The sequence below is a fragment of the Corynebacterium sp. c7Ub_26 genome (assembly GCF_053760365.1).
This window is the reverse complement of sequence record NZ_JBSNBL010000001.1, coordinates 173,015-403,700: the sequence shown is the minus strand read 5'-3', so window position 1 is coordinate 403,700 and position 230,686 is coordinate 173,015. Positions and strand designations below refer to the sequence as shown.

Sequence of the window (230,686 nt, the reverse complement as noted above, 5' to 3'; positions counted from 1 at the left end):
GTAATTGAAGTAACTTTGCCGTACAAGACTGAGGCCAACAATTGGCGACGTCGGTCCGCACTAGCTTGTCGGTCTGCCAAAAGCATCTCCAGCTGCGGGGCGTCTTCAAAAACCCTCGCCAACTGGAACAACTCAGATTCGACGGTCGTGAGCTTGTCGTCTGCCTCGGCGGCGCGGAACAGAGCCCGGCGGCCAAGTTGAACAAGCCCATTGCGGAAATCGCGCGTATTCGACCAGTCTTTATCTACTGCAGAACGCAACACGCTGCGCGAAGCCTGATTGAGCTTCTCACCGAAAACGCGATCGGCAAGGTCTGCACGTTTCTCGGAGGACGCTGCGGGATCAATAAGCGCCACACGCAAGTCACGGTTGGAGTCCAAAACCTCAACGACGTCGAAAAGCTCGGGTCCGATCTGTGCGCCGTCGACGGCGGCGTTGGACTGGGCAACGGTGTTGTCGAGGGTAGTCGCCAACTCGGTCATCGATTCTCGGCTCGCTGCGTGCATACTGATCACTTCCCTGCCGGAATGTCATCCAAGGAAGACAGGAAAGAATCCACTGTCTCCGCGCGCTTGGCATCGTCGGATAGATGAGAGCCGAGGAGCTTCTCCGCCAGATTGACCGAATTCTGACCCATGTCCTTACGCAGGTCAGCGACGACGGCATCACGCTGAGCAGCAAGTTGCTTTTCGCCTTGAGCGATAATGCGGTTGCTTTCCTCCGTTGCTTCGGTCTTCATATCCGCAACGATCTTTTGCCCGTCAGCACGAGCTTCGTCGCGAATACGAGCCGCCTCTGCACGAGCCTCAGCGAGCTGGTCATTGTATTTTTGCAACGCAGCCTTCGCCTCGGATTGCGCGGCCTCCGCACGTTGAATACCGCCTTCAATGCGATCTTCACGCTCAGAAAGAACCTCTTGGAACTTCGGAAGAACAAACTTCCAGAAGAGCCATAGGATCAGTACGAAGCAGACGATGGACCAGACGAGGTCGTATGGCAAAGGGAGAAGCGGCAAGTTGCCCTTTTCGAGAGGCAGCGTGTCCTCAGCCAAAATAAGTGAGTTCGTCATAGTCTCCAGCTTTCGCTATTTCGAATATCAGGATGTAGTGAAAACAACCTGATTAGAACAGGAAGCCGGCGACCAAGCCGATAAGGGCAAGGGCCTCAGTGAAGGCGATGCCCAGGAACATTGTGGTACGCAACTGGCCAGCCATTTCCGGCTGACGTGCCATGCCTTCCACCGTCTTTCCGGCGACAATACCGATACCGATACCAGGGCCGATAGCAGCGAGGCCGTAGCCGATAGCACCGAAGCCGTCATAGCTGGTGGAGTCTGCAGCGAGAAGGATCTCGTTCATGGGGTGTTCCGTTCCCTTTCAAAATGCCGTTGGTTTTCCAACGACGTATTCGTGAAAAACTTCGAGTGGGGTGTTCAGTTAGTGTTCGTCCGCATGCAGGGAAAGCTCAATGTACACCGCAGTCAGCAGGGAGAAAATGTACGCCTGCAGGAAAATCACCAAAATCTCAAACAGCGAGAAGGCAAAAGCTGCCGCGATGGTAAAGCCGGACGCAACAAGCCAGCCGTTCATCTGCCAGAAGAAGAAGTTGGTTGCCGAGTACAAGAGCACCAGCACGATGTGACCTGACAGCATATTGGCCATAAGACGAATGGTCAGCGTGACAGGCCTCAAAATGAAGGTCGAGAAGAACTCAATCGGTACGACCAAGAAATAGAGAAGGAAAGGCAACCCCGGAATTACCAGAGAGCTCTTCATGTACTTCCCGAACCCGTACCGCTTGGCGCCTGCGTAGATCATGCAGATGTAAGCAACCACAGCCAAGAGCAGTGGCATACCGATACGAGCATTGGGGGAAACGTTCAAGAACGGGATCACCGATGGTGCGTTCATGAACAGCACAAGGAAGAAGATCGTGGAAATAATCGGAAGGAAGCGACGTCCTTCTTTTCGACCAAGAATCTCCTCACTGATGTGGATACGGACGAAATCCAACAAGTACTCAGCGACGTTCTGTACGCCACGCGGAACTAACTTCGGCTTCCGCATAGCGAAGAAGAAGAACAGCCCCATGAGCACCATCACGAGGAGTCGGACGAACATGATGCGGTCGATGGCGAACCAACCGTCGGCAAAATTACCGAACCAAAGGTTGATGTGATCACCATGCGCCGTCTCGGGACAGCGTGACTCACCGTCACTGCCGGTCCCACAAACGAACCCCGGGAAAAAGTCGTGGTCCAGATCTGGGGCGTGGAAATGCCCCTTCATGGACAAGGTTGTAACGCTCAGCGTTCTCTCCCGTGTTCGGGCCGCTTTCTGCCAAACAGAAAACGGTGCGATGGAGGTCTATGTGCATAGCCCACCGCGGATTCCGTCGCACATCATCGCGGGGGCCCGGGGGTTATTCGGGGGTGGCTACGCATAGCGACTTTTCCTTATAACCCGCAGTTGACGATAGCAGCTTAATTCAAGTTTTTCCCAAGCGATCTCTCAATCCGACCCCCCTAAAACTACACCTGATTCACCCCCATGCAGGCTATTGCTGGTGGTCCCGTTCTTCTGCCCATTCTCGGTCAGCGATATAGGTCACACGCGCGGTCAAGACACCCCATGTTTCCGAGACCAGTCCAACGATTAACGCGGCGATAACCGTGACCGCCAACGCTAGGTGGTCATAGAAATACATGTTCTTCAGAACGACCAAGACGAGTAAGACAACGACAACTTTGAGGAGCCACGTCCCCATCACCACAGCCATCGTCGTTTGGGGATTAGTCCGGGAGGTGATGAGCACACTCACGATAGTGAGCAAAACAAAGGCACCACCAATGACAGAACCGATGAGCGCTCCCCAGACACCTCGCATACCTGATTGTCCGCCCCAGGCCAACAACGAAACTACAGCTAAACAGGCAATTGCGATACCACCCAGCCGTGCAGCCTTCAGCAGTGGCCACCGCGGATCCGACACATGCCGGTTTCTCTTCGCAATCACGTCGTCGATAGACGAACCACCGTCGGTAGACGAGCTAGCCGACGAGTTCGACGTTTCAGAAGGCTTCTGCCCATCGGGTTGTTCCGGTGTATTTTCGCCCGACTTCCCCGATGCGAAAGTGGAGTATGGAGACGTCGGCTTCGACGAGGCGCTGTTCGGTTCGCCAGAGGAGTGGGAATCAGTCACGCTGGCTGATTGTAGCGGTCCGGGTGCCGACGATCACGCGAGCGCGGTACAGACGTAATCCCGACGGCAATGATGATCGCTAACCCCACCGCAATGAGGGTAATGTCCGTCGGCAAAATTGTTGCTGCCACCGCACTGAATGCGACGACGCTCACCCACGTGTAGAGCACAAGGACCACCCGTCGGTGCGTGTGCCCGAGCTGGAGCAGCCTGTGATGCAGGTGCTTTTTATCTGGGGCGAACGGGCTTTTCCCGTGGCCAACCCGGCGAATAACAGCCATGATGAGGTCAAGCATCGGGATGAACACACTCGCTGCCACCACGATGATCGGGCTCAGCAGCGCGAAAATGTCGGCGGCACCATAGAGCGACATGGTGATGCGGCCAGACGCTGAGGTCGATGCCGCCGCGAGGAGGAGGCCGATCAGCATGGATCCCGTGTCGCCCATGAAAATCCGGCTCGGCTCAAAGTTGTGGGGCAAGAAGCCCGCGCAGGCTCCAATCAATACGGCGGAAATAATAGCCGGCGGATAAGCGCTCACCGCTCCCCCTTGGTCGTGGAGAATGGTGAGCGAAAATGCGAAGAGCGAAATTCCCGCGATTCCCCCGACGCCGGCCGCCAACCCGTCAAGACCGTCGACAAAGTTAATCGCGTTGATCAGAGTGACGGTGAAGACGACAGTCAGGGCTGTGGACTGGACTTGATCCAGAATGACCGTGGTGCCCCCATGCCAGGGAACGTAGAGGAGGTACCAACTCAGCCCCAGCAGACTCATGACTGTCGCGCCTGCGATTTGCCCGACCAGTTTCACGAGAGCCGGAATGTCATACAAGTCGTCGATGATGCCGACAACAACGATGATGAGCGCAGCCCATAACACGGCTCTCAAGTCCGGAGTCATGGGAGGAAATCCACGGTTCAACGCCGGTAATTGGTTGGCCACCAGTAAGGCTGCAATGACGCCGGTGAACATCGCGACCCCACCCAACCGCGGGCGGGGTTGTTTATGGACGTCACGGGCACGCGGGATCGCTACTCTCCCAGTCCGCACCATGACGGATCGTATGCATCCTGTTGTCAGGAACGTCACGATGCAGCCCGTGCAGAGAACAAGGATGAGTTCCCGAATGGGCACACCGGTTCCCCCCACCGCTGATTGTGCACAAACGATCATGATGTTTCTCTACCCCGCATTCCCTGGACTATCCGCGCACGTGAGGCCGTTCTTTTCCCCTCGAACTATCTCTGACGCAGCGTAGCAGGGCTCGTTCCGATGACCTCGGAAATACGTTCTGCAGAAATGGCCCCTTCACGCAAAAGATGAGGGGTGGGCGAGGTCAGATCAATGATGGTTGACGGCTCCCCGATCGTCGCCTCCCCATCATCCAAATAAACGGATACTTCGCTTCCCAGCATCTGCTTCGCGGCAATGGCCGAGGTCGCCGGCGGCTGCCCCGAAATATTCGCGGAGCTCACCGCCATGGGGCCTGTGGCTCTCAGGAGCTCAATCGCGACCGGCTGTAGCGGCATCCGAAGCATCACTGATCCGTTAGTATCCCCAAGGTCCCAGGGCAACGACGGAGCCTGCGTCACCACAAAGGACAGTCCGCCGGGCCAGAATGCTTGGACTAATTCGCGCATCCGCGGAGTGACCGTCTGCACCAGGCCGTCGACGGTGTCCCATGACCCAACCAGCACGGGAACAGGCATGTCAGGGCCACGATGCTTCGCACGCAACAGTGCGGCAACAGCGTCGTTATCGAATGCATCGCACCCGATGCCATAGACGGTATCGGTGGGGATAACGACCAGCCGCCCGCCCTTTACTGCACTCTGGGCGGCCTCGAGGCCGCGACGTCGTTCGTCTTGGTCAGTGCAATCGTAAATTGTGCTCATGAGTGTTATTACGCTTTCCTTGTGTGTGCGGCCCGAATGCCCGTCACAAACCTATCGCGTCCAGCTAAGTCCTTATGTATTTCTACATCGGTAAAACCGTGATCATTCAAACATTGTGAGGTCACAGGCCCGTTGAGCTCGTCATGTTCCACAGCTACGACGGTGCCACAACTAGCCAGATCCTCAACCAGGGCCATCATCGGCACGATCACGCTCATTCCATCCGCACCAGCGAAAACGGCATTATGAGGATCGGCCGCGACTTCAGGCGAAATCGTCGTGTTTTCGGGCACATAAGGTGGATTCGAAACGACCATATCCACCTTCAGCTCAGGCGTCGTTTCACGCGTAGGTTCAGGATTGTCACCGTCACGCGTTTCCCGGCCACACAAGTCCCAAATGCTTTTCACGATAGTGGGATCTGTGACATCCCCTGCGTACAGGCTCACCGAGAGCTGATTGGCATCATCCTCTGACAGGCCAGCATCCAGCGCTTCGGCCTGCCAATTCTGCATGAAGGTCTCGACGTTACGACGAGCGTAATCCAGTGCGACGTCGCTCGTGTCAACGCCAACAATGCGGATTCGTGGGAGCTTGCCGATGCCTCCCACGTGCGGATTGACGGCCTTCTGCTCCCGAAAGTCGCGATGAAGAGACAACAACGCGTTACCCGCCGCGTGCGCAACACCCAACGCCAGGGTTCCGGGCCCGGTACACAAGTCAACGATGGTGTAATCCGTCGGCACAGGCTTCGAAGATCCGTCTTTATCGGACCGCTTATCCAATGCCCTGCGGAGTTGTTTCCCCGCCCATTCCACAATCAATTCGGTTTCCGGACGGGGAACAAAAGCCCCCGGGCCGACCAGCAAGTCGATCCCAGCGAACCGCACCGTCCCCATAATGTGCTGCAAGGGTTCCCGCCGCTCACGTCGGCTAATACACGCTTCGAAAAACTCGGCCGTGTCGGAATCGAGGTGGTCTTGGCGTCGGAAGAATAATGACGACCGTGTGACCGGTTCCGCACCCGGTGCGCCTTTAACAGTGAGCGCATGTGCCATCAGTAGCTCAGCATCGACTCGTGGTGAGTCCACCCCCGCAGCGCGTAGTCGTCCGCCTGCGTTGTTGATCATCTGGCGAACAGATGTACGGGGATACGTCATTCTGCCTCGAGCCGTTCGGCGCGCTCTGCGGACTGCAGCGCAGAGAAGAGGTCATCCAGGTCGCCGTCGAGAACCTGGTCGAGATTGTGTGCCTTGTAATTAATTCTGTGGTCAGAGATGCGATTTTCGGGGAAATTGTAGGTACGGATGCGCTCCGAACGGTCCATGGTCCGCACCTGAGCGGCACGATCGGCCGACGCCGCAGCCTCGGCTTCTTCTTCCTTCATCTGCTGCAACCGAGCGGCCAGGACCTGCATCGCACGCGCCTTGTTTTGGATCTGGCTACGTTCTTTCTGACAGGTCACGATCAGCCCCGTCGGCAAGTGTGTGATGCGGACAGCGGAGTCGGTCGTGTTCACGCCCTGGCCACCTTTACCGGATGAGCGGTACACATCGACGCGGATGTCTTTGTCATCAATCTCGACATCCTCGATTTCATCAGGTTCCGGGTAAACGAGGACACCGGCGGCTGAGGTCTGGATACGTCCCTGGGACTCGGTGACGGGAACTCGCTGAACACGGTGGACACCGCCCTCAAACTTGAAGACACTCCACGCACCGTCCCGGGACGGCTTCTTGGAGCGAATAGACATCGTGATGTCTTTAATTCCCCCGAGGTCCGTGGGCGCATCGTCCAGAACGTCGATCGCGAAGCCGTGTTTGTCCGCGTAGCGCTGGTACATCCGCACTAATTCGCCGGCGAAGAGGGCTGCTTCTTCTCCGCCCGCACCGGACTTCACTTCCATCACAATGTCATCGCCATCATGAGGATCCCGCGGAGCCAAAAGGTCAGCTAGCTTATCCGATAGCTCCTCTTTTTCCGACCGAAGACGCTCGGCTTCTGCCGCGAATTCCTGGTCTTCGTGGGCCATTTCCTCGGCGGCTTCGAGATCATCAGTAACAGCATTTAACCGGTCATTCGTCTGAATGATGGGCTGAAGTTCAGAGAACCGCTTCCCCACCTTCCGCGCGCGAGCAGCGTCGTTGTGTAAATCAGGATCAGCTAATTGAGCTTCGAGCCCTTGATATTCCGAAACAATGTCGTCGACCGCCGAAACATGCGTCGCCATGACCCAGAGGGCTCCTTTAACTGCTCACTACAAATACCGGTAACTACACGAATATAGCGCGACGGCGGCGGCTCAACCGAACCACCGCCCTCACCATGACCAGGAGAGGTTTACCTCCTGGCGCCACTACTTCACACCACTGCCTGGCTTCACGGCTTAGCGTCGCGCATGAGGGGACGAATTACTCGTCATCATCGTCGGGAACACTCATGGGTGCCGACGATGCGATCTGCATGAGGAATTCGCCATTGTTCTTGGTCTTACGCAGCTGCTTGATCAGCAGGTCAATGGCCTGCTGTGGGTCCAGTGCCGACAAGATCCGACGCAGCTTGTGCATGACGCGTGCCTCGTCGGGAGCCAGGAGCAGCTCGTCCTTACGGGTACCCGACGGATTCACGTCGACAGCTGGGAAGACGCGGCGCTCCGAAATCTTTCGGTCAAGCTTGAGCTCTGCGTTACCCGTGCCCTTGAATTCCTCGAAGATGACGGTGTCGCCGGCGGAACCAGTCTCGACCATCGCCGTCGCAATAATCGTCAGCGAACCACCGTTTTCGATGTTGCGTGCCGCACCCAGGAATCGCTTCGGCGGGTAGAGGGCGTTGGAATCCACACCACCAGACAGGATACGTCCCGACGCCGGGGAGGAGTTGTTGTAAGCGCGGCCCAGTCGCGTAATGGAGTCCAGCAGCACAACGACGTCCTGACTAGCCTCAACAAGGCGCTTAGCCCGCTCAATCGCCAGTTCAGCGACGGTGGTGTGCTCGCTCGGCGGACGGTCAAACGTCGAAGCGATCACTTCGCCATTAACCGAGCGCTGCATATCGGTGACTTCCTCAGGGCGCTCGTCGACAAGAACAACCATGAGATAGCACTCTTGATTATTCGTCGTGATGGCGTTAGCCACGTCCTGCAGAATCGTCGTTTTACCGGCCTTCGGCGGGGACACGATCAACGCGCGCTGCCCCTTACCGATCGGCATGATGAGGTCAATCACACGCGTCGTGAGCTTCTTCTGGTCCGTCTCCAACCGCAGCCGCTGGTTCGGGTACAGCGGTGTGAGCTTGGCAAACTCGGGGCGGGCCTTGGCCTCCTCCGGCGTCATGCCGTTGACCTTATCAACGCGCGCCAACGGAGCGAACTTCTGCCGGTTGCGGCCGCGACCATGCTGCGGACGGCTTGAACCGTCCTCACGGACCTTGATCTGCCCGGTCACAGCGTCGCCACGACGCATGCCCTGGGACCGAACCATGTTCATGGACACATACACATCATTCGGGCCGGACTGGTACCCCGATGTGCGAATGAACGCGGTGTTGTTGTCGACAACATCAAGGATGCCTGCGATCGGCTGGAAGGTTTCACCTTCGCGCAGCTGGTTCGGGTTCTGGTTGTCGCGATTATCCCGGTTGCGGCGGTTGCGGCGATTGCCGCGGTTATTACGGTCGTTGCGGTTATTGCGACCTCCGCGATCGTTCCGATTGTCACGATCATTACGGTTTTTGCGGCCACCGCGGTGGTCCTGGTTTTTGCGGCCACCGCGACCATTGTGGTCGTTGTTGTCACCGGAGTTGTCGTCATTGTGGCCATAACGGTCATCACGGTCGTCATTGGACCGTCGGTGATCATTATTGTTATTCCGATCATCATCCCGGAGGGAGTTGTTGTCATCCGAATCGTCGAAAGAATCGCGGGACGACGTGTTCCGGTCATCACCGTCATTGGAGTGGCCGTTGTGCCGGGCACGGTGACGACGCGCGCGACGCGCCTGGGAGCGCGATTTGTAGCCGTGATGGCGGGAATCGTCAGAATCGTCGTCGCGGCCGTTGTCATTGTCCGAGCCGGAGTCGGAGTGAGAGTTGGAGCCACCCGAGTGCTCATCCCCACGACGGTCGTCGTTACCGTTGTGTCGGTTATCGGAGCCGGAGCCATGTCCGTCGTTGTTTGCCGACGATCCAGCGTTAAATGAATCGGAGTTCGGCGATTCAGAGTTATCCGAATGGTGGGACTCTGCCTTCGGTTCCCCCGCTTTCCGTGTGGATCGACGGGGCCGAGAATACGGTTGGCCAGCGTCGGCGGCCTGGATGGCTGCGATGATATCCCCCTTGCGCAGCCCTGAGAGTCCTCGAATCCCCTTTTCGGCAGCTAGCGCCTTTAATTCCGGGATGCGCATAGCGGCCAAGTTGTTCGTGTCCGTATCAGTCACGGATGTCCTTTCGTTGCCAGCCCCTCCGGGACAATTGTCAATATTTGTCAGTGGATACGTGTCTCATCACGCGCTGGAGGGTTAGCCCTGTGGTGTTGTCCTATCGCGACGCTGCTTCATCGCTCTACCGTCGGTGGCCTCACGATGGTGTTTCTCCGATGGTGCAGCATGTCAACGGAATGTGCGTCATTTCGTGTCCGCTTGTGCCAATGTGCCGAAAGACACGTGACCTGCCCGAACTGCTATCGCGGTTTTTACCATTAGCCATCGCGGGCGATGCAGATTCGCGACACTACGCGCGATTACGAAATGAAGGATTCTTTGTAGTGTCCGGTCATCGGTGTTGCATTCAGGGTGGATGAGAAATCCCCTGGATCCACCACGCTTGCTAGGCCGGAAGCCGATGTTACACATCGTTCGGCTCGATGCCCTAGCGGGGAATACACAACCTGATGAGCAGTCCGAAAACTACAACCAAAGGAATCGCTCATAACCGTACCACTTTCCAGCACAAGTCGCTGCAATGGCACACGGATAGGCTTCACCTGTATTTACGGTCTGTCTGACTTAAAGTAAACGGCATGAAGTCGACGATGATGGACGTACCTCTTTCTGTCACCCAAATTTTCACCTACGGTGCCACTGTTTTCGGGGATACAGAGGTAACGAGTTGGGGCGAATCTGGGCCAGAAACCATCACGTTTTCCGCACTCGCCGGCCGAGCTGCCGCCTGTGCTCATGCTCTACGGTCGCTCTGCGGTATCGACGCCGACCAACGCATCGGAACCATGATGGACAACTGCGCGGAGCACCTCGAAGTGTTTTTCGCCTCGTCCTGCATGGGAGCCGTCTTTAGCCCCCTGAACTCGCATCTTTCCGACGATCAGATCGTCCACATCATCAACTATGCGGACCAGAAGGTCATCGTCGTTTCGCCCCGCAATGCACCCCGCCTGGCCAGGCTGATCACCGAGTGCCCGGGAGTCAATCACATCATCATCGCGTCCGGGTCGTCGGCACAGCGCGCTGAGGCCGTCGCTGCCTTCGATGCCATCCCTGACCCCCATTTTTCGGTCACCGATTATGAGGCTTTTATCGACGGTCAAGCCACCGAGTTTCCATGGCCGGATCTCCCCGAAGACACTGCCGCTGCTCTCTGCTTTTCGACGGGCACCGAGGGGGCGCCCAAGGGTGTGGCTTATTCCCACCGGTCTATGTTCTTGCACTCGCAGTCGCTGCTCGGCGTGGATTCTTTCGCCATCACTAATGGCGTGTCCTTCCTGTGTTGTGTGCCCATTTATCACGTCCTGAGCTGGGGTGTTCCTCTTGCTGCGTGGATGGCTGGTGCGCCGCTCATCTTCCCCGGCGAGGACCTTTCGGCGCCTCGTCTGGCGCAGGTGATCGCGACCTCGATGCCCCGTACAGCACACGGGGTCCCAACGTTGTGGGTGTCACTCTTTTCTTACTATTTCCAAAACCCACCGAAGCGTATGAGCCTTCGGGAGATTTTCGCTGGTGGTGCCCCTGTCCCGCCGGTGCTCATTAAAGTGTGGGAAGAAAAATTTGGTGTCGATGTCATTCATTGTTGGGGAATGACGGAAACGTCACCTGTAGGGACAGTATCGCGCCCTCCGGCAGGCTTGAGCGGGGAAACGAGAGATCTCTACCGCGAGTCCCAGGGGCGCTTCCCCGTCGCCATGAATTTCCGAATTGCCGACGACGCCGGCCGCGTGTTGGAAGGACACGACCGCAACCAGGGCGAAATCCAGGTGCGTGGCAATTGGGTGACCGGCTCCTACTTCCATTCACCGACGGGTGAAGGCGACGGCCCCGCTTCCCGCTTCCGCGGCGAACCCATCGATTACGCCGATGATCGTTTTACCGACGACGGATGGTTCCGCACAGGGGACGTCGGCTCTATTAACCGCGATGGGTTCTTAACGGTTAATGATCGCATTCGCGATGTCATCCGCTCAGGTGGGGAATGGATTTATTCCGCCGAGCTCGAGAACTATGTTGTCGACGCTCCCCCGGTTCTGGAGTGTGCCGTTATTGGATATCCCGACGAGACCTGGGGTGAGCGCCCGTTGGCGGTGACTGTCCTTGCCGACGGAGTTGAGCGGTCGGCGGCGACGGCGGAGCGTCTTCGCACACGACTGCGCGGAGTCATTCCCGGGTGGATGATCCCGGAGTACTGGGCGTTCGTTGACACCATCGATAAGACGAGTGTCGATAAATATGACAAGAAGGACCTGCGGCAGCACCTTGCTGACGGGAAGCTGGATGTCATTTCCCTGCAAGGCCCCCGCCGTAGTGGCGACAGCTATGGGGACAATGGTTCCTCTAGCTCAGCATCGCAGGCCTAGCGTGTGGGCGGGAAAGCCCGCCACGCACTCATCCCACGCATCTATCCCAGTTCTTTGCGATTGACCTGGATAGGCCCAGCGATGGGGAGTGTGAGAACGCGAAGCCCCTCGGAGGATGCGGTGTCAATGATTTCGGCGGGCAGATCCTCAGTGGAGAGAACCATAATGGTGGGACCAGCGCCCGACAAGTATGCCGCATAACCCCGGTTACGCAGGCGATTCACCCATTCCGCAGAGACCGGTAAGGCGTCTGCACGATAGGGCTGGTGAAGGCGATCCCTCGTTCCCTCCCACAACAGCTCGGGGTTGGTGCGCAACGCCACCGTCATGACTGCCGTTCGTGACACATTGAATCGTGCGTCGACATGGCTCACATCACTCGGCAGCACTCGGCGCACCGCATTCGTCGACGCCGTGAAATCCGGGATAAAGGCCGTCGCGCGAATGTCGGGGTGAACATCCACGCCGATCGCGTGGTACTGAGGGGCCGTTTCACCATCGACGGGTGTATCCGTCCAGGAGACCACTGCCCCACCCAACACAGATGCGGCCGCATTATCGGGGTGGCCCTCAAAAGAACTCACAACCTGAACAACCTGATCGGGGGTGAGGGCATTATCCGCTAAGGCATTAGCAGCACATACTCCAGCCGCTGCCGCCGCCGCGGACGACCCGAGACCACGCGATTGGGGAATCGCGTTTTCGCAGGATACCGCCAGGCCAGGCACGTCGGCATGGGCAACGCGGAGCCCTTCACGGATTGCCCGGACCACCAAATGCGTTCCGTCGAGAGGGACCTCGCCCGCACCTTCGCCCTGAACGTCAACGGTTAAATCCGACGCAGTGACCTCGACAGTCACGATGTCATACAACCCCACGGCCAAGCCGAGGGTGTCGAATCCGGGCCCTAAATTGGCCGACGACGCTGGCACGCGGACCGTGACCGAGCGCCCCACCGGGATATCGTGTGGCACTTAGTCTTCCCCCTCCATGCGCAGCACGCGTTCGACGGACAACACCGTATCGATGGATGAGACGTCGGCCACGGTCTTCTCGAGGTCGTCTTCCCGCGCCATGTGGGTCACAACAACCAGCCGAGCGCCGTTTTCGCTGCCCTCCTGGCGGACAGTCTTCAGCGATATGCCGCGGTTAGCGAAGCATTTGGCGACGTCGGCAAGGACACCAACCTGGTCCTTCACGTGCATCACAACGTGGTACCTGGTGTCGATAGAGCCGAATGGTGCAATAGGCAATGACGCGTACACAGATTCTCCCGGAGCACGACCACCCAAGACGATGTTTCGCGACGCACCGATGACGTCACCCAAGACAGCCGACGCAGTCGGATTTCCGCCGGCACCATTTCCGTAGAACATCAGACGCCCAGCGGCTTCTGCCTCAACGAACACCGCGTTGAAGGACTGGGACACGCTGGCCAACGGGTGGTTACGCGACACCAAGGCCGGATACACCCTGGCAGAGACTGATTCTTTGCCATCGCTATCGACAAGTCGCTCACACAGGGCCAGCAATTTGATGGTGCATCCCACCGCCTTTGCCGACGCAATATCCGCCGCGGTGATCTCGCGAATGCCTTCGCGGTAAACGTCGTCGGCGGACACGCGCGTGTGGAAAGCGATGGATGCAAGGATGGCAGCCTTGGATGCTGCATCGTATCCGTCGACGTCGGCGGTGGGGTCTGCCTCGGCATATCCCAAACGGGTCGCTTCAGCCAGCATCTCGTCATAGGACGCGCCCGACTCATCCATCGCGTCCAAGATGAAGTTCGTTGTCCCGTTGACAATGCCCATGACCCGGTTGACACGGTCACCAGCAAGGGAACGGCGCAGAGGTCCCACCACGGGGATCGCCGCCGCCACTGCTGCTTCGAAGAACAAATCTGCGCCCGACGCGTCCGCTGCTTCGGCTAGTTCGTCGGCGTGGGCCGCCACCAGGGCTTTGTTCGCGGTGACGACGGACTTCCCTGCCCGCAACGCCGCCAACACAAGCTTTCGTGGCAGGTCAATGCCGCCGATGACTTCCACGACGAGGTCGATATCGTCGCGAAGAACCAAGCTCATGGCATCGTCGGTGAGGAGGTCGGGATCAACGCCTTCACGCGGGCGGTATAGATCGGACACCGCTACACCGCGGATTTCTATTGGCCCACCAGCTCGTTCGGTAAATTCGTCGGCATATTCCTTCATGAGCCGATAGGCAGCCTGCCCGACGGTGCCAAAGCCGAGGAGGGCAACTCCGACGGTTTCCCCGGCCCCTTTTCCGGTGTTGTAGCTAGTTTGCTGGGTCATATTCCTATCCCTTGTGCTTCCCTTGTGTGGTGTTCGGTTTACAACGTTGTTGGCTCAACGTCGTAGTCCTGTATGCGTCGGCAGACAAAGCTGTATGAAGAATACTATATCTAGTATTTATGCTGGTCTACTCAGGTTTTAGGTGACCGGCAGATTCGATAAACGGATTCGACCTATCGTCGGCTGTGGTCAGCAATCATCCGCTGTGGTCAGCAATCTTCGTCGAGCGCAAGAAGGTCATCGATAGTTTCCCGACGGACCATCACGCGTTCGTGCCCGTCGCGCACCGCGACAACAGCCGGACGGCAGAACATGTTGTACCGCGACGACATAGAGAAGCAGTACGCGCCAGTCCCCGCGAGAGCGATACGGTCCCCAACCTCGATGTCGTCGGGATATATCCCGTCTTCGACGAGGATATCTCCAGATTCACAGTGCGATCCCACCAGGCGCGTGGGAATCGGGTTCCCGTGCATCAGGCGATTAATCACTCGACCATCGTAATGAGCGTTGTACAACGCGGGGCGGATGTTATCGGACATCCCTCCATCAACGGCGAGATAACGCCGAGTGGATCGCTCATCCGTGGGCACATCTTTAATTGTCCCCACCGTGTAGACGGTCACGGTCGACGGGCCGGCAATGGCTCGGCCAGGCTCGACCATCAACGTCGGCGGGTCAAAGTGCAGGTCATGGGCCGCTTTATGGACGCGAGCTTTAAGATCGTCAGCCACCGACCGGACATCCAGAGGCGAATCCGACGCACTGTAGGCAATACCGTAGCCGCCACCCAGATCCAGGATGTCCAGGGAATCCTTGACATCTTTTTTCTCGACGCCACCATCGCTGCCGTACCGCCCGAGTTGGTGGTGCAGATCAGCCATCAAGCCAAGCAAACGTTCGGCTGCCAGAGAGAAGCCGTCAGCGTCGAAAACCTGAGAGCCGACGTGGCAATGCAGCCCGGCGACGGCCAACGAGTCGTAGTCCATCGCTGCAAGGACAGCGTCCTTAGCTGCACCGGAAGCCAACGACAGGCCGAATTTCTGGTCTTCGTGTGACGTCGCAATGAATTCGTGAGTATCCGCGTGAACACCCGGTGTCACGCGAATCAACACTTCTTGACGGACACCAGCGTCCCGCGCAATCTTCCCTAGCCGATCTACTTCCTGGCGGGAGTCGATCACGATGTGGCCCACACCTGCCTGAACGGCCTTGGTCAACGTGCTGTCCAACTTGTTATTGCCATGCACGGTGATGCGCTCAGGGGGAAAACCTGCGCGCAATGCCACGTCCAACTCACCATCGGAAGCGACGTCGAGGCACAATCCCTCACTCGACACCCATCGGGCAATGCCCACGGTAAGGAACGCTTTCGATGCGTAATGAACATGGCCGGGGCCGTCGAAGGCATCGGCCATGGCCCGACATCGAGCACGGAAATCGTCCTCATCCACGACCATGAGTGGAGTTCCATACTTATTGGCCAAGTCGACCAGGCGAACACCGGCAATCGACACCTGGCCGTCATCGTCGCGGTGCGCGTTCATGGGCCACACGTGCGGTGGCAGAGCATTGAATTGGTCGGTTGAAAACTCGGGCAGGCTTGCGTCGGAGTAGAGATGCGCGAAGCCTGGTCCTTTACTCAGTAGATCCACGGGGGCTCCTACATGCGTTCGGGTGCGCTGACACCGAGAAGGTTCAATGCGTTAGCGATTGTTTGGCGCGTTGCCTGCGCTAATGCCAGCCGTGAGTGAACAATCGGTGCTGCGTCGTCGCCTGTCGGCTCTGATTTCTTGGGAAGGATTTGGCAGGAATCGTAGAACCGGTGGAATGTCCCCGCCAGCTCCTCCATATAGCGCGCAATCCGGTGCGGTTCACGAAGCTCCGCTGCGGTCCCCACCACAGAGGGGAACTCGCCCAACGTGCGAATGAGCGCACCCTCGTAGTCACTGGTCAGGAGAGAGTAATCGGGGTCCTTGGCTGCGATCCCCGCTGCCTGCGCCTTCCTACCCAACGAGCACAGCCGCGCGTGCGCATACTGCACATAAAACACGGGATTATCGTTAGTTTGGCGGGCCCACAGATCCATATCAATATCGAGCGTTTGGTCCACTGAACTGCGGATAAGCGCATAGCGGGCGGCGTCGACACCAATAAGTTCGACAAGGTCATCGAGGGTAATGACCGTCCCAGCGCGTTTCGACATCTTGACAGCTTTGCCGTCGCGCACCAGGTTCACCATCTGACCGATCAGGACCTCGACCTGGGTGGGATCGTAGCCCAGCGCCTGCGCGGCCGCCTTGAGGCGAGCGATATAACCATGGTGGTCGGCTCCCAACATATAGATGCACAGGTTGTGGCCGCGCTCGATTTTGTCCCTGATGTAGGCGATATCGCCCGCGATGTATGCTGCGTCGCCGTCGGATTTGATCACGACGCGGTCTTTGTCGTCGCCGAATGAGGTGCTGCACAGCCACCATGCCCCGTCGGCCTCGTAGAGGTTGCCGTTGTCTTTCAGTTTTTGTATCGCTTGATCCACCGCGCCGGATTCGAAGAGCGAGTTCTCGTGGAAGAACACATCGAAGTCGGTACCGAATTCGTGGAGGGTGCGCTTGATGTGCGCAAACATGAGGTCGACGCCTTCTTTGCGGAAGAGTTCCTGGCGTTCCTCGGGCGGCAGCTGCGTTGCTTCCGGGTGCTTATCGACGACGGACGACGCGATGTCCTGGATGTATTCCCCTCCGTAGCCGTCCGCCGGAGTGGGCTGGCCGAGAGCCGCCGCGACGAGTGAGCGTGCGAAGCGGTCGATCTGCCGACCGTGGTCGTTAAAGTAATACTCCCTGGTAATCGACGCGCCGCGGAATGCAAAAATGCGTCCGAGAGCGTCACCAACTGCGGCCCAGCGTGTACCTCCCAGGTGGATCGGCCCGGTAGGGTTCGCGGATACGAATTCGAGGTTGATGACCTCGTCGCTGAGTTCTGAGCTGCTACCGAACCGTTCACCTTCGGCGAGGATGCGCCCGACGATTTCTCCCTGAGCGGCGGCGGCCAGGCGAATGTTAAGGAACCCTGGGCCGGCAACATCAACAGTCTCAATGGCGGAGTTGGTGGCTAAGTCTTCTGCCAGCCAACCGGCTAGCTCCCGCGGTGATGTTCCCACTTTCTTGGCAATCTGCAGGGCCAAGTTCGTTGCGTAGTCGCCATGTTCCGGGTTACGGGGTCGTTCTACGGTCACCGTCGGTGGTAGTACCGCGGCATCTTTCCCGTGGCGTGACAAGACGGATTCAGCACGCGTGGCAATGAGAGTCGACAATTCTTCGGGAGTCATAGGCCCACAGTGTACGGCACCGCGCCGGGGTTCCCTATCACTGCCGAGTGCTGTTCCGGCTCGCTGTCGGTTTCGGTTGATTGAACCGTTTGTCAGAGCTGAGCGCTGGTGCCAGCTCATCGATATTCACCCCGAAAGTGGGTACATCTGAGTTTTTTATTTCCGAAACTTTGGTATTGCGTTAATGCACATACCCTTCTAGGGAATTTCCATGCACTGCGAGAATACTTAATAACGTCTCGCGACGATCATTTTCATTTCATCATCGGCTCATTTACCTGCGTCGATACGCGCTAACCACCTCTAAGGAATGAAGTTTTAGTCCTAAACTGATGATGACGACTTTAACCCTGAGGAGGGCTTGTGCGTATCGCACTATTTTCCACGTGTATCGGGGATGCCCTATTTCCTGACGCTTCCAAGGCGACGGCAGTGATCTTGTCCCGGCTTGGCCACGAAGTAGTATTCCCCGAAGGCCAGACGTGCTGCGGACAGATGCACGTCAACACTGGCTATCAAAGAGAAATCATCCCCCAGATCCGCGACTATGTTGACGCATTCTCGGATCCATCCATTGACTACGTCATCGCACCATCGGGCTCATGCACGGGCGCGGTCCGCCACCAGCACCACATGGTTGCGGAACGCTATGGCGATAAAGCACTCGTCGACGGTGTAAAGAAGACGGCACCGAAGACCTTGGATCTCTCAGAGTTCCTCGTTGATATCGAGGGGAAAACAAATATTGGCGCTTATTTCCCCCACCGCGTGACGTACCACTCAACCTGCCACTCACTGCGCATGGTGAAGGTGGGCGACCGCCCCTATCAGCTGCTCAAACAGGTCAAGAGCCTGGATCTTGTCCACCTGCCCGGCGCGGAGGAATGCTGCGGTTTCGGCGGAACGTTCTCGGTGAAGAACGCGGATACGTCGGCCGCCATGGTGGGCGACAAAGCTCGCAATGTTGTCTCGACCGGTGCGGAATTCGTCACCGCCGGCGACCCGAGCTGCCTGATGAATATCGGCGGTAGCTTGTCCCGCCAGCGCTCTGGGGTCCGCGCCCTGCACATTGCGGAAATCCTCGCATCGACTGAAGAACACCCCTGGACGCCGGAAAGCGCGTTCTACTCCAAGGAGGCAATGCTGTGACCATCAGTCTTGGTATGCCGACGATGCCACCCACCGCCCCTGACGGCGTCGGCAATCTTCGTGGCACGGAGAGATTCCAGCAAGCTGCCCGCCATGATCTGAAAAACTCGGTCCAGCGCCACAACTTGCGGATGGCGACGCACACGATTCGCGATAAGCGCGCCCGTGTCGTCGGTGAAATCGACGATTGGCAGCAGCTTCGCGACGCCGGGTCGGCCATCAAACGTGATGTGATGGCTCGGATGCCTGAGCTTCTGGAGCAGTTTGAGGAAGCCGTCACCGCCCGTGGTGGTCATGTGCACTGGGCTCGTGACACTAAAGAGGCCAATGAGATCATCACCGGTCTTGTTAAGGAGACGGGTGAGAAGAAGGTCGTCAAGATTAAGTCGATGGCGACGATGGAGATCGGCCTCAACGATGCTCTCAAGGAAGCTGGAATTGAGGCGCGTGAAACGGACCTGGCCGAGCTGATTGTCCAGCTTGGTCATGATCGTCCGTCACACATCGTGGTCCCTGCGATTCACCGTAACCGCGCTGAGATCCGGGACATCTTCATTAAGGAGATGCCCAACACGGATGAAAGCTTGACGGATAATCCCGCAGACTTGGCCGAAGCATCGCGACTCTTCCTGCGCAAGCAGTTTATGGATGCGAAGGTCGCCATTTCTGGCGCTAACTTCGGTATCGCAGAGACGGGCACCCTGTCCATCGTCGAGTCTGAGGGCAATGGCCGCATGTGCCTGACCTTGCCTGAAACCTTGATCTCCGTCATGGGGATTGAAAAACTCTTGCCGACGTTCAAGGACCTCGAGGTGTTTTTGCAGCTGCTTCCCCGGTCCTCCACTGGCGAGCGGATGAACCCCTACACGAGTCTGTGGTCGGGCACGACTGAGGGCGACGGGCCGAAGAACTTCCACATTGTGCTCATTGACAATGGACGCACACACGCGTTGGCGAATGCTATTGGCCGTGAAGCGCTGAAGTGCATCCGCTGCTCCGCCTGCTTGAACGTGTGCCCGGTGTACGAACGGGCTGGTGGCCACGCCTACGGGTCCACCTACCCCGGCCCCATTGGTGCCATTCTGACACCTCAGCTGGCTGGTATGGAGTCCGCTGAGGATCCCAATGCCTCCCTCCCCTACGCCTCGTCATTGTGCGGCGCGTGCTTCGAAGTCTGCCCTGTCGAGATCGACATCCCGTCCGCGTTGCTGGAGCTTCGCCATCAGAAGATCGAGCACCACCGGCCGAAGTTCGAAGGCATGATTATGAGCAGCATGGGGCTGGTCTTCGGGAATAAACAGATTTGGAACTTCTCTGCCCGGGCCGCTGTATTAGGACGCGCACTCGGATGGCCGAAGGGGAAGATCACAAGCCTGCCCGGCTTCCTCTCTGGGTGGTCGAATGTGCGGGATACGGCAATTCCGCCGAAGAAAACATTCCGTGCCTGGTTTGCGTCTGAGGAAGGCAAGAAGACGCTGGCCGCTGCCCGGAAGGAAGGCATTCCGGATAACAGTTTCCGCCATGCCGATCACAACACTGGTGACGCCTCCGAAGTGAAAGTCAGCGAACCTGGCGAGCGGAAAACGACATCGAAGCCTCTCGAGCATGTACTAGACGACGCTACTTCTCAGTCACATGCCGACAGCAGCAGCGCTAAGAATTCGTCGAAAGAGGGGAAGTAGTCATGGCATTCCGGTCTACGTCCGCTAAAGAAGAGATTCTCGGGCGAATCCGCAACGCAAACAAACTGGCTGGTGTGTCGTCGGAACCCTATCCCATTCCACGGGACTACAGAACCAACCGGACCCGGTCCACCGACGAACTGGTCAATCTCCTCGAAGACCGATTGGTGGATTACAAGGCCGATGTTCACATCGTTAAAGAGGCTGACCTGCCGTCGACGGTGGCTGATCTCTGCCGCGAACATGGCTTCTCCACAATCGGAGTAGCGGAGGGCCTCGACGAGTCGATTTATTCCTCGGTCTCAGCGAATGTTGAGAAGGACGATCACTCCACGGATCCTCATAAGTTGGGGCGCTTCGATGCGATCATCACCGAGTCTCACGTGAGTTCCGCCCAGACGGGCACGATCTACCTGGATGGGTCGGCGACGAATGGGCGACGTGCCTTGACGCTGGTCCCCGACTGCCACTTCTGCATCGTGCGCGAGGAGTCGATTGTCTACGGGGTGCCCGAGGCTATTGATCGCCTTAATCCGGAGATGCCGATCACTCTGATCTCTGGTCCGTCGGCGACCTCTGATATTGAGTTGAGTCGTGTTGAAGGGGTTCACGGACCACGAACTCTGATCGTGTTGATTGTTCGGAAGTGACTGGTAGACGGGGCATTATCGCGTGACGGCCAACGCGAGTTACCCCGCGTGTTCGTACTTTCACAGCGGAGTGCTAAGGTAGTTTCGTCGTGCGGTGAACATCCCGTTATCCATTGATTCAATGTCAGAGGATTGTGGTGGTGGTTTCGCCGGTGATGCCTCCGTAGCTCAGGGGATAGAGCGTTGGTTTCCGGTACCAAAGGTCGCAGGTTCGAATCCTGTCGGGGGCACACCACAACCCCGCTGTGATCAGTGGAATTCCATGGTCACAGCGGGGTTTAGTCTTGCCTAACTCGCTTGCTTGAGCGTCTCTACCTCAATATCGACCTCATCTTCCTTTATTCCAGCAAGATAAGCGATCGCTTCCCGCATTTCATCTGCAGCATCATCGAGGTTTTCCACCTGGGATACAGCGCCCATCTCGGGGCACACTAAAACTCAAACATCACTACTCGTTCCTGGTTCAGCTGTGACAGTAGAAGTAGACATTTTTAACCCACCATTCTTCTTTTTCTTCGGTTTTCCTCGGTCAGAGCCGGTATATCGCCTTATATTGTATTGCTGAACCCAATGGGGATGATAGTGATTCGAGGTAAAGGTCTCGGAGTTCTATTCCACAAGGACCACGGTGGCGGGCGGGCGAATCCACTAAATCAATAGTTCCCCTAAAACAAAGCCTGACGCAACAGCCGTCGCAATAGCCACCGTGCCGGGAATGAGGAACGGGTGGTTAAACACGTATTTTCCGATCCGCGTGGTGCCCGTGTCGTCCATTTCCACGGCTGCAAGAAGCGTGGGGTACGTCGGCAGAATAAACAAGGAACTTACTGCTGCAAACGATGCCACGGCTATAACGGGGCTTACTCCCACCGCCAACGCCGCTGGCATGAGAGCCTTTGTCGTAGCCGCCTGGGAGTACAACAAGGCCGCAGCAAGGAACAACACCAGAGCGAGCATCCACGGATAGTCCTTCAACACGTTCCCGGCTAGATCTTTAATCTGATCCAGGTGCGCATCGATAATGGTTGTTCCCAGCCATGCAACGCCCATGACGCATATGCACGCGGACATGCCCGACTTAAACACCTGGGTCGTCAAGATTTCAGCAGCCGGTAGCTTGCATACGAGCGTGATGATCGTGGCTGTAGCCAACATCAATGAAATGATGGCTTCATTTCTGGGCAATGTCGGATGCGAAATTAACCCCACTTGGTCGGAAATCAAGGTCGCGTAGACCATCACCGCAATACTTGCGACAAGGAAAATCCACACCGAAAGTTTGGAATTCTTTGCGGGGACATAAGCTTTCTGACCCTGGGTCCGCTTCACCAGACCTTTAGCTAGCCGATCTTGATAAATCGGGTCATCGCTTAACTCTTTACCCAGGTGATTGGTAATGAACGCTGCAGGAAAAATAGCCAAGAAAGTGGACGGAATAACCACAGCGAGAAGCGTCAGATAGCTCACCCCATGCGGCTCCATTAACGACGCCATCAAAACGACCGCAGCCGAAATCGGCGACGCGGTAATCGCAATCTGAGATGCGACAACGGAAATGGATAACGGCCTGGACGGGCGGACACCGCCCTCTTTCGCTACTTCGGCAATCACCGGAAGCGTCGAAAACGCGGTATGCCCTGTACCAGCCAATAACGTCATTAAATACGTGACAATCGGGGCAAGGAATGTGACTCGTTTGGGATTCTTCCGCAAGAAACGTTCAGCAACGTGAACCAGGTAGTCCATTCCTCCGGCCAATTGCATTGCGGCAATGGCCGAGATGACGGACATAATAATGCTGATGACGTCGAACGGGATCTGTTCATGGGACACCGGAACTCCGGTCAGTCCGAGGACAAGTACGCCCAGACCACCGGCGAAGCCGATTGCTATTGAACCTAACCGGGCCCCCAGGACAATAGCTGCCAAGACGATCAATATCTGCAGTGCAAGCAAAAAACGAGACTTTCTACTCACGCGTAAACAGGTGAATCAACGGGCGCGACCGCGTCATCATCGCCAACGTTTACAACGAGCCGTAGCCCGGAACGCTTGTGATCCGTCCACACACTAGTACCCCAGATTCACATCCCCAACACCCCAGGAAGAAACCACAATTACACTGACATTCGCTCTCGTCAGAGGTTCAGACGCGTGCCGACGCGTCTCAGGACGTGCCAACGCATGCCAGAAACGCGCAATTCGCCGTCGATAATCTCTTTATCGACGGCGAATAGGCGCTCAATCTAATAACTGAATGTGAGTTCTAACGCGCGCTCACCTGGCCAAATCGACTTGCGATCGGAGCCAGAACGAGCGGTCGTGCCGCCATCACAGCCGCTACCGCAACAGCAAGGCCACCGATGAACCAGAGGAAACCACCCCAGTCCGCAGAGTTATTACCAGCAAACATGTGATTCAGGTTCTCGCGGAAGCCCGTCGTGAAGACGAGGAAGACGTGAACGAAAACGAAGAACACGAAGAAGATCATCGTCGGGTAGTGAATATGACGAGCGACCGGGGCCGGGTACAGCTTGTTTAGGGTTTTTGCCTGTTTCGGCCACCATTCACTCATGCGCACGCCCGAGATCGCAGCTAGCGGGGCGGCAACGAAGATCACCAGGAAGTACATGATTTGCTGCAAACTGTTGAAATTCTCCCAACCGCGTTCCGCCGGCCAATCGAACGCCGCATACTGAAGAGCCGCGGACAAGGCGTTCGGGAAGACTTTCCAGCTCGTGGGTACGAGGCGCGTCCAGTGACCTGTGGAGAACAAGAGCACAACGAAAACAACACCGTTGACCAGCCACAGCACGTCAAGTGAGGTGTGCAGCCACAAGAAGATGCTGATTTTCTTACCGCCACGTTTCGATTGCCACACGGCAGGAGGCTTTTGCTGATGACGCACTTGTAGACCGGTCCGGATAATCAGCAGCATGAAGAAGAAGTTGAGGTAATGCTGCCATCGAGCCCACAACGGGAAACCGGGATCCGGCGCGGGCGATGGATCATATTCGCCGGGATACTTGTCCACCCATCGAGAGGCGGCATCCAAACTCATTAGCCAGCGGGCGCCAACAACCACGATGATTCCGAGGACAATAAGTCCGGCGGCAACGAGACCAGCGATTTTGCCCCACTGCATCAGACTCTTCTCACCGATCATGATCGGTTCGCGCTGCTTCTTCGAGTCCTTCTTCCCGGACTTCTTGGCCGCGTCTTTGCCGGTCTTGCCTTTTCCGGCCTTGCCCGCGCCCGATTTCTTATTGCCCGGCACCTTCGGACCACCGGGTTTATTCGCAGCTGGGGCCTTTGCACCTGGCTTGCCCGGTTTACCTGGCTTCCCTGGCGCACCAGGTTTCTTAGCTCCGGGTTTACTGGGGGCACCGGGAGCGGCTGCTCCAGCCGCCGAGGGTGCCTTCGGAGCGCCTGGAGCTGATGGGGCCTTCGGCGCGCCCGGTGCACCCGGAGCAGACGGCGCTTTGGGTGCGCCCGGAGCTTTAGGCGCTCCACCCGCCTTAGCGGACGTCGGTGCTTTCGGCGCACCAGGGGCAGATGGTGCAGAAGGGGCTTTTGACACGCCTGGCGCCTTGGGGGCACCGCCTGCCTTAGCAGCCGACGGAGCCTTCGCCGCCTTAGGAGCCGAGGGAGCTCTCCTCTCCTTCACATCGCCAGATGCCGACGGAGCCTTCGGAGCACCGGGAGCCTTCGGCGCGCCTGGTGCTGCCGGGGCGCCAGGCGCTTGCGACTTAGCGCTGAGCTTAGGTTTGTCGCCCGACCCAGCGTCGTCGCCCTGAGTCGTTGCGCTATCAACCTCGCGCGGCTCCACTGCGTCCTGCGTCGTGTCGTCGGCGTCAGACGCGGCTGGGGCACGCTTTTTCGAGGCCTCCGATGGGGATGGGCTCCCCGGTGGGGGTGGAGGAACTGGCGACATCGTAGATCTCTCCTCATCAATTCAAGCTCGTCATTAAATCGCGGCAATCCGGGTCCCGGTGTCCGAGTGCGACGGTTATACCCCACCGCCGGGTTGTCCACGCTGAGATAACCACCGATCAACGGTCAGCATCTTTCGTAGATAGCCCCGGCGAGCGGACTCACAGAACCGTCACGGCTGATCGTCGCGATGAAAGAATATCAACAGCTTACTGTGAACAGTGTCACTAAAGGGTGAAAAGCCACATTTCTGAAAATCACAACTCCCCCCGCCCACCCGAGAAAACGAGTAATCCCAGAGGACATCTATTACTGTGGCCATAATTTCGATGAACGCACACCGCATCAAATAACCTGTCTATATACTTGATACATAGTACTGCTTGGTGTTCGGATACGACCGAATTCATTCGGTCGCCTACCGGAATAAGCGTCGTCAATTGATTGAGATGAAAGGACACGGCAATGGCAGATACCGTTATCGAGACCTACAACGAAGATGGTGAGTGGAAGAACCGCCCTCAGGGTAATGAGCGTGCAACCAGCACCCACGAAACCAAAGAGGAAGCTGTCAAATACGGCCGTAACCTCGCTAAAGAGCGCAAGGGTGACCACATCATCAAGAATCTGGACGGCACTATTTCCGAGCGTCATTCTTACTCGGAATAGTTCGGAGCAATAAAGAACGAGCCCACGAAGAACACGCGGCTTAATATCCCGCGCCACTTACTGAGAGTGGCAGGGAAAGCGTAATAGCCGGTGCTCTTCTCACGGGCTCCGTTAATCACACCACAATTCCCAGCAGCACCGCTCTCCCACTGCGCGAGCATCGAGTGAATCTGATGTATCCCAATACAACCGTTATCTCTCCTACCGACCCACTTCCATCCAGTCTTCGCACCGCCCGAGACCGAGCGCGCAGCGTAGAAGTATTCACGGGAGCGGGGATGAGTGCTGATAGCGGTTTAGACACTTTCCGTGATGCAGAGACTGGTTTATGGAGCCACGTGGACCCCCAAGCGATGGCCAGTATTGATTCGTGGCGGGAGGATCCCGATCCCATGTGGGCCTGGTATCAATGGCGGGAACACTGTGCGCGTGAAGCACAGCCGCATGCCGGACATAAAGCGTTGGCCCGGTGGGGTGCGCGCGATGGGGTGTCGATGCACACCACGACTCAAAATATCGATGACCTGCACGAACGCGCGGGAGCGCAGAATGTGGCGCACCTCCACGGCCGCTTGAACGAATATCGGTGCAGTGTGTGCAGAAAGCCCGCGCCTGGTGAAGAACCCCCTGCTCATCCCGTTGAACGCCTCGCTCCCCCTCGCTGCGCGGAGTGCGGAGGAACAGTCCGCCCTAGCGTCGTGTGGTTTGGCGAGGCCCTGCCGGCCAAGGATTGGTCAGAGGCAGAAGCAGCCATGAACGACGCCGACCTGGTGGTCATCATCGGAACGTCCGGCGTCGTTTATCCGGCAGCATCATTGCCGACGCTTGCCGCGCGCCGTGGCACCCCCATCGTGGAGGTCAGCCCGGCCGAGACTGACCTCACCCAGTTAGCTACGTGGTCGATCCGGGCGAACGCCGCCGAGGGTTTGCCCTGGCTCGTCGACCAATAGTCTTCTTCTACTCCTCAAATTCCCCGCAGGGATCGTGGACATTCCCCACAAGATCTTTGACTGAGTCAATCACGCGACTCGGCCGGTAGGGGAAGTCCTCAATCATGTCGTCGTCGGTAATACCGGACCGGACGAGGATTGTTTTCATACCGGCTTCCATTCCGGCCTTGATGTCAGTATCCATGCGATCGCCCACCATAATGGTGTTCTCGGAGTGGACACCGATACGGCGAAGGGCCGACCTCATCATCATCGGATTCGGCTTACCGACATAATAGGGCTCTTTCAACGATGCCGTCTGAATCAGAGACGCAACAGCACCGGTAGCGGGCAGCACCCCTTCCGGCGATGGCCCCGTGATATCAGGGTTAGTACAAATAAACTTTGCACCTCGGCGGATGAGCCGAATCGCTGTCGTAATGGCCTCGAAGGAATACGTGCGGGTTTCCCCAAGCACAACGTATTCGGGATCCGAGTCAGTCAGAATCCACCCTATTTCGTGAAGCGCAGTGGTTAATCCGGATTCACCGACGACGTACGCTGTCGACACTTCTTTCTGGCTAGCGAGAAAAGCGGCCGTGGCTTTGGCCGATGTCCAGATACGCTCGGCGGGAATGTCAATCCCCGTTCGCTCTAAACGAGCCGACAGATCGCGCGGGGTATAGATCGAATTGTTGGTGAGCACCATATATTCGACGTCATTTTCGCGGAGCTCATTGAGGAACTCATCCGCGCCGGGAATGATCTCGCCTTCTTTAACCAACACACCATCCATATCTGTGAGGAAAGAGATGGGGTCGTCGCGTTGGGGCGGAGTATTAAGGACATCGGTGACGGGCACGCGTGGCTTTTCGCCTTGATCGACGCTACTGGAGGTAACGCTTTCTGCTTCTCGCGCATTTTCCGTTTTTTCTTGTCGTCTGACATGTTGTCTATTCTCGTCCTTTCAGCTATTGATCCACAATGTAGAACGTGGTGGGGTCGCGCCAGCAGTGGTCAGTTCCGGTGATTACTTAGTTCCGGTCATTTCAATCGTTTTCGCTGCTTGGACAGATTTATACCTTTCAGGAACACATGTCATGACGATGATCTGGTGTTTCTTTCCTGATTCCGTCAGGAGTTCATTCATTTTCGTGGCCCGCTCGGTATCCGCATAGCCGAGGGCATCGTCGAGGAAGACAGGCACACTTTGGTCTCCGACAAGCTCCGCGACTGCTAGGCGCTGGATAATCTGGAGTTGCTCGGCTGCACCACCGGAGAGCTCGGCAAGATTAACTGCTCGACCGTTGAGAACACGCTTCGAGATTGTCGACGCGCTAGCGGCTTGTTTGCTCCTGTTTTTCCTGCCTGTTGATCCGCCGTGAGCGGCATCGTCCTCTGAGGTAAATGACACGTCCGGACCGAAAACGTGGCCAGCCTTCTCGGTAAGAAGGTTGATATATGGCTCGAGGTACTCTTTCTTCGCATCCTCGTAGTGCTTTTCCACCAGCTCGTACAAGCGGCGAATAGCGTTGGCTCGCATCGTGGCAGCCTTGAGAGTGTTTTCTTTTTGCATGAGGATCGTCTTTTTCTCCTGAAGATCTGCATCAGGCGACCCAGATCCTTCAATCTGTCCTCGAAGATGATTCTGCTGTGCCTTCGAGTTTTCGATTGCGTGCAGAAGATCTCTTTCTCGGCGTTTGGCGTCCTCGAGTTTCTTAGTGTTCTGCTCAGGGTCAAGCGCCTTGAGATCGTGGACGGCTTTGTCATATGCGCCGCGTCGGTAGTCCCACTGTTCTTCCGCTTCATGGAAGCTATTCGCCAGAGCCTCGTCGGACAGAGCCTCCTGCGCTTCGGTTAACTTTTCTAAAGCTCTGTCGCGTTCCTTGTTCGCTGAATCGCGATTGGCTTTCTCACGCGATAGCTGGGCGGACACATCTTCTTGACGAAGTTTCTCCAGGTCGACGCGTGCCACATCACAAACGTGCTCAGCACGGTCCCTTTCCGCCCTAGCTAAATGAATGTCCTCACTCGACGGCGCACTGTCAACTTTTAACACCTCATGAGCTCGCCCTGTGGACGTAAGGTCACCATCTGAATCATGGTCAGAAGCACTCTGTTCCTCCCGATCGAGGAGTTCTTGATACTGCTCTTTACAGTCGTCGGCAGAACGACTCAGCTCTTGTAGCTTCGCCTCGATGGCTTCACGTGGTTGGTTTCCCCAGGCTATTTCTTGATCACGCTGTGCGACATCACGTTCATTGCGAGCCTGGGTATAGGCATTATGACGTTGTTCGGCGTCATCAAAGGATTCCAACCCATGCTTTTTTAACAAGCCTTTGAAGACCTCGTGAGCGGAATCGACGTCTTTCCTTCGATCACTCATTTCAGCAGAGGGTCGGATTTCCAGTGTGTATTCCCCTAGTTCAATGCGCTGGGGTCTATCCATAGGGTATTCCCCTACAGCGTCGTCCCCGTCGGGCCCCTCGATATGGATAGTTCCTACCGCAAGACCTAAAGCCTCTTCTCGGCTACGCCACACTTCTTGACTCTTTTTCAAATCATCAAATGCGTCATCGCCGATAATGGATGAGCCGTTATTGAGTTTGCTCTCAGCTTCGTGACGACGCTTGTTAGCAGCATCTCCTGACAGTAGCTTGGTCCGAACCTGTTCGGCCTCCTTCGTGGACGCGGCCCAATCTCTGTGAATTTTGAGCTTGTCCAACTCTAAATCCGCACACGTTTTAACCCGCTGCGCATCGTCATACGTATCTTGAGCAGCTTTGAGTCGCCCCTCATAGGATTCAGCTTGTTTTGCTACCTGGTTATATCTTTCTTCTGCCTTCGCTGCCTGCTGTTTCCGTTCGGCATAGTCATCGCGAAGCTGCGTCCGGCTTTGTTTTAACTCTTGCTGATGTTGAAGGGCAGATTCAGCGTCTTTCCGATCTTGTTCCGCTTGCTTCAGTTTCGCTTGAGCCTCATCGATTTTCTTTTTTTCATTTTGGGCACTATCCAGTAACGCACCCACGTCGATTAGTGTTTTTTTATTGTCGTCGAGTTTGTGGGTGATTCTCTCCAACTCTGCTCGCAAATTCGCTAATTTTTCTGCAGCATCTTTAGCATCTTTCTCATCATCCTTTGCTTCTTCATACCCACTGATAGCGTCTTTATGCACACCTGCTCGCGGTTTGCCCACTGCTGTGAAGTATTTGTCAAACTCACTCTTAATGTCTCCTCGCAAACCAATCGCGTCGCTATCGTCAGTACCATCAGATTCGGAGAGACTGTTTTCGAGTGCAGCATATTTTCCGACGTCGAGGAAATCCCATGTCCCACTGGCCTGACTGACCGTCAAGGCGTCAAAAGGCAATGATTGGTCGCTCGAGGAAAACACCTTCTTAACCCATTTCTCTGCGTCTTTTCCGGTCTTGGTTGTTCGCTGCGGACTAAGAATCGTAAGTTCTGCTTGAGAGTTTTTCAGCCACCTCTTGTACATCGAGAAGTGCTGTCCGTCGACGGTCATCTCCACGGTAACTTCGGGGGCAACATCCTTGTCCACGGGTTTGGCAGCTTTAACTTCCGCTTTTGAGCTTGAATACGAGGCAGATTTCCACATCGTCAGTGCTTTAACAACACTAGATTTCCCCACCTCATTCGGCCCAGAGATCACTGTTACACCAGCGTCCGGGAATTCTAAGGTAACGTGGTCGATAGTACGGAAGTTACTAATATCAATTTTGTGGATTTGCATGACCATTACTCGCTTTCCTGATACTTCTGATTAAGTTGGTAAAGAATTCTTAGCGCTTCCCTATCGGTATCGTCTTCAGGATCAAGATCGTCGAGAACTTTCCGAAAATACCCGTGTAAATTAAAGGCATCCGCATCGAGGGAATCCGGCACAATGCTGAGTTTGGTTTTACCCTCATGGTCGTAAAAAGCCGCGAACTTAGAAGCTAAGCGTTGTCTGTACTCCTCTATCCGGCTATCTTGTTCAAGGCTGATTCTTCCGGAGAGTGTGCTTCGTACGACGGTCGTTGAGGCGTCACGCATGTTATTGAGATCAGAAAACCATTGTTCTATATCCGCGTCAGTGGTCACTTCGCGCACATCGGAATGGAAGGACCACTCGGCCACATGGACAGGATCAACGGTCAACGTCGTTGTTCCATCGGCAACATCAATATCAACAACTAAGCAGTATCCGGAGTCTCGTTCACGATCGTCCAAATCAGTTGGCTCAGGAGATCCGGAGAACCACATACCTCCATGGTCATCGAGTTCTTCTACGGAGTGGGTATCTCCCATGGCGATGTAGTCGACCTTATGAGTACTTAATGCATGATCAACGTTGTCCAGGTCGACCGCGTGATCTGCGTAAGCCGTAGACTCATACCAATCCCGTCGGGGCTGACCGTGTCCTACCAGGACCCGGACCCCGGAAGACGGTTCAAGGTTGCGTAAGGCAGCCGAGACCGTATCTTCAGTTGGTTTATTGCTGGTCAGCGGTGCTCCTACAACTTCAATACCGCCAAGGTGGTGGATGGAATTGTCGGAAATAATGATTCCACCCGCCTCTTGTATGCGGGTAGCAAATGGCGAGTTCCACACGCTCCCGATCTGGTAGGGATCATGGTTACCAGGTAAGAACACAATGGGGATCGGAGTGAAGCGTTCAATCGCCTCAATGAAGCGGTTCTGTATCCGCTCCCCTACCTGCGGCGAGTCAAAGACGTCGCCGGCGACAACGACAGCATCACACTGTCGGTCATGAGCTATGTCTGCCATCCGTTTAATGACCGTGAACCGAGCTTGTGTGTAGAGCGCTTGGGAATCAAGGCCACCGTCGTCATTGGCCGTGTTTTTGTCTTTTTTCAGGAACCACCGTTCCATTCCGAGCTGCCAGTCTGAGGTGTGGAGAATGCGAGCATGACCGCGCGCTGAGGAATGCCCATGGTTAATCGTGCGTGTTACTTTCTCGGGGTGAGAGTGTGAGGGAGCCATAATTATCCTTCGTCAGTTATCCTTCGTCATCCGGTGTCGTATCTGCGTGTTCTTGTTGTTCGTCGGGGTGAGCCATTTCTGGCGGTGCGGTCATGAGGTGGTGATAAGCGTCTTCGAGGTCACTGCGTGCACTGAGCTGCCCCACCGCCCCATACGAAACCCAACTGAGGACTTTCATGAGGGCTTGTTGGTCGTGGTCTTCCAGTGCTGATGCTTTCTTCACGTCCGGTGGATCTGGGTAGTTGGTGGGCACGCCCCAAAACGTCTCGGGGTCGGTCTGCTGGCCATCGACGCCATAAGCAGACAAATTGCCCCCACCTGCATCCCATCCACGTCGCGTTGTTGCGTTGTTCTGTCCGAATGCATCAGAACTGGGGAGATCTGGAGTCGATGACGACGTCCCGTGTCCAGTCTCTGGGTATCCCTGGGCCTGATGGACTCGCCGCGAGATGTCCGCTCCGGTGGTGGTGGCTACGCGGAGAATACTGAAAGGGTCAGTGGTGAACTGGTCTTGCAGATATAGGCCAACGGCATAGATATGTTTGCACCACGGATCCAGATCAGGGCAGCTGCATGACCACCGTGCATCATCGAACGGGAACAGCATGCTTTCTAGCCGACGATCTTCCTGCAGCTGCACAAAGCGGTCATAGGCCTGGTCATCGTCGGCCAGGTACTTAATAGCGTGGTCGACGGCATCGGGGTCATGCGGAACATACGCGTGGATGGTGAACGGCTCCGGCTGGGACCCCATCACCTGCGCGACTACCTGCCAATCCTCGATATCTACCCGCAGGATGGAGGCCTGTCGGAAGTAATCGCGGCCTCGTTTTTTTCTGCCGGCCTCGGTGTTGTCATCGAGTTGACGCATGATTACTGAGGCTGGCCACGGGTGCGCGCTGCGATCGTCGCGGCCACGAGGACGACGAGAACTAGAGCGTCGCTTTCCCGCTGACTGTCGGTTCGCTGACGTCGCGGGTACGGCACGCTGAGATTGACGTGACCGTCGGTTCGCTACCGAGTTTTCTTGCCCGCCGGTGTCGGCCTCGGTGTCCCGGTATCGACCGAAGTTCAGGTAGATAACGTTATCGTCGACGGTGAGACGGCGACGCTTATCGCCTGATCGCGAGTGATTATGTGGTGTGTCACTCATGGTGTCTCCAGGCATTGCTGGTCGTTGGCAGGCTATGCCGCGCCCGAGCGTTGGTGTATTCGGACCGAATTGGCTTTGTGGATTCCTTCATGGCGACCAACTGGATCAGCTCATCGTCTGGCAGCTCGGAAATCCAGGCCTCACCAGTGCCGACAACAGCGCTGGCCAGCTGGAGTTTCCCTTCGATAATATCGTTGATTTTTTCTTCGATCGTTCCTTTACTAATTAGCTTATACACGCTGACGTCGTGTTCTTGGCCAATGCGATACGCACGGTCCGTGGCTTGATTTTCGACGGCCGGATTCCACCACCGGTCCATGTGAATAACAACACTGGCTCCAGTGAGGTTCAGGCCGGTTCCCCCCGCTCGGAGGGACAAAATCATGATCGGCGGGCCCGCCGGTGAATTAAAAGTATTCACCATGCGGTCCCGTTCTTTTCTTTCTACCGAGCCGTTAAGAAAAGGCACGTCAATTCCATATCGGTTGTTGAAATATGTTTTGAGCATATTCCCGAACACGACGAATTGGGTGAAGATCAGCACCTTTCGCCCCTGCTGGAGCGCTTCATCCACGAGGGGTTCGGCGGTGGCGACTTTGCCGGAACGATGGTGGGTTCCGTCCAAGAATGGTGAGTCGTCCCCCAGATACTGCGCGGGGTGGTTGCATATCTGTTTTAACCCCGTGAGCAGTTTAAATATGAGTCCACGACGATCCATTCCTCCCCGTTTGGACTCGAGTTCCTTAGCCACTGTGGCCGTGACGGCTTTATACAGGCTCGCCTGTTGTGGAAGCATCTCTGCCACCAACACGGCCTCGTTCTTTTCGGGAAGATCGTCGACCACAGCGGGATCGGTTTTCACTCGCCGGAGAATGAATGGTTGCGTGAGCGTTTTTAAGTCCGCTGTGAGGTTGTCGTCGTGGTACCGCTCAATGGGGATCGAGTATCGGTCGCGAAACTCGTTACGCTTCCCAAAGAGGCCTGGATTGCAAAAGTCCATCACTGCCCACAGCTCATCCAACCGGTTTTCGACGGGTGTGCCGGTCAGCGCAAGCCGGTGGGATGCCTGCAAGGTCCGGACAGCTTTCGCGTTCTTCGTACTGGGATTCTTCACTTGCTGGGCTTCATCTATAACAATCCGGTGAAAGTACGTCCGCCCTAAAACCTCTTGATCACGCGTCGCAATGGCATACGTGGTGACAATGAGGTCGGTTTCGGCGATCTTATCCGTCAGCGCTTCACCTTCGAGCCGCTCCGGACCATGGTGTAAGTAAGTGCTCAAGCCCGGCGCGAATTTTTTTGCCTCCGCAATCCAGTTCCCTATCACCGATGTCGGAGCGATAACAAGAACCGGCCCTGAGGGCACCGCATTTTCTTTTTCATAAGCCAATAGCGTCAGCGTCTGCAGTGTTTTTCCGAGGCCCATATCATCAGCCAGCACGCAGCCAAGATGTTGCGACGTCATCCACGCGAGCCAATCAAAACCTCGACGCTGATATTCTCGCAGTTCAACAGTGATTCCCGACGGCGTGTCCATGCGCTGAGGCGCAATGGCTTTATTCACTCCGATGAGCGCACTAATCCACGTCGCTACTTCCACCATCACGCTGGCGTCGTCCGTGTTGGGATCGTCGGGATCCTCTTCGCCGTCGCCAGGTGACGCCGCTATTCCGTCGGCAATAGTTGATCCTGTTTCGCCATCGTCACGAAGATCGCGACGAATCTCGTCGGTAGCGCGACGGAGCTGGCCTACTGTCACCTGGCTCTCGTCGGTACTGCTGTTGTCCTTGCCAGAAGTCCTGTTTACCAGGGACGATAAGTGCTTCGATGCCGCTTTGAGCACGCGAATATCGGCCTGCACCCATTTCCCTCGGATGTTGACGAGGTCCGTACTGGATTGGAGGAGGTCATCTACCTCGGCGGGCGATAGTTGGGTGCCGCCCATAGATGCGGACCATGAGAAGTCCAAGAGCTGGTCGAAACCCAGTTTCGCGTCGCCTGGCCCGTTCACCACCGCGGGCTGCGCTGATAGTGAGACTCGGACTTTTTCTTTTGTCCATGGCGCCGGAACGAGGACGCGGAACCCTATGTGCCGAAGCGCATCTGCACCCCGGTCAATGAATTCCACAATGTCGTTCGTGGATAAAAGGTAGTCACGCGTATCAGGGTCAATGCCATACGTGGCGAGTTGCGGCCACACATGGCATGCCCGCTCTAGTTGCTCGTCCACACACTTGCGAAGAGCAGGGTCATTGATCGGCTGCGGGATGGGTGCGGGCGCGTCGGTACCCGAGCGGTAAGCCAAGCGGATCCGCCACTGGATTTCGGGTTCAGGCTCCGCGGTGGCACCGAAGTCATGAACGTTGTCAGTTGTACCGATCAGGCGGGACGCGCCTTCATCGCGAACTATGTCCGCCTCCGCCAGATCACGGGCTGCACGCGGATCTGCGGGGTTGAGACGCGGTTCTTCCGTTTCCACATCGTCGGGTTCGTGGACAATAAAGATGAGGTCATAGCTTTCCGACGACATTTTGCTACGCCACGTATTGATATCGACGACCATCGACCCAGTCGCCCGATCCAGCGGCGATCCGTCGATAAGTGAGCGGACCAAAGGTTGAACAATCTCCTCTTGATCGGGCATGGACACCAACGTCCGCCGTGCTAAGGCGTCGATAAGTGGGACGGAAATTCGTTCAGCGAGATCACGGCCGCCGGAAAGCGTCAGCACATCTGGTGTTGTTTCAACCATCTGGGCCAGCCAGACACGCTCCGCCATGCCGACGGCGGGCTGCCACATCGGAATCCATTCCTGGTCAACCCACTGCATTCGGAACAGGACGCGCCCGGACATGCGGAGTTTTTCCAATCCGCGCAAGAGTGTGAGCACGAATTCCGTTTCCGGTGCGATGCCCACGTCGTCCGGGAGCTCATCATTGTCCTGCAACCGGGCTAGCGCTATCAGGAACTCAACCGCCTGATCCGGAGTGAACTCTACTGTCGGGATCGTCAACTCGCGGAGCCGCCCCTTTGGCGTTGATAGCACAGCATGTGCACGCCGTGGCGCCACGGTCCGTCGACCACGATTGGTTAACGCATCCAGAATGACCTGCGGAAATTGGTCACGCGGCAAATCAGAATAATTAGCCACCACCTTGTGGCCATCGGTCTCCTCCACCCACACATGCATGCCGGAATGCACCGGCCACAAAACATGGAGAAGATACGCAGTCATGGTTTCATTGATACCAGGCCCACGAGACAAACAGTCGAGACATCCACATAACACCGTCGAACATATTTTCGATAGAATCGCCAAAGCCACGTGACAACGACGTGAAAACCACGAAAAAACTAAGGATCAGTGTGGGCAAAACAGCCCCGCCGGATTTGATACGCCTACTTATCCGTGACACCCTGAAAACGCTCTTTTATCAATCCCCAATTTTTCTATTCGTATTTGTTCGTATTCTTTGTCCCTATTCGTAGCGGTTCATGATTGGTGGAACTGCTGTCCCAGCACGCTAACCACCGAGGAGTCTTTGTGAGTCAACAAACGTGGTTCATTATCGCCATGGTGATTTATCTGCTCGCCATGCTTGCGATAGGTCTGTATTCGTTCCGTCAAACTGATGAATACGACGATTACATGCTTGGCGGACGCGGCCTGCACCCGTTCGTCGCCGCCCTCTCCGCCGGAGCGTCGGACATGTCCGGCTGGCTCCTCATGGGGCTGCCTGGCGCCATGTACGTCTCGGGCTTCGGCCAGCTGTGGATGCCCATCGGCCTCCTGATCGGTTGTTGGGCCAACTGGAAGTGGACCGCCCCACGGTTGCGTTCCTACACGGAGATCGCGGATAACTCCATCACCATTCCGTCGTTCTTGGAAAAGCGGCTCAACGACAAGAGCCATGCGCTCCGCATCGCCGCTGGCCTCATCATTTTGATTTTCTTCACCTTCTACGTCGCGTCGGGAATGGTCTCCGGCGGCAAGTACTTCCAGTCGACGTTCGGCGGCGACTACCTCGTCGGCATGCTGGTCATTGCGTGCGTGACCGTTGCGTACACCTTCATCGGTGGTTTCTTGGCTGTGTCCTACACGGATACGGTCCAGGGCCTGATCATGTTCATCGCGCTGATCCTAGTCCCCACCTTCGCTTTGCTGCACATGCACGACGCCGGCTCAATCTGGACCTACCAGACCCAGCACAACTACGGCTTCCACGAAGCATTGAGCTCCAACCCCCACTGGTTCTCCCTGTTCAATGGCGTGTCCTTCATCACCGCCATCTCAGGATTGGCATGGGGCTTGGGTTACTTCGGACAGCCACACATCATTGTCCGCTTCATGGCCCTGCGTAAGCCCTCCGAGGCACGATCCGGGCGTCGCTATGGCGTTGTGTGGATGTCCCTTTGTATCATCGGCGCAACCATGGTGGCCGTCATCGGGCCTTCCTTCTTCGGCCAGGACCCCTCAATCCACATCGACGACACCGTCAACTACGAGACGATCTTCCTGGATATGGGACAGATCCTGTTCCACCCGCTGATCGCTGGTCTCATTTTGACGGCGGTTCTCGCGGCTATCATGTCGACGATCGCTTCCCAGCTGCTCGTTGTCTCCTCTGCGCTGGTTGAGGACATCTACAACGGTCTGATCAACAAGAACGCGAGCCACAAGACGTTGATCAACCTCTCCCGCGCTGCCGTGATCATGGTGGCCGTCGTCGCTGCCCTGCTGGCTTTGGATCCGAACAGCCAGATCCTCAACCTGGTGTCCTTCGCCTGGGCCGGCTTCGGTTCTGCCTTCGGCCCGATGGTGGTGGCCGCACTGTACTGGCGTCGTCTAAACTACCAGGGTGCGTTGGCTGGAATGGTCACCGGTGCGGTCGTGGCCTTCGTTTGGGGCCAGTGGATCGTTGACACGCCATTCGGCAACGGGCTCTACGAGATGATCCCGGGCGTCATTTGCAGCACTATCGCTATGATCGCCGTGACCTTGGCGACGCCCGAACCTGACAAGAGCATCACCGACGGCTTCGACGAGGCCTCCCGCCTCGCCCGCGTCGCGGAAGCCAACCCCGAGCTGAACATCGCCACAGCTCAGGAGAAGATCGAGGAAGGCAACATCAAGGCCTAGTTTTCCTTGGAACCTCACCACGTGGAGTTCGTCTAAACAGACGTGCTCCACGTTTTTTCATCTCCACATACTTATTGCCGACGCAGGCTCAGCGTCGTCACTCTCGTTCTGGTCGTCGGACTTCTTGTTGCAACAATCGTCGCCATTAAGCATCGCCCCGAGACCAGCGAGCGTCGCTCCTTGGACGCGCTTCTATCCTCGGCACGAATTATTGACTACCGGACCACAATTCTGGGATATCAGCGCGATAAATTCGGCGACGGGTGGGCACGATCCCCTACCTCACAAGGAACATGGTGCACCACCCGGCAACATGTTCTTCGTGAACAGCTTGATGACATAAAAACGGCTGACACCTGCGACGTTGTCGGCGGGCATGGACTCGATCCTTACACAGGCAAGAGCCTCACCATCGGATCTATCGACATCGACCACATCGTGCCGCTCGCTGCCGCGTGGGACTTGGGTGCGGCACAGTGGTCGCGCGAGGAACGGATGAGCTTTGCCAATGACAGGAAGCGGAATCTGGTGGTGACCGATTCCCATGTGAACAGGACAAAGAGCGACAAAACACCCGAAGAATGGATGCCGCCGAGCACGCGACAAGCCTGCTGGTACGCCACCACCTACGCGAAAGTGATTGTCGCGTACGATCTCGCGCTGACTCAACGGGACGCGAGCGCCCTTCGGGAGGCCTGCTGAGAAAAACAAACAGCAAACCGGGCCCAGCGCATCGTCACGCCACCACGCTCAACGTCGAATCTGACTTCGTGTCATGTCATCGACCCCTCGACCGGCCACTACCCGCTGGCAGGTACCCTATTGACAGACGACGTATTCATTGACGACCCCTGACCCCAAAGAAAAGGACACATCGTGCCTGAACATTTCATGGTGCTTATCCACGTCATTGCGGCGATCATCCTGATCGGCCCTGTCATGGTAGCCACCTCCCAATTCCCGAAAGCTGCACAGGCTGCGCATAACGGTGATGAGTTAGCGCGAGGCAGAGCCCAATCGCTGCACTCGATCACCAAAGCCTACGGATTGTGGTCCTTGCTCGTTCCCCTTATCGGATTTGGTGCCCTCTTTACCGTCGATGGTGCCCTCAAGAACTACTTCATCCACACCGGCATATTGCTGACGGTGATCGGGTGGGGAATCCTCTTCTTCGTGATCGTCCCTAAGCAAAGGACCCTGATCGCGGACCTAAACCTTCTCGACGAAGCCGACGACATCGAACCTGACGAGGTTCCGCCCGCACAATGGGACAAGACCCCGGGAATGCTCAACATGTTCTCCGGGATTTTCAACGCCCTGTGGGTTATCACCGCTATCTTGATGTTCTTCCGACCTTAAGTCGTTGACGCCACAGGACGTATAACTGCGACAAGGCCGACAGCGCAATGCTGCCGGCCTCCATTTGTTTTATTACTGGTCCAGGGCGGGTTCACTCCCGTCCAATTTCCGGTTTAGTACCGGTCGTCGCGACCACGCCCACGGAAACCACGGTCGTTAAAGCCGCGGCCGCCTCGGCCGTTCCAATCCCGGCCACCACGGTTCCGATCATTGCGGCCCCCATCACGACGATCATTGCGACCACCGTCGCGGCGTCGATCTCCACGATCCCATGAATCGCGACCACCGCGGCCGCGGTCATCACGGCCCCGATCGTCACGGCCACGCCCACGGAATCCACGGTCATTGAAACCACGGCCACCATCACGACCACGTGAACGACGGTCACCATGACCACGATCATTGAACCGTCCGCCGCGACGATCGCCCGACTGACGATCCCGCTTGTGCGCACCCGGTCGTCCCGCTGGCGCACCCGGATCCGGCTCGATCTTAATGAGCTGGCCGGACACACGCGTGTCCTCCAACGCCTCAAAAACTTCCATCGGTAGATCCGCAGGAAGCTCAACCAAGGAGTGCTCCGAGAAGATCGAAATCTTACCAAAATCACGGGAGTTGAGGCCGCCTTCATTTGCGATGGCACCCACGATCGCGCCGGGGCGAACCTGCTGACGCTTACCCACCGCGATCTTGTACACAGCCATTTCTTTACCTGTGCGATCCGTGAACCGCGGGGGCTCTTTGCCGCTGAAACGCTCGTTCAGGCTACGGGTATCGGGCTCGCGGTCATTCCGGCGGCCGCGTCGATCATTGCGACGATCGTTGCGTCGGATGGTGTCTTCCTTCAGCAGGAATTCGTCACCCGATTGCGATTGGGTTGCGAGAGCAGCAGCAATATCTGCCAGCGGTGTTTCGTGCTCCTCGGCGTAGGAGTTGATCAGGCCACGGAATAAATCAACCTGCGGGTCCGCCAAGGACTCCGTGATCGACTGCGCAAACTTGGCCTTGCGGGTCTCATTGACCTCATCAACCGTCGGCAATTGCATTTCCTCAATCGAGGACTTGGTTGCACGCTCGATGGACCGCAGCAAACGCCGCTCACGCGGGGTCACGAACAAGATCGCCTCACCCGAGCGCCCCGCACGGCCGGTACGTCCAATACGGTGCACATAGGACTCCGTATCGTGCGGAATGTCATAGTTGACGACGTGGGAAATGCGCTCCACATCCAGACCACGAGCGGCCACATCCGTCGCAACGAGAATGTCTAAGCGACCATCGCGCAACTGATCGACGGTCCGCTCACGCTGATTCTGCGCCATGTCGCCATTAATCGCGGCAGCAGAGAAACCGCGAGCGCGAAGCTTCTCCGCGAGTTCCTCGGTGTTCTGCTTCGTCCGAGCGAACATGATCATCGCGTCGAACTCGGTGACCTCGAGGATACGGGTCAACGCGTCCAACTTGTAGTGGTGGTTGACCAGCAAATACTGCTGGTGGATGTTGTCCGCCGTGCGCTGCTGCGACTTAATCGTAACTTCACGCGGATCCTCCAGGTACTGCTTTGACAACCGACGGATCGACGCCGGCATCGTCGCAGAGAACAACGCCGTCTGCTTATGTTCCGGAGTGTCCGCGAGAATACGCTCAACATCCTCCTGGAAACCCATGTTGAGCATCTCATCCGCCTCATCCAAGACGAGGTATTTGAGCTCAGAAAGATCCAGGCTGCCGCGTTCCAAATGGTCAATCACGCGACCGGGCGTGCCCACCACAATGTGGGCCCCACGCCGCAACCCCGACAACTGGATGCCATACGACTGGCCACCGTAAATCGGGAGAACATGCACGCCACCCAAATGATCAGCGAACTCCTGGAACGCATCCGCCACCTGCAGCGCAAGCTCACGCGTCGGCGACAACACCAATGCCTGGGGCTTCTTCTGCGAGCGGTCCAACCGCGACAGGATCGGCAGCGCAAAAGCAGCGGTCTTACCGGTACCGGTCTGAGCTAAGCCGACAACATCACGCCCCTGAGCGAGGATCGGAATCGTGGCCGCCTGAATCGGCGACGGGGTCTCAAATCCGACCTTCTTCACAGCACGGACGACGTCATCGCTCAAGTCCAGATCATCGAAAGACGGGCCCTCGTCCTCGTCATCATCGGTGTCCGTTGATGCATCTTTGTCCGACGATTCCTTGCCAGACGCATCGTCGTCGGAGTTTTCTTTGTCCGACGTTTCTTTGGCCGGCGCATCCTGATCGGACGCGTCGTCCTGCTCAGACGCATCCTCCGCACGGGTTTCGTCACCGCCGTTTTCGGTCGAAGCGGTGTGCGCCTCATCCCCGCTATCTGCCACGTCTGAGCTCGTCACCGGCTCAGACTTATCCTTCGAATCATCCACCGAATCAACAGAGATCACGTCGTCCAACGTCAACGCATCATCCTCAGCGCCACGTTGCTCGTCCACATTCTCATTCACACTCATGTCAGTGCCCTGCGTCGGGCCTTCACTCTCATTTCCCATTGCGGAGCTTCTGCTCTCGCCTCCCTTAACGGAGTCTGTCTCAAATTCGGTCGGGGTGGTGGGCTCGTCAGCCATATATTTTTACCCATCTATTTTCTGCCCGACATATCCGTTTCAACGCTCACATCCAACGCGCGTAACTTCATCGGAGGCCATCACTGGTGAACTCTCAACCGAGCTGGACACTCAACCGCACTTCGCCAACAGCTTTCACACTCGACTTCGCCAGAGCGTTCTGTCGCGCAATTTGCCCGCGGGTCACCCGAGAGCGCAAAAGATCGCAACAGTAGTAAGGGGAAGAAGGTCAGCGTCGACAAGAAGTAGAACGGTGAACACAGGTCAGAGGTTCACGAGTGAGGACGTAACGGTATTCGTCGGTACTCAACAACGTTTCACATCACGATAGCCACTCATTGGTCACCGGCTGTCTCAACAGCAACGACGACAAGCAGCTATCACACTCCCACGGGCGGACCTTGTGGAGCCATGCCCGTCGGAACCCAAACGCAGGTAAGGCAGGTGCCTATTCGCAAGAATGGTGGGCTCCAGCCGGTGCGCTCAGTCCCCAACAGGTTACGCGTCCGGCCCGAAAAAAGCGATTCGACCTGGTGGCGCGCGTGGCCACACCGGTGGCTAGGCCCGTTAAACCACCGTCATCGGATAGATCAGCAGCAAGAGCGGGGCGATCACGCCCATGGAAATCGCCAAGCTCAGCAGCAAACGGAAGGTCCTATTCTGCTTGTCTTCCTGTACCTGGGCAACGACCAAGGTGCCGGCGACGTGCACAGGGTTAACCACCATCAACGCTGCCGGCGCCGCAATCGCGGCAATGACCCACGTCATGTGCTCGTTCCCTGGGAACGAGCACATCGCGATCGGCAACGCAAGCCCCAACACGCCCAGCGTCGACGATTCAATATTGCACAACAGGGTGGTCAAGTAGACGATCGCGGCCAGGAGCAGGGCCGAGCTACCGATAGACAACATGCCATGCTGGATCGTATCCATCGTGCCTATGTGCTTCATGACACCCAGGTACGTCAGCAGACCAGTCAACAGGATGATGGCATTCCAGGGCACCGTCTTCAGCAGGGCCTTCTCCGGCGGGTTAAAGACCAACTGCAAAATGACGACCATCGCCATCGCGGTCAATCCAACATCCCAACCGAAGGCAATCACGCAGACGACGAACATGATCAAGGCTAGGCCCGAGCAAATTGCATAAACAGGCCGCTCCACGGCATCGTCGGCCGCGCCTTCGACGACCTGCTCAGGCTTCATATTCGCACGAGCACGGCCCCACTTCGTCGCGGTGAAAATAACCTGGAGCACAGCCACGGCAACCACCGCGGTCCCCATCGCAACAGCCCACACGCCCCACTTGGAATAGGACACATTGTGGTCCGCAGCGATCGAACTAATCAGAGCACCAACGGGGTTCAACGGCGACGGCCCCGCCATATTCGCCCCGATAATCACAGCAAGCTCGTTAATGAAGAACATGTGGCGCGTTCGCGACGACACATAGGCCACCATCGGCACCAATAGCGCAATCGGCGCGGTAGCAAACGCGCCCGCCGTCGATAATGCAGCGCCCAAAATGAACACTGCCCAGGGCAACACGTAAACCCGATCCCCTACGACGTCGAAAATTTTGACTATCAACCACGTCAAGGCGCCCGACTGTTTCATATGGGCGAAGAGCAGTGAAACACCGACAATCAGAACAACCAGTTTGCCATCGAAAAACTCGAAAACTTGCTTGGCGTCAACCCCCGCGATCACGGCGAGCGGAAGTGTGGCAGCAAGGGCCAAGATACCGATATTCAGCTTCTTACTGATGGCCAGTAAGAACACAAGAACCAGGAGTACCAACGAAAGTAGCTGGTCAAAGGGCATGAGCGATACCTTCCATCCGTGCGCTCCAAGTCAGGGGTGAGCGGGTATCACAGACGTGCCACTGAAACCAGTAACTATAAGCGCGGACTTCGGGGCATCCTCCGTGAACTTCCCACGGCTCTCTTGTAACGGTACGCTCGAGTGGGTGCGATCCATTAAATCCGACCCCATCACAGCAACAGATACCACCATGTCAACTGGCCAACAGGCCCCCATTCGAGGGCGCAATTACCGACGCACGTCGCTGAAAGTCCTTGCCGCAGGTGGCTCTGCTATCGCTCTGTGTGGCGTCGTCACCGGATGTTCCTCAAACTCGGACGACGACAACTCCACCAGCGTCGTCACGTCGACGTCGACCAGGACTGCTGCCCCGTCGGCACAAAAGAGCCCGGCCCCATCGGAGGACAATGGCGAGGGCCCCTCAATTCCGCCTAGCTCCGCTGCAGACCCCGCCGACGCTAAGCAGAGTGGTGCTGCAAACGACAACGCGCTGCTTAATGCTGTCGTCGGATCTGACAAGAAGAACACCGACGTCAAAGATGTCCGTGGAGCGGGCACAACCAAAGAGCTGGGCGAACCAGCCTTGGCTAGCGGTATGCCGTTCTATCCCCCGGGCGTGCAATTCACCCGCAATGGCAAAACGATGACCGTCTGTAGCCGTGGAAATGACGCGGCGATTAAAAAGGGCATCGAGCAGGTTGCAGCGCTGGATGGCACAAGTTGCGAGTTTGCTAGTGCCGCTGCAGGCGAAGCTTTTAACAAGGTGACCGGGTCCAAGAAACTGAGCCAGGTGACACCGCTATCGATTACCGCAACATCCCCGGTAAGCAATGAGAAGCTCACTTTGAAGTGCGAAAGCCAGGCGGATGTTACGGTCTGCGAAAGCAAGAGCGGCGCATCGGTCTTGATGTGGTAGCAGTGGTGCGGGTGTGCGACGCGGTATCCGTACCGCGCGTGCCGTAGCACTGTAGCCAGCGCTTACGCTTCGTTCACCCACGGATCACGCGCACTGCCTCCCCATGGATCGTTGGCTGAGTTGATGAGCTCAGCCTCCCAATTCTCCGCTTGGTCAACAGCGACACTGAGCACGTTGAACACCGTGTCATAGTCTTTGAATACGCCCAGATCCATGACTTCCACGGCGACGTCGTCAGAGAGATCGTCGTCGTTCTCAGATGCATCGAGGTCGGTGTCGTCTAGGTCGTCGGTGTCGTCTAGGTCGTCGGAGTCGTCGGTGTCATCAGGTTCATCCGTGTCATCTGCGTCGTCGGGGTCAATATAGGTCACAAACGCTACGCTGACGGACGGGGACGACGAATCCACCGTCGTCACCACTTCCAGGGACGACGACTCCCCCACATCCGCGGATAACAGCGTCGGATCCTCGTCATCTTGTTCAAAGTCCAAATCCGCAATACGCGCATCTGAGCCGTCGAGAAGATCTCGGATAATCGTCACGGCTTGGTCCGTCGCAACATGGAAATTGACCGTATCGACGGCATCCTCGACGGTAAATATTGCCGTGACCAGCATGGCATCGTCATCGGATGCATCGTCGCCCGGCGCGGTATTAGCGACGGCCACGTACACATTGGCTGCCGGAATGTCGGAATTGATCTCTTCACAACGGAGATCCACGTCCGGTGAGATGGGGACATACAGGGCCTCGCCCGATATACGGGATTCGATCCCTTCCCGGTCGAGAGCCGCCGCGATCAATTCTAGGAAATTCATGTCCCTCCACTACCTTTCCAACGCCGGCCGAACCGCGATAGGCGTTGCCACGAGTGTACGCCGAACCCGAGCCTTTCTACAGGGCATAAGGATAGGGTGAGCTAAAAGTTAGATGGCTGCGGGAGCTGGGTTTCGCGTGGCGGGTTTCAGCGGGAGCGGATGATTCCGCACAGGGTCCAGCATCTATAACTCAAGAAGGTTTCGCCGAGATTCTTTGTCCCGACGCGGACAGTTCGTGCACATATCCGCCATTGGCGAGCGATACATCATGCAGCACGACGACCTCACGACGACGACACGCTCCTCCCCCATCGCATCGGTGATCCACTGGGAACGGAACGGAGGGACCCGCACGCCCCACGTCGCCGCTTCGTCGCGAAACGCGTCCTCACACGTTGCCGCGCACTCCTCCCCTTCCTCCGGAGCGAAATCGTCGTTGCCCGCTTCCGTAGCAGCGCTTCCTAGAGCGTCGACGGCGATGGCCCGAAGCGGGGCCGGAGAGACCGAGGTCACCTCAGAGAGGGATTCGATGACGGGGCGGATGGTGTCGGCAAAAACCGCGCCGAATTGATCACGAGTTGTGGTTGCCCCGGGGTGGAAGCTCCACCACATGCCTTCTCTGTGCTGGAGGATCCCGTCGTCGATGTTCGGGCTAGGGCACACTGATTCCTGCACCGTGAGCCACAGCGAAGGGGCAACAAGGGTGTTGCAGAAACTGTAGAGCCACAGGTGGGCCGCGTCTTTTTCGGACTCTAGCTGGAATTGATGTTTAGCAGCGGCAACATTGCGGGTCATGACGCTGGGGTCTACGAGGTCGGAAAGGGTCCACCTCGCTCCAGCACTCTCCTGCTCAGGAGTCTGGTCAAAGCCCTGCTCAGACGTCGGACCGGTGGGGTGACGATTTTCATTACTCGACAGGGCGCCCTCATCTGGTCTACTATGAACACCGTTGGGTGATACGCCACCTATTTCAGGTGCGAATCGCGGCTGGCGGGATATGAGCCGAGCGAAAGCCCGGTCTAGTGAATCAGTTCCCATTCCACACACCGCCTCCCACTGTGAGAACACTCCGAAACACGCTGGATAACGCTATCAACTGTTTCTGTGAGGCATCTTCCACAGTACCAATACACATTTGCTCCCACAGCAGTATTCATTTTCCATTCAGAAGTCCGGCGCCATGGACCGCGCCTGAGTGGTACACAGGTGTCCGTTAGGGCCTCTGATAGCGGAAAATCCAAAATTTATATATTTAGATGTAACGCTTACATATGAATTTCACTAAATATTAAGTGGGTGCACCACAGTATCCCCTCGGACGCTGCCGAGAACCCAACACGATGTAACACGCGTCGTTTGCTCACAGACCACAACGCGAGCCAGACCACGACCGACTCGCGCCCCGAGCAAACGACACTAAGGAGAAGAATTACATGACTACGACACCACGCCGTAAGACAATCGGCATCCGATCCACCCGCCAGAGGGCAGCCGTCGAAGATACCCTCGCTGACCTTCCTCGGTTCGCCTCTGCCGGCGACATTCACCGTCGCATCGTCGATAAAGGCGAGAGCGTCGGGCTCACAACTGTGTATAGGACCCTTCAGGCACTTGCCGACGCCGGAGAAGTCGACGTTCTCAATAGCCTCGGCGGCGAGGCGCTGTACCGCAAGTGCAACTCGTCGACGCACCATCACCACTTGGTATGCACCAACTGCGGAGCCGCAGTAGAAATCGACGGAGGTCCCGTCGAAGAGTGGTCGCAACAGTCTGCCGACGAGCACGGCTACGTTCTCACAGGCCACACCGCCGAGGTGTTTGGCCTGTGCCCGCGCTGCCACGGTAAGAAGTCGTAAAACACGATGACTTGTTGTGCATGAGTGCACCCAGTGACAGCGGATATTAGCCGGCCGGAGATGAGTTCTCTGGCCGGCTTTATCATTGTGTGCTGCGTTGGCGCTGCATTGGTGCGGCGCTGGTGGGGCGCTTGGGGGTTTACGACAAAGGTGTGTCCATGTACCGGAAAACTGAGGGTGAATATGGGCGAAAATTGCCCATATACCCCCGCACTTTTATTTGAGGACGCATATACCCGCGCACTTTTCGGGCTCCAGGTGTAGCATTCCCGGCAGCTTTCCATGTACCGGCTCCTTGTTCCGCGCGTCGGTGCTTCGCACCCCAGGGTTCTGTCCGCACCGCCTTCTGCCGTATTACCTGGTGCTTGCGTGGAGAAATCCCCGAAAGGCCAACCAGGTTGCCGCCGGTTTAGCCCGAGAAAATACGCCCCAGCACGAAGGTCACACTGGCCGCGCCAGCACCGATCGCAAGCTGGAATAAAGCACGCTTGACCACAGAGGTCCCAGAGAGCAAACCGACGGTTCCTCCCGTGCACAAAAGCGCAATCCCCACCAGCGTGCAGGCCACCACCACTGCGGCAAGTCCCGTCATACCCAGCAAGAACGGCAAGACCGGAATAATCGCACCGGACGCAAAGAACAGGAAACTTGATATCGCCGCCCCCAAGGCAGTCCCCACAACGTCATGCGACTCCGCATACACCGGGTTAGCCATACGGCGTGCGGTATCACGCGCTCCCGGCTGCTCCTGCGCGGACATCGCGCGCGTGACTTCATCAAAGACCTCGACAGCTTTACGTTGGGCCTTCTCCGCGTCGTATCCCCTCGCCCGATAAACCAAAGCCAACTCATTAGCGTTCATGTCCAGCTTGGGGACGATATGCTTCGCTTCCGGGTTAGGCTCTGACGCCGCAAGCAGTTTCCGCTGGGAGGACACCGATACGTACTCTCCCGCCCCCATAGACAAGGCGCCGGCTAACAAACCGGACAGGCCGGTCACCAGGACCGTGTGATGCGAAATCCCGGAGCCGATCACACCGAGCACCAACGCTAAATTCGATACCAGACCGTCGTTGGCGCCGAATACCGCTGCGCGGAAACTCCCCGACATGTTTTCTCGCCCGCGAGCTGCCAGTCCACGAACGACCTCGGCGTGGATCGCTTCGTCGGCAATCATTTGCTCGGTAGCGTCGGTGTCTTTCAAATACGGGGAGCGGGTCTCTGCAGACTGCATAAGTGCCAAGACCCACACGGAGCCCATGTTTTTCGCCATCCAGCCGAGGAAACGCGTCCCCCAGCTGGGCGAACGCGGCATCCCCACCCGGTCACCGAGGCGCTCCAGCCAGTACTCCTCGTGACGGTGCTCGGCTTCGGCGATCTCTAAAAGAATGGTGCGCTCTTCCCCCGTTTTCTTCCGGGCGAGTTCGCGATACACAGCCGCCTCAGCGCGTTCATTCGCTAAATAGCGCTGCCACCGGTTGATTTGCCTGCGGGTAGGGGTAGGGACATCAGTGGTCTTCTTCGAATTCATCGATCACTCCTCGGTACACACCATCAACCCCACAACCATGCAGCCAGGCCCTGGCCGCTACGCCACTCCGTCGCCACTATTTAACCCCACCGAAACGACGGTCACGGTGAGCGTATTCATTTATAGCGGCCCAAATATGGTTCTTCGTAAAATCGGGGAAAAGAACATCTTGAAAAACATACTCCGCATAGGCGGATTGCCACAAGAGGAAATTCGATGTTCTTTTTTCTCCCGAGGGACGAAGAAATAAATCTACATCCGGCATTTCCGGATCATATAAGAATGATGAAATATTTTTTTCAGTGATACCCGAAGGAGAAATTTCACCACTCTGAACTTTTTCGGCCACTAATTTCATAGCGTCCGCAATTTCCGCACGACCGCCATAATTAATGCACATGTTGAGTGTCATTCGGGTGTTATTCACGGTCTGAGCCTCAGCCTTCTCCAGCTCACGAATAACGACCCGCCACAAACGGGGACGACGGCCGATCCAGCGAATGCGTACTCCCTTCGCATCCAGCTCATCGCGATGATCATGCAACACCCGACGGCTAAATCCCATGATGAAGCGAACCTCTTCAGGGCTGCGTCGCCAATTCTCGGTCGAAAACGCGTAGGCCGACAGAGTGTTCACACCAGCTTCGAGACACCCATCGACGGCGTCCATCAGCACGGCCTCACCGCGCTTGTGCCCCTCTGTGCGGGGAAGACCACGCTCCCGAGCCCAACGGCCATTCCCATCCATCACCAGAGCAATATGGCGAGGAATCAAATCAGCTGGAAGATCAGGCGAAGCAGAGGGAAGTTGAACAGATGACGAAGAATTCACACGGAATATTCTGCCAGACCGGTGTTGGTGTTCACGACCACCTGCCAACCTGGTCCGACGAGCAACCGGGCGCGGGCGCGTAATCACGCGAAGCCGACAGCCTAGCCTTCCATGAGTTCGACGGTCCGCAGCTTCATGCCGAGATGCCACTGCACATGCTCAACGACCAAGTCGTGGCACCCATCAGCGATGCGACGAAAATCTGGGGAATCGCCCGACGACATCCACGCATCGCGAACAGCCGCGTCGCGATCATGAGCAAGCCACCACGCCAAACGCAGGGACTCCTCGGGAACTGTCAAGGTTCCGGGCGGGCGGCACGCACCGCACACTGCCCCACCGATCGACGCAGAAAACGCATGATGCGGGCCTGGTTGGCCACACCCGGCACAGGAAAACAGTTGCGGTTCCCACCCTTCCGCGGCCAGGGCACGCAGAACAAACTTGTCGACGCGCAACGTCGGCAAGCCCTCGCCACGCACGCTGGACTGCTCCCCCTGTGCAGCTGAGCCCACCGGCCAAGAGTGCGCGATATCGCGGATGGCTGCTGCAGCGTCGTCACATAACGTGGCCTCCTCGCCCACAGTCAGCTTCTCGGCAACATCAAGCACCGCGCACGCAGCCGTGTACTTAGCGTAGGAATCAACAATCAACTGGTTGTAGGAGCGGACCGTTTCCGCCGACGTCAGCGTCGCCAGTGATCCCCGGCCAACATAAAGCTGCACATCGACGACGACGAAGGGCGCGAGGCGACCACCAAACCGACTTTTGTTCTTCCGTACGCCTTTCGCGACAGCCCTGACGACGCCATGCTCACGAGTAAGCAAAACCACGATGCGGTCGGCTTCGCTGAAATCGTAATGGCGAACTACTAAGGCGCGGTCGCGATAATTCCGACGCATAAAAGAATTAAAAGCCCAATCTTCCTAAGGACTTAGGATCGGACTGCCAATTATCAAGCACTTTGATCCTCAGATCAACAAACACGTTCTGCCCCATGAGTTCGATGAGCGACTTACGCGACTGAGAAACAATCCGACCCATCCGTCGATTATTTTTACCCAACAGAATTTTCTTTTGCCCGGGGCGTTCAAAATAAATGATGGCATGAACATCAAGAACGTTGGGGCGGTCGGGATTGGGTAAAATCTCGTCGACTTCCACGGCCACCGAGTGAGGCAACTCGTCACGCAGCCCTGATAGTGCGGCCTCACGGATTAATTCGGAGATGCGTGTGTCACGGTCTTCATCCGTCACATGCTCATCTGGATAAAACTTTGGCCCCTCGGGAAGATAGCTCGTCAATACTTCAAGAAGGGTGGAAAGCTGAAAATTATCCTTCGCCGAGCATGGGACAACATCGGCACCGTCGAGAAGATCATGGAGTGCGAGCAGCTGGGCACCGATTTCATCTTTTGATGCAATATCAGTTTTGGTGACAATGCCGATCAAGGGCATTTTCGGGGCAACTTTCCGGACGTTTTCCACGATCCACCGGTCCCCCGGCCCCAATTTCTCATTCGCGGGAACGCACACCCCGATGACATCGACGTCAGCGTACGTATCTTTAACCACTTCATTTAAACGCTCGCCCAAGAGCGTTCGTGGGCGGTGCAACCCAGGGGTATCGACGACAATGATCTGTGCATTGTCCTCATGAATCACACCGCGGATGGGATGCCGAGTGGTCTCTGGCTGGTCTGCAGTAATCGCAATTTTCTCGCCCACCAAGGCATTGGTTAACGTCGATTTCCCCGTATTCGGGCGTCCAACGAAGCTAACAAAACCTGACCGAAAACCGTCGGGTTGATCGCCCAGGGAACTGCCTTGTGGTGCGTCCATCGCGTTTATTCTCCTTCTAGTGTGTGGGGCAATTTGTTATTTATTGGGCAACGATATTTGGCGTGATTGAAATGTGCCCGCCATGCTCATCCCTAGTCATCATTCAGAATCGTGATCACCCGTGCCGCTGTGGACGATCCCGGTTTTCGAATCATCACCATTGACAGGTTCACTGGACGTGGCCGACCGGCTCACAACGACGCTGGTAATCCGAATGCGGCCTCGACGATCGTGCCCTCCCTCAGCGCGGAAAGTCAGCCCCGCCGTCGTGACCTGAGCACCCGGTAGTGGAACACGGCCTAGCTCAAACGCCAACAAACCTGCAACAGTCTCGACGTCCTCTAGCTGCTCCTCGGAGAATTCGATATCAATTCCCCGCTTCTCGTCGTAGAGTTCAACCAATTCGTCCAGAGAGAAGCGTGCCACTAGTCGGAACGATCCATCGTCGAGTTCCTCGACGGGGGCAACTTCGTCCTCGTCATATTCATCGCTAATCTCTCCCACGATTTCTTCCAAAATATCTTCAATGGAAATCAAACCAGCAATGGCGCCGAATTCGTCGACAAGAAGAGCGATATGGTCGTGGGATGTTTGCATGTCGCCCAAAAGCTCATCTAAGGGCAGAGAATCGGGAACAAATTCCGCCGGGCGCATGACTTCTTTGACCGGCGTCGAATTTTTACTGGGATCGTCATAGGACAAAGCCACGAGATCCTTTAAATAAACAACGCCCTCAATATCATCGACATTTTCGCCGACGACGGGAATGCGGGAGTGGCCTGAGCGGACACACAAACGGGTTGCCTGGCGCGCGCTCTTTTCCGACTCGATCCATAACATATCTGTTCGTGGAACCATCACTTGCCGAGCACGCGTATTAGCTAAGTCGAAAATAGCCTGAATCATTCGTCGTTCTTCGACCTGAACAACACCGCGTTCCGAGGCTATGTCCACCATTTCACGAAGCTCAACCTCATTAGTAAAGGGCCCTTGTTCGAATTTCTTTCCGGGCGTAAAAACATTTCCCAACCAAATGAGCAACGATGCCAGCGGGCTAAATAACTTCACAATCGGCCGTAAGAAAAACGCCGCTCGCAACCCAACCGTATAGGGGTTTTGGCGCCCCACAGTTCGTCCGACCACACCCAAGAACACATAAGAAAGGAGCGTAAGCAGGACAATCGCAACGACAACAGCAGCCTCGTGAATTAACCGAATAGCGAGGACCGTAATAATGACCGATGCTCCCGCCTCGCACGCCGTTCGAACAAGAATAAGGGGGTTAATAAAACGAGCCCGATTATCCAATATCGCCAATAACGTGCGGGTGCTCCGTGTCTCATCCATGTCTTCAACGCGGGCGTGTGAAATTGAGATCAATGCGGTCTCTACTGCTGTAAAAATCGCGGCAATAGCCAAAAGAACCACGACAATAACGCAGTCAATAAGGCCTTCAGTCAGAAAATTCACGGGTATGTAACGTCTTTCTATGACTTATCGCGATCAGTCGGCTCCGCGATCATCCCACCAACTGTCGACTTAATCATGTCCTGATCCAATGCCTCCCGATCCGCCGCGGTGGGAAACGCGCCAGGGCCCGTCGGCTTCGGCCCATAGGAAACACCGCGTTCTTCCAGGTCTGTGTACCAGTCAGCGAGAATATCGTTCTGGAGGGCGAACATCCGGCGCTCCTCCTCGGGGGCCACATGGTCATAGCCCAACAGATGCAAAATGCCGTGCACAGTCAGTAGAGACAACTCGTGGCCCAAACCGTGGCCGGCCCGATGGGCCTGACGCTCAGCGAAAGCAGGACACAACACAATGTCACCTAACATCGCCGGACCAGGGGCATCCGCATCTGGTCTGCCAGAGCCGGGTGTGAGCTCATCCATAGGGAAACTCATGACGTCCGTCGGGCCTTCCAAATCCAGCCACCGGACGTGGAGGTCCTCTATCGTCGGCTCATCAACAATAGAGATGGTCATATCTGCGGCCGGGTGAATATCCATCCGCATAAGAGCGAATTGCGCAACGTCGATAAGCGCTTCTTCGTTGACTCCGTCGTACCCGGATTCATTAAAGACTTCGATACTCACTCTGAGTCCTTCCACACATACCGCTGATGCTGAGGCCGCTCACCCTGCGTGTGGCCAGCATCCTGGTGGCTACCATGCTGCTTGCCTCGTCGCGACGTTCCCGAACGAGGGCTATCACCGTCGTCACCCTCAAAGGCTGCGTATGCGTCGACAATGGCGGACACCAGATGATGCCGAACAACATCCTCGGATTGCATACGAATAACGCTGATGTCTTTGACCCCATCCAGCACGTTGACGGCGCGCGCCAATCCCGATTCTTGGTGGGGCAGATCGACCTGGGTGAGGTCACCGGTCACAACCATTGTTGTACCAAAACCGAGACGCGTCAGAAACATCTTCATCTGCGCGGGCGTCGTGTTTTGGGCTTCATCCAAAATGACGAAAGCGTCGTTGAGGGTCCGCCCACGCATATAGGCCAACGGGGCGACCTCGATAATCCCGGATTCCATCAGCTTAGGAATGGTTTCGGGTTCGACCATATCGCGGAGGGCATCATGCAGCGGGCGCAAATACGGATCGATCTTTTCGTGCAACGTCCCAGGTAAAAACCCTAAATTCTCGCCAGCCTCGACAGCCGGCCGCGTCAGAATAATTCGATGAACCTCACGATGTTGCAGCGCCTGCACAGCCTTAGCCATGGCCAAATAGGTTTTACCCGACCCCGCCGGACCTATCCCGAAAACAATCGTGTTGCTATCGATCGCATCAACATAATCCCGCTGACCAGGCGTCTTGGGGTGAACACCCCGCCCGCGCCGCGTCACAATCGCAGCACTCTCCGACGGCAACGTTGCCGCCTCACCCCGAACCAATGTCACAGTTCTGGATACAGCATCAGCGGAAATGGGATGCCCCCGACGGGCCATCGACTGCAGCTCGAGGAAAATCCGACGTACCGCATGACAATCCGCGGGTCTGCCGGACACCGTGACCCGGGCGCCGCGAACATGGACATCGGCGTCCACTGACCGCTCCACGATGCGGAGGTTCTGATCCGCCGGGCCAAGGACCTGCGGTGCGTAATCGTCGTCAAGATCAAAGCTTAACGACGATATAGCCGACGACACGACGCTCTCGTGATCGTCACCGGCTAGCGCCCGCGGAGCGCCGGACCGTGGGGATTGACGTCGGGATGCCGAATTCGACGTACTCAGTGGAAACCTCCCTGGTTGGTGTGCTCACTCAGTGTAGCGTGCAGTGTGGTTCTCGTCGCCCCGACGCTCATATGCACGCCCATCACGCCTCGGACCAACGCCCAGCCAGCACATTCACCGCGCCCAGAGCGACGCTCGCGGCTGTGGCGGTTCGCAATACTTCGGGGCCAAGAACAACGGAAGTAGCGCCTGCACGAACAAAAGCATCATGCTCATCAGGAGCGATGCCGCCTTCAGGCCCCACAATGAGCATGATCTGCAACGCCTGACGTAGTTTGTCGCACAGCGCAGTCACGCGAACCGATTCCGATTCCTCCAGCACAAGAGCGAGACCGCCCGATTGCGTGACCTGTTCAATGGCATTGACGACGTCATCCGTCGTTGATAAAGCGGCGACCCGTGGAAAGCGCGTGCGCCGGGACTGTTTCGACGACGCCACAGCGGTATCGACCCACTTGGTGCCCGCCTTCTTCTCTTTGCCCTTCCACCGAGCAATCGAGCGGGACGCCGACCACGGAACAATTGCATCGGCACCCGCCTGGCACGCTAAATCAACCGCGAGTTCGGACCGATCAGACTTGGGAAGGGCTTGGACAACGGTGATGAGCGGGATGGGCATCGGCGTGTGGCCGGCCTCGAGAACTGTGGCCCTCAGCTGCGACTTTGACGGGGTGGACTCCACTGTGCACCGGAGCCAATCGCCCTCACCATTAACCAAGACGAGCGAATCCCCCGCCACCAGACGCTTCACAGTGACGGCATGACGGCCTTCCGATCCGGTAAGAAGAACGACATCTCCCACGCCGTACCGTGTCAGTGGCTTCTGCCGGTGAGCATCAGTGTCACCGCCGAGCTCACCATCGAGTTGACCGCCACGCTGCCCGGCGCCGTCATCACGCGGATCAACAACGTCGGCTAATGAGGGAAAGACTCCACCGGGATATCCAGCGAAGCCATACACAAAGACGGGATCACTCATGTGAACACTTAACGCCCAACAAATCGGCTACGCAGCCGGGAGAAGAAACCGCCACCTGATTCCCTGTCATTCACGATGGCATCGTCCTTGCGGTGGTTCTTCACCTGCTTCAACAGCTTCTCTGTCTTGGAATCCAGCTTGGTCGGCACGGCGACACTGACGTGAGCCACCACATTGCCCTTACGGTCGGACCGAATCCGCGGCATACCACGGCCCTCGACGGTGATGGTTTCATCCGGCTGCGTTCCCGGAGCAATGTCGAGGGGGAATTCCTCCCCGACCGGGTCCTTCACGGAAATAGAGGTGCCAAGCGCTGCGTCGACCATTGGGACCGACACGCTCAAGTGAAGGTCATCGCCCTCGCGGACAAAAACGCTATCCGGCGCCACGCGAACCTCAACATAAAGATCGCCGGCTGGTCCGCCACCGGGGCCCACTTCGCCCTGGCCCGAGAGGCGAACACGCATACCGTCGTCAATACCTGCTGGAATATCGACGGTGATGGGGCGACGCTTCTTCACACGGCCATCGCCATCACACTTCGGGCACGGATCTTTAATGATCTCACCGGTGCCGCCACATCGACTGCACTCCCGGACAGTTTGCACATTCCCTAAGAAGCTGCGCTGTGTTTCGACGACTTCACCCCGGCCTTGGCACGTCGGGCAGGTCACTGGCGACTGGCCAGACTGGGAGCCTTTGCCCTGGCAGGCGTCGCACAAGATGGCCGTATCGACGGTGACCTCTTTGCGAACACCGGTGTAGCACTCGGCGAGATCGAGCTTCATGCGGACGAGGGCGTCGTTACCGGGGCGCACGCGCGGTTTCGGCCCACGCATTCCTGCTCCCGCACCACCGAAGAACTGCTCGAAAATATCTCCCAGGCCGCCACCGCCGAAGCCACCTGAGAATCCACCTGCGCCACCATAATTGGGCTGTGCCTCGGGGTCACCGCCGGCATCAACGATGCTGCGCTTCTGCGGATCGGTCAGCACCTCTTGGGCGATTTTGAGTTCGTTGAATTTGTCAGCGGCTTCAGCGGAATCATTGACATCGGGGTGATACTTCCGCGCCTTGCGTCGGAAAGCTTTCTTAATGTCCGCGTCAGAAGCATTTCTATCGACGCCTAATATTCCGTAATAATCTCGAGCCACAGCTCACGTACTCCTTGTTTACCTACGTCAGTGTTCAGGGGTTAGCTTTATTCACAATTTAATAATGGTTAAAAGCGGGGAATCTCGCGATAATAATACGTTCTTCCACTCGTGCTCAGTTTTAGCACTCTTGTACTTTGAGTGCTAGTTTTCCTACGGCCTCTGCCGCGAGGTTCGCGGCTCGCTCCGATCACTCCCCGCTGATCACTCCCCGCGGAGAACGTCACCAACATACTTAGCGACGACGGCAACGTGCGACATCGTACCTGGATAATCCATAAATGTTGGCCCAACGACACCTAAACCACCCAGTCGCTCAGCCGCCCCGCCATATCCAGCAGACACGATGGACGCGCCCCGGAGCTCTTCGGTTTCGTTCTCCTCACCGATGGACACGTGCACGGACTCCAAATCCCGAGCAGCAGCCAGCAGTTTCAGCACCACCACTTGCTCCTCAAGGGCCTCCAGCACGGGCCGCAACGCGTTGGACCCCTCCTGAATACGGGTCAAATTCGACGCCCCGGCAAGAATCAGGCGGTCGGACGGGCGCTCAACAAGGGTTTCGACGATCACAGTGGCGCACGCAACAATGACGGACCGCAGCTCACGCGGCGCATGAGCCACCAATGATTCCATCGCGTCCGGAGCTTCCGCCAGGGTTTTGCCGCTCAACGCACGGTTCACCGCGTCGCGAACGCGCGGGACATCCTCAGTCGGAATTTCCGACGTGACCTCCACATTCCGCTGTTCCACACGTCCCGTGTCCGTAATTAACACCAGGAGAAGGCGGTGAGGCGTCAGCTGCACGATTTCGCAGTGCTTGACATGGCTGACGGTCAGCGTCGGCACCTGAACCACAGCAACTTGCCTGGTCAACTGGGCTAGCAACTGAACGCTGCGTCGTAAAACATCCTCCAAATCAACACCATCTTGGAGGAACGACAAAATGGCGCGATGCTCCGCCCTGGACAAGGGCTTAATGTCATGGATCGTGTCGACGAAGGCCCGGTAGCCCTTCTCCGTGGGAATGCGCCCGGAACTAGCGTGCTGCTGCGTGATGTAGCCTTCCGCTTCCAACACGCCCATGTCATTGCGGATCGTCGCTGATGACACGCCCAATTTATGCCGCTCAACCAACGACTTCGAGCCCACCGGTTCCCGCGACGTAATGTAATCGGTCACGATGGCCCGCAACACCTCAGCACGGCGTTCTTGAGTTCCGGCCATCAGTACCTCCTTATCGTGTCGCCGACCAACCGTGGCCCTCGTGACAGGCCGCTGGCTCGTAGAGCCTGCTAGTCATCTTCACTCACCAGGATATCGGTGATGATCCCATCCGCTAATAAACGCCCGCGGTTCGTGACCGCCACCCGATCGGGAGAAGGACGCCACAGCAACCCGTCATCGATGAACCGCTGCACGCACGATGTTGTTGATTCAGGCAGCTGGGATTCCTCGATCCCCTCGGCCAATCGCAAAGCCAACATAACGCGCTCCTCATGGCGTTCAGAGGGCGACAAGTCCTCGACGCCCTTCAAGGCAAGCGCGTCCTCGCTCCCGCTGATCATCGCAGAGTACCGGGCGGGGTGCTTGACATTAACAAACCTCTGGTTGCCGATGTGGCCGTGCGCCCCCGGGCCAGCACCCCACCAGTCCCCGTCGCGCCAATAGACCAAATTGTGTCGGCACTCGCCACCCGGACGCGACCAGTTGGAAACTTCGTACCAGGAGAAACCCTGCCCGCTTAGGGCGTCGTCGATAATGCCGTACCGACGGGCTAAGGTATCCTCATCGGTTTCGGTCAGCTCACCATGACGCACTTTGCGGAACATCGCTGTCCCCCGCTCGATGAGCAGCGAATAGGCCGAGACATGATCAACATCAGCACTAAGAACCGCATCGACCGAGCGCTTGACATCATCGTCCACTTCCCCGGGCGTGCCATAAATAAGGTCAAGGTTGACGTGCTCGAAACCCGCCCGGCGCGCCTCCTGAGCAGCAGCAACCGGCCTGCCGGGAGTGTGACGCCTGTCCAACACCCGAAGTACGTTCTCCGACGCCGACTGCATCCCCAAGCTCACCCGCGTAAAACCGGCCTCGCGCAGCCCCGAGAAGAACTCCGGCGAAGTGGACTCCGGGTTGGCCTCCGTCGTTACCTCTGCTCCCGGGCTCAAACCCATCGACGAGCGCACGGCGTTGAGTGCCCGCGTTAACCCCTCTGCCCCCACCAGGGATGGTGTTCCCCCGCCGACGAACACTGTATCGGCTGGTGGCAGATGGTAGCGCTCCGCGGCTCGGGAGAGTTCACGCTCGACGGCGTCGAGGTACTGGAGGACGGGCGAGGGGGCGTCGTCACGGACACCCAATTCCCGCGGCGTGTAAGTGTTGAAATCGCAGTAGCCGCAGCGTGTCACACAAAAAGGGACGTGGATATAAACCCCGAAAGAATCCTTCTTCTCAGGAGGCAAAATGGCCACCTTGGCGCCGCGACGCCACACTCGCCACGATACGGTCCACCCGCGCACGCTCCTCCAAGAACGGCGGCGGACAGGTTCCCCGCATCATCCGGGTAAAGGGCGGATACGGCCAGGCCACGGTGTTCTTCCACGCGTCAATGGCACTGACCACATGGTCGTAGGCTCGCACGAAAACGATCGACAAATTGGTTGACGACGCATCATCCACGACTAGGTTCGTCTGGTACTCCACCCAGCTGGCCACATCGGCGCACAGTCCCGACGCGGTCTCTGTGCGGCTCGTCAACGCGGTGCTCACCGTGTCCGCGTCCACCACTGTCGGAATGGGAAAGCGGTGAGTTAACGACTCCGCGGTGACCTTGAGCGGCTCATTCGGCAGACCCGTCATCGGGCGGCCAGAGCGTTCACGTGCCCCCGGTCCCGCCGAGAGCACCCCGCTTTTTAGTCCCGACGTCAGAGCGCGGCGGATTCCGTCGAGTTCGGGCACGACGCTGCGAATGTCCTCGCGGGCCTCGCGGATAATGACGTCACATTCTTCCAGGCAATCGTCGGCAAGATCGGCATCCCAATCAGCAAGGGCCTCGCCGATGTTGTCGATATAGGTGGCGACCTCGTCGCCAATATCGGAGACCTCCTGAGTGAGCTCGCGAAGCCTTTCCGTGGCGCTACACCGAGCGGGAGACTCTTCAAGCACAGGCGAACTCCTCACAGAATCGACCGAACCAGGCGATGGGAGCAGGAGAAATCATGTCGGAAATGGGTACTTCCGGACGACTGATCACTCTGCACAACCGGTATCAAATAGGGACGGGGATAACCATAAGGCAGCGGGAAGCCCATTGCACTGCGGCGCGCCGGAACTCACCTACTTCTGATACAGATTCGCAATGTCGCGCGAGAAATGTTGTGAAACCACATGCCGCTTAACCTTCAGCGTTGCGGTCAACTCGCCCTGCTCCTCAGTGAAATCACGGTCGAGAATATGGAATTTTTTCACTGCCTCCGCATGCGACACCGTACTATTGGCGTCGTTAATGGCATCTTGAATTTCTGCCCGCAATACCGGATTCGCGTGCAGTTCGCGGTTGCTCACATTGTCATTAACACCGTGGTCACGCTTCCACTTTTCCACAGCAACCTCATCGAGTGTGACGAGGCACCCAATGAATGGTTGGCCGTCTCCCACGAGCATCACTTGGCTAATCAATGGGTGCGTGCGCATACGATCTTCCAGAGGGCCAGGCGACACATTCTTGCCGCCCGCGGTCACCAGCAATTCCTTCTTTCGGCCTGTGATCTTGAGGTGCCCGGAATCGAGGATTTCTCCTAGGTCACCGGTGTGGAAGTAGCCATCGTCATCGAAGCATTTCTTAGTTGCTTCCTCGTTATTCCAGTAGCCATCGAAAATGATGGGGCCCTTTAGGCAGACTTCTCCGTCGTCGGAAATGCGGGCTGAGCAGCCACCGGACGGGCGACCCACGGTTCCGATGATGTTGTCATCGTAGTTGACGCAGAATGCGGCGGTGCATTCCGTCAGACCGTAACCTTCGTACACGGTGGTTCCGATGCCGCGGAAGAAGTGGAGGAGTTCAGGATTCATGGCCGAACCACCCGATATGCCGAATTGAACTGCTCCCCCCATCGCAGAACGAATCTTACGGTACATAAGACGGTCATAGAGAGCTCTCCGCCACTTCACGATCCCTGATGGACCGTCTCCGTCTAAGGCCTTCGAATACTGGATAGCTGTTGCCTCGGCACGAGCGAACAGGAGTATCCCCAACGGACCTCTACTCTTAGCTTGAGCCTGCACGCCATTGCGAATTTTTTCAAAAACTCGGGGAACTCCCAGGATCATATTCGGCTGCGCGCGCTGAAATTCGACGTTAATAGTAGAAAAATCAGACCAGTGAGATTGCTGTGCTCCCCCAATTGCCATCGCTAAAGAAATGGCCCGAGCAAAAACGTGTGCCAGCGGGAGAAAGGTGATATACCGCATGCCGGGCCGGGCAATAGTTCGGCCAATGTTGTGGGTGAGAACGGAACGAGCTTCGGCTAACCAGTTAGCGTGAGTGAGCCGACATCCCTTCGGACGGCCCGTCGTTCCCGAGGTATAAACCAAACTCGCTAAATCAGAAGATTTCGTTGAATGGATGCGCTCCCAAACGGCATCATCGGGAACATCACGGCCTTCGAAAGCAAGGGTATCTAAGGCTGAGGAATTAAATTCCAAAATGCGCCGGAGCTTGGTTGGAGAGCCTTTTAGGCGTGGTTTTCCATCACTATCCAATTCCAAAAACCGCATAAGTTCGGTGTGCTCACGAGTTTCCGTAATCGCGAAAACGGCTCCTGAATCCTCGATAATCCACTGAATCTGGCTTGCCGATGACGAACCATAAATCGGAACGGTCACCGCTCCTGCTGCCCAAATGGCGAAGTCCATGACCGTCCACTCGTATCGCGTTTCCGACAGCAATGCGACACGATCGCCATACTCGACGCCGTTGGCAATAAGCCCCTTCGCCACAGCCATGACCTCGGCAATGAACTCTTCCGACGTCACGCTGACCCACTCAAAATTCTTGGGGCGGGTGAATAACGCCAGCTTGGGGCGTCGTTTATTATTGTCCAGAACTGCGGTCAAACAGGTTTCATTCTCGCCCACTGAGTAGAGAGCCTTGGTCGAGCTTTCTTGCATTGTTCATTAACCTCCGAGTACCTGGATGTGTGACCTACGCTACTTTTGTGATTGGTGAATAATCTACGCTATTCCTCCCACTCAATGTGGGGGATCAAATAATTAATGCTATCCCCCACCACATCCGAGCCACCACCACCCCCACAAGCAGCACTCATTTTCCTGGCGCCGCCATTAACCCCCACCAGGTCCCCACGCGAGCCTGTTCAGACATCATCTTTCTGCAAGAATGGCCCCGTGACCTACTCAGAAAAACTCCGCTCCCTCAGCGCACACTGTGGCGTTGCAACGTCCTATACCGACTATCGCGGCTCCCACGTGGACGTCGCCGACGAAACACTCGAGGACACCCTGCACGCCCTTGGCCTGAGTTTTTCCCACGACGACGCCGGCATCGATGCAGCTAGCGAATACTTTTACACCAAAGAAACCACCCGCTCCCTTCCCCCCACTGTTATCGGAGTCGAAGGCGAAGATGTCACCTTCCCCGTTCACGTTATCGACGGCGAGCCCGTGGACGTCTGGGTAGTCACCGAAGACGGTCAGCGGCATGACTGCCGCCAGATTGAGGATCTCACCCCCGCGAGACACATCGATTATCCCGTTGACCACACTGGGGAGCCGCTGAAGGGCAATGAACCCGAGTCGGGCGCTGGCGGGGCAAGCGCGGCCCCTCACGCTCCCGGCGCGGCAACCTACGGGCAGGCGTCGTTTACCATCCCGAAAGACCTGCCACTGGGGTGGCACACCCTTTACGCATCGTCCCCCACACGCGGGCAGGCGGAAACGACGCTCATTATTACGCCCTCCCGCCTTTCTGCCACCGACGACCTCGTCGCTCACCCACAAGCGGGTTTGATGGCGCAGCTCTATTCGGTCCGCGATTCCGGAGCCTGGGGAATCGGCGATTTCTACACCCTGGGCACGCTGGCCCGCCATGCCGCCGCGCACGGGAGCGCGTTCATCCTTACTAACCCCCTTCATGCTGCGGAACCGGCCCCGCCGGTGGAGGATTCCCCGTATCTTCCCACCACGCGGCGCTATATCAACCCGATTTATATCCGTCCCGGCGCGATCCCCGAAGCCGCCCACCTTCCCGACGACGCCGCCGAGGCGCTGCAGGCACGGGGGCGTCGTCATTACCCGGAGAACACCTCGTCGGCCTATATCAACCGGGACCCTATTTATGTCGACAAGTTGCTGAGTTTGAAAGACATTTACGACGTCGAACGGTCGGCGACGCGGCAACACGCGCTCGATGCCTTTGTTGAGCATGAGGGCGACGGCCTCACCCATTTCGCGCAATGGTGCGCTGACCAGGCAGAACCGTGGTGGCGTGGGAAGCTCGGTCATGACAGTGACGACGATTCGTTCCCGCCACGCGACTATTGGGTCGGCTTTTACCAGTGGCTCCAGTGGATCGTCGATGAGCAGCTGGAAGCAGCCGACGTGACCGCCCGCGATAGCGGAATGAGCATAGGGCTGATGGCTGATCTTGCGGTAGGAGTCCACCCGGGTGGATCAGATGCGGAAGCACTGGCCCCCTACCTAGCGCCGGAGTGTTCAGTGGGCGCACCGCCCGATGGGTATAACCAAATGGGTCAGGACTGGTCCCAACCCCCGTGGCACCCGTGGAAGCTAGCGGAAGCAGGGTATCGCCCATGGCGTGACCTGCTGCGCACTGTCCTCCGCCACGCCGGAGGCATCCGGGTTGACCACATCTTGGGGCTCTTCCGCCTGTGGTGGATACACCGCCCTGCACCCGGCGAAGCAGCTGATCCCCGCGCCGGGACGTACGTGAACTACGACCACGCGGCGATGGTGGGCATTCTTGCCCTGGAGGCGGAACGCGCAGGTGCCGTCGTCGTCGGTGAAGATCTCGGCACATTCGAGCCGTGGGTTCAAGACTATTTGCAATCGCGCGGCATTATGGGAACGTCGATTCTCTGGTTTGAAAATGACGACGATGCGCCGCGTCACTCCGAGAATTATCGACGCTTGTGCTTGGCGTCGGTCACGACTCATGATTTGCCCCCGACCGCCGGATACTTAGACGGCGAGCACGTGACGCTGCGCCAAAAGCTGGGAATTTTGACGTCGGATCCGGAAGAAGAGGATGCGAACGACCTAGAGTGGCAGAACCGCGTTCTTGACACGGTGCGCGAACATGGTGATTTCGACGGAACTCCTGCCGACGTGTCCTACGACGGGCTGGCGCGCGACGAACGGCCAGATTCGGCGGCGATTATCGCCGGCCTTCACAAATTCCTGGCGGAGTCGCCCACTGCGCTGACCTGCACGAGTTTGGTGGACATTGTTCATGACCGGCGAGTACAGAACCAGCCGGGAACCACGGCGGATATCTATCCCAACTGGCGGGTTCCGTTGTGCGATGGTGAGGGGAATGCAGTGGTGCTGGAGGACCTATTTAGGTCCGATGAGTGGGCGCAATCTTACTTCCACTCGCGACGGTGACGCGCACTAGAGACGGTGACGCATACTCGCGGCGGTGACGCATACTCGCGGCGGTGACGCGCACTAGAAATGCGCCACGAGGTAGGCGACCACGATAACCGCGATGAGGAGAAAGAGGAAGTTTCTCACCTGGGAATTCTTCACGAGTCCTCCTTCCCATCATCGCCGTCCGCTGTCAGGTTGCGATCGTTAATTGCATTCTCGATCGGTATACCGACCTTATCAACAAGGTGAAGAACGGCCCACGCCCCACCCATCGACGCCACAACGACAATCGGTATGACAATGGGCGCTTGCCCCCACACAGATAAAGAGATTATCCACTGCTCTGCCGAATTCCATGCGTCCGCGATGGATTGAGACAGTGGTGACGGAGAGACCGGAGAAATCAGCGCGGCGTCGTGTACAGCCCTCGGAGCTGCACCAGATAAAGCTAAGACATCAGGGTGGATCACCATGGCACGATCCCCGCTCCTCCTCGATACAGTTGCTCAGTCATATTCTCAGTCAAAGTGCCCTCGACCAGACGGCTCCTATTATGCACGCCTTCGACGCGAGGCAAGGCCTCAAGCCTCTGCCATAAACGTGATTGAATAGTTCTATGACTTCGGAGCCGCCTACCGAACCGTCGAAGGATACGACGGCCCTCGACGACCACGCAGAAGATAGCCACGCAGAGGGCACCCACTCGCCTTCCACAGGTGATGATGCTCGGGATCGTCTCTACGCTTCCACGGCTGACCTCTACGATCGCGTGGCGGCACGCTTGTCTTCCCGGCTCATAGGCTCGTATTCAACGTCGTTTACCTTATCGACGCGTCTCCTTGGTCCACGAGTTCGGCAGGATATCCACAACCTCTACGGAATTGTCCGCGTGGCCGATGAGGTTGTCGACAGCGCAGCAGGCGGCCATGGTCTTCCCCTAGAACGTATTCGGGAAGTCCTCAACGACTATGAACAACGTGTTCGCGAAGGCTGTGCCACCGGGTTTTCGACAGATCCGATCATTCACGCGTTCATTGGCACAGCGCAGTCATGCGACATCAAAAATAGCCATCTAGCTGCATTTTTCGAATCGATGCGCGCCGATATTCCCTCATCTGTTCCCCCATCCGCTCCCGCGCCGTCCTCCGCCCACCAAGCACCCCAGTCCACGACGGTGTACGACGCCGAGACCCGCGACACCTACATATACGGTTCAGCGGAAGTCATTGGTCTCATGTGCCTGTCGATTTTCTTGCGCGACGAAACACCACCGCCCGCCGACCGTCGCACGATGGAAGAAGGTGCTCGTCACCTCGGGGCAGCGTTCCAAAAAATCAATTTTCTTCGGGATTATGCGGCGGACAAGGACGGCCTGAACCGCGATTACGTCGCGCACGGGAAGCCGCTCGATGACGAGACCAAAGATGCATTCCTGGCTGAGATCTACCGCGATTTATCTATCGCTCACCAGGAAATTCCGCTCTTACCTGTTAGTTCACGACTCGGCGTACGCGCTGCATATGCACTCTTTTTGAAGCTTGCTCATTCACTTGAGCACACACCGGCTCAGAAGGTGACGTCCTCCAGGATCCGGGTGGGGAATGCCACCAAACTTCTTGTGACGGCGCAGTCCGTCGTGGCCGGAGAAACTCGCCGCTTCCGCACACGCCGCCGTCGCGGTGCCAATTCTTGAGGCTCCCCCTGGTCTTCTCAACGCAACCTGCGTCGCCAAGGCCAGCGTCGGCAATAATGACTAGGCCTCCCAGATAGGTGAGGCCCAGATGAATGAGTTAGAACCGAACTGCCCAGTTCATCCCCCTGAATATGTCCCATGTCACCGATAACGACTATCCTTGCTGCCATGCCTGGCCACCAATTTTCCACCCTCTCGATAGAGGAACTGCGTGCCCGCGGAACAAGGAAGTGGACTCATTTCCCTCCCGACGTGCTGCCCGTCTGGATCGCGGAATCCGACTTCGATACCTGCCCGACCGTGATCGACGCTGTTAACGCGGGTGTTCGTCGGCAATATTTCGGTTATCCACCCGAACTCCCCGAGCTCGGGGAGGCTTTGAGTTCGTGGTGCCACGACGCATACGGGTGGGACGTTGACCCGACTGCCATCGTGGGCGTGCCCGATGTCGTTCGAGGTCTTCGGCTGGCCATCACGCACTTCACGGATCCGGGTAGCCCCATCGTCATCCCTACCCCTGCATATATGCCATTTTTCGCCCTGCTGGACGTATGCGACCGGCCCGGGGTTTTCGTCCCCATGATCCAGGACACCACGACCGGCCGATGGGTATTCGACCTCGACGGGCTGGAACGGGCATTCGCGAACGGTGCTGGCAGCATGATCCTGTGCAACCCACACAACCCGTTAGGCACCGCTTTTACTGCCGACGAACTTCGCGCGGTGACCGACCTTGCAGCCCGCTATGACGTGCGCGTTTTCTCCGACGAAATCCACGGGCCGCTGGTTTACGATCATCCGCATATCCCGACGGCGAGCGTGTCAGAAACCGCTGCCCGCGTAACGATCACCGCCACGGCTACCTCAAAGGGGTGGAACACGGCCGGCTTGAAATGCGCGCAACTGATCTTCACAAACCCCGCCGATAAATACGTGTGGGATACGCGCATTAACTTCCTGGATAAGGAGGGTGTATCGACGCTCGGCCAGCTGGCAGCGATCGGGGCGTACACGAATGGCCGGGAATGGCTCCGGGAGGAAATTGATTACCTCCGCGACAACAAGAACCTTCTTGTTGAGGCTCTCAACCGGATTCCGAATGTGCGAACTACTAACCCAGAAGCGACGTTTTTGTTGTGGGTGGACATGACCGATGTGGTCATTCCTGCTGTGCCGGATCAGGCGCAGGAGGGCGAGGACGACGACACCGCCGACGAAGGAATAACGTTCGGCGAAAGCATCCGGCGTGGTGGTCTCAACCCCGAACAATGGCTGGTCAAACACGCGAAGTTAGCACCTAATGACGGTGCCGCTTTCGCTGCACCTCCCGCCGAATCCGCACAGGGGAACAAGGCACAAGGGGATACGGACGACGAATCCCAACCGCTCCCCCACGGGTTCGGATGCATTCGGATCAATTTCGCAACCTCGCGCGACATCTGTGAAATGATTGCCACTACGTTGACCCAGCTCTTCAGCTCCACCGAGAATCCGAACGGCACACCACGTCACACCACACCGAACGGTGTCCCAGAGGCTCACTAACCACCAACGAATCACCCATGGTCGGACTTTTCACAGCACATACGTCGACAACCTCGACGTCGAAGCGTCGGAAATTGCAACACCTCGCCACAGTCACCGCAACAACCACGGTGGCGGCCCTCTCACTGTTCCTCGGCGGGTGCAGCGCAGGCCACACAGCGGTCCAAACTGGACGCGTCGCCTCCGACGACTCCGCTGTCATCGCGCTAACGGCAGCCCCCGCCACCCTTGACTTCACAAAATCCGGCGGCGCGGCGATACCCCAAGCGTTGATCGGGAATGTGTACGAAGGCCTGGTCCGAATATCGTCCCAAGGCGACATCGAACCCCAGTTGGCGACGTCGTGGGACCTCTCCCCGGACCGCACCACCTACACCTTTCACCTGCGGAAAGGGGTGCATTTTTCCAACGGCGACGAGTTCACCGCCGATACCGCAAAGTTCAGCATCGACCGGGTGAAGTCGGACGCGTGGACCAACGGGCTCAAATCGGGAATGAAGCCGGTGACGCGCACGCAGGCCGTCGATAAATACACGTTGGCTGTCACGCTCTCCGCGCCCAGTAATGGCTGGTTGTGGTCCATGGGCACGCTCATCGGGGCACAGATGACACCCCGTGGCGTCGACAACTTAGCCACTAAACCCGTCGGGACCGGGCCTTTTACCGTCGACGAGTACAAAGTCGGCCGATTCCTCACCTTGACGGCGAACAAGTCATATTGGGGCCAGCAACCGGCCACCCGCCATGTGGCGTTGCGTTATATGACGGATTCCACCGCGACAGCGAATGCGCTCCGATCGGGTGACGTCGACGCGATTGTCGGGATGGATGCCCCGGAGATGGTCTCGTCCTTCCGCGACAACACCCGGTATGCCGTCGATGTTGGCACGACCACCGGCAAGGTGCTGCTGACCATGAACAATAAGCGTGCGCCGTTTAACGACGTCCGCGTCAGGCGGGCGGTGATGTACGCAATCAACCGGCAAGCGGTGATCGATACTGCGTGGGGCGGGTTTGGTGAGGACACCGGTGGAGTGCCTGCCCCGCCGACGGATCCGTGGTCATACCATTCCACCGAGTACCCCTACGATCCTGATCGTGCTCGGCAGTTGCTTGACGAAGCCGGCGTCCACGATGTCGATATCACCTTCACTGTGCCAGCCCGCGCGTATGCAACCAATGCTGCAGAGCTCATTATTTCTGAGCTGGAGGACGTCGGAATTCACGCTCATATCGAATCGCAGGAATTTCCCGCTGTGTGGTTATCCCAAACTCTTACCCAACATGACTACGACATGTCCATCATTGAGCACGCTGAGGCCAGGGACATTCCCACATTGTTCGGAAACCCTGACTACTACCTCGGTTACGACGACGAGCAAACACGCACACTCTTGTCCGCTGCGGATTCCGCTCCCCCTGATGAGTACGCACCCCTCATGCGCAAAGCTGTTGATCGGATCATGAATCAAGCAGGTGCTAACACGATATTTATCTATCCCAACATCGTTGTGCGGGATAAAGACCTCACCGGTATCCCCACAACTATTGCTGGGCAGGGGCTCGAACTCGCTGGTATTACCCGCACCCATCACTCGACCGCACGGAGCGAATCATGACAGCTCATGTACGCATCGTAGGCAGGATCGCTTTGCGCTATATCGTGTCCCTGTGGGCAGCGTCGGTCATTATTTTCTTGATCATGCGGCTCATTCCAGGTGATCCCGCGGAGGTTTCCCTGGGTGAGACCGCGACGCCACAAGCTATTGAGTCGATGAAGCACACGCTGGGGACCGATCGACCGCTCATCACACAGTACTTTTCGTGGATTACGGGGATGTTGCATGGGCACTTCGGGGTCTCCTACTCCAGCGGAACGGACATCGGGCCAATACTGATGGACCGGGCCGCGGTCAGCCTCATTCTGGTTCTGACCAGCATGGTTCTTGCCATTGCACTCGCCGTCCCCCTGGGCACTTGGGCGGCCTTGCGTAACCACAAACCGGACGGCACTGCCCTGTCGGTGCTGGCACACGTGGGCATCGCCATCCCCAGTTTCCTCGCCGGCATCCTGTTGATCTCACTTTTTGCCATTCACTGGAGCATTCTTCCCGCTAATGGATGGGTTCCCCCGAACCAATCCTTCACCGGTTTTCTCCGACGCCTCATCCTTCCGTGTTGCGCATTGGCGTTCATTCAGGCAGCGATCCTGACGCGCTATGTTCGATCGGCCGTCTTGGAGGTTCTGCACCAGGAATACATCCGTACCGCCAGGTCAACGGGCTTATCGACGCTTCACGCCCTCGTTGCCCACGGTGCGAGGAATGCAGCTGTGCCCATCGTGGCGGTCATTGGCGTCAACATGGCCACGCTCGTCGTCGGAGCTGTGCTCATTGAGCAGGTTTTCGTCATCCCCGGATTGGGATCCTACGTCCTTGATGCGGTGAATAGCCGCGACATGATTACCGTCCAGAGCTGCGTCGTGATGCTGGTCACCATTACGCTCACCGTCACGCTGGCCGCCGACGCCGTAGCAACGCTGATTGACCCCAGAATGTCGAGGTCACGCCTTGTCTAACGCACGCACACAAGCACCACGTTCAGGGACACCGAATCCAGTAATGGCAGGGAAGAATCGACGGTTAACGGCGGTCACCCGCGCCAACCACCGCGTCATGTTCATGGTTGGGGCCGCCGTGGTGAGCGTGGTCGTCCTTGTCGCGCTGGTATCGCTGGTCTGGACACCGTATGAGCCGCAAGAGGCTAACCCAGCGTCGGCACTGCAACCACCGAGTTGGGACCACTGGATGGGAACCGACCGATACGGCCGGGATACGCTATCGCGGATCATGGTCGGATCCCAGATCTCACTCGAAGTGAGCGTTCTCGCGGTCGCAATTGGTGCCGGCGTCAGCGTTCCGCTCGGGATACTTGCCGCAGTCCGCGGAGGGTGGCTCGATTCCTTCATTATGCGGCTGTCGGATTTAGCGCTGGCATTCCCGGCTCTCCTGTTGGCGATCATCGCCGGATCGGTTGTCGGCGTCGGCACGTCATCAGAGATGGTTGCCATTGGGATTGCGTTTATCCCCAGCTTTGCTCGCGTATCGCGCGCGGGCACCCGACAAGTCCTCAGCCAGGACTACGTTTTGGCCGCGCGAAGTGCGGGAATGGGGTGGCTCTCTATTGCGACGAGGCACATCGTTCGTGGAATTATTGGCCTCATCATTGTCCAGGCGACGGTTTCCGTGGCGCTCGCCATTCTGGCTGAGGCAGGGTTGTCATTCCTAGGCCTGGGGACACCGCCGCCGCAGGCCTCCTGGGGCCGGATGCTCCAGGACTCGCAGGTTTTTCTCGATTCACACGCGGAGCTGGCTCTGTGGCCGGGGCTCGCTATCGCCCTCACGGTGCTGGGGTTCAATCTTCTTGGCGACGGGCTCCGCGACATCCTCGATCCGTTCTCCCACCGGGCAATGTACGACGCTCCAGCCACGAGCGCGGCTCATGAGGAGCCTGAGCGGGAGCCAAAATCAGAGGAGTCGCCGCTAAAATTGTCGGCTGATCCAGCGGCGGACGAATCGTCGTCGGCAATTTTGCAGGTGAGAAACCTGTCATTAACCACTCCGCCCTCTGCAGATGTGGCCGCGAGTGAGCGTCGATTAGTTGACTCACTGAGCTTCAGTCTCGAGCCCGGTGCCAGGCTCGGGCTCATCGGCGAATCCGGATCGGGGAAATCGTTAACGGCGCTGGCGATCATGGGACTTTTGCCCGGTGATGTGCGCCCGTCCGGATCGATCATGTTCGCTGGTAATGAGATTGTCGGCGCTGCCGATAGCACCCTCAGCCAGTTCCGAAGCGTGCGCATGTCGATGGTTTTTCAAGAGCCCATGACTGCGCTGAATCCGCTCATGACCGTGGGCAAACAAATCGAACGCGCATGCCGGGCCGGCACACGAGAGGCCAAGCGTGCTGGCCGGAACCGACTTTCGTCTGGTCACAGCCGACGGGAGCGTGACGCTAAAGTCCGTGAGCTTCTTGAGTCGGTGGGGCTCCCCGAGCGCGCTTACTATTCGTATCCGTTTGAGCTCTCCGGGGGCCAACGCCAGCGAGTTCTCATCGCGATGGCGTTTGCGAATGACCCTGAGCTTCTTATTTGCGATGAGCCGACAACGGCATTAGATGTCACTGTTCAACGGTCTATTTTGATGCTGATCAACCGACTTGTTCGAGAAAACAACACCGCGCTGCTGTTTATCACGCATGATTTGGCGCTCGTTGCGAACATGTGTGACAACATTCTGGTCTTGAAGGATGGAATTCCGCACGAATACGGGCCGACAGAGCGCATCTTGCAGCATCCTCGGGATTCCTACACGACGATGCTGGTTCAGAATGCGCACGTTCATGAGGTGAGCGACGAACACGATGCACAGGGTCACGATGCGTCCGCCGAACAAGATGCACGCGACGAGATTTCGTCGACGCCGTCGTCAACCGATCCTCTCATCCAGGTCCGCCATGTGAGCCAGGTGTTCGATCAACGTCAGAACCGCTTTGGGCCGTCGTCGGCAATCACTGCTGTTGACGATGTGACATTAGACATCCACCGAGGCGAACGCCTTGGCATCGTCGGCGAATCTGGATCGGGGAAAACTACCCTGTTGAAGATTATGGCGGGACTCACCCGGCCGACATCCGGCGATGTCCGTGTCGACGGGCGCGCCATTACCAACCCGCACGATATGAGCCCCTATGGGCAGGTTGTCTTCCAGGACCCGCGTGGTTCCTTGGATCCCACGATGACTATCGGTGATTCGCTGGCCGAACCACTCCGCGCGCAACCACAACCCCTCCCCCGAAACGAGCAGCGCGACCGCATAGTTACCGTGCTTGAACAAGTGGGGCTGGACACGTCAGCAATAGATCGGTTCCCTCATCACTTCAGTGGTGGCCAACGCCAGCGGATTTCACTTGCCCGCGCGCTAACTACCCATCCTCAGATTCTTCTTGCCGACGAGCCCGTCTCGGCGTTGGACGTCACCGTGCGGAACCGCGTCATTGCGCTTCTCGACGACCTTGCCGAAGATTACGGCCTGACCGTGGTGTTCTTATCGCACGATCTTGACGTTGTGCGGCACATTTGCGACACGGTTGCTGTGATGAAGAACGGGCGCATTGTCGAAAAGGGAACAAGCGATCAGATTTATCGCAATCCTCAGCATGAGTACACGAAGGAACTGATTAGCGCTGCCCGCCAACCGGTCCCGCCGACATAAGACTCAACATAAATCTCAACCGGCCGTGACAGGGCGGCTGGTAAGCTCGCCGGCATGAAAGCTAAGTACCATTCTGATTCTAAGGGGGACGATTCCATCACGAATACCAATGAGCATTACAACTTCTATGAGCAGCTCAACCTGGATCCGTCGTTAGCGCCGGAAGAGCTTGTCGATATCTGCACGTCCCGTCTGCGCGAGCTGGAGGACAACGGTGTCCCTGAAACCGACGCGCGCGTGCAAGAGCTTTTAGCTGCCCGGACGATTTTCCACAATGACCGGGCGAAGGCCACCTACGACGATGCGCTGCAGCGGACTGATATCCCGGCGATGACTGTTCCGGCTTTGCGCCATCTTGCCCGCACAGGAACATTGCCGGACGAGTATGCCAGCACTTCGGCTTCCGGCACGCACGGTGATGAGGTCGGCGCACACTGGGGTGAGGGTAACGCGACTGCTGGCCAGTCCTCGGAGGAAGGCCTGGACGAGCAGGCTGGTTCTGAGACCGATGCCCGGTCCTCCACCAAGTCGCTGTCGCCATTTAGCGCTGCTCCGACACCGATCAAGATCAGTGTGACGCTGATCGGTCTGATGGGAATCATTGCGGCAATTGCCGTCGTGTGGTCCCGGTTCTCTGATGATGTTCGCGTCATTCAGTACAACCCCATGACTGGCGCTGTGATGTATAACCACCCGACGTTCACAGTCAACGAATCATGGGCGATGCTCACGATGGGGGCTGGCATTCTTATTCCCGCCCTTCTTGTGCCCCAGCTTCGACGTTTCATGCGCGTGCCTGTGCTTGCTTACGCGGTCACGGGCCTGATGCTGTCAGCATTTCCGTATAAGTCCGTCGTCATTGGTGAAGGCGACAAAATCGTGACCATCATTACCGCTCTGGCGTCGGCCGCGCTGATCGCGCTGGCCATGATGATGACCCCTCGCACCCGCACAACACCCGACACATCGGGCCAGGACGGTTTCACTACCCCGGATCCTGATGGCTCTTCCTTCGAGGCGGAGAACGCGGGTGCGGAGACCGCGGGTGCTGAGTCCCCAGCGGGTTCACAGACTGCAAGCGACGCAGAGGTTGCCGACCAGCACACCTCTGGTACTGCCGGCAAGCAGACTAACGAATAGGTTTGCCTTTCTCGTCGTACGTGTAAAAGCCTCGGCCGGTCTTCTTTCCTAGCCGACCGGCTTGCACCATACGACGCAGCAGGGACGGGCAGGCGTATGTTGGGTCGCCGTATTCGTCGACCATGACGTCGGCAATAGACGCCACAGTGTCCAGCCCCACCATGTCGGAGAGCGCGATGGGCCCCATGGGGTGTGCTGCACCATTGCGCATACCAGCGTCGATGTCTTCCTTCGTCGCCACGCCATTTTCCAGCATGCGGATCGCAGAAAGCAGGTAGGGCACCAACAAGAAGTTGACGATAAACCCGGAGCGATCCTTCGCCTTGATCACCGTTTTCTTCAGCACCTCACTGGCCCACTTTTCAGCCCGATCCGCGACGGCATCTGTCGTATCCAAGGTCCGAACGTGCTCAACTAACGGAAGAACCGGAACGGGGTTAAAGAAGTGCAGCCCCATCACGCGACCTGGGTTCGACGTTGCCGACGCAATCTGCTGAATCGGCAGCGACGAGGTGTTAGAGCACAAAGGCGCATCGGGATCCGAAACAATCTGGTCGAGCTTTCGAAAAATATCGGCTTTGACCTCGGGATTTTCAACAATCGCTTCACAGACTAACTGGCGGTCCGCAAATTCTTCCAAGTCAGTGGTGATGCGGATACGCCCCAGCGCGGCATCTTTTTCTTCCTCAGACAGCTTGCCTCGTGATACACCGCGCTCCAACGACTTGGTGATTCTCTCGAGGCCTTTGTCGGCGAACTCCTGGGTTGCTTCCCACGCTACGACGTCGGAACCATGACGGGCAGCAACCTCAATAATTCCTGACCCCATCTGACCAGCACCGACGACACCTACACGCAATGCCGAAATGTCGACCGAGTCCGATAACTTATCGTTGTTCGTCTGATCTGCCATGAGTATGTTGTCCCCTCTTTTGCTCTTAGTCGCTATGGTCAGCGTTTCATTGACGGTTTCCCTTACGAGTGTTTCCCTCATGGTAAAAACCTCGCTGGCTTTTCGTCGGAAAACACGAAAGAAAGTGGCAGTCGTGTTCGCCCAGTGCCCAACCTCGTACTAGCCCCCGCGCCAGTGTAAAGGCGTTTACCAGGTTTTATATTGCTTGTCGTTGACGAAAAAGCCGTGTCCTTCAGCGCTGGTACACGTCATTCCACGTGCCTTCGATGTGCATGTGTAGGTGGTTGTGTAGTTCCCCTGGACTGGAATTGTTTTCGATTGACCATAAGGCAGCACAGGTCCTGTCCGTGGGAACTCTCCCTGCAAGAGCCAGTGACATGGTTCCGCGTCGGGGCCTCGACGGAAGCCAATCATGGTGTCATTTCTCGCTTCGACGCCCAGATATGGGCACCGGTTTTCGTCGCCCCACCGGGGGTGCTGATGGACATCGCAGCCATCGTCATCCATCCCGCGGAACTGGCACACGATGTTGCCGCTGGGGCTCTGAAATACCGTCCGGCCTGGTGGGGTCGTGGTTGTGGCCCCACCTGCTGCGTCACTGCCGGCCCTGGGAGTTGCCGTCCCATTCTTAGCGGTTCGTGGCGATGCTGCGCGGTTCCCCTGAGCACCGCCCTGTTGTTGCTGGGCAGTTCCATTCGTCGCACCGCGCTGCGTGCCACTATGACGGCTGGTCGTCGTCGAATTGAGACTGGGATGCGGGTTGTCCTGCGGGGCCCCTGTCGCTGGCTGCGGTGCACGCGAGTTCGAGGGAGAATGAGCCTGCGACTGGGTTGCCGACGCTACAGATGTGTGATCGTGGGAAGAATTCGCAACGTCATCGCTGCTGCTACACCCAGCTAAACCACCGCCGACCATAATCCCGACAGCCACCGCGATGCCTGCTCCGCGTCGTGTGGTCTGCATGATCCGTCGACAATCGGTACTCCCAAAGAGGCCACGAGACTGGGACACCTCGTGGGTTCCCGTTAACTCGGGTTGGCGACGTCGACCATGGGGAGCATTCATATCACCGACAATACGTGACAACGCCGGGATAGGACACCCCCATTTCGCTGCACGAGATAGGTACGGGTAGGAAGAAAAACTCACTACAGAGGCCATCGCGACAAGCGCGGTCACTGTGAATGACGGCGACACCCGACGGTTTATCCGCAGTTTTCCCACGTCACCCCTATCCGAACTCGAGTTCGAATTTTGTGTGTATGATGTCCCTCATGCGAACGACGCGAGCACATTGTTCCAGCCACCGTGGACCATTGTTTTCCCACTATTCATTCTCAGCGCTGGTGGGCATTATTCTAAGCCTCGGCCTTGTGATGCCCCTTTCAGGCTGCGGCGACATCGCTACACAGGGCAACAACGGTTCATCTTCGGCAAGCTCTCCGGCTAACAATGATGCCGCTCCCGCAAACGACGGCACTGTACCAAACGACAATGGCTCAGCCGACGATGGCTCGTCGCCCGCCGATTCTCCTGATCAAGGCGCTAATGAACCACCCGCGGCAGGTGCTGCGTTCCCCGGTTCCCCACGTTCTGAACACATCGGGCAGCTGAGCAAACAAGAAAGCGCCGATGCACTCACAGCTCTGAATGTCCCCTTCCCCACCGGCGACATTCACGCACTTCTCGCAGCGCTGCCTGAATCACCGCGTCGTGGTGGCGCAGAGCGATACCAACGTAAGAATTTCGGCCCGTCATGGGCGGACGTGGACCGCAACGGCTGTGACACCCGCAATGACATCCTCCACCGAGACCTCACAGACATCACGACGAAACCGCCACAGGGATGCGTCGTTCTCACGGGGGAATTACATGACCCCTACACGGGCAACACCATCGATTTCCACCGTGGGAAGAAAACCTCGCAGGCAGTACAAATCGACCACGTTGTCGCGCTATCTAATGCCTGGGCCAGTGGCGCCTATGCCCTGCCGTATGCCGCGCGCACTGCACTCGCCAACGATCCGCTCAACTTGCTCGCCGTGGACGGCCCCACTAACAACGCCAAATCTGACAAAGACGCCGCCGAGTGGATGCCGCCGAACACCGCCTACCGGTGCGGGTACGCTGACCGACAGGTTCGTGTGAAGTCGAAATACCATCTACGGGTCACACGACAGGAGAAAGAGGCGCTCACCGCTGTGCTTAACCAGTGCGCGGTGTAGCGCCCCCACAGCCCGGCGCGGCCTACTTCTTGCCCTCGTCCGTGGACAAGGCCGCAACGAACGCTTCCTGAGGAACCGAGACAGAACCGATACTCTTCATGCGCTTCTTACCGGCCTTCTGTTTCTCCAAGAGCTTGCGCTTACGAGAAATATCACCGCCGTAGCACTTGGCCAACACATCCTTGCGAACAGCACGGACATTCTCGCGCGCAATGATCTTCGAACCGATCGCAGCCTGAATCGGTACCTCAAACTGCTGACGAGGAATAAGTTCCTTGAGCTTCGTCGTCATCTTATTGCCGTACCACTGCGCATTGTCCCGGTGCACGATGGCAGAGAACGCATCCACCGGATCGCCCTGCAAAAGAATGTCGACCTTCACGAGGTCAGCAATCTGTTCGCCCGCGTCCTCATAGTTCAAGGACGCATAGCCCTTCGTGCGGGACTTCAACATGTCGAAGAAGTCGAAGATGATCTCTCCCAGCGGCATGGTGTACCGCAGCTCGACGCGGTCCTCTGACAGATAATCCATACCGCCCATCTGACCGCGCTTGGACTGGCACAGCTCCATCGTCGGACCCAAGAACTCCGCCGGAACGATCACCGTCATCTTCACAATGGGTTCGTAGATCTCCCGCGGCTTTCCATAAGGCCAATCCGAAGGATTACGCACCTTGATCTCTTCGCCCGCCTCCGTGACCACGCGGTACACCACCGACGGAGCCGTCGAAATCAAATCCAAATTGAACTCGCGCTCCAACCGAGCACGGGTAATTTCCATATGGAGCAAGCCCAAGAAGCCACACCGAAAACCGAAACCCAGCGCCACGGACGACTCCGGCTCATAGGTCAACGCGGCGTCATTGAGCTGCAGTTTCTCCAAAGCGTCGCGCAAATCCGGGTACTGGTCCGCCGAAATCGGGAACAACCCCGAATACACCATCGGTTTCGGCTCTTCATAACCCTTCAATGGTTCCGTGGCAGAGTCATTCACCACAGTCACGGTGTCGCCCACCTTCGACTGGCGCACATCCTTCACACCCGTGATGAGGTACCCCACTTCGCCGACACCCAAACCGTCGGTCTTCTTCGGCTGCGGCGACACAACGCCGATCTCCAGCGTTTCGTGCGTGGCCCCCGTCGACATCATCTGAATCTTCTCGCGGGCCTTCAGCCGACCATGCATTACACGGACATAGGTCACGACGCCGCGATAGGTGTCGTACACCGAATCGAAAATCAGCGCGCGGGCAGGCGCATCCGCGTCCCCCGTCGGCGCAGGAACAACATCACACAACTTGTCTAACAGTTCAGGGACGCCGTCGCCCGTCTTCGCCGAGACCCGCAACACTTCTTCGGGTTCACACCCGATGATCAGCGCCAGCTCGTCGGCAAACTTGTCGGGATCCGCCGCGGGAAGATCAATTTTGTTCAAGACCGGAATAATTTCCAAGTCATTCTCCATCGCGAGATATAAATTCGCGAGAGTCTGCGCCTCAATGCCCTGAGCTGCGTCGACAAGAAGGATGGCACCCTCACACGCCTCGAGAGCACGCGATACTTCGTAAGTGAAGTCGACGTGACCGGGAGTGTCGATGAGATGGAGCACAATCTGCTCACCCGCATGGTCCCCGGTTTTAGGGACCCACGGCAGGCGCACGTTCTGGGCCTTAATCGTGATGCCCCGTTCGCGCTCAATATCCATATTGTCCAGATACTGGTCGCGCATGTCACGATCACCGACCACCCCGGTGAGCTGCAGAATTCGATCCGCCAAGGTCGATTTCCCGTGGTCGATGTGTGCGATGATGCAGAAGTTCCGGATACGCTCCGGGTCGGTGAACGTTGTTTCCGCGTAGTTGGTGGCCATAAAAGAGCTGTGATCCTCTCCGTCAGTACTCGGTGATCACAGTACTAGACGTTGGATTGCACCACTTTTCACACCGAATTATTGTGGGGACATGTTCGTACCGCGAGGAAATTCGGGCCCATTTTCATACGACTCTGAGCCCGAACGCCACACGCAGCGGTCTTCCCTGATCCGTCACATCACCGGCTTTCTTGCCCACAAGCGGGCAACCACAAGTGACGACGACTTCGAACTCCCTGATGCAGCCGGACGCTCGCACTCTTCACGCCGATCTCGTCGCGTGCCGACGTCATTCTCGCGGCCATTCCACCACGAAGGTGCCCTGGCCCAAGGCCTTGCTTCACTGCAGCAGGGGCTAGGTATGACGGACTCCAGCGTATCGACGTTTAACAACGAGGATGAGCCGGTTCTCGCACGGCCCACCGGTGCCTGCGCCTCTACGCTGATTTATGCGCCCGATATGGATGGGCAAGCCGATCCTGGCGAAGTCGTCTGGGTTCATTCCCCGAACAAGCAATCGGATGGCAGGGAACGAGCAATCGTTATTCTCGGTCACCACGAGCGATACATCCGCGGGCTTCTCATTTCGACGAATGACGAGCACTCGACCGATAACAACTGGCTGGAGATCGGCGCCGGGGGTTGGGACATGCAGGGCCGGCCCGCATGGGTTCGGTTAGACAAGATTATCGAGGTTCCTGACCACATGATTCGTCGGAAAGGGACGGTGTTGCCACGGCGGCGGTTTGAACGCATCGCCAGCCGACTGCGGACGGACTACAACTGGCGTTAATGGTGGGCTGCGTAGGCGCCAGTCGCCGTTAGCCGGTTTTAGCTTGGGTTGGCAGCGCTGATATTGGACGCAATTCTTGAAGCACTGTAGAGTGTCCTGGAGTTCTACCGCGCATGTGGACGATGAGCCGGAACAAGCAGGACCTTGGGTTTGTTCTTGAAGGTCGCTCATTCACGGGCTGATTTCACGGGCCGATGCCCTTATATCGCCCTCCACATGCTCTTCACATGAGAAATGACATGAAGAGTTGTGGTAGATCGCGTCATGCGCAACCAGTGCATGACAAGCGTAGAGAAAGAGGTAATTCCCGTGGCAAACATTAAGTCCAAGAAAAAGCGCATCAAGACAAACGAAAAGGCCCGTCAGCGCAACAAGGCCATCCGTTCGCGCTTGCACACCGAGAACCGCAAATTCCGTGAGCTCGTCGCTGCTGGTGACAAGGCTGGTGCCGAGGCTCAGCTTCGCCTGGCTTCCCGCGAGTACGACAAAGCCGTCACTAAAGGCACTCTTCACCGCAACAACGCGGCGAACAAGAAGTCTGCGATGGCTAAGTTGTTCAACTCAATGGACTAATTTTCCTACGAGTCCACTGGTTCGTGTGGGCGGCAAGACCGTGTGATCTCTCACTCACCCGTCTTTAGGCCCGCTGACCAGGGTGTTCCCCGCTCCGCCTGGAGCGGGGTTTTTCATTGCGTCCGCAGCTATTTCATTCGCGGTCATCTCATCCGTGCAAGCTCCGCCAGACGCCGAACACCTAGTTCAACAGCACTGTCTTGGTCACCCGCGGCACCTTTAATCCCCGCTTCCATCTGTGCGGCAACCTGCACGGCCTCGGCGATTGCAGCTTGCGACCATCTCTGAGCTATCGGCGCTGTCCTTTTCAGTTTCCACGGTGGCATTCCTAACCGCGACGCATCACGATAGGGGTCAATACGCCTATTCCCACTAAGCCGAGCGACCTCGCTGATCCCACGACACACCGCCGTCGAGATCGCCATGTGAGCCACTCCCAACTGAAGCGCCCGACGTACTTTTGCCACCGACTGGTCTACATTGCCGGCGATAACGTCGTCGGCAATGGAGAAACTGCTGACTTCCGCGGTACCGGTGTAGTACCGTCGCACGGCCTCGAGGTCGACGTTCCCGTCGTTATCGGCGACCAGCTGGCTCACTGCCGACGCTAATTCGCGCACGTCGGAACCGACGCTTTCAATGAGGGCGGAGACAACGTCCGGGCTCACCCGCACGCGGAAGCGGTGGAATTCTGACTGCACAAAAGTGGGCAGTTCACGGACCGGAATGGCGTCAGCCCGGTGTTCTTCGCCAAGCTTGAGAAGTTTGGACACCATGGCCTTCGTCCGGCCTTCACCCGAATGCTGAATGATCAGGGTGATGCCCGGCGCGGGGTCTTTCGCAGCAGCAAGCACGAGCGATGCCGGCTCTTTACCTGCATCATTCATGTTTGTAATGACGACGATGCGATCTTCACCAAAGAGGCTGGGACTCAGGAGCTCGGTGAGCTCAGGGCCCGTGATATCTCCCGCGCGAACTGTGGTGACGGTGAGTTCATCGCCGGTGGGCGAGTTCTCGCGGACACGTTTGACGATGGCATGGCGGTGACGGTCGGCGAGGAAATCTTCTGTTCCGACGATGATGTGTACGGGTGCGGGCGCGCCGGATCCCTCTGCAGGGTCGAATGTGGTGCGTGACCTCCATGATGGTGCCATGCTCGTCAGTCTACTGACCGCTGGGGACACAGCGCGGCTCAGGGGCAGAACCTCCATGAACAGGTTTGTCCGGTGCTGCGTAAGACGACAATGCCTTCGTCGACAAGCGTGGTGACCGGTACTCCATTGGCCAGTTGGGTCGGGCGAAAGGATTGAATACCGGCACCCGAATGCGATGATGGCGATGTCGGCTTGGTGATGATGAACCACCGTGCGGAGGACGACTCTGGATCGATCTGTTTTTTATCACCGACGAATGCGATGAATTCCCCGTCAGCGCGGTGTGAGGCATCGTCGGCAACAAGATTGCGAGAGGATAGTTTCAGCTCGTGGGCACAATCTTTGATTCTTCGCTGGAGGCGTGAGGCCACATCAGAGGTCACATCATCAGCGAGTACGGGAGGTTGTTTGTCGACGGTGGCCAGGATGTAGTGACTGTCTGGCCACATCACCACCGAGATGCTGGGCGAAAATGGACATACTGCGGCGGTCCACTGAGACGGAGGGAACGAAGGGGGCCTCACGAGGTGGGTCATGGCCCGGAGGCGGTCGAAGGCGTCGAGGGGTGGTCGCACCGCGTACTCCGATACCTGGTTGCTCGCTCCCCCAGCCGTCGTGCCCACTCCCGCGGAGAACTCTCCGGAGCGATCGCGCTCACCCGCAGTCGTACCACCGGTTGCTGCTACACACGTCGACATGGCGGCCGCCACAATTCCGGCGCTTCCCAGAGCCCTCGCCCACCAGCTTGTGATCCACCTCCTCCTCATCCATCGCTGGAGCCGTCTTTGCGCAGAAACGACTCTCGGACCGGGGCGATTGAATACCAGCCGTGAGAGAAAACCACCTGACCACAGCGTCGATAAGAGGAAACAAGACCCGACAACTGATGCAATAACGATGATTGCTGAACGTGATGATCCGACGACCAATTGGGCGGCCTCGCACTTGGCTATCGTGTGCCCGACCCAGCGAATCCACCACAAAACCGGTGTGCATACGCCCATGCCTACCGACGCCAGCCAAGTGGCTCCACGGCAGAACGATTCGCTGAGCCATTGAATGGCTTCACAGACTGTTCCCGCACGTGCTCCCACAAGGTGAGCCACAACGCTGAGCGCACACAGAACGAGCGCGATGGTCCCGATGACGGTTACGGGCGCGACAACAAATGCGACTAAGGAATTGGCCACGATCGAAAGAGCCGAGGTTCGGCCAATAACGAGCAAAATAATCGGTTGAGTGACCACATCTGCAGCTACGCATACGGCGCACCCGGTGATGATAGCCCGAGCACGTCGCGATACCTCACCGGACTTCCCACACACAGTCAGTACACGCACCGCGACCTTCTCAATGGCATCGGACAACGGTGGCGCAAGACAGATAATGCCGGCAGTCGCAGCGCACGATAAAGCAAATCCCAAGGACACAGCCATATCCGGGTTCCATACTACGAGACCGATAATCCCCGCACACAAGGCGGGCAACGCTTGCCGACGCCTCCCCGCCATCGTGGCAAGAAGCCCCACGCTCCCTGCGACAGCCGCCCGCAACACAGATGCGTCCAATCCGATGAGAAGGACAAACCCTACCAATGAGCAGCCCGCGGACAGATAGCGAACACGCGGACGCTCGGTGGACACGATCGCGGCAACCACTCCAAGAACGATCGCAACATTCGCCCCGGACACCGCGGATAGGTGACTGAGGCCAGAGGTGACAAAAGCTGCTTTATCGTCGTCGGATTGTAACGACGTATCGCCAATCACCATCCCCTGAGCCAAGCCCTGCAGATCCTCGGGTACATAGCGACGCGAGGCCTCAAGGAACTCCCGATGGACTGCGGACATCGCATGGCATACGACATCCCATAACCGGCTAACACCCCATCGGCCACGACGGAGACTGCTGCGCGACATGTAAGCCCCGGCCCGGTCCACCGTGTCCCGCAGATGAGAGCGTTATTGGTGCAGTGCCTGGCTGGAAAGCCTCTTTGACTGACACGAGCCCTTCAAGGCGCTGACCAGGGTTAACTGTACGAAGCTCAGCCCCACCTGAGACGAAAATATCCGACGGCATTCCCTTGAAGGATACCGATACGCCATACCGTTCCTGCTCCGGCGCGAAGGGCGATTCGGGAAGCCGACGTGGGTAGGACGTCGCGGTGCAGTCCATGGATGGGTCGATGAGCAGATGGCCGCCCTGCTTGTGGGCTAACCAATGGCTCGACGAGCGACGGATGGCGTAGATCGATCTGACCCCTCCGATGATGGCGCCGACAACCATCATGAGAAGCTGCAACTCCCATGAGCGACGCGCACCGCTAGTCATCCCCATGCCGTAGCTACCTTGACGGCGATTCATGTACCAGCGTGCAGCGATCACCGTAACTACTGTTAGTACCGTACACACCGCCACAGCGGATACGGGATGGCCGAGCCACCAGGCAATAAAGCCACCATCACCGTGAAAACTGACCGTTTCTGGTGTTCCCCATCGGAACCACACCACGACACCGCTCGCTGTCCATACACCGGCGGCGCAGGGCAGTAACCGGCCATCCAGCGGAACCCGTTCTTTTGTTTTCTCACGGTTCGGACGTGCGGACTGGCTGTCCCCCACAGAAGGCGGGTTGTCAGATCGTGACGGCATCGCGCATCGCGGCCAGTTTTGCGGGGCCTATCCCCTTAACTTCCGCCAATTGGTCGATACTTCGGAACGGCCCGTTCTGCTCACGGTAGGCAATGATCGCCGACGCCGTTTTGGGCCCCACACCAGGTATGGCGGTCAGCTCTGCTTCGCCTGCCGTATTGATATTCGTCCCGCCACCCGACTTCGCTGGCGGCCCCTGGCCCGGCGCGGATCCACCGCCCGCGCCTCCCGCCGGTGCCCCCGGTTGCGATCCTGCGCTCCCGGCCGGTTCACCGCCGATAATGGTGCCGTCTTTCCCTTCTTCTCCGACGCATATTTGTTGCCCGTCGAGTAGCTTTTGCGCTCGGTTAAGACCGTCCCACCTGCCACGATCGGTCAGTCCGCCGGCTGCGTTGATGGCGTCGTCAACTCGGGCTTGGGCGTCCAGAGAGAGTAAGCCGGGATGAACAACGTTGCAGACGACCGCGACCGTAATCGGCTGTGATGCCGGCTCGTAGCCGTTTTGCGAACCTTCCTGGGCCCCGGCCTCTTTCTTATGCGCCGATGCACCCGTTGAACCGTGGTCCGACGATTCCGTATCGGATTTCTCTCTGGCCTCCCCACGGTGGGTCTCTGCATCGGCCGACACCACCTGCGCCGCCTTCGATACGGGGCGCTGACTATTGTCCTCCCCCATCAACGCGAACCCGATCACAGTGGACACCACGAGTACACCAAGAACAACTATCCCGACGCACGCCCGTGGCGACATCCCCTGGAGAAGCCGGAGACCGCGCCGGGCATGTCCATCACGGGAGAAGTCATAAAGAGCAATGTTGCTATCTCCCTCGGCGCGTTCGGCATCGAACATCCTGATTCGATCGCGAACCGCGGTGTTCCCCGGTCTCTTCGAAGTATGGACAGGTGAGGGCAAGGTGGTGTCCTGTGGTCTCGACCGTGGCACGAAGTCACCTGAGATATAGCCATCTGGTCCACGCTCAAGCACATTGGTCTCATTGGCGACGTCCGCCCGCATCATCCCCACACTGCCGCTGCTACTCATGAGCCGGAGAGTAGAGAACTCCGTCCCTCATCGCTGGGCATATCAGCGGCAGAAACAGCCACGTTGTGGATAAAAGAAGTTATCCACAGATATTGACAGCGCCCGCTGTTCCCCGCCAGCCCAACCAGCGACAGCGCCCCCTACTGATCAGCAGCGTCACGCGTATTGATCACCGACACCGCTATTGCTCCAGCCCCAGTGTGCACCGCCACGGCCGGAGAGAGCTCAGCCTGCGTCAGTACTACGTCGGCAGCCGGGAGCTCATCTACCCCCCATCGTTTACCCAGGTCAACGAACGTCTTGTCCGCTTCCAAGGCCTTTTTCAGCCCCGCACCAACAATGCGTGCACGGTCATCGGCACCCGAGTGGTGAATGCAGATACGCACGGGTTCCGAATTTCCCTCCGCCTCATCGGAAACAGTCGGGACAGCATCCGCACCGGAATCCGCACTAGGGGCATCCTCATCGTCGGCACTGGTAGTCAGCGTCGCAGCATTCACCACCATGTCGACAAGTCGGGTAAAGGCTTTGGCTTGCGTCCGCGTCCGCGCAACAACACCAAAACTGCCATCCTGCAGGGAAAACAGCGATTTTACGGGCAGCGCAGATGACATCAGCGATGACATCGTGCTCATCCGCCCCGAGCGTCGCAAACCGTCGGTACGCTCAAGGTAGAGGAACAACTGCGAATGGCCAGTGATCATCGACGCACGTCTCGCGCATTCCTCCAGGTCATCACCATTCTGCGCCGCACGGGCAGCTGCCATGGCGGCCTCCCCCACCGGCATCCCGATCGAATCGGTTTCAATAACGCGGACTTTTCCCTCGAAAACCGCGGAGGCCGCCACCGCCGCTGACCAGGTACTACTGAGCTTTTGCCCAAGATGAACAGCGACGACACCATCGTCACCAGAACGTTCCATCTCCCGGCCGTACGCCGCAGCGAGCTCCAACGCGGTCAGCCCCGACGTCGAACTTGCGTCATCGGAAGAAACGACGTGCAGTGGGAGGACGGTAATTCCCCATTCCCGCGCGCGCTCGATGGGCAAGCACGATGAGGAATCAGTGATGACGCGGACAGTCACTGCAGCCCCTCGATCGACGTCCTGGTATGAGTCACACCAACGCCCTCATTACCCGGTTGAGCAGGAGCGAAAGGAATGCCCAGCGCGGACGCGTTCCACGCGTCCAAATACCACTGCGCATCGTCGATAATAGATTCAGTAAACGTCGCCACCGGGGTCGTATCCAACGCGGGATCCGTCGGTCGGTCACCGGAATTGTGGACGGTCGAGTGGTCGTAGTGGAAACGTGGGCGCGCCGTCAGCTGAGCCCAACTCGTATTCCCCAGTCCCGAAAACGACGAATAGTTGTCCGTCGGCAATCCCAATAATGAACAGGTCAAGCCGGCGATCGTGCCTCCGTGGGCCACACACACGACCGTGCCCCCCTCCCACTCGGGGAACGAATGCATGAGCTCATCGACAAGGCTGCGGGCACGGGCAGAGACCTCCAGACGGGTCTCACCCCCGGGCGGAGCCCAATGAGGATTATGCCGCCACATCGCGCGCTGACCAGGGTGAGCAGCGTCGATCTCCTCATGCGAATGAGCCTGCCACGACCCCAAATGGGTCTCGCGCAAGCGCTCATCGAGCACGGGAGTGAGCCCATGAGGTGCCGCAATAAGTCCCGCAGTTTCCGCTGCTCGCGACAGGTCAGAGGTCACCACCCGGCGGATATCCCACCGACTGAGCTCATCAGCAGTTCGCTGAGCCTGACGTCGCCCCAGGTCGCTGAGGTGTGTATCCATCTGGCCCTGCATGCGACCAGTGGCGTTGTAATCCGTCTGGCCGTGTCGAAGAAGAATAAGGCGGCGAGCCATCGGTACTACCTAGATTTCGTCCGCGTCGGGTTCACGGCCAGCCAGCGGAATGTCATCAATCACATCGGCCCGATGCGCAGCGTCGCTGGTATCAGACAGCCCACCGCGCTGGGATGGTTCGATGCCCTCGACCTCGATGACGGGGCAGTCTTTCCAGAGGCTATCGAGCCCATAAAAATCGCGCTCCGGTTCGCGCTGGACATGCACTACAATGTCGTTGTAATCCAACAACACCCATCGCGCTTCACGGCTACCCTCGCGTCGGACCGGCTTGTGGCCCGCTTCGGCGAGTTTGTCTTCGATTTCGCCGGCGATAGACATGACATGGCGTTCGTTATCGCCACTACATACGACGAGGCAGTCGGTGATCACCAGCTGGCCTGACACGTCCAAAACAACGATGTCCGACGCTATTTTGTCCGATGCGGCACGTGCGGCAATCTGCGCCATGCTCACTGATTCTTCTGATGCAGCCATAAAATCCTTCGTTATTGTTTTCGTTATTGTTGTTCAGTCTTGTCGGCGGGGAAGCAAAGTCTCATTGTGGCACGGGACCCAGCTTGCTACATACCCGACGGACGACACTACCCATTGCCTACCACATACTCGACGTCCCACTGTGTCCCGAGGGCAGGTACAGCTTTTCCTTCGCAATGTATTGCACCACACCATCGGGCACGAGATACCAAATCGGCCGATTCGCCCGGGCACGCGCGCGAATATTCGTCGACGAAATCGCCATAGCCGGCACCTCCACCATCGTGACACTATCCCCCAACGGTCCTAGCTCCATCTTCTCCAACGAATACCCGGGCCTCGTGACGGCGACGAAGGTCGCCAATGACATCATCTCGGTGCAATCGCGCCATGTTGCCATCCTCGCCACAGCGTCGGCACCGGTGATGAAGAACAATTCGGCGTTCGGGTATCGCTCGTGCAAATCATGGAGCGTATCGACGGTATATGTGGGGCCACCGCGGTCGATATCCACCCGCGACACACTGAACCGTGGGTTCGACGCCGTCGCGATCGTGGTCATGAGGTAGCGATCTTCAGCCGGCGTCACGGAGCGGTTCTTCTTCTGCCACGGCTGGCCCGTCGGAACGAAAAGTACGCGATCCAAAGAAAAAAGATCCGCGACCTCGGAGGCGGCCACCAAGTGCCCATGATGAATGGGATCAAAGGTGCCTCCCATAATTCCAAGGCGCGGATAGTTCGTCGATGTCTGCATCACAGAAGAAACTCTACGGGCGAGTGTGTCCCTCTCCATAAATGACCCACTTCGTGGAGGTCAATTCCGGCAACCCCATGGGACCACGCGCGTGCAGCTTCTGCGTCGAAATACCGATTTCTGCACCAAAACCGAACTGCTCACCATCGGTGTACGCCGTCGATGCGTTGACGTACACGGCCGCGGCGTCCACAGCAGCTTCAAATTCCTTCGCCGCCGACCAGTCCTGTGTGGCAATGGCCTCCGAGTGCCCCGTCGAATAGGTGCGGATCCAGTCCACGGCGCCCTGTTCGTCGGGAACAATCGCTGCAGCAATGTCCATGGACAAGTACTCCGAGGTCCAGTCCTTTTCCTCTGCTTCCACCACATTGTCGACGCCCAGGTCACGCAGTTCCTGGCGTCCGTGAATGGTCACGCCCGCGTTCTGGAGGGCCTTGAGTACAGCGACCTTGTCCTCATCAGGCAGGCGCCCGTCGAGAAGAACGGTCTCGGTCGCGTTACAGACAGAGCAGCGTCGGGTCTTGCCGTTGATCACCATGGCGATGGCGTCGGCAAGATCGGCGTCTTTGTGCACGTAGAAGTGGCAATTTCCGGTGCCTGTCTCAATTGTTGGCACCGTTGCACCGGTCACGACGGCGTTGATCAGGCCGGCACCACCGCGAGGGATCACGATGTCCACCAGGCCGCGAGCCGTGATCAGATCCTGGACGCTGTCGTGCGTGGTGCAGGGCAACAGCTGCACAGCATCCTCGGGCACGTCCTGCTCCGCGCAGGCCTGCCGGAGCACATCCACCAGCGCGCTATTGGAATGAACGGCGGACTTCGAGCCACGAAGCAGCGCGACATTCCCCGACTTCAGCGCCAGGCCAAAGGCATCAACCGTCACGTTTGGGCGGGCTTCATAAACCATGCCCATCACGCCGAGCGGGACGCGCACCTGCTTGAGCTCCAGACCATTCGGCAAAGTCGAGCCGCGAACAATGTCGCCCACGGGGTCGGGCAGCGCAGCCACCTGGCGCAGACCATCAGCAATCCCTTCGATGCGATCCTCGTCGAGAACCAGGCGGTCGATGAGAGCCTCGGACATCCCCCTCTCACGGCCAGCGACAACATCTTTGTCATTCGCCTCAATAATTGCCGACGCTGACTTCACTAATGCATCAGCTGCGTGGTGGAGCAGCTCATTCTTTTGGACAGTTGTTAAACGAAGCGTTTGGGCAACGTCATGAGCACGCTGAGCCTTATCGAGGACCTCAGCGCGCTCCTGTGCGCGCTCGTCGTCGAGCTTCGGGTTCTGGTCGGTCGTCTTGGTGTCGTTCTGGGGATTCTGGCTAGGTGTTGTCATGAAGCCTTTCCTCATTGTGGTTGTCAATCACGGCGCAGTAATCAACGGTTATCAATCGCCGCCGTGATGTCCTCACGATGCTTTTAACCTACTGCCCCACCTAGGCGCGGGAAGCGAAATTGGACAAATAATCCCGGTGCACCACGGGACGGTGGAGGTATTGGGGCAGCTCCTCCGAGGACCGCCCAATCATGTCCGCCAGTGTTGAGGAATCGTAATTAACCTCGCCGCGGCCAATGACCTGCCCCTTCGGGCCCACAATATCGACGATGTCACCCGCGGTGAAGTCCCCGTCGGCACGACGAATACCAACAGCAAGAAGCGACGAGTGCTTTTCCGTTACGGCTTTCATCGCGCCGGCGTCAAGACGCAACGTGCCGCTGGCGTCGGCGGCATACAGCGCCCAGAATTTCCATGCTGACAAGCGTTCTTCGCGTGGCCAGAACGCGGTTCCGACATCCGCATCATTCAATGCCGGGCCGATGTTAGCCGTGGAGGTTAACAGGACCGGAACGCCAGCGCGCGAGGCCAACCGTGCAGCCGAGAGCTTGGAAGCCATTCCGCCGGTCCCCAGTTTGCCGCCATCACCCGCAGCGACTTCCTTCAAATCGTTACCGCTCTTGACCTCAGGCACAAAGCGCGCACCCGGCGAGGACGGGTTGCGATCGTACAAGCCATCCACATCGGACAGCAACACCAACGCATCCGCAGAGACCAGGTGCGCCACCAGCGCGGCCAGGCGGTCGTTGTCGCCGAAGCGCATCTCCGAGGTCGCCACCGCGTCGTTCTCGTTAACAATGGGAACGACGTGCATGCGGCGAAGGCGATCAATTGTACGCTGCGCGTTGCGAGCGCGGTCACGACGGCCCGCGTCGGACTGCGTTAACAAAACCTGAGCGATGGGCCTGCCGTAGCGGGCGAACGTCCGCCCCCACTCTTGCGCCAACAGCACCTGGCCGACGGCGGCAGCAGCCTGTTTCGTCGCTAAATCGGCGGGTTTCGTCGGCAAGTTCAGCGGTTTCATGCCGCAGGCCACCGCGCCCGATGACACAACAATCACGTCGCTACCACGGGCCATGCGAGCCTCCAGCGCATCGCAAATGCGGTCCATGGCCTCCGGGTACACGGCCCCGTTGTCATCCGTCAACGAGGACGACCCAATCTTGACGACGATTTTCTTGGCGTCGGCAATGCGCTCACGAACGGTGGATTCGTGGCCAGCGGCACGATCATCTATGCCCTGGTCGGGGTCCGGGAATTGGAATTCTTTGGCCGGAACAACCGGGCCTGGCATATGTACGTGCACATCGTCACGCATGGGTACTCCCTCAGGGGCAGGTGCGTCTGGCTGGAAGTTCGAAGGGAGTTCGGCGTCGGGTTGTTGACCCGACACTTCCTGGTCAAACGGTTGTGGATGGTCGGGTGCGACGTCGCTATCGGCGTTCGTGTGATCTGTCGTGTTATTAGTCGTTTGTTCAGGGGTCAGGGTCTGGGTAGAAGAAGGCATCGATCCTGATACATCAGATTGAGAACAGAAAAGTGATGAAGAGATGAGGGCATACGTCCTCTGCCGCTCATCAAGCACGCTATCCAGTATTAGCAAGAAAAGGAGGAACTGTCATATCCCATCCGCCTATTATCGACGGTCTGCAGTGTCTTTTTCCTTGCATTATGGCGGGAGATGTGGAGCGCGTCACAGCGCGCGCGGATCGGCCAATTCCCTTCCTCTACTCTTCGGTGTTTAGCCTTCCCACCGCTCGCGTGACGCTTCTTGTCCCAGGTCGTATTCATCAATAAGTCCACGACGAACCTGCGACGCCCGCTTGCGCTCCTCTGCTGTCGCCCGATGGGTTTGCGACAAGCGCGCATCCGAACCACGACTATCCGGTGTGCGATCGATCCCCGCCGAGGTCGTCGGCTCCCACTCGAACGTGATGTCTCCAATTGTCACATCGCAACCGGGCTGCGCGCCGGCATCAAAGAGAGCATCCTCCACACCGATCCGGGCCAGGCGATCGGCCAAGTACCCCACCGCTTCATCGTTCTCGAAGTCGGTCTGGCGAATCCAGCGGTCGAGTTTCTTACCTTCGACGATGAAGCCGCCGAGTTCATTGTCCGTGCCGTTATCCGTGTGAACGACGAAATCCTCACCGGCGTTTTTCGCTGCGCTCTTGCGGCCCAGTTTTCCTCGACGCTTGTCAACAGGCTCGGGCCGAAGAACCGCCACAGGTTCCTCATCGACCGGGTGCTCAGACCGATACTTCTTCACGATCTCCCACAGACCGAAGCGAAGCTCGTCCAAGCCCTCATGGGCGACCGACGAAATCGTGAAAATGGGCCACCCGAATTGTTCGAGGGACTCCTTTTCCAGTTCCGCCATATCTCGCGCGTCAGGCACGTCCATCTTCGTCAGAACAATGACACGCGGCCGATCACGCAGATCCCCCAGCCCAGTGTCGTGATCCAACGCTGTTTGGTACGCGGCTAATTCTTCTTCCAACGCACGAATGTCGTCGACCGGGTTACGGTCAGCTTCCAGGGCCGCCGGGTCAACCACATGGGCGATCACCGCGCACCGTTCAATGTGGCGCAAGAAATCCAAACCCAGGCCACGCCCCTCAGAAGCCCCAGGGATCAAACCGGGGACATCCGCGATCGTGAAAGCGTCGTTATCCACCCTGACAACGCCAAGATTCGGCGTGAGCGTCGTGAAGGGATAATCCGCAATCTTCGGCTTCGCCGCCGAGAGCACGCTGATCAGTGACGACTTCCCGGCCGAGGGGTAGCCCACCAGTCCGACGTCGGCAATGGACTTCAGTTCAAGAACGACGTCTTTTTCTTCACCGGGCTCGCCGAGGAGAGCAAAACCGGGTGCCCGGCGCGCCTTGGAGACGAGAGCCGCGTTCCCCAGTCCCCCGTAACCGCCTTCTGCGATGGTGAAACGGGTGCCGACACCCATCAAATCCGCAACCACGGTGCCGTCGGGTTCCGTGACGACGGTTCCATCGGGCACGGGGAGGACCAGGTCTTCACCCCGAGCTCCATTGCGGTTGTCGCCAGCCCCATTGCCGCCACGGGTTGCCCTGATATGCGGGTGGAAGTGGAAATCGACGAGTGTGTGAACCTGGTTGCTGACCTCCAAGATGACGTCACCACCGTGTCCGCCATTGCCCCCATCGGGGCCACCCAGAGGGACGAATTTCTCGCGGTGAATGGACGCGCACCCATGGCCGCCATCGCCAGCGCGGACATGCAGCACAACGCGGTCAACAAACTGAGGCATGAATTCTAATCCTTCCGTGAAACGGCTCGGGTGAGCCGGATCAAGCGCTGCCGATCTTACATCTGATGATGCCGACTGATGTCGACATCGTCGAGGGGAACCATATGGGAGCGGGTAGTGAGCTTATGCCCCACCCACAGCGCAATGAACAGCGGTAGGCCGATGTACGAAGACAGAATGGTAGAGAAGCTAGACCAATCGAAGAGCGCTTGGTAGTTCTGTCCGATGATCACTACTGCGCACATCACCAGCGCGACGATCGGCCCTGCGGGGAACCAATGAGCACGATAGGGCAGATCAGCAGGGTCATTCCCTTGAGCGATGTAGGCACGTCGGAAACGGTAATGGCTCCACGCAATAGATATCCACGCTAGGAAGCCGGCTAGACCCGACGCATTGACCAGCCACTCGTACGCTGCACCCTCCCCAATCAACGACGTGAGGAAGCACAGCAAACCCACCGCCGTCGTGGCGAACAGTGCTGGCCGGGGCACGCCACGTTTCGACGTTTTTGCGAAGATGCGGGGTGCCACACCATCCTTCGCCATCGCGTACAGCATTCGTGTCGACGCATACAGACCGGAGTTCCCCGCCGACAAAATCGAGGTCAAGATGACCGCGTTCATGATGGTCGCAGCGGCGAGAACACCAGCGTTTTGGAACACCAAAGTGAAGGGTGACACGGAAATATTGTCGACGTCGGACCGAAGGAGGTTGGGGTTGGTGTACGGGATGAGGAACCCAATGACCGCAATCGCGCCGATGTAGAAAAGCATGATTCGGATGAAGACGCTGCGGATAGCGCGGGGGATATCTTTATCCGGGTTTCGTGATTCACCGGCCGCAACTCCGACGAGCTCCGTGCCTTGGAATGAGAATCCGGCGATCATGAAGACGTTGAGGATGCCTAGGAATCCGGCTTTGAACGGTGCTTCGCCGTGGGTCCAGTTGGAGAACCCTGGGGATTTTCCACCCAAGATTCCGGCAATCATGAGCACGCCTATGCCCAGGAATACAATCACCGCAACAACTTTGATGAGCGCGAACCAAAACTCGCCTTCACCGTATCCCTTGACGGAGGCGATATTCAGGGAAAAGAGGAGCGCGAGGAATATCGCGGACCACAGCCAGCCTGGCGTCGAGGGGAACCAGAATTTCATGACCAGGGCTGCCGCTACTAGCTCTGCGGCTACGGTGATCGCCCAGTTGAACCAGTAATTCCAGCCTGTGGCGAAACCGAAGGACGGAGACACGTAGGTGCGAGAATAGTGTGCGAACGCTCCCGACACTGGTGAACATGTCGCCATTTCCCCCAGCGACTGCATCAGCAGGAACACCATGAGGCCGATGGCACCATAGGCAACGAGGGCGCCACCGGGGCCGGCGTCGGCAATGGTGGCACCCGAGGCAACGAAGAGCCCGGTACCGATGGCGCCGCCGATGGCGATCATGTTCATGTGCCGTGATTCCAACCCGCGATCCAGAGATTCGCTGTGAGGGGGTGTGGTGCTATTCCGGCTGTGGTGGCTCACGAGTTCTCCCTCAACATCATTGGGGTTGGGGTGGGGTGGGAATGCTTGGCATACCTGCCAGGTCATTATTCCACATATAAAAAGAACTCCCCCGGACGATCAGACGCCGGAGGAGCTGCGGAGACGGCGAACTAGGCCTTGGCGGGCTCAGCTTCGACGTTCTCGACGATATTGACGGTGCGACGGTTACGCTTGCGAGCGAACTGAACTGCACCTGCCTTCAGGGCGAAGAGCGTGTCGTCGCCACCACGACCGACGTTTTCGCCGGGGTGGAATGAGGTACCACGCTGGCGAACAAGAATCTCGCCCGCCTTGACCTGCTGGCCACCGAAGCGCTTCACGCCGAGGCGCTTTGACTCTGAATCGCGACCGTTGTTTGAGCTGGCCGCACCTTTCTTGTGTGCCATTGGTTGATTTCCCTCCTTGGAAAAACTCGGGCACGTGGCAGCTGTGAGTGATGAACCCGCAGCGGCCGCGAGACTTACTTGATGCCGGTGATCTTCACAACGGTCAACGGCTGGCGATGCCCGTGGCGACGCTTGTATCCGGTCTTGTTCCTGTAATGCATATTGCGGATCTTCGGGCCCTTGGTGTGCTCGACGATCTCGGCGTTCACTGCCACTGAAGACAGATCATCACCTGAGGTGATTGAGGCACCGTCGACGAGCAAAACCGGGGAGAGAGCCACGGACGAACCCGGCTCACCCTCGATCTTCTCGACCTTGACGAGGTCACCTTCAGCAACCTTGTACTGCTTTCCGCCGGTCTTGACGATCGCGTACATAAGAGGGCTACCCCTTTTTATTTTTCGCTCGGCTCAGGGCTAATCACCCTGACTGGACTATTAACGTGTTCGCGGCATGAGACATGAATGGTTGCCCGGGCGCAATCATGAGCACACACGGGCCTAGACAGTCGGCCTGCGAACAGCGACTGCTCAAGACTACCCGGTCACCGATGGATAACAAAACCGTCTATATCATTGTTACCAGTGTGAAACGAATCGACGTTTGCTCCCGGGCGCCTTGGGCTACCGATCACTTCTTCGTGGAGGCCCTCCGCCGCGCACGACGTCGACCATTCTTGCGCGCGGACGATCCACTGCGAGAGTCGTTGTCCCGCTTGTCGGAGCGCTCTGACCGGTTGTCGGCCGATGACTTATCCGACTGCTTCTGGTCTGGAGCGTTCGACGAACCACGTCCCGTTTTATCGGTTTTACCGTCTGGATAGTTTTCCTTTTCCGGCGGTACATCGGACCGGGAGTTTCCACGAGTAGCTCGCCGACGCCGTGGCGACCGGTCGAACTGCCGTTGTGCCTCCTCATACGTTTCCTTGTGCTGAGACGAGGTATCTGCTGAGAAGGATTTCTTCCCTCGGGACCGGGACGATGATTCTCCTGAATCCTTCGAGCGGGATTTGGTTCGGGACGCATCCTTAGTCTGGTGCTCGTCCTTGGCGCGAGAAGCGTCCTCATTGCGGGACTTCGATTGCGACGACGATGCCACCTTCTTCGCCTGCGATGCGCTCCGGCGGGTCGCGTGACGACGACCACGCTGCTTCTTACCGCGTGTGGTCTTGTCGCCGCTCCCCTTGTCCGCGTCGCCGTCAGCATGGTGGGCGGTTTCCTCGTCACGCTTCGTCGCGTTCTTCGAATCGTTTGCCTCCGCACCATCGGACTCTGCGTGGTCCGCTTTTACCTGGTCCTCACGCTGGGCACGGGATGAGCGCGTTGCTTTACGACGCCGCCGACGACGGGGACGCCCGTCCTTGTCACCAGATGAGTCGTCGTCGCCACCACTCCGAGAGTCTTGCGCAGCTGGGAGATAATCAGCGCCACTGGGCTCATCGGGATCTTCGTCGTCGGCAAGAATTACTGCAGCTGCAGCGATTTCCTCGATGGAGCGACGACGCGTGGCCGCCTCGTCAGAGTCGCCCTGTTTTTCAGAATGACCCTGCTTCCCAGAGTCGCCTTTTCCAGCATGGTCCTTCTTAGAACGGCCACCTCCAGAACGATCGCCCTTAGAGCGGTCATTCTTGGAATCGCCCGACGTGGAATCACTTGACGCATCGTCCGCGTGATCGTCGGTGTCGTCGTCAAACGAGTACTCGGGCAGGTCATTGTCGACATTGTCCTGAAGCGCCGCGCTATCGTCATCGGATTCATCATCATCCGTGCTGCTCAAGAGGATGGGATCGTCGTGGACGATGACCCCTCGGCCGTGACACTCGCTACATGGCGTCGAGAAGGTCTCGACCAAGCCTTTACCCAGCCGCTTACGGGTGATCTGGACAAGGCCCAAGGACGTCACTTCACCCAGCTGGTGGCGGGTTCGGTCCTTGGCCAGGGCTTCACTGAGGCGACGGAGCACCAGTTCCTGGTTCTCTTCCAGCACCATGTCGATGAAGTCGACGACGATCATGCCGCCAATATCACGCAGCCGCATTTGACGGACGATCTCGTCGGCCGCTTCGAGGTTGTTGCGGGTCACGGTTTCCTCGAGGCTGCCGCTCGAGCCGGTAAAACGGCCGGTGTTGACGTCAATGACCGTCATAGCCTCGGTCTTCTCGATGACAAGCGTGCCTCCGGACGGCAGGAACACCACACGGTCCAGCGCTTGTTTCAGTTGCTTATCAATGCCCCAGTGGCCGAACGCGTCCTGCCCCTCATAGTCCTGACGCTCATACTTCGACAGCTTCTCTTCCAAGTCCGGTGCAATGCGGTGGATGTACGACGACACCATCGACCACGAACGGTCACCGTCGACAATAAGCTCATCGAAGTCCTCATTGAAGAGGTCACGCACAACCTTAACCAGCAGGTTCGGCTCTTCATGCAGTGTTTGCGGGCCATCAAAGTGCGGCTTCGAGCCCTTCTTGCCGCCCTTTGAATTCTTCTTCCCGGAACCTTTCCCAGAGGACGCCTGCGACCCCGGCAGAGTACGGAGCTCGTCAGCCTTGTCAAGGATCGAGTCCCACACATTCTGCTGCCGACGAACATCACGAGCGATGTCCTCGGTATCGACGCCCTCGGCGGCTGTGCGGATAATCGCACCGCCCTCATCAGGCAAAATGCCGGAAACCGCTTTCTTCAAGCGCTTCCGCTCGGGCTCCGGGAGCTTACGCGACACCCCGTGCGCACGCCCTTCGGACACGTACACCAGGTACCGGCCTGCCAGCGATATGTGGCTAGTGAGCCGCGGCCCCTTGTGTCCGACGGAGTCCTTCGTGACCTGAACCAGAATCGGGTCGCCCGGCTTGAGTGCTTTTTCGATCTTCCGCTGACGGCCGGTGTGTCGAGTGTGCCGCCAATCAATATCGCCGGAGTAGATCACACCGTTGCGGTCAGTTCCGATATCGACGAACGCGGCTTCCATGCTGGCCAGGACGTTTTGGACCCGTCCTAAGTAAATATTGCCGACGAGGGTCCGCGTGCGTTCCGACGTCACGAAGTGTTCGACTAGCTGATCGTCTTCCATGATGGCGACTTGCGTGACTTTTCCGGAGCCGTCGGATCGCACTGAATCGCGAACGATCATCCGGCGGTGAACGGCATCCCGGCGCGCCTGGAACTCAGCCGTGCTGATGGTCTGGTGTTTGTCGCGCTTGTTTTCTTCGCGACGCTTCCGCGCGGCCGCAGCACGTGTAGAGCCCTTGATCTTGGCGGGCTCATCGGACTTCGGCGACTCCTGTTTCCCCTCGCCGGAGCCATCACCGTTGCCCGAGGAGTTGTTGCCCGAGGAACGCCCCTTCTTGTTCTTGTCCTTGCGTTTGATGCCGTCGTGCTTGTTGTCTTTCTTATCCCCCGACTTGCCCTTCTCGCTGTTCTTTTTCGACCGCTTCGACGACGACCCACGCTCATCTTCCGAGATGTCGTCCTCGTTGTGGTCTTTGGAGTTTCGAGATTTCGGCGACTCGTCGACGTTTTTCTTGCCCCGGCCACGGCGACCCCGGCGCCGTCGATATGACGACGGTGAGTCGTCATTATCCTCATTGTCGACGTTGGATGTCTCCTCTGACTCTCCCGCCGAATCCTCATCAGACGTGGAGGAATCGCCCGAATTGCCGCGGGATTCCGAGGACTCCGTGGCGACCGGTGTGGGCGCCATGAAAATCGGAGTCGGAATGGAAATATGATTCGCTTCTTGGTTCTCAGCCGACTCCGAGTTCTCAGTTTCTGGCTTTTCGGCGTTTTGCTCGTCGGTATCTGACTCATCAGCCTCGGCTTTGTCGGCGTCGGCCCTTTCCGCCTCATCCTCTTCTACTGTGGGCTTATCGACGTCGGCGTTCTCAGTGTCAGAACCGTCTGCCTCAGACTCATCTTCATCAAGCGTCTCAGTATCCGACTTGCCGACGTCGGCGCGCTCAGTTTTATCTTTCTCGGATTTATCTTCCTCAGACGTCCTCGCCTTAGCCTTATCCGCCTGCCCCTTATCGGTATCAGCGTTCTGAGAGTCGGCATCACGCGCAGGGTCAGAGCCGCCTTTGTCTGCAGCTTGGACGCGGTCGCGGAATTCGGCCACTTGTTCACGCGTGACGGTCGATTGCGCACTGCGGACGGTGATTCCGACGGCACCAAGAAGGGCAATGACTTCTTTGCTCGTGTGCCCGATGAGTTTCGCTAACTGGTGAACACGCGTTTTCGCGGCGAGGTCACTCTCGTCGAGGGAAGAGATGACTGCTTTTGTTCCAGCAGATAGGGCACTTAATTCGGTGACCATTTCCGCGTGGGCCGCTTGCGAGGCCCGAGTGTTTCTCGACTTCGATTGTGATGATGTGTTTGTCGTTCGTTTTGCCGAACGACGACGGGGTGTACGGCTTGTGTCAGCCACAATTCTCCTTTAGCAGCACCGCAGTGGTCGCGCCCCAGATAGTTGGCACGGGCCGGTGGTCCAGTCCGTCATGCGCACGATGGCTTACTCATTCCGAGCGACGTCTGCTCGGCACCATCGAACACTGACTAGCACAGTGCGTGTATAAATCCGGCTGGACAGCGTGTGCAGTGCGGTTCTTTTGTCATGGTAAAGCTTGCTGGCGGAACAGAAACGGGGGCGCAGCTTGCAGCTATCTTCTAAAAGCTCGCGGTTATAAACACCGGGGTGAATGAAGCGATCCCGGACGGCCCCTCGCTGTTAAACGACATACATGGGGCACACACAATGTGCGGTCATGCGCTGCAGCGCAGCTTCGCCCGTCTGCATTCCGAATATTATTTTGTCATAGGTGGACCAGAGGACGGCGGATCAGCAGCCCTCACCCACCACAATTCCCAGTGAACAGGCCATATGCCTGGGCTAACGGAGTGTCATTATCGTTCCCGCACCATCAACATGTAGTCGTTCGCCATGTGGTCATGGTACGGGCGATAAGAATTTAAAGGTTCGGGAACCAGATGCCGATTTCGCGTTCTGCCGATGCCGGCGAGTCCGAACCATGAACGACATTGGCATCAACATCGAGAGCGAAATCTCCGCGGATGCTCCCCGGTGTCGCTTTCTTTACAGGGTCGGTACCCCCGGCGAGCTGCCGCCAAGCCTCGATAGCGTGTGGGCCTTCGACAACTCCAGCAACAAGCGGCCCCGATGTGATGAACTCGATAAGGTCTTTGAAGAACGGCTTGTCTTTGTGCTCTTCGTAGTGCTTTTCCGCGGTTTCCTGGTCCGCCACGCGCAGATCCAGGGCGGAGAATGTGAGCCCCTTGCGCTCGATACGGGCGAGAATCTCTCCTACGAGGCCTCGTTTGACTGCGTCGGGCTTAATCAGAATGAGGGTACGTTCAGACATACCATCATTGTAAGTCATGAATCGCCTACGCTTGAAAGGCTCAGCAAAGCGTTTTTCCTAGATAGGACTCCCCGCCCACGGAATAGCCGGACAGCATCGAGATACTCAAACAGCTTCCAGATCCTCGCGTCACAACACCGACTGGAGGAAAGCTTGGAGACGATCTGACTTCGGGTTATTGATCACGTCCTGCGGAGCGCCTTGCTCCACGATCTGCCCTTCATCCATGAACACGACGTTATCGGCCATTTCGCGAGCGAACCCCATTTCGTGAGTCACCACGATCATGGTCATTCCACTCTCAGCAAGCTCTTGCAAAACAGTGAGAACTTCAGAGACCAACTCAGGGTCCAGTGCCGACGTCGGTTCATCGAACAACATAATCTCTGGGTCCATCGCCAACGCACGCGCGATAGCAACACGCTGTTGCTGCCCACCCGACAACTCACCCGGATAGTGTGTCGCGCGATCCCCTAGTCCAACTCGTTCTAGGAGCTCAATTGCCCGTTTCTTAGCCTTCTCTTTGGGCACACCTTTAACCTGGCGCGGTGCTTCCATAACATTTTCCAAGGCAGTCATGTGAGGAAAAAGGTTGAATCGCTGGAACACCATCCCAATACGGGAGCGTTGCCGGGAGATATCTCCCGCTTTCAGACGCTGAAGACGCCCGTCGGAAAGTGGTTCTTGTTCATACCCCTGCAGCTCTCCATCGATCCAAATGGAACCTGCCTGAATTTGCTCGAGTTGGTTAACACATCGCAGCAGAGTCGATTTGCCGGACCCTGAAGGGCCAATAAGCACGGTCACATCGCCACGATTCACCGACAATGACACGTCTTTGAGGATGACCAGCTCACCAAAGGCTTTCCACAAACCGTCAATGACGACTAGTGGCTCACCTGAACTGGGCGTGGCCGCCGGCGCCGACGTCGTATTCGTCGATATATCCTGATCCGGGTTTACGGGCTTACTCACTGTTCAACCTCCGGGATTTTGCTCAGTTTCGACGGATCAGATGCCACTTTTTGGATTCGTTTGGAGCTACGGTTCTTATCGAAACCGCGGCCGAAGTATCGCTCGAGGAAGTACTGCCCAACCATGAGCACGCTGGTCACCACGAGGTACCACAGCGCCGCAACAATCAGCAGCGGGATCGGTGCATAGAGACGGTTGGCAATAGCATTTGTTGCGTACTGCAAATCCAGGGTAAATGGAACGGCCAGAACCAAGGAAGTCGTCTTCAGCATGCCAATGGTTTCATTCCCTAACGGAGGGATAATGACGCGCATCGCCTGCGGGATAATAATTCGACGAAGGACGGTGCTGTGCTTCATTCCCAGGGCTCGGGCGGCCTCATGCTGGCCTTCATCCACGCTCTCCAAACCGGATCGGACGATTTCGGCAAGGTAGGCACCTTCGTTAAAACCAAGCCCGAGTGTTGCAGCCCAGAACGCGGTAATGATGTCGGATGTATCAAGTGTGAAGAACTCTGGGCCGAAAGGAACCCCCATGGACAACTTCGGATACAGAACAGCCAGCAGCCCCCAGAAAACTAACTGGGTGTAGACCGGGATTCCACGGAAAACGAAAATATACGCCCAGGCAACGGAGCGAAGAACAGGGTTCTCACTCTGCCGCATAATGGCCGCGGTCACAGCCAGCACAACACCGATCGCCATGGACAGAACGGTCAGCAACAAGGTCCAACCGACACCTTTAACGACGTTCACGTCGCGGATGTAGTCATTGACCACGTCCCACTGATAATTGGTGTTTGTGATCAGGCCGTGGATGAACATCGCGACCAAGACTGCAACGATGACAGCTGCAATCCATGTACCCGGATGGAAAACCCCACGTTCCCGAATGCGACCGGGAATAGGATCGGTGTGATGTGAAGCCATGTTGGTGTCTCTCGTTACGTGATCAGTGCGGGAATGAGGTACCCGCCAGGCTGAAGCAGCTAGCAACGGCCTAGCGAAGACCTATTGGAGGGTCAGCCCACAGGTCGCAATATTATTGATGTTTGAACATATTATTACATCAACATCCCGAAGACGAGGTCGGGCTCTAGTACGACGGATCGATTAGCTTCCCGACGGCGGCCACGGCGATATCCCCGGCTCCCCCGATTTCCCGATTACACCGAATCCCCAACAAACGATCCCCTCTGGTCCCCCTGGTCCCGGTACTCTACGCGGACTCATGTGTGCTGGGTAGTTAACAGACCGCGTTTCATCCGCTCGATCAAGTTTTTGCGCAGGTAAACGATATACGCCCAGACGAGTGCGAAAACGATACCCATCACGCCCATTGCAGGATGAACAATAAACCCGATAATGGCGACAACCTGCAAAAACAAGTCGATGCAAAGGGCCCACGACTTCCCTTGCAGGAACGACATCACCAATAAGGCGACGCAAAATACAATCACCGACACAATGTTGAAAGGCGTGTTATATGCCCCCTCGTCAACTCGGGCTACCACGGGGAGAACCAGTAAGAAGGTGATGAACTCCATGATCAAGGTTCCGGCCATCACTCCCCGCAATCCTTTCAACGGGTCCTTCACCGGATCATGTCCGGGTCCCAGGGGGCCATACTCGATCGCCTCGTCGCCCTTCGCTCCGGGAAACTGACTGCCGGACCGCTGCCTGCCCTGCCGCTGTGCGCCATCGCGACCCGAATCTGTTTCTCTTCGATCCACCACTACTCCGGTTCCTTTCCTAGCAGCGCACGCGCACGACCTGCTGAATAAACACTTCCCGTTATGACGACCCCTGTTCCAGCCAAGCCGTAGCCTTCTTCCTCGCCTTCCTCTTCGGCGAGGGCGACAGCGTCTTCGATGGCGTCGGCCATCGAGGCTGAAACGTGGACACGTTCGTCGCCAACAAGGGTGCGGGCTAGCTCAGCTAACTCGTCAACGGGCATAGCTCGTGGCGAATCGACCTCGGTGACAACGATTTCATCAAATGTGTCGCGCAGCGTTTCCAACACTCCGACGACATCTTTGTCTTGGAAGATGCTGACGATGCCGATGAGGCGTCGGAAAGAAAAGTCGTCATGAAGAGTTTCTGCTAAGGCCCAGGCGCCTTGGGGGTTATGGGTGGCATCAACAAAGACGGATGGCGAGGTTCGGATGCGCTCTAAACGAGCTGGTGAGCTGACGTTACCAAAACCCTCACGGACAGTGTTGACGTCCAATTGCCGCCCGCCTCCCGCGCCAAAGAAAGCCTCGACGGCGGCAAGTGCTGTTGCAGCGTTCCTGGCCTGGTAGGCACCAGACAACGGTAGGAAGACGTTTTCGTACGTTCCACCTAAGCCGCGGATGGTTAAGGTCTGCCCGCCAACAGCCACGGATCGCTCAACGATGCCATATTCGCTACCAGCGCGGGCCACCGATGCATCAACGGACACTGCTTGTTCCAGGATCACATTCATCGCGGCAGGGTCCTGCTCAGCGATAATTGCGACATTATCCGGCGGAGTCAGAAGGTCATCCTTATCCCACCGAGACTTGATGATTCCCGCTTTTTCACCGGCGATTTCTTCGATAGTATCGCCCAGGTATTCAGAGTGGTCCATTCCCACCGGGGTTATCACGGTCACGTCCCCGTGCACTACATTGGTTGCATCCCAACGGCCGCCCATGCCAACTTCGACAACAGCAACGTCGACGGGGGCGTCGGCGAATGCTGCGAATGCCATCGTGGTGAGCACCTCAAAGGTGCTCATACGCGGTCCCCCCTCGTCCTCAGATCGACGGTCAACCATCTCGACGAAGGGCTTAACGGATTTCCAGGTCTGTACAAAGTCGGCAGGGTGGATGGGTTCCCCATCAATGGCAATTCGTTCCGTCACCGACTGCAAATGGGGGCTGGTGGTACGGCCGGTGCGCCGATGAAACGCACGAAGGAGGGATTCAATCATCCGGGTAACGGAGGTTTTCCCATTCGTTCCCGCAACATGGATAGATGGGTATGCGTGCTGAGGGTCCCCCAAAAGATCAAGTACCTGATGCATGCGATCTAGGGTGGGATCAATCTTCGTCTCTGGCCAGCGCGAATTAAGCTGATTTTCAACGTCCGCCAGTGCCTCGAGATCGTCCGGTGTGATGGTGCGATGCACAACTTCCGGCTTTGTCTCGTCGCTCAAGGGCAACGTGAGCCCGGCATCATCGACTTCGAGATCGTCGGAGATCGCAGCGTTGATGTCCTCCGGACTCAATGATGCCGGATCGACTGAACTGCCCTCGATCTTGTCGTGATGGGAGTTAGGGATGCCCCCATCATTATCAAGGCCATCCTCGTCACGGCCTGCCACCATTCATACCTTCTTTCTCGTAATCTCGCTTCGTTCTATGCCGTTCGACGTACGCCGTCAATCGTACGTTCGCCCGCACTGACCGCGGATTATCCCCATGAACTTATCCGAGGCCCGCCAACCGCGCTGAAATCCTGGCGATCTCTTCCTCGGCAATAGCTCGACGCTCACGGATCTTGTTCACCACAGCGTCCGGCGCCTTCATAAGAAAGTTCTCATTGGCCAGCTTCTTACCGGTGGTTTCCAGTTCTTTGTTCGCCGCTTTGAGGTCTTTCTCCATTCGCTTCCGCTCAGCGTCCTTATCGACGGTGCCGGAGGTGTCCAGTTCGACCGTAATCGTGGTTTGCGATAAGCGCAGTTCAATGGACGCCGTTGCAGAGAATCCCTCTGAGGGTTCGTCGATACGGGCCAAATTCCGGATAGCAGGTTCTTGTTCCTGAAGATCCGCAGCAGAACAATCCACCCGTGCCGGTACCCGCTGTGACGGTTTCACGCCCTGGTCGGAGCGAAAACGGCGGATTTCCGTCACTAATTTAATGAGGTCTTCCACACGACGTTGAGCAACTGGGTCCGCGTCGGCACCATTTGTTGTCATCGACGCATCGGGCCAGGAAGAAACAACCAAAGATTCTTTCTGTCCTTCTACCCCAGTAGTGAGCGCGGTCCACAGCGTTTCTGTCACATAGGGCATCGTCGGGTGGAGTAAACGAAGAATGGTGTCCAGCACTCGGCCGATAACGCACTGGGTAGCCTGACCGGTTGCATCATTGTTCTCGGGGTCACGGGGGATCTGTGTCTTCGCAATTTCCAGGTACCAGTCGCAGAAATCGTCCCACGTGAAGTGATAGAGTGTCTCGTTCGCTTTCGCGAATTCGTACTTGTTCAGGGACTTATCGACGTACTGTCGGGTGGCCTCTAGCCGGTCTAGAATCCACCGGTCAGCGTCCGTGAGCGAGGAGCGGTCTGGCAACGGGCCAACCTGCGCGCCGTTCATCAGCGCGAACCGCGTTGCGTTGAAGAGCTTCGTCGCAAAGTTGCGCGAGGACTGCGCGGCGTCGCTGCCGAGTGGCAAGTCTGTTCCCGGGTTTGCACCGCGAGCCAGCGTGAATCGCAAAGCGTCGGCGCCATAATCGCGCACCCAATCCATGGGGTCGATGCCATTGCCCAGTGACTTCGACATCTTCCGGCCCTGTTCATCGCGGACAAGACCGTGCAAGAAAATGTCCGTGAACGGTACCTGGGGACGGCCGTCCTTCGCTGTCGCGCCCTGGCCATCGTGAAGGGTTGAGTCCTCAAGGGTATCGGCGTAGGTGGCGAACATCATCATTCGGGCCACCCAGAAAAACAGGATGTCATAGCCTGTGACCAAAACGGACGTTGGGTAGAACTTGTCTAGATCCTTGGTGTGCTCCGGCCAGCCCATCGTCGAGAATGGCCACAGACCCGAGGAAAACCAGGTATCCAACACATCGGGGTCCTGATGCCAGCCCTCACCTGTTGGCGGTTCATCGTCGGGGCCGCAACAGACGACCTCACCGTCGGGGCCATACCAAATCGGAATCCGGTGGCCCCACCACAGCTGCCGAGAAATGCACCAATCGTGCATGTTGTCGACCCAATCGAACCAGCGGGGTGTCTGGCTTTCCGGGTGGATGACGGTATCACCGCTGCTCACCGCTTCAGATGCCATCTTGGCAAGGCCATCGACCTTCACCCACCACTGCTCGGACAAGCGGGGCTCAATGGCCTCCTTGGTGCGCTCGGAGTGGCCCACCGAGTGGACGTAGGGGCGGATCTCCTTCACAATCCGACCCTGTTCGCGCAGAGCCTCCGTGATCGCCTTCCGCGCCTCATACCGATCCATGCCATCGAATTGGGTTCCGGTATCCGCAATATGCGCCGTCTTATCCAACACAACGGGCATATCCAGGTTATGGCGCTGCCCCATCGCGAAGTCGTTGGGGTCATGAGCCGGCGTGATCTTCACAGCACCAGTGCCGAATTCCGGATCGACATAATCGTCGGCAATGACCTTCATCATGCGGCCTTCGATAAAGGGGTGCGGCAGCTCTTTACCGACGAGATCTTTGTATCGGTCATCGTCAGGGTGGACGGCCACGGCGACGTCGCCCAGCATCGTCTCAACACGCGTCGTCGCGACAATGACGTGTGGCTCGTCGTCGTTGAGCGAACCGTAGCGGATGGAAACAAGCTCGCCCTCGTCGTCGGAGTAGACGACCTCGATATCCGAGATCGCGGTCTCTAACTTCGGCGACCAATTCACCATTCGGTTAGCACGGTAAATTAATCCTTGATTATAAAGCTTCTTGAACATGGTCTGGACCGCACGCGAAAGCCCCTCGTCGAGAGTAAACCTCTCACGCGACCAGTCCAGAGAATCCCCCAAGGCGCGCATCTGGTTACCAATTTTTTCGGCATAGTCTTTCTTCCACGACCACACCTTGTCGACGAATTCCTCGCGGTCGTAATCGAAGCGATCCTTCCCCTCTGTCTCCTTGAGAAGCGCTTCAACCTTGGTTTGGGTGGCGATACCCGCGTGGTCCATCCCCGGGAGCCACAGGACCTCATAGCCTTGCATCCGCTTCTGGCGAGCAAGGGCATCCATAATCGTGTGGTCGAGTGCGTGTCCCATGTGCAACTGCCCGGTCACATTCGGCGGCGGCAAAACAATGGAATACGACGGCTTCGATGAGGACGCATCCGCCGTGAAGTAGCCCTTGTTTACCCAGCTCTCATAGAGTTTCTTCTCAACATCCGCAGGATTCCACTGCTTAGGTAAGAGGTCTGCGCGGTTCGTCGTAGAGGATTTCGATGATGACGAGGAGCCTTGCGGCGTGTGAAGGGCTGAATTCATGAGGTTCATTCTAAAACGGACCGAGGGCATATGCCGTTTCGGGGCAACGACGGCACAAGGCCCGACTCTTCCACCAGGGAGAGCTGGGCCTTTGACAACCGTTCATCAACGGTTTATCAACCGTCTATCAGTCGTCGAGGACTGCCAGGGCTAGATCAAGCCACTATCCTCCACGATCTTCTTTTCGTTACGGAGCTCCTCCACGTTGGCGTCGATGAGCTTGCGCTGTGCGTCGGAAATCTCCAGGTCCTTAACAACTTCCCATTCGCCGTTCACCGAGCGGCACGGCACAGAGGCAACTAGGCCTTCGTCGATGCCGTAGGAACCATCCGACGGAAGCGACACGGATACCCAGTCGCCCTCCGGGGTTCCGGCGAACCAGTCGCGCATGTGATCAATAGCTGCCGAGGCTGCCGAGGCCGCGGAGGACTTACCGCGAACCTCGATAATTTCAGCCCCACGCTTAGCAACACGCGGACGGAATTCGTCGGCAAGCCACTTCTCATCGACCTTGTCGGCAACAGACTCACCATTGACCGTGGCGTAGGTGACGTCGGGGAACTGCGTGGCAGAGTGGTTACCCCACACCGTCATCTTCGCGAAGTCTTTCACCGGGGCACCCAGCTTTTCAGAGAGCTGAGCCAGCGACCGGTTGTGATCCAGACGGGTCATGGCGGTGAAGTGGTTGGCCGGGATGTCGGGGGCGCTGGCCTTCGCGATCAGGCAGTTGGTGTTGGCAGGGTTGCCCACGACGAGTACGCGCACATCTTTGGCAGCGTGGTCGTTGATTGCTTTACCTTGGGGCCCGAAAATCTTGCCGTTTGCTGTGAGGAGATCGGAGCGTTCCTCCCCTTTACCGCGGGGCTTGGAACCAACCAAGAAAACCGCCTGAGCATCCTCGAATGCTTCCTCGGCCTTATCGGTGACCGTGATACCGGTGACCAGCGGGAATGCAGCGTCAAAGAGCTCCATCGCGACCCCCTGAGCAGCGGAAACAGCCTGCGGAATATCGAGCAGCCGGAGGTGAACCGGGGTGTCCTTACCAAAGACGTCGCCTGAAGCAATGCGGAAGAGCAAAGAGTACGAAATCTGCCCGGATGCTCCGGAAACAGCAACGTTGACGGGATTCTTTCCTTCAGCAGTCATTAAAACCTTCCCTACATATCGGTGTACCGCGTACCACCCGTTCACAGTCGGGCCATCCACCTACTACTCGAGGGATCAGTTGCCCGGAAAAGAGCTACGGAACGGTAGGTCCGCACGCCTCCAACGATACTCCTTGACGCGGCCACCCTGCATATACAGACCTGCGTAGACAGAGTTGCGTCGCGGGCGGGCCGGTCCACCCCACCCCCTCCCCACGGCAACATTCATGGTTCCTACCATTCGGTAGGTTCTTTCTGGGCAAGGGGGTAGTTGCTCGCGTCGATCGTATAAAGGTGGGCATTGATTGGGACGCTATGTACTTAACTACCCCCGAATAAGGTCAAAAATACTCTACGAACTGGGATAAACCACGAGATAATGCAGAAAGTAGAAACTAATGTCTACGATTGTGTTGGTAATTATGGCACCAGGTCGAGACCGTAACTGTTCCTCTACCACCGTTAGTCGATCAGCATCACTAGCACGTGGAGGTTGGTGGCGGACTGGATCATAGGCTCGTCGATAATGTGGATCATTCGATGAAGGATCAAGGAGCATGAGGCAACAGACTCAGCACGCCGCGAACTGAAGCCATAGATGTCAACCCCGTTCGAAGTAATGAGTATGTCAACATCGCCTTTACACAACGACTCCCCCTCAGCACCCGACCTCATTTCCATCGATACCGGCCCTATCTCAAAGGACGCTGAGACCTCAGCCCCCGAGCATGAGGAAATTCTCGACGCCGCGCTGACCGTTTTTTCTAACGTCGGTTATAACGAGGCTCGACTGGAGAACATCGCGAGCGCGTCCGGTGTCTCTAAACGGATGATCCATTACTATTACGGCGACAAAAAAGGCCTGTACATGGAGTGCCTGCGCTATGCGGAAAGGCTCCTCCACCCGAAGGCAGAAGATCTTATTCCTGACAGTGACGTGCCGGTTGAGGCGATCCGGCAACTCATTGACATCCTTGTGAAGAAGTTCTTTGCTGAACCGCGGTCGGCCAGGATGTTGGCCATGGAAAACCTGCTTGGGATCCTCCCCCAAGATGCCGATGTTCACATCTTTTCCGGGTCACCCGCCGTTCTGCAAATCGGGCGGCTGCTGATGAATGGTCAGGATCACGGCGCATTTCGGCCAGGGGTTTCAGCGATTGATATCTACTTCATCATCTGCGCGTTGGCGATGTTTCCCGCGTATAACCAGTCGACATTTCGGTCCATGTACGACGTAGCTACCGGCGACGAAAGCAACCGCGATGGCATTAATGCGCTCATTCAAGATACTGTGATCAGTCTCTTGACGACGACGATGGCCACGCGAGAAGGAGATTCCTATACCGTCACCGCCGAACAGCTTCGCGCCAGCGAGCGGGACAATACGCCGCTATATGGCGACGGTGATCTGTTGGACGGCAGCGAGGCGCCGGCGTCTAATGAGACCAATCGGTTCGACGAACAATTTGGGCCGTTCTCGGAGTTTTACCGCGACTGATTGAACGTTGGGCCGCGGTTCGCGCTCCGACACCTTGGTTTCCGCACGTGAATCGTCGTCAACCATTTACGGGTTGAGGTGGCCGGCCTTTGGGGTCCGGGCGGCCGGCTTTAGGCGGATTCCCTTTCCGCCTCTGTGGACGAAATCAGCCTCGGTTCAGCACCTTCTGTGACGCATTCTTCTGGAATAACCACTTCGGTAACGTCTTCCGAGTCAGGAACCTCGAACATGACCGGTCCTAAGATCTCCTCCAGGATCGCCCTCAGGCCACGAGCTCCCGTACCGCGTTCGATAGCCTTATCGGCAATGGCATTAAGCGCACCCTCCTCCATGGTCAGGGTTACGCCATCCATGTCGAGCAGCCTGCTGTACTGCTTGAACAGCGAGTTCTTTGGTTCAGTCAACACACGAACCAGTGCTTCACGGTCAAGATCATTCACAGTAGCGACGACCGGGAGGCGCCCAATGAACTCAGGAATTAACCCGAACTTCACCAGGTCTTCTGGCTGAACATAGGAGAACGCATCGAGTTCGTTTTCCTCCTTCGAGGACACATTCGCGCCGAATCCGAGCCCCTGCTTTCCGCGTCGCTCGCCAATGACTTTCTCCAAGCCCGCGAACGCACCGGCAACGATGAACAGGACATTCTTGGTATCGAGCTGGATAAATTCTTGGTTCGGATGCTTCCGGCCACCCTGCGGCGGGACCGAGGCCACCGTTCCTTCGAGAATTTTCAGCAGTGCCTGCTGAACACCCTCGCCTGAAACGTCCCTGGTAATCGAGGGGTTTTCCGATTTGCGTGAAATCTTATCGACCTCGTCGATGTAAATGATTCCGCGCTGAGCACGATCGACGTCAAAGTCCGCAGCCTGGAGGAGCTTCAGAAGAATATTCTCCACGTCTTCACCGACATAGCCGGCCTCCGTCAGGCTGGTTGCGTCGGTCATGGCGAAGGGAACGTCGAGCATGCGGGCCAGTGTTTGCGCCAGGTAGGTTTTGCCGGAACCAGTCGGGCCGAGCATGAGGATGTTGGACTTCGCGATCTCTATATCGTCGTCAGACTTATGGTGGTCATTCTCATCGGCTTGGATGCGCTTGTAGTGGTTGTAGACCGCCACGGCTAAAGTCCGCTTTGCGGCGTCCTGGCCGATGACGTAATCACCGAGAAAGTCGACGATCTGCGATGGCTTCGGTAGTGCCTTGTCCGTCTTCTGCACGGGTGAATTATCAAATTCCTCTTCGATAATTTCATTGCACAGGTCGATGCATTCGTCGCAGATGTACACACCTGGGCCCGCGATGAGTTTGCGGACCTGCTTCTGGCTCTTTCCGCAAAAAGAGCACTTCAGGACATCGGCGCTTTCCTGCATACGTGCCATAAATTCCCTTGACCCCTAACGACTTCGTAGGCGTACAACCGTTCATGGTTGTCTATCCGAGACCAAAGCCCAGAATAGCAGCGGAGCTAGTCGATTCCGCGCTCATTCTGGGCTCGTTGTCATCTCATTATAAAACTGGGTAGCACACCGGCACTTCCGGTTCATCAACCCTGGTGACGTAGGTACTCCGCCTTATTTCTGTGCAGAGGCCTTCCGGTAATCAAAGACTTGGTCAATGATTCCGTATTCCTTCGCACCTTCGGCAGTGAGGATCTTGTCGCGGTCGGTATCGATCCGGATCTGTTCCGCTGATACGCCAGTATGGCGAGCCAAGGTGGTCTCCATCAACGTCCGCATACGCTCGATCTCTGCGGCCTGGATTTCGAGGTCGGAAACCTGCCCCTGCGTACCCTGCGTCGCTGGCTGGTGAATAAGGACGCGCGCGTTCGGTAACGCAGCACGCTTGCCCGGAGTACCGGCTGCCAACAGCACCGCGGCTGCCGACGCTGCCTGCCCCAAGCAGACCGTGACGACGTCGGGACGGACGTACTGCATGGTGTCGTAAATCGCCATGAGCGACGTGAACGATCCGCCGGGCGAGTTGATGTACATGGTGATGTCACGGTCCGGGTCTAGCCCCTCGAGGACGAGGAGCTGAGCCATGATGTCGTTGGCGGAGGCATCGTCGACCTGGGTGCCGAGGAAGATGATGCGCTCTTCGAAAAGCTTGTTATAAGGGTTGGATTCTTTGGCCCCAAACGAGCTGTGCTCGACAAATGATGGGAGGATGTAGCGGCTTTCTGGCATCTGCATGTGGGAAACCCCGTTCAATTGAGAAGAAGAATACTGGTTGAGTTCATCGCTAGGGTTCATAGCCACTACTCTGTCTCCTCCTTCGCCGATGTAATCACGTGGTCAACAAAGCCGTACTCTAAGGCCTCCTGGGCATCGAACCAGCGGTCACGGTCGGAGTCTTTCTGAATCCGCTCCAGTGACTGGCCGGTGTGCTGCGCGTTGAGCTCGGCCAAATCGCGCTTGGTGCGGGCGAACTGCTCTGCCTGAATGGCAATATCAGCTGCCGTTCCGCCAACACCTGCCGACGGCTGGTGCATCAAAATGCGAGCGTGAGGCAAAGCGTAGCGCTTGCCTTTTGTCCCCGCGGTGAGGAGGAACTGGCCCATGGAGGCAGCCAGGCCCATCCCGTACGTGGCGATGTCGCACGGTGCGTACGTCATAGTGTCATAAATCGCCATGCCTGCGGTCACAGAGCCGCCGGGCGAGTTGATGTACAAGGAAATGTCCCGCGTCGGGTCCTCGGCCGAGAGCAAAAGGATCTGTGCGCACAGCCGGTTGGCGATGTCGTCATTAACCTCGGTGCCGAGGAAGATAATGCGTTCCCGCAGCAGTCTCTCGAAGACGGAATCGTTAAGGTTCAATCCTGCTGTCCCATTGTCCATGGTGGGGGCAGAATAACCCTTCTGAGCATTAACTCCAGTGTCGTTTGAGGAAAAGTTCATTATTTACGCTCACTTTCCAATGTTTTTGGGTGCACCCCAGACTAGCTAATTCGATGAAGCGTGGCTCGCCTTTTGTGCTCTGTTCGCTGTTAGCGTGCGTCGGCATGAGATGCCGATGCCCCCACACCTTTCGGGGCGTGGGGGCAGTGTCGGAATTATCCGCAAGTCAACGGTTTATTTTTCAGCGTTCTCTGAATCGTCATCGGTGGGCGTTGCCACGGGAGCTTCCGCCGCTTGATCGAATTCAGCCGATTCTTCGGTCTCGGTGCCCGACGGCGTTGCTTCGCTGTTTTCAGATGCTTCGGCATCGGCGGACCCGGTCGAAGTCTCGTCGGTGTTTTCTTCTTCACCGAAGTATTCTTTCGGATCGATCTCGTTGCCATCGGTGTCCTTGACTGAAACCGTGCAGATGGATTCAGCCAAAGCCTTGCCACGACGGACGTCGGCGTAGAGGGCACCGATCTGGTCCGACGCCTGAATGGCCTGCATGAACTGCTGAGGCTCCATGCCGTACCGCTGGGCGGTGAACATAATGTGCTCGGTGAATTCCTGCTGGCTCACCTCTGGCTGAAGCTCATCAGCGAGCGTGTCGAGGAACAGCTGAGTCCGCACGGCTTCCTCTGCGCTGGACCGAGTGTCGCGATCGAACTCTTCGCGGCTGCTGCCCTGAGCGGCGAGAAGCTGGTCAAAGGCTTTTTCATCACCGTTGAACTGCTGCAGAAGCTGGTTCAGCTGGCCCTTAACTTGCTCTTCGACGACGGCTTCAGGCAGCTCGAAGTCGGTCTTTTCCAGAGCCTTTTCGAGAACCTTGTCCCGGATCGACGACGCTTGCTCGGCCTTCTTATTCTCCTCAACCTGCTTGGCCAAGGACTCACGAAGCTCGCCGATGGTGTCGAATTCCGATGCGAGCTGGGCGAAGTCATCGTCAGCCTCGGGAAGCTCACGCTCTTTGAGCGACTTCACGGTGACAGTGACCTCGGCCTCTTCGCCTTCGTGGTCACCTGCAACGAGGTTCGACTTGAAGGTCTTTGATTCATCAACCTTCATGCCCTCGAGCGCGTCATCTAAGCCCTCGATGAGCTCACCGTTGCCAACCTGGTGGGAAAGGCCTTCGGTCGTGGCCTCGTCAACGGGTTCGCCGTCCACAGTTGCGGACAGGTCGATGGAGACGAAGTCATCCTTCTGAACTGGGCGCTCGACTGCCTTCAAGGTGCCGAAACGTGCGCGGAGGTTGTCCAGCTCAGCGTCGACAGCGGCGTCGTCGGCAACGAGCGGATCGACTTCGACCTCGATGGTGGAGAAATCAGGAAGGTCAATCTCCGGGCGGACGTCAGCCTCTGCGGTGAACTCAACAAGCTCGTTATCTTCCAACCGGGTGATGTCGATAGTCGGCTGCGTGAGGACCTTGAGGTCATGCTCTTCAACAGCCTGGCTGTATCGGCTGGGCAGCATGTTGTTGATGGCCTGGTCGAGGATAGCCCCACGGCCGAGCCGTGCTTCAAGAACGCGCGGAGGAACCTTGCCTTTACGGAAGCCAGGGAGTGTGACCTGCTGCGCCAGCGAGCGGTAGGCTTGGTCGATCTCCGGCTGAAGCTCGTCAAAAGGAACTTCGACAGTAAGCTTTACACGAGTCGCGCTCTGTTGCTCAACGGAGCTCTTCACGGATGCACACTCCTGTGGTGTCGTTGGTTATTTGGAATACAATTTCTCTCTATTTGTGGAGACCCGGCCTGCCAAACGTCGTGTCTGACCGGCCGGGCCACTCCTGGTCGGGGTAGCGGGATTCGAACCCACGACCCCTCGCTCCCAAAACGAGTGCGCTACCAAGCTGCGCCATACCCCGGTATGAAAGAAAGTCCACCGGCCACGTGTGCCGAAGACAACTAGAGTCTACGGGCACCGTTTTTGCCACTTTCAATGACCCCCACTATTCAGCGTTATCCACCGCAAAATACGTGGTGAAAGAGCTTTTTGCGATATTACACGGTCAGCTTAGGAGTTAGCAATGGAGCGAGGCTGCGTCGTTTTCTACTCTCCGTTGTGACAGCAGCTCTATGCCTTACGTTCCCTGTCTCACGACGGGCACTGCCGACATAAAGAACCCTCATGATCACATACGTGGTCATACGACGAAACCCGGCTAGTTCTCCGCAAGCGTGGAAAACCAACCGGGTGATATTGTCGTCGGGACTCTCTATGTCTCCGACATAATGGAGGGAATGACGGGAATCGAACCCGCGTCTTCAGCTTGGAAGGCTGAGGTATTAGCCACTATACGACATTCCCATTGCGAAAAACGGTACCTGAGCACGTGAAACACGACTTACGCCCATTTCAACACTCACGAACCTTCTTTCCGCGGTGTGTTGCCATAGTACATTTCGTTCGCGGTTTCGCAAAACCCGAACTCCCCACAAATTACGCATTCCCGATCCCGCTACAACGCTGCCTTTTAAACACCGCATTAAACGCCTCACGAACAAAAAACCCACTAGTACAGAAGCATCAGCTTCACACCAGCAGCCGCGTCGCCAATTAGGCAAGCACCACCAGCAGCAATAACGCCCAGAATGTTGGTCACCTAAAGGCCCGTCGCGTAAAATAATGGTGACGACACTACCCCTGGAGGAACCATGCCTACCGATTCTCCTGCCACCTCACTATCAGGCGATTCTTCCGCATCACTGACGGCAACAACTCTCTCCACTGATTTATCCCAGACGCAACTTATCGCCAACGGCGTCAGTTTTGATTATTCGGGAGTACCGGTTCTCCGCAATATCGACCTCACCTTGTCAGCGGGCGACGTTCTCGGGCTGGTCGGCGATAACGGCGCTGGTAAATCGACGTTAATGTGGGTTCTCTCTGGCCGACGCAAGCCCACGAGCGGCGTCGTCACCCACGTCGGACAACGTGTTCTTGGTTTCCAGGAATTAGAGGCCCCCTTCGATTCGACCGGCGAGATGCTCATTAAAGAGGCACTGGGGCCGTCACTCCGTCGCTTGCACGCATTCGAGGAGGCCACGGAAGCACTTGCCGACGCGGAGACGGACGAGGAAGTTGCCCAGGCAAATGAGCACTATTCCACGATGTTCTCCGATGTCACGGCCCACGATGATTGGAATGCCGAACATAACGCGGACATCATTCTCGACAGCCTCAGCCTCACCAATGATGACTCCACGACTGTCGATGGCGAACCGCTGCTCTCACGCAGGACAGCCGATTTATCTGGTGGCCAGCGGGCGCGTCTTGGGTTAGCGCTCACCCTCATTCGCAATCCCGAGATTCTCCTCCTCGACGAGCCCACGAACCACCTCGACGACCGTGGCAGAGAACTTGTTATCGATCACATTCATAACCACGCTGGCGTGGTTGTCGTCGCTACGCATGATCGAGATTTTCTCGACGCGGTGTGTACCCAGATCGGCGATATCGTGCCCCGGCGCGAGGGAGTTCACATTTTTAGGGGCAATTACACCGCTTATGACAATCACCGTCGGCATGAGCGCGCGCTGTGGGAGCATCAATGGAAGACGGAGCAGAGGGAGAAAAGCCAGCTAGAGCAGGATATTCAGGCGCATCATGAGTCGGCCGGTCCGAAGAAGGCGAAGCGGGACAACGAAAAGGCCATGTATGGGATGGCCGGTAACCGGGCCGAGCGTCAATTGTCCCGACGAATCCGTGCGGCGCGCGTCTTACCGAGCTCGAGGAGAACGGTGTGGAACAGCCCCCGCAGTTCTCGGTTTCGATGAACCCTTGACGGCGCCCGTACCGCGTCGTCGGGTCGCGGCAGGATCCGAGGAGGACTTCGCCATTAAATTACAAGGACTCGTCGTCCCTGATCGTGTCCGCGTGGGGTCTTTGACTATTCGCCCGGGCGAAAAAGTAGTGATCACAGGCCCGAATGGAGCAGGCAAGTCGTCATTGCTCGGGGCTATCTCCGGCGCGGTGCCGACAGAGAGCGGGCAAGTTCGCATTGGGGAGGGCCAAAGTGTCGGTGTTCTCCGCCAAGAGCAGCGATGGGATGATCCCACACAATCAGCAGAGGATCTGTATGCATTGGCACCCCACCCCACTGTGAGCTTCGACGAGCTCGGACTGCTGGCTCCTGAGGACGCCATTCGGCCCGTCGGGGACCTCTCTATAGGCCAGCAGCGACGAGTAGCGCTTGCGCTGATTGCAGCCGGCCCGCCTCATGTTCTCCTTCTCGACGAGCCGACGAACCACCTCTCCGTGGACTTGATTGAAGAGGTGCAGGATGCCATCGCGAGTGCTGAGGGAACAGTGCTTGTTGTCACTCACGACCGTCGGATGATTGAGCGGTTGGAGGCTCGGCACCTGATTGTTGACCACCACGAGGTGGTGGAAGGACAACGAGGGCACCGTTCAGTCGAGTTCCAATAATTAGTTTTGGCAACCATACCATTATCAGTACCCCTACTATGGGGTAACTTTTTTACCGGCTCGATAACGAATAGTTAACGATTCTTTATCGGGCAGAAATCTGCAGATTCTTTGGTAAGCAGCGCCTTTAAACGTGGGTTGAACACATACGGGGGTGTAATAAGTAGTTTAACGGATTTCATGCCGGTTTAGCTGGAGTTTTGCTACATAGCGCTCCCCTATTTTTCGGGCGTACACTCCTGACTCATGACACCGATCCTTCTTGACAAAGACTCAGGACACGAGCTGTGGACCGCAGCGCAATGCGCTGAGTTTTCTGGTACAGCGCGGGGTACATTCACCAGCTATGCGGGTCGTGGTCGCGCACCAAAGCCTGTAGCAAAGTTTCAGGGGTTGACTCTCTGGGACGCTGAAGACGTAAAGCATTGGCACGAGAATCGAGTTGACCGTAGGAGAAAAAACGACTCCGACACCGACGGTTAAGCGCCACCCTGACCAGGCCATAGCCACGCTGTCCGATGATGAATGCTCCTCTTCGGTGGAGGGCGAGCTGAAAGAAGATAACACCGGAAAAGGAAAAGCATCTCTTGCACATTGTTGCACAAGAGATGCTTTCTTTTATGACACGTTCGTGCCCGAGCCCCGACGGCAGCCCGAGCGGCCTACTGGTCTTCGGGCAACGCAGGTGCCATCCCCGTACGTTCATACTCCGCAAGAATATCGAGCCGCCGCTGGTGGCGTTCCTCATTTGACCACGGCGTCTCGATGAAAGCGTCGACAATCTCGAGGGCTTCCTCCTCGGAGTGCTGGCGAGCCCCTAAACCGATGAGCTGTGCATTGTTGTGCTCCCGGGCAAGCTTGGCCGTCTCCACGGACCAGGCCAAAGCACAACGGGCTCCCTTGACCTTGTTGGCAGCGATCTGCTCACCGTTTCCGGAACCGCCGATCACGATGCCCAATGATCCGGGATCATTCACGACCCGGGCAGAGGCCTCGATGCAGTAAGCAGGGTAATCATCCTTGGGATCAAAGGAATGAGCCCCGCAATCAACGATCTCGTGGCCGTTCTTTTCCAAATGAGCAGCAATAGTATTTTTCAACTCGAACCCAGCATGGTCCGCACCAAGATAAACGCGCATAGTTCTAGGGTAGCTCAGCAGACTTGTTTTCTGGCATCTCTGTGCGAGATCGTTTCAATTCGAAGAAGTGTGGGAACGCTGCCAAGGCCACTGCCCCATCGAAGATTCGTCCCACATCTTCCCCGCGCGGTACACGGGTGATCACTGGCCCGAAGAACGCGTTATCGCCCAACTTCAGCACGGGCGTCCCCACGTCGTCGCCGACCGCGTCCATCGCGCCCTGGTGGTGACGGCGTAGCGAATCATCCTGCTCAGTGGAGTGTGCCACCTCGAGATACGACGCCGGAAGGCCAATCTCTTCCAAGGCATCGCGGAGCACGTCGTCGAATCCCTCGCCGGCGTGAGCGTCCACTTCTTTCTTATCGTGAATCCGGGTGCCCATTGCGGTGTAGTAGGCGTCTAATTTCTCCGGATTTTCGTCGGCAATGAGGGCGGCAACGCGAGCTGGGCCCCACGTCTGTTTCATCATCTTCTTGTAATCGTCGGGAAGATCATCATTGTTTTCATTGAGAACCGACAAGCTCATAGGATGCCAAACCACAGTGATATCCCGGACTTTTTCTACCTCTTTAATCCACCGGGATGTTACCCAGCAAAACGGGCAGGAGACATCAAACCAAAAATCGACTCGTTGTTTGTCGGCCATGTCATTACCTCCATGATCTGTACGTTGGCGCTGTGCCCACCGAGGGCTCATTGCTCCCGCGATTTTTCATCACCTAGTAGTCTCAATATCTGGGAACTTTATGCTCTCGCATATTCCAAAGCCCTCCAGTGAAAGGACACAACGCAGGAATGTCATCAACTAATCTCACCTGGCAAGAGGCCAAGGACCGGGCCGCACTCATTGGAGTGGACCGGTACTCCATAATTTTAGACCTCACTGACGGACATGGGCTTCCTGGAGAAAAAATCTTTACGTCAAAGACCACAGTGTGGTTCCACACACGCGACGGTGTGTCGGAGGGCGATCTGGAGCAAGGAACCTTCCTGGATCTCCGCGCCTCGCGGGTAACATCTGTGCAACTCAACGGGACCGATGTCACGACCGATGCGATCCGTTATTCGGATAACCAGTATGACGAGGAAGCCGGTATTCAGCTTCGCAATCTGGAACCTGGCGACAACCGCGTCACGGTGTGCGCCGAATGCCGCTACTCAACCTCAGGTGAGGGACTTCACCGTTTCGTCGATCCCTCGGACAATGCGGTCTACCTGTACACACAATTCGAAACTGCCGACGCCAAACGCGTCTTCGCGTGCTTCGACCAGCCGGATCTCAAGGCCACGTACCGTGTGCAGATCATCACGCCTGATTCGTGGCGGCTCATTACTAATGGCCCTGTCAGCACCACGGTGACCTCTCCCCGCGCGGGTATTCTCACGACCGACGGCGACAACCCACAAACAACGGTCGCCATTCACGAAGCTGAGGTTGATTACCCTCTCTCTACCTATTTAATTGCTTTCATGGCGGGGCCGTACACCGAAGCCACCGATGTCTGGCGCGGAACCATTACTCCGCACCCCGAAACATCGGACAAATCAACCGAAACGTCGGACGAATCGGCCAGCCAGGAAGTCGAAATTCCCCTCGGTCTTTATTGCCGACGGGCGCTGGCCGAGCACCTCGATTCCGAAGAACTGTTTAAGGAAACAAAACAGGGATTCGATTTCTACGCTAAGCACTTTGGCATCCCGTATCCATTTAAGAAATACGACCAAGTGTTCTGCCCTGAATACAACATGGGGGCAATGGAAAATGCCGGGGCCGTCACGATCCGTGAAGACTATGTGTTCCGGTCGGCCACCACTCGGTACCTCTACGAGCGTCGCAATGACACGATCCTCCACGAGATGGCGCACATGTGGTTCGGCGATCTCGTCACCATGAAGTGGTGGAATGACCTGTGGCTTAACGAATCATTCGCCACCTGGTCCTCGGCGCAGGCTCAAACTGAGGTCAGCGAATTCACCACCGCGTGGGTCACATTCGCCCACGTCGAAAAGGCTTGGGCATACGCGCAAGACCAGATGTCGTCCACGCACCCGATTTCGACGGACGCGTCGGATATCGAAACCGTCGACCAGAACTTCGACGGGATCACCTATGCCAAGGGCGCGTCGGTTCTTAAGCAGCTAGCCGCTTATGTCGGGCTCGACGAATTCTTCGCCGGTGTACGCCTGCATTTCCAGCGCCATCAGTACGACAACGCGACCTTCAATGATCTCCTTGACGCGCTCGAGGAATCGTCGGGACGCGATCTGTCCCAGTGGGCTGATCAATGGCTCAAGACCACCGGCGTCAACACCTTGTCCGTCGATGCGCAGGCTAAAGACGGGGCCTACACCTCAGTTGCTGTCAAGCAGAGTGGTGCGCAACCGGGTGAAGGCGAACACCGCGATCACCGCATCGGCGTCGGCATCTATTCCCTCCAGGATGGTGACGTCGTTCGCACAGCTAACACCGAGCTGGATATCCACGGTGAGAGCACCGACGTTCCTGAACTCGTCGGCACTCCCGTCGGCGATCTCATTCTGCCCAATGATGGCGACCTGACATATGCGCTCATCGATCTCGATGATGCTTCCAACGAGTTCGTGCTGAATCACCTGCCGGCAATTAAGGATCCCATGGCTCGCGCTCTGTGCTGGTCGGCGGAGTGGGAGCGTCTGCGCGTTGGTCGTTTGCGCGCTCGTGATTTCATCGCGCTTGTTGAGCGTGGTCTGCCTCATGAGACGGAAACCGCCGTCGTTCAGCAATTAGTCCGACAGGTTGTGTCCGCAGCGAGGAACTATGCCAACCCGACGTGGCTTGCCGACGAAGGCTGGGATGCGGTTGCTCATGCTTTGGTATCGACGGCACGCGCGGCTGCTCCGGGTAGCGATACCCAGCTCGCGGCGGTCAAGGAGCTGCCCAATGTGGAGCCCACCGCCGAGACTGTTGCTATCGCGCGCGCGATTGTCGATGGCACCCCGGAGAGTGTCGAACTGGACGGTCTCTCCATCGATACCGATATGACGTGGCTTGCGATCAAAATGCTTGCCGCGTCCAGCGGTTCCCACGGGGTGTCAGAGGATGAGGTCACAAAGCTGATCGACGAAACCTCCGCGAACGACCGTTCGTCGTTGGGTGAACAAGCGGCGATTGCGGCGCGGGCGCTCCTGCCAACGACGGAAAACAAGTCTCGCGTGTGGGATGACATCATGGGCGAGGATGCGTCGACGCTGTCGAACCGCCAGTTGTTGTCGAATGTCGCAGGATTTAGGACTGCCGGCAGTGACGAGCTCTTGGCCGGTTACCGCGATCGTTATTTCGATGAGGCCCTCGGCGTGTGGGAGAACCTCAATGGCGAGATGGCTCTGCGCGTGCTCGCGGGAATGTATCCATCATGGGATACATCGGACGAGGCTATCGCTCGAGCCGAGAAACTGGTTGCCAACGAAGAATTGCCCGCTGGTTTCCGCCGACTGATCGCGGAAGGTAAGGATAATCAGCGCCGCTTCGCTGCAGCACGTGAACACGACCGGAGCTAAAAGCTATAGCCTCGATGTCTCCTGAACTAGGGACGCCGAGGCCTCCCCGGCCATACGGACCGGGCTGGGTTTACATATTAAGTAGGTTCAGCCGATTCCTGCGTTGTGCAAGGACCGTTCCCAGCCTGGTATCCGTCCTGACCCAGAGAGGCGAAACGGATACCCGCATAATATCGCCTCCGATAAAACCGAGGCTTCCCAGGGCGATAATGGCTCGCGACGTGAGCTGCGCCGTCTGTTCCGCCGTCGACGATTCGACAGTCATAATCTTTTGGTCCAACAGCGATTGAGCTATCCCCGCTGGCCCCGATTCTGCCGTGGCTGTATCACGGACATCGTTATATAACGCGGCAACAGTGTCTATTGCTACGTCATCAATATGGGTGAATGTCTCTGTCAGAGGCACAGGTCCGGGCCACATTCCCGGCGTACCGGGGTGCTCCAGCGACAGAGTTATCGGACCACCCTGTCGGGAGTGAAAATGGGTCGACGCATCGATGGCTCGCCGCACGTTCGCACAGTGCGTGATGACGTCACGAGCCGAGTCATTGCCCCACACACCACGGACCCGTCGCAGCCCAAAGGGGCCAAGCGGCGTCGTGACATAAATATCGAACCACTGATGACGCTGGTCACGGGCCTCTACGGCAGCTCCCGCGGCATTGGGTTGGCGTGATCTGGTATCCGCAGGATGAATCCGGACCAGCGCCGTCGAATCGAGGCGCTCTGCCCGAGACATGAAGGTAAAGAGGTCTCGAGCAACGCCGTGCTCAATAGTTATCGGCATGGTGTCCCCTGGATAAGGCCGATGGATTACTCCGTGGAATCCGGAGGCACGAGTTGGTCGATATCGGGTTCATTATCTTGGCCCCGTTCGATCTCTCTCACGGGCCGGGTGATCATGGACTCGAGGACCTGCCGTTCGCTGTCCGTAATTTCGCGCGGGGAGCTTGACCGCAGGTCGACAGCAACCTGCGTGATCTTCACTTCGCAACACACGATCCCGTCGCTATCGAGGATCAGTTGCCGAACACCAAACGACGTCCGGCCAATCCGAGTCACCTCTGAATTCACGGTCACAGTGTGGCTGGATGGCGAAATTCCGCGTCGGTAATCCAATTCGGCATGGCGTACGAACACCTGAGGCACCGAACCTTTACCGGCGATCGACTCCATTTCCTTCAAGAATGCGACGCGGGAATCCTGCGAAAACTCAAGATATGCCGAGTTATTAACGTGCCCATACATATCGAAGTCGGACCAACGGAGTGGCAGCGACAGTGTATGAACCCGGCCAGTGCGTCCGAGTACTTCACGGAACGGCATATTTCACCGCGACCTAACGAGTTAGCGAGTTAACTTCCGGTGAGTCACACGGTGGGGACGCGCAACTTCTTCACCGAGCCTATCGACCTTGTTCTTCTCATAATCCTCGAAGTTGCCTTCAAACCAGTACCACTGGCCTTCGGCAACATTGCCTTCCCAGGCGAGAATGTGCGTACAGGTGCGGTCCAAGAACCACCTATCGTGGGAGATCACGACGGCACACCCTGGGAATTGTTCGAGAGCGTTCTCCAAGCTGGAGAGAGTTTCGACATCCAGATCGTTGGTGGGCTCATCCAATAGGATCAGGTTACCACCCTGTTTCAACGTCAGCGCCAGGTTCAAACGGTTACGCTCACCGCCGGAGAGCACCTTGGCCGGCTTTTGCTGATCAGCACCTTTGAAACCGAAAGCCGAGATATACGCGCGCGATGGCATTTCATTCTGGCCGACGATGATGTAGTCCAGCCCGTCAGAGACGACTTCCCACACGGTCTTTTCGGGGTCAATATTCTCGCGGTTCTGGTCGACATAGCTGATGTCGACAGTTTTACCGACCTTCACCTCGCCGGAATCCGGCTCTTCAAGCCCCACAATCGTCTTGAACAAGGTGGACTTACCCACACCGTTCGGGCCGATAACGCCGACGATGCCGTTACGAGGCAATGTGAAGGACAAATCTTTAATCAACGTACGGCCGTCGAAGCCCTTATTGAGGTGGCTCACCTCCACAACCTGGTTACCCAGGCGCTGCGGGGTCGGAATCTGGATTTCCTCAAAGTCAAGCTTCTTGTACTTCTCGGCCTCCGCAGCCATTTCCTCGTAACGCTGCAAACGAGCCTTATTCTTCGCCTGACGTGCCTTCGCGCCCGAACGCACCCACTGCAGTTCCTGCTTCAACCGCTTCTGCAGCTTGGCATCCTTCTTACCCGCAACCTGCAGGCGCTCGGACTTCTTCTCAAGGTACGTGGAGTAGTTACCTTCGTAGGGGTACAGCTTCCCGCGATCGACCTCACAAATCCACTGAGCAACGTGGTCAAGGAAGTAACGGTCGTGGGTAACAGCCAACACCGCGCCTGGATAGTTACGCAGATGCTGCTCCAACCAGAGCACGGACTCAGCGTCCAAGTGGTTGGTGGGCTCATCGAGCAGCAATAGATCTGGCTCAGCCAAAAGAAGCTTGGCTAGCGCTACACGACGACGCTCACCCCCGGATAGCGTCGTCACTGGCGAGTCTGACGGCGGGCACCGCAGCGCATCCATGGCCTGATCGATCTTCGAATCCAGTTCCCAGGCGTCGGCAGTGTCGATCTTCTCCTGCAGGACAGTCATGCGTTCCATGAGTTCATCGGAATAATCCGTCGCCATCTTTTCGGCGATTTCTTCATATTCACGCTTGACTTCCCAGATCTCTCCGAGGCCTTCTTCCACGTTGCCGCGGACGGTTTTTTCCTCGTTGAGTGGAGGCTCCTGGAGCAAGATCCCCACAGAAGCACCGGGATCGAGGAACGCCTCACCATTGGAGGGCTGATCAATTCCCGCCATAATTTTCAAGATCGACGACTTTCCGGCACCGTTTGGCCCCACCACGCCGATCTTGGCCCCCGGATAAAAAGCCATGGTGACGTCGTCAAGAATGACTTTTTCTCCATGTGCCTTGCGCACGTTTTTCATTGTGTAAATGAATTCACCCATACAGTCCTCAACTCATTTTTCTATGCCACACGAACCTAGCATTCTCTGCTCACCTACTATGGCCGATGACCATAGGGTTCACCACCTCGAAAGCTAATCTCCAGGATCAACCTCGAGAGTTAAGAGGTGGGATGGTCCCCGCGCAAGTTCCTCAGCAAAGTCTAACCGTTGAGGGTACGCAAGCACGGTCCTAACAACAACCAGTTACGACGACTCCTTCACGGAGGCACGTCCTCATGCGCTAGCCAGGGCGACGTCTCGGCTGTATGAGTCCTCCTGTTCGCTCAGAGTGCCGGAGTCCCTCAGGACTGTGGAGTCGGTGGAAGTGCTCGAATCACTCGACGAACCCTCGGGGAATGGATTTCCATCCGGCGTGGCCGTCCCGTCCCAATCGGTGGCGAGACTCGTCACCTCCCCTGACCCCTTGGCTGCTCCAGCAGAGGAGCCGATTTCCAACGGAACCAAACGTCCTAGGCGGCTGGTCATCGCGGACGTAATGACGATCCTGTTGAGGTCAATTCCAACATGAGAGGCCTTTATCCTCACGGAGCTCCGCATGATTTTCTCCCCCGAGTCCAGGGTCGCCTCCCACGAATGAGTAATCAGCCGACCGTATATAACAACTGGCATCCCCTTCGTTACCGATTTCAAACAGTTTGTGGCTAGTGGACCGGACATCTGGACGTCGATAAATAATGAGTCAGATGACTGCCACACACCGTCGTCGTCACGCCATCGACGATCCGACGCAACGCGCATAGTTGCGAAAGGGGTTCGACCTGATGGTGCTCGATCAACTGGATCACTGACGACGTTTCCCACAACGGTGACCATTGCAGAATTTTGTGCCATGACGTACCTACTCTCCCTCCCACGAAGGGCGCTCCCGGTAGAGACTGAGCAGCTGAGTAGCTGATTAGCGCAGTACCGTGAAGTCCTCATCGATAGAGACGATCTGAAAATGACAACCTCAGGGTGGCACAAGGTGGGCCGGAAATTAGGCGCGTGAGGAGCTCATCGGGCCGCCGCTGTGGATAACTAAAGTTATCCACAGATTTTTATACGTGTGTTTTTCTTGTTTGCACAGTGAATCCACACAGTGAAAAAGATCGGTGAAACAAAAATGCCGACCCGTGCCGACAGAAGGGGTGAGTGCCGAAAGCAGGCGTCGTCGATAAAACGAATAATCGCATAACGATAAAGAAAAACCGGACCGCGCTATCGCACAGTCCGGCTCATGTCATTGAGAGGCCTCGTCATGACCTCCAATGACGAACAGGGAAACACGCTGCTGAAGACCCGTTTAAGGGTTCAGCTAGGCGCACAGTGAAGATCGATCTGTACTACTTTCCAGATGGAGTACGGGTCTCGGCACTGATGAACCAAGCCTGCTGCTCCAGCTGCTTGATGTATTCGTGCAGCAGATCAGCACTCGTCGGGTCAGCCTCGTCAACGCGGTCGTGAACCTCACGCATGGTGTTGGTTGTCGCGTTAATAGCCTCGACGACGTGGGAAATAGCGTCGTGAGTAAGGATCTCTCCTGCCGGGAACTCCGGAAGGGACGAACCTGCGGCTACAACGGCCGTGCGACCATCGGGAATGCCATTCAAAGCACGCATACGCTCAGCGATTTCGTCGGTGCCTTCACGAGCAACCGAAACAAGCTCGTCTAAGTTCAGATGCAGATCGCGGAAGTTCGGTCCGAGAATGTTCCAGTGAGCTTCCTTGGCAACCAGGCTCAAATCGATGAAATCAACGAGAACCTTCTGCAGATCAGAAACAACGTCGCTAGGAGCACTAAAGGCTGGAGTTGTTTGAACAGAGCTCTCAGCGGAAGCCGAACGCCCAACAGATGCTTGCGCGGAAGTCATATTTTTTTCCTTCTCTCGATAAGTTGGTTTGTCGTCTCAGAGCTACGTGGACTGTGCCCGATACCGAGCTTTTCCTTCGCTCTGCCCCTAGTTATACACCCTTCCTATACGCGTTGCAACTATTAATAAGCTGGCTTTAGATAGGGCTTAGCTATTGCCGACTTTGGGCCCCGGCGAGGCTAATCCGGCCGGTTATCAGCTCAGTCCCCTTCACTGGACCTACCGTTCCCTGAACCTTTTCCACTGACATCCTGCTGCTCAGCGTCAACACTGCCGGTTGGCTTATCGGCAGGCGTTTTTGCTGATGAGCGGCGTGCCTTCGGTACGTTATGGTGCTCAAACTTCTTCTGGTGGAAGTAACTCCGCACCTCGTCAGACGAATAATCTGAGCTGTAGTAGTCCTGCAGTTCCCGATCCCCTGCGCCAGAGTTCAGCGCCGCGAGCATCTCGTTGTAGGCATTGAGTTCGGCCTCGTGGGTGCGGTCAGCCCGACGCTCATAGCGTGCTGTTTCTCTACTATCTTCCCGAAGCCACTGCAGGAAGTGAGCTGCTGTCACAATTAACAGTGGGATCTCACCGGTTGCCCACGCGATCTTGCCGCCCAGGTTCTGATCAGCCATGTAATCGACGTGCCACGGAATACCGAAGGTTTCATACATCGGTTGCCCGAGCGGGTAATTCAACTGCATGAGGGCGATTGCAAACCAAGCGTGGAACGGCATTGTTCCTAAGATGGTCACCATTTTGATGAACGGAGAGGTGTGGCGAGGTGCCGCGTCGATACCAATTGATATCCAGTAGAAAATGTATCCGGAGACCAAGAAGTGGGCGATCATGAATAGGTGACCGAAGTGATACTTCATGAGAGCCTCAAATAGAGGCGTGAAGTACATAATGTAGAAACCAATAACGAATTGCGCAGCAGCCACAACGGGGTTCGTTAAAAACCGCGAAACCGGGTTATTGATAAAAGCAACAATCCACTCACGTGGCCCAGGGACACCGTCGCGCCCCGCAACAGGCAAGGCGCGGAGGAATAAGGTCACCGGACCAGCCAAAACCCAGGCGATCGGGATCGCCATCGACAAAATCATGTGCTGGATCATGTGCATCGAGAACGACACCATCGCGTACATCCCGAGGCCAGAAGACGTCGCGAAAAGTAGAAGAATGTTCCCTAGTGCCCACCACAACACCCGCCTAAAAGGCCACTCCCCGCCCTTTTTCCGGAGATGGACGTAGGCCCACACATATAAAACCTCCGCAATTATTGCGACGGTTCCGTAAATCATGTCGAACCGCACCATGCCGAACAGACCACCCCACGACGGTGGCTTCGTCAGACTGAAGCCCAGCTCGAGCTCCATGACGTTGAGGTTCAGCTCTTTCGGCAAGGGTGGTGGAATACGAGACAATGACACGGCGACGCCGATTGTCGCGGCCATCACGACCAGTTCCACGATCGCGATTTGAGAAAAGGCGAGTCGGTCCGACGGATTCTTTTCCAGCTTGGGGATCGTCATTCGTCGGTGAAGGAATCCAAAAATGCCCAGGACGATGAGCAAAACCGCTTTGGCTGTAATTACTCGGCCATAATCACTGGTCAGGAGTTCATCGACGCGGATGCGGAGCAACGCATTAACTACTCCTGAGATTGCCAAAACAATAATCGACACCAATGCTAAGAAGCTGTATCGCTTGACAATGACGTCCATGTGGGGCCCTTTGCGCAGGGCGTGCTGGATCATTGCCGCCAAGCCGCCGACCCACAATGCACAAAACACAAAGTGCCACAGGTACGAATTAACGCCATAGTCGTGATTACCGCCGGCCGCGGAGTGCCCTTCGAGGCTGATAGGAATCAACGTCACCAGAGAAAACGCGAAGAATAGCATCTGGAAAATCCAGCGCCGCGTGCCCAGGGACCACACCACAGTAATTAGCGCAAAGATAGCGACCCACATCCAGGAACGCGCCACGGATACTTGGTCGATCGCTTCGCCCCAGTGTGCCGGGCTAAGCGTCGTCGAAAGTGGGGCTCCGGAAACGTCCGACAAGCTCATCGGTATGAGGAGCAGCGCGAGAACAGCCCATATAAATAAGCACCATGTGCCGGTTCTGCTTGCTTTATACCCGTCGACGTCGAGAAAACCATCTTTCCGCGGCGGGGTACCAAAAGCCGACATCAAGAATGATCCGACCCCGATGAAACCGAACATCGTGGCCAGGCCACGGACAAATGGGAGGCCGAATGATACCGAGAAACCCGGATCGGGAATTCCTAGGGCAGACAGTGATTCGCTGTACAAGGAATACCCGATCGCCGCCCCCACTATTCCGGCCACAAGTCCGGCGAGCACAAAGTAACCGGTAGCTGACCGGACAGGCACCGAAGAACCAGCTTTCGTCTTTACCTCCGTCATACTCCCAAGCCTACCCAGCACGGAGACAATCTAATCAACCCGAAGGACCAGTTATCAGCAAAGAGTTCAGTACTGTTATATTCGTCTAGTGGATTGCGACGAAAGCGCAACCCACGATCGATAAAATGCCCCTGTAGCTCAGTGGATTAGAGCATCCGGCTTCTACCCGGAGTGGCGCGGGTTCGAATCCTGCCAGGGGCGCCACACTACCCCGCGATGACTGGGTACACGGTCTGGACGACGTTTTATTTGTCAGCCCTGGTGCGTTCTGACAATCAATGGACTACATTTGTGAAGTTCTATTTCTTAGGCCGGCTATAAATCCAATATATGACCCCAACGAGGGTTCCAAACAGGAGCGTTTTCCCCCATTCCTCCCATGAAAAACGAGTCCTCTTTGAAGACCAAAGACCACAAGTAGAAGAAAACTAAGAGTCCGACGGCCATTCCAATCCACCATCGAATAGCTTTCAGGACCTCACCGGTTCGCTTCCGCATCGGACTCTCCTTTCAACTAAGCGGCCCACGTCCAAAAACAGCAGCTAGAACTATCGATGAATGCTGAGAGCATAAAGCGTGAGCTCATTCAAGCTTAGGTAATGCAACCTAAGCTGTCTATATGGATGTCGAGGGAGTTTTTTATTGAAGTCTGGAATGGAGGCCTACTTTAGCCTTCCTTAGTAGCTTTCTGATTGCCCCTTGACATACATCAACTGGACAATGATGACTGCCACGTCGTTGTTGTCTAGCCCAAACCAGAAGCACCCAGCGCATTGCGACACGACTCGTGTTCTTCCTTCTTGAGGAATAGCTCTTGGTGGTGCCGCAGTACTTATGGATGCCCAGCAGTGTTGATAGCTTCCACTCTCATGACACAAATCCGGATAGTGCTCAGAGGCAGATTGGCACTAAGCGGCGTGTACCTTGTTCTACCGATTAGGTTGGTGGAGTGGTCCGTGGACAGGGACGCTGTTCAGCGTGAACGCCCCGCAATCACTATAACCCCAGCTGTATCAGGCAAAATAAAGTCAAGTTAAATAAAGCATGCGTACAAGCACTCAGCATTAGTTGATTGAGGTTGAACTGTGGACAGTCGTGATGAGCAATCCCTACGCGCGGCAAAAATGTATTACCGCGACAACCTTAGCCAAGCAGAAGTTGCTCTGGCTTTAGGCATTTCACGACCAACAACATCCAAGCTCATTCAGCATGCCCACGACCGTGGCTTCGTAACCATCACTATTCGAGATCCGCGGGAAGCGTCGTCCACCACCGCAACGGCACTAGCGACAAAATACGGTTTAACATCTGTGCGACTTGCACAACCTGTATCGCAGACCACCGACGATATCGTCGATGCCCTCGGTCATGTCGGTGCGCAAGCCCTCCGTTCCCTTGTCGTCGACGGGTCCAGTGTCGGTGTGTCGTGGGGGCGAACAATGTATTCCATTGCCCAGCATCTCACTGAGAAAAATGTTCACGACGTGACGATCGTTCAGCTGAAAGGCGGGATGTCATATACCGACCGGAAAACGAACGATATCGAAACGATCACGTTGTTTTGTAAAGCCTTTCACGCATATGCCCGTACCCTTCCCCTCCCCGTCATTTTTGATAATGCCGAGACCAAAGAACTTGTAGAAAAAGACCGGTTTATCGCGAATGTTCTCGAGCAAGGGAGAAAAACTGACATCGCCGTTTTCACGGTGGGGTCAGCGGGAGAAAACAGTCTCGCCCTTAATCTCGGCAGCGTTACCCCAGCTGAGCGCACGCAGCTTCGTCAACGGGCGGTGGGTGATATTTGCTCGCGGTTTTTCGACGCCAACGCGTCCGTCGCCGTGCAATCGGTGGACGAACGCACTGTCGGAATAACCATGGAAGACCTAGCGCAGCGCCCGGTCCGACTCCTCGTCGCGGGCGGATTACACAAAGTGCGCGCCTTGAAAGTTGCGCTGAAAGCGGGAATGGCAACGCACTTAGTCACTGATCAAGCGTGCGCAGAGCGCTTACTTGAGGAATGATTGCCCACCCTAGCTTGCGACGACTCCCACAATTGCGGCGTTAATCATGTTGACGCAGAAACCTGCCAGAAGGGCAAACATTCCGAATTTGGCTATCTCACCGCGACGCTCTGGTGCTAGTCCACCCATCGATCCCATTTGAATTGCGATCGAGGAGAAGTTGGCAAACCCAGCCAGCGCGAAGGTTGAGATCATGACGGCTTTGTCGGAGAGTTCATCGACGTGCTTCCCGAATGAGGTGTAGCCCACGAACTCGTTGAGCACCGTCTTTTGCCCGATAAAGTTACCGACGTCAACGGCATCGTGCCATGGAACGCCGATAGCCCAAGCAAATGGGGCCAGCGCCCAACCGAATATTCCTTCTAGGCTCCATTCGGAATGGCCGAACCAGCTACCGATTCCTCCGATAATCGCTGACAAGAAAGCGATGACCGCGATGAAGGCGATCAGGAGGCATCCGACGGTGACAGCAATGCGTCCACCATTCATAGCGCCGCGGCCAAGAGCATCAATGACGTTCTTTGATTCCTCATCGCGGACATCCCGGACAGTTGCGTCCAGTTGACTCTCTTCTGTTTCCGGGAAGAAAGCCTTGGCCATGAGTAGCGAGCCCGGAGCATTCATCACGCTTGCCGCCAAGAGGTATGGAAGTGGAGCCCCCAAGAGAGAGTAGCCAATCAAGGTGGACCCCGCGACGGAGGCAAAACCGCCGGTCATACAGGTAAATAATTCGGACTTCGTCAGCTTCTTGATATACGGCTGAATAAGGAGTGGTGCTTCACTCTGACCCAAGAAAATAACGGTTGCGGCGAAAACCGATTCCACCTTGGACGTACCCATAAGTTTCCCGAGGGCACCGCCAACGTATTCAACAACAATTTGAATGACCCGGAGATAGTACAGAACACCAATGATCGCACCGAGGAAAATGATGACTGGGAGAACATTGAGTGCAAAGACGAACCCGATTTTGTCCCCAAACAAGGGACCGAAAACGAATTCTGTTCCTTTGTCGGTATAGCCGATGAGCTGGTCGATGCCCTCCGCTAGCCACTTGAGGGCATGATATCCGGGCCCCCACTTCAGGACTAAAAGAGCCAGAATTACTTGGAGGGCAAGGCCGGTGCCCAGCGTTCGCCAGTTAATTTTAGACCGGTGTTTAGATAACGCAACGCCGAGAGCAAGGATAATGGCAATACCAATTAGCCCTTGAAATCTTTCCATAATTACCCCTCCAGGTCTTCAGGGCCGAAGGAAAATGGGAGAATTGATTCAAAGGGCAAAACAAATGGGCGCGATTCTTTCTCCACGATGACACGAGAACAACCGAATTCCCTCAAAACCTGCCGGCAGGCACCACAAGGCCAACACGGTTCGGCTTTGAGACCAACAATGGCGACTGTGTCGATACGGGGAACGTCTCCACTTTCCGCGATCATGCGAAAGGATGCTGTTCGTTCCGCGCAGTTCGTTAAACCATAGCTGGCGTTTTCTATGTTGCACCCAGTGATGGTCTTCCCCTCCGTGGTGCGAATAGCAGCACCGACGGGGAACTCACTGTATGGCACATATGCACCTTTGGCAGCGTCACGCGCTTGTTCTAGCAGTGCGATATCCGCTGCCGCATCAGAAAATTCACCCCGAGAACTGCCGACGTCGGAAGCGTTCTTTTCAATCATGATGTGTCCTCACGATCAAGGAGCCACGAAGGGTGGCGTCGTCAAGTAAGCCTGCGAACATATGTGAAAAAAGATATTGACATACGTTCCGACTGTTATTATAATTGAGATCACAACGGGGAAACAAGAGTTGGTTACGTCACACTTTAAGCCTTATGACGCATCCCCACTCCCGCCTCACAGGTGACCTCACGGTACACCGGAACACTGATTGGAGTACTACATGGCTGAGCATTTCGATGCCGTCGACGTTATCCGCACCAAAAGAGATAAGGGGGAGCTTTCCCAAGATCAGATAGATTGGGTTATCGACGCGTACACCCGCGGAGTCGTCGCCGATGAACAAATGTCTGCTCTCGCAATGGCTATCTTCCTCAATGGGATGAACCGGCCAGAGATCGCGCAATGGACTCAGGCGATGATTAATTCCGGTGAGACTATGTCCTTTAGCTCACTGTCGCGTCCGACAGCGGATAAGCACTCGACAGGTGGCGTGGGTGACAAAATCACCCTCCCCCTCGCTCCATTGGTGGCTTCGTTTGGAGTCTCCGTTCCACAGCTCTCCGGACGAGGGCTCGGTCACACTGGTGGAACACTGGACAAATTGGAATCGATCCCGGGCTGGCAGGCAAACCTGTCTAACGATCGCATGATGCAGATGCTCGAAGACCCCGGATGCGTCATCTGCGCCGCCGGCTCAGGGCTCGCACCAGCGGATAAAAAGCTCTACGCACTGCGCGACATCACCAGCACCGTGGACTGCATCCCCCTGATCGCAAGTTCAATCATGAGCAAAAAGATCGCGGAGGGCACGGGCGCGCTCGTCCTCGATGTCAAAGTTGGTTCAGGAGCTTTCATGAAAACTCTTGACGACGCGCGCGAACTGGCTCAAACAATGGTCAACTTGGGAACCGACGCCGGGGTCAAAACGGTCGCACTGCTCACAGATATGTCCACGCCGCTAGGGAAGACTGTCGGCAATGCCCTCGAGGTCCGGGAATCGCTGGACGTTCTCGCCGGTGGAGGGCCCGCCGACGTTGTTGAGCTCACCTGCGAATTAGCCCGTGAAATGCTAAACCTAGCCGGAGTTCACGACGCTGACGTTGAAGAAGCTTTGAAGAATGGCCGTGCAATGGACACCTGGAAATCCATGATCCGCGCCCAGGGCGGCGATCCCGATGCCCCACTGCCCACCGCGAAACACACAGAAACTGTGTACGCGGATGCAGATGGCGTGATCACCGAACTCGACGCTCTTGCCATCGGTGTGGCTAGCTGGCGGTTGGGCGCCGGGCGTGCACGCAAAGAAGATCCAGTTCAGGCTGGCGCTGGAATTGAAATCTTCGTGGACCGCGGCCAAAAGGTCACGAAAGGCACCCCCTTGTTCACGCTTCATTCTGAGGACACGGACCGATTCGAACGCGCTCTGGAATCACTCAACCAAGGCTGGAGTATTGCTCCTAGCGAGGAGGGCGTTCCTACACCACGTCAGTCCGTCGTTATCGAAAAAATCAACTAGCCCCGGCCGTTGTTCAGTGCCCGCAAAAACATTGAACAACTTTTGTTCAATTCTTAGGAGAAACTGTGCCTACTACGCCAGACAGTCTTTCATCTGGTACGAACACACCCTCGCGCGACGAAGTCGCCTCCATCGTCGACCACACTCTTCTCAAACCCGAATCAACGCATCACGACGTCGCCGAGCTGATCCACGAGGCCACTGAGCTCGGGACGTATTCCATCTGTGTCTCTCCATCGATGCTGCCCGTCACCGTTCCCGACGAACTCCATGTAGCGGCGGTATGTGGCTTTCCCTCCGGAGCCCACGCCAGTGAGATCAAAGCCGAAGAAGCCCGCCTGGCAGTTAACAATGGCGCAGATGAAATCGACATGGTCATCAACCTGGCAGCAGCAGCCGAAGGCGATTGGGCAACCGTCGAAAAGGACATTCGCGCGGTCCGGGATGCCGTTCCCTCGCCCACTGTTCTTAAAGTCATCCTAGAAACTGCTCTTCTTTCCGACGACGATATTGTCGCCGCATGTAACGCTGCGAAAAATGCAGGCGCGGATTTCGTCAAGACATCGACAGGTTTCCACCCGAGTGGTGGTGCGAGTGCTCACGCCATTCGCCTCATGCGCAAGACCGTCGGGCCTGACATGGGAGTTAAGGCGTCTGGTGGAATTCGGACAGCAGAAAAAGCACTGGAGATGATTGCTGCGGGGGCAAACCGCCTGGGTCTTTCTGGAACACGAGCCGTTCTGGATGGCCTCGCAGATTCCCCTCAAAGTGAAGACGCTACGCACAGCGACATCCTCGCCCGTGCGGAAAAATGGGCTGACAGCGATGTTGATTCCACAGATGCTGAAACGATCCGAGAACTCATCAAAACACGGAACATCGACGAATTAGCCGCTCGCTTCTCTGGACCACTGCAATTCGGAACTGCTGGTTTACGTGGAGAAATCGGCGCCGGGGAATCACGGATGAACCGGTCCGTCGTCATCAAAGCCACCGCAGGTCTCGTATCGTATTTAACCGAATCCATCGGATCCGCGCCCGTCGTCGTTATTGGCCATGATGCTCGCCACGGGTCGGCAGATTTCGCTACCGATGCGGCTGAGGTTATTAATGCTGCTGGGGGCCATGCGCTACGTTTACCGAGCCATTTGCCTACCCCGTTACTCGCGTTCGCGGTTCGGAATTTGAAGGCTGATGCCGGCATTATGGTCACCGCTTCTCACAATCCACCGCGGGATAATGGATACAAGGTCTATCTAGGTGGACGCATGACCGACCAGTGGGGCAACGGCGTACAAATCGTCCCGCCAGATGACAGCAACATTGCTAATGCAATCGCACAAACAGGTCCGGCGAAGGACATCCCGCGTTCGTCAGAGGGCATTACCTTCCTTGGTGAGGAAGTGCGGGAAGCCTATCTCGAAGCTCTCGAGAAGGAAACGAAACCATTCCGCATGGCGGAAACCGCCAGCAAGGGCGATGACTTCCCCACGTCCGGCGAATCCCACAGTTCGTTCCACGGTGATATTTCCATCACACTCACCGCAATGCATGGTGTTGGGGCCGAAACCGCCACAAAGGCGCTCAACAAAGCGGGGTTCACCAATATCACCCTCGTCAAGGAACAAGCTGAACCGGACCCGGACTTCCCCACCGTTTCATTCCCCAATCCGGAAGAGAAGGGAGCCCTGGATCTCGCCCTCAACACCGCTCAACGCGCTCAGGCTGACGTCGTGGTCGCTTTGGACCCCGACGCTGATCGGTGTTCTGTCGCCATTCCTACAAAGACCAGCGACGCCACCGGGAGCGATGGGTCATCGACGGAACCGACGTATCGCCAACTAACTGGTGACCAAATTGGTGGTCTGCTCGGTGACTTCGTCGCACGCACAAAGTTGCGCCCGATTCACCATAATTCAGGCTCGGATGCAGACGCAGCCTCAGGCGATGGGACCGCTCAGACGTCGGATTCAGTCTTTGCTAACTCCATCGTCTCGTCTCGGCTACTGGGAGCTATTGCAAGCAAGTATGGCCTCAATTACGGCCCTACCTTGACGGGCTTTAAGTGGATCGGGCGCACCCCGGACTTGGCATTCGGTTATGAAGAAGCGATTGGCTACTGCACCTACCCACGCATCGTCCGGGACAAAGATGGGGTGTCGGCAGCCGTCACCGTCGCTTACCTCGTCGATTCTCTCCATCGAGAAGGTAAAACGGTAGACGACCGGCTCACGGAGATTGCTCGCGACAACGGCGTCTACGCCACGACTCAGGCCGCGTTCCGGGTTGAGAACCGCCAACGAATCGTCGATGGCATGTCCAAGCTAAGGACAACCCCGCCGGCTGAATTTGCCGGATCGCCCATCACGGAGTCCGCTGACCTCGCGGACGGTTACCACGGTTTACCGGGGACAGATGGTGTCCTGTTCCTCACTGAGGACAACACACGCGTCATCTGTCGGCCTTCTGGGACTGAGCCCAAACTCAAGTGCTATCTCGAGGTTGTCTTACCCGTTGATGAGGACGCGACAGCAACCGAAATCATGGCACTACAGACTAAAGCTCAGGCAAAGCTCGAGCAGGTCCGGGCAGAAATAACCGTAGCGACCGGGTTCTAAGCACCCGCCTGAATGAAGGCCTTTGTGGGTTTCTGGTGCCCGCCGACAACAGGTTTCACACCGATTGTTTAATCAATCGGTGCAATCCTGTGCATGTCGTATACCCCCCGTATAAGCCATATTTTATGAAGACCTTTGGGTATAAAGAATCCCCAGCTAGAGGCTTAAACGACATTCTAGCTGGGGTTTTAGTGCGCCATCAGGGACTCGAACCCCGAACCCGCTGATTAAGAGTCAGCTGCTCTGCCAGTTGAGCTAATGGCGCAGAAAACAACGATCACCTTGGTGGTAAACGTCGCATTGTTGCAATACAAGAACTGGGTAAATCCGCGGTGTTGCAACGAGGAAGAACTATAGCAACCTCTCCCGAAACCAACAAATGTCCAGCTCATTACGATATAAAACGACACCGAACAATCGTCGGCAACAAAATTCATACCGGCTATGCAGCCCATCTCGCTCGTGGGAAACTCAACAGACCGATCAATCAACTGATCAATCATGAGCCCCACTCAGAGTGTTTGAGCAACCACATTGAATTCCACACAAAGCGTTATGGAGTCGTTCAAGGATTGTTCCCAAGTTGTTACCGCGCAAACACCCCGATTCTTTACAACGTCGCTTAAAGTTCTCTAGTACGATAAGAATCAACTTTATGGACACATCACTGAAGGCGCGTGATCCAGAAGGTGTAACGCGAGGATCCCTCGCTGATATATCGTGTATGAACGGCTGCACACACGCAGCGAATGACGAATGTGTAAGGGTGGAAAATGCCACAACGTAGGTTCATGCGTAGCAAGCACGCACGCATGATCATTTCCGCTTTGGTGGTCACCGGAGTGATCGGAGTATCGGGCTGCACACTCCAAAAGGTTGAAAGCGGAAGTACGTCCAACAGAGCGAAAACCTCTGAGATGAAAGAGGACGCCAAGCCTGTTGCCAGCGTTTCCGACGGCGATACCAATGTTTCGGTCATTGATCCCGTCACCGTTAAGGCTGGTAGCAAGCTATCCAACGTCTCACTCACCTCTTCGGATGGGACAGAAGTTAAAGGTCAATCAGAAAACGACGGAAAGTCGTGGAAAACTGACGAGGACCTTGGCTACGGCAAGACCTATACCTTGACCGCCACGGCCAAAGACAAGAAGCTTAATTCGACGTTCACGACGGTGTCTCCAACCTATCCAATGTCGCCAACCGTCACCCCTGGTGATGGCATGAAGGTCGGCGTTGGACAGCCCTTGAGTATCGACTTCGGCGACTACGTCACCAACAAGAAGAAGATCGAAGACAACGTTGAAGTCACCACAGAACCCCACGTCGACGGATCCTTCTATTGGGTGAACGAACGTCTCCTGCGTTGGCGCCCCAAGGATTACTGGCAGCCAGGCACAAAAGTCACCGTCAAAACCAAGCTCTACGGTAAAGACCTCGGCGAAGGCTCCTATGTCAACGACGATGTCAGCTCCAGCTTCACGATCGGCGATCAGATTATTGCCACTGCCGACGACAACACCAAAGAAATGGTTGTCAAGAAGAACGGCGAAGTTGTGAAGACGATGCCCATTTCCATGGGTTCGGCTTCCTACCCCACTCCGAACGGCGTGTACTTCCTGGGAGACCACAACCCCTCCATGATCATGGACTCCTCGACGTTCGGTCTGCCGACCACTGCGGCCGGCGGATACCGCAGCACGGTGAACTACGCGACCCAGATGTCGTTCTCCGGCATCTGGGTCCACTCGGCACCGTGGTCGATCGCGCAACAGGGAAATACGAACGTTTCCCACGGTTGCTTGAACGTCAGCCCCGACAACGCGAAGTGGTTCCTCGAGAACACCACCATTGGTGACATCGTCGAGGTAAAGAACACGCAAGGTGGACAACTTTCTGGCACCGATGGACTCGGCGACTGGAACATTCCTTACGACAAGATCGTGGAAAGCGGTAAGAACGGGACAGTAGTCCAGTAAATACCTATTACCCTTCACCCTAAAGATGGCCGACAGCTACGCCCCCTAGCTGCCGGCCATCATTGCATTCGTACGCCGTTCGGACAGCGCCGTGCACAGCCACAGCCCTCACACAAGGCGCAGCCACCCACGAGACGCATTCACTCACGGGCGAACTAGTGCACCCCAGAGCTGCCGTCGAAAAGATGACGAAGGACCTGAACAACCCCCGCCTCCGTATTAGCCGGAGCCCAGTAATTAGCTTCCTCCATGATCGTGGGATGCGCGTTCTCCATCGCGAACGAGTACTGCCCCTCGGCAATCATTTCGCGGTCGTTGAGATAATCACCAAACACTGTGGTCTGCTCGCGAGTCACCCCCAGAGCCTCTTGTAACCGACGCAGCGCCGCCCCCTTATTCACGCTGCTATCCATAACGTCGATCCAATGCTGCCCAGACACCACCGGTCGATAACGTTCATCGAGCGACCCAAAGATGCTTCCCACCGCGGACTCGGCATCGTCGAAATCATAAATAGCGAATTTGAGGAAATCATCCTCAACATCGGCAACATCGGGGACGACGTCTAACGACGCATAGTACTTACGCGCTTCGGCCAGGAAAGCGTCGTCGTCCCTGTCGACATACGCACCGTCTGCAGCGCACATGACCAGACCCAGGTTTCGCCCGTCATCCACTCCCCGGCGGACAGCATGGATAACTTCGTGGGCAATCGATTCTGGAATGACGCTCTGCCACACTCTCTCACCCGAGTGGATAACGAGGTTACCGTTCTCGGCGATAAAGTCGTTCGTCTGCGGCAGAGAAACCTCTTCGCGAGCCCCTTCGACTTCTTCCACGTCGTCAACGCCTGTCGCACCACTATCGGCCGGCTGAAACATCTTGGTTAACGTCGCTAATTGACGCCCACTAGCTGGCACAAACGTGACATTGCGCTCGGTTAACAGCCTATAAATCTCCCAAAATCCGTCGGGAAGTTGCGAATCACCATCCAACAGGGTGCCATCCATATCGCACACAACGAGGCGAATATCGAGCTCACGGGGATCTATATCTCTCCACATAATTCCGCGATGCTGCATAATCCACAGCTTACGGAAAGGCTATGTCGCGGTGTCACCGTGGCCCACATCATCGGGCGGACTTTGTCACTGGGGCGAACTACACTGACAGCCGGGAAGAAACCACATCAACTAACGACGAGCAGTACACGTAGGAGAGCAGCAATAATGACAGAATCCAACGAATCAAATACCACCGACGCGGCAGCACGCAAACCTGAGGACTCGAAGCTGGACCGCATTGTGTGGATCGACTGCGAGATGACGGGCCTCGATCCCAGCACACACGTTCTCGTCGAAATCGCCGCCATCGTTACCGACGCGAACCTCAATATCCTTGACGAGGGCCTAGATATCGTCATTCACGCCACTGATGACGAGCTGGCGAAGATGGACGATTTTGTTACCCAGATGCACACTAAGAACGGCCTCACTGATGAAATCCGCAAGTCCACTGTGTCCGTGGGTGAGGCAGAGAATGCGGTTCTCGATTACGTCAAGAAGTGGGTCAACGCGCCGCGGACTGCACCGCTAGCAGGTAATTCCATCGCTAGTGACCGGAAGTTCATTGCGGCTTACATGCCGAAGCTGGACGAGTTTTTGCACTACCGCATGATCGACGTCAGCTCCATTAAAGAACTCGCCCACCGTTGGTACCCCAAGGTCTATCAGAACCAGCCCAAGAAGGGACTAGCCCACAGAGCATTAGCCGACATCAAAGAGTCGATCAGAGAGCTGGACTACTACCGCCGAGCTGTCTTCATCACAGACGGTCAGGGAGCCGACGAGCGAATCACATCAGCCGCAGATGAGGCCTCTCGACGGTACCCGATTTAGCAGTTCACGACGTGATTTGGGAACTGCCCACCATCTGTTCTAGTATTTACAGCGCTGCGCAGCGTTCTTGTGAGAACATTGTCGCAGCAATGGTGACTGTAGTTCAGCTGGTAGAGCACCAGGTTGTGATCCTGGGTGTCGCGGGTTCGAGCCCCGTCAGTCACCCCAACTAGCCCCTCCGGCACTTCGGTGTTAGAGGGGCCTTCGTCATTCCGAGGCCACTAGAATCCGCCGCTCTCAAATAAGAGTCTCGCAGCCCTCATAACAAAACCGCACTCCACAAAGAAGTGCGGTTAGTGTGAATCTGCTAAAAGGGCTAATTGTTCCTATGAGCCGACAGGAGCTTCTGGATTTCCTTAATCTCCTTGGATTGCTTCCTCTTGCTCCGCATTGTCAGCAGAACCACACCAGCCACGGCGACGCCGATACCGATGAGAACCTTCTGAACCTTCGGGTCCTGAATAAGCGACGTTGCCTTCTCTTTAGCATCGTCGGCAATCGCATTCGGGTTAGCCCGGTCTGCGAGCTCATCGAGGGTGCTGGCTAATTGGTTACGAGTACGTTCAAGATCACTCTGGATTGCATCGATGCTGCGAGCCACAGGGTCTCCTTAATCCGGTCACGGATGCTAGTCCCACGGGCATTACATGGCCCACGAAATAGCACTTTTCTGCTCTTACTCTACGGTAATGGACAACCACAATGCACGACTAACCAGGGTGCGGCGATACCAAAATTTCGCAAAACAGAAAACTGCTTGTTCGACCGTCAAGACCAAGACAAAGTCCCTCCGGGAAAGCCTCCATGCTGCATCTGGTCGCGATGCACGCCCTCTCCCATGAGATGGACCGACCACCGAGAATTCACTCCCGGGTACCCTCAAAAGCTATGAGTGGTTCAGAGTCACATACACAGCCATCGGCCGAGCAAAACTCGTCGACCCCACGTCGGCTAGAAAAAGGCGATCCTGCCCCGCAGTTTTCGTTGACCTCAGACGCGCAAACACACGTGTCGCTGTCGGATTATTCGGGCAAGAAAGTGCTGGTCTACTTCTATCCCCGCGCGAACACACCCGGATGCACTAAGGAAGCATGCGATTTCCGCGACAATCTATCTGTGCTTGCCGACGCGGGAATTGACGTCGTCGGTATTTCCCCCGATTCCCCCGAGAAGCTCACGAAATTCAAGGAGAAGTACGAGCTTTCTTTCCCCTTGCTATCGGATCCTGACAAAGAAGTTATGAAAGCATGGGGCGCTTTTGGAGCGAAGAAGAATTACGGCAAACTTATCCACGGTGTCATCCGCTCCACCTTCGTCGTTGGTGAGGATCAGACCATCGAGTTGGCCAAGTACAACGTCCGAGCTACCGGCCATGTTGTCCGAATTCTGAAGGATCTTGGCCTAAACGATAAATAGTTCGTGGCGGTCCCCGACCTCACGAGTGCTTTTATTTCGCTAACCCGACTACTCCACGAGCCCGGCGCGGCGGAGCCATTCCGTCACCATTACCGTCGACGCGCTCCTCAAGGCTGGTCCTTTGCCAGCCGCGTCATTCCGTAGAGACACAATGTCAACACCATGGGCGCGCAAGTCGCTTGTGTGCCCGATCAACCACTTTTCGACGGAAGACGAGTCGAATTCCGGGTGGAATTGGAGCCCCAGCGCCCAGGTGCCAATGGCGAAGGCCTGATTGGGATATCCAGGCGTATTGGCGAGGTTCACTGCGCCCGGGGGCGTCGAAAAGCAATCGCCGTGCCAGTGGAGGACGTCGACGCCCGCAAGCGTTTTCATGGGCGACTGAGCGCCTTCCTCGGTGACGTTGAGAGGCGAAAACCTGATCTCCATTGCGCCCGGTGAACCGCCTAATCCACTCCCCGCGGGTTTCACTTCGCCTCCCGCAGCTAGCGCCATTAGTTGAGCGCCCAGGCAGATTCCGATGATCGGTGCCTTCTGCGACATCCGTCGCTTGATCGTGCTTTCTTCGTCGGCAAGAAATGGGTACAGCTCTTTATCGTGAACACCGATGGGGCCACCGAGGACAATCAGCAAAGCTGCATTCATGACCCGGTTTTCTTCAAGAAGATCGACGCCCATGTCGATATAAGCAACACGAAATCCCAGCTGAGAGAGGGCTTGTTCCCAAGTTCCCAGGTCCTCGAAAGCTAAATGTCGCAGAACGAGAACCTCACGAGGTGATGCACCATAACTGGGGTTATCGTGACCTGACTGTAATTGTTCCGAACCTTTATGTATTTTATGACCCTGTAACGGATCTTTCTGAGGATCGGCGCTGGTACATTTGCCGGGCTGTAAATGAGAGTTCTGGGCGGAGGCCGTATTCATGTGCTTATTCTAACCGCCAAACGCTCTACTCTGGAGTGCTTAGCGTGGCTGGAATGCTCAGCGTGACATATGTACACGAGACGGATCCACTTAATAGATGAAGAACGCGAATCGGAGATTAAGATAATGGAAATTAATGCCTACTCCACTCTCACGGAATACAGTGAGCCACGGGTGGCATCTAGCCCTGTACAAAGCCAGGGTTTGCCCCATATCAATCCCACTAATTCTTCATCTGACTATCCGGCTGGCTTCGAAAACTCGGACAACGTCGAATCCCCCTCGGCCACATCAGAGGGGCAGAATTCGAGCGAAGCCACAGAGAATCAAAAGCAGTCGAGCACTCTCGATTATGAAGCGCTAAACACTTTTAGTGCTCACATTCACGAGCTTTATGAATACATTTTTTCTCGCTTTAATGTCAGTGCGGGAAGTGGGCAATTCCCTCAGGAAGCTTTAGATCTTCTGGAACACTTACGATCAACGCAATGGCATTACAGTTTCGAAGCCAATGCATCCGATCCGTCTACATATCGTCAGCTTTTGCAGTGGTCAGCACAAAACAACGCCGTGCTCCTCATGGAAGACGGGATGTTTATTGATCCCGCCGGGCAGCCGTTGCTTCCCACGCCTAGCGTCACGACTCTAGGCCACCCGCCCATCATTGATTCTGCTCAGGAGCGGTTCACAACAATCCAACAGCAGATTCGCGACAATATCGGCGTCGATATTCCCGATACTTTCACGCCTGTGCGCGCGCCGGAAGAGCTCGCTATTAAACCGGCGGAAGATATTCAACTGCGCGCTATAGCCCTGTGCATGGTCGCGGATTACGCGGATTCTGTTCTCCGCGGCGATCCGATTGACCCCGCGCTCATGGAGGAAACGTCCCCCGAAGGGTTTGCAGCACGGACTAAAGAAGAGAAGAAGCTCTTCGAGACCGCAGATCCGGGGCTAGCAGAAAAGCTGTCCTGGCGAAGCGAGGCCGTCGGGGCCCTGACCTGGGCGCTCGGCAGGTATGAACTGCCCTCGGCTTTCACCGGGGAACCAACCGACGGTGCAGCAGCGTTCCCCACCGCCTTGGACATGGATGAGACCCCCACCGTCCGCGATATCGACGAACTGCTCGACGCACAGCAGACGTACCGAAGCCTCATGGCAGCTGCGCGACGCGGAATGGTCAGGGGCACGAACTTTGACCCTAACAGCGGCATTGAGCGTCTATGGGCCCTTAACTGGCTGCTCGACGGACACACCTTGGAGTGGGACACCACCGACGTATCGGTGTAGCGGTTGCGGTCGTGAGAACTTCGACCCGGTACAGTCCGTTCTGAAACGTTAAAAATTACCCCTCACCCGCGCAAACAGGGAGGGGTTTCGTGCGCTTGGGGGGACTTGAACCCCCACGTCAAAAGACACTGGAACCTAAATCCAGCGCGTCTGCCAATTCCGCCACAAGCGCAAAACACATGAACATCCGAACCAATCAACCACAGCACCACACGGCGCACCAGCTGTTTGTGAATTCGGAGATACGAGCCGACTGCACGACCCGAACATGCGCGACGTAATACTAGCTGACAGCACCAGCCAATGAAAACCTCCAGCACAAACACCACTCACACCCTGGCACAGCAACGGGTAGACTGTGCCACGTGAGTACAGAGGACAAAGCCGACCGCGTGCACGGGGACGAATCCCTGACCAGCGCCGACGGAGGACAGCAAGAGGTGCCGCCCCAGCACACGATGCCGTCCATTCGGGTTCGCATTGTTCAAATCATTTTTCTCATCGCAGCAGTGGCCGCAACCTTATTCCTAGCCCACTGGCAATGGGACCGGTACACGTCGGACTCGGGTACCGCTCAAAATCTTGGCTATGTTTTGCAATGGCCGGCGATTGGGGCCTTTTTCATTATCGCGTATCGTAAGTACCTCCAGTACGAACGGGAACTCGCGGAAGGTAATGCCGAACCCGGCGCGAGGCGTGAAACCTCACGTTCTCGCCGTAAGGGATCATCGCGAAAAGGCGCGGAAAACACAGCCTCCCGCGAGGACGATGCTCCTGTGCGGGAGATACCTGAGGATTTCTTACCTCAGCGGTCTCGCCCCCAGCCTGAGCAAACCCCGGAGAACCCCAGAAAAACTCATTAAACGTAGGTACGCAGGAATTCCACTATGACTAACAACTCCCCTGTGAATGACGCACAGTCGACTGGTGCGCCCAATAACGACGCACGCCTAGCCGATGCACAATCATCCGACGCGAATCGCGCAACCAATCAACGACGACGCGACACGCCGCGGATCAATCCCGCTCGGCAAGCGCGGGTGGCTTCCGCACTTAAGCGCTACTCAGTGGCCGCCTATGTCACAGGTGTGTGGCTACTTCTTCTCTGCGTGGAAATGGTCTTCGACCACCTGATTCTTGATAATCCACCTGACTGGTTCATGTATATCGGCATGGCACACGGCTTCTTCTTCATGGTCTACCTCATCATGACGCTCGACCTCGGAACCAAAGCACGGTGGAAGCCCATCAAATGGCTCACCACATGCCTAGCGGGAACCATCCCGTTCCTCTCCTTCGTGGTGGAGGCACGTCGTCGGCACGAAGTCCAGAAGACATTCAACCTCTCGTAGCGCCGCCAGCGCCTACATATCGCCTATCGATCGCAAAATCGGCACCAACTGGGCCAAAGCCCGCCCTCGGTGCGATTGAGCATCCTTCTCTTCAGCGGATAGTTCGGCAGAAGTCCGCGGCGCAATGCGAGGCCGTCGGCCCTTCACCGAGTGATCCGACTGATTAACACCTTCGCCATCCCCGTCACCCGCATCCCTCGGGGAATGTTGAATCTGGGCGCGGGTGTCTTCCTCCTCGGGAACAAAAATCGGATCGTAGCCGAAGCCATTAGTGCCCCGAGGCTCGCGAATAATACGTCCCCGCCACTGGCCACGAACCACAAACTCTCCAGGTTCCGCCGGAGCCGAAAGAGAAACGCCCTCACTGAACTTTTGTAGCGAAGGAACTGTGAGGCCTGCCGCCTTCGCCCGAGCCATCAGGCTTTCCGGAATAACTAGGGCGCATACCGAAACGAACGCAGCCCCACGTCGTTCATCGGGGACATCATTCATCTGCCCCAAAACCAGGTTCGTGTTGGCATCATCATCGCCATGCTTACCTGACCACCGAGCTGAGAGCACCCCCGGCATGCCATTGAGCTCGTCGATACTCAAGCCAGAATCGTCGGCAATCGACACCAAATTAGTGTGCTTGGCAGCTTCCCTAGCCTTCAGCAGAGCATTATCACCGAACGTCCGGCCGGTCTCTGGGGCCTCGGGATACTCGACAACATCTTTCAAGCTGAGCAACTCAATCCCAGCAACATGCCGTGTATCCAGAACTCTTTGGAGCTCTCCCAGTTTCTTAGCATTCCGACTGGCAACAAGGACCTGCACATTTCCTCCTCGTCCTTTAGCAAGCACCCATCCTCTGTTACGCGTTCTTCGTTAAGCGTTCTTCTGGTTCGGTAAAGGCTTCGGATACGGCTTCGACAGAGCTTCCTTCTGAGCACGAATCAGCTCCGAGCATCCCTTTTCTGCCGCATCCATAAACTGCATCAAATGGTCACGGGAAAATGTGCTGTGTTCACCCGTGCCCTGGATTTCCACGAACTCGCCCGATTCCGTCATCACGACGTTCATATCGACCTCCGCGCGAGAATCCTCTTCATACGGCAGGTCCAGGCACACATGCCCGTCGATAAGACCGACGGACACCGCAGCAACAGGCGGAAGCAGGGCATTCTTAGACACCAGCCCCTCCGCTTCCAGGTACGTCAACGCATCGGCGAGAGCAACATAGGCGCCGGTAATAGAGGCAGTACGCGTACCACCATCCGCCTGAAGGACGTCACAGTCCAAAGCGATGGTGTTCTCCCCCAGCGCTTTCAAGTCGATCGCAGCCCGAAGCGAGCGCCCCACCAAACGGGAAATCTCATGTGTCCGCCCCTTGACTTTCCCCCGCATTGACTCGCGCGGCATCCGCTCCGCCGTCGCCGAGGGAAGCATCGAATACTCGGCCGTCAACCAGCCTTCACCGCTGTCCTTTTTAAAGCGAGGCACACGGTCCTCCACCGAGGCGGTACACATCACACGTGTGTTCCCGAATTCCACTAAGACAGACCCAGCGGGATTCGTCGTAAAACCACGAACAATACGGACAGGGCGCATTTCATCAAGGGCACGGCCATCAGCGCGTACAAAATCACTCATGCTCCCCACCCTACCGGTCCCCCGGACACGACCGCTAAAACTCGTACGTCTTCTTCGGAGTGGCTACATCGATTTCACCCGAAAAATGATCCTGAGCAGCACCAACAGTGGCCAGCGCATCAATCCACGGCGGGATGTGAGTCAAAATCAACCGCTCCACACCAGCTCGCGTTGCTGTCTTGGCCGCCTCCGGGCCACTCATATGCATGTCAGGTGCAGCATTCTCCGACGACACTCCCCACGACGCCTCACACAAGAGCGTGTGCGCCCCCTTGGCCAAGTCGACCAGCTGGTCGCAGTAGGCGGTGTCCGCAGAGAACACCAAGGTGTGGCCGGTTTCCCGCTCGACTGCCCGGAGCGCGTACGTCTCCGTCGGATGAATGACGCGCACCGGTGTGAAATCAAAAGCCCCCACCGACTGAACAACACCCTCGCGCCAACTATGGATGACGAAGCTATCGGAGAAATCGTCCACGTCGCCTGGCGCGTCGGCACTGGCTAGCCCCAAATGCTCAGCAGAAAAATCCGGGCCGACGAAGGTATGTTTGGATTTTGCTGCTAATTGGGGATGGAACCGACGCCATACCAGCAGCGACGGAAAGTCAAGGCAGTGGTCAGCGTGCAAGTGGGTAAAGACGATATGCGCTCGACCAGGGTCGGTGACCTGCGGGAGAACCCTCATCGCCCCGGGCCCCAGATCCATGATGACAGGATCCGACCCATCTTCCGGCGTCAATAAATAACTCGATGCCGGAGACTGCAAACCAGCGAGGCTTCCTGAAGAACCGATAATCGTCAACCGCATGTGTTTATAGTGCCAGACCAGCGCACATCATGGCGATTAAAGCTGCAATTTTGCGCGCTTTTGTCTCGATCATCACTCCATCATCTGGGTGAGATGAAGATCACGGTTCTACATATCCGTGAGACCCTCCACGTGGCTCACTTGGGTAATCGACGGGCCCAAGAAACGCCTGGCCAGCCTAGCGAAACGATGTGGATCACCGGTCGACTCGAATGTCCGGACAGGTTCAGGGCCGACATAGTCATTCACGACGTTGGCGTCCACCACATCCAACGACTCTGCTTCAGGGTTCGCGTCGTTAAACAAATCCTCCTGATAAAGGACCCGCGGAACCTCCTTACCCTCCTCCTCGGAGCTGCTCACCAGGGTCACATTATCCCCCATCACCAACTGAATTACCCCTGCGAGCAGCGGATAATGAGTACATCCCAGCACCACAGTGTCGACGCCGACATCCTGTAACGGCTCCAAGTACGCCGCCGCTAGGCCCATGATCTGCCGGCCCGTCGTGATGCCACGCTCGACGAAGGGCACGAATTGCGGGCAATCGACGGCATGGACCTCGATGTTCGGATCCAGATTCGCTATGCATCGCTGGTACGCTCCCGACGCGATCATTCCCGTCGTTCCAATCACCCCGACGCGGCCATTTCGCGTTGCCGCAACGGTGCGTCGCGAAGCCGGCTCGATCACTCCCACGACGGGGACGTCGTATAGCTCCCGCGCTTTATCCAAGAACACTGACGCGGCCGTATTGCACGCGATTACGATCATTTTGGCGCCGCGGGCGACGAGGTCGTCGGCAATCGCCGTCGAATACCGGATGATATCTTCGCGGGGCTTGGGGCCGTACGGGGCGTGCGCGGTGTCGCCGACATACATGATCGACTCGGTTGGGGCTTGGTCCACGATCGTCCGGGCAACAGTTAACCCACCTACCCCGGAATCAAAAACTCCGATGGGGCTATTTTTCATGAGCGCCACGCTTCAAGTAGCGATTCCTGGCACACCGCCAGCCATTCGACGAAATTCCGATCAAACCCTGCGTCGGGGCCAGCTTCAGGCAAATGCCCCTCGTCGTCAATAAAGGCTGCGGCCTTATAGATGCGGATGTCGTTCAGCCCGGCTAACCAGCGTGGAACGTCGTCATAGGTCAACGACACATTCACCGAACCATCGGGGCCTAAAGCGTCGACAATATAACGAAGATTCGTGAGCTTCTGGGAAATAATATCCGGTTCGTGAAGCTGACGGAGCATCCCATTGTCGCCCTCAAACTCTTCAGCCTCCGACGTTTCAAAGTCGGGAAGCAAGCGCGCCAACCCCGGATCCTCCGGTTTTTCGGAGTGGCCCGAACTGATCCCCGTCATCTCCTCGAACACATCCTTGGGGGCGCTCCGCTGGCGTTCAATTAATGCATTGCACAAGTCTGCCGCCGCGTCGCCCAGAAGTTCCCGCTCCATGGGCTCAAAGGTCGTGTTTATTGTCCTCTTCTTCAGCAACCCTTTACGGGTTTTCCACGGCTCCACAGCTTATCCCTCACGTGATTCGTCGGTACGTCATACGAAGCGAGTACAACTACAAGCAGCTTACCGCCCTAGCTTTAGCCCTCAGAACGCTGCATGGTGGCCCATAAACCCGCAGTCTGCAGCTTTTTGACATCGACTTCTACCTTATCGCGTTCCCCCGACGACACGACCGCCTTGCCCTCCGTATGCACCTTCATCATCAGCTCCGTCGCCCGAGCACGCCCGTAGCCCAGCACAGTTTCAAACACATAGGTGACGTAACTCATCAGATTGACGGGGTCATCCCACACGATGCACAGCCATGGGAGATCAGGTTCCGTCATCGTTTGTGTGTCTGTTTCGGGGGTAGCTAAGGGAGCTGCGGCAGGACTCATGGTGTCCACTTTAGCCAGAAACCATGCCGACTCACAGGAACCCAGCGGACCGTGCCGACGCCTCACACGGCGACCAGGTGGGCGGGTTGTCCATTCATATACGTTTGTCCCCGGCACCCACTATCATGATCGCCATGAACGCTTCCCACCCCCAGGACACCACTCGACGCTCCAGCGCACTGCTCACTGACAAGTATGAACTCACGATGCTCGACGCAGCCATTAAAGATGGGACAGCGGATCGACAAGTGAGTTTCGAAGTTTTCGCCCGACGGCTCCCCGGGCAGCGTCGGTACGGAGTTGTTGCAGGTACTGACCGAGTTTTACGCACTGTTCGCGATTTTGTCTTTACCGACGAACAACTCGAATACCTCGACTTCCTCAGCGACGAAACAATTGAGTACCTGCGCAATTACCGTTTCTCAGGCCATATCGACGGATACTCCGAAGGCGAACTCTACTTCCCGTACTCTCCCATTTTGACGGTCCGCGGAACATTCGCTGAGTGCGTGGTGCTGGAAACAGTCATTCTGTCCATCATGAACGCCGATTCCGCCGTCGCAACGGCAGCAGCACGAATGGTTACCGCCGCTGAGGGGCGGCCCATCATGGAGATGGGATCCCGACGCACCCACGAATATGCCGCGGTCACCGCCACCCGCGCCGCCTACCTCGCAGGCTTCTCATCCACCAGCAACTTGGAGGCCGCCTACCGCTACAACATCCCCTCAGCGGGAACGGCAGCACATGCATGGACTTTGGCACACACCACCAAGGACGGTGCCCATGAGGACGAGGCATTCCACACGCAGATCGACACCCTCGGCATAGGAACGACGCTTCTTGTCGACACGTACGACATCGCCGCCGGAGTGCGCACCGCCATCGATGTCGCCGGCACTGACCTGGGAGGCATTAGGATCGACTCTGGCGAGCTGGGCGTTTTAGCACGTCAGGTCCGCGATCAGTTGGATTCCTTAGGAGCGACGAACACGAAGATTGTCGTGTCCTCCGACCTCGACGAATTCGCAATTGCTGCGCTGCGTTCCGAGCCCGTCGACGCGTACGGCGTCGGCACGTCTGTGGTAACCGGTTCTGGGCACCCCACCGCCGAAATGGTGTACAAGCTCGTTGAGGTCGACGGACTGCCCGTGGCGAAACGCTCAAGCCACAAGATCTCGCACGGCGGCACCAAGCGTGCCTACCGCGCCGCCCGGGAATCTGGAACCACGGTTGAGGAAGTTATCACGCACTTCGACGACGAGGCACCGAAGCTCTACAACGGACTGCATGCACGCCCGTTGACTGTGGCCCTGATGCGCGACGGAGAAATAACAGGCAATCTCCCCTCCCTCGAGGCGTGCCGCGAGTACCTTTCTCAAGCGCTCATCACGTTGCCGTGGGAAGGCCTTGCCCTGTCCGCCGATGAGCCGGCTATTTCCACCCGGTTCGTCGGGTTCTAGGCGGCCCACCGGAAACATATGGGTTCGAAGACTCGTCAAACAGATGCTCAGCCAAGCAATGATAATGAAAAGTACGACGCTGAGCGCCTACTCGACACCGTCGTCACCGCGATGGGAGGTGCCCGGCGCGATGGCCAATCGCGGATGACCTCCTCCATCCAAAAAGCGATCAGGATGGAGAAGCATCTGGCGGTGCAAGCTGGTACCGGAACTGGGAAGTCGATGGCTTACCTTATTCCGGCGATCGCGCATGCCGTCGAAACGGATACCACGATCGTCGTGTCGACAGCGACGATTGCGCTGCAACGTCAGCTGATTTCCCGGGACCTTCCCTGCATCGCGGAGGCATTGAAACCCACGTTGGGCAAGATCAATTTCGCGATCCTCAAGGGACGGTCTAATTATCTGTGCCTGAACAAGCTCGGTGTTGAGGACGACAGCGAGAGCCCGCTGATCGACCCCAGTCAGATTTCGCGCGTCGGACAGCAGGTCAAGGAACTGCACGAGTGGGCGTCCGATACCGACGACGGCGACCGCGACAGCTTAGAGAGCAGTGTCTCCGATCTGGCGTGGAAGCAAGTCAGTGTGACCGCGAATGAGTGCATCGGCGCGTCGCGGTGCCCGCATGGCGAGGATTGTTTCGCGGAGCGTGCGCGCGATAAAACGCGTGATGCGCACGTCATCGTCACGAACCACGCTTTGCTGGCCATCGATGCATTGTCTGAGGGAAACATCCTGCCCGAGCACGACATCGTTATTGTCGACGAAGCGCATGAGCTGGACGGGCGTATCACGTCGGTCGCAACGCAGGAGCTTGCAGCGCCGGGTATGAGGGCGACGGCGCGTCGCGTCGCCAAGTTTGATGACGAGGCGTCGGCGTCGCTGATGAATAGCATTGATGATTGGCAGTCGTACATCGACGCTGTGGTAGATGATGGGCGGTGGAAGCCATTTCCGGATGGCGCTGCCGGCAATGTGGAGGATTTGCGCAAACATCTCAATACCGCGTTTACGGCGGTGCATAGTGTGTCCGCCGATTCGTTGTCGAATGATCCGGAGAAGGCGGCGGAGCGGCAGGCGGTGCTTTCGGCTCTGGATGAGCTGCTGCACACCTGCGCGCGAATTCTTTCGTATGGCAATCAACTCGAGCAGCAGGGTCGCAGTACTTCCCTGGAACCGGACGATGTGGTGTGGAAAGAGAATGGGGAGAACGGCAGAGTGATGGTGGCGCCACTCTCGGTCGCACCGCTATTGAGCAAGAATCTCTTCGACACCAATACAGTGATTCTGACCTCGGCGACGCTGGCCCTGGGTGGGAAGTTCGATGCCATGGCGGCGCAGTGGGGTTTGCGCAAAAACACGTACACGACGCTTGACGTGGGGACGCCTTTTGATGCACGACGCTCGGGGATCCTTTACGTCGCGGACCACTTGCCACCTCCCGGCCGGGACGGCATGTCACAGCAGGCTGTTGAGGAAATGCGCACTCTCATTACCGCTGCTGGCGGTAGAACGCTGGGCTTGTTTTCGTCTCGGCGCGCCGCCGATGCTGCCGCACACGCGATGCGGGAGGTTCTGCCGTTCGACATTTATTGCCAAGGCGAGGACTCGATAGGCGCGCTGGTCACGTCATTTTCCAACAATGAGAACTCGGTGCTCTTTGGCACGTTGTCGTTATGGCAGGGCGTCGATGTCCCCGGGCCATCGTTATCTTTGGTTATTATCGACCGGCTTCCGTTTCCCCGTCCCGACGATCCACTGTTAAAAGCTCGTTCCGACGTGGCCAACGCGGCCGGACGCAATGGTTTCATGGAAGTCTCGGCAGCGCACGCAGCACTTCTAATGGCGCAGGGATCCGGACGGCTGTTGCGATCTGTGAATGATCGTGGTGTCGTCGCTGTTCTGGACCCGAGGCTCGCAACGAAACGCTATGGTTCGTTTATCGCAGCGTCCATGCCAGACTTGTGGCGCACGACCTCATTAGAACAAACACGGGATGCGCTCAAGCGGCTAGTCAAGAAATAGCCACATCAGGATCAAATGCGACCGCAGTTCTGCTACCTGGAGCTACTTCGGTGAAACCAGCATCAACAACCTCGACGTAGTGGCCAGCCCCATAGCGACGGGCAGCGGCCTCCAGCTCGCTACTCGGCACCTCGACGATGGTGAACCGCGGTTCATGGAGCCACCGTTCAACGGTCGGAAATGACGCGTGAGCAGCCCATAACATCGCTGCGTGCCCCACTTGAGCTGCAGCTTTTCCGACCGACATCTCCAAGTCCTCGTTTAATGCGATGGTTGGGCACACGGGATCGCTACCACCTATGCGCTCAGTCTGCTCTTCGTCCTCGCGCGGGAGATCGGTACCGGAAATCTGCAGTTTTCCAATTCTCGGATCAACATCGCGGACCGGACCTGGAAGAAAAGCACGCGCAGACGACTCCCCAATCGTGACCGTCACGCCCAGAATGCTCTGCACTTTCGACCACTGCCCCGACGTCCGAGCACGTCGCGCAATTTTTCGGATTCGTGCTCCATACCACCGAGATAGCGATTCTCGCCATGCCCCGTCACACCCGGCATGAGGGTCGAGGCACACGAGTGCCGACGCTAACGCCGCGGCTTCCAACAGTTCCCGGCGACGGGGCGGCGATGATTTCGGCATGTTTAGCACGATCGGCATCGCTTGAACAGTGCTGGGATCACGAGGGTCTTCCCCATCGGGCTGGTTGACGCCATCACCGAGAACCGACGCTAACAGCGAATGTGCGTCTCTGATGCCAGATATCGCGCTGCCTTCCGTGCGTCCATCGTCATCAGTCATGAGTTGCTTCCTGGGAAGTCGCGTCTTCATCGCCAGTTCCTTCGTCGGCGGTTTCTTTGGCATCGGAAGCGGCATCAACGTCGTCGCGGTCGATTCCCAAAATGCTCAACACCTCGTCGAGGAACGGGAAGTTCACGGACGCGTCAGCTACCTCTTGCAACGCTTTCTTAGCGTTAAAGGCGATACCGAGCCCCGCCGCGGACAACATGTCGATATCATTCGCGCCATCCCCCACCGCAACGGTCTGATACATCGCCAGTCCCGACGTTGTGGCGAATTCCTTGAGGTATCGCGCTTTCGCTTCCCGCCCCACAATATCGCCGACAACTCTGCCGGTTAGCTTGCCGTCGACAATTTCTAATGTATTGGCCCGGACGAAATCGATATCGAGGTCATCAATCAACGGCTGGATAACCTGGATAAACCCTCCTGAGACAACCGCGGTGCGGTATCCCATTCGCTTGAGTGTCCGGATCGTCGTTCGCGCCCCGGGCGTGAGGACAATGTTTTTCGCGACGTCCTCGATAACCGTGCTGTCTAAACCGCGCAACGTTGCGACGCGCTCCCGCAGCGATTCTTCGAAGTCGATTTCCCCGCGCATCGCCCGGGCTGTCACTTCTGCTACTTCTTGTTCTCTGCCGGCGTGGGCTGCCAGCATCTCGATGACTTCGCCCCGGATCAACGTCGAATCGCAATCGAAGCAGATGAGACGCTTGGAGCGCCGAGCCAAGCCCGCGCGCTCAATAGCAATGTCGACACCGATCCGCGTGCTGAGCTCAGCGAGTGCTTTGCGTAGCGCAATACTGCCGCCGGGCCGGGGATCCCGCACCGAAACCTTAAGCTCCACACCGGTGACCGGATAATCAGAAATGCCCCGGTAGGTATCAATATTTGTTCCGTAATCAGCCAGAACTTGCCCAATCTGGGAAATATGTTCCGCAGTAACTGGATTACCTAACACGACGACGGCGTGGCTGGAATATGGGCGTGACGGTACAGCCTGGTCATCAAATTCGATCTCGACGGTGCAGTCGTAGGTGGCTAGCGTTGCGACGAGATCGTCACGCAGGCGACCGATTTTGTGAGGTGGACATCCGACGAGCGCGGCCAGAGACAAGTGCCCACGGAAGATGGACTGTTCGATGTCGAGTAATTGACTGCCATGTGCGGCGAGAACACGGAACAGTGCAGCACTGACACCCGGGCGGTCGGGACCGGAGGCGATAACGACGGCGGGGCGAAAGCCATCTATGAGGTTAATGGATAGCGTGGGGGCCATGGTGTACTTCAGTTGCTCCTAGGCGTGGATGGGGCGAGGCGAGCGGTTTAAGCAGGCCTTGTAATCGTGCCTGCGTGGCGTGGTGATAGCAGAAACGGCCCCCACCCATGTGGACGGGGGCCGTCTCATTTATTCAGGAGGTCTGGATACTTTGTTTCTCGCATTGAGCGAGCAAACACACAACCACTCTCATTAAATCTGCCGACCGATGTGGGCTTCAGCTCGCATCTTTTCAACCATCTGAGGATGGTGAAGCTCGAAGGCTGGGCGCTCGGAACGGATACGAGGCAGCGAGGTGAAGTTGTGGGTCGGGGGCGGGCAGGATGTTGCCCACTCGAGGGAGTTTCCGTAACCCCAAGGATCGTCAACGGTAACGATCTCGCCGTAGCGGAACGACTTGAACACGTTCCAAATGAACGGCAGGAAGCCGATACCGAGGATGAAGGAGAAGATCGTGGAGAACTGGTTCAGACCGGTGAATCCGTCGGTCGGGAGGTAGTCAGCGTAACGACGTGGCATACCTTCGTCACCCAGCCAGTGCTGGACCAAGAACGTTCCGTTGAATCCGATGACTGTTAACCAGAAGTGAATCTTGCCCAGACGCTCGTCCAACATACGTCCCGTCATCTTCGGGAACCAGTAGTAGACGCCTGCACAGGAGGCGAACACGATGGTACCGAACAGGGTGTAGTGGAAGTGGGCGACCACGAAGTAGGTATCCGACACGTGGAAGTCCAGCGGCGGTGAAGCCAGCATGATGCCGGTCAAGCCACCGAAGAGGAATGTCACCAGGAAGCCCATGGTCCAGAGCATCGGGGTCTCAAAGGTGATATGACCGCGCCACATCGTTCCTACCCAGTTGAAGAACTTCACACCGGTAGGCACCGAGATCAGGTACGTCATGAATGAGAAGAAAGGAAGCAGGATAGCGCCGGTCACGAACATGTGGTGAGCCCACACAGCAACCGACAACGCAGCGATAGACAGGGTTGCGAAAACCAGGCCGGCGTAACCGAACATCGGCTTACGGGAGAAGACCGGAACGATCTCAGAGACGATACCGAAGAACGGTAGGGCCAAGACGTAAACCTCAGGGTGACCGAAGAACCAGAACAGGTGCTGCCACAAAATTGCGCCACCATTAGCGGGGTCATAAATGTGGCCACCCAATTTGCGGTCGTACAGCACGCCAAGGGCAGCTGCAGTCAGCATTGGGAAGATCAACAGAACGATGATCGAGGTAACCAAGACATTCCAGCTGAAGATTGGCAGCCGGAACATCGTCATACCCGGCGCGCGCAGGCACACAATCGTGGTGATCATGTTAATCGCCGACGCGATAGTTCCGACACCACCAGCACCAACGCCGACGATCCACATGTCAGAACCGATACCCGGCGAGTGGAGGGAGTCAGACAAAGGAGAATAGATGGTCCAGCCGAAGTCAGCGGCTCCACCAGGCGTAAAGAAGCCCGACAACATCAGCACGCCACCACCGACTGTTAACCAAAAGCCCAGTGCATTCAGCCTAGGGAAAGCCACATCGGGCGCGCCGATTTGTAACGGCATGATGTAGTTTGCGAAGCCCCACACCACAGGCGTGCCGTATAGCAACAACATAACGGTGCCATGCATGGTGAACAGCTGGTTGAATTGTTCATTAGACAAGAACTGGAGACCCGGGCTGAAAAGCTCAGCACGAATCAAAAGGGCCATGAGACCACCAAGGAAGAAGAACAAGAACGAAGTGATGATGTACATCATTCCGAGCTGCTTATGATCCGTCGTGGTCAGCATACGCCAGGCAAATCCCCCCTTCGGGGTGGTCCCTGACGGCTTTGGCCTAGCAGGGGCGACCGGTTGGTCAACCTTAGGCGCTACAGCAGTCATACTTTCCTCCTGAATTCGGAAGCTGCTTCTTGCCTTCACGTGAAGCAGATTCCTCGTCATTGTCATTGCCGGCGTGCGTCAACTATGCCCCACCCTAATCACTCAGATCGCTGTCACCAGCGCAAACAACGTCGAACACGCTGTTGCGATGTCCAACAGCTCGCCGAGTGCGCCTGAGAGTTCTCTGAAGATTGGCGGACAATAATCTGAAGTACACCAACGATGTTCAATATAGTAACGCTGCGTACCACATAAAGGCCAGCCCTTTAGCCCATTTTCCACACAGTAGGGGGAAGAAACCTGTCGTCCACGGCGACTAAAAACCGGTTTTTAGTGGTGACTTTGGCGCTACCTTAGAAATCCCAGTCTTCGTCGGTTGTCGATTCCGCCTTACCTATTACATAGGACGAGCCCGATCCCGAGAAAAAGTCGTGGTTCTCGTCAGCCCCGGGATTCAGAGACGAAATGATCGCCGGGCTGACGCGGGTTTCGTCGGCAGGGAACAACGCTTCGTACCCCAGATTGTTTAAGGCCTTATTGGCGTTGTAGCGCAAGAAACGCTTGACGTCCTCCGTCCACCCCAGCTCGTCATAGAGGTCTTCGGTGTACTGCGTTTCGTTGTCATAGAGCTCGTAGAGAAGGTCGAAGGTGTACTCCTTCAGCCCATCGCGCTCGGACTGCGTCAGAGCCTCCTGGCCGCGCTGGTACTTATAACCGATGTAGTAGCCGTGGACTGCTTCGTCGCGAATAATCAAGCGAATGACGTCGGCAGTGTTGGTGAGCTTGCCGTGGCTGGACCAGTACATCGGCAAGTAGAAGCCCGAGTAGAAGAGGAAGGACTCAAGAAGTGTCGACGCCACCTTCCGCTTGAAGGGGTTGTCGCCCTCGTAGTAGTCGAGAACGATCCGGGCTTTGTCTTGGAGGTTCTCGTTCTCCTCGGACCACCGGAAGGCGTCGTTGATTTCCGGTGTCGACGACAATGTCATGAAGATCGACGAGTAGGAGCGGGCGTGGACCGACTCCATGAACGCAATATTGGTATAGACAGCTTCTTCATGCGGCGTTAGGGCGTCGGGAATGAGAGAAACCGCGCCGACGGTGCCCTGGATCGTGTCCAGCATGGTGAGGCCGGTGAATACGCGCATCGTGGTGCGCTGTTCTAGCTCGTTGAGGGTGCCCCAGCTCTTGATGTCGTTAGAGAGCGGAACTTTCTCTGGTAGCCAGAAGTTCCCTGTGAGCCTATCCCACACCTCTTGGTCTTTGTCATCGGGAATGGTGTTCCAATCGATGGCGGCGATGGGGCGATCGTGGTTGTTCGCGTTTGTCCCCCATCGGACCGGTGTGATTGCGTTGGTCTTCTTCATAAAAGTGCCCCTTTCAACACTGTAAATATCAACTGCCAATATCCGTCAGTCCCCTACCGGCCAAGTCTAGCCCTTACCCAACGACATAGGCTCCCCTCTCACTACTCGAATCAAATCTTTAGCGTTAGTGCCAGTTTTGCGCGGAAAAATTGTTCGACCTTCTTTGGTCAAAGCCGCGAATTTTAGATTCATAGGACAACGACCACTTCCTTAAAAAAATAGACGTAGGTTTAATTCTAAAATTGTGAATCTAGAGAGAGGGTAGTGAAATATCGTGGACAATAAATCGGATGGTAGCAAACCCTAAAACCCGCATTCCGGTTGTTTTTTGCTTAAACTAAAAAATTCAGTCCTAAAATTTTTTCAAAAATAATTGGCCAAAACAAAAAAGTTTTATATAATCGGGGCATGGCTATCAGTGACACAATGCAGAAAGCATTCAATGACCAATTCAACGCCGAACTCCAGGCGGCACTCGTTTACAAGCAACTTGGGCTGGAGCTTGATCGCCTTAGCTTGGTAGGCATGCGGGACTGGATGCGCGAACAAGTCGATGAGGAATTCGAGCATGCTCACGCTTTCAGCGACCACATCTTGGCTCGCGGTGGTCAGGTGACCATCTCCACCCTTTCCGTTCCTGAGCTCAACATTCAGTCGGCGAAGGACGCATTCCAGGCGGCTCTCGAACACGAGAAGAAGGGATCGGGCCTGATTCGCGATCTTGCCAAGACTGCAGATGCTGAAGGAGACCTTGATTCCCGCCAGTTAATCGACCGCTTCTTGACCGAACAGATCGAAGAAGAAGACACGGTTAACGAGATTCTCGATCGCCTTGAGCTTGTTGGCGACGACGGTGCAGGCATTCTCCGCCTCGATGCTGAGCTTGGTCAGCGCTAAAACTAACCAGGAAAAACTAGTTGGCCTGCGCCGGCCAGTTAGGTAACCAACGGCCTCATATCATCACGATATGGGGCCTATTTTTATTTTTATGCCCGCTTCGGCCCCACTTCTTACGGCCCGACTGTGACAGCGCGCATCGTGCACCGTCAACTGCCGCACCGTCACTGCCCAACCGTTACAGCATGCAGGAGACGCAACCTTCGACCTCTGTACCTTCCAATGCCGCCTGCCGCAGACGAATGTAATACAGGGTCTTAATCCCATTCTTCCACGCGTAAATCTGTGCGCGGTTAATATCTCGCGTCGTTGCGGTGTCTTTAAAGAACAAGGTAAGCGACAACCCTTGGTCGACGTATTTCGTCGCTATCGCATACGTATCGATAACCTTTTCATATCCTATTTCATAAGCATCTTTGAAATAGTCAAGGTTGTCATTGTTCATATGCGGTGCGGGATAGTACACGCGCCCAATCTTGCCCTCTTTACGGATTTCAATTCTCGACGCGATCGGGTGAATCGACGATGTCGAGTTGTTGATATACGAAATAGAACCCGTCGGAGGAATAGCCTGAAGGTTTCGGTTGTAGAGGCCGTATTGCTGGATATCCTCACGCAACTGGGCCCACTCCTCAGGCGTCGTTACCGAAATCGACGATTCCTCAAAGATGCGCTTGACCTTCTCTGTTTTCGGAGCAAAGTCCTTCGGATCGTACCGATCAAAGAAAGCACCCGACGCGTAATCGGAGTCCTCGAAGCCGGTGAACGTCACGCCCCGTTCCTTGGCGAGGCGATTGGATGCCTTGAGGCAGGCCACCATGACGGCGGCGAAATACGCATTAGTGAAATCGAGCGCTTCCTCACTGCCATAGTAAATGTGCTCACGCCCCAAGTAGCCGTGGAGGTTCATCTGGCCCAAGCCGATTGCGTGGGAATGCTCGTTGCCCTGCCGGACGGATGGCACCGAATCGATCGACGTCTGATCCGAGACCGCGGTCAACCCACGGATAGCGGTATCAATAGTTCCGTCGAAGTCATCACTATCCATGACCATCGCAATGTTCAGCGAACCGAGGTTGCACGAGATGTCGTCGCCAATATGTTGATACGTCAGGTCCGCGTTAAATTCCGACGGGCTATTGACCTGGAGGATCTCTGAGCAGAGGTTAGACATATTAATGCGCCCAGCGATGGGATTCGCGCGATTAACTGTATCCTCAAACATAATATACGGATACCCGGACTCGAATTGAATCTCGGCCAGAGTCTGGAAGAACTGCCGCGCATTAATTTTCGATTTCTTAATGCGAGGGTCTTCCACCATCTCGTCGTAATGCTCAGAGATGCCGATGTCCGAGAAGGGTTTCCCATAGACTCGTTCAACGTCATACGGCGAGAACAAGTACATATCATCATTACGCTTGGCCAATTCAAACGTAATATCGGGGATAACTACACCCAGTGACAAGGTTTTAATACGGATCTTTTCGTCCGCGTTTTCACGCTTGGTGTCCAAGAATCGCAGAATATCCGGATGGTGTGCGTGTAGATAAACCGCTCCGGCTCCCTGGCGCGCACCCAACTGGTTGGCGTAAGAGAAGGAATCCTCCAAGAGCTTCATTACTGGAATGACGCCGGACGATTGGTTCTCAATCTTCTTGATCGGAGCACCCTGTTCACGCAGGTTAGACAGCAGAAGCGCTACTCCCCCGCCTCGCTTAGATAGCTGCAAAGCAGAGTTGATAGAGCGACCAATCGACTCCATATTGTCTTCGATACGAAGAAGGAAGCATGAAACCGGCTCACCGCGCTGAGCTTTGCCGATGTTGAGGAATGTCGGGGTTGCTGGCTGAAAACGGCCCTGAATAATTTCGTCGACGAGCCGACGCGCTAGAGAGATGTCACCATCGGCAAGCCCCAATGCAACCATGCATACTCGATCCTCATACCGCTCTAAGTAACGGTTCCCATCAAAGGTACGCAACGTGTATGAGGTGTAATACTTGTATGCGCCTAAGAACGTCTTGAAACGGAACTTGTAGCTATAGGCTTGCTTGAACAGATCTTTAATGTCGGAAAATTCATACTTCTCGACAACGTCACCGTTGTAATAATTGTTCTTAATCAAGTAATCAAATTTTTCTTCCAGATCATGGAAGAACACCGTGTTCTGATTAACATGCTGAAGGAAAAATTGATTAGCTGCTTCGCGGTCTTTGTCGAACTGAATCTTGCCATTCTCGTCATAGAGGTTAAGCATGGCATTGAGAGCATGGAAATCTAACTGCTCTGTAGCCCGAACAGGTTCTGCTACTGTTTTGCCGAGATCTGACACCTAGAATCTCCTAATAGTTGAGGGGGAACTTCTGTACTGACGTTTCGTGATTGATGTTCGGTCTGTGATGAGAGTTCATACAGGCGTTTCGCATTACTTATGCTGCGTGTCGTCTCATCCCATTGGCTTCAAATGCAGCGAGGCCCTGTTTCACGATGGCCACGTCCTCCTGGGTTCCCATCAACTCGAACCGATAGAGATAAGGAACGTGACACTTTTCTGCGATAATATCGCCCGCGACGCCATAATCTGGACCAAAATTGGTGTTACCCGATGCGATAACACCCCGAATCAAGCTGCGGTTTTGCTCATTGTTCAGGAAATGAATCACCTGGGTGGGCACAGGCCTCGTTTCCTGCCGGCTTATCGACGCCCCACCGCCATATGTTGGGCATATCAGGACATATGGCTCGTCGACGATCAGGTCAGGTTCGGTACGTCGAAGCGGTATCCGGTCTGCACGCATACCCAACTTATCGACGAACCGCTGCGTGTTATTCGTCGCCGAAGAGAAATAGACGAGGTACATGATTATTTTTCATCTTTTCTGGTGACTGAAACTGTTAAAACGGAAAGAAAAATGAAAATGAGGCGGGGCTACGCATTGCTGGGAACCGCCTATTAGCTCTGCAGAACAACCAAAAGATAAGATTTCGCGCCACGCGAGCCCTCGTCGAACGGCGACGACGTGTGCAGCGGCGCCTTATGCAGCGGAAGTGACCAGGCTCTTAATACGATCCGGACGGAACCCCGACCAGTGCTCGTCCTGAGCGACAACGACAGGGGCCTGCAGGTAGCCCAGAGCCATCACGTAGTCGCGAGCGTCGCTGTCCATGGTGATATCGACAGTTTCGTAGTCCACGCCCGCACGATCGAGAGCCTTCTTTGTAGCAGTGCACTGAACACAGGCGGGCTTGATGTAGACGGTGACGGCCATAGAAAATTCTCCCTCTGTTGATGCACTACTTTTGCTGCGGTAATTGTTTATCGACGGGCACTTTTACCGCGAGAACGAGGCGATTATCCGGCGGATCCTCACCCTTTGTTCGGCCCGTGCAACGGGAATTAACTCTATCCCACCGACAGCAAAAACACAATAGATAGAATTTGAATCGACTCACCGCCACTACATGTAGTAATTACAAAGACGAAATTCCAAGGTCGTCACTATTACGAATCACTACATGTATGCAAGCCCGATTTAAGCATCAGTTTTGCTACATAGATGTGCATCATCCACGAACCGCACAACCTCGTCCGTGAAGCACGATGTTTCACCCATGTGCCAGAGCGCCTACCGGGTGATCGGTGCGGACAGGCTCCTGAAGGATTGTGCCCTCGTGACTAACCGTAAATACGCCCCTGGAAGAACCCAATTCCTGGGCGCGAAGCACCGACGCGCGGAAGAAGAAGTCGGTAGACGGAAAAACTGCAGGAAACTACACCTAGAGCCCCGAAAAGTGCGGGGGAATATGCGCCCCAAAATTAAAGTGCGGGGGGATATGGTCAATTTTCGGCCATTTTTCGCCTATATACCCCCACAGTTTTCCAGCACGCGGACACACTTTCGTCGTAAAACCCGTAAGGCCCCACTCACAAACCACCCTGCCAACGAAACGCAAAAACCGGCAACCTTCCTAACGGAAAGCTGCCGGTTCGGCGCTACTTCAGCGCTCAGCTCAATGTCGACCGTCGGCTTCTATACAAACTCTTGCTGACTGCCAGCTACGGTCACTGAGTCAATTAACCCTGGCGGGCCTTGAAACGAGGATCCTTCTTGTTGATCACAAAAACTTTGCCGTGACGGCGCACAACCTGAGCGCCCGGCTTGTTCTTCAGCGACCGAAGGGACTTACGGACCTTCATCGGGCGCTCCTTTCTTCGTCGGCTGGGCTAGTAAAAGCCAACCACCTGTGGTGATCGGCCACTACACAACACAGTCTGGTGCGGATAATTCCTACGAAATCGTCGCAGTTCACCCACATGACTATGACACGAAGCGCTATGGTACCGCGACCAGGCCGAAATCCAAAACTTTATGCCCAATCCCCTACCTACCCCACACCGGTGTACGTGAATTACCGACACCGGTGTACATCAGCAACCCAACCGTTTTACCATGGTGGAATGACAAGCGATCTTCGCGACGACATACGACGCTCCCTTGGCGTCCAGTCCACCATTGATCCACAAGAAGAAATCGAACGACGAGTTTCATTCCTGGCCGAGTACCTGATCTCCACGCAGGCTAAGGGCTTTATCCTGGGCATTTCGGGAGGCCAGGATTCGACGCTCGCTGGCCGCCTGGCCCAACTCGCCGTCGAGCGTGTCCGCGAGCAAGAAGGAACCAAGGTACGTTTCCACGCGGTGCGGCTCCCCTATGGAGAGCAAGCAGATGAGGACGATGCCCAGCGCGCTCTGAACTTCATCGAGTCCGATCGGACCGTCGCCATCAATATCAAAGATGCAACCCAAGCGTTAACAAAGACGGTATCGGCGTCGCTAGGAATTCACTGTCTCACCGATTTCAACCGGGGAAATGTCAAAGCACGCATCCGCATGGTTGCCCAATATGCGGCGGCCGGGCAGCTCGGCCTCCTCGTCGTCGGCACTGACCATGCTGCAGAAGCCGTAACCGGTTTTTACACCAAGTACGGTGACGGCGGCGCGGATGTTCTCCCCCTCTCAGGCCTGACAAAACGGCAGGGTGCAGCACTGCTTCAGGAACTCGGCGCGCCCCCCAGCACGTGGAGCAAGGTTCCCACGGCAGACCTGGAAGACAACCGCCCCGCGCTGCCCGATGAAGATGCACTCGGCGTGACCTACTCACAGATCGACGACTACCTCGAAGGCGTCGACGGGCTGCCACAGGAGGCCATCGATCGCATCGAGCATCTCTACACGGTGAGCCGCCATAAGCGCAGCATGCCGGTCGCCCCTACCGACACATGGTGGAAGCAATAATCTGTGCTAGTACTTCGTGCTCATGTACCGGTCAGGTTCGTCGCCAAGTTTGAAGTGACGGCCTGACACGGAGTCTGGGACGACACGCACATAGTTGTATTTCAGCGTGGGAAGCCACGGCTTGAGCTCAAGTTTGTCTGCCTCGTTGATCTCGGCAGTGCTGGTCAGGCGATGTGCCCGACCGCGGATGACGACCGATGTGGCGTCGGACTCGTCGAAAGAGTCAACCTCGAAAAGGACCTTATCGTTGACGGTCAGCGAGACCAGCTTTGACCCCTCTGACGTGCGGAAAAGGATCGACTTCGGACGGTCGCCGTCGCCGGGATCAACAACGTAATTGACCGGGTAAATGTCAATGTCCTCACCGGACCTGACAACCAGGCGCCCTAGCTTTACAGAAGAGAGGAAGTCGAAGACTTCCTCGTCGGACAGTTCAGTGATGATGTTCTCGTCGCTCATGTGTCTATTCTGCTCTAAAAACACGTTCGTCACAGCGAAATCCCCCTTTCGGGTGCCAACCCGACACGAGGAACACCCTAGTCATGGTGCATGTTAGGCGCCTGCTAGCGGGGCCGACGCGACCGTCTAACCGCTGAGCAGGTGCCCAAAAGCATAATCACTGCAGCCCATCCCATGACGTAGAGCAACGAGCCGTTACTGCTCCACGGCGGCTCAAGAACTATCTCTTGACCTGTGCCAAAAATTCCGTTCAGAAACGGCATCCACCGCACAATTTCACCCCCGTGAGGGGCGAACACGACGGCGTTCTCGATCAAGAGTGACCACACCGTGATCACGGTAATAGCGGCCGCGGGTACCGCAACGAGCGCGCCGATTCCCACACCAATCCCGCACGCTGCGACCGCATATAACGGCGTCGCCCACAAGAACCGCACACCCTCGACGCTTGAGGCGGACACAGACCCGTACACCTGCGGATATAACGCCGGCAAGGCAACCATCACCATGAGGACGGAGAAAAACGATCCGATGGCCGCGGCAACCGACAGGACTAGCCAGCGAGCGATGATCGACGGGACTGGTCGTGGGTGCAGTACGGAGTCCAGCTCGCCACCGGGCCCTCGCATCGATGAGGCCTGCGCGTAAGTCGCGACGACGGTATACATGGTGATTCCCAAGTAAATCACCCAATAGTTCGCGTTCGTCGTCGATACTTCGCGAACCTGAATCAAACCACCGTTACCGTGCAGCGATTCCGCTACACCGCCAATGACCAGCGTCACTACCAAGGGCAGAACGATGCCCAATGGCACGAGGACACGTATGAAAGGCCCTCTCCAGCCGCTTAACCGCACCCACTCTGAGGTCCACGCGGAATAGAAGGCGCGCCAGGGAAACGGTCCCGACTTACGCGCGGCACTGTTGATTCGTGCACTGTCAGAGCTACCGGGCATGGCCACTCCTCCCGACATTATGGTGGCCGACGGGCACCGCGCCGTTGCGGCCAACAGCGACCGCGTGATTGAGCGCACGTGGGATCGCGTCGATAAACGCTTCCTCCAACGACGCATGAGTCCCGACAACATCGCGTACCGAACCTTGCGACACGATAGTCCCGCCCTCGAGCAAAACCACCCGATCCGCAGTCCGCTCCACATCCGCGAAATGATGCGACGCCACCACAACGCAGTGACCGCGCTCGGCCAGATCCCGCATCAAAGACCGCAACCACAACATGCCCGCCAGGTCCAAGCTATTCATCGGCTCGTCCATAATGATGTTCCGCGGCCACCCGAGCAGCGCAGTCGCAACGCCCAACCGCTGACGCATGCCGAGCGAATAACTACGCACTGGCCTATCCGCCACGGCCCCAAGCCCGACGCGCACAATCATGTCGTCAGCTTCATCCCAGGACAGTCTTTTTGCCGACGCTACCCAATGCAAATGATGACGCCCCGACTGCTTCATTTCGCTCGCCGTTGTATCCAGGAACACTCCCAATGAGCGGCCGGGTCCGTCCCATTTCCGCGGGTCAGCGCCATCCACGCTGACTACTCCCGACGCGACCGGCACGATGCCAGCCATAATTTTTAGCAGCGTCGACTTGCCCACACCATTGAGGCCGACGAGATACGTGATCGTGGAATTATCGAAACGCAGTGACACATCGGACAATGCGAAGTCGGTCCGCTTGCCTCGTGTAGCGACATTCCGGCCCTGACTCGACCCGCGATGTGCGCCTGATTCACGGTGTTTACTACTCGTCGTCCTGGACCATAGCCGACGGCTACCTGGGTCGACTTCATAACGAATGTTATCCAGCAGTATCACGACGCTGACCTTTTCTGAACACTCATCACGCTGATTACCTCAGCGTTTTCCCTAAGCGTTGCAATAGATCGGAAGACCAACGGTTTTCACACCCTGACACATTGATGAACTAGCCAACCGCCAATTCCCGTCTTTGTAGACAAAGTTGATAGGCATTGAAATGTCGGGAATCCCTGCAGAGAAAGAGTGAAGCTGAACAGTAATGGTGTCGCCGTTTCGCTCCATGGGTCCGGTTAGCCGGCTCCCACCACGTGGAGCACGGAATAGACCGATCCTCGAGACAGTCTTTGGAACGACCACAGCATCGGGTGCCTCAATATTCGCTTTCTTAGCTTCATCCGAGGCATCCGTCGCAGTCAGGAAGTACACAATCCCGTTGAGCTCGTCGAGCGAAGGATTGGGATCCGTCACCGTGTAGTTGGCTGGCAAGGGTGACGACGGCGTCCACCTGCGGTTTCCGGAATCCGAGTCCGATACGCTGCTATCGTCGGCATCATTATCTCCGGCATCAGACTCATCCTGCCCGTTCTGAGACGAATCAGAATCCGAGCCATTATCATTGTCATTCGATCCAGACCCCGAACTCGAATCCGAGTTTCCGCCCGACGACGACGCTTTCTTCCCCTCAGTCGGAGCACCCAGGGCTCCGCCAGTGGATCCCTTGTCAGTCTTATTCTTATCGTGCGAATTTTTCCCGGAAGCATCTTCCGATTTCTTCGCACTCGACGGGACCGGCGACTTCTTGATGACCTTGTGCCCCTGCGCGTCGGTGGTCTCTTCCGCGACGTAGGCGGCTGAATCGTCGTCTCCATGGCGAGACAAACCGACAACGCCAATCGCCAGGATGACCGCCGCAACGATAGCTGCTACCCCGCCGGCCATCATGACGGTCGGCCAGTTCACACGACGGTTCACACCGCTCTGCTGCGCACTCTCTTCCATGCTGAAGTTTTCCGTCGGATCATTATTGAGCTGGTCGCTGTAACCTGGCTGGCTGTCGGAGCCAGACTGGGGTGGATCGAATTCTGACTGGCTGGACTGATCTGGGCCCAGGGGTTTGGAGGACATGAGGGGCGCCACCTATGTGCAGTTTAACCTTGAATAAAAAGGGAGATGTGTGTAGATTAGCCTAATTTTTTAAATACGCATAATAATTCCTCATTTAATATCGCGGACTTCACACTGCTTACACCCCCCAGCTTCCCGTACACCCTCCAGCTCCCAAGCACTCACACTCGACGCGATCGAGGATTCAGACCTACCCTGGCTTCTATGTCGAATAACACATTGGAAAACACATCATCGAACAAACCAGGATCACCCGACCTCCCCTATCGCTTCGCTGTCGTCGGGCTCGGGCAGATCGCGCAGCAAGCCTTCCTTCCTGGACTCGCGCAATTACCCGAGGCGCAGCTAGCCGCCGTCGTTACGTCGCATCCCGAGAAGGCAAAGCGCTATGACGTCCCTGGATATTCCTATGACCGGTACCAGGAACTCCTTGGCTCGGGCGATATCGACGCTGTCTATGTTGCGACGCCGGTTGATCGCCATCGTGAATTCACCATCCCCGCACTTCACGCCGGGATTCCCGTGTTGTGTGAAAAGCCCATGGCCCCGTCGGTCGACGATTGTCAGGCCATGATCGCCGCGGCCAACGAGACGGGCACGACGCTCATGCTCGCCTATCGGATGCACACCGACCCGTTCATGATTGACCTGGTCGAGCTTGTCCGCTCTGGCAAACTCGGCGATGCGCGTTACTTCACATCGCAGTTCAGCCACACGATTAACCCGGAGAATCACCGCGCGAACCACGGGTTCTGGGGCGGCCCGGTTCCCGATCTCGGGGTCTACGCGCTCAACATGGTTCGCAATCTGTATGAAGAAGAACCGACGACCGTTTACGCGATCGGCGGCCACCACGAGGGCACCGGTCCGGACACCACCCCAACCGTCAGCGTTTCTCTTGGATTCGACAGCGGACGGACTGCCCAATTTACGGCGAGTTACTCGACGTCCTCAGCCGAGGGCTTCACACTAGCAGCCTCTAAGGGGACGGTCGTGTCCCCGTCGTCGTACATGTGGGGTGAAGGCTCCGATCTTCACGCGACTGTGTCGCTTGCCGACAAAGAAGGCAGCGGTACCGATACCACCGAGGAATGGCACTACGGCGCCAAGGATCAATTCGCTGGTGAAACGCGGTATTTTCTGACGTGCGTCGGCCAAAATAAACAGCCTGAGCCCGATGGTGAAGAGGGCCTGCTCGATATCCGCGTCTGTGAGGCAGTGAAGGAATCGCTGGAAACCGGGCGTCCCGTCGCGCTGGAACCTCGCACACGTGAACGCCGAATTAGCGCTGATGAAGCACAAGAAATCCCCGCCCCGTCAAAGCCGGGCGAGGATGACATTGCTGTGAAAGCGACTGAGGAACTCTAACTCACCGGGGTTTATTCTCCCGGCGCCCCTCACCAGCGGTTACCCCTCGTGACCGCGTAAAAGATCCTCAAAGTCGCGGGAGTGAGAAACGTTGACGCCGTCCTTGCGTTCGGGGGCCGACTCCGTCAGGTCGGGGCCGAATCCTTCCACAGCTCCCGTCGTCGCCAAGAGATAACCAGCAAGCTCCGATGCTGCGCGGTTGGCCCGGCGCGTGAGGTCAGTCTCTTGGCCGAAGTCCTCGGTAGCTGCGAAGACGCCCGTAGGCATGACCGTAGCGCGCAAGTATGTGAACAGCGGGCGCATCGCGTAGTCGAGCATGAGGGCATGGCGAGGAGTGCCCGCTGTCGCCGCGATCAGCACCGGCATGCCGTTGAGAGCATTGGTATCCAGGGAATCCATGAACATCTTGAATAGCCCGGTGTAACTCGAGGTAAAGACCGGGGATGCCGCGATAACACCGTCGGCAGCCGAGAGTGTTTTCTTCGCTTGTGTGAGTTTCTCACCGGCCATACCGGTGGTCATCACTGTGGCTAGTTCGTTGGCGAGGGGCCGCAAGTTAATTGTTTCGATCTCGACCGCGTCGCCACGTTTGGACACCTGAGATTCTAAAGCCCCAGTAATGGAATCAATGAGCATCTTCGTATTCGAGGGCGTTCCTACCCCTGCATTAATAACCGCGACTTTCTTCATTTTCCGTTACGCCTTTCTGATTCGCCGATGTATTAATAGCTAGCTAAGAATGCACGGTAGCTTAACTATTTTCTTCACGTGCCTTAACCGGCTGAACCAGATGGAACGGAGAATCCGGGCCTTCAGCAACCAGCGATGCGTGCGTCGGCGGATCTGAGGGGACGTGCGCCGGACGTCGTGCCTCAAACTCGCGGCGCAAGACCGGAACAACCTCCTTACCCAGGATTTCGATCTGCTCCAGCACATTATCCAGCGGGACACCAGCGTGATCCACCAGGAATAGCTGACGCTGATAGTCACCAACAGCATCGGCGTACCCGAGGTATTTCTCGATGACCTGCTCCGGCGTGCCCACCGTCAACGGGGTCATGGCCTCGAACTCTTCGAGCGACGGACCATGGCCATAGACAGGTGCGTTATCAAAGTAGGGGCGGAAGAATCTCTTCGCTTCTGCTTCCGTATCCGCCATAAAGACGTGACCACCCAGGCCGACGATTGCCTGGTCAGCAGATCCGTGCCCGTAGTGCTCATAGCGCTCACGGTAGAGCTTCACCATCTGCTGTGTGTGTTCGATATTCCAGAATATGTTGTTGTGGAAGAAGCCGTCGCCATAATAGGCAGCCTGCTCTGCGATTTCCGGCGAGCGGATGGAACCGTGCCACACAAATGGTGGCGTATCGTCCAACGGCCGCGGAGTGCTGGTGAAGCTTTGAAGCGAGGTGCGGAACTCGCCCTTCCAATTCACCACCTCTTCACGCCACAACCGACGCAGCAGGTGATAGTTCTCGATGGCCAGCGGAATTCCCTTGCGGATATCTTTTCCGAACCATGGGTACACCGCACCGGTGTTACCGCGGCCCATCATGAGGTCGATGTTGCCGTCAGTGAGATGCTGCAGCATGGCGTAGTCTTCAGCGATCTTCACTGGATCGTTCGTGGTGATCAGCGTCGTCGACGTTGAATACAGCAGCTTCGGGTATTTGGCCGCGAGGTGTGCCAGTGCCGTCGTGGGGCTCGAGGAGAAGAACGGAGGATTGTGATGCTCGCCGATAGCGAAGACATCTAAGCCAACTTCTTCCGCTTTCTTAGCCATGGCGTCCCAGGCCTGGATGCGCTCATGCTCGGTAGGCGCCTTCCCGGTGGTGGGATCGGCCGTGATGTCGCTAACAGTGAATAGTCCGAATTGCATCGTTCAATCCTTCCCTCGATTATGGGTAAAACCGTTTACATGACATATCAACAAAACATCATGAAAAGTATTCCCATGCCCCACTGACTGACAAAACAGCAGCTAAGAGGCTTAGTTAAAGACCATACCGCCATCAATCAGGAGCGCTTGCCCTGTCATGTAATCCGGATCCGGACCGGCAAGATAGGACACACACGCGGCCACATCCTCGGGCTTCGACAAACGACCCAAGGTGATGTTCTGCGCGAACTGCTCCATGCCCCACTCGAACGGCTTGCCAGCGTTATCCGCAACTTCCTGAGCAATGCCACGCATCATCGGCGTATCCACAATGCCCGGGCAGTAAGCGTTGACCGTGATCCCATACTTCGCAAGATCACGAGCAGCGGTCTGCGTAATACCCCGAATAGCGAACTTCGTCGCACCGTAAACGGCCAATTCTGGGTTGCCCACCTGGCCTGCCTGCGACGACGCGTTAATGATCTTCCCGCCGGTCTCTTTCATGTACTTCATCGCGGCCTGAATTCCCCACAGGGTTCCGCCCACGTTGACGTCGAACACCTTGTGGTACAGCTCGAGGGTGATGTCTTCCAGCGGGGTCGTCGGGCCAAGACCAGCATTATTAACGACGACGTCCAGACGCCCCAGTTTCTCGACGGTTTCGTCGACAGCGGAAAAGACGGAATCGCGATCCGACGCATCGACGTGCACGGCGACGGCCTTGCCACCATCCTGCGCCGAAATGTCCTTGGCGACTTTTTCCGCGGTGTCATTATTAAAGTCCGCGACTGCGATGGCGAAACCATCGTTGGCCAAGCGCTTTGCGATAGCCTCACCAATGCCCTGACCAGCGCCGGTGATGAATGCGACCTTCTGCATCATGAATCCTTCCGCGACGCTGCTTCTCCACTTATTCGAAGCAGCATGACATCGATATCGGGGGTAAGTGACCAGAACGACACAACAAGTGAGTGGACACTTACTTACCCACTCAGTGTACGCGGAAAGGAGGAGCCGGACCGATAAAAAATTGCATACTCGCGCCGACGTTCTATCAACTCGTTGGCGACTCATTGGCATCGCTGTGCCGGCGAAATCAACGTACCCACCTGGTGATTTGTCTAATATCTTCCCGATGAGTAAATTAATCGTGGTCTAAGGGGCTATGGCGCAGCTGGTAGCGCACCACACTGGCAGTGTGGGGGTCACGGGTTCGAGTCCCGTTAGCTCCACAAAGATTCCCTGGTCAGCGATGAACAGGGAATTTGTCGTATGTGCCCAGGCCTTTACTTGCCCAGCACGTCTTCAACGAGCTGCTGCGCCTCGCGCTGAATTTCGGCCAGGTGATCGTCGCCCTTGAAGGACTCCGCATAAATCTTGTATTTATCTTCGGTGCCCGACGGCCGAGCAGCGAACCACGCGTTCTCGGTCACGACTTTCAGACCACCAATCGCCGCATTGTTACCAGGCGCTTCGGTCAACTTGTTCGTGATCTCCTCCCCCGCCAGGGTCGTCGCTGTGACGTCCGACGGAGAGAGCTTCTTCAACCGATCCTTTTGCTCACGGTTGGCCTCGGCGTCGGTACGCGCATAAGCCGGAGCACCGAACTCCTCCGCCAATTCCGCATACCGCTCGGACGGCGTCTCCCCCGTGACTGCTTTGATCTCGCTGGCCAGGAGGTTAAGGATCAGCCCGTCCTTATCGGTCGACCACACGGTTCCGTCGAAACGGAGGAAGGAAGCCCCGGCCGACTCTTCCCCACCAAAGCCGATCTCGCCTGAAATCAGCCCCGGGACAAACCACTTAAACCCAACAGGAACTTCAACAAGCTTACGGCCCAATTTCTCGACGACACGATCAATCATCGACGACGACACCACCGTCTTCCCGACGGCCGTCGAGTCCGCCCACTGCGGGCGATGCGCGAAGAGGTAATCAATGGCGACGGCCAGATAGTGGTTCGGATTCATGAGGCCAGCGTCGGGAGTGACGATGCCGTGGCGGTCAGAATCGGCATCGTTACCCGTCGCGATGTCGTACTTATCGCGATTATGCACCAAGGACGCCATGGAGTTCGGGCTGGAGCAATCCATGCGGATTTTGCCGTCGGTATCCAAGGTCATGAACCGCCATGTCGCGTCGACCAGCGGATTGACCACGGTGAGATCCAGCCGATGCTTGTCTGCAATCGCGCCCCAGTAATCAACCGATGCGCCACCCATCGGATCAGCACCAATGCGGACCCCTGCGTCGCGAATCGCATCAAGGTTCACGATCGACGGCAGATCATCAATGTAATCCGACATAAAATCGAAGGGCTTGAGATAATCCCCCCAATCCGTCACACCACTAACAGGTTTGCGCGTGACCCCCTTGAGCCCCTGCGCAATGTACTCATTGGCACGATCCGCGATCCACCCCGTCGCATCCGTCCCGGCAGGACCACCCGTCGGCGGATTGTATTTAAAGCCCCCGTCCCGCGGCGGATTGTGGGACGGCGTGATCACAATGCCATCGGCCTTCGGGTGCTCATGCGTCAAAATCGCGTGGGACACAGCAGGCGTCGGCGTGTACTTCCCCGCTGAATCCGCAAGCGTCGTCACTTTATTGCCGACGAGGACCTCTAGGGCAGAAATCATCGCTGGCTCTGACAAACCGTGCGTATCCCGGCCGACGAAAAGCGGGCCGTCTATGCCTTCCTTTTTTCGGTAATCGACGATGGCCTGCGTCGTCGCGAGAATGTGATCCTCGTTAAAGGCTGTGTCCAGCGATGACCCCCGGTGCCCCGACGTGCCAAAAACGACCTGCTGATCGATATTTTCCAGATCCGGATGCTTCGTGTAATACGCAGTGACAAGTTCGGCGAGGTCAATAAGATCCTCGGGCTGAGCTAGCTGGCCAGCGCGGGGGTGTGCCATGATGGGCCTCCTCAGAGATAAGACAACGCTGATAAGTGGCGACAATACAAACTTTCATCCCCCAGTTTCCCCCTTTTCGACGAAAGCTGCACCCTCGTATCCCCACGTGGGGGCTTTTCGCAATGGGTATGTGTATTGCGCCAAAGGCGTAAACATAGCCGCCAGAGAAGACGCCAACGCTAACAAGACAGACATAGAAAAAGGGAGCCAATCTCCTTTTTGACTGGCTCCCTTGTGGTGCTTCTTAAACGAGGGCTCGGAAATTAACCGAAAGTCCCTATGGGCTCGGCGAATACCGCTTATTCGACCTTGCCTGTTTCAGCCTGAGGCACCCAATCTTCGAAGGCGTGCTGGTCAGAGGACTGTAACTTGAGCTCTTTACCGTTGACGAAGACGCGCGGGCTAGAAACCTGCCCATCGCCCTCCTTGGTTAGCTTCTTTTCATTGTCCTCAGCCATTTTCAGGGCGTCCTTGTGGTATTTCGCGTCCTTAATGTCTTTCACGACACCCTTGGATGCGCCCATATCCTTGGCAAGGTCTGCAAAGTTGTCATAGCCCCACGAACCATAAACTTTCTGCTGGTTTTCAAACAGGCTGGCTCGATAGTTCCAATACAGCTTTCCGTCACCCGACTTGGCCACCGCGTACAGCGCCGTCAACGCCTTGGTTGCTGGGCCCTGCTCATCAAGCTTCCCGTTCTGGCCTTTATCCAGGAAGTTCAACGTGCGGATGTTCAGGTTCAGCTTCCCCTGGTTAACAGCGTCGAGAAGAGACTGTCCCGTGCTCGACTCCAGGTCAGCACAGTGGGGGCACGTCAAGTCGTCATACAGATCGACGGTGGGAACGTCTGATTTAGCGTCGCTACTCTTGAAGTTCGCTGTCGAGCCGTCGAGATTGAACTCTGCGGTGACGTCGGCTTGGTCTTTCGCGGCGTCACTTGAGGACGAGCTGTTGTTCTTGTCATTAATAATGACAAAGCCAATCACCACGGCGATAATAATAACGATGACGGCGATCGCCCAGATAAAACCGTTATTTTTCTCATTTGGCGCTTTAATCTTGTTACTACTCAATGAAGTCCTCGCAGTTTACTTTTCACATGGTGACGCGAACCAGCATCGCGCCCATAGCTTTACCTAGTTTACGGATTCTTTTTATGGATGGAACCCACCGGTACCATCTTTGGAACTCCGCAGTAAAAACTACGGATGCAATGCGAACCTCTTAAACGGCCGCCACACGGTCCATACCGAAAGTACTATAAACCCAAAATCGCGTCCTATCTCGGTCAGATAGGTGGAGGGTCCCGCGTCGGGATTCGCTCCGCCACCGCCGAAACATCCGCAATCAATGCTGAGGCCCCGGGCCCAGGCGGAAATGATCGCAATAATAAATACGGTTAACAGGCCGATGGAGATCACCGCAGCTGGGCGCAGGAAAATCCCGAGAAGCAATAGCACGCCCAGCGCGATTTCGAACACCGGCAGCCCCGCCGCGAGTGGTGAAATGACATCTCGAGGAAGAATTTCATAAGCATTGATTGCTTGCTGAGTTTGCAGTGAATCACGCAGTTTCGAAATTCCGCTGATAATCCAGACTGCGGCCATAGCCAGCCGAGTAATCAAGCTGATGATATCGAGAATGAGAGACTTATGGCCGCCTTGTGAGCCCGCGTTTCCGCTCTGCACCACCGTATCCATGGACTTCCATCTTTCCTGTGAACGGCACATCCGTTTCCGGGCACCTCGCAATGGAGCTCTAGCATAGCCTCACGCGCAGCACCACGGTAACCCGCTCCTGGCTATCGTTTCCCGACGTTTTTCTCGTCGGCACTCTCCTTTTTTGATTGAGCCTGGTAACAACCATGTCGCTGACGTGTCGTGATGCTACAACTGTGTTAATTCTTCACATTTTCCGAGGATTTAATAAGTTTTCTCACAGCCAATCTGTATCTTTTTATCCATGGATTCCTTCTCCTCCTGGCTTTCCGACGTTGACTCCGTCGTATGGGGCCCATTCGTCCTCATCCCCCTGCTGCTGGGGACCGGCCTATGGCTCACCTACCGCCTCCGAGCCGTGCAGTTCCGCAAAATTTTTTCGGCCTTGCGGCTCGGGCTGCTCGACCGCGAAGACGATGGCGGAGAAGGCGACATCACGCAATACCAAGCATTGACGACGGCCCTCGCGGCGACGGTCGGCGTCGGCAATATTGTTGGTGTTGCGACGGCTATTTCTGTGGGTGGTCCCGGCGCGTTGGTGTGGATGTGGATCACCGGCCTCGTGGGGATGGCATCGAAGTATTCCGAAGCCTTCCTTGGTGTGCGGTTCCGCGAAACCGACAGCCAGGGCACGATGTCCGGTGGCCCGATGCGATACCTCACCAAAGGAATCCCCAACGGTTTCGGCGCATTCTTGGGTTGGTTTTTCACCATCGCCGCGATTATCGCCAGCTTTGGTATTGGCAACTTGACCCAAGCCAACGCTATTGCGACGGGGCTTGAGGACTCGTTCCAGATTGACCCGTGGGTGTCGGGAATCTTCATGTTTATCCTGGTCGGCGCGGTATTGCTCGGCGGGATCCAGGCAATCGGGAAAATCACATCCGGCTTCGTCCCGCTCATGATCCTGGTGTACATCGTCGGTGGCACGGTGGTCCTAGCTATGAAAGCTGACCAGATTCCTCACGCGCTCAGCCTCATTTTTACCGACGCATTCACGGGTACCGCTGCGGTCGGCGGATTCGCTGGATCATCGATCATCATTGCGATTCAAATGGGTGTTGCGCGCGGCATCTTCTCTAATGAATCCGGTATGGGTTCTGCAGCTATTGCCGCTGGGGCTGCGAAAACCACTCACCCGGTGCGACAGGGCCTCGTGTCTATGACCCAGACCTTTATCGACACGATCATCGTGGTGACGTTCACCGGGCTCGTCGTCATTACCACGGGGGTATGGGACCACGGTGAAGACGCTGCCGGCACCATGACAGCCGACGCGTTCTCGACCGCGCTGCCCGGCCAATGGGGTGGGACAATCGTGTCGTTGTCCATCGTGTTCTTCGCCTTTTCCACCATCTTGGGGTGGTCCTACTACGGCGAACGCTGCGCGCAACGGGCATTCGGGCGCTGGGGATCACTCCCCTACCGGATGGTGTTCACCGCCATTGTGTTCGTCGGTGCGACGACAGAGCTGAGCACCGTGTGGACCTTCGCCGACCTCGCGAACGGCCTAATGGCCATTCCTAACTTGATCGGACTCCTCGTGCTGTCCGGGCTCATCGCCCGCGAGACCAAGGCTTACCTCGACTGGGACCCGCGCTTGAAAGCAAATGCGGAGCAATGTGCGGCATTCCTTAAGGAACAGGGAACCGACTAGCGATAACCCGCTGCTCCGAGTAGGACGCCCGTGGTGGGACGGAGCCGCTACTAAAGCACAACGACTCCAAGATATGCCACACTCGAAGTATGTCTGGTCTACACGATGGGGATACCGCGCAGGGTTGTCTCTCTCCTGACCTCGTGATGGGCGAGGACGGGCGGGCACGTCCTCCATGGGCGGCGGCGGACCCGCTGCTGATGGAGTATTACGACGACACCGAGTGGGGCGTGCCGGTGAAGACAGAATCGGGCGTGTTCGAGCGCCTCACTCTGGAGGCGTTTCAGTCCGGATTATCGTGGTCCACCATCTTGCGAAAGCGACCGGCTTCTCGCGAAGCGTTCGCCAACTTTAATCCAGATATCGTCGCCACTTTCGACGAGGATGCGGTGGCGTCGCTCATGGCAAACCCGGCAATCATTCGTAATGAGCGAAAGATTCGGGCAACGATTAGAAACGCACAGGCAACTCTTAAACTCCACGAAGAAAATTCTTACCTTTCCGACGTGGTCTGGTCTTATGCTTCCACGTCACTGCCCAGGCCTTTTCGGTTATCCGACATCCCTTCACGTACGCCGGAATCAACGGCACTAGCGAAGACGTTGAAGAAGAAGGGTTTTTCTTTCGTCGGACCGACCACCATGTTTGCGCTTATGGAAGCATTGGGAATCGTCGATACCCATCTCGTCGGTGCTTATCACCCCATGGAGTCCGCCGATTAATTACCTTCCTTACAGGAATTCGCGGACACGGGAATAATAAAAATAGGAACAACAGTAAGACGGAAATGGAGAATCATGACTAATAATTCATCAACACCCGGCGATAACAACAAGAAGGGAAAGGGAACTCCCGACGATCCTTTCGAGCCCGACGCCGTCTACGGTGCCGATGGCCGACGAGCCGACGGCGGTACGTCGGGTAGTAACGACGACGACCGTTCTTCTGCTGATTATGACCGCACCGGAGGATTTTCCTCAGGGTATGCCTCCGCGTTTGGAAATAATCCCGGCTTTGGTGGACTTGGATCATTAATGGGCGAAAGCCCTATCGCTGGCGTTGCCTCGAAAGGATCTGGATGGCTAGCAGCATTAGGAGGACTAGCCACCGTCGTCGGCCTCGTCGTAGCGATCTGGCCTCATGCTGGAATTAGCGTCTTTGCATGGGCCGCAGGGATCTTCTCCATTTTGGCGGGTGGCGCACTCGTCTGGTTCGGTCTCACCACCAAATCCATCCCCGTCCTCCCCGGGATCGGCGCTTTCTTCGGCATCCTCTTAGTGCTCGCCGGCATCGGGGCTCTGATCTCACCACAGAGTTTTGGTGCGGTCATCGTGATCGCCATCGGTTTCATGGCGTTAGCTCATGGGCTTACGACGTTTAGCACCGGCCGAGTGATTTCCCGGATGTCCGGATCCTCCAGCTACCTGACGTGGAGCGGCATCCTGTCCATCATCTTGGGCGTCATCTTTATCATCGCTCCCCTGACGAGCCTCTACAGCCTGACCATTTTGATGGGCATCATGCTCGCCGCCTTCGGGATCATGATGATCATCGCGGGCGTCCGCGGCCGCAGGTTCTTTTCATCATCACGCCGCTAGCGCGCGAACATAAACATCGCTTATGCCCCTGAGCATCACTTGATATCCGGGCCGTAATAGGCCCAGGCTTCATGCTCTCTGAAGTCACTTTGCCCCTGGGACACCAGGACCAGGGGCTCCTTCTCGTTCCCACCCGATCCGTCGCCGAACCACGTGTTTTCTGGCGACGCTGCCTGCTCATCGCGGCGGCGGATCGCGTCGATAACCAAGACCACCGAGTACCACAACGCAACGACAACGAGAATGGCGATACCGGTGTACACAAAACTTCCACGGATAATCGCTGGATCCGAGGACTTATTCTGCTGAAGGTGCTTGAAAGCCGGCACGCTGTACTGGCTGACAAACGGAATGTACATCACGCTGACGAGAGCCACAGCACACAACCCCGCCACCTGGTCCAATGACCACCGCAGACGCTTGTTCTGAATCAACCCGATCGGCGCCGTGAGACCGCGCATAATGGCGTCGATAAGCAAGACTGCTAGGGGGACGAGGAAAACCCAATGGTGGAACCATGAAAATGGGGCAATAATTGGCGCGGTTATTCCCGACAGGCACAGTGCCATCGCGACATTGCCTCGTTTAATCGCACCAAAGGCTGCGATGCAGAACACCAGAACAATCGCGATGGATAGCTCGATCCATACCGTCATTTGGTTGTCGATATGCAGCCGGTACAGCACTCCCCGGAGCGACTGAGCCCCCGGATTACTTTGGGGCCCGATCCGGTCCGTATTGAACATGTAATGGGTCCAATACTTCGATCCGTCTGGAATGATGACGCACCCGGCAACGATGGTTGCAGCAAAAACGACGACGGCGGTGATCAATGCTTTCCATCGTCGCTCGAAGATAAAAATGAGTACCGAGAACGCGGGGGTGAGTTTTATACCTGCGGCAAGGCCCGTTCCTATTCCGCGTCCGAAATTCGTTTTGCGACGAAGAAAGTCCAGGGAGACGAGGCCCATCAAATAAATGTTGACCTGGCCGAAAAAGAATGTGCCGTGAACTGCCGAGAGATTAAATGAAGCGAATACCGTGGCAAGGGAAATGATAATCAGTGAAAACGACCATTTATAGCCACGTTGCCGCAAAATCCCTATGATCACCGCGAAAAGGACAATCAGGGAGCCTATCTGCCAATACACAGCAAGTGTTTTGCGATCAACCAAGGTCATCGGGGTGAACGCGACGGCCGCGAAGGGCGGATAGGTAAAGGGCAAGTTGAAAATATAGTTCTTGCCATACAAATTGTGCCCCTCGGAAACGTGCTGGACAGCCTTGTAATAAATGGAAAAGTCCAAGGGCCAGACAAACAAATTGCCGAGATCTTTATTCCGCACACTCGACGAGGTGTAACGAGTAATCGCCCATACCGCTAAAAAGATCATTCCGAGAGATATGCCAAGTCCACCTCGGATGGGCTTTCTCTCTGGAGCCGGTTCTTGAGTCGGCTCATATTTTTGCGGACGACGAATTTGCACAGCGTCGATAATATATTGTGACCTCGCCACGTCCTAGCCCAGCCCGGCCTCACTCATAAACACTGTTGAAGCAGGTTCGGAACAACGTTGATGACTGGGGATTATGGCTTGTACGACGAAACCCCGGTCGGTTAGGACCGGGGTGTGTCTGGTGGAGCCGCCGAGAATCGAACTCGGGTCCTCCGTCATCGCGCCAGGGCTTCTCCGTGCGCAGTTCGCGCGGAGTCTCTGCTCGACCTTCCAGATCAGGCGAACTTGTCTGGATGACAGGCCCAGTTGTCAGTAAGAAGTCCCACAACGCCCCGACAACACAACGGTGTGGCAAGTTCCCTCAACGATGCCAGGATCCAGGCCGGGAACGAACCTGGGCTGACAGACACGCTTCGCTAGATTAGGCAGCGAGAGCGTAGTCGCGCTGAGTATTCTCGGCGCTTATCAATGTGCTACGACGCTTAACGGTGGTCTCTAGCCTGCACCGGCACGCTTCCCCTGGCTTGAAGAACGGAGTCGAAACCAAAATCGGCCCCTCATCACACGTTTGCAGGTACGCATGCGGAACAAACGTGGAGACTACAATTTACTCCGGGTTCTCAGATGAGTCAAGGGGCTGGGAATTCGGCTCATCATTTTCGACGGCGACGTCTCTTTCCTTGGACGTGCTGTTAGGGGTCGTGTTGTCAGGACCCATGTCATTAGGAGACGTGTTGTCCGCCTGGTCCGCTGCGAAGTTGCGTTTCGCGTTCTTCTTCGCGCGCTCCGATTTCCTATGATTCCGCCACGCCGTCACACCGACGACGAGCCCGATAACGATGGGAACCCACATCCTCGGATGGTCAATGAGGAAAACAACCCAATCCGGCAGAGGGATTGACGGTAGATTCCAATCTGGCCATGGAATGTGAGGCCATGAAATATGGGGCCACGGGATATGCGGCAACGGTATGGACGGCCACGGAATATTGAAGTCAGGCAATAAACCAAGAAGCCAATCCACTATTCGGCCGAGAAGCGGAAGAACAATGAAGACAAAGATCGCCCATCCAGCCTTTGATGTGCCCGCGATCATGGGATAGAGAAATCCCTTCCACGGCGATTCCTGCATCTCCGTAAAACGGCGTGCTGACCGGGAATCTTCAGGCGGTTCGAGGGCTAAAACCGTCTCCTTGTCCTCTTTGTAGAAGGCTGACATGATCTCCCCCAACGGGTTCACATCAACCTGAACTCGCGGTTTATCTCGGGAGGAGCGACTATTGGTGTATTCACCGGGCTTAAGGGGCTTCTCGGCGGGCACGACATATTTCGAAAGCTTCTCTAAACGGGCATAGGGTTCGTCTTCAATCTCGAGGAGCAATCCCTTAGATGGCGACGCTTCCCATCGTTCAAGGAAGCTTCCTGCTTTGCGCCCGAGTCTCCCCCACTTCGTAAGCCATTTAATTCGCCGCGCCATCGAAGTCTTAAACTCGCGGTCGGATTTCGCGAACGCTTGGGCAACTTTTACTTGACTCTGTCGCTTCTCTTCTTCCTTATCCTTTGGGGCGTCCTTGTCTTTTTCGACGTCCTCGCCGACTCCCTTGTCGACGTCCTTCGAGCCGCTCTTATCCTTATCGCGGTCTTTCCCGTCCTCGTCTTTGTCGTCGGTGATGATCTCCGGCCAACCCGCGTCGATAGTGCGCAGATGTTCGGGAGTAGCGATGGTTAACTTGATGGCACCACGGGTCGGATGCTGGGCGGTCCATACTTCGGGAGCAAGCAGATCTGAGTCCCCCATCATTGCTCCTCCCTCAAGTATGCCAGTACAGCTAAGTATTTTTCATACTCAATCACATCTAGCCAGCAGTTACTACCCCGAAACCGTGCCCTAGCCCGTAAGGCCCTTCACGCGCCTACCGAGGGCACGCGTTGCTTCCCGCTCCTCTGTCCGGCGCTTAATATCCTGGCGACGGTCATAATCTTGCTTACCACGGCCGAGGGCTAGCTCAACTTTCAGTTTCCCTTCGGAAAAATACAGGCTCAACGGGATCAGCGTGTTACTGCCGTCGCGCACCTTGCCCATGATGGAATCAATCTCATTGCGGTGGAGCAGCAGTTTCCGGGTCCGCCGGGGCGAATGGTTCGTCCAGTGCCCCTTCGAATATTCCGGAATGTGGAGGTGCCGCAACCACACTTCACCATCGTCAATCGTCGCGAAGGAATCAATTAACGACGCTTTCCCCTCGCGCAACGACTTCACCTCGGTCCCGACGAGCTGAATCCCGGCTTCCCACGTATCGAGGATGGTGTAATCGTGACGCGCCCGTCGGTTAGTAGCAACAACCAACCGCTTGTTCGCGTTCTTTTTCGACGCCTTTGACTGGGCCTTCTTTTTGCCCTTAGCTGCCCCGTGGTCAACCAATGTCGCTTTTTTCGCCACGTCGAACTCCTCACAAATACATTCCCATCATCGACACACTGCGCTAATCTCTCACGTACCACCGCAATGTTGCTTGCGCGGTAATGGCCGCAAACACGACGCCCACAATAATGATGATGGGCGACACCATTCCAATATCGGCTAAAGTCAGCCGCGCAATCAAACGGGAATCATACAAGCTCTTGAGCGTCTTATCGAGAACAAATTCCTTGCCCAAGATGAGCCCACCAGTGGCCACCAGCGACCCGACGAACGACGCCAACACCGCTTCCAGAACGAACGGGGCTTGGGTGAACCACCTCGTAGCACCCACCATCCGCATGATCGTTGTTTCTTGTCGTCGGGAATATGCGGCAATCTGGACCATGTTCACGATCAAGAAGACCGCAGCAATCGCCTGCACAAACGCCACCACGAAGGTCGCATTTCTAATGGCATTCAGGTTATTCGTGGCGCCACGAAGATCATCAACCTGATCAACAACCTCGGAGACCTGCGGCATATCCTTTACACCGTCAAGAGGCTTCGTATTCAGCGGATCTTTCAACCGCACATGTAAGGCAGCCGGCAGAGCATCGGGGCTCGTATCAGCGACAAGACGAGGGTCAGAGTCCTGGAACAATTCCTTGAAATGCTCATAAGACTGCTCGCGGCTACGGAATGTCACCGATTCCACACCATCGTCGGACTTCAACTTGTCCTGGACTTCCTTACATTCCGTGCTGGAGCAGTTCTTATCATTGGCCGAGATATTGTCATCAAGCTGGACCATGACCTCGACACGATCCAGATAAATGTCCTTGGTCTTCGCCGTCACAGAAGTCACCAAGAACCCAGTGGCCAGCAAAGCCAACGAGATCGCCGTCGTAATAATCATGGCGATGGTCATCGTCATGTTACGGGTCAGGCCCGAAGATGCCTCGCGAAAAACGAATCTAGTCTTCATTGAGCCCTCCCCTACTTTCCGACGCCATACAGGCCGCGGGCATCGTCACGAACGAGCTTTCCGGAATGGAGCTCCAGCACACGCTGGCGCATGGCGTTCACAGCACCTGCGTCATGTGTCGACATAATCACCGTCGTCCCCATCTGATTAATGCGATTGAGCAACGTCAAGATGTCGGCACTGGTGTCCGGGTCAAGGTTGCCTGTGGGCTCGTCGGCAAGGAGAACTAAAGGACGGTTAACCGAGGCTCGGGCGATAGCGACACGCTGTTGCTCTCCCCCGGACAGCTCATTCGGCATGCGGTTGCGCTTACTCCCCAACCCCACAAGGTCAAGCACTTCCTTCACCCGCTTATCAATGGCCGAGCGCCGTGTCCCAATCACTTCCAGGGCAAAAGCCACATTGTCATAGACATTCTTCTTCGGCAGCAGCCGAAAGTCCTGGAACACGTAGCCCACCTTTTGGCGTAGCTGAGGCACCTTCTTTCTTGGCAATTTATTGACGTGGAAATCCTCAACCCACAAGTCCCCACTACTGACATTCTGTTCCTTCAACATCAGCTGAAGGAAGGTGGATTTGCCGGATCCCGACGGTCCAATCAGGAAGACAAGTTCGCCCTTGTCAATGGTCACAGAGACGGCATCCAGGGCCGGGCGGGTGGACGTCCGGTACATCTTGGTAACCGCGTCATACTTAATCACGGAGCCAGACTAACGCACTACTGGGACAATTGGTAACCCTTGTTGTGAATGTGAACCATGTGGGAAAGCTAGTTATCGTCGTCTCCTCGCTGTTGAGCCATCCGCCACCGAATTCCCGCTTCCAGGAAGCCATCCAGGTCCCCATCCAGCACCTTCGACGGATCATTGACCTCATAATTCGTGCGCAAATCCTTCACCATCTGGTACGGATGCAGCACATAGGAGCGCATCTGGTTCCCCCATGAATTGGAGCCGTCCCCCTTCAGCGCGTTCATCTCGGCCTGCTCTTCTTCACGCTTCCGCTCCAAGAGCTTCGCAGCCAACACCCGCATCGCCGACGCCTTGTTCTGGATCTGGGATTTTTCGTTTTGGCACGTCACAACAATCCCCGTCGGAATATGTGTCAACCGCACGGCCGAGTCCGTCGTATTCACCGACTGCCCACCCGGACCCGAGGATCGGTACACATCAACCCGTAAGTCATTCTCATCAATATCGATGTGGTCAGTTTTTTCCACCACGGGCAGCACCTCGACTTCAGCGAACGATGTTTGCCGACGCCCCTGGTTATCAAAAGGACTGATCCGAACGAGACGGTGAGTTCCCTGCTCAACAGACAGCTGACCGTACATGTAATCGCCATGCACAATGAACGTAGCGGACTTGATACCAGCCTCTTCGGCGTACGAAATATCAAACACGTCGATCTTGTGCCCATGCTGCTCCACCCACCGCGTGTACATGCGCATCAACATCTCCGCCCAGTCCGCAGCATCCACACCACCCGCAGCTGACCGAATATTAACGACGGCCTCACGCTCGTCGTACTCCCCCGACAACATCGTCTGAACCTCGAGAGATTCGATCTCGTGGCGCAAGGTTTCGCGCTCGCTATCAGCCATCTCTCGCGCTTCGTCGGCAGCGTCGGTGTCCCCCGCCTCGGTGGCGTCGTCGGCAAGCTCATACATCACGGGCATATCGTCGACACGCTGGCGCAACGTCGTAACTTTCTTAATCTGCGCTTGTACATGGCTCAGTTTCGACGTCACCTGCTGAGCGTGATCGGGGTCATCCCATAAGGAGGGATCGGACGCCTGTGCTTCAAGTTCGCGTACCTGATCCTTGAGGTCATCGACGTCCACCACTTTTTCAATGGTCGTCAGGGTGGAATTGAGGTCTTCGAGATCTTGAGAAACGTCCGGATTCACGTGGGTAATCCTAACAGTGTGTCACTGGGGTAGTGCACAATAAGAGTATGGAATCTTCGGAGGAGCAGGTACCGCACACCATGACGGAGATGGTCAGCGCGCTGGCTAAAACTTTCGCCATCGCACGCGAGGGGGTGGATGACCAACGGCTGGCACGCGACATCGTGTACAACGCGGGGCGCTTAGCGTGGCGTTTGCGTGAAGGTAAGCAGGCCCGCGGCGGGTTGGCCACCGAGTACAAAACGTCGGTGTCCGACGTTGTGACCGAGGCTGATCGCGCGGCGGAGCAATTTGTTGCTGAGGTGCTGGAATTACTGCGTCCCGACGATGGTGTCGTCGGTGAAGAAGGAGCGTCACGGCCCTCGAAGTCTGGTCACGTGTGGGTGATTGATCCCGTCGATGGGACCTATAACTTCACTCGCGGATCTGATTACTGGTGTTCTGCGATTGCTCTGGTAGAGGGTAAGGACGGTAGCCCGGAGGCCGTTGCGGAGGATCCCGACCGGCTGGTTTTGGGGGCCGTCCATCGGCCGGCGATGGGATATACATGGATCGGCGGACCCTCTATTACCACCACACTGGACGACAAGCCACTGCCCCGGCTTGATGCCACGACTCACTCGGCAGATCACGAGTGCTTGGGCACGTACTTGCACCCGACTTTTATGAAGCAGCCGGAGATCAGGTCGGCGTGGATGGCCGTCGTCGAAGAGTTCGCCAGTGTGCGGATGTTGGGGTCGGGATCGGTCGATTTGGCGTCGGTGGCACATGGTGAACTGGGCGCGTGGATTCAGCATTCGGTGAAATCATGGGATTGGCTTCCGGGGAAAGCGCTGGTCGAAGGCGTTGGCGGAACGGCCCGCCGTGTTGACGCCCGGGGAGTGACCTGGTCGATCGCTGGACCCGAGAATGTTGTTGACACGATTGAGCAGGTGCTTCGTGCGGGTGGAGCTAATTCGTCTACTCCTTCGTCTACTTCGACCCCGTTGCCGTGGGCAAGCAGCGCGTATAGCGATGATGTTGACCGGGCTCTTCGGCTGGCAGGTGCGGCCGATGCGATCACGATGAAGCGATTCCTCTCCTCCGAGCTGCAGGTCAGCGCTAAGCCTGACATGACCCCTGTGTCCGACGCAGACTTGGACACCGAGCGCACCCTCCGTGGGCTATTGAGCACAGAATGCCCCGATGACGAGGTTCTTGGGGAGGAGTTCGGCGGCGAGCTGGTCTTGTCGGGCCGCCAGTGGGTGATTGACCCCATCGACGGGACGAAGAACTATGTCCGCGGGGTTCCCGTGTGGGCGACGCTCATTTCGCTGATGGTGGACGGGTACCCGCAGGTTGGTGTTGTGTCGGCCCCGGTGCTCAGCCGCAGATGGATTGGCATCACAGGTGAAGCTGCCTGGGTTCTTGGTAACGGCACCGCGTCGAGTGGCACAGTATCGAATGGCACACTGCGGAAATTGTCTGTGTCCACGGTGAGCAATGTCGGCGATAGCTCGATCTCCATGTCATCGCTTGAGGGGTGGAAAGATCGAGGCCTACGAGATGCGTTCGTATCTCTTACCGACGACGCCTGGCGCTTGCGAGGATTCGGCGATTTTTACTCCTACTGCCTGGTGGCGGAGGGTGCCGTCGACATCGCCGCGGAACCGGACGTGTCGCTGTGGGATTTAGCTGCGCTAGTGCCCGTCGTTGAGGGAGCTGGCGGAACGTTTACGTCTCTTGCAGGTGCGCGCGGTCCGCATGGTGGCGATGCTCTGGCCACGAATGGGCTTCTCCACGAGACCGTCCGTCGTCGGTTAACGGATCAGGACTAGCTCGGCGCGACCGATCGCGACGCGCGGTCGGCCGCGGTGCGGTAGGCCAAAGCACGGTAGGCCACGGCGTGAACACCTGGCATACCACTATTTATCAAGCGGACGCCACTACCCCAGGCGGAATCCGTTTCCAGGGCCGGCCGTCGCGTTGAGCGAATTCAATATGGCTTGCATGTCAATAACATCGGTCGGCGTGAAGAGGGAGCCCTGCGCTGGGAAACGGCAAGAAATCGGTCCCGGGCTTCCTTCGACAAGTCCAACAATCCGGTTCCCTAGCAGAACCGGTGCACCAGAGTCGCCGTGCGTTGCACACACTTGCGTGAGATAGTGCGAATCTGCGGGGGCCTCCCACGCCTGTCCACAGGTCCAGCCGGTGGAAATACCGTTCTTGCACAATTGGACTCCCGGCGCAACACCGCCACCACCGATGCCGTCGGCAGTGACTTGTCCATATGACGACGTCACTCGGGCATTGTCTTTCAGCTCGATGACGGAATACTTGGGGTTCTCGCTGGTGCGGACGACGGTGCCTGATACTCCGACATCCTGGGAGTCCATCGACGTCACCGGGCTTCCGACAGGCCCGCAGTGCCCAGCGGTAATGGCCATAGCCCGCCCGTTAGAGTCATGGCCGGCTGCAGTGACGGTACAAATCGCGTTGCCCACAAACACGGGTGTTCCCGGGCCGTAAAGGGAAATTCCCTGCTTAGCGAGCTCTACCGCCTCAGCAGGGGCCGGTGGAGAGGGGAAATAAACGCCTTGGATTCGGTGCTGGCCAGCCATTCCGGTCTGGGCGACGATGTCGTCGAAAAGGCCGTACTCCGTGGAAAACTCGGGCGAAGGTGCAGCATCGGATATCGTAGCTGCAGCGTCGTTAATTGTCGGTGACTCGGAAGTGGCTAGACTATCTGCCAGGGTATCCGTCGGCACGTCTGATGCGTGCGCTACCCCACCAACGCCGACACACAACGCTGCCGAGGCGAGTACTGCCAAACCAGCTCGACTTACTGAATTAACCAAAGACATAACGACATCCTTGCTGTACATGTCCGTTTTTAGCGGACCGAAAACCACTGGAATAAGTCCAGAAAACATGGCTACACAGGGGATACCCTATGCTGCGACAAGCTCAGTATATCTCTCTGTTCACAGCATTCCCCTATCTTCTATGCAACAAATTAATAACATTGTGACAACGCGACATTGAAGATGCACGAGGCTGCTTCTGAAGGGGTCTACGATCAAATCCGTCTCCCGCTCCGACGGGGTCATATGCGGCAACATTGGCCCTATCGGCGCGTATGTGGTCAGCGGCCAAAGTGCGTTAGACTTTGCACTCTGCCATCTCACTCACGAGCTAAACGAAACCTAGAATGCGTCTTCCAAAACTCTCACCTGCAGGTTTGGGCAAAGCCACCCGCCGAGCGGCACAAGCGGTGCAATCCGCTGCTCAACAGGGAGGATCCTTGTTGAGGTCTGCCTCCACCATCGGTAATTCACCGAGACCTAGCCAGTCCGCAACGGCTCAGCAGTCCGATCCTGAGCCAGGTCAGTCCGGTTCTTCCGATTCCTCCGCAACCTCGTCTTCCTCCGCGAGCGCGTCATCCGGTGCCCCTGCGACGGGATCGTCTAAGGCTGGATCGTCCAGTTCGGCAAAAAGTGGTTCATCGGCCACATCACAACAATCGACGACGCCTCACGACGGGGCCGCTGACGAAACCGGACGCCCAGGTAACAGTGGCGAGCGACAAGGCCGTGGTGAGGTTCGACGCCGTGAGAGTCGAAGCGATGATCGCACCGGTGCAGATGCACATTTTTCTGTTTTCCGCACCTCAACGCCCGTGAGTGCGCGACGTCGCACCTCGGCGTCGCAGAGTTCAACCCGTGAGAGCGATACACCGTCTTTTCGGCACGTCGGCCGTGCTCCGGCCGTTGCTCGTCGTGTAGCTGACGCGCGGACTATTCCTTCAGGAACGTCCGGGATCACGGGTGCAGGTTCCGTCAGGAAGAAAAAAGCTGGGCGCAGCCGTGCTGCAGGATCAGCCCTATCACGATCACACAGATCGTCGGAGGTTAGTGGTGCTCCGCGGCCTTCATTGCGACGTCCGAAACCGCAGGTCTCGGGGTCCAGACCAGACGCATCAGGCTCCGCTGAGCAACGGAAGACCCGGGCTAAGGGTTCGTCAGATAAAAAATCGGCACAGACGACCGGTGCCAAGAAAGCCCGCAGCGCTCCGGTAAAGAGACAAACGGATGCCGCACAAGACGAAGCGGGCACCGCACAGGCGCATCCTGGTGATGAAGACGCGAGGGCTTCGCAAGAAACTGCTGCGGCTCCACAAGAAAGTGTCAAGGCTTCAGAATTAGAAAAGGTATCTAAGGGAACTACTCCCGAGGTAAGCCGAAAGATGCCTGCTCCCCCGCGACCGTTCGGAGCGGAATATATCCCCGTCGAAGTCCCACGGTCCACCGGGATATCGCGCTTTACACAGGGCACCGCACTTCCCCAGCGAATCGAACCGCGGTCGGAGCGCAAATCAGGCAAGGGACGCCGAAAGAAATCATCGCGCGCAGAGTCATCGCGGGCGGGCGTGTCCGCCTCCCCATCGAGAGATGGATTGCAAGGCGTTAGGTCTTCCACGGGAACACCGTCGGCAAGAACTCAAACCGCAGTCGCACCACAACCCAGCCCGGCCAAAGGCAAAGCCGCCGAAGGAAAGACGTCGGCGAAGGACATTCCGACGGGGATTAGACATGTCCCCGGGATCGATGGGCTCCGTGGGCTCGCCGTTATTTCAGTGGTGATCTACCACCTCTTCGGCAACGTACTGCCCGGCGGTTATCTGGGCGTCGACGTATTCTTCGTGCTCAGCGGGTTCCTCATCACTTCCCTGCTGCTTCGGGAATTCGTTTATTCCCGCACGATTAGCCTGAAGAACTTCTGGATACGCCGTGTGAGACGTATTGCCCCCGCAGCCATCAGCACGCTGGTCATTTGTGCAGCTATTGCGGGAGTAATCGGTGGCGACGTCAATGTGAACCTGGGCAGACAATTTTGGTCGTCGGCACTCTTTGTGAACAACTGGGTTCAAATTGCCCACTCGCAGAGCTATTTCGCACAGTCTGAGCTGCCGGTTTTCGCTCACTACTGGTCCCTCTCGGTTGAGGAACAGTTCTACATCATTTGGCCGCTCATCGTTTCGCTGCTGCTCGTGATTCTCCGCAAGACACCGCGGCTGGTCGGGAAGCTGGCCCTCGCCGGCACCGTCATCTCTGCAGGAGCGATGGCCATCATCGTCAACCCCGGGCACGACGCAACCCGCGTCTACTACGGCACCGACACCCACGCATTCGGGCTGCTCATCGGCGCGGCTTTGGCGTCGATCACTATCTCGTCGTCGACGGAAAAACGTGGCGACACCTGGGGATACCGCGAGGGACTCCTCCAACACGGGCGGATTCTAAGCCTCTTGGCTATCCCCGCGCTCGCGGTGCAGATCTTCTACTTCTTCTGGCTGGGTGACCAGGACACCTTCACGTACCGCGGCGGCCTCATCAGCAGTTCGTTTATCGTTGCGATCATCATCGCATCCGTCGTGCGGAACACTGGTCTGGTCGCGGCGATTTTCCGAAACAAGGTTTTGCGGCGCCTCGGGTTCATTTCGTTCTCACTGTATTTGTGGCACGTCCCGGCCAATCTATTCGTCGTGTCACTTTTCCAGGATTACGAGTGGGGCCGGAAGAAATGGATCACGGGGCTTATCGCGATCGTCATTTCGTTAGTCGCGGCTGAGCTGAGCTTCCGCTTCATTGAGACACCGATCCGCCGATACGGGTTCATCGAAAGTACACGCAAACTGAGCTACGCGATTTTCGGAGAGCGTTCCACCAGCCGGCAGCGGTTCGGCGGTGCGATGGTGCCCGCAGCCATGATCCTGTGCTGTGTGTTCGCCGGCCTGGCTATTCACAACACCAGCCACGGAACCGCGCTGGAATCCGAGTTGGAGCGTTTACAAGCGGAAAACCGCTCCGAGCGAGGCACCGTCAAACCGGCTCCCAAAGTCGTGACACATGACATGCCTAAAGACGGGTCGAATATCAACGCGATTGGGGATTCCGTCATGCTCGCCTCCCAGGCCGAGCTACAAAAACGCTTCCCCGGCATCGACATCAACGCCGAGGTTTCGCGCCACTACCAGGCCGCTCCCGCGATCATCGCCGACCTCAAAGCCCAGGACGCGCTGCGTCAATTCGTCTTCCTGGGCTTCGGCACGAATGGGCAAGCATTCCCCGGCCAGCTGGACGAGATCATTAAGTCGATCGGCCCGAAACACACCATCGTTATCGCGATGCCCTATGGCGACCGTTGGTACATGCAAGACGCTCAACAACAAGTTGTCGACGCTGCCAAGAAGTACCCGAACGTCTACGCGGCGGACTGGTGCGCCTACGCCGACGACCACGTCAGTGAACTCGCGAGCGATGAGATTCACCCACGCGGGAACGCCACCGTCGGCTATACCAATGCGTTCGTCGCGGCACTCAAGCAGTGGGCAAGTGGAAAGAAAGATGTCCCCCCGGTCTGCCCGCCAGCAGCGTAAAGAAATCGACCCCAGTGTCCACTACTTTCGAGGGCGACAACCGGATAGTTGCTATGTCCATCATGTGGGATTAGGACTACGGTAAGGGTATGGATACCCAACAAGGACGCGTTCACGACAAAGTCACACTGATCACTGGAGCTGCCTCGGGCATGGGTGAATCCCACGCCCGGGTACTGGCTTCGCAGGGAGCCAAGGTTGCCCTGGCAGATATCGCGGATGACAAGGGCACCGAGCTGGCGAAAGACCTTAACGAGAACTACGGCGAAGGCACCGCCGTTTTTGTCCACCTCGATGTCACCGATTTCGATAACTGGACCGATGCAGTGGAGAAAACCGTAGAGGCCTTCGGGCACCTGGATGTTCTGGTCAATAACGCCGGAGTTTTCACCGCAGGTGATGTGGAAGAGGCTTCGCTGAAGGACTGGGATCTGACCCTGGCCATTGACCTCACCGGAACGTTCTACGGCATGAAGGCTGCTGTTCCGGAGCTCAAGAAGAGGGAGACGTCCTCGATCATCAACATTTCTTCCATCGCAGGACTCGTAGGCTTTAAGCACCGTGCGGCCTATGCCGCCGCCAAGTGGGGTGTTCAAGGGCTGACCAAGACCTCGGCTCTGGATTTGGGTAAGTACGGCATCCGAGTCAATTCCGTCCACCCCGGCAGCGTGAATACCCCGCTGACTGCGAACCTCAAGCGCGGGTTCGGCCAGATTCCGCTCGACCGAGCTGCCGAGCCAACCGAAATTTCGCAGCTCATCGTGTACTTAGCTTCCGACGAATCCACGTTCGCCTCCGGCGGATCCTTCGTCTTGGACGGTGGAGAGACCGCTGGAAACAACTTACGCGACGATCAATAAATCGCGGGAGTTTTCACGGACCAAACATCCCACCTACCAGCGTTTTCTGATAGGTGGGACGTTTTAAAAAAATGTGGGTGTGCTCGTAAGCCCTTCATCACAAACTTGAGTTTTGCGTGGCGGGGAGCGCCCGAACCCTCCGACGAAGTACGCGCATCAACAGCAACGTCGTCGTTCCGAAGCCGAGGATCAACCCAAGCCACACTCCGTATGCTTCCCAACGGAGGCCTAATCCGAGTATGAATAGCGCAGGAATTCCCACGCACCAGTATCCAATTAACGTGGCTTTGAGCCCCGAACTTGTATCGCGTAGCCCTCGCAAAAGTCCTACCGCAACATTCTGGGAACCCTTGGCGAACTGCTGCAGGATGGCAAAAAACATCAAGATTATTGCGACGGCCATAACTTCGTCAGTTGCCTTCCAGGCAAAGATTCGGACGACCCACCGTCCACAGGTCGCCCATACGAGCCCTATAACGCCCAGGTAGATGCCGACAAGAATCGCCACTCGTCGCACTGTCTCAGTAATGACAACCCGCGGATGGTTTGCCTGGAGTCCCCTACTCACGAGTATCGAACTTCCATGAGAAAACCCGATACAGACTTGATACACGATATACGCGATCTGATTAACGACAGTGTGGGCTGCAAGCATTGTCGGACTAACCATGGACATGGCGATCCCAGCGATTGTAGTCAAAGCGGCTTCCGAACCATAAGTTAAGGAGACGGGCCACCCGATGCGGAGTAGCTCACGTGCTGCTGTCATGTCTCCTGTTTGAGGCCTAAATTCTACGTAGTCACCAAGATCAGGATCTTTTTGAACCTTGAGAGAAAATGCCACCAAAGTAAAAACTTGAACGACTGTAGTCGACAGACCAATTCCGGCCACTGCCCAGGCCGTAGTCGGGGCAACGGTAACCATCAACCAGTTCACCGCAGCATTGACGGCTATTGACCACAAGGTAACGACGAGTAACGATCCTGGCTTTCGCATCCCTACTGCGTACTGTCGTAGTACGTTCAGCCATAGCATTGGAACTAGCCCCGGAGCCAAAGCGACCGTCATCCCGAAAGCTATTCGGGCAGTACCACCATGCACCGGTAAAACAAATAGGCTTGCCCCCAGAAGAGCCACAATAATCGCACCCAATGCAGATATGACCGTCGCTACTTCAAATGAGACGCGTACCTGCTTGCTAATTCCTGCTTTAAGAACGTCACGGCGAGAATCATCGATTGCCCCTCGCGCCTCTGCGTTCTCTAGTTCTGCGACTGCTTCAGCGACCTTATTTCCGCTAGCCGTAACCATACCGACGCACATAGTCCGAATTTGGTTAAAGAACTGCATCGCCAGTCCGCCGGCTCCGATAGCCACCACACTCAATGTACCCAGCATGGCCACATCGGTCGAGGTCAATGCCACTGTGGCTAGCTGAACCCCAGCAATAGGCAACGAAAGCCTAGAGATCTCCAGATACCTAGGAATCTGAACGTCTAAGCACTCTTTTTCACCGGAATTTTTCTTTCGGGCATGGCTTGTTTCAACACGATCTTTAGAGCCCACGCGCAGAAGCTCCCTCTGCCGTAAACCAATATCTACTCAGATTCGCTGTCTGACGGTTAGATAGGGCAATAGAGTCATCAAAAGCCCTTAACATTCCGCTAACCTGATGTTCTGCAATATCCGACAATAATTTATTAGCAATCATCCACCGGTCATCAAATATCGTATTTTGATATTTGATGACCGGCATCGCAGGCGATCACTACCATCGTCGTACCAGCGGGAAAACTCGGCAACTGTCTTAACGCCTCATAAATGGCTGCTCCCGAGGTACCACCCAGCATCAGCCCTTTCTCACGTGCTAAGACTCTGCAAGTAGCGAAGGCTTTCACATCATTTATCTTTAAACCTTGGTCAATAGCTTCCGTATCGACATTGCAGCCCACCGGAAACCCTCCTGGAGCTCCAGCTCCACTTTGCTTGTACGACCCGGCTGGAGGACCAAATATGATCGAGCCTTCTGGTTCGACTCCAATCGTGGTTAATGAATGGCCTAGCTCGCGCAAACGGCGTGCCGTTCCGCAAAGGGTTCCCCCGTGCCCACCGAAGCAACCAGGACGTCGATACTGGCGGAAATAGCACTATCTAATTCCTCAGCTAAGTGTGAATACCCTAAGGGATTATTCGGATTATTATGCTGGTCAGGCCACCACACATATGGGGACGAGGAACAAATCTCCTCGGCCTTCTTCCGTCGAAGCATTGTCGAGGGACGATCTGACGGCCCATCAACAACTATTAGTTCCGCTCCATATGCTTTCATAGCTGCCAATTTCGACGGCGCTGCGTGGGAATCGACCACCCCAATGAACTTATAGCCCAATTGAGCAGCAGCAAGAGCCAGGCCCAGCCCGGTATTCCCCGAAGTAGGCTCAACGATGGTATATCCGGGTTTAATCTGTCCCCGACGTTCAGCACTGCGCACCATGGCTAGAGCCATCCGAATCTTTGCCGATCCAGTTGGGTTAAAGCACTCCAACTTAATCAACAGACGACTGCCGTTGCCGACCCTAGCTAGCTCGAGAAGCGGCGTTCTGCCGACAAGATCACATACCGAACGAGGAAAGTTGTAATCTTTGGGGACTTTTCGTACAGGGCTTGAGCTTAAGCCACTCGGTGGTAGCAGGTGGTTCTGATCTTCAGGTCGATTGCTCATAGCCAGCCTCTCTCCACTAATGGCCGATCAATTCTTAAAGTCCACCGGTCTGCCCAATTGGAAGTACCTAAACCGCCAGACGTTGGCACAGATACACTGATGTTTTCTGGTGACAGGCCGTCTTCGGACAGCTCTTCGAGAACGAACCGGGTGGGTAAAGGTAATTGGTGGAATTGACTCTCGTTCTTATCCATCTGATAGCCGGCGGTGTTGTGATAAATGAGCAGATCGCCGACTTCTGCTGGTCTCTCAAACCACACCTTTCGCCAAGTCAACATGTCGTATTCCATACAGCTCGCTCCCCCTACTGCAGCGCGCCATGACTTTGTCTTTGTGTTACCGATTGATCGTTGTTTTCTCTGCCGCGATTCTCTGGGCCATAGTGTCGGATCGGGAGAAAATTCCCGTCCTTTCCACTGCTCAGACAGACTCATCGATAGCCCATCCACAACGATGAGCGAATATGGGTCGGGCGGACTAACTGATCCCCCCGGTTCTGAATTGAGACAAGGTTGGATTTCCGAGTTCCCCCGATCTTTGACACCTTGCACCGAGAAGACCGTATCGCCAGCCCCAGCTAAAAGGGCACGACCAGGTTCTATGCATACGAAAATACTGTTCTCACGTAAGGTCGAGCCCACTTCATCAAAGATTGAACTCAACATCGCGGAGCCCGTAGGAAGTGGATTACCGTAGGGATATGTGCCGAAAGGAACCCGCCGAGCGTGGTAATCCCCGGTACTTATCGTGCTCTGAAAACTCTCCCACTCATCATGGCCTGTATACGGAACAGTGAAGCCGCCCCCAATGTCGACGGTAACTGCAGAATGCCCTCGTCGTCGCAGCTCAGCAATCTGATCGACGGCTCTGCGAATGGCACGCACACGTTCGCCTATGTCGTAGCCATCGAGATGGAAGCAAACCCCCTCTATAGATAAGCAACCACTCTCAGTAGGATCTTCCGATGGAAAACTCCACGTTGAACGCTGTGCCACACTTTCATGGCTCAGCCATTCAGAAAACGAAAGACCGAATCTTGTGTCCGGCTGAGTATCAGGCCGTAGTCGTAGAAGAACCCTAGCAACTCGGGAACTTTGGCCCGCGATTTTTCTTACACGGTTGAGTTCAGTCAATGAGTCAAGCGCAAGAAGACATCCATGCCGTATGCCTAGCCAAATAAGAGTTTCACTTTTATCAGCACCGGTGATGGTGAGTCGACTCGGATCAATACCTTCAGCTAGGGCCCCCACCAGCTCAGGCCCACTCGCGACATCACACCCCTGTTCGGAGAGCGCTACCTTATGGAGCCAACACTGAGCTCTATTGGCTTTTCGTGCAAAGAGAACGCGCCCTTCCACTCCATGATGGTCAAACACGTCAATGAATGCGTCTAGGTTTTTACTGAATGTAGCAGGATGTAAGAGGTGAAAAGGTTTGCCGGAGAGTCTGCGGAGAAAGTACAAGAAATGCGGGTCATCTATCATTTCTTCCTCCCAGCTCTCCAACGTGGGCTCGAGACACGGGAGTCGGGCCTCATGTTCCGCTAATCCCATAGCTGTATCTCCTGCCCTCGTCCAGCTGCCAGCGCCCTCATAGCGAGCTCATCAGCAACAGGGATATCAGTCACGATCATCCCCGAACTAAAAGCGAATACCTTTTCGTCGGCATGACTTCGAATGGTCCGGTCTGATGAAATCAGTTCTGGAAGTACACCGTCGAGCTGGTTGCTACCCTGGCGTAGACGTTTTCCGACTAAGGCATATTGCCCCTCACTCGTGGCCACGACACGATCAGCTTCTGCAACTGCCCCATCTGCTACGCCCTTTGATGCCACTGATATGAGTAGGCCACCCTTGGGAAGCCAGTCAGTATGGATGGGTGGATGGCATGCGCGACCGGAAGCAACTACAACGATGTCAGATTCCTGAACCGCCTCTTTAATGTCCTCCGCGAACCTAAGGTCCAGATCGGGATACCACCTACGAAAGTGCTCGCGAGTTGAGCGGATGCCACCTTCATGAGTTCCGTGAAAGGTGAATGTGGATAGAGAAGGTAGCGCTGTCGCCAGGTAAGGCAGGGTGTTGACGGCTTGAATTCCGGTCCCCAGCATCAACACCGACTGAGGATCGGGTTTACTGCACTGTCGAGCTATGAGGGCAGTCGTCGCAGGTGTTCGGAGCGCTCCTACTTTCTGACAGTCCATCAAGACATACGGCAAACCTGTTGAATCGTCGTACAAGGTGATGGTTGTGTAGTAATGATTGGGATTATCTCCACCCTTCCGATACGACGTTTTGTAGCCGACAAGGTCGCGATAACCATCGAAGCCAAGCATCGAAAACGCAATCGAATCCCGGCTTTTAACTGGTAAATCAATCATCATTTTCGTAGGGCATCGAGATTGTCCTTCATCCAAGGCACGATAGCCATCTTCGACAAGTTCGATAACCTTTGACGGTTCAAGCTCTATGTCTTTTAGATCCGATCTAGTCAGTAGACGAAGACTCCTGTCAGACCGAAGTTTTGGCGTTTCAACAGCGGGCATGGGGTTTCCTTCCTTGGGATGGGGATAGCGGGTGGAGCGACATGTATTTCGGTGGGAATTCGCAAAGTAAGGCAAAGTAAGAAATGACTAGGCAATGGCCGGCTAGGCCAACGGGGATAGGGCGTCGATGAATAATCCCGCCTCCCCTCGAGTAATATGGGAGCGGACGCGATGCACCGAGGCGAGCATGGATTCGGTGATGGTCTCCTCGGGTAAGCCTGAGCCGACGTTTCTCCCCTGGTCAAGGACTACTACTTGGTCAGAAATTCTGGCGGCCTGGGTAAGATCATGAACCGTGAGCACCACCGCAGCTGGCGTAGCCACCGCATAATCACGAACCCACTCCAGTAGCGATAGTTGGTTTTTCAAGTCCAGAGCGCTCGTGGGTTCGTCGAGTGACAAAACCTTGGGGCGCCGAATCAAGGCTTGTGCACAGCTCACAAGCTGACGTTGTCCTCCCGAGAGCTGCCCCATCGGCCGATGCTCTAATTCAGCTAGCCCCATTGTGGCGAGCACTGCTCGAACTTTGGCGCGAGGTTCCGGCGATACGCGCAACCCCGCGAATCCTTTAAGACTTTGTTGGTGTGCTAGCAGAACGGTCTCAAACACAGTTAAGGCGCTTTTAGGCGGAGGATCTTGCGGAAGATACAAGGCCTTCGGCCCGACTACTGTTCCTTCGCTTTTCTCTAGCCCAGCTAGGCATCTCAAAAGTGTTGACTTGCCTGAACCGTTCGGGCCAATCAAGGCCGTAATGGTTCCCGATGAGCACGGCGGGATCGTGACATCCCGAAGCGTTGGAGTCGTCTCTCGAGGGGAATATGAAAAGGTGATATTGCGGCCCTGGAAAAACTCTTCTTTACCGTCGAGGGTCGTTACAGATCGAGCATTGAAGCGACGGCTCTTAGAAGCTGATTTACGTGGCATAATCGATCCCTCCCCTAGGACCAGTTTTGGGTTCGGGAGGAGGCGATAATGGCTACGAAGACAGGCACGCCAACCACTGCGGTGATAATGCCTACTGGAAGAATTACCCCAGGCTGGATGAGCTTTGCGCACACCGAAGCACTCACCAGCAACACCGATCCTGAAAGAACGGAAGCGGTCAGGAAATAGCGCTGATCCTCCCCGACAATGATTCGCGCGATATGCGGGCCAACCAACCCGATGAAACCGATAGTTCCGGCCATGGCAACTGACGTCGCAGCCAATAAGCTAACAGCTACCAACGTTACGATGCGGACCCGAGGGACATTGACTCCCATCGACATTGCCCTGTCGTCACCCAACCTGAACGCTGTCAGGACCCACGCCTTGCGGTAAAAACCTGCTAGGCAAATCACTAGAAGAACAGCGAGGACTCCAATTTGCGGCCACGTCGCACGCGTCAAGCTTCCTAAAGTCCAAAATACGACTTGCTCCAGCTGCACCTCAGAGGCCATGTACTGCATCAGAGCGAGCATCGCATCAAAGAAAAATACGATCGCGATACCAAGCAAGATCATTGTCTCAGCACCGCTTCCACGAAGCCGAGAAAATATGATGATGATTCCGCACGCGGCGATCCCAAAGATCCACGCCGCACCAGCCATTCCCAGTGTTCCACCGATCGTGGTTGCCGAGAAGCCGGTAACGACTGCCAGCGCTGCACCAAAGCTGGCCGCTGCGGATATACCCAATGTGTAAGGTTCTGCGAGCGGATTTCCCAAGATTGTTTGCATTTGGGCGCCGGCGGCTGCAAGCGCTCCTCCTACGAGCACCGCGGTCACCGTCATCGGGAGGCGAATATCCCAAATTATCTGATAGCCAATTGGCCGTGAGTGGGAAGGATTGAAAAGTGTCGATAGCGCATCGGAAGCAGACATCGAGCCTCCGCCTATTAAGAAATCGCAGATCGTGAAGATAACTAGGGCAACAGCCAGAACTGCAATAAATAAAAGCTTTTTCCGCGACGACGCAGTATAAAGCTCTTCTTCCGTATCGTCGTCAGAAAGGGCATTAACGGCGGAAGCTACCGACGGCTCAGATTCAACTGAACTCATGACAGCTGAGTCCAGAAGGTACCTGAGTATTTCACAGGCAAGAACTGCTCATGCAGCGTCTTCATGTCAGCATCGGGATCCAGGTCCCCAAAGACTTCCGGATGCATTGCCTTAGCCATCCATTCGATGGCTATGACGTTGTAAGGGGAATCGTAAAAGTGGTGCCACATGGCATACGTGCGGTGATTCTTCACAGCATCAACCTGCGAAACGGCGGCTTGGCTGGAGACAACTTCGCTAAGCTGCTGTTTGGCCTTATCGGCGGGTTCGTCGTAGCCAAGGGCCACGTATTTCTTCCCTTTGACGGGTGAACGATCTGGCGACCAATCCGCACCGGTAGCCACGATCACATCTGGATTCTTTCCAGCGAGAGATTCGGGAGACACTTGCCCTTGTTTGGTATCGATCATGCTGTCGCCGAGGTTGTTACCACCGGCTTCGTTCACTAGCGTCGCCAAGTTCGATTTATTGAAGGTCGAACAGCAATCAAAGTATCCAGGTGCCCGCCACAGGAACGTGTCTGTCGCCGGCTGATTAGAGTCCTTCAGACTTTTTTGTACTCGGTCAAGTTTTTCCTGATAAAAATCCGTGTACTTCTTTGCTTCATCGGTGTGCCCGGTTAGTTTCCCCATCAGCGTGACTGAAGGAACCGTGTTTTTCGCGGGATCAATGAAATAATCGACCGTGACGGTCGGCACACCGGCTTTCTCAAGCCCCTCGATTAAGCCAGCTTCCTTGGCAGCATCAAAGCTTCCTGCACTGACAACGAAGACGTCCGGACGAGCCTGGAGAGCTTGCTCAAGTGACATCGAGCCGTCCCACACTTCACCTGTCTTAGTGATGTTGGCTATATCCGGGAATTTCTCTTTGTACTTTTCGTACGTAGCCATGTCATTTTGTTCGAGATCATCTGGCCAGGCGACGATGTTCTCGAGCGGGTTTTCTTTGTCGAGGAGCGCAGTGGTGTACAGCAACCGTTGACCACCGAATAGAAGTCGCTCTGGGTGGGCTGGTATTTCAACAGTCCTGCCCATCACGTCTTTCACAGATTGCTTTTCACCTGACTCGGAGTCATTCTCAGAATTCGGACCCGAACAACCTGCCATAGCCATCGATGTGGCAAGGATACTAGCGAGGATTGCCCTCCTAGCTTGACGTTTTCGTGTATTCAGTATTTTCACAATTCTTCCTAGGGAGCATGGGTTCTACATGGGATTAGGTGAGAATCCAAAGTATTGGAGCCTTGCCTAAGTAAGTCAACGGATTTCTGAGACTTTTTAAATAAACTCCAATTAGCATCGAAAATTCCCCTAATTACACCGCCCCATAAGTCCCACGGCGTCGACCAACACACCCCCAAATGACCTACACATTCGCAAATCGGACTTTAGTTCATAACCTAATGTTTTATCGAATTAGATTTCCACCCCCATACGTGGTTGGTAAGATTTGACCAGGCGAGACTTCCTTAGCATGCTCTAACCCACATCACTTTTCATTTCCATTTTCTCCCTTGCGAAAGACCTGCCGTGTCACGATCTCACTCCTCACCCAGCCTCCGGGCTCCCCTGAAGAAGTCGCGAAGCCGTTACATCACCACCGCGTTCACCGCGGTGGCATCCATCTCCCTTGCCCTTTCAGCATGCTCAACACCGTCCACCGGCGGAGATGGCGGAAGTTCCGACAACGCCACCAAGCAGTTCGTCGTTCTTGAAAACATGGAGCTGGGCAACTACAACCCACTCCTTGGACACGGGCGAAACGGAGAGTCCCACATCTATGACTCGCTCTACCGTGTTTCCCCAGGCAAAAACTCCAAGCCAAAGCCCGTTCTCGCCGATGGTGAAGCCACATCCAACGATGATCTGACCGAATGGACCGTCCCGCTAAAGAAAGACATTTCTTTCTCCGACGGGTCGTCGTTCGGGCCGGAGGATGTCGTCGCCACTTATAAAGCGATCATTGATCCGCGCTTCGCCTCAACAGAGGCCACGGCAGTTGAATCAATCGACGACGTCACACCGGACGGCGACCACGCAGTCAAGTTCCACCTCAAACACCGTGATTCCGAGTTCGACCGTCGCATTTACCGAGCTATTGCCCCTTCCGAAGCCTTCGACTTCACCAACCCGGTAAAGGCAGAGGACATGAAGATTAACTCCGATCCCATTGGCACGGGGCCATACAAGGTCACCTCTCTACGCCCCGATGAAGCGATCCTCGAGGCTCGCGACGGCTACTGGAGCGACGCCCCCGAGACCAAGAAGATCGTCATCCGGCACAACACCGACGACAACACCCGGGCGCAGCAGATGCGCGTCGGCGAGGGCGACGGCACCATGCTCGAAGCCAAACTGGCCGACACCGTCGCCAAGGCAAAAGACATCTCCGCGGAACACATCGAATCCCTGGATTGGCGAGGCATCTCCCTGCCCGCCGCTCACCCCGTCGCGGGTGATGACGCGATCCGCATGGCCGTGAACCTCGGCGTCGATCGGCAAAAGATGATTGACGACATTTATGCAGGCCACGGAACCCCAACCAGTACCTTTATCACGGACTCCTACGGCGATGCCTACGACAAAGACTCGGAGATCCCCCACGACACAAAGAAGGCAGAGAAAATTCTCGACGAGGCCGGTTGGGTGAAAGGATCCGACGGCATCAAAGTCAAGGACGGCCAGCGAGCGGAAATGGATGTTATCTACTTCCCTAACCGCGATGCCGCCCGAAAGGATTTAACCCTCGCCGCAGCCTCGGATCTGAAGGCTATTGGCATTCAGATCAACCCGGTGGCCAAAGACTCCAGCGCGGTGACCGAGGAGGTGTACAACTCCACGCCGGTCATGCTGGGCGGCGGCGGTGAGCCGTACACCATCGACGGACAGATCTATCACATTCTGCACTCGAAGTACGCGGCCGACGGCGTCGGCGCGAAATGGGATAACGCGTCGGACTACGTCAATCCAGAAATCGACAAGCTGCTGGACCAGGCGCGATCCGAATCCAACAAGGACAAGCGCAACAAGCTATACAAGAAAGTCCAGCAGGAGTATCGGAAGAAGCCTGCCATGCTGGCGCTCACGTACGGTGCTCACTCCTACGTGCTCAATAACCACGGCATGAAAACTGGCGACCAGATTGTCGAACCACATTCCCACGGCTCCTTATTCGGGCCTTGGTACAACATTGAGGAATGGCACAACTAAACCGTGTCTATACTGAGACTGCGCCGAATTTCCCCAGGCCACAGGCCTACAGAAAACCCGATCGATCGTCATCGTCGACGATCGATCTCGGCGTCTAGCCACAGCCGCCGGCGTGACATAGGGATCCTTATGCTCCGCCGGCTCTGCTCCCTGCCGATTCTCGCGTTGGCAGTCACGGCCGCGATGTTCTTCTTGGCGTCGCTCAGCCCCTTCGACCCGCTCGAAGCCTATACCCACGGCAACGCCGGAGCTTTAACCGACGAACAACGTGAAGATCTGGTCCGAACCCTCCACATTGGAGGCCCATGGTACGCCTCCTGGTGGTCATGGGTGACCAGTGTCTGCACAGGTGATCTGGGAACTTCACGGTTCTACCGCATGCCAGTAGCCGACGTCCTCGCGCAGCGTCTAGGGTGGTCGATCCTGCTGGGGTCGCTGGCCCTGGTCCTAACCTTGGTCGTCTCATTCGTACTCGGCATCGTGGCGGGCCTTCGTGAAGATGGCATCGTCGACCGCTTCGTCGGTTTTATTGCGACGCTGCTGCAGTCTCTCCCGCCCTTCGTTCTGGCACTTATCGCTTTGCTGTTCTTCTGCCTGTGGATCCCCATAGCCCCCGCCGGCGGGCTCACGGATCCCGGTCAACCAGTGACGGTGGCGAGCGCCCTCCGCCATGTCACCCTCCCCGCCCTCATCCTGGGGATTAGCCAGCTCCCCTGGTTCCTGTTGAGCCTCCGGGCCTCGGTCCGTGAAGCAATTCAATCAGAAGCAATCACTGGTACGCGGGTCCGCGGGCTTAGTCACCGCACGGTGATGCTGCACCACATCGTTCCGCTATCGTTACCCTCGTATTTTGCGCTCATCGGATCCCGACTCTCCGAACTCATCGTCGGCTCAACCATCATCGAATCGATCTTCGGCTGGCCGGGCCTCGGGCAAGCGATGGTCGATTCCGCAAAATCCCTCGATTTCATGTTGTTATCGACGCTCACCCTCCTCATCACCATCGCAGTGCTGATCGGAAACATGCTTGCCGACGCCTGCGTCGTCCTCACAGATCCGAGGGTCGATGCCAATGTTTAAGCACCTATTTACGCCTCGGTCTTCGGGGTTATCACTTGCCTGGATTTCAGTGCTCACGATTGCGTTGATCGTTGCCTATGCGATCATCGTGCCCATTGCCCTGCCGGAGGATCAAACGACGGTCAACTTCGCGAATGCGTACAGTCCCCCGAGCTCGGACTACTGGTTTGGTACTGATTCGGGCGGACATGATCTATTTGTCCGCACTGCACAGGCGCTGAGGATTTCGCTGATCATCGCGGTGATCACGGCTATATTCTCAGCGATTATCGGCACCCTGATCGGGGTGACCGCGGCCCTCGCCGGCGGATTCCTTGACCGCCTGACCATGCGTTTTGTTGATGGAATGAATGCGCTCCCGCACCTCATTCTGGTCCTCGTCGTGGTCTCACTTTTCAAAGGATCGGCTACCGCCATCGTGCTGGCCCTCGTTGCCACCCACTGGATTCCCATCGCCCGTATCACCCGAGCGCAGGTGCTCACCATGAGGCACTCGGATTACATCCAGGCCGCCTACCTCGGTGGACGCGGCCACCTGTGGGTGATCGGGCACCATCTGGTTCCCGGCGCGCTCAGCCAGTCCGTCGTCGGCCTTGTTTTGCTTGTCCCACACGCAATTTGGCACGAATCGACCTTGTCATTCCTCGGTGTCGGGCTTCCCGCCCACCGAGCAGCGCTGGGTACTCTCCTCCGCGATGCTCAAGGTGGGGTGCTCCTGGGCAGCTGGTGGATTCTGGTGTTCCCGGCATTGTTCCTTGTCGTGTTTTGCTTGGCAGTGTCGCACGTTGGGCACTCGCTCGTTTCCGTTGTTAATGACTATGGCGAAGGGAGGGTCTAACTGATGCCTCTCACCCCTGGTAAAAGTCTCGCCCCTGATGAAGGGAGCATTCCCTCCATCGACATCCAGAACCTGAGCGTACGGATCCCCGCGCCCGGCCACCGTGGGCGTTTCCGTGGTCGCGGCCATGCGGACCGTGGCTGGGTTCATGCGAACACAGACGTTTCCCTTACCGTATGCCCGGGTGAAGTCCATGCGGTGATCGGCGAATCCGGGTGCGGTAAGTCCATCATCGCGAACACCGTCGTCGGCACAGTGCCGTCGTCTGCCCACATGGAAGGCACGGTTATCGTTCAAGAATCATCGCCGTCGCCGAGCTGGTCCCAAGACATGGTTGCCTACCACCGCGCCAAGCACGGGGATTGGCGGGACAAACCGAGCCCCCTCGCCGGCCACCACGTCGGGCTGATTCCGCAGTCCGCGGCTACTTTTCTCACCCCGGTCCGGACCGTCGGCAGCCAACTCATCGAAACAATCACCGAGCTCAACCCCTCTGCCGACGCGCCTCAGAAAATCGAGAAACTGCTGGATCAGGTCCACCTCCCGAACCGAGTGGCGAACCTTTACCCGCACGAGCTGTCCGGCGGAATGGCCCAACGAGTAGCCGTCGCCTTCGCCCTTGCCGGCGATCCCGACGTCGTGATTGCCGACGAGCCCACGGCCTCCTTGGACCCCGAACTGAAATCCTCCCTGTTCTCTCTGTTGCGAGATATTGCCGACGCTGATCGCGCGGTCCTTTTGATCACGCACGATGTGACGGAGCTGCGGGACGCTGGCATCGCCGACCGTTTAAGCGCGATGTATGCCTCCCGTTTTGTTGAACAAGGTGCAGCGTCGACGGTCCTGGACACCCCCATGACCCGTACACTCGGGCTCTACTTGCCGCGCTTCCCTCCGGTGGCATGGTTCCGATACCTGGCTTCCCTCCGTCGCTGGTTGACCTGGATGACTCTGTCACCTTTGAATCACGTCTGAAGGAAGCGGAAAAACTCTACACTGCCTCGCATGACGGATCGAGCGCTTCGCATGACGGCTCGCCGGCAGAGTTAGCGTCGGAAATCAAAGTCCGTCCGCAGGTGTGGGAGGGATCGAAGATTACGAAGAGCTTTAACGACAAGAAGACGCCGATCCCCGTTCTGGACCACCTGGATATCTCTATTCACTCGGGAGAAATTGTGGGGCTCGCCGGGCCGTCGGGATCCGGTAAGACGACCCTGGCCAGAATCATGTGCGGGCTGCTTGATGCTGACCAGGGAACCGTGACATGTGGCGGCGAGGAAATTCGGAATATTACGTCCGTCATCGGGGGCCGGAGGCAAGCGCGTGGGAAGATCAATATGCTCTTTCAGTCGCCGCGGAAGGCGTGCAATCCGCGGTTTAACCTGCGCCATATTATTGAAGAAACCAGCCACGGAATGACGGCCGAAGAAGCGGCGATGGAAGTCCAGCTCACACCGGACCTGCTGGACCGTCGCCCCTCCCAGGTTTCAGACGGACAGCTCCAGCGAGCGATATTGGCGCGTGTGTTGGCAAGCGAACCGGACTTTGTCGTCTGTGATGAGGTCACCGCCATGCTCGATCCGGGAACAGCTGCGCACTCCATGACCATGCTGACTTCCTGGGCGCGCGACGGCGGGACTGGAATTCTGATCATCAGCCATAGCCCCGAGCTTCTTCGCACCTGTTGCGACCGGCAGATTTATATCGAAAGCCTTGCTCGAAGCCATTGTTAGCGGTTCATACGCCAAAACCCCCTATCGGCATCACCTGCCGATAGGGGGTTTATTTTGTAGCGGGGGACGGATTCGAACCATCGACCTCTGGGTTATGAGCCCAGCGAGCTACCGAGCTGCTCCACCCCGCGACAGTCGCAAGGAGACAGTGTCTCCGTCAGCGACAAGGGATAATTTAACGCATCGAGGAACAAATGTGAAATCGCCTGCGCACTGGCTATGAACCACTGCCCGATGGCTTCGGCCCCTCAGTATCCGTCAGCTGCGTCGACCCACTAGAGCCAGTGTCACTCTGGTATTTCTCCAAGGCCTTTTGCAACTCGTCCAAGGCTTTACCATAGTCCTCAAACGATCCACTGTTCTTTGCGTCGCGGACCTTCTGAACAGCGTCATCAAGTTCCTTTACATCGTCGTTAGATGGGCTGACGGCGGTGGAACTTGAGTCGTTCTTATCAGAGTCGTCCTTGTTATCACCAGAGTTGTCATCGGAGTTGGATCCTGAATCGGAATCCGAATCATTCTGGTCGGACTTATCCTTATCGGATCCGTCCACTTCCTTCGTTGTCGTGGTTTCCTTCGGGTCGATGCCGACCTGGCTCAACGCCTCACCGATCGTCGGCGCGTACCCAACCTGCCCGTTGTAGAACACGAGCACACGCAGCAGCTTCGGGAACGCGGATTCCTGCTCCTTACGCTTCGAATAGACCGGCTCAACATAAAGGATTCCGCCGTCGCCCACAGGCAAGGTCAGCAAGTTGCCATTGATCAACGTACTGGACCCCTCTAACAGGGTGCGCTCACGCGAAATCTGGTCCGAGGACATCATCGTGTCCTGAGCCTGCTTCGGCCCCTGCGTCTGAGTATCCGTCGGCAAGACACGAACGGTGATCTTCCCGTATGTCTTCGGGTCCGACGACACCGCCATGTGAGCAGAGAGGAACTCGCGCTTCAACCCGCGCAACGGCGTAATCAGCTGGAAACTGGGATCCCCGGTCTTCGGATCCGACGCGACGACGTAGTACGGCGGCTGGTTCTTGTCCCTCAGCCCCTGATCAGAGGCGGTCGGATCCAGAGGAACAGACCAGAACGAGTCGTTCGTGAAGAACACACCCGGGTCCGACACGTGGTACCGCGTCAACAATTCACGCTGAATCTTAAACAGGTCCTCCGGGTAGCGCAGGTGCTTCATCAACTCGTCAGAAATATCCGACTTCGGCTTCACCGTCCCCGGGAAACTGCGCCGCCACGACTTCAAAATCGGATCAGATTCATCAAAGGCATAGAGATCAACGGTCCCGTCGTAGGCATCCACCGTCGCCTTCACAGAGTTACGGATGTAGCTCACACTATTGCCGACGGTGTTCTGTTCCGTTCCGTCAGGGTTGAGCGAGTCCTCCGTCGCGCCCGAAATCTGAGTGTGCTCCGAGTACGGCAAGTTATTCACGGACGTGTAGCCGTCGACAATCCACTTGATACGGCCATCGATAACAGCCGGGTACGTCTGTGAATCCGTCGTCAACCACGGGGCAACCTTATGCACGCGGTCGCGAGGGTCGCGGTCGTACACAATCTTCGAATCCTTGCCCACGGCGTCCGAAAGCAACAGGTTCATCGACTGATACTTCAGGGAATACATGGCGCGGGAAACGATATTTCCGATCCCGACGCCACCTTTGCCCTTATAGGTGTAGTTCGACCCATCAGTGTCGTACTCACGTGGTTTGCCGGACCCGTCACCACCAACGATGGCGTAATCCTGATCGGTATCAGCCACCACGGGGCCATAGTAAATACGTGGCTGGTCAACCTTGATCTTCAGCGTATCCGGATCGTCGGACTTCGTGCGGTCCTTCGACTGCAGGTCAGCCACGGTATAAATCGGGTACCCACCGCGGGAGGATCCGACATCGCGGGCGACCTCGTCGACTTTGTTCGCCGGCGCAGCGATGAACCCGTTACCGTGCGTGTACACCGTGTGCTTGTTAATCCAGTCCTGCTGGTTACCGGACAGCGATTTGGGGTCAAGCTCGCGGGCCGCGACCACATAATCCTGCATCTCACCGTTGTGCTCATAACGATCAATGCTCAGGTCGCCCGGGAACCCGTAGAAGTTCTTCAACTGCTGCTGCTGGGTAAATGTCGCCGAAATTGCTTCGGGGTCCAGCAAGCGGATGTTCGAAATCGTCGCCGAATCATTCGCGACCGACTCGTTCTGGTCCGACTTTGATTTCTCATCAGCACTCCAATTCCGTTCATACGTGACGTGCTCGTCGGTCAGGCCATAGTTGTACCGCGTCGACTTAATGTTCCGCTCAATGTAGTCGCGTTCTTTCGCGGCACGGTTCGGGGACACATTGAACTGCTCCACCACCAGGGGCCACGCGACACCAATAATTCCTGCCGACGCCACCATCAGCACCGCAGCCATCGCGGGAATCCTGAGATCCCGCAGGAAAATGGCCGCGAAGAACGCCGCTGCCACCACAATGGATACGACGAGCAACACAATCTTCGCGGGCAACACCGCGTTGATGTCGGTGAAGGAACCACCGGTGAACGTCGGATGGTCCTTGGATAGCAGGCGGTAGCGGTCGAACCAGTAGTCGACGGCCTTCACGACCATGAAAATTCCGGCAATCGACGCCATCTGGACGCGAGCTTGGCTCATCACCGTCGCCCGCTTACCAGCACGAGGATCCCCCGTCCGGATACCACCCAAAAGCCAGTTCATGACGAGGTTTACGACGAACGCCACAACCGTCAGGGTCAACAGAACTGAGAGCAGCCAGGACCAGAACGGCACACTAAATGCGTAGAAACCGTAGTCGTGGTGGAACTGCGGATCCGATTCGCCGAAGCTCTCGCGGTGCATAAACATCAAGGTCATGCGCCATTCGGACTGTGCAGCTAATCCCGCAAAGAGCCCCACGAGCAGCGGCAACCCCAGCAAAACAGCCCGTGAGGATCGAACAATAACCTGTCGATAAGCCTCGAGCGGACTGTGGGGGTCAGCGTCTTCGGGGACAAGAGGGCGATATTTAATCGCCACCCACGCGGCTGCCCATATCGACGCGGCGGCAAGCAGCCCGACCACGACGAACAGCACGATCCGAGTGACGAGTTCGGTGACATACACCCGGCCGAAGTTCATGGAATTAAACCATGCAACATCTGTAAAAACAGCTACTGCGACGGGCAACAGCATGACGATAATGGCCAGTATCACCGCAATTACGGCCCACCGGCGGGGAGCCTTTCGCTTAACCGACTTGGGCACCTTTTCGCTTCTCCTTATCAGAGGGTCATTGCTGTTCACTGTACTTGAAGCTGGGCCGACGTCGATAACCTAGGAGCTCCTCGTACAACCGAGCCCCATGGGCGTGTTTCTTGCGAGCCCACCAGCGCGGCATGAATACTTTCTGTATGTCCGAACACGGTTCTTCTCTCTCTTCAACAGGCTCGTCTTCAGCCCGCGACTCATTGCCGACGCCCGACGCGCCCACCGACCGCCAACTCCTCGAGCGGGCGATGCGCGAAGCCGTCAACTTCACTCACGCCGAAGGATGGGATCAGCCTCCGACACTGTTCGGCTTGGTTCCCGCGTCGGTCATTGCGCGGGAAACGGGGTCAATTGTCGACGATGAGCAGGACAATCTGACGCTCGTCGTTCAAGACCTGCCGGACATGGGTTCCGGCGATGAGCTCCAAGACTACATCGCGCGAACCGCGTGGCCGCGAACCGTGTCCGGCGCGATCCTGGCCCAAGAGATCATGTTCCAGAATTCTGCAGAACCAGGCACCGGGCCCCGGAAAGCGCGTTTGTTCAGCGGAATTATTGACGACGGCCCGGATCTGACACTGCTTCAACTGCGTCCGACGGAGGAAGAGCTGTCCGCGGCTGGCACGTTCGGCCAGGACAATATCGAACTCCTTGGAGGTCCCGACGTTGCTCCCGGTGTGATCACACTCCTGCGCTCCACATTTGAAGCGGTGCAGGATGCTGAGGATCCCTACGACGGGGATCCGTGGGGCTGAGCCGTCGGAATGGCGAGGGCTGGCCCCATCGGCCGAGTATTAGATGTCGATCGCGGGGTGAAGCCGCTCCACCGTCCACTTGCGGTCCCTGTAGGCGCAAAGTGCCGTGATGCTGACACAAATCACCCCAACGAGGACCAGCGCCAAGATTGCTTGTGGGAGCCGCTCATCGATATTGCCGTACATCAATTGACGGAACCCATTAACTGTGTAGGTCCACGGGTTGACGGGATGGAGCCATTGGAAGATCTTCGGCTCGGTCTCCACGGGATACAGACCATTCGACGCGAGAATCTGCAGCATGAGCAGCGCCATCGCGGCAACCTTGCCTGGCCCTGGCCCCAGCGCCACATTCAACATCTGGTTAATCGCCGCGAAGACTATGGATACTCCCATGGAGAAGATCCACAACGCCCACGGGTGGGCAACGTTCATGCCGATGAGGGTGAGGGTGACCACGATGATCGCGGTGGCCTGCAACATGGCAATGAGCGTCGCCGGCCACAACCCGTCGAGGGCTGCGCGAAGTGGGGCAACACCCGAGGCAACGGCACGGTTCTGAATCGGCCGCAGCAAGAGGAACGTGACCAGACCGCCGATAAACATGGCGAGAGAGAAGAAGAACGGCGCGAGGCCCGAACCGAAGACCTGGTTACCAGAGAGGTCCTTGGCCGAGAGCTTCGCGGGATCCGACATCACGCGGGCAGAGGCTTCGCGCTGAGGTGTTGTCCACGACGGCACCTTCTTCGCTCCGTCACCGAGCTTGTCCTTCAACTCACCCAGTCCGGCCGAAACCTTGCCCGAACCTTCCTTCAGTTTCCCTGCACCATCGGATAGTTGCTGGGCACCATTCTGCAGTCGCGTCGTGCCACTCGATAATTGGGTAGCTCCGCTCTTCAGCTGATTTGTGCCGGAGGCTAGCTGCTTCCCACCATCGGCAAGTTTGGCAGAACCTTCGACTGCCTGCGGCATCCCCGCTTTGAGCTTCTGGGCACCGTCGTCCAACTGCCCCAATCCCGAGCTCAGCTGGCCCGACGCGTCAACGAGCGGTGTTGTCCCCTGTTGGCGTAATTGCTGCGAGCCCGATGCCACGGTGTTCGCACCATTACTCAATTGGTCTAGCCCGTTCGTCAGCTCATTGATTTTGCTCTGGATCGGCCCGGCACCCTGCGCCAGTTGGTTAATTCCGCCACGGAACTCTGACGACGGATCATTGAGCTGGTACGCCAGCGCCGATGTCCCCTGCGACAGCTGATTCACCTTGGCCAAGCCGTCGGAATTCTTCCCCAACCCCTGCGAATCAATCTGGGCCGCAAGACCATCCAGCTGGTTGGCGACGTTTTGGGCCGTCGGATCTGACAGGCCTCGCAGCTGGCCGGCAATCGCACGGACTTTATCCGACTGCCCCGTTTGTGCTTTCGACGCCTGCTGCGCGATCCCGTTAATCTGCTGGATACCGCCATTGACCTGCGCCGCGACCGTGCCGAGCTGATCGAGTCCGCCCGTCAGCTGGCCCATTTTTGAATCAATATCTGCAAGGGGTGCGGTACTTTGCTCCACTTGCTCCTTCATCTGGTTGGCGCCGGCAGCTAACTTGGCTGACCCAGCGGACACCTCGCCGAGCTTGCTATCGACCTGCCCAATGCCATCGTGGATCTTGTCGGAGCCGGCTTTCGCCTCGCCCATTTTCTCGGAGAGAGTGGTGACACCGGTGTTCGTCTCGGCCAACTTGTCGTGCAACGTCGTCGCACCTTGGGAAAGGTCGGTGGCTCCCTTGTTAAGCTTGGTCGCTCCGGTTGCTAACTCCGTTGCACCATTATGCGCTGTGCCCAATCCAGAATCTAGCTGATCAGCGCCATTTTTGAGGTCCCCTAGCTTCTGGCCAATTTCATTGGAGCCGGCCTGCAGCTTGTCGGACGCATCCGCAGCTTGGGCAATCCCCGCTCCGGCTTCCTGCATACTAACGAGAACTTTTCCTATGGCTTGATCACCCAGCGTAGACGAGATGACGGGAACCATCTCACGCATCGTGTTCTGGCCAATTAACGTGGCTAAGTAGCCATTCGTCGAATTGTAATTTGTTTGAATAACGGCTTGTTCGGCCTTAGTCCCGCTCGGAGAAGCGACTGCCTTAGAAAAGTCTGGTGTCAAGCGAACCGTGAAATAGTATTCACCATCTTCAACACCTTTCATAGCTTTATCATTACTGACGAAGTCGAAATCGACCTCTTTGTTACTCTTGATCTTATCGACGATCTGATCACCCGCCCGAAGGGGTTTCCCCTCGACCACGGTTCCTTTATCGTCATTAACAAAAGCCACGGGAAGCTTCTCTACGTGCCCAAATGGATTCCAAAACGCCCACAGGTAGAGGCACGAGTACAGCAACGGAATCAAGACGATGGCAGCCACCGCCAGCCGCCCTAGTTTAGAGCGCCGGAAACGACGAAGTTCCGAACCCAGGTTTAAGCCAGAAATCATTACTTTGTCTCCTCATTGGATCCGGCAGCTGACGCGCTGGTGGTTTTCTCATTGTCAGTGTCTTCAATTTTTATCATTGGCTGTGTCTCGTCACTGACATGTGACGAATCCGCCGCCAACCCACCGGCAATCTGACCACTATCACCGATAAAGCGATGCTTTCTAAAGTCCTGGGTTTCCGGCGGCAGTTCCTCAGCGATCGGGCCTGGATCGTCGTTCATCGTGTTAAACAGCTCAATTAATGTGTAATCGGGCATGAGCTCGTCCGGAATCGGATTCACCGTATTCACGATGACCGGCATACGCTGAGCCAGCCGCGAGAGAACGTCGATAAGAATGAGGCGGAGATCGTACTCACGGACTTGCTCAAGATCATCCAACACAAGCATCCTGATCTCATGCGAATTAGCCGGAGCCAGCGCAAGAGAAATGCGAATCAGGATGTTATCCAAGCTGCTCAGCTCGGCTACATAAGAATCGAGCGGCGGGAGTTCACGGTCGCCGAAGACCTCGCCGCACAAGGATTCGTAATAGCTCTGATCAGAGCGCTTGGTCCACTTAATCCATGGATTTGACCAGCTCTTATGTTCCGTCAGGACCGTTTTGAGCCGGACATCGCCGTCGAGACCATCAATTTGTTCTACCCCCGCAATGGCTACCATCTTATTGATTTTATTGGGGTTATCTTCTCCCAAGACTGTCAGGGACCCAGCGTCCAACTTCATCCGGCCCGAAATAGAGAGTGCCAGCGAGGTCCGGCCCGAGCCACCGCGCCCGGACAACACGGTCAACCCGCTACCGGGTACGGTGAAACTTAGGTGGCCAAAGACGCGCCCCTCCGCGGCGGAGAGAGCGATATCGTCAGCAATGACAGCTGGTGCAACCTCATTATCACTGCGAGATGTTCGCTGTGTCCGAGCCACCGTAGCAGCTGATTTACCAGCGCCTTTTACAGGTTGGCTTCCATCAGATGGATGTTCTCGCACATTGACTCCTTTGGTGGTTCACCGGACACCCCGGTCTACTCCGATACACAGCCCAGACTAGACCAATTTAGTTATGGCGATATAAGTGTACTCATTGAGGAGTTAAAACGAACACACATCACGTCCACCATGATCCTCTACATACATGACCATGATGCTACGCCCCGCGACCTACTTAGGAACAGGTCTTAGGCTCCTTGCCGGCTTTGACCTCTTTCAACGCGGTCACTGCGTCGGAAAGGTTATTGACCTTCGCCAGAACAACGCCATCATGGTCGCCCGACATTGCCTCCGCACAGTTATCGGACGGAGTCATAAACATCGTCGCCCCCGCCTTCTTCGCGGCGTCGATCTTGTGGGAGACTCCACCAATCGGCCCGACGCCCCCATCAGCGTCGATGGTTCCCGTCCCCGCGATGAATTTCCCGTCGGTGAGGTCCTCGGGAGTCAGCTTGTCGACGACCGCCAACGTAAACATTAGCCCCGCGGACGGGCCACCAATGTCGTCCAGGTGATAGTCGATCGTCGTCCCGTCGGCAGGCTCTTGTTTAATGGTGATTCCCAAAATCGGAGCATCGTCGGACTCTCCTTGCCGCACGGGAACGGAGACATCCTGAGATTTGCCGTCGCGCTGCACCTGAAGAGTGACCCGATCCCCCACCTTGTGGCTGCGCACTGCCTTGACCAGGTCCTGCGGCTGCGCAATCTTCTTACCGTCGATCCCCTCAATGATGTCGCCCTCGCGGATCTCGTCGAACCCCTCGGGCTGGGACATCACCGTGACCGCCATCGGCCGATAAAGATACTTCATCGCCGCGGACGTCGCATTATTTTCCGACGACGCAAACGCGGCCTGATTCTCCTTATTCACTTCCTCCGGCGACTGATTGGCGGGGAAAATCTGCTCAATCGGAACCAGCGTGTCGTTGGTCGTCGCCCACCGCGTAATCGCCTGCGGCAGCGACATCCCATGACGAACCGACACCGTGGTCATATTCAAATGGCCCGACGTCGGATAGGTCTTTGTTCCCGAAATGTCGACGACATTCTTACCGCCCGTTGTGCCCAGCGTATTAAACGTCGGGCCGGGACCTTCTGCAGCATAGGGCACAGAAAGATCAACCGAGGTGCCGGGAATTTCCGTCAAACTCAGTGCAACAGCAGACGCAACCACGGGAATTGCACCGAGAATAATTGTCTTGTTGCGCAGACTCACAGCGATCAAGCGTACCGGATGCCACACCAGCACCGACGAGCGCCGTTCGCTAATAGCATGTGGAGAGATGCTTTCCAGAGCCGGTACCGTAGAGGGTATGAGTAACCACGGCTTCGGTTTTTCTTCGAACAACGACGACAATAACGACCGTAACGACAAAAACGACGACCAGAACAACAATAGCCAGAACGGTGATAGCGGCCAGGGCAATTCCTCGAGCGGAAACAATGGCCGCGGCGATAGTGGCAACGACGGCGGCTCCCCTGGTGGCAGCGGCAACCCCTTTGAGGCTTTCTTCAATATGGGTGGCGGATCGGGTGGTGATATACCCGGTGTTAGCGCCTTCCCCGGCGGTTTCGCCCTCAGCGGATCCTCTGGCCAGGGCGGTTTAGGCGACATTCTTAGCCAGTTCGGGACGATGCTGTCGGGGATGGGATCGTCGATGAACTCTCCCGATGCCAAGGGACCCATCAATTTCGCGATGGCCGATAAGATTGCCCGCCAGACCATTAAGCAATCCAACCCGACGCCTGTCCGGCAATCTGATCAGAAAGCTGTCGAGGACTCCACCAGCCTGGCCGAATTGTGGCTGAGCAATGCGACGATTCTGCCGAGCAACGGGAAAGTCCCTGAGGTGTGGGATCCGTCGGAGTGGTTGTCTCGGACGCTTCCCACGTGGAAACGCTTTATTAGTCCGGTGGCAGAGAGCCTGAATGAAGCGCAGAAGGATGCTCTCCCCGAAGAGGCGAAGCAGATGGCTGGTTCGCTGCTCGGCATGTTAGCCCAGGTCGGCGGCATGAACATGGGGATGCAGCTGGGACGCATCCTGGGGGACATTGCCACTTCTGTCACGAGCGTGTCCGAGTGGGGATTCTCCTTGGACGAGAAGCATGGCAGTGCGCTACTCACCGGCCAGCTGGACACTCTTGCCGAGGAATTTAACAAGCCCAAGCGTGAGGTCCTTATTTACCTGTGCGCCCGCGAGCTAGCCCACCAGCGACTCTTTGCGTACGTTCCGTGGCTCGAGGAGCGGCTGCTTCTGGCCGTCGAGACGTATTCGCGTGGGCTGTCGCTAGATACGTCGGCAATGGAAGAAGCCTCCCGGTCTATCGACCCCGAGGCGCTCTCGGACCCGGCGCGGATGCAGGACATGTTCCAGCAGATTCAGAATATGGATCTTTCGCCGCAGATTGTTGCGTCGAATGAGCACGCGGGCATCCAGTTGGACACCATGCTGTCCCTCGTTGAGGGCTGGGTGGACAGTGTTCTTGCCGACGCACTCTTCGACCGCATTCCGGTGATGGAGTCGATTCAAAAGTCCTGGTCAGCGCGGCGCGCGATGAAGCCTGGGCTGGAGAACATGGCAGGAAACACTGGGCTGGACTTCTCCGCTAGCCACGCCGACGAGGCTGCCGAACTGTGGCGGCGACTCACTGTCGCGGTGGGTATGGATCGACGTGACCACGTGTGGGACCACCCCGATTTCCTGCCGACGGCTGACGATATCGCCCACCCGGCCGAGTTTATCGACGGCATACTGGGCGAATCGGACGACGACGAGTTCAACCCCATTAGCGAAATTGAAAAGCTAGAGCGCGAACTCAATGAGCAGGCTGATAACGCACCTGGTGGGGATGCACGCGAGGATGGGTCTGGCAGCGGTTCTAGCGACGACGCGGACGATCACGGGACCGATACTGACGGCTCCGGCGAGGATGGCTCCAACGAGGATGGCTCCGGCGAAGAGAAATAGGCACTCGCACTAGATATACGCACTGATTATTCGCACTAGACATTCACAGTGGAAGACACGCAGCACATGAATACGGACCGTCGATGGGAACGCCCAACCCCCGTCATTGGCGATACAACCTCAGCCGCCGAGCGCGCTGAAAAACCAGACGGATGGGCGTTGCCAGACGACGTGCGTGATGCACTGGACCGCGTGATCGGAGCCCGGCGCGATATACGTCGCTACCGTCCGGAACCAGTACCTGACCACCTTGTGCGAACTATTATCGACGCTGGTCACGCTGCGCCTAGCGTCGGACATAGCCAGCCGTGGCGGTTCATCATCGTCGATGATCCAGCTCTGCGGGATAAAGCAGCCGTGCTGGCCGACGTCGAAAAGCTCAAACAAGCTGAGCTGCTGACGCCCGATAGGAAACAGCGACTGCTTGACCTGCAACTCGACGGAATTAAGGAAGCACCGCTGGGAATTGTGGTGGCCTGTGATCGGCGGACCCCTGCGTCCGGGGTTTTGGGGCGCAACACTTTTGTTGATACCGATCTGTGGAGTTGCGCGGCGGCCATCGAGAACATGTGGCTGACGGCGCGAGCCTACGGGCTCGGTATGGGGTGGGTGACGTTATTCCGCCCCGATGACCTGGCCGAACTGCTGCATTTACCCGAGGGCGTTGAAACGCTGGGGTGGATGTGCTTGGGGTGGCCGGACGAGCGCCCGCCTTCGCCTGGGCTCGAGCGGCGTGCGTGGTCCAAGAAACTTCTCGTTGAAAACCTCATTATGCGCAACGGGTGGCATGAGGGGACCGAGTCGCCGGCGAACGCGATCGCGACTCCCGGTGACGGCCACATGCCGGATCAGGCGCATGTTGTCGCAGCTCACGACTCTTCCGATCAGCTGCTGACTCCGCCCGGTTCGCTAGGAATCCTGGATACGACCATGGATAAAGTCGCTGCGGTTGGTGATATCCATCATGCCCAGCACATTCTTATCGGGGCTGACCATCCTGTGACGAAGCATGGGGTCTCGTCATTTTCGCCGTCCGTCACGCGGGAGATTATGGACGCGTCAGCCGTTGGTGAGAGCCTCGGTGTGACGACGGCAGCGGGGGCGGGAATACCGTCACTTCTTATCGACGCGGGGGTTGACGGTGATGTGGGGTGTGAGGGCCAAAGTGACCGTGAAGCTCGCGAAGACCGCGACGATTCTGCCCACGCTATTCGTTATGTCCACGCTCACGATGAGCGCGGGGACATTGCTACGGCCCCGGCCCTATCCACTGCGGACACACGCGCATTTATTGACTATGGGCGGAAACTCGCCGGCGAATTCACTGAGCCCACGTTGTTTGCCGTCGGTGAGGTTGGAATCGGCAACACCACTCCCGCCTCCATTTTGGCGGCGCATTTCACCGAGCTTGATGTGGACGAGGCCGTCGGTATTGGTGCCCACTCCGATACCTCCATGATGGAGCGGAAACGTGAGGTTGCCCGGCAGGCTCTGTCGCGTGTTCAGCCTTCCTCCCCCATTGATGCTCTTGCCGAGTTCGGTGGGCCCGAGTTCGCGGTCACGACTGGATTGTGCTTGGGTGCGTTGGATAATCACCATGTCGTTGTCTTGGATGGGCTCGCTATTTCTGTGGCCGCGTTGGCTGCGGTACAGATTAATCCCGCGGTTCAATCGCACCTGGTCGCGGGGCATGTGAGCAGGGAGATCGCTCATCGCACTGTCATTACGCATTTGGGGTTGGAGCCTCTGCTCGCTCTTCGGTTCCGATGCGGTGAAGGTGTCGGCGCTATTCTGGCGACACAAATGATCAAGACGGGGCTTAGTGCCCGACGCCACGCGGGACGCACCGATTAGGCCGTTCTTCAACCGGGCGCGGATAACTAGGCGCAGGACGTCGTCGCTAGTAAAACGGCGTGGATCGTGGTCGATACTGCAGCGCGGGCCGTCGTCGCTAGTACTAAGACTGATTACGACGACTGGCCACCTCCACGACCCCACCGCTGGTAAGCCTCCAAGTACCCGTCGGCGCGCTCCCAATAATCAACGCGATGCGCCCACGCCCAGAACTCCGCCGAATGGTTCGGAATGAACGTGTGCACCAGCTCGTGGACAATAACCTGGTCAAGGACGTAATCGGGAACGTCCTTCAGATAATGACTAATCCGAATCCGCCCCGTAACCGTGGAACATGACGCCCAGCGACGCTCCATATTGGTCACCCACCGGATATCCGTCCACTCCGCGCGGTTCTCCAGATACTTCGCATTCAAACGACGGGCCCGCCGGTGCAGATCCTCATCCGACTTATCCGCGACGGACGACTTCTTCTCCACCCGGCGAACAAGGGACTCCACAGAATCACGCAACGATGCAGCCGACATCCGCGCCGGTGCCATGACGACGATCCGGCCGGACTCACGGCGGGCGGACAGGGTTTTCTTCCTCCGCGACGACAGGCGTATTTCCACCTCTGGCGCAAAGTCCTCCACGACCGCAGCGACGTCTCGCTTGACTCTGTGGGGCATAGTTTCACTCTACAGTGTGGTCGGAGGGCTGCCGGTACACTACACATAGCGCTGTGCTGGGTAGCACGGCACTGAAGCGCGCTCTGCCGCAAAGTACTGTGTCTCAGAGCGCAGCCGGGGGAATTCACACGAATGAATAGTTCACAAGCCGAGGGGGAGCACCGTGAGGTGGCCACACACTATCTGTTTATCATCCGGGACCCGCGTGTTTGTCCGGCCGGACGGGTGGCTGCGCATCGGTGCGGACACCTCCACCGCAGTCGTGATTCCCATGGCCGACCGACCCGCCACCCAGCGCGTTGCCCGAGCACTCCTCGCTTGTTCATCCCCGCAGCCAACGTCGGCAATAATCAGCAGAATCGAGCAAGCAGTGTCCCGATCTTTCGCGCTCACACTCATCGACGAACTTCTGCGCACTCCCCTGCTGATCGCCGGGAGTGTCCGGCCCGGGCGAAGCAGAACGAGCCTTGCTCCTCCGCACAGGATCATTGCCGTGGAGCCGTTGTCGCAGGTGCTTGGCGATATATTTCCTGGTCAGCCCGTACTTTCACCCAGCATTGTCGAGACGACCGAAGGAGCACTGGCGTCCCACATGGGCTTGCTTGGGCTGCCTGAGTCGGATGAACCCTCCGAGCCTCAGGGGCCGGGACACACTGTCGCTCGGGCAAGCATCGTTGCGGTGGCAACGCCCTCCCCTGGCCTGCTCGCCGCCGTCGATGAGCCATATTTTTTCGTGACCATTCGTGATGGTGCGCTCAGGATCGGCCCTGCTATGACCGGAACGACGGCACGTTCGGCAGACGAGGCCACCGGCTGCCCACTGTGTATGCATATGGCGACGGTATCTCCCGACCTGGTCGACGAGGCGATCTCTGGCCGCCGTACTGGCACGCTGACGCTCACGCACGCGATGGTTACTGTCGCCCGCGGGATCATCGCGGCGCAGTGGTCGACGTTTAACAACTGGCTTGCTGTTCCGTCGCTTCCGGCCCCGCCGACGGTGGGCGCGTCGGTAAGCATTAATCCGCGGACGTTGGAGGTTGTGAGGTCGCCGATTGCCAGGGACCCGCATTGCCCTGTGTGTGGCATTATCGGTCCGCGATGGCAGTAGCAGTGCGGGGGGATCAGGCATCGCCACCGGCTGGTTACGCCAATTCCCCGGCTTAATCCCTCTTCTTAATCCGGAGCCTTAGTCCTCCGCATTATGCTGATTCAGCAACGATGCGAAGAATATCGTCCCCGTAGAGTTCCAGTTTCGCGGGGCCGATACCGCTGATGTCCAGGAGTTCTTCCGCGGTAGACGGTTGCCGCTCGGCAATGGCCATCATGGTGGCATTGCTGAACACCGTGTAACTGGGCGTTCCCTGCTGATGTGCCCGCCGCGACCTCCAGCGCTGCAGAGCGTCAACCAGCTCGGCATCGACGTCACCGCCACAATTGGCGCAATGCCCCATCACCTTCTCGGCCGGGGTTTGTAGCGTGGCCCCACACTCCGAACACAGACGCGAACTGCGCTTTCCTTTCCGCGGGTGGTCAGCCGAACTCTTCGACGTGGGCGCGATGCCGTCGAGAAATCGCGTGCGTTTCCGGGACGCTCTGCCCCCTGACTCGCGCGCCAGCGACCAGCTCAGTTGCAGATGCTCACGCGCACGGGTCACCGCCACATACAGCAACCGCCGTTCTTCTTCGATGGCCGACGAACCCAGCGCGATAGCTTGTCGAATGGGCAGTGTCCCCTCCACAAGACCGACGACAAACACGGCGTCCCACTCCAGGCCTTTTGCAGCGTGAATCGTCGCCAAAGTGACGCCTTCTACACCAGCTGGGGGCCGGTTCGATTGAGCGCGCTCGCGGAGGATGCTCATCACGGCGGGCATATCCGCGCCGGGTGAAGCGTGAACGATGTCAACAATCAGGTGGTAGAGGGAGGATAACGATTCCCACCTCTCACGTGCTCGTTCACCGGCGGGTGCTCGGGTGGACAGCCCCTGACGAGCCAAGACGGCCTTAATGTCAGAAATAAGCTCGTCGCCGGTGTGGATGGTCCCCGACTCCATATGGGCACTGGCTAGACGCTCTAATGCCGCCAGCGAACCGGTGATCTCGGCGCGGTCAAAGAAGCTCTTTCCCCCTCGGACATGGTGCGGGATGTTGGCTTCGTCCAGGGCGTGCTCAAACTTCTCCGACTGCGCATTGAGGCGGAACAGTATCGCTATTTCCGACGGCGGAACACCGGAATCGATGAGCCGCCGAACTCGGCGCGCTACGACGGCGGCTTCCAGGGATTCGTCGTCGAATTCTTCAAATACTGGTTCTGGCCCAGCGGGGCGTTGCCCTTCGAGAGTGAAGTCAGCCGTCGACACCTCGTCGCGTGACTGAGAAATGACTTTGTTAGCCAGGCCGACGACCTGCGGCGTGGAGCGGTAATCGCGCTGCAACCGCACGACTGTGGCGTTCTCGAAGCGTCGGGGGAAGCGAAGGAGGAACGACGGATCCGCGCCGGTAAACGAGTAGATCGTTTGGTTTGCGTCTCCGACGACGGTGATATCGTCGCGGTCTCCTAACCACCCGTCCAACACTCGTTGTTGCAGGGGCGTGACGTCCTGGAATTCGTCGACGACGAAGCTTCGGTATCGCGCGCGGAATTCTTCTGCGACTTCCGGCAGGTTTTCCATCGCGCCGGCGACGTAGAGCAGGAGGTCGTCGAAGTCGAGGAAGACGCCGTCGGGTGTCGCTTTAATGTCTTCGTAGACGCGGTATGCGTCGGCAACTTTTTCTGCTGCGATGGGGGGTTCGCGGTGGAGTTGTTCGACGCGTTTTTCGTAGTCGGCGGCGGAGATCAGCCTGGCTTTGGACCATTCGATTTCGCCGATGACGTCGCGGATGGTGTCTTTCCCTGCTTTGATTCCGGTGTGGCGGAGTGCCCTGGACACCATGCGGAATTTGTCGTCGAGGATTCGCCACGGCAGGTCGCCGGCTATTCGTGGCCAGAAGTAGGAGAGCTGTTTGCGGGCTGCGGCGTGGAATGTTCGTGCTTGGACCGCGCCTGCTCCCATGATGCGGAGGCGCTCTCTCATTTCTTCGGCGGCTTTGGTGGTGAAGGTGACGGCGTGGACTTGTTGTGGAGTAACGAATCCCTGATTGATCAGGTAGGCGATGCGATGGGTGATTGTGCGTGTTTTGCCAGTCCCCGCTCCGGCGACGATGGCGAGGGGGCCTCGTGGGGCTGTTGCCGCTTCGTATTGGTCGGAATCGAGTTCCTCGAGCGAGAGGTTAAGGCGATTCCCTGCCCCGCTGCGGGGGCCACGAAAAGAGGCCATCCTTCTCCTTCCCATGGTTGGCCATCGTCGTAGGATCCTGTTATTTCTTTTCCGCCCCGGACTTGCGTGGTTTCACATTTTTCGCACTGGGATTGCGCGGGGTGTTTCCCTGCCCGTCGCTGCCTTCGGCGGGGTACACGCGCCGCACGTAGAGCAGCCGGTCGCCCTGTTCGACGACGTTGGCTTCGGGGGAATCGATGCGGTACAGCTCGCCGGACCGCACCACGCCGAGCACGATGTCGGAGAGGTTCCTGGGGTGGCCGCCGACTTCGTCGTCTCGTACGACGCGTTCGGCGATGGAGAATCCTTCGTCGGGGCTGAGCAGGTCTTCCATCATTTCCACAACGGAGGGGGTCATGGTGGCCAAGCCCAACATTCGGCCCGCGGTTTCGGAGGAAATGACGACGGAGTCTGCGCCTGATTGCCGCACCAAGTGGACGTTTTCCGATTCTCGGACGCTGGCCACGATGGTGGCGGAGGGGGCAATTTCGCGGACCGATAGCGTGACGAGGACGGCGGTGTCGTCCATGTTGGGTGCGACAACCACGGACCGGGCCCGTGACACACCCGCTAGGCGTAGGACGTCGGCTTTGGTGGCGGACCCGTTGACCGTGACGAGGCCTCTGTTTTCGGCTGCGGCCAAGGAGTCTTTGTCGGTATCGACGACGACGATCTGGTTCGGGGGAACCCCGTCTTCAACGAGGGCAGAGACGGCGGATCGGCCTTTGGTGCCGTAGCCGACGACGACGGTATGGTTGCGCAATTGTCTCCTCCACCTTTGGATTTGTAATGCTCGACGGGATGCTTCGGTCAAGACGGACAGCGTCGTACCGACCAATAAGACCAGGAATACGATGCGCATTGGTGTGATGACCAGGATGTTGACAATGCGCGCGTTTTCTGTGACGGGGGTGATGTCGCCATACCCTGTTGTCGTCAACGAAACAGTGGAATAGTACAGCGCATCGATGAACGTCAGGTGCTCTGAGTACCCGTCTTTGTCCAACCAGCAAATGACCGACGCTACAAGGAGCAGGACCAGGGCGTAGAAGAATCGGCGAACGATCAACCACCACGGGCTCAGCGGTGCCTGCGAGGGAATTCGGACGATGTTGACCAGCGCATGCACGGGCAAATTGTTGAGGGGTGCCTGGTCCCCGCGCACTTTGAAGCGCTCACGCATTATGCATCACCCGCATGGCGTTTCGTTCTCCTTACTCGCTGGTGGTCACTCGCTGGTGGTCGGTGTTCTGGCGTGGCCATTATCCCCGCATGGGACGCGGTTAGCTAGCAAGGGGTTGGCACGCAATGCTCCCCCATTACTAACCGGCGCGTTCACGCGGTTACTCACTGCATACTATCGCCAGGCTGTTCAATCTCTGAGCTGTCCAGTGTAGAGAGCACACCGTGAGCGAGTTCGTCCGGGGATGGTAGGTCCGCGGGTTCATAGGTCTCGTTGGTCCTGACGTAGTGGAACGCTGCCCTGATCTTGGGGTCGCGTATGCCTTTAGCTACTAATTGTCGACGCAGAGCTTCTTTATACATCGCAAGTTGAATCTCCGCTCGTTTCATGTTTTGACCAGTGGGTTTCTTACCGGTTTTCCAGTCGACGATGAACCACTCTGGTGTGCCATTCTTCTCGCTCTCGAAAACGGCATCCATGCGGCCACGGATATAGTAGCCTCCCAGGTTCTGGATGAAACCACTTTCGACCTCCCCCGCTGTCTTTCCAGCCCATTCGGACTTCATAAATGCGTCTTTGAGGCTATCGAGTTCGGGCTGAGTGGTGGGTACACCATCGTCACCGCCATCCATGTCATCTAACAAATCGTCATCGTCGATGAGCGCGGAGGCTCCGCCCAGCTCTGTCTCCAACCACTCGTGAAACGCCGTGCCCCTCTTGGCGTATGGGTTGGGCTTGAAGGGCACTGGCCGAGCACGACGACGTGCAAATGCCTCGCGGTCGGCTGACAGTAACATCACTTCGGAGGGAGTCAGTTCCAATCCGAGGTCAACGTCGATGTGGTCCGTGTGGGCTGCTCGTGCTTCTTCGATCAGTGCCGTGGTCTCGTTTTCCCAGGTGGAAGCCAAGGTTCCTGCATCCGCCTTCGGGGTGTAGCCCTTATCCGGGTCAGCGGATTCAGCCTTGAGCTCTTCCATGGCTGCCCGTACTAACTCAGCTGCTTTATCGACAGATTCCCGACGGTCGCCGAGCGGATCGGATGGCCACATGGGGCCTTCTTGTTGGGCGTCATCATCGGGTTTCTCGAAGAGCGGATCTACCAGGTCAATGCTCCACGTTGGCTCGTCACCGCCAGAGTTCGCTGTAATACGGACTGGCTCGTCTGCGTCGGCTTCTTTGAGTTCTTCGAAACGTGCGTTAACGTCAATGCCCAATTTGTCCGCGACCATGTTTTGGACCTGACAAAAGCGGTGTGACCTTTTAAACGGGTATTCCTTACCCGGGACATCATTGTGACCGGAGACAAGTAATCGGCGCGCACTCCGCGTGATGGCGACGTAAAAGACGAAGTCGGAGGCCTTTATATCGAGGGCCTTGGTTTCTTTTTTAAATTCTTCTTCTGCCGCCTCAATTTCTTTCCATGTTTCCAGCTCCGTATCGTCAAATGTAGGGTAGCCTAGTGGGTTTTGGCGCGAACGGGGATCTCCTCGAAGAGCTGAGGGCAGCAGTTGTGGTTTCCGCAGCCATGTCCCTGTCCATTTTTTACTGTGAGAATCCGTATCTGGACTAACGTAATTGCTGTTATCACAAAATGGAACCGCAACTATATCCCATTCCAGTCCCTTTGCACTATGGACAGTAAGAATTTGAAACTGATCTGAGTGAACAGAAGCTTCTCCTGCCTCCATAGTCGACCCGGCAGCCTTCTCCGCTGCCTCGAGATAGTCGAGGAACTCTTGTGTGCTTCCGCCGCGCGCTGTGAAGTCTTCGGCCACGTCGCGGAGCCGATCAAGGTGAATTGTTCCTGCGGCACCGTCCTCGGATGGATCTTGGCGAGTAAGTACCTCGGTTCTCACGCCTAAGGTGCTCTCGATCTGTGCAAGGAGGTCCGGGAGCGGCACGGTCATACTTTGTTGACGCAGCCACCGCAGTTCAGCTGATAATGCCCGTAAGCGGATGCGCCCTTCATCGCTGAATGCCGGTTTCTCCACCTGGTCTGTTCTTATTCCGAGATCCGCAATCGCATCAGCAAGGCTAACTTCGGTCCCATCCCCTGGAAGCTCCAGCTCATTGGCTTTCTTTTTAAAGATTTCTATGGAATCAATCTTTCCTTCTTCCCCCGTACCACGTTTATTCCCGAATCCTCGGGCACGGTTCTTGGCTCTTTTACTGAGTGTTTTAATATCCCGAGTCCCTATTCGCCATCGCGGGCTACTCAGCACTTGGAGGGTAGCCTCGTCGTCACTTGGGTCCACCACGACACGTAGTACGGATAGAACCTCTCTTACTTCCGGGATCTCATACAGTGCATCTGGTGAAACTCCGACAGGAATACCTCGCTTGGTGAGAGCTTCAGCAAATGGGGCTACGTCGGCGTTTCTTCGCACGAGAATCGCACCTGTAAATGGTTTGTTTGACTCATCTCGTGAACTCTCCTGCATCGCTGACTCATATTCCTTCTTGAAAATGTCAGCGACCCACTCCACTTCCTCTTGCTTATCTAAAGCCCATTTCAGGGATACTCTCCCTGAACGACCTTCCATACTCTTCAAATTCTGTTCGAATTCTTTTCCTACAGGCAATGCATCTTTCGCTACAGCATTGGCTAAACCGAGTACTTCACCTGGGTTGCGAAATGATTTGGTGAGTTTTCTCCTTTCACACGGGCTAAAGCCATCATCCTTACGTCGCGGAAAGTCACTACGGAATCGATATAGGTTGCCGGGACTAGCACCACGGAAACCATAGATGCTTTGCATCGGGTCTCCCACCGCTGTCACACCGATAGGACCGGCGTCCTTCGTTTCTGGAGTAGAACCAAACAGAGCACTTAGAAATGCGTGCTGCGCGGAGTTAGTGTCCTGATATTCGTCGAGGAAAACAGCGCGGTACCGGGTACGTAATTCCTGTCCTATCTCAGGATGCTTTTGAACTAACTTCGTAGCTTTGGCAGTAATCTGACCATACGTCATCAGATACTTATCAGAGAGCCTCTTATAGAACTCTTCCTGATACTTAAGAAGCATCAGACGATCTCGATTAGGCCTACAGATCTCAGTTACCTTTTTTAAGATCTCACCCTTATTCGGTCTTCTATTAGAGATGATTCCGTCTGCGTTCATCACATTGTCGATAAATGCACAGGATTCTTCCCTCACTTCTTCAGGAGTGGCCAGGTGATTGTCCATCGCTTCGGAAAGCTTAAGCATATATTCTCTAGCTGTTGAGTCTTTTTTTGAAAACGTATACTGTTGAGCCTCATCAGTGTAGCCAAGATCACTGATGACTCGGTTGGCAGTTAACCATTGCTCCGGGCTATCAGCTACTTGGGCAGCTGGTTCAATCGGTAGGAGCAGACCAAATTCGTGAACGATCTTCTGCATAAATGAGTCGTAGGTCACCACCGTTTGTTGGATATCCTTGATGTTGTCATGGCGCGGATCATCCAGCGGAATGAGACCGCTCTCAGCAAGCTGGTCGAGGCGGTGACGAATACGAGCATTTAACTCACCCGCAGCTTTTCGAGTGAAGGTTAAGCCCAGTATTTGATCTGTGGAGACCCATCCGTTAGCGACGAGAAAGACCGCGCGGGCTGCCATCGTCTCAGTCTTTCCCGCACCTGCGCCCGCGACAACAAGCTGTGGTTCTAATTTGGCCTCAATAACTTTTCTTTGTTGCTTCGTGGGGGCAGGCTGGTCTAAGGCCTGAGCAATTTTTTCTGCGCTGAACTCCGGTTCATGGGAAGCGTAGGACATGGTGATCTCATCCAATCTCTTTAACAACTGTGTACACAAATGTGGAAGGGCGGTAAGTGTGCAGACCGCCGAGGTGGCAAGGTTCGAAATGGGGACTAATCTGTGTCCTCAGGGTTTGATGGGGTAAAGGTCGGGTCCAGCACCGATTTTCCGGTCAGCAGAAGGCCGAGAGAACCAAAACGGTTTTTCTCACCGGCTTCTAAATCAGAACGACCTGCAAACTGCGGACCGGCCATGATAATTGCAAGGTCAATGAGCTGTCTCGTCCAAGCGTCAATGTCGTCATTAGTAAGCGGGTCTTGTTCACGAGAGGCAGCTTTACTCCCGGGCTTCGCGTCCCTTGACTTCAGATATATGAGTTCTGCTCCTGCCAAACAGCTGTCTCCTCGAGCTTCGTCCGCGCTAGGAGAAGAAACAGATAAAACAGAATCAGCACTAGGTTTCTGCTCCTGGTTTTTCGCTACCGCAGTCTGATAGGTCTTGAGTTGCGGGTGATTCTTCGTCTCCTTTTTTTTAACGGCCGCGCGCCCTGTTTTGAAATCAATGATGAAATACTTTCCGTCATCATTAGTTTCAAGACGGTCGATTCTCCCCTTGATCACCACGTTGTCACCAGAATCTGTCTGACCGACGATAGGGCTCAAGTCTTCTTCAATCCTTACCGAGCCGGCCCCATTATTCCCTCGCTCATCCAGCCATCTCCTTAGACGATCAAATCCATCTTTCCATTTTTTGAATTCCTCTTCTTTTTTCCACACATGGGGGCCTAGAAGGCGAGGTACTGTAGCTAGAAACTCATAGCGAACGTCCTCCTCATCAACGCCACGCTCCATGGCCTCAGCAGCCATGTGCGTTAAAGTCCCCAGCAAAGTTTCGCTACTATCACGCCCCGCAGTTTGGACGCTCTTTAGAAAAGCACCCAGAGGATAGGCAAGGTAATCTTCCACCTGAGATGGAAAAATGACATATGACTTATCGTCATCGTGCAAGCTCTTCGTCGTCGAAAGTCCCTGAAGACCCCACCAATGATCAGGGCTCGCCGCAGCGATCACCGATTCCCGGGACGGGGCGTCACCCGCAGCCAAAGCCAGCCGGGCTAGCTGGCGGGCAGCCTGTTCCCGCTCATGACTAGGTGTGTCCTTCGATTCAACCGCGCGCCTGAGTTCCGCAATGAGGGAATCCGC

General features: G+C 56.7%; 184 protein-coding genes, 9 tRNA genes, 1 other RNA gene and 3 pseudogenes (2 of these 197 cut by a window edge). 61 read left to right on the top strand and 136 right to left on the bottom strand.

The window, feature by feature from the left end:
• The 10 genes from ACWORE_RS01745 to rho form a co-directional block, all read right to left on the bottom strand.
• Positions 1 to 506 carry the 5' portion of a F0F1 ATP synthase subunit delta gene (locus ACWORE_RS01745; protein WP_455302259.1) on the bottom strand. It extends 310 nt beyond the left edge of the window, so 506 of the gene's 816 nt are visible here — the first part of the coding sequence; the start codon lies at positions 504 to 506; its stop codon lies off the left edge, out of view.
• 5 nt (positions 507 to 511) lie between these two features.
• Positions 512 to 1,069, bottom strand: coding sequence for a F0F1 ATP synthase subunit B (locus ACWORE_RS01740; RefSeq protein ID WP_296136015.1), 558 nt, complete (start codon positions 1,067 to 1,069; stop codon positions 512 to 514).
• A 52-nt stretch (positions 1,070 to 1,121) separates the two neighbouring features.
• On the bottom strand, positions 1,122 to 1,358 hold the full coding sequence (locus ACWORE_RS01735; RefSeq protein WP_012731911.1) for an ATP synthase F0 subunit C: 237 nt from the start codon (positions 1,356 to 1,358) through the stop codon (positions 1,122 to 1,124).
• Positions 1,359 to 1,436: 78 nt separating this feature from the next.
• Positions 1,437 to 2,288, bottom strand: coding sequence for a F0F1 ATP synthase subunit A (gene atpB / locus ACWORE_RS01730; RefSeq protein ID WP_296136017.1), 852 nt, complete (start codon positions 2,286 to 2,288; stop codon positions 1,437 to 1,439).
• Between the two features lie 268 nt (positions 2,289 to 2,556).
• Positions 2,557 to 3,201 carry a hypothetical protein gene (locus ACWORE_RS01725; RefSeq protein ID WP_406604776.1) on the bottom strand — a complete coding sequence of 215 codons (645 nt, stop codon included), beginning with the start codon at positions 3,199 to 3,201 and terminating at the stop codon, positions 2,557 to 2,559.
• Positions 3,198 to 4,376: an MraY family glycosyltransferase gene (locus ACWORE_RS01720; protein ID WP_296136021.1), complete on the bottom strand. Its 1,179-nt coding sequence runs from the start codon at positions 4,374 to 4,376 to the stop codon at positions 3,198 to 3,200. The genes ACWORE_RS01725 and ACWORE_RS01720 overlap by 4 nt, the downstream gene beginning before the upstream one ends.
• A gap of 65 nt (positions 4,377 to 4,441) precedes the next feature.
• Positions 4,442 to 5,098, bottom strand: a complete 657-nt coding sequence (locus tag ACWORE_RS01715; RefSeq protein WP_012731915.1) for an L-threonylcarbamoyladenylate synthase — start codon at positions 5,096 to 5,098, stop codon at positions 4,442 to 4,444.
• An 8-nt stretch (positions 5,099 to 5,106) separates the two neighbouring features.
• Entirely contained in the window at positions 5,107 to 6,258 is a 1,152-nt protein-coding gene (locus ACWORE_RS01710) for a N5-glutamine methyltransferase family protein (RefSeq protein ID WP_455302258.1), read from the bottom strand.
• Positions 6,255 to 7,328, bottom strand: coding sequence for a peptide chain release factor 1 (prfA, locus tag ACWORE_RS01705; RefSeq protein WP_406604779.1), 1,074 nt, complete (start codon positions 7,326 to 7,328; stop codon positions 6,255 to 6,257). The genes ACWORE_RS01710 and prfA overlap by 4 nt, the downstream gene beginning before the upstream one ends.
• A gap of 181 nt (positions 7,329 to 7,509) precedes the next feature.
• Positions 7,510 to 9,531: a transcription termination factor Rho gene (gene rho, locus ACWORE_RS01700; RefSeq protein ID WP_455302256.1), complete on the bottom strand. Its 2,022-nt coding sequence runs from the start codon at positions 9,529 to 9,531 to the stop codon at positions 7,510 to 7,512.
• A 581-nt stretch (positions 9,532 to 10,112) separates the two neighbouring features.
• Between rho and ACWORE_RS01695 the strand changes: the two genes are divergently transcribed.
• Positions 10,113 to 11,897, top strand: a complete 1,785-nt coding sequence (locus ACWORE_RS01695; RefSeq protein WP_406604781.1) for a long-chain fatty-acid--CoA ligase — start codon at positions 10,113 to 10,115, stop codon at positions 11,895 to 11,897.
• 41 nt (positions 11,898 to 11,938) lie between these two features.
• Here ACWORE_RS01695 and thrB read toward each other — a convergent pair whose 3' ends face one another.
• The 4 genes from thrB to argS all read right to left on the bottom strand — a co-directional run bounded on the left by thrB (position 11,939) and on the right by argS (position 17,534).
• Positions 11,939 to 12,871 (bottom strand): homoserine kinase, encoded by a 933-nt coding sequence (thrB, locus tag ACWORE_RS01690; protein ID WP_406604782.1) that lies wholly within the window; start codon positions 12,869 to 12,871, stop codon positions 11,939 to 11,941.
• The gene (locus ACWORE_RS01685) at positions 12,872 to 14,206 is read right to left on the bottom strand and encodes a homoserine dehydrogenase (protein ID WP_455302254.1); all 1,335 of its coding nucleotides are present in this window, start codon (positions 14,204 to 14,206) and stop codon (positions 12,872 to 12,874) included.
• Positions 14,207 to 14,415: 209 nt separating this feature from the next.
• The gene (lysA, locus tag ACWORE_RS01680; protein WP_406606099.1) at positions 14,416 to 15,753 is read right to left on the bottom strand and encodes a diaminopimelate decarboxylase; all 1,338 of its coding nucleotides are present in this window, start codon (positions 15,751 to 15,753) and stop codon (positions 14,416 to 14,418) included.
• Between the two features lie 116 nt (positions 15,754 to 15,869).
• Positions 15,870 to 17,534 carry an arginine--tRNA ligase gene (argS, locus tag ACWORE_RS01675; RefSeq protein ID WP_455302253.1) on the bottom strand — a complete coding sequence of 555 codons (1,665 nt, stop codon included), beginning with the start codon at positions 17,532 to 17,534 and terminating at the stop codon, positions 15,870 to 15,872.
• A gap of 363 nt (positions 17,535 to 17,897) precedes the next feature.
• Here argS and ACWORE_RS01670 point away from each other — a divergent pair, with 363 nt between their 5' ends.
• The 4 genes from ACWORE_RS01670 to ACWORE_RS01655 all read left to right on the top strand — a co-directional run bounded on the left by ACWORE_RS01670 (position 17,898) and on the right by ACWORE_RS01655 (position 21,245).
• The gene (locus ACWORE_RS01670) at positions 17,898 to 18,683 is read left to right on the top strand and encodes a (Fe-S)-binding protein (RefSeq protein ID WP_455302252.1); all 786 of its coding nucleotides are present in this window, start codon (positions 17,898 to 17,900) and stop codon (positions 18,681 to 18,683) included.
• Positions 18,680 to 20,365, top strand: a complete 1,686-nt coding sequence (locus tag ACWORE_RS01665) for a LutB/LldF family L-lactate oxidation iron-sulfur protein (protein ID WP_406604786.1) — start codon at positions 18,680 to 18,682, stop codon at positions 20,363 to 20,365. Before ACWORE_RS01670 ends, ACWORE_RS01665 begins: the two co-directional genes overlap by 4 nt.
• A 2-nt stretch (positions 20,366 to 20,367) precedes the next feature.
• Positions 20,368 to 21,015: a LutC/YkgG family protein gene (locus ACWORE_RS01660; RefSeq protein WP_406604787.1), complete on the top strand. Its 648-nt coding sequence runs from the start codon at positions 20,368 to 20,370 to the stop codon at positions 21,013 to 21,015.
• Between the two features lie 157 nt (positions 21,016 to 21,172).
• Positions 21,173 to 21,245 (top strand) — tRNA-Arg (locus ACWORE_RS01655).
• Positions 21,246 to 21,303: 58 nt separating this feature from the next.
• On the opposite strand, the gene ACWORE_RS01650 is transcribed toward ACWORE_RS01655, so the two are convergent.
• From ACWORE_RS01650 to ACWORE_RS01640, 3 genes are all read right to left on the bottom strand, one after another.
• On the bottom strand, positions 21,304 to 21,435 hold the full coding sequence (locus ACWORE_RS01650) for a hypothetical protein (RefSeq protein WP_296136044.1): 132 nt from the start codon (positions 21,433 to 21,435) through the stop codon (positions 21,304 to 21,306).
• A 228-nt stretch (positions 21,436 to 21,663) separates the two neighbouring features.
• On the bottom strand, positions 21,664 to 22,971 hold the full coding sequence (locus ACWORE_RS01645; RefSeq protein ID WP_455302251.1) for an anaerobic C4-dicarboxylate transporter: 1,308 nt from the start codon (positions 22,969 to 22,971) through the stop codon (positions 21,664 to 21,666).
• 310 nt (positions 22,972 to 23,281) lie between these two features.
• Positions 23,282 to 24,949, bottom strand: coding sequence for a cytochrome b/b6 domain-containing protein (locus ACWORE_RS01640; RefSeq protein WP_455302250.1), 1,668 nt, complete (start codon positions 24,947 to 24,949; stop codon positions 23,282 to 23,284).
• Between the two features lie 464 nt (positions 24,950 to 25,413).
• On the opposite strand from ACWORE_RS01640, the gene ACWORE_RS01635 reads away from it, so the two are divergent.
• Both ACWORE_RS01635 and ACWORE_RS01630 read left to right on the top strand, forming a co-directional pair.
• Positions 25,414 to 25,617: a DUF2188 domain-containing protein gene (locus tag ACWORE_RS01635; protein ID WP_406604790.1), complete on the top strand. Its 204-nt coding sequence runs from the start codon at positions 25,414 to 25,416 to the stop codon at positions 25,615 to 25,617.
• 173 nt (positions 25,618 to 25,790) lie between these two features.
• Complete coding sequence (locus tag ACWORE_RS01630) at positions 25,791 to 26,567, top strand: NAD-dependent deacylase (RefSeq protein ID WP_455302249.1); 777 nt, start codon at positions 25,791 to 25,793, stop codon at positions 26,565 to 26,567.
• 7 nt (positions 26,568 to 26,574) lie between these two features.
• On the opposite strand, the gene ACWORE_RS01625 is transcribed toward ACWORE_RS01630, so the two are convergent.
• From ACWORE_RS01625 to ACWORE_RS01605, 5 genes are all read right to left on the bottom strand, one after another.
• Positions 26,575 to 27,342: an HAD-IIA family hydrolase gene (locus ACWORE_RS01625; protein WP_041629424.1), complete on the bottom strand. Its 768-nt coding sequence runs from the start codon at positions 27,340 to 27,342 to the stop codon at positions 26,575 to 26,577.
• A 234-nt stretch (positions 27,343 to 27,576) separates the two neighbouring features.
• On the bottom strand, positions 27,577 to 30,297 hold the full coding sequence (locus tag ACWORE_RS01620) for an AAA family ATPase (protein WP_455302247.1): 2,721 nt from the start codon (positions 30,295 to 30,297) through the stop codon (positions 27,577 to 27,579).
• 5 nt (positions 30,298 to 30,302) lie between these two features.
• Positions 30,303 to 31,550 carry a metallophosphoesterase family protein gene (locus ACWORE_RS01615; protein WP_455302246.1) on the bottom strand — a complete coding sequence of 416 codons (1,248 nt, stop codon included), beginning with the start codon at positions 31,548 to 31,550 and terminating at the stop codon, positions 30,303 to 30,305.
• Positions 31,551 to 31,566: 16 nt separating this feature from the next.
• The gene (locus tag ACWORE_RS01610; protein WP_455302244.1) at positions 31,567 to 32,703 is read right to left on the bottom strand and encodes an SWIM zinc finger family protein; all 1,137 of its coding nucleotides are present in this window, start codon (positions 32,701 to 32,703) and stop codon (positions 31,567 to 31,569) included.
• Complete coding sequence (locus ACWORE_RS01605; protein ID WP_455302243.1) at positions 32,696 to 35,938, bottom strand: DEAD/DEAH box helicase; 3,243 nt, start codon at positions 35,936 to 35,938, stop codon at positions 32,696 to 32,698. Before ACWORE_RS01605 ends, ACWORE_RS01610 begins: the two co-directional genes overlap by 8 nt.
• Positions 35,939 to 36,247: 309 nt before the next feature.
• On the opposite strand from ACWORE_RS01605, the gene putP reads away from it, so the two are divergent.
• The 3 genes from putP to ACWORE_RS01590 all read left to right on the top strand — a co-directional run bounded on the left by putP (position 36,248) and on the right by ACWORE_RS01590 (position 39,202).
• Entirely contained in the window at positions 36,248 to 37,843 is a 1,596-nt protein-coding gene (gene putP / locus ACWORE_RS01600) for a sodium/proline symporter PutP (protein WP_406604796.1), read from the top strand.
• A 42-nt stretch (positions 37,844 to 37,885) separates the two neighbouring features.
• Positions 37,886 to 38,545, top strand: coding sequence for an HNH endonuclease family protein (locus ACWORE_RS01595; RefSeq protein WP_406604797.1), 660 nt, complete (start codon positions 37,886 to 37,888; stop codon positions 38,543 to 38,545).
• Between the two features lie 174 nt (positions 38,546 to 38,719).
• Positions 38,720 to 39,202: a hypothetical protein gene (locus tag ACWORE_RS01590; protein ID WP_012731940.1), complete on the top strand. Its 483-nt coding sequence runs from the start codon at positions 38,720 to 38,722 to the stop codon at positions 39,200 to 39,202.
• 113 nt (positions 39,203 to 39,315) lie between these two features.
• Here ACWORE_RS01590 and ACWORE_RS01585 read toward each other — a convergent pair whose 3' ends face one another.
• The gene (locus ACWORE_RS01585) at positions 39,316 to 41,688 is read right to left on the bottom strand and encodes a DEAD/DEAH box helicase (RefSeq protein WP_455302242.1); all 2,373 of its coding nucleotides are present in this window, start codon (positions 41,686 to 41,688) and stop codon (positions 39,316 to 39,318) included.
• A 681-nt stretch (positions 41,689 to 42,369) separates the two neighbouring features.
• A complete protein-coding gene (locus ACWORE_RS01580) occupies positions 42,370 to 43,626 on the bottom strand; it encodes an SLC13 family permease (protein ID WP_455302241.1) in 1,257 nt (418 codons plus the stop codon).
• Positions 43,627 to 43,816: 190 nt separating this feature from the next.
• Here ACWORE_RS01580 and ACWORE_RS01575 point away from each other — a divergent pair, with 190 nt between their 5' ends.
• The gene (locus ACWORE_RS01575) at positions 43,817 to 44,542 is read left to right on the top strand and encodes a hypothetical protein (RefSeq protein WP_455302239.1); all 726 of its coding nucleotides are present in this window, start codon (positions 43,817 to 43,819) and stop codon (positions 44,540 to 44,542) included.
• A 62-nt stretch (positions 44,543 to 44,604) separates the two neighbouring features.
• On the opposite strand, the gene ACWORE_RS01570 is transcribed toward ACWORE_RS01575, so the two are convergent.
• Both ACWORE_RS01570 and ACWORE_RS01565 read right to left on the bottom strand, forming a co-directional pair.
• Positions 44,605 to 45,360, bottom strand: a complete 756-nt coding sequence (locus ACWORE_RS01570; protein WP_296136073.1) for a hypothetical protein — start codon at positions 45,358 to 45,360, stop codon at positions 44,605 to 44,607.
• Between the two features lie 183 nt (positions 45,361 to 45,543).
• Positions 45,544 to 46,398, bottom strand: coding sequence for a (2Fe-2S)-binding protein (locus tag ACWORE_RS01565; protein WP_455302237.1), 855 nt, complete (start codon positions 46,396 to 46,398; stop codon positions 45,544 to 45,546).
• A 395-nt stretch (positions 46,399 to 46,793) separates the two neighbouring features.
• Between ACWORE_RS01565 and ACWORE_RS01560 the strand changes: the two genes are divergently transcribed.
• On the top strand, positions 46,794 to 47,216 hold the full coding sequence (locus ACWORE_RS01560; RefSeq protein WP_296136076.1) for a Fur family transcriptional regulator: 423 nt from the start codon (positions 46,794 to 46,796) through the stop codon (positions 47,214 to 47,216).
• 409 nt (positions 47,217 to 47,625) lie between these two features.
• On the opposite strand, the gene ACWORE_RS01555 is transcribed toward ACWORE_RS01560, so the two are convergent.
• The 13 genes from ACWORE_RS01555 to ACWORE_RS01495 all read right to left on the bottom strand — a co-directional run bounded on the left by ACWORE_RS01555 (position 47,626) and on the right by ACWORE_RS01495 (position 61,982).
• A complete protein-coding gene (locus ACWORE_RS01555; protein WP_046202550.1) occupies positions 47,626 to 48,747 on the bottom strand; it encodes a VIT1/CCC1 transporter family protein in 1,122 nt (373 codons plus the stop codon).
• A 76-nt stretch (positions 48,748 to 48,823) separates the two neighbouring features.
• Positions 48,824 to 49,579: an isoprenyl transferase gene (locus tag ACWORE_RS01550; protein WP_455302235.1), complete on the bottom strand. Its 756-nt coding sequence runs from the start codon at positions 49,577 to 49,579 to the stop codon at positions 48,824 to 48,826.
• A 101-nt stretch (positions 49,580 to 49,680) separates the two neighbouring features.
• Positions 49,681 to 50,481, bottom strand: coding sequence for a DNA repair protein RecO (recO, locus tag ACWORE_RS01545; RefSeq protein ID WP_455302234.1), 801 nt, complete (start codon positions 50,479 to 50,481; stop codon positions 49,681 to 49,683).
• 7 nt (positions 50,482 to 50,488) lie between these two features.
• Positions 50,489 to 51,421: a GTPase Era gene (gene era / locus ACWORE_RS01540; RefSeq protein ID WP_455302233.1), complete on the bottom strand. Its 933-nt coding sequence runs from the start codon at positions 51,419 to 51,421 to the stop codon at positions 50,489 to 50,491.
• 99 nt (positions 51,422 to 51,520) lie between these two features.
• Complete coding sequence (locus tag ACWORE_RS01535) at positions 51,521 to 52,891, bottom strand: hemolysin family protein (RefSeq protein WP_455302232.1); 1,371 nt, start codon at positions 52,889 to 52,891, stop codon at positions 51,521 to 51,523.
• Positions 52,892 to 52,908: 17 nt separating this feature from the next.
• Positions 52,909 to 53,517 carry an rRNA maturation RNase YbeY gene (gene ybeY, locus ACWORE_RS01530; RefSeq protein WP_204087218.1) on the bottom strand — a complete coding sequence of 203 codons (609 nt, stop codon included), beginning with the start codon at positions 53,515 to 53,517 and terminating at the stop codon, positions 52,909 to 52,911.
• Complete coding sequence (locus ACWORE_RS01525; protein ID WP_455302230.1) at positions 53,514 to 54,587, bottom strand: PhoH family protein; 1,074 nt, start codon at positions 54,585 to 54,587, stop codon at positions 53,514 to 53,516. The genes ybeY and ACWORE_RS01525 overlap by 4 nt, the downstream gene beginning before the upstream one ends.
• A gap of 169 nt (positions 54,588 to 54,756) precedes the next feature.
• Positions 54,757 to 55,653: a 16S rRNA (uracil(1498)-N(3))-methyltransferase gene (locus ACWORE_RS01520; RefSeq protein WP_455302228.1), complete on the bottom strand. Its 897-nt coding sequence runs from the start codon at positions 55,651 to 55,653 to the stop codon at positions 54,757 to 54,759.
• Positions 55,654 to 55,661: 8 nt separating this feature from the next.
• Positions 55,662 to 56,807, bottom strand: coding sequence for a molecular chaperone DnaJ (dnaJ, locus tag ACWORE_RS01515; RefSeq protein WP_455302226.1), 1,146 nt, complete (start codon positions 56,805 to 56,807; stop codon positions 55,662 to 55,664).
• 204 nt (positions 56,808 to 57,011) lie between these two features.
• Positions 57,012 to 58,037 (bottom strand): heat-inducible transcriptional repressor HrcA, encoded by a 1,026-nt coding sequence (hrcA, locus tag ACWORE_RS01510; protein ID WP_455302582.1) that lies wholly within the window; start codon positions 58,035 to 58,037, stop codon positions 57,012 to 57,014.
• A gap of 65 nt (positions 58,038 to 58,102) precedes the next feature.
• Positions 58,103 to 59,275, bottom strand: coding sequence for a radical SAM family heme chaperone HemW (hemW, locus tag ACWORE_RS01505; protein WP_455302580.1), 1,173 nt, complete (start codon positions 59,273 to 59,275; stop codon positions 58,103 to 58,105).
• Positions 59,265 to 59,978, bottom strand: a complete 714-nt coding sequence (locus tag ACWORE_RS01500) for a hypothetical protein (protein ID WP_455302224.1) — start codon at positions 59,976 to 59,978, stop codon at positions 59,265 to 59,267. The genes hemW and ACWORE_RS01500 overlap by 11 nt, the downstream gene beginning before the upstream one ends.
• Positions 59,979 to 60,149: 171 nt before the next feature.
• Positions 60,150 to 61,982: an AMP-dependent synthetase/ligase gene (locus ACWORE_RS01495; RefSeq protein WP_455302222.1), complete on the bottom strand. Its 1,833-nt coding sequence runs from the start codon at positions 61,980 to 61,982 to the stop codon at positions 60,150 to 60,152.
• A 237-nt stretch (positions 61,983 to 62,219) separates the two neighbouring features.
• Between ACWORE_RS01495 and malQ the strand changes: the two genes are divergently transcribed.
• A complete protein-coding gene (gene malQ / locus ACWORE_RS01490) occupies positions 62,220 to 64,457 on the top strand; it encodes a 4-alpha-glucanotransferase (protein WP_455302220.1) in 2,238 nt (745 codons plus the stop codon).
• A 140-nt stretch (positions 64,458 to 64,597) separates the two neighbouring features.
• On the opposite strand, the gene ACWORE_RS01485 is transcribed toward malQ, so the two are convergent.
• Complete coding sequence (locus ACWORE_RS01485; protein ID WP_406604814.1) at positions 64,598 to 64,915, bottom strand: hypothetical protein; 318 nt, start codon at positions 64,913 to 64,915, stop codon at positions 64,598 to 64,600.
• 143 nt (positions 64,916 to 65,058) lie between these two features.
• Between ACWORE_RS01485 and ACWORE_RS01480 the strand changes: the two genes are divergently transcribed.
• From ACWORE_RS01480 to ACWORE_RS01455, 6 genes are all read left to right on the top strand, one after another.
• Positions 65,059 to 66,135 (top strand): phytoene/squalene synthase family protein, encoded by a 1,077-nt coding sequence (locus ACWORE_RS01480; RefSeq protein WP_455302218.1) that lies wholly within the window; start codon positions 65,059 to 65,061, stop codon positions 66,133 to 66,135.
• 168 nt (positions 66,136 to 66,303) lie between these two features.
• On the top strand, positions 66,304 to 67,680 hold the full coding sequence (locus ACWORE_RS01475) for a MalY/PatB family protein (RefSeq protein WP_406604816.1): 1,377 nt from the start codon (positions 66,304 to 66,306) through the stop codon (positions 67,678 to 67,680).
• A 17-nt stretch (positions 67,681 to 67,697) separates the two neighbouring features.
• Positions 67,698 to 69,299 carry an ABC transporter substrate-binding protein gene (locus ACWORE_RS01470; RefSeq protein ID WP_448234196.1) on the top strand — a complete coding sequence of 534 codons (1,602 nt, stop codon included), beginning with the start codon at positions 67,698 to 67,700 and terminating at the stop codon, positions 69,297 to 69,299.
• Positions 69,296 to 70,258 (top strand): ABC transporter permease, encoded by a 963-nt coding sequence (locus tag ACWORE_RS01465; RefSeq protein WP_455302215.1) that lies wholly within the window; start codon positions 69,296 to 69,298, stop codon positions 70,256 to 70,258. The genes ACWORE_RS01470 and ACWORE_RS01465 overlap by 4 nt, the downstream gene beginning before the upstream one ends.
• Before the next feature lie 43 nt (positions 70,259 to 70,301).
• On the top strand, positions 70,302 to 72,953 hold the full coding sequence (locus ACWORE_RS01460; protein WP_455302213.1) for a dipeptide ABC transporter ATP-binding protein: 2,652 nt from the start codon (positions 70,302 to 70,304) through the stop codon (positions 72,951 to 72,953).
• A 54-nt stretch (positions 72,954 to 73,007) separates the two neighbouring features.
• On the top strand, positions 73,008 to 74,093 hold the full coding sequence (locus ACWORE_RS01455) for a hypothetical protein (RefSeq protein WP_455302211.1): 1,086 nt from the start codon (positions 73,008 to 73,010) through the stop codon (positions 74,091 to 74,093).
• On the opposite strand, the gene ACWORE_RS01450 is transcribed toward ACWORE_RS01455, so the two are convergent.
• Entirely contained in the window at positions 74,083 to 75,006 is a 924-nt protein-coding gene (locus ACWORE_RS01450) for a 3-hydroxybutyryl-CoA dehydrogenase (RefSeq protein ID WP_455302209.1), read from the bottom strand. The genes ACWORE_RS01455 and ACWORE_RS01450 overlap by 11 nt on opposite strands.
• A 186-nt stretch (positions 75,007 to 75,192) precedes the next feature.
• On the bottom strand, positions 75,193 to 76,071 hold the full coding sequence (locus ACWORE_RS01445; protein ID WP_406604822.1) for a hypothetical protein: 879 nt from the start codon (positions 76,069 to 76,071) through the stop codon (positions 75,193 to 75,195).
• A gap of 311 nt (positions 76,072 to 76,382) precedes the next feature.
• Between ACWORE_RS01445 and ACWORE_RS01440 the strand changes: the two genes are divergently transcribed.
• Positions 76,383 to 77,231, top strand: a complete 849-nt coding sequence (locus ACWORE_RS01440) for an HNH endonuclease family protein (protein ID WP_455302578.1) — start codon at positions 76,383 to 76,385, stop codon at positions 77,229 to 77,231.
• A 22-nt stretch (positions 77,232 to 77,253) separates the two neighbouring features.
• Here the strand turns inward: ACWORE_RS01440 and lepA are convergent, their stop codons facing one another.
• Positions 77,254 to 79,101: a translation elongation factor 4 gene (lepA, locus tag ACWORE_RS01435; RefSeq protein WP_455302207.1), complete on the bottom strand. Its 1,848-nt coding sequence runs from the start codon at positions 79,099 to 79,101 to the stop codon at positions 77,254 to 77,256.
• Between the two features lie 91 nt (positions 79,102 to 79,192).
• Between lepA and ACWORE_RS01430 the strand changes: the two genes are divergently transcribed.
• Both ACWORE_RS01430 and rpsT read left to right on the top strand, forming a co-directional pair.
• Complete coding sequence (locus ACWORE_RS01430; RefSeq protein ID WP_455302205.1) at positions 79,193 to 79,894, top strand: type II toxin-antitoxin system PemK/MazF family toxin; 702 nt, start codon at positions 79,193 to 79,195, stop codon at positions 79,892 to 79,894.
• A gap of 309 nt (positions 79,895 to 80,203) precedes the next feature.
• Positions 80,204 to 80,467: a 30S ribosomal protein S20 gene (rpsT, locus tag ACWORE_RS01425; RefSeq protein WP_012731973.1), complete on the top strand. Its 264-nt coding sequence runs from the start codon at positions 80,204 to 80,206 to the stop codon at positions 80,465 to 80,467.
• A gap of 143 nt (positions 80,468 to 80,610) precedes the next feature.
• Here the strand turns inward: rpsT and holA are convergent, their stop codons facing one another.
• From holA to ACWORE_RS01365, 12 genes are all read right to left on the bottom strand, one after another.
• On the bottom strand, positions 80,611 to 81,621 hold the full coding sequence (gene holA / locus ACWORE_RS01420; protein ID WP_455302203.1) for a DNA polymerase III subunit delta: 1,011 nt from the start codon (positions 81,619 to 81,621) through the stop codon (positions 80,611 to 80,613).
• 38 nt (positions 81,622 to 81,659) lie between these two features.
• Complete coding sequence (locus ACWORE_RS01415; protein ID WP_455302201.1) at positions 81,660 to 83,471, bottom strand: ComEC/Rec2 family competence protein; 1,812 nt, start codon at positions 83,469 to 83,471, stop codon at positions 81,660 to 81,662.
• Positions 83,472 to 83,499: 28 nt separating this feature from the next.
• Positions 83,500 to 84,243 (bottom strand): hypothetical protein, encoded by a 744-nt coding sequence (locus ACWORE_RS01410; protein WP_455302199.1) that lies wholly within the window; start codon positions 84,241 to 84,243, stop codon positions 83,500 to 83,502.
• A gap of 13 nt (positions 84,244 to 84,256) precedes the next feature.
• The gene (locus ACWORE_RS01405; RefSeq protein WP_455302197.1) at positions 84,257 to 85,315 is read right to left on the bottom strand and encodes a helix-hairpin-helix domain-containing protein; all 1,059 of its coding nucleotides are present in this window, start codon (positions 85,313 to 85,315) and stop codon (positions 84,257 to 84,259) included.
• A gap of 140 nt (positions 85,316 to 85,455) precedes the next feature.
• A complete protein-coding gene (locus tag ACWORE_RS01400) occupies positions 85,456 to 86,400 on the bottom strand; it encodes a DegV family protein (RefSeq protein ID WP_455302195.1) in 945 nt (314 codons plus the stop codon).
• Positions 86,397 to 87,197: a histidine phosphatase family protein gene (locus ACWORE_RS01395; protein ID WP_296136136.1), complete on the bottom strand. Its 801-nt coding sequence runs from the start codon at positions 87,195 to 87,197 to the stop codon at positions 86,397 to 86,399. The genes ACWORE_RS01400 and ACWORE_RS01395 overlap by 4 nt, the downstream gene beginning before the upstream one ends.
• Before the next feature lie 9 nt (positions 87,198 to 87,206).
• The gene (gene rsfS / locus ACWORE_RS01390) at positions 87,207 to 87,674 is read right to left on the bottom strand and encodes a ribosome silencing factor (RefSeq protein WP_455302193.1); all 468 of its coding nucleotides are present in this window, start codon (positions 87,672 to 87,674) and stop codon (positions 87,207 to 87,209) included.
• 118 nt (positions 87,675 to 87,792) lie between these two features.
• Positions 87,793 to 88,428, bottom strand: coding sequence for a nicotinate-nucleotide adenylyltransferase (gene nadD / locus ACWORE_RS01385; RefSeq protein WP_296136677.1), 636 nt, complete (start codon positions 88,426 to 88,428; stop codon positions 87,793 to 87,795).
• A gap of 13 nt (positions 88,429 to 88,441) precedes the next feature.
• Positions 88,442 to 89,773 (bottom strand): glutamate-5-semialdehyde dehydrogenase, encoded by a 1,332-nt coding sequence (locus ACWORE_RS01380; protein WP_406604829.1) that lies wholly within the window; start codon positions 89,771 to 89,773, stop codon positions 88,442 to 88,444.
• 100 nt (positions 89,774 to 89,873) lie between these two features.
• Positions 89,874 to 91,280, bottom strand: coding sequence for a glutamate 5-kinase (gene proB, locus ACWORE_RS01375; protein ID WP_406604830.1), 1,407 nt, complete (start codon positions 91,278 to 91,280; stop codon positions 89,874 to 89,876).
• 234 nt (positions 91,281 to 91,514) lie between these two features.
• Entirely contained in the window at positions 91,515 to 93,056 is a 1,542-nt protein-coding gene (gene obgE, locus ACWORE_RS01370) for a GTPase ObgE (protein WP_448234211.1), read from the bottom strand.
• Positions 93,057 to 93,112: 56 nt separating this feature from the next.
• On the bottom strand, positions 93,113 to 94,507 hold the full coding sequence (locus ACWORE_RS01365; RefSeq protein ID WP_455302576.1) for an amino acid permease: 1,395 nt from the start codon (positions 94,505 to 94,507) through the stop codon (positions 93,113 to 93,115).
• A gap of 69 nt (positions 94,508 to 94,576) precedes the next feature.
• On the opposite strand from ACWORE_RS01365, the gene ACWORE_RS01360 reads away from it, so the two are divergent.
• Positions 94,577 to 94,723 carry a hypothetical protein gene (locus ACWORE_RS01360; protein ID WP_455302190.1) on the top strand — a complete coding sequence of 49 codons (147 nt, stop codon included), beginning with the start codon at positions 94,577 to 94,579 and terminating at the stop codon, positions 94,721 to 94,723.
• Here ACWORE_RS01360 and rpmA read toward each other — a convergent pair.
• The 10 genes from rpmA to ACWORE_RS01310 all read right to left on the bottom strand — a co-directional run bounded on the left by rpmA (position 94,720) and on the right by ACWORE_RS01310 (position 108,713).
• Positions 94,720 to 94,995, bottom strand: a complete 276-nt coding sequence (rpmA, locus tag ACWORE_RS01355; protein WP_012731987.1) for a 50S ribosomal protein L27 — start codon at positions 94,993 to 94,995, stop codon at positions 94,720 to 94,722. The genes ACWORE_RS01360 and rpmA overlap by 4 nt on opposite strands.
• Before the next feature lie 74 nt (positions 94,996 to 95,069).
• A complete protein-coding gene (gene rplU, locus ACWORE_RS01350) occupies positions 95,070 to 95,372 on the bottom strand; it encodes a 50S ribosomal protein L21 (RefSeq protein WP_012731988.1) in 303 nt (100 codons plus the stop codon).
• A 253-nt stretch (positions 95,373 to 95,625) separates the two neighbouring features.
• A complete protein-coding gene (locus ACWORE_RS01345; RefSeq protein WP_455302187.1) occupies positions 95,626 to 99,417 on the bottom strand; it encodes a translation initiation factor IF-2 N-terminal domain-containing protein in 3,792 nt (1,263 codons plus the stop codon).
• Between the two features lie 541 nt (positions 99,418 to 99,958).
• The gene (ndk, locus tag ACWORE_RS01340) at positions 99,959 to 100,369 is read right to left on the bottom strand and encodes a nucleoside-diphosphate kinase (RefSeq protein WP_296136145.1); all 411 of its coding nucleotides are present in this window, start codon (positions 100,367 to 100,369) and stop codon (positions 99,959 to 99,961) included.
• A 129-nt stretch (positions 100,370 to 100,498) separates the two neighbouring features.
• Positions 100,499 to 101,344: an amino acid ABC transporter ATP-binding protein gene (locus tag ACWORE_RS01335; RefSeq protein ID WP_455302185.1), complete on the bottom strand. Its 846-nt coding sequence runs from the start codon at positions 101,342 to 101,344 to the stop codon at positions 100,499 to 100,501.
• On the bottom strand, positions 101,341 to 102,273 hold the full coding sequence (locus tag ACWORE_RS01330) for an amino acid ABC transporter permease (protein ID WP_455302183.1): 933 nt from the start codon (positions 102,271 to 102,273) through the stop codon (positions 101,341 to 101,343). Before ACWORE_RS01330 ends, ACWORE_RS01335 begins: the two co-directional genes overlap by 4 nt.
• 299 nt (positions 102,274 to 102,572) lie before the next feature.
• The gene (locus tag ACWORE_RS01325) at positions 102,573 to 102,977 is read right to left on the bottom strand and encodes a DUF4233 domain-containing protein (protein ID WP_406606105.1); all 405 of its coding nucleotides are present in this window, start codon (positions 102,975 to 102,977) and stop codon (positions 102,573 to 102,575) included.
• A 101-nt stretch (positions 102,978 to 103,078) separates the two neighbouring features.
• A complete protein-coding gene (folC, locus tag ACWORE_RS01320) occupies positions 103,079 to 104,596 on the bottom strand; it encodes a bifunctional tetrahydrofolate synthase/dihydrofolate synthase (RefSeq protein WP_455302574.1) in 1,518 nt (505 codons plus the stop codon).
• Positions 104,597 to 104,795: 199 nt separating this feature from the next.
• Complete coding sequence (locus tag ACWORE_RS01315) at positions 104,796 to 107,567, bottom strand: valine--tRNA ligase (protein ID WP_455302182.1); 2,772 nt, start codon at positions 107,565 to 107,567, stop codon at positions 104,796 to 104,798.
• A 150-nt stretch (positions 107,568 to 107,717) separates the two neighbouring features.
• On the bottom strand, positions 107,718 to 108,713 hold the full coding sequence (locus ACWORE_RS01310; RefSeq protein ID WP_406604836.1) for a malate dehydrogenase: 996 nt from the start codon (positions 108,711 to 108,713) through the stop codon (positions 107,718 to 107,720).
• 624 nt (positions 108,714 to 109,337) lie between these two features.
• Between ACWORE_RS01310 and ACWORE_RS01305 the strand changes: the two genes are divergently transcribed.
• Entirely contained in the window at positions 109,338 to 110,210 is an 873-nt protein-coding gene (locus ACWORE_RS01305; RefSeq protein ID WP_296136156.1) for a TetR family transcriptional regulator, read from the top strand.
• A 110-nt stretch (positions 110,211 to 110,320) separates the two neighbouring features.
• On the opposite strand, the gene clpX is transcribed toward ACWORE_RS01305, so the two are convergent.
• From clpX to ACWORE_RS01275, 6 genes are all read right to left on the bottom strand, one after another.
• The gene (gene clpX, locus ACWORE_RS01300; protein WP_455302179.1) at positions 110,321 to 111,589 is read right to left on the bottom strand and encodes an ATP-dependent Clp protease ATP-binding subunit ClpX; all 1,269 of its coding nucleotides are present in this window, start codon (positions 111,587 to 111,589) and stop codon (positions 110,321 to 110,323) included.
• A 192-nt stretch (positions 111,590 to 111,781) separates the two neighbouring features.
• A complete protein-coding gene (locus ACWORE_RS01295) occupies positions 111,782 to 112,402 on the bottom strand; it encodes an ATP-dependent Clp protease proteolytic subunit (protein ID WP_041629449.1) in 621 nt (206 codons plus the stop codon).
• A gap of 65 nt (positions 112,403 to 112,467) precedes the next feature.
• Entirely contained in the window at positions 112,468 to 113,106 is a 639-nt protein-coding gene (locus tag ACWORE_RS01290; RefSeq protein WP_296136160.1) for an ATP-dependent Clp protease proteolytic subunit, read from the bottom strand.
• A gap of 174 nt (positions 113,107 to 113,280) precedes the next feature.
• The gene (tig, locus tag ACWORE_RS01285) at positions 113,281 to 114,768 is read right to left on the bottom strand and encodes a trigger factor (RefSeq protein ID WP_455302177.1); all 1,488 of its coding nucleotides are present in this window, start codon (positions 114,766 to 114,768) and stop codon (positions 113,281 to 113,283) included.
• A gap of 104 nt (positions 114,769 to 114,872) precedes the next feature.
• Positions 114,873 to 114,949: transfer RNA gene (locus ACWORE_RS01280), tRNA-Pro, on the bottom strand.
• A 368-nt stretch (positions 114,950 to 115,317) separates the two neighbouring features.
• Positions 115,318 to 115,392, bottom strand: a tRNA-Gly gene (locus tag ACWORE_RS01275).
• Between the two features lie 347 nt (positions 115,393 to 115,739).
• On the opposite strand from ACWORE_RS01275, the gene ACWORE_RS01270 reads away from it, so the two are divergent.
• The 3 genes from ACWORE_RS01270 (at position 115,740) to ACWORE_RS01260 (ending at position 117,996) form a co-directional block, all read left to right on the top strand.
• Positions 115,740 to 116,861, top strand: a complete 1,122-nt coding sequence (locus tag ACWORE_RS01270; RefSeq protein WP_455302175.1) for an ATP-binding cassette domain-containing protein — start codon at positions 115,740 to 115,742, stop codon at positions 116,859 to 116,861.
• A 4-nt stretch (positions 116,862 to 116,865) separates the two neighbouring features.
• Entirely contained in the window at positions 116,866 to 117,513 is a 648-nt protein-coding gene (locus tag ACWORE_RS01265; protein WP_455302173.1) for an ATP-binding cassette domain-containing protein, read from the top strand.
• A 246-nt stretch (positions 117,514 to 117,759) separates the two neighbouring features.
• Positions 117,760 to 117,996 (top strand): helix-turn-helix transcriptional regulator, encoded by a 237-nt coding sequence (locus ACWORE_RS01260; protein ID WP_081429426.1) that lies wholly within the window; start codon positions 117,760 to 117,762, stop codon positions 117,994 to 117,996.
• A 179-nt stretch (positions 117,997 to 118,175) separates the two neighbouring features.
• Here the strand turns inward: ACWORE_RS01260 and ACWORE_RS01255 are convergent, their stop codons facing one another.
• Positions 118,176 to 118,652 carry a ribose-5-phosphate isomerase gene (locus tag ACWORE_RS01255; RefSeq protein WP_046202577.1) on the bottom strand — a complete coding sequence of 159 codons (477 nt, stop codon included), beginning with the start codon at positions 118,650 to 118,652 and terminating at the stop codon, positions 118,176 to 118,178.
• A 4-nt stretch (positions 118,653 to 118,656) separates the two neighbouring features.
• Positions 118,657 to 119,298, bottom strand: coding sequence for a mycothiol-dependent nitroreductase Rv2466c family protein (locus ACWORE_RS01250; RefSeq protein WP_455302171.1), 642 nt, complete (start codon positions 119,296 to 119,298; stop codon positions 118,657 to 118,659).
• 149 nt (positions 119,299 to 119,447) lie between these two features.
• Between ACWORE_RS01250 and pepN the strand changes: the two genes are divergently transcribed.
• Entirely contained in the window at positions 119,448 to 122,189 is a 2,742-nt protein-coding gene (gene pepN / locus ACWORE_RS01245) for an aminopeptidase N (protein WP_455302169.1), read from the top strand.
• Between the two features lie 70 nt (positions 122,190 to 122,259).
• Here the strand turns inward: pepN and ACWORE_RS01240 are convergent, their stop codons facing one another.
• The 6 genes from ACWORE_RS01240 to ACWORE_RS01215 all read right to left on the bottom strand — a co-directional run bounded on the left by ACWORE_RS01240 (position 122,260) and on the right by ACWORE_RS01215 (position 129,501).
• On the bottom strand, positions 122,260 to 122,976 hold the full coding sequence (locus ACWORE_RS01240) for a hypothetical protein (protein WP_406604841.1): 717 nt from the start codon (positions 122,974 to 122,976) through the stop codon (positions 122,260 to 122,262).
• Positions 122,977 to 123,002: 26 nt separating this feature from the next.
• Entirely contained in the window at positions 123,003 to 123,515 is a 513-nt protein-coding gene (locus ACWORE_RS01235) for an acyl-CoA thioesterase (RefSeq protein WP_296136174.1), read from the bottom strand.
• Positions 123,516 to 123,536: 21 nt separating this feature from the next.
• A complete protein-coding gene (ettA, locus tag ACWORE_RS01230; protein WP_455302166.1) occupies positions 123,537 to 125,207 on the bottom strand; it encodes an energy-dependent translational throttle protein EttA in 1,671 nt (556 codons plus the stop codon).
• Positions 125,208 to 125,441: 234 nt separating this feature from the next.
• Entirely contained in the window at positions 125,442 to 126,059 is a 618-nt protein-coding gene (locus ACWORE_RS01225; RefSeq protein ID WP_455302165.1) for a single-stranded DNA-binding protein, read from the bottom strand.
• 491 nt (positions 126,060 to 126,550) lie between these two features.
• Positions 126,551 to 127,078: a Dps family protein gene (locus tag ACWORE_RS01220; protein ID WP_012732009.1), complete on the bottom strand. Its 528-nt coding sequence runs from the start codon at positions 127,076 to 127,078 to the stop codon at positions 126,551 to 126,553.
• Positions 127,079 to 127,278: 200 nt separating this feature from the next.
• The gene (locus ACWORE_RS01215; RefSeq protein WP_455302163.1) at positions 127,279 to 129,501 is read right to left on the bottom strand and encodes a bifunctional copper resistance protein CopD/cytochrome c oxidase assembly protein; all 2,223 of its coding nucleotides are present in this window, start codon (positions 129,499 to 129,501) and stop codon (positions 127,279 to 127,281) included.
• A 127-nt stretch (positions 129,502 to 129,628) separates the two neighbouring features.
• On the opposite strand from ACWORE_RS01215, the gene ACWORE_RS01210 reads away from it, so the two are divergent.
• Positions 129,629 to 129,705 (top strand) — tRNA-Arg (locus ACWORE_RS01210).
• A gap of 881 nt (positions 129,706 to 130,586) precedes the next feature.
• The gene (locus ACWORE_RS01205; RefSeq protein WP_455302161.1) at positions 130,587 to 131,522 is read left to right on the top strand and encodes a sugar-binding transcriptional regulator; all 936 of its coding nucleotides are present in this window, start codon (positions 130,587 to 130,589) and stop codon (positions 131,520 to 131,522) included.
• A 9-nt stretch (positions 131,523 to 131,531) separates the two neighbouring features.
• On the opposite strand, the gene ACWORE_RS01200 is transcribed toward ACWORE_RS01205, so the two are convergent.
• Entirely contained in the window at positions 131,532 to 132,746 is a 1,215-nt protein-coding gene (locus tag ACWORE_RS01200) for a NupC/NupG family nucleoside CNT transporter (RefSeq protein ID WP_337447788.1), read from the bottom strand.
• A 2-nt stretch (positions 132,747 to 132,748) separates the two neighbouring features.
• On the bottom strand, positions 132,749 to 133,201 hold the full coding sequence (locus tag ACWORE_RS01195) for a cytidine deaminase (protein WP_180962445.1): 453 nt from the start codon (positions 133,199 to 133,201) through the stop codon (positions 132,749 to 132,751).
• A 223-nt stretch (positions 133,202 to 133,424) separates the two neighbouring features.
• Here ACWORE_RS01195 and ACWORE_RS01190 point away from each other — a divergent pair, with 223 nt between their 5' ends.
• On the top strand, positions 133,425 to 134,720 hold the full coding sequence (locus ACWORE_RS01190; RefSeq protein WP_406604845.1) for a thymidine phosphorylase: 1,296 nt from the start codon (positions 133,425 to 133,427) through the stop codon (positions 134,718 to 134,720).
• Between the two features lie 65 nt (positions 134,721 to 134,785).
• Positions 134,786 to 137,338 (top strand): deoxyribose-phosphate aldolase, encoded by a 2,553-nt coding sequence (gene deoC / locus ACWORE_RS01185; protein WP_455302160.1) that lies wholly within the window; start codon positions 134,786 to 134,788, stop codon positions 137,336 to 137,338.
• Positions 137,339 to 137,530: 192 nt separating this feature from the next.
• On the opposite strand, the gene ACWORE_RS01180 is transcribed toward deoC, so the two are convergent.
• A tRNA-Lys gene (locus ACWORE_RS01180) sits at positions 137,531 to 137,603 on the bottom strand.
• Positions 137,604 to 138,111: 508 nt separating this feature from the next.
• On the opposite strand from ACWORE_RS01180, the gene ACWORE_RS01175 reads away from it, so the two are divergent.
• Positions 138,112 to 139,314, top strand: coding sequence for a L,D-transpeptidase (locus tag ACWORE_RS01175; RefSeq protein WP_455302158.1), 1,203 nt, complete (start codon positions 138,112 to 138,114; stop codon positions 139,312 to 139,314).
• Positions 139,315 to 139,469: 155 nt separating this feature from the next.
• On the opposite strand, the gene ACWORE_RS01170 is transcribed toward ACWORE_RS01175, so the two are convergent.
• A complete protein-coding gene (locus ACWORE_RS01170) occupies positions 139,470 to 140,396 on the bottom strand; it encodes an HAD hydrolase family protein (protein WP_296136202.1) in 927 nt (308 codons plus the stop codon).
• A gap of 147 nt (positions 140,397 to 140,543) precedes the next feature.
• On the opposite strand from ACWORE_RS01170, the gene orn reads away from it, so the two are divergent.
• Both orn and ACWORE_RS01160 read left to right on the top strand, forming a co-directional pair.
• Positions 140,544 to 141,212 (top strand): oligoribonuclease, encoded by a 669-nt coding sequence (gene orn, locus ACWORE_RS01165; protein ID WP_406604849.1) that lies wholly within the window; start codon positions 140,544 to 140,546, stop codon positions 141,210 to 141,212.
• Positions 141,213 to 141,304: 92 nt separating this feature from the next.
• Positions 141,305 to 141,380, top strand: a tRNA-His gene (locus tag ACWORE_RS01160).
• Between the two features lie 148 nt (positions 141,381 to 141,528).
• Here the strand turns inward: ACWORE_RS01160 and ACWORE_RS01155 are convergent.
• Positions 141,529 to 141,813 carry a DUF3618 domain-containing protein gene (locus ACWORE_RS01155; protein ID WP_296136207.1) on the bottom strand — a complete coding sequence of 95 codons (285 nt, stop codon included), beginning with the start codon at positions 141,811 to 141,813 and terminating at the stop codon, positions 141,529 to 141,531.
• A 287-nt stretch (positions 141,814 to 142,100) separates the two neighbouring features.
• Between ACWORE_RS01155 and bcp the strand changes: the two genes are divergently transcribed.
• Entirely contained in the window at positions 142,101 to 142,628 is a 528-nt protein-coding gene (gene bcp / locus ACWORE_RS01150; protein WP_406604851.1) for a thioredoxin-dependent thiol peroxidase, read from the top strand.
• A 48-nt stretch (positions 142,629 to 142,676) separates the two neighbouring features.
• Here the strand turns inward: bcp and ACWORE_RS01145 are convergent, their stop codons facing one another.
• Positions 142,677 to 143,555: a glutamine amidotransferase gene (locus tag ACWORE_RS01145; protein ID WP_455302155.1), complete on the bottom strand. Its 879-nt coding sequence runs from the start codon at positions 143,553 to 143,555 to the stop codon at positions 142,677 to 142,679.
• Positions 143,556 to 143,681: 126 nt separating this feature from the next.
• Here ACWORE_RS01145 and ACWORE_RS01140 point away from each other — a divergent pair, with 126 nt between their 5' ends.
• A complete protein-coding gene (locus tag ACWORE_RS01140) occupies positions 143,682 to 144,845 on the top strand; it encodes a DUF4272 domain-containing protein (RefSeq protein ID WP_455302154.1) in 1,164 nt (387 codons plus the stop codon).
• A gap of 90 nt (positions 144,846 to 144,935) precedes the next feature.
• On the opposite strand, the gene ACWORE_RS01135 is transcribed toward ACWORE_RS01140, so the two are convergent.
• Positions 144,936 to 145,017: transfer RNA gene (locus ACWORE_RS01135), tRNA-Leu, on the bottom strand.
• A 193-nt stretch (positions 145,018 to 145,210) separates the two neighbouring features.
• Here ACWORE_RS01135 and ACWORE_RS01130 point away from each other — a divergent pair.
• A complete protein-coding gene (locus ACWORE_RS01130; protein WP_455302152.1) occupies positions 145,211 to 145,708 on the top strand; it encodes a hypothetical protein in 498 nt (165 codons plus the stop codon).
• A 153-nt stretch (positions 145,709 to 145,861) separates the two neighbouring features.
• Positions 145,862 to 146,197, top strand: a complete 336-nt coding sequence (locus ACWORE_RS01125) for a DUF3817 domain-containing protein (protein WP_221927001.1) — start codon at positions 145,862 to 145,864, stop codon at positions 146,195 to 146,197.
• 12 nt (positions 146,198 to 146,209) lie between these two features.
• On the opposite strand, the gene ACWORE_RS01120 is transcribed toward ACWORE_RS01125, so the two are convergent.
• The 6 genes from ACWORE_RS01120 to clpS form a co-directional block, all read right to left on the bottom strand.
• Positions 146,210 to 147,040: a non-canonical purine NTP pyrophosphatase gene (locus ACWORE_RS01120; protein WP_455302151.1), complete on the bottom strand. Its 831-nt coding sequence runs from the start codon at positions 147,038 to 147,040 to the stop codon at positions 146,210 to 146,212.
• Positions 147,041 to 147,064: 24 nt separating this feature from the next.
• On the bottom strand, positions 147,065 to 147,829 hold the full coding sequence (gene rph, locus ACWORE_RS01115; protein WP_455302149.1) for a ribonuclease PH: 765 nt from the start codon (positions 147,827 to 147,829) through the stop codon (positions 147,065 to 147,067).
• A gap of 34 nt (positions 147,830 to 147,863) precedes the next feature.
• Positions 147,864 to 148,634, bottom strand: coding sequence for an MBL fold metallo-hydrolase (locus ACWORE_RS01110; RefSeq protein WP_455302148.1), 771 nt, complete (start codon positions 148,632 to 148,634; stop codon positions 147,864 to 147,866).
• Positions 148,635 to 148,742: 108 nt separating this feature from the next.
• On the bottom strand, positions 148,743 to 149,609 hold the full coding sequence (gene murI, locus ACWORE_RS01105; RefSeq protein WP_455302147.1) for a glutamate racemase: 867 nt from the start codon (positions 149,607 to 149,609) through the stop codon (positions 148,743 to 148,745).
• Positions 149,606 to 150,163: a DUF2017 domain-containing protein gene (locus ACWORE_RS01100; protein WP_455302145.1), complete on the bottom strand. Its 558-nt coding sequence runs from the start codon at positions 150,161 to 150,163 to the stop codon at positions 149,606 to 149,608. The genes murI and ACWORE_RS01100 overlap by 4 nt, the downstream gene beginning before the upstream one ends.
• A gap of 74 nt (positions 150,164 to 150,237) precedes the next feature.
• A complete protein-coding gene (clpS, locus tag ACWORE_RS01095) occupies positions 150,238 to 150,537 on the bottom strand; it encodes an ATP-dependent Clp protease adapter ClpS (RefSeq protein WP_041629461.1) in 300 nt (99 codons plus the stop codon).
• 134 nt (positions 150,538 to 150,671) lie between these two features.
• On the opposite strand from clpS, the gene ACWORE_RS01090 reads away from it, so the two are divergent.
• Together ACWORE_RS01090 and ACWORE_RS01085 are read left to right on the top strand one after the other, a co-directional pair.
• The gene (locus ACWORE_RS01090) at positions 150,672 to 152,000 is read left to right on the top strand and encodes a nicotinate phosphoribosyltransferase (RefSeq protein ID WP_455302144.1); all 1,329 of its coding nucleotides are present in this window, start codon (positions 150,672 to 150,674) and stop codon (positions 151,998 to 152,000) included.
• An 18-nt stretch (positions 152,001 to 152,018) separates the two neighbouring features.
• A complete protein-coding gene (locus tag ACWORE_RS01085; RefSeq protein ID WP_455302142.1) occupies positions 152,019 to 154,025 on the top strand; it encodes an ATP-dependent DNA helicase in 2,007 nt (668 codons plus the stop codon).
• Here ACWORE_RS01085 and ACWORE_RS01080 read toward each other — a convergent pair.
• The 4 genes from ACWORE_RS01080 to nrdF all read right to left on the bottom strand — a co-directional run bounded on the left by ACWORE_RS01080 (position 154,015) and on the right by nrdF (position 159,357).
• Complete coding sequence (locus tag ACWORE_RS01080) at positions 154,015 to 154,824, bottom strand: aminoacyl-tRNA hydrolase (protein ID WP_406604859.1); 810 nt, start codon at positions 154,822 to 154,824, stop codon at positions 154,015 to 154,017. The two genes, ACWORE_RS01085 and ACWORE_RS01080, sit on opposite strands and share 11 nt — an antisense overlap.
• The gene (gene serB, locus ACWORE_RS01075) at positions 154,817 to 156,103 is read right to left on the bottom strand and encodes a phosphoserine phosphatase SerB (RefSeq protein WP_455302140.1); all 1,287 of its coding nucleotides are present in this window, start codon (positions 156,101 to 156,103) and stop codon (positions 154,817 to 154,819) included. Before serB ends, ACWORE_RS01080 begins: the two co-directional genes overlap by 8 nt.
• A 192-nt stretch (positions 156,104 to 156,295) precedes the next feature.
• Complete coding sequence (ctaD, locus tag ACWORE_RS01070; protein ID WP_296136231.1) at positions 156,296 to 157,993, bottom strand: aa3-type cytochrome oxidase subunit I; 1,698 nt, start codon at positions 157,991 to 157,993, stop codon at positions 156,296 to 156,298.
• A 353-nt stretch (positions 157,994 to 158,346) separates the two neighbouring features.
• Positions 158,347 to 159,357 carry a class 1b ribonucleoside-diphosphate reductase subunit beta gene (gene nrdF / locus ACWORE_RS01065; protein WP_046202600.1) on the bottom strand — a complete coding sequence of 337 codons (1,011 nt, stop codon included), beginning with the start codon at positions 159,355 to 159,357 and terminating at the stop codon, positions 158,347 to 158,349.
• Positions 159,358 to 159,765: 408 nt separating this feature from the next.
• Here nrdF and ACWORE_RS01060 point away from each other — a divergent pair, with 408 nt between their 5' ends.
• Positions 159,766 to 160,254 (top strand): ferritin, encoded by a 489-nt coding sequence (locus ACWORE_RS01060; RefSeq protein WP_455302137.1) that lies wholly within the window; start codon positions 159,766 to 159,768, stop codon positions 160,252 to 160,254.
• Between the two features lie 178 nt (positions 160,255 to 160,432).
• Here the strand turns inward: ACWORE_RS01060 and nrdE are convergent, their stop codons facing one another.
• From nrdE to ykgO, 4 genes are all read right to left on the bottom strand, one after another.
• Positions 160,433 to 162,589 carry a class 1b ribonucleoside-diphosphate reductase subunit alpha gene (nrdE, locus tag ACWORE_RS01055; protein ID WP_455302136.1) on the bottom strand — a complete coding sequence of 719 codons (2,157 nt, stop codon included), beginning with the start codon at positions 162,587 to 162,589 and terminating at the stop codon, positions 160,433 to 160,435.
• 97 nt (positions 162,590 to 162,686) lie between these two features.
• Entirely contained in the window at positions 162,687 to 163,118 is a 432-nt protein-coding gene (gene nrdI, locus ACWORE_RS01050; protein WP_046202603.1) for a class Ib ribonucleoside-diphosphate reductase assembly flavoprotein NrdI, read from the bottom strand.
• Between the two features lie 174 nt (positions 163,119 to 163,292).
• Entirely contained in the window at positions 163,293 to 163,526 is a 234-nt protein-coding gene (gene nrdH / locus ACWORE_RS01045) for a glutaredoxin-like protein NrdH (protein ID WP_406604864.1), read from the bottom strand.
• A gap of 806 nt (positions 163,527 to 164,332) precedes the next feature.
• Entirely contained in the window at positions 164,333 to 164,455 is a 123-nt protein-coding gene (ykgO, locus tag ACWORE_RS01040; RefSeq protein WP_012732041.1) for a type B 50S ribosomal protein L36, read from the bottom strand.
• A gap of 261 nt (positions 164,456 to 164,716) precedes the next feature.
• On the opposite strand from ykgO, the gene nadE reads away from it, so the two are divergent.
• On the top strand, positions 164,717 to 165,553 hold the full coding sequence (gene nadE, locus ACWORE_RS01035) for an ammonia-dependent NAD(+) synthetase (protein WP_448234247.1): 837 nt from the start codon (positions 164,717 to 164,719) through the stop codon (positions 165,551 to 165,553).
• Positions 165,554 to 165,559: 6 nt separating this feature from the next.
• Here the strand turns inward: nadE and ACWORE_RS01030 are convergent, their stop codons facing one another.
• The 4 genes from ACWORE_RS01030 to ACWORE_RS01015 form a co-directional block, all read right to left on the bottom strand.
• The gene (locus ACWORE_RS01030; protein WP_046202606.1) at positions 165,560 to 166,012 is read right to left on the bottom strand and encodes a pyridoxamine 5'-phosphate oxidase family protein; all 453 of its coding nucleotides are present in this window, start codon (positions 166,010 to 166,012) and stop codon (positions 165,560 to 165,562) included.
• A 104-nt stretch (positions 166,013 to 166,116) separates the two neighbouring features.
• Complete coding sequence (locus ACWORE_RS01025; protein ID WP_455302132.1) at positions 166,117 to 166,968, bottom strand: hypothetical protein; 852 nt, start codon at positions 166,966 to 166,968, stop codon at positions 166,117 to 166,119.
• On the bottom strand, positions 166,958 to 167,845 hold the full coding sequence (locus ACWORE_RS01020; protein ID WP_455302131.1) for an ABC transporter ATP-binding protein: 888 nt from the start codon (positions 167,843 to 167,845) through the stop codon (positions 166,958 to 166,960). The genes ACWORE_RS01025 and ACWORE_RS01020 overlap by 11 nt, the downstream gene beginning before the upstream one ends.
• Before the next feature lie 51 nt (positions 167,846 to 167,896).
• The gene (locus ACWORE_RS01015) at positions 167,897 to 168,913 is read right to left on the bottom strand and encodes a hypothetical protein (protein WP_455302129.1); all 1,017 of its coding nucleotides are present in this window, start codon (positions 168,911 to 168,913) and stop codon (positions 167,897 to 167,899) included.
• A 204-nt stretch (positions 168,914 to 169,117) separates the two neighbouring features.
• On the opposite strand from ACWORE_RS01015, the gene ACWORE_RS01010 reads away from it, so the two are divergent.
• Positions 169,118 to 170,281 (top strand): Gfo/Idh/MocA family protein, encoded by a 1,164-nt coding sequence (locus ACWORE_RS01010; RefSeq protein ID WP_406604870.1) that lies wholly within the window; start codon positions 169,118 to 169,120, stop codon positions 170,279 to 170,281.
• A 39-nt stretch (positions 170,282 to 170,320) separates the two neighbouring features.
• Here ACWORE_RS01010 and ACWORE_RS01005 read toward each other — a convergent pair whose 3' ends face one another.
• The 3 genes from ACWORE_RS01005 to ACWORE_RS00995 all read right to left on the bottom strand — a co-directional run bounded on the left by ACWORE_RS01005 (position 170,321) and on the right by ACWORE_RS00995 (position 173,039).
• On the bottom strand, positions 170,321 to 170,971 hold the full coding sequence (locus ACWORE_RS01005; RefSeq protein WP_406604871.1) for a CE1759 family FMN reductase: 651 nt from the start codon (positions 170,969 to 170,971) through the stop codon (positions 170,321 to 170,323).
• A gap of 61 nt (positions 170,972 to 171,032) precedes the next feature.
• A complete protein-coding gene (locus tag ACWORE_RS01000) occupies positions 171,033 to 172,160 on the bottom strand; it encodes an LLM class flavin-dependent oxidoreductase (RefSeq protein ID WP_455302127.1) in 1,128 nt (375 codons plus the stop codon).
• A 111-nt stretch (positions 172,161 to 172,271) separates the two neighbouring features.
• The gene (locus ACWORE_RS00995; RefSeq protein ID WP_406606108.1) at positions 172,272 to 173,039 is read right to left on the bottom strand and encodes a (S)-acetoin forming diacetyl reductase; all 768 of its coding nucleotides are present in this window, start codon (positions 173,037 to 173,039) and stop codon (positions 172,272 to 172,274) included.
• A gap of 280 nt (positions 173,040 to 173,319) precedes the next feature.
• Here ACWORE_RS00995 and ACWORE_RS00990 point away from each other — a divergent pair.
• Positions 173,320 to 173,392: transfer RNA gene (locus tag ACWORE_RS00990), tRNA-Ala, on the top strand.
• A gap of 54 nt (positions 173,393 to 173,446) precedes the next feature.
• Here ACWORE_RS00990 and pgm read toward each other — a convergent pair.
• From pgm to ACWORE_RS00975, 3 genes are all read right to left on the bottom strand, one after another.
• On the bottom strand, positions 173,447 to 175,078 hold the full coding sequence (gene pgm, locus ACWORE_RS00985) for a phosphoglucomutase (alpha-D-glucose-1,6-bisphosphate-dependent) (RefSeq protein WP_455302125.1): 1,632 nt from the start codon (positions 175,076 to 175,078) through the stop codon (positions 173,447 to 173,449).
• A gap of 299 nt (positions 175,079 to 175,377) precedes the next feature.
• Complete coding sequence (locus tag ACWORE_RS00980; protein ID WP_296136264.1) at positions 175,378 to 176,151, bottom strand: DsbA family protein; 774 nt, start codon at positions 176,149 to 176,151, stop codon at positions 175,378 to 175,380.
• Positions 176,152 to 176,280: 129 nt separating this feature from the next.
• Positions 176,281 to 176,778, bottom strand: a complete 498-nt coding sequence (locus tag ACWORE_RS00975; protein WP_406604874.1) for a MauE/DoxX family redox-associated membrane protein — start codon at positions 176,776 to 176,778, stop codon at positions 176,281 to 176,283.
• A 262-nt stretch (positions 176,779 to 177,040) separates the two neighbouring features.
• On the opposite strand from ACWORE_RS00975, the gene ACWORE_RS00970 reads away from it, so the two are divergent.
• From ACWORE_RS00970 to ACWORE_RS00960, 3 genes are all read left to right on the top strand, one after another.
• Positions 177,041 to 178,453: an alanine/glycine:cation symporter family protein gene (locus ACWORE_RS00970; protein WP_455302123.1), complete on the top strand. Its 1,413-nt coding sequence runs from the start codon at positions 177,041 to 177,043 to the stop codon at positions 178,451 to 178,453.
• Positions 178,454 to 178,542: 89 nt separating this feature from the next.
• Positions 178,543 to 179,175 (top strand): DNA-3-methyladenine glycosylase I, encoded by a 633-nt coding sequence (locus tag ACWORE_RS00965; RefSeq protein ID WP_455302121.1) that lies wholly within the window; start codon positions 178,543 to 178,545, stop codon positions 179,173 to 179,175.
• A gap of 75 nt (positions 179,176 to 179,250) precedes the next feature.
• Positions 179,251 to 180,051, top strand: coding sequence for an HdeD family acid-resistance protein (locus ACWORE_RS00960; protein WP_455302119.1), 801 nt, complete (start codon positions 179,251 to 179,253; stop codon positions 180,049 to 180,051).
• A gap of 35 nt (positions 180,052 to 180,086) precedes the next feature.
• Here ACWORE_RS00960 and ACWORE_RS00955 read toward each other — a convergent pair whose 3' ends face one another.
• The 7 genes from ACWORE_RS00955 to prfB all read right to left on the bottom strand — a co-directional run bounded on the left by ACWORE_RS00955 (position 180,087) and on the right by prfB (position 186,803).
• On the bottom strand, positions 180,087 to 181,538 hold the full coding sequence (locus ACWORE_RS00955; RefSeq protein ID WP_455302117.1) for a glycosyltransferase 87 family protein: 1,452 nt from the start codon (positions 181,536 to 181,538) through the stop codon (positions 180,087 to 180,089).
• 149 nt (positions 181,539 to 181,687) lie between these two features.
• Positions 181,688 to 182,065, bottom strand: a transfer-messenger RNA (tmRNA) gene (gene ssrA / locus ACWORE_RS00950).
• 50 nt (positions 182,066 to 182,115) lie between these two features.
• Entirely contained in the window at positions 182,116 to 183,309 is a 1,194-nt protein-coding gene (locus tag ACWORE_RS00945; RefSeq protein ID WP_455302115.1) for a hypothetical protein, read from the bottom strand.
• An 87-nt stretch (positions 183,310 to 183,396) separates the two neighbouring features.
• Positions 183,397 to 183,948, bottom strand: coding sequence for an SsrA-binding protein SmpB (gene smpB / locus ACWORE_RS00940; RefSeq protein ID WP_455302113.1), 552 nt, complete (start codon positions 183,946 to 183,948; stop codon positions 183,397 to 183,399).
• A 43-nt stretch (positions 183,949 to 183,991) separates the two neighbouring features.
• Positions 183,992 to 184,894 (bottom strand): permease-like cell division protein FtsX, encoded by a 903-nt coding sequence (gene ftsX, locus ACWORE_RS00935; protein ID WP_406604880.1) that lies wholly within the window; start codon positions 184,892 to 184,894, stop codon positions 183,992 to 183,994.
• Between the two features lie 11 nt (positions 184,895 to 184,905).
• Complete coding sequence (gene ftsE, locus ACWORE_RS00930) at positions 184,906 to 185,595, bottom strand: cell division ATP-binding protein FtsE (RefSeq protein ID WP_455302111.1); 690 nt, start codon at positions 185,593 to 185,595, stop codon at positions 184,906 to 184,908.
• 68 nt (positions 185,596 to 185,663) lie between these two features.
• Positions 185,664 to 186,803, bottom strand: a complete 1,140-nt coding sequence (prfB, locus tag ACWORE_RS00925) for a peptide chain release factor 2 (RefSeq protein ID WP_455302109.1) — start codon at positions 186,801 to 186,803, stop codon at positions 185,664 to 185,666.
• A 47-nt stretch (positions 186,804 to 186,850) separates the two neighbouring features.
• On the opposite strand from prfB, the pseudogene ACWORE_RS00920 reads away from it, so the two are divergent.
• A pseudogene (locus ACWORE_RS00920) lies at positions 186,851 to 187,747 on the top strand (inositol monophosphatase family protein); the annotation flags it as partial.
• 120 nt (positions 187,748 to 187,867) lie between these two features.
• Entirely contained in the window at positions 187,868 to 188,620 is a 753-nt protein-coding gene (locus ACWORE_RS00915; RefSeq protein WP_455302571.1) for an inositol monophosphatase family protein, read from the top strand.
• A 108-nt stretch (positions 188,621 to 188,728) separates the two neighbouring features.
• Here the strand turns inward: ACWORE_RS00915 and ACWORE_RS00910 are convergent, their stop codons facing one another.
• The gene (locus ACWORE_RS00910) at positions 188,729 to 189,646 is read right to left on the bottom strand and encodes a chymotrypsin family serine protease (RefSeq protein WP_406604883.1); all 918 of its coding nucleotides are present in this window, start codon (positions 189,644 to 189,646) and stop codon (positions 188,729 to 188,731) included.
• A 347-nt stretch (positions 189,647 to 189,993) separates the two neighbouring features.
• Here ACWORE_RS00910 and ACWORE_RS00905 point away from each other — a divergent pair, with 347 nt between their 5' ends.
• Both ACWORE_RS00905 and ACWORE_RS00900 read left to right on the top strand, forming a co-directional pair.
• Positions 189,994 to 193,221 carry an acyltransferase family protein gene (locus ACWORE_RS00905; protein WP_455302107.1) on the top strand — a complete coding sequence of 1,076 codons (3,228 nt, stop codon included), beginning with the start codon at positions 189,994 to 189,996 and terminating at the stop codon, positions 193,219 to 193,221.
• Between the two features lie 89 nt (positions 193,222 to 193,310).
• On the top strand, positions 193,311 to 194,081 hold the full coding sequence (locus tag ACWORE_RS00900) for an SDR family oxidoreductase (RefSeq protein ID WP_455302105.1): 771 nt from the start codon (positions 193,311 to 193,313) through the stop codon (positions 194,079 to 194,081).
• 97 nt (positions 194,082 to 194,178) lie between these two features.
• Here the strand turns inward: ACWORE_RS00900 and ACWORE_RS00895 are convergent, their stop codons facing one another.
• The 8 genes and pseudogenes from ACWORE_RS00895 to ACWORE_RS00860 form a co-directional block, all read right to left on the bottom strand.
• On the bottom strand, positions 194,179 to 195,648 hold the full coding sequence (locus ACWORE_RS00895; RefSeq protein ID WP_455302103.1) for an MATE family efflux transporter: 1,470 nt from the start codon (positions 195,646 to 195,648) through the stop codon (positions 194,179 to 194,181).
• 155 nt (positions 195,649 to 195,803) lie between these two features.
• Positions 195,804 to 196,804 (bottom strand): annotated as a pseudogene (locus ACWORE_RS00890) (cysteine synthase family protein).
• On the bottom strand, positions 196,801 to 197,094 hold the full coding sequence (locus ACWORE_RS00885; protein WP_455302626.1) for a hypothetical protein: 294 nt from the start codon (positions 197,092 to 197,094) through the stop codon (positions 196,801 to 196,803). The pseudogene ACWORE_RS00890 and the gene ACWORE_RS00885 overlap by 4 nt, the downstream one beginning before the upstream one ends.
• Before the next feature lie 468 nt (positions 197,095 to 197,562).
• Positions 197,563 to 198,288 (bottom strand): annotated as a pseudogene (locus tag ACWORE_RS00880) (Y4yA family PLP-dependent enzyme); the annotation flags it as partial.
• A 59-nt stretch (positions 198,289 to 198,347) separates the two neighbouring features.
• Complete coding sequence (locus ACWORE_RS00875) at positions 198,348 to 199,349, bottom strand: ornithine cyclodeaminase (RefSeq protein ID WP_455302101.1); 1,002 nt, start codon at positions 199,347 to 199,349, stop codon at positions 198,348 to 198,350.
• A 102-nt stretch (positions 199,350 to 199,451) separates the two neighbouring features.
• Positions 199,452 to 200,273: an ABC transporter ATP-binding protein gene (locus ACWORE_RS00870; RefSeq protein ID WP_455302099.1), complete on the bottom strand. Its 822-nt coding sequence runs from the start codon at positions 200,271 to 200,273 to the stop codon at positions 199,452 to 199,454.
• A 14-nt stretch (positions 200,274 to 200,287) separates the two neighbouring features.
• Positions 200,288 to 201,388: a FecCD family ABC transporter permease gene (locus ACWORE_RS00865; RefSeq protein ID WP_455302097.1), complete on the bottom strand. Its 1,101-nt coding sequence runs from the start codon at positions 201,386 to 201,388 to the stop codon at positions 200,288 to 200,290.
• Positions 201,385 to 202,494 (bottom strand): ABC transporter substrate-binding protein, encoded by a 1,110-nt coding sequence (locus tag ACWORE_RS00860; protein ID WP_455302095.1) that lies wholly within the window; start codon positions 202,492 to 202,494, stop codon positions 201,385 to 201,387. The genes ACWORE_RS00865 and ACWORE_RS00860 overlap by 4 nt, the downstream gene beginning before the upstream one ends.
• 423 nt (positions 202,495 to 202,917) lie before the next feature.
• Here ACWORE_RS00860 and ACWORE_RS00855 point away from each other — a divergent pair, with 423 nt between their 5' ends.
• The 5 genes from ACWORE_RS00855 (at position 202,918) to ACWORE_RS00835 (ending at position 208,248) form a co-directional block, all read left to right on the top strand.
• Positions 202,918 to 204,597: an ABC transporter substrate-binding protein gene (locus tag ACWORE_RS00855; protein ID WP_455302093.1), complete on the top strand. Its 1,680-nt coding sequence runs from the start codon at positions 202,918 to 202,920 to the stop codon at positions 204,595 to 204,597.
• 129 nt (positions 204,598 to 204,726) lie between these two features.
• A complete protein-coding gene (locus tag ACWORE_RS00850) occupies positions 204,727 to 205,677 on the top strand; it encodes an ABC transporter permease (RefSeq protein ID WP_455302091.1) in 951 nt (316 codons plus the stop codon).
• Positions 205,670 to 206,515, top strand: coding sequence for an ABC transporter permease (locus tag ACWORE_RS00845; protein WP_455302089.1), 846 nt, complete (start codon positions 205,670 to 205,672; stop codon positions 206,513 to 206,515). Before ACWORE_RS00850 ends, ACWORE_RS00845 begins: the two co-directional genes overlap by 8 nt.
• Before the next feature lie 3 nt (positions 206,516 to 206,518).
• Positions 206,519 to 207,490 (top strand): ATP-binding cassette domain-containing protein, encoded by a 972-nt coding sequence (locus ACWORE_RS00840; RefSeq protein ID WP_455302087.1) that lies wholly within the window; start codon positions 206,519 to 206,521, stop codon positions 207,488 to 207,490.
• A complete protein-coding gene (locus ACWORE_RS00835) occupies positions 207,418 to 208,248 on the top strand; it encodes an ABC transporter ATP-binding protein (RefSeq protein WP_455302085.1) in 831 nt (276 codons plus the stop codon). Before ACWORE_RS00840 ends, ACWORE_RS00835 begins: the two co-directional genes overlap by 73 nt.
• A gap of 57 nt (positions 208,249 to 208,305) precedes the next feature.
• Here ACWORE_RS00835 and ACWORE_RS00830 read toward each other — a convergent pair.
• A tRNA-Met gene (locus ACWORE_RS00830) sits at positions 208,306 to 208,379 on the bottom strand.
• A gap of 86 nt (positions 208,380 to 208,465) precedes the next feature.
• Positions 208,466 to 211,525, bottom strand: coding sequence for a UPF0182 family protein (locus ACWORE_RS00825; RefSeq protein ID WP_455302083.1), 3,060 nt, complete (start codon positions 211,523 to 211,525; stop codon positions 208,466 to 208,468).
• Between the two features lie 203 nt (positions 211,526 to 211,728).
• On the opposite strand from ACWORE_RS00825, the gene ACWORE_RS00820 reads away from it, so the two are divergent.
• A complete protein-coding gene (locus tag ACWORE_RS00820; protein WP_455302569.1) occupies positions 211,729 to 212,283 on the top strand; it encodes a PPA1309 family protein in 555 nt (184 codons plus the stop codon).
• Between the two features lie 39 nt (positions 212,284 to 212,322).
• On the opposite strand, the gene ACWORE_RS00815 is transcribed toward ACWORE_RS00820, so the two are convergent.
• The 3 genes from ACWORE_RS00815 to ACWORE_RS00805 all read right to left on the bottom strand — a co-directional run bounded on the left by ACWORE_RS00815 (position 212,323) and on the right by ACWORE_RS00805 (position 216,966).
• Positions 212,323 to 214,764 (bottom strand): YhgE/Pip family protein, encoded by a 2,442-nt coding sequence (locus ACWORE_RS00815; protein WP_455302082.1) that lies wholly within the window; start codon positions 214,762 to 214,764, stop codon positions 212,323 to 212,325.
• On the bottom strand, positions 214,764 to 215,750 hold the full coding sequence (locus ACWORE_RS00810) for an ATP-binding cassette domain-containing protein (RefSeq protein WP_455302080.1): 987 nt from the start codon (positions 215,748 to 215,750) through the stop codon (positions 214,764 to 214,766). Before ACWORE_RS00810 ends, ACWORE_RS00815 begins: the two co-directional genes overlap by 1 nt.
• 175 nt (positions 215,751 to 215,925) lie before the next feature.
• A complete protein-coding gene (locus ACWORE_RS00805; protein WP_455302078.1) occupies positions 215,926 to 216,966 on the bottom strand; it encodes a YlbL family protein in 1,041 nt (346 codons plus the stop codon).
• Between the two features lie 97 nt (positions 216,967 to 217,063).
• Here ACWORE_RS00805 and ACWORE_RS00800 point away from each other — a divergent pair, with 97 nt between their 5' ends.
• Together ACWORE_RS00800 and bluB are read left to right on the top strand one after the other, a co-directional pair.
• Positions 217,064 to 218,719 carry a zinc-dependent metalloprotease gene (locus tag ACWORE_RS00800; RefSeq protein ID WP_455302076.1) on the top strand — a complete coding sequence of 552 codons (1,656 nt, stop codon included), beginning with the start codon at positions 217,064 to 217,066 and terminating at the stop codon, positions 218,717 to 218,719.
• Positions 218,720 to 218,767: 48 nt separating this feature from the next.
• Positions 218,768 to 220,573, top strand: a complete 1,806-nt coding sequence (gene bluB, locus ACWORE_RS00795) for a 5,6-dimethylbenzimidazole synthase (RefSeq protein WP_455302074.1) — start codon at positions 218,768 to 218,770, stop codon at positions 220,571 to 220,573.
• A 113-nt stretch (positions 220,574 to 220,686) separates the two neighbouring features.
• On the opposite strand, the gene ACWORE_RS00790 is transcribed toward bluB, so the two are convergent.
• Entirely contained in the window at positions 220,687 to 221,244 is a 558-nt protein-coding gene (locus ACWORE_RS00790) for a M48 metallopeptidase family protein (protein ID WP_455302073.1), read from the bottom strand.
• Between the two features lie 205 nt (positions 221,245 to 221,449).
• On the opposite strand from ACWORE_RS00790, the gene ACWORE_RS00785 reads away from it, so the two are divergent.
• Complete coding sequence (locus tag ACWORE_RS00785) at positions 221,450 to 222,355, top strand: hypothetical protein (protein WP_455302072.1); 906 nt, start codon at positions 221,450 to 221,452, stop codon at positions 222,353 to 222,355.
• A 91-nt stretch (positions 222,356 to 222,446) separates the two neighbouring features.
• On the opposite strand, the gene ACWORE_RS00780 is transcribed toward ACWORE_RS00785, so the two are convergent.
• The 4 genes from ACWORE_RS00780 to ACWORE_RS00765 form a co-directional block, all read right to left on the bottom strand.
• On the bottom strand, positions 222,447 to 224,564 hold the full coding sequence (locus tag ACWORE_RS00780; protein WP_455302070.1) for a UvrD-helicase domain-containing protein: 2,118 nt from the start codon (positions 224,562 to 224,564) through the stop codon (positions 222,447 to 222,449).
• 40 nt (positions 224,565 to 224,604) lie between these two features.
• Entirely contained in the window at positions 224,605 to 225,747 is a 1,143-nt protein-coding gene (locus ACWORE_RS00775) for a potassium channel family protein (protein WP_221924360.1), read from the bottom strand.
• 164 nt (positions 225,748 to 225,911) lie between these two features.
• Entirely contained in the window at positions 225,912 to 229,502 is a 3,591-nt protein-coding gene (locus tag ACWORE_RS00770) for a UvrD-helicase domain-containing protein (protein ID WP_455302068.1), read from the bottom strand.
• A gap of 95 nt (positions 229,503 to 229,597) precedes the next feature.
• Positions 229,598 to 230,686 carry the 3' end of a PD-(D/E)XK nuclease family protein gene (locus ACWORE_RS00765; RefSeq protein ID WP_455302066.1) on the bottom strand. The gene runs 2,457 nt beyond the window's last position, so only the last 1,089 of its 3,546 coding nucleotides appear in the window; the start codon falls outside the window, past its right edge — the gene reads right to left on this strand; its stop codon occupies positions 229,598 to 229,600.

Excerpts from the sequence above, each read along its gene's own strand:
- ACWORE_RS01295 (WP_041629449.1), bottom strand. The coding sequence starts at position 112,402 with ATGCAGATGCCAGAAAGCCGCTACATCCTCCCATCATTTGTCGAGCAC.
- clpS (WP_041629461.1), bottom strand. The coding sequence starts at position 150,537 with ATGAGTCCTGCCGCAGCTCCCTTAGCTACCCCCGAAACAGACACACAA.
- ACWORE_RS00965 (WP_455302121.1), top strand. The coding sequence starts at position 178,543 with ATGTCTGGTCTACACGATGGGGATACCGCGCAGGGTTGTCTCTCTCCT.
- serB (WP_455302140.1), bottom strand. The coding sequence starts at position 156,103 with ATGGCCCCCACGCTATCCATTAACCTCATAGATGGCTTTCGCCCCGCC.
- ACWORE_RS00775 (WP_221924360.1), bottom strand. The coding sequence starts at position 225,747 with ATGCGTGAGCGCTTCAAAGTGCGCGGGGACCAGGCACCCCTCAACAAT.
- obgE (WP_448234211.1), bottom strand. The coding sequence starts at position 93,056 with ATGCCTCAGTTTGTTGACCGCGTTGTGCTGCATGTCCGCGCTGGCGAT.
- rplU (WP_012731988.1), bottom strand. The coding sequence starts at position 95,372 with ATGTACGCGATCGTCAAGACCGGCGGAAAGCAGTACAAGGTTGCTGAA.
- ACWORE_RS01175 (WP_455302158.1), top strand. The coding sequence starts at position 138,112 with ATGCCACAACGTAGGTTCATGCGTAGCAAGCACGCACGCATGATCATT.
- ACWORE_RS01405 (WP_455302197.1), bottom strand. The coding sequence starts at position 85,315 with ATGAGTAGCAGCGGCAGTGTGGGGATGATGCGGGCGGACGTCGCCAAT.
- ACWORE_RS01090 (WP_455302144.1), top strand. The coding sequence starts at position 150,672 with ATGAACGCTTCCCACCCCCAGGACACCACTCGACGCTCCAGCGCACTG.
- ACWORE_RS01610 (WP_455302244.1), bottom strand. The coding sequence starts at position 32,703 with ATGAGTGACACACCACATAATCACTCGCGATCAGGCGATAAGCGTCGC.
- ykgO (WP_012732041.1), bottom strand. The coding sequence starts at position 164,455 with ATGAAGGTCCGTAAGTCCCTTCGGTCGCTGAAGAACAAGCCGGGCGCT.
- lepA (WP_455302207.1), bottom strand. The coding sequence starts at position 79,101 with ATGGCCACCAACTACGCGGAAACAACGTTCACCGACCCGGAGCGTATC.
- ACWORE_RS01195 (WP_180962445.1), bottom strand. The coding sequence starts at position 133,201 with ATGATTGAAAAGAACGCTTCCGACGTCGGCAGTTCTCGGGGTGAATTT.
- rpmA (WP_012731987.1), bottom strand. The coding sequence starts at position 94,995 with ATGGCACACAAGAAAGGTGCGGCCAGCTCAAACAACGGTCGCGATTCA.
- ACWORE_RS01430 (WP_455302205.1), top strand. The coding sequence starts at position 79,193 with ATGTTCGTACCGCGAGGAAATTCGGGCCCATTTTCATACGACTCTGAG.
- nrdI (WP_046202603.1), bottom strand. The coding sequence starts at position 163,118 with ATGTACCTCGTCTATTTCTCTTCGGCGACGAATAACACGCAGCGGTTC.
- ACWORE_RS01620 (WP_455302247.1), bottom strand. The coding sequence starts at position 30,297 with ATGCAAATCCACAAAATTGATATTAGTAACTTCCGTACTATCGACCAC.
- ACWORE_RS01010 (WP_406604870.1), top strand. The coding sequence starts at position 169,118 with ATGTCGAATAACACATTGGAAAACACATCATCGAACAAACCAGGATCA.
- ACWORE_RS01475 (WP_406604816.1), top strand. The coding sequence starts at position 66,304 with ATGCCTGGCCACCAATTTTCCACCCTCTCGATAGAGGAACTGCGTGCC.
- lysA (WP_406606099.1), bottom strand. The coding sequence starts at position 15,753 with ATGAACGCGCACCGCGACGATGACGGCCAGGTGTCGATTGCCGGTGTT.
- ACWORE_RS01220 (WP_012732009.1), bottom strand. The coding sequence starts at position 127,078 with ATGACTTCCGCGCAAGCATCTGTTGGGCGTTCGGCTTCCGCTGAGAGC.
- ACWORE_RS01660 (WP_406604787.1), top strand. The coding sequence starts at position 20,368 with ATGGCATTCCGGTCTACGTCCGCTAAAGAAGAGATTCTCGGGCGAATC.
- ACWORE_RS01170 (WP_296136202.1), bottom strand. The coding sequence starts at position 140,396 with ATGCAGCATCGCGGAATTATGTGGAGAGATATAGATCCCCGTGAGCTC.
- ACWORE_RS01200 (WP_337447788.1), bottom strand. The coding sequence starts at position 132,746 with ATGGAAAGATTTCAAGGGCTAATTGGTATTGCCATTATCCTTGCTCTC.
- ACWORE_RS00915 (WP_455302571.1), top strand. The coding sequence starts at position 187,868 with ATGAAGCGATTCCTCTCCTCCGAGCTGCAGGTCAGCGCTAAGCCTGAC.
- ACWORE_RS00910 (WP_406604883.1), bottom strand. The coding sequence starts at position 189,646 with ATGTCTTTGGTTAATTCAGTAAGTCGAGCTGGTTTGGCAGTACTCGCC.
- ACWORE_RS01270 (WP_455302175.1), top strand. The coding sequence starts at position 115,740 with ATGCCTACCGATTCTCCTGCCACCTCACTATCAGGCGATTCTTCCGCA.
- ACWORE_RS01330 (WP_455302183.1), bottom strand. The coding sequence starts at position 102,273 with ATGGCTTCACATCACACCGATCCTATTCCCGGTCGCATTCGGGAACGT.
- ACWORE_RS00975 (WP_406604874.1), bottom strand. The coding sequence starts at position 176,778 with ATGGATACGGTGGTGCAGAGCGGAAACGCGGGCTCACAAGGCGGCCAT.
- ACWORE_RS00860 (WP_455302095.1), bottom strand. The coding sequence starts at position 202,494 with ATGGCAGGTTGTTCGGGTCCGAATTCTGAGAATGACTCCGAGTCAGGT.
- clpX (WP_455302179.1), bottom strand. The coding sequence starts at position 111,589 with ATGGCACGTATGCAGGAAAGCGCCGATGTCCTGAAGTGCTCTTTTTGC.
- ACWORE_RS00870 (WP_455302099.1), bottom strand. The coding sequence starts at position 200,273 with ATGCCACGTAAATCAGCTTCTAAGAGCCGTCGCTTCAATGCTCGATCT.
- ACWORE_RS00970 (WP_455302123.1), top strand. The coding sequence starts at position 177,041 with ATGGATTCCTTCTCCTCCTGGCTTTCCGACGTTGACTCCGTCGTATGG.
- ACWORE_RS00905 (WP_455302107.1), top strand. The coding sequence starts at position 189,994 with ATGCGTCTTCCAAAACTCTCACCTGCAGGTTTGGGCAAAGCCACCCGC.
- ACWORE_RS00845 (WP_455302089.1), top strand. The coding sequence starts at position 205,670 with ATGTTTAAGCACCTATTTACGCCTCGGTCTTCGGGGTTATCACTTGCC.
- ACWORE_RS01460 (WP_455302213.1), top strand. The coding sequence starts at position 70,302 with ATGGCAGGGAAGAATCGACGGTTAACGGCGGTCACCCGCGCCAACCAC.
- ACWORE_RS01720 (WP_296136021.1), bottom strand. The coding sequence starts at position 4,376 with ATGATCGTTTGTGCACAATCAGCGGTGGGGGGAACCGGTGTGCCCATT.
- ftsX (WP_406604880.1), bottom strand. The coding sequence starts at position 184,894 with ATGAAGACTAGATTCGTTTTTCGCGAGGCATCTTCGGGCCTGACCCGT.
- ACWORE_RS01395 (WP_296136136.1), bottom strand. The coding sequence starts at position 87,197 with ATGGCTCGCCGCCTTATTCTTCTTCGACACGGCCAGACGGATTACAAC.
- ACWORE_RS00900 (WP_455302105.1), top strand. The coding sequence starts at position 193,311 with ATGGATACCCAACAAGGACGCGTTCACGACAAAGTCACACTGATCACT.
- ACWORE_RS01445 (WP_406604822.1), bottom strand. The coding sequence starts at position 76,071 with ATGAATGCTCCCCATGGTCGACGTCGCCAACCCGAGTTAACGGGAACC.
- ACWORE_RS01315 (WP_455302182.1), bottom strand. The coding sequence starts at position 107,567 with ATGAATTCAGCCCTTCACACGCCGCAAGGCTCCTCGTCATCATCGAAA.
- ACWORE_RS01215 (WP_455302163.1), bottom strand. The coding sequence starts at position 129,501 with ATGACGGAGGTAAAGACGAAAGCTGGTTCTTCGGTGCCTGTCCGGTCA.
- ACWORE_RS01555 (WP_046202550.1), bottom strand. The coding sequence starts at position 48,747 with ATGAATTCGAAGAAGACCACTGATGTCCCTACCCCTACCCGCAGGCAA.
- ACWORE_RS00865 (WP_455302097.1), bottom strand. The coding sequence starts at position 201,388 with ATGAGTTCAGTTGAATCTGAGCCGTCGGTAGCTTCCGCCGTTAATGCC.
- ACWORE_RS01465 (WP_455302215.1), top strand. The coding sequence starts at position 69,296 with ATGACAGCTCATGTACGCATCGTAGGCAGGATCGCTTTGCGCTATATC.
- rsfS (WP_455302193.1), bottom strand. The coding sequence starts at position 87,674 with ATGGCTGCATCAGAAGAATCAGTGAGCATGGCGCAGATTGCCGCACGT.
- ACWORE_RS01080 (WP_406604859.1), bottom strand. The coding sequence starts at position 154,824 with ATGACTGATGACGATGGACGCACGGAAGGCAGCGCGATATCTGGCATC.
- ACWORE_RS01440 (WP_455302578.1), top strand. The coding sequence starts at position 76,383 with ATGCCCCTTTCAGGCTGCGGCGACATCGCTACACAGGGCAACAACGGT.
- ettA (WP_455302166.1), bottom strand. The coding sequence starts at position 125,207 with ATGGGTGAATTCATTTACACAATGAAAAACGTGCGCAAGGCACATGGA.
- ACWORE_RS01085 (WP_455302142.1), top strand. The coding sequence starts at position 152,019 with ATGGGTTCGAAGACTCGTCAAACAGATGCTCAGCCAAGCAATGATAAT.
- nrdH (WP_406604864.1), bottom strand. The coding sequence starts at position 163,526 with ATGGCCGTCACCGTCTACATCAAGCCCGCCTGTGTTCAGTGCACTGCT.
- ACWORE_RS01685 (WP_455302254.1), bottom strand. The coding sequence starts at position 14,206 with ATGACCCAGCAAACTAGCTACAACACCGGAAAAGGGGCCGGGGAAACC.
- ACWORE_RS00850 (WP_455302091.1), top strand. The coding sequence starts at position 204,727 with ATGCTCCGCCGGCTCTGCTCCCTGCCGATTCTCGCGTTGGCAGTCACG.
- ACWORE_RS01305 (WP_296136156.1), top strand. The coding sequence starts at position 109,338 with ATGTCAACATCGCCTTTACACAACGACTCCCCCTCAGCACCCGACCTC.
- ACWORE_RS01415 (WP_455302201.1), bottom strand. The coding sequence starts at position 83,471 with ATGTCCGCAGTCCATCGGGAGTTCCTTGAGGCCTCGCGTCGCTATGTA.
- ACWORE_RS00790 (WP_455302073.1), bottom strand. The coding sequence starts at position 221,244 with ATGCCCCACAGAGTCAAGCGAGACGTCGCTGCGGTCGTGGAGGACTTT.
- prfA (WP_406604779.1), bottom strand. The coding sequence starts at position 7,328 with ATGGCGACGCATGTTTCGGCGGTCGACGACATTGTTTCGGAATATCAA.
- ACWORE_RS01735 (WP_012731911.1), bottom strand. The coding sequence starts at position 1,358 with ATGAACGAGATCCTTCTCGCTGCAGACTCCACCAGCTATGACGGCTTC.
- ACWORE_RS01615 (WP_455302246.1), bottom strand. The coding sequence starts at position 31,550 with ATGGCTCCCTCACACTCTCACCCCGAGAAAGTAACACGCACGATTAAC.
- nrdF (WP_046202600.1), bottom strand. The coding sequence starts at position 159,357 with ATGAAGAAGACCAACGCAATCACACCGGTCCGATGGGGGACAAACGCG.
- ACWORE_RS01025 (WP_455302132.1), bottom strand. The coding sequence starts at position 166,968 with ATGCCCGGTAGCTCTGACAGTGCACGAATCAACAGTGCCGCGCGTAAG.
- ACWORE_RS01580 (WP_455302241.1), bottom strand. The coding sequence starts at position 43,626 with ATGCCCTTTGACCAGCTACTTTCGTTGGTACTCCTGGTTCTTGTGTTC.
- ACWORE_RS01000 (WP_455302127.1), bottom strand. The coding sequence starts at position 172,160 with ATGCAATTCGGACTATTCACTGTTAGCGACATCACGGCCGATCCCACC.
- ACWORE_RS01605 (WP_455302243.1), bottom strand. The coding sequence starts at position 35,938 with ATGACTGCGTATCTTCTCCATGTTTTGTGGCCGGTGCATTCCGGCATG.
- bcp (WP_406604851.1), top strand. The coding sequence starts at position 142,101 with ATGAGTGGTTCAGAGTCACATACACAGCCATCGGCCGAGCAAAACTCG.
- ACWORE_RS01255 (WP_046202577.1), bottom strand. The coding sequence starts at position 118,652 with ATGCGCGTTTATCTTGGTGCGGACCATGCTGGGTTCGAGTTGAAAAAT.
- ndk (WP_296136145.1), bottom strand. The coding sequence starts at position 100,369 with ATGTCTGAACGTACCCTCATTCTGATTAAGCCCGACGCAGTCAAACGA.
- ACWORE_RS01640 (WP_455302250.1), bottom strand. The coding sequence starts at position 24,949 with ATGTCGCCAGTTCCTCCACCCCCACCGGGGAGCCCATCCCCATCGGAG.
- ACWORE_RS01225 (WP_455302165.1), bottom strand. The coding sequence starts at position 126,059 with ATGGCACAAAATTCTGCAATGGTCACCGTTGTGGGAAACGTCGTCAGT.
- ACWORE_RS01450 (WP_455302209.1), bottom strand. The coding sequence starts at position 75,006 with ATGGCAGATCAGACGAACAACGATAAGTTATCGGACTCGGTCGACATT.
- pepN (WP_455302169.1), top strand. The coding sequence starts at position 119,448 with ATGTCATCAACTAATCTCACCTGGCAAGAGGCCAAGGACCGGGCCGCA.
- ACWORE_RS00835 (WP_455302085.1), top strand. The coding sequence starts at position 207,418 with ATGGTTCCGATACCTGGCTTCCCTCCGTCGCTGGTTGACCTGGATGAC.
- ACWORE_RS00800 (WP_455302076.1), top strand. The coding sequence starts at position 217,064 with ATGAGTAACCACGGCTTCGGTTTTTCTTCGAACAACGACGACAATAAC.
- nadE (WP_448234247.1), top strand. The coding sequence starts at position 164,717 with ATGACAAGCGATCTTCGCGACGACATACGACGCTCCCTTGGCGTCCAG.
- ACWORE_RS01480 (WP_455302218.1), top strand. The coding sequence starts at position 65,059 with ATGACTTCGGAGCCGCCTACCGAACCGTCGAAGGATACGACGGCCCTC.
- ACWORE_RS01015 (WP_455302129.1), bottom strand. The coding sequence starts at position 168,913 with ATGTCCTCCAAACCCCTGGGCCCAGATCAGTCCAGCCAGTCAGAATTC.
- ACWORE_RS00770 (WP_455302068.1), bottom strand. The coding sequence starts at position 229,502 with ATGTCCTACGCTTCCCATGAACCGGAGTTCAGCGCAGAAAAAATTGCT.
- ACWORE_RS01290 (WP_296136160.1), bottom strand. The coding sequence starts at position 113,106 with ATGAACTTTTCCTCAAACGACACTGGAGTTAATGCTCAGAAGGGTTAT.
- atpB (WP_296136017.1), bottom strand. The coding sequence starts at position 2,288 with ATGAAGGGGCATTTCCACGCCCCAGATCTGGACCACGACTTTTTCCCG.
- ACWORE_RS01635 (WP_406604790.1), top strand. The coding sequence starts at position 25,414 with ATGGCAGATACCGTTATCGAGACCTACAACGAAGATGGTGAGTGGAAG.
- ACWORE_RS01260 (WP_081429426.1), top strand. The coding sequence starts at position 117,760 with ATGACACCGATCCTTCTTGACAAAGACTCAGGACACGAGCTGTGGACC.
- ACWORE_RS01235 (WP_296136174.1), bottom strand. The coding sequence starts at position 123,515 with ATGCCGTTCCGTGAAGTACTCGGACGCACTGGCCGGGTTCATACACTG.
- ACWORE_RS01190 (WP_406604845.1), top strand. The coding sequence starts at position 133,425 with ATGGCTGAGCATTTCGATGCCGTCGACGTTATCCGCACCAAAAGAGAT.
- ACWORE_RS01365 (WP_455302576.1), bottom strand. The coding sequence starts at position 94,507 with ATGATCGCCATCGGCGGCGCCATCGGTACCGGGCTCTTCGTTGCCTCG.
- pgm (WP_455302125.1), bottom strand. The coding sequence starts at position 175,078 with ATGGCACACCCCCGCGCTGGCCAGCTAGCTCAGCCCGAGGATCTTATT.
- ACWORE_RS01585 (WP_455302242.1), bottom strand. The coding sequence starts at position 41,688 with ATGAGTGTGAATGAGAATGTGGACGAGCAACGTGGCGCTGAGGATGAT.
- ACWORE_RS00780 (WP_455302070.1), bottom strand. The coding sequence starts at position 224,564 with ATGGCCTCTTTTCGTGGCCCCCGCAGCGGGGCAGGGAATCGCCTTAAC.
- ACWORE_RS00995 (WP_406606108.1), bottom strand. The coding sequence starts at position 173,039 with ATGCAGAAGGTCGCATTCATCACCGGCGCTGGTCAGGGCATTGGTGAG.
- ACWORE_RS00875 (WP_455302101.1), bottom strand. The coding sequence starts at position 199,349 with ATGCCCGCTGTTGAAACGCCAAAACTTCGGTCTGACAGGAGTCTTCGT.
- ctaD (WP_296136231.1), bottom strand. The coding sequence starts at position 157,993 with ATGACTGCTGTAGCGCCTAAGGTTGACCAACCGGTCGCCCCTGCTAGG.
- orn (WP_406604849.1), top strand. The coding sequence starts at position 140,544 with ATGACAGAATCCAACGAATCAAATACCACCGACGCGGCAGCACGCAAA.
- ACWORE_RS01030 (WP_046202606.1), bottom strand. The coding sequence starts at position 166,012 with ATGAGCGACGAGAACATCATCACTGAACTGTCCGACGAGGAAGTCTTC.
- ACWORE_RS00885 (WP_455302626.1), bottom strand. The coding sequence starts at position 197,094 with ATGGAATACGACATGTTGACTTGGCGAAAGGTGTGGTTTGAGAGACCA.
- ACWORE_RS01570 (WP_296136073.1), bottom strand. The coding sequence starts at position 45,360 with ATGAATTTCCTAGAATTGATCGCGGCGGCTCTCGACCGGGAAGGGATC.
- ACWORE_RS01625 (WP_041629424.1), bottom strand. The coding sequence starts at position 27,342 with ATGGATGGTGTGTTGGTTAAAGAAGGCGAGATCATTCCCGGCGCGGAT.
- ACWORE_RS00840 (WP_455302087.1), top strand. The coding sequence starts at position 206,519 with ATGCCTCTCACCCCTGGTAAAAGTCTCGCCCCTGATGAAGGGAGCATT.
- ACWORE_RS01110 (WP_455302148.1), bottom strand. The coding sequence starts at position 148,634 with ATGCGGTTGACGATTATCGGTTCTTCAGGAAGCCTCGCTGGTTTGCAG.
- ACWORE_RS00815 (WP_455302082.1), bottom strand. The coding sequence starts at position 214,764 with ATGATTTCTGGCTTAAACCTGGGTTCGGAACTTCGTCGTTTCCGGCGC.
- ACWORE_RS01455 (WP_455302211.1), top strand. The coding sequence starts at position 73,008 with ATGAAAGCTAAGTACCATTCTGATTCTAAGGGGGACGATTCCATCACG.
- murI (WP_455302147.1), bottom strand. The coding sequence starts at position 149,609 with ATGAAAAATAGCCCCATCGGAGTTTTTGATTCCGGGGTAGGTGGGTTA.
- ACWORE_RS00960 (WP_455302119.1), top strand. The coding sequence starts at position 179,251 with ATGACTAATAATTCATCAACACCCGGCGATAACAACAAGAAGGGAAAG.
- ACWORE_RS01740 (WP_296136015.1), bottom strand. The coding sequence starts at position 1,069 with ATGACGAACTCACTTATTTTGGCTGAGGACACGCTGCCTCTCGAAAAG.
- ACWORE_RS01485 (WP_406604814.1), bottom strand. The coding sequence starts at position 64,915 with ATGGTGATCCACCCTGATGTCTTAGCTTTATCTGGTGCAGCTCCGAGG.
- ACWORE_RS01520 (WP_455302228.1), bottom strand. The coding sequence starts at position 55,653 with ATGAGTGATCCCGTCTTTGTGTATGGCTTCGCTGGATATCCCGGTGGA.
- ACWORE_RS01250 (WP_455302171.1), bottom strand. The coding sequence starts at position 119,298 with ATGGCCGACAAACAACGAGTCGATTTTTGGTTTGATGTCTCCTGCCCG.
- ACWORE_RS01575 (WP_455302239.1), top strand. The coding sequence starts at position 43,817 with ATGTCAACTGGCCAACAGGCCCCCATTCGAGGGCGCAATTACCGACGC.
- ACWORE_RS01310 (WP_406604836.1), bottom strand. The coding sequence starts at position 108,713 with ATGACTGCTGAAGGAAAGAATCCCGTCAACGTTGCTGTTTCCGGAGCA.
- ACWORE_RS01060 (WP_455302137.1), top strand. The coding sequence starts at position 159,766 with ATGGCTATCAGTGACACAATGCAGAAAGCATTCAATGACCAATTCAAC.
- ACWORE_RS00945 (WP_455302115.1), bottom strand. The coding sequence starts at position 183,309 with ATGATGGGGGACTCAGATCTGCTTGCTCCCGAAGTATGGACCGCCCAG.
- ACWORE_RS01495 (WP_455302222.1), bottom strand. The coding sequence starts at position 61,982 with ATGCAAGAAAGCTCGACCAAGGCTCTCTACTCAGTGGGCGAGAATGAA.
- ACWORE_RS01380 (WP_406604829.1), bottom strand. The coding sequence starts at position 89,773 with ATGACAACACCTAGCCAGAATCCCCAGAACGACACCAAGACGACCGAC.
- era (WP_455302233.1), bottom strand. The coding sequence starts at position 51,421 with ATGGACGCACCACAAGGCAGTTCCCTGGGCGATCAACCCGACGGTTTT.
- ACWORE_RS01710 (WP_455302258.1), bottom strand. The coding sequence starts at position 6,258 with ATGACGTATCCCCGTACATCTGTTCGCCAGATGATCAACAACGCAGGC.
- ACWORE_RS01140 (WP_455302154.1), top strand. The coding sequence starts at position 143,682 with ATGGAAATTAATGCCTACTCCACTCTCACGGAATACAGTGAGCCACGG.
- ACWORE_RS01240 (WP_406604841.1), bottom strand. The coding sequence starts at position 122,976 with ATGCCGATAACTATTGAGCACGGCGTTGCTCGAGACCTCTTTACCTTC.
- rph (WP_455302149.1), bottom strand. The coding sequence starts at position 147,829 with ATGAGTGATTTTGTACGCGCTGATGGCCGTGCCCTTGATGAAATGCGC.
- argS (WP_455302253.1), bottom strand. The coding sequence starts at position 17,534 with ATGACTCCCGAAGAATTGTCGACTCTCATTGCCACGCGTGCTGAATCC.
- ACWORE_RS01650 (WP_296136044.1), bottom strand. The coding sequence starts at position 21,435 with ATGGGCGCTGTATCCCAGGTGGAAAACCTCGATGATGCTGCAGATGAA.
- ACWORE_RS01470 (WP_448234196.1), top strand. The coding sequence starts at position 67,698 with ATGGTCGGACTTTTCACAGCACATACGTCGACAACCTCGACGTCGAAG.
- holA (WP_455302203.1), bottom strand. The coding sequence starts at position 81,621 with ATGGCACCATCATGGAGGTCACGCACCACATTCGACCCTGCAGAGGGA.
- proB (WP_406604830.1), bottom strand. The coding sequence starts at position 91,280 with ATGCCTTCTTCTACCCAGACCCTGACCCCTGAACAAACGACTAATAAC.
- ACWORE_RS01630 (WP_455302249.1), top strand. The coding sequence starts at position 25,791 with ATGTATCCCAATACAACCGTTATCTCTCCTACCGACCCACTTCCATCC.
- ACWORE_RS01695 (WP_406604781.1), top strand. The coding sequence starts at position 10,113 with ATGAAGTCGACGATGATGGACGTACCTCTTTCTGTCACCCAAATTTTC.
- ACWORE_RS01005 (WP_406604871.1), bottom strand. The coding sequence starts at position 170,971 with ATGAAGAAAGTCGCGGTTATTAATGCAGGGGTAGGAACGCCCTCGAAT.
- ACWORE_RS01560 (WP_296136076.1), top strand. The coding sequence starts at position 46,794 with ATGACTACGACACCACGCCGTAAGACAATCGGCATCCGATCCACCCGC.
- ACWORE_RS01145 (WP_455302155.1), bottom strand. The coding sequence starts at position 143,555 with ATGAATACGGCCTCCGCCCAGAACTCTCATTTACAGCCCGGCAAATGT.
- nadD (WP_296136677.1), bottom strand. The coding sequence starts at position 88,428 with ATGCAGACATCGACGAACTATCCGCGCCTTGGAATTATGGGAGGCACC.
- recO (WP_455302234.1), bottom strand. The coding sequence starts at position 50,481 with ATGCGTCGGAATTATCGCGACCGCGCCTTAGTAGTTCGCCATTACGAT.
- ACWORE_RS01565 (WP_455302237.1), bottom strand. The coding sequence starts at position 46,398 with ATGGGAACTGATTCACTAGACCGGGCTTTCGCTCGGCTCATATCCCGC.
- ACWORE_RS01715 (WP_012731915.1), bottom strand. The coding sequence starts at position 5,098 with ATGAGCACAATTTACGATTGCACTGACCAAGACGAACGACGTCGCGGC.